The 230,265-nt window shown below is 72.6% G+C and carries 157 protein-coding genes and 7 tRNA genes; 53 read left to right on the forward strand and 111 right to left on the reverse strand.

Annotated features, from left to right (window positions below; all coding sequences use genetic code 11):
* Positions 1–108: 108 nt before the first annotated feature.
* Positions 109–279: a hydrophobic protein gene (locus ACFY9V_RS10620; RefSeq protein ID WP_355348845.1), complete on the reverse strand. Its 171-nt coding sequence runs from the start codon at positions 277–279 to the stop codon at positions 109–111.
* Between the two features lie 605 nt (positions 280–884).
* Here ACFY9V_RS10620 and ACFY9V_RS10625 point away from each other — a divergent pair.
* Entirely contained in the window at positions 885–4,385 is a 3,501-nt protein-coding gene (locus tag ACFY9V_RS10625) for a ricin-type beta-trefoil lectin domain protein (protein ID WP_391160766.1), read from the forward strand.
* 94 nt (positions 4,386–4,479) lie between these two features.
* Here the strand turns inward: ACFY9V_RS10625 and ACFY9V_RS10630 are convergent, their stop codons facing one another.
* Positions 4,480–5,700 (reverse strand): cellulose binding domain-containing protein, encoded by a 1,221-nt coding sequence (locus ACFY9V_RS10630; protein WP_391160769.1) that lies wholly within the window; start codon positions 5,698–5,700, stop codon positions 4,480–4,482.
* Between the two features lie 278 nt (positions 5,701–5,978).
* Between ACFY9V_RS10630 and ACFY9V_RS10635 the strand changes: the two genes are divergently transcribed.
* Positions 5,979–7,163, forward strand: coding sequence for a lytic polysaccharide monooxygenase (locus ACFY9V_RS10635; protein WP_391160771.1), 1,185 nt, complete (start codon positions 5,979–5,981; stop codon positions 7,161–7,163).
* A gap of 125 nt (positions 7,164–7,288) precedes the next feature.
* Here the strand turns inward: ACFY9V_RS10635 and ACFY9V_RS10640 are convergent, their stop codons facing one another.
* The 4 genes from ACFY9V_RS10640 to rpe all read right to left on the reverse strand — a co-directional run bounded on the left by ACFY9V_RS10640 (position 7,289) and on the right by rpe (position 10,270).
* Positions 7,289–7,651: a barstar family protein gene (locus ACFY9V_RS10640; RefSeq protein WP_355348833.1), complete on the reverse strand. Its 363-nt coding sequence runs from the start codon at positions 7,649–7,651 to the stop codon at positions 7,289–7,291.
* Positions 7,648–8,091, reverse strand: a complete 444-nt coding sequence (locus tag ACFY9V_RS10645) for a ribonuclease domain-containing protein (RefSeq protein ID WP_355348830.1) — start codon at positions 8,089–8,091, stop codon at positions 7,648–7,650. The genes ACFY9V_RS10640 and ACFY9V_RS10645 overlap by 4 nt, the downstream gene beginning before the upstream one ends.
* A gap of 352 nt (positions 8,092–8,443) precedes the next feature.
* Positions 8,444–9,457: a sugar-binding domain-containing protein gene (locus tag ACFY9V_RS10650; RefSeq protein WP_391160773.1), complete on the reverse strand. Its 1,014-nt coding sequence runs from the start codon at positions 9,455–9,457 to the stop codon at positions 8,444–8,446.
* A 138-nt stretch (positions 9,458–9,595) separates the two neighbouring features.
* On the reverse strand, positions 9,596–10,270 hold the full coding sequence (rpe, locus tag ACFY9V_RS10655) for a ribulose-phosphate 3-epimerase (protein ID WP_355348824.1): 675 nt from the start codon (positions 10,268–10,270) through the stop codon (positions 9,596–9,598).
* A gap of 182 nt (positions 10,271–10,452) precedes the next feature.
* Between rpe and ACFY9V_RS10660 the strand changes: the two genes are divergently transcribed.
* Positions 10,453–12,603 carry an MMPL family transporter gene (locus ACFY9V_RS10660; RefSeq protein ID WP_391160775.1) on the forward strand — a complete coding sequence of 717 codons (2,151 nt, stop codon included), beginning with the start codon at positions 10,453–10,455 and terminating at the stop codon, positions 12,601–12,603.
* Positions 12,604–12,620: 17 nt separating this feature from the next.
* Here ACFY9V_RS10660 and ACFY9V_RS10665 read toward each other — a convergent pair whose 3' ends face one another.
* The 5 genes from ACFY9V_RS10665 to def all read right to left on the reverse strand — a co-directional run bounded on the left by ACFY9V_RS10665 (position 12,621) and on the right by def (position 17,461).
* The gene (locus tag ACFY9V_RS10665) at positions 12,621–13,766 is read right to left on the reverse strand and encodes a DUF6596 domain-containing protein (protein WP_391160777.1); all 1,146 of its coding nucleotides are present in this window, start codon (positions 13,764–13,766) and stop codon (positions 12,621–12,623) included.
* Positions 13,766–14,182 (reverse strand): YciI family protein, encoded by a 417-nt coding sequence (locus ACFY9V_RS10670; RefSeq protein WP_355348815.1) that lies wholly within the window; start codon positions 14,180–14,182, stop codon positions 13,766–13,768. The genes ACFY9V_RS10665 and ACFY9V_RS10670 overlap by 1 nt, the downstream gene beginning before the upstream one ends.
* A 141-nt stretch (positions 14,183–14,323) precedes the next feature.
* Positions 14,324–15,769 carry a transcription antitermination factor NusB gene (locus ACFY9V_RS10675; protein ID WP_391046670.1) on the reverse strand — a complete coding sequence of 482 codons (1,446 nt, stop codon included), beginning with the start codon at positions 15,767–15,769 and terminating at the stop codon, positions 14,324–14,326.
* 107 nt (positions 15,770–15,876) lie between these two features.
* Positions 15,877–16,809, reverse strand: a complete 933-nt coding sequence (gene fmt, locus ACFY9V_RS10680; RefSeq protein ID WP_391160780.1) for a methionyl-tRNA formyltransferase — start codon at positions 16,807–16,809, stop codon at positions 15,877–15,879.
* Positions 16,810–16,888: 79 nt separating this feature from the next.
* Positions 16,889–17,461, reverse strand: a complete 573-nt coding sequence (def, locus tag ACFY9V_RS10685; RefSeq protein ID WP_391046667.1) for a peptide deformylase — start codon at positions 17,459–17,461, stop codon at positions 16,889–16,891.
* A gap of 280 nt (positions 17,462–17,741) precedes the next feature.
* On the opposite strand from def, the gene ACFY9V_RS10690 reads away from it, so the two are divergent.
* On the forward strand, positions 17,742–18,296 hold the full coding sequence (locus ACFY9V_RS10690; RefSeq protein ID WP_355348803.1) for a hypothetical protein: 555 nt from the start codon (positions 17,742–17,744) through the stop codon (positions 18,294–18,296).
* Between the two features lie 535 nt (positions 18,297–18,831).
* Here ACFY9V_RS10690 and ACFY9V_RS10695 read toward each other — a convergent pair.
* The 14 genes from ACFY9V_RS10695 to pyrR all read right to left on the reverse strand — a co-directional run bounded on the left by ACFY9V_RS10695 (position 18,832) and on the right by pyrR (position 35,739).
* Entirely contained in the window at positions 18,832–20,970 is a 2,139-nt protein-coding gene (locus ACFY9V_RS10695; RefSeq protein ID WP_391046663.1) for a primosomal protein N', read from the reverse strand.
* A gap of 84 nt (positions 20,971–21,054) precedes the next feature.
* A complete protein-coding gene (gene metK / locus ACFY9V_RS10700) occupies positions 21,055–22,272 on the reverse strand; it encodes a methionine adenosyltransferase (RefSeq protein WP_355348797.1) in 1,218 nt (405 codons plus the stop codon).
* Positions 22,273–22,417: 145 nt separating this feature from the next.
* Positions 22,418–23,644 carry a bifunctional phosphopantothenoylcysteine decarboxylase/phosphopantothenate--cysteine ligase CoaBC gene (gene coaBC, locus ACFY9V_RS10705; RefSeq protein WP_355348794.1) on the reverse strand — a complete coding sequence of 409 codons (1,227 nt, stop codon included), beginning with the start codon at positions 23,642–23,644 and terminating at the stop codon, positions 22,418–22,420.
* Between the two features lie 156 nt (positions 23,645–23,800).
* Complete coding sequence (gene rpoZ, locus ACFY9V_RS10710) at positions 23,801–24,073, reverse strand: DNA-directed RNA polymerase subunit omega (RefSeq protein WP_033174507.1); 273 nt, start codon at positions 24,071–24,073, stop codon at positions 23,801–23,803.
* Between the two features lie 49 nt (positions 24,074–24,122).
* Positions 24,123–24,746 (reverse strand): guanylate kinase, encoded by a 624-nt coding sequence (gene gmk / locus ACFY9V_RS10715; RefSeq protein ID WP_355348790.1) that lies wholly within the window; start codon positions 24,744–24,746, stop codon positions 24,123–24,125.
* Positions 24,747–24,819: 73 nt separating this feature from the next.
* Complete coding sequence (locus ACFY9V_RS10720) at positions 24,820–25,143, reverse strand: integration host factor (protein WP_093712873.1); 324 nt, start codon at positions 25,141–25,143, stop codon at positions 24,820–24,822.
* A gap of 388 nt (positions 25,144–25,531) precedes the next feature.
* Positions 25,532–26,371, reverse strand: coding sequence for an orotidine-5'-phosphate decarboxylase (gene pyrF, locus ACFY9V_RS10725; protein ID WP_391161369.1), 840 nt, complete (start codon positions 26,369–26,371; stop codon positions 25,532–25,534).
* 17 nt (positions 26,372–26,388) lie between these two features.
* Entirely contained in the window at positions 26,389–27,498 is a 1,110-nt protein-coding gene (locus tag ACFY9V_RS10730) for a quinone-dependent dihydroorotate dehydrogenase (RefSeq protein WP_391160781.1), read from the reverse strand.
* Positions 27,499–27,582: 84 nt separating this feature from the next.
* A complete protein-coding gene (gene carB / locus ACFY9V_RS10735) occupies positions 27,583–30,900 on the reverse strand; it encodes a carbamoyl-phosphate synthase large subunit (protein WP_355348779.1) in 3,318 nt (1,105 codons plus the stop codon).
* Positions 30,893–32,026 (reverse strand): glutamine-hydrolyzing carbamoyl-phosphate synthase small subunit, encoded by a 1,134-nt coding sequence (gene carA / locus ACFY9V_RS10740; protein ID WP_355348776.1) that lies wholly within the window; start codon positions 32,024–32,026, stop codon positions 30,893–30,895. The genes carB and carA overlap by 8 nt, the downstream gene beginning before the upstream one ends.
* The gene (locus tag ACFY9V_RS10745) at positions 32,023–32,685 is read right to left on the reverse strand and encodes a hypothetical protein (protein WP_391046652.1); all 663 of its coding nucleotides are present in this window, start codon (positions 32,683–32,685) and stop codon (positions 32,023–32,025) included. The genes carA and ACFY9V_RS10745 overlap by 4 nt, the downstream gene beginning before the upstream one ends.
* Positions 32,682–33,980, reverse strand: coding sequence for a dihydroorotase (locus ACFY9V_RS10750; protein WP_391160782.1), 1,299 nt, complete (start codon positions 33,978–33,980; stop codon positions 32,682–32,684). The genes ACFY9V_RS10745 and ACFY9V_RS10750 overlap by 4 nt, the downstream gene beginning before the upstream one ends.
* A 2-nt stretch (positions 33,981–33,982) precedes the next feature.
* Positions 33,983–34,993: an aspartate carbamoyltransferase catalytic subunit gene (locus tag ACFY9V_RS10755; RefSeq protein ID WP_391160785.1), complete on the reverse strand. Its 1,011-nt coding sequence runs from the start codon at positions 34,991–34,993 to the stop codon at positions 33,983–33,985.
* An 80-nt stretch (positions 34,994–35,073) separates the two neighbouring features.
* On the reverse strand, positions 35,074–35,739 hold the full coding sequence (gene pyrR, locus ACFY9V_RS10760) for a bifunctional pyr operon transcriptional regulator/uracil phosphoribosyltransferase PyrR (RefSeq protein ID WP_355348764.1): 666 nt from the start codon (positions 35,737–35,739) through the stop codon (positions 35,074–35,076).
* Between the two features lie 185 nt (positions 35,740–35,924).
* Between pyrR and bldD the strand changes: the two genes are divergently transcribed.
* A complete protein-coding gene (gene bldD, locus ACFY9V_RS10765; RefSeq protein ID WP_033174517.1) occupies positions 35,925–36,425 on the forward strand; it encodes a transcriptional regulator BldD in 501 nt (166 codons plus the stop codon).
* Positions 36,426–36,698: 273 nt separating this feature from the next.
* On the opposite strand, the gene fusA is transcribed toward bldD, so the two are convergent.
* The 16 genes from fusA to ACFY9V_RS10845 form a co-directional block, all read right to left on the reverse strand.
* On the reverse strand, positions 36,699–38,759 hold the full coding sequence (fusA, locus tag ACFY9V_RS10770; RefSeq protein WP_391160788.1) for an elongation factor G: 2,061 nt from the start codon (positions 38,757–38,759) through the stop codon (positions 36,699–36,701).
* A 478-nt stretch (positions 38,760–39,237) separates the two neighbouring features.
* The gene (locus ACFY9V_RS10775) at positions 39,238–40,701 is read right to left on the reverse strand and encodes an aminotransferase class V-fold PLP-dependent enzyme (protein ID WP_391160790.1); all 1,464 of its coding nucleotides are present in this window, start codon (positions 40,699–40,701) and stop codon (positions 39,238–39,240) included.
* A gap of 108 nt (positions 40,702–40,809) precedes the next feature.
* Entirely contained in the window at positions 40,810–41,235 is a 426-nt protein-coding gene (nusB, locus tag ACFY9V_RS10780; protein ID WP_355348754.1) for a transcription antitermination factor NusB, read from the reverse strand.
* 2 nt (positions 41,236–41,237) lie between these two features.
* Positions 41,238–41,804, reverse strand: a complete 567-nt coding sequence (efp, locus tag ACFY9V_RS10785) for an elongation factor P (RefSeq protein WP_188285184.1) — start codon at positions 41,802–41,804, stop codon at positions 41,238–41,240.
* 55 nt (positions 41,805–41,859) lie between these two features.
* Entirely contained in the window at positions 41,860–42,963 is a 1,104-nt protein-coding gene (locus ACFY9V_RS10790) for a M24 family metallopeptidase (protein ID WP_355348750.1), read from the reverse strand.
* Between the two features lie 162 nt (positions 42,964–43,125).
* Positions 43,126–43,830: an AAA family ATPase gene (locus ACFY9V_RS10795; protein ID WP_391160793.1), complete on the reverse strand. Its 705-nt coding sequence runs from the start codon at positions 43,828–43,830 to the stop codon at positions 43,126–43,128.
* A gap of 129 nt (positions 43,831–43,959) precedes the next feature.
* Positions 43,960–44,400, reverse strand: coding sequence for a type II 3-dehydroquinate dehydratase (aroQ, locus tag ACFY9V_RS10800; RefSeq protein ID WP_355348746.1), 441 nt, complete (start codon positions 44,398–44,400; stop codon positions 43,960–43,962).
* A complete protein-coding gene (aroB, locus tag ACFY9V_RS10805; protein WP_391160794.1) occupies positions 44,397–45,503 on the reverse strand; it encodes a 3-dehydroquinate synthase in 1,107 nt (368 codons plus the stop codon). Before aroB ends, aroQ begins: the two co-directional genes overlap by 4 nt.
* Entirely contained in the window at positions 45,500–46,015 is a 516-nt protein-coding gene (locus tag ACFY9V_RS10810) for a shikimate kinase (RefSeq protein ID WP_355348740.1), read from the reverse strand. The genes aroB and ACFY9V_RS10810 overlap by 4 nt, the downstream gene beginning before the upstream one ends.
* Positions 46,012–47,196, reverse strand: a complete 1,185-nt coding sequence (gene aroC / locus ACFY9V_RS10815; RefSeq protein WP_355348737.1) for a chorismate synthase — start codon at positions 47,194–47,196, stop codon at positions 46,012–46,014. Before aroC ends, ACFY9V_RS10810 begins: the two co-directional genes overlap by 4 nt.
* 136 nt (positions 47,197–47,332) lie before the next feature.
* A complete protein-coding gene (locus ACFY9V_RS10820; protein WP_391160797.1) occupies positions 47,333–48,181 on the reverse strand; it encodes a shikimate dehydrogenase in 849 nt (282 codons plus the stop codon).
* 18 nt (positions 48,182–48,199) lie between these two features.
* Positions 48,200–50,131, reverse strand: a complete 1,932-nt coding sequence (gene mltG / locus ACFY9V_RS10825) for an endolytic transglycosylase MltG (protein ID WP_391160799.1) — start codon at positions 50,129–50,131, stop codon at positions 48,200–48,202.
* Positions 50,132–50,233: 102 nt separating this feature from the next.
* On the reverse strand, positions 50,234–50,698 hold the full coding sequence (ruvX, locus tag ACFY9V_RS10830) for a Holliday junction resolvase RuvX (RefSeq protein ID WP_355348851.1): 465 nt from the start codon (positions 50,696–50,698) through the stop codon (positions 50,234–50,236).
* A 44-nt stretch (positions 50,699–50,742) separates the two neighbouring features.
* Positions 50,743–53,412, reverse strand: coding sequence for an alanine--tRNA ligase (gene alaS / locus ACFY9V_RS10835; protein ID WP_391160801.1), 2,670 nt, complete (start codon positions 53,410–53,412; stop codon positions 50,743–50,745).
* On the reverse strand, positions 53,412–53,717 hold the full coding sequence (locus ACFY9V_RS10840) for a DUF6167 family protein (RefSeq protein ID WP_188285194.1): 306 nt from the start codon (positions 53,715–53,717) through the stop codon (positions 53,412–53,414). Before ACFY9V_RS10840 ends, alaS begins: the two co-directional genes overlap by 1 nt.
* A gap of 6 nt (positions 53,718–53,723) precedes the next feature.
* Positions 53,724–54,203 (reverse strand): DUF948 domain-containing protein, encoded by a 480-nt coding sequence (locus ACFY9V_RS10845; protein ID WP_391046625.1) that lies wholly within the window; start codon positions 54,201–54,203, stop codon positions 53,724–53,726.
* 291 nt (positions 54,204–54,494) lie between these two features.
* Between ACFY9V_RS10845 and ACFY9V_RS10850 the strand changes: the two genes are divergently transcribed.
* Positions 54,495–56,657: an ATP-binding protein gene (locus ACFY9V_RS10850; protein ID WP_391160803.1), complete on the forward strand. Its 2,163-nt coding sequence runs from the start codon at positions 54,495–54,497 to the stop codon at positions 56,655–56,657.
* A 179-nt stretch (positions 56,658–56,836) separates the two neighbouring features.
* Here the strand turns inward: ACFY9V_RS10850 and rpsD are convergent, their stop codons facing one another.
* Positions 56,837–57,451 carry a 30S ribosomal protein S4 gene (gene rpsD, locus ACFY9V_RS10855; RefSeq protein WP_188285197.1) on the reverse strand — a complete coding sequence of 205 codons (615 nt, stop codon included), beginning with the start codon at positions 57,449–57,451 and terminating at the stop codon, positions 56,837–56,839.
* 133 nt (positions 57,452–57,584) lie between these two features.
* On the opposite strand from rpsD, the gene ACFY9V_RS10860 reads away from it, so the two are divergent.
* Positions 57,585–58,304 carry a DUF2470 domain-containing protein gene (locus ACFY9V_RS10860; RefSeq protein ID WP_391161370.1) on the forward strand — a complete coding sequence of 240 codons (720 nt, stop codon included), beginning with the start codon at positions 57,585–57,587 and terminating at the stop codon, positions 58,302–58,304.
* Between the two features lie 12 nt (positions 58,305–58,316).
* On the opposite strand, the gene ACFY9V_RS10865 is transcribed toward ACFY9V_RS10860, so the two are convergent.
* The 3 genes from ACFY9V_RS10865 to ACFY9V_RS10875 all read right to left on the reverse strand — a co-directional run bounded on the left by ACFY9V_RS10865 (position 58,317) and on the right by ACFY9V_RS10875 (position 61,315).
* Positions 58,317–59,678 carry an AAA family ATPase gene (locus ACFY9V_RS10865; RefSeq protein WP_391160805.1) on the reverse strand — a complete coding sequence of 454 codons (1,362 nt, stop codon included), beginning with the start codon at positions 59,676–59,678 and terminating at the stop codon, positions 58,317–58,319.
* Between the two features lie 9 nt (positions 59,679–59,687).
* Entirely contained in the window at positions 59,688–60,410 is a 723-nt protein-coding gene (locus ACFY9V_RS10870; protein WP_391160808.1) for a gamma-glutamyl-gamma-aminobutyrate hydrolase family protein, read from the reverse strand.
* A gap of 71 nt (positions 60,411–60,481) precedes the next feature.
* Positions 60,482–61,315: an FCD domain-containing protein gene (locus tag ACFY9V_RS10875; RefSeq protein ID WP_391160810.1), complete on the reverse strand. Its 834-nt coding sequence runs from the start codon at positions 61,313–61,315 to the stop codon at positions 60,482–60,484.
* 72 nt (positions 61,316–61,387) lie between these two features.
* On the opposite strand from ACFY9V_RS10875, the gene ACFY9V_RS10880 reads away from it, so the two are divergent.
* The 3 genes from ACFY9V_RS10880 to ACFY9V_RS10890 are packed head-to-tail and all read left to right on the forward strand — an operon-like array spanning position 61,388 to position 64,974.
* On the forward strand, positions 61,388–62,761 hold the full coding sequence (locus ACFY9V_RS10880) for a glutamine synthetase family protein (RefSeq protein WP_391160812.1): 1,374 nt from the start codon (positions 61,388–61,390) through the stop codon (positions 62,759–62,761).
* An 11-nt stretch (positions 62,762–62,772) separates the two neighbouring features.
* Complete coding sequence (locus tag ACFY9V_RS10885; RefSeq protein WP_391160814.1) at positions 62,773–64,134, forward strand: aldehyde dehydrogenase family protein; 1,362 nt, start codon at positions 62,773–62,775, stop codon at positions 64,132–64,134.
* A gap of 6 nt (positions 64,135–64,140) precedes the next feature.
* Complete coding sequence (locus tag ACFY9V_RS10890) at positions 64,141–64,974, forward strand: 3-oxoacyl-ACP reductase (protein WP_355332501.1); 834 nt, start codon at positions 64,141–64,143, stop codon at positions 64,972–64,974.
* Positions 64,975–64,999: 25 nt separating this feature from the next.
* Here the strand turns inward: ACFY9V_RS10890 and ACFY9V_RS10895 are convergent, their stop codons facing one another.
* From ACFY9V_RS10895 to ACFY9V_RS10905, 3 genes are all read right to left on the reverse strand, one after another.
* Entirely contained in the window at positions 65,000–65,650 is a 651-nt protein-coding gene (locus ACFY9V_RS10895) for a vitamin K epoxide reductase family protein (RefSeq protein ID WP_355332503.1), read from the reverse strand.
* Between the two features lie 101 nt (positions 65,651–65,751).
* On the reverse strand, positions 65,752–67,038 hold the full coding sequence (gene hisS, locus ACFY9V_RS10900) for a histidine--tRNA ligase (RefSeq protein ID WP_391046610.1): 1,287 nt from the start codon (positions 67,036–67,038) through the stop codon (positions 65,752–65,754).
* Positions 67,035–67,745: an MBL fold metallo-hydrolase gene (locus ACFY9V_RS10905; RefSeq protein ID WP_391160817.1), complete on the reverse strand. Its 711-nt coding sequence runs from the start codon at positions 67,743–67,745 to the stop codon at positions 67,035–67,037. Before ACFY9V_RS10905 ends, hisS begins: the two co-directional genes overlap by 4 nt.
* Before the next feature lie 266 nt (positions 67,746–68,011).
* On the opposite strand from ACFY9V_RS10905, the gene ACFY9V_RS10910 reads away from it, so the two are divergent.
* Together ACFY9V_RS10910 and ACFY9V_RS10915 are read left to right on the forward strand one after the other, a co-directional pair.
* Positions 68,012–68,866, forward strand: coding sequence for a peptidylprolyl isomerase (locus ACFY9V_RS10910; RefSeq protein ID WP_355332507.1), 855 nt, complete (start codon positions 68,012–68,014; stop codon positions 68,864–68,866).
* Between the two features lie 143 nt (positions 68,867–69,009).
* Positions 69,010–70,239, forward strand: coding sequence for a DUF349 domain-containing protein (locus ACFY9V_RS10915; RefSeq protein ID WP_188285205.1), 1,230 nt, complete (start codon positions 69,010–69,012; stop codon positions 70,237–70,239).
* Between the two features lie 102 nt (positions 70,240–70,341).
* On the opposite strand, the gene ACFY9V_RS10920 is transcribed toward ACFY9V_RS10915, so the two are convergent.
* The 15 genes from ACFY9V_RS10920 to pgsA form a co-directional block, all read right to left on the reverse strand.
* Positions 70,342–72,672 carry a bifunctional (p)ppGpp synthetase/guanosine-3',5'-bis(diphosphate) 3'-pyrophosphohydrolase gene (locus tag ACFY9V_RS10920; protein WP_355333552.1) on the reverse strand — a complete coding sequence of 777 codons (2,331 nt, stop codon included), beginning with the start codon at positions 72,670–72,672 and terminating at the stop codon, positions 70,342–70,344.
* 380 nt (positions 72,673–73,052) lie between these two features.
* Positions 73,053–73,613, reverse strand: coding sequence for an adenine phosphoribosyltransferase (locus ACFY9V_RS10925; protein ID WP_355332509.1), 561 nt, complete (start codon positions 73,611–73,613; stop codon positions 73,053–73,055).
* Between the two features lie 169 nt (positions 73,614–73,782).
* Complete coding sequence (secF, locus tag ACFY9V_RS10930) at positions 73,783–74,979, reverse strand: protein translocase subunit SecF (protein ID WP_355332512.1); 1,197 nt, start codon at positions 74,977–74,979, stop codon at positions 73,783–73,785.
* Complete coding sequence (gene secD / locus ACFY9V_RS10935; protein WP_355332515.1) at positions 74,979–76,745, reverse strand: protein translocase subunit SecD; 1,767 nt, start codon at positions 76,743–76,745, stop codon at positions 74,979–74,981. The genes secF and secD overlap by 1 nt, the downstream gene beginning before the upstream one ends.
* Before the next feature lie 78 nt (positions 76,746–76,823).
* Complete coding sequence (gene yajC / locus ACFY9V_RS10940; protein WP_355332517.1) at positions 76,824–77,297, reverse strand: preprotein translocase subunit YajC; 474 nt, start codon at positions 77,295–77,297, stop codon at positions 76,824–76,826.
* Positions 77,298–77,460: 163 nt separating this feature from the next.
* On the reverse strand, positions 77,461–78,525 hold the full coding sequence (gene ruvB / locus ACFY9V_RS10945; RefSeq protein ID WP_355332520.1) for a Holliday junction branch migration DNA helicase RuvB: 1,065 nt from the start codon (positions 78,523–78,525) through the stop codon (positions 77,461–77,463).
* Positions 78,526–78,609: 84 nt separating this feature from the next.
* A complete protein-coding gene (ruvA, locus tag ACFY9V_RS10950) occupies positions 78,610–79,221 on the reverse strand; it encodes a Holliday junction branch migration protein RuvA (protein WP_355332522.1) in 612 nt (203 codons plus the stop codon).
* Positions 79,218–79,757 (reverse strand): crossover junction endodeoxyribonuclease RuvC, encoded by a 540-nt coding sequence (ruvC, locus tag ACFY9V_RS10955; RefSeq protein WP_188285212.1) that lies wholly within the window; start codon positions 79,755–79,757, stop codon positions 79,218–79,220. Before ruvC ends, ruvA begins: the two co-directional genes overlap by 4 nt.
* Positions 79,758–79,932: 175 nt before the next feature.
* A complete protein-coding gene (locus ACFY9V_RS10960; RefSeq protein ID WP_391160821.1) occupies positions 79,933–80,685 on the reverse strand; it encodes a YebC/PmpR family DNA-binding transcriptional regulator in 753 nt (250 codons plus the stop codon).
* A gap of 66 nt (positions 80,686–80,751) precedes the next feature.
* On the reverse strand, positions 80,752–81,345 hold the full coding sequence (gene pdxT, locus ACFY9V_RS10965) for a pyridoxal 5'-phosphate synthase glutaminase subunit PdxT (RefSeq protein WP_355332527.1): 594 nt from the start codon (positions 81,343–81,345) through the stop codon (positions 80,752–80,754).
* Between the two features lie 7 nt (positions 81,346–81,352).
* Positions 81,353–82,261 carry a pyridoxal 5'-phosphate synthase lyase subunit PdxS gene (gene pdxS, locus ACFY9V_RS10970; protein ID WP_355332529.1) on the reverse strand — a complete coding sequence of 303 codons (909 nt, stop codon included), beginning with the start codon at positions 82,259–82,261 and terminating at the stop codon, positions 81,353–81,355.
* Positions 82,262–82,437: 176 nt separating this feature from the next.
* A complete protein-coding gene (locus ACFY9V_RS10975; RefSeq protein WP_355332532.1) occupies positions 82,438–82,986 on the reverse strand; it encodes a hypothetical protein in 549 nt (182 codons plus the stop codon).
* A 2-nt stretch (positions 82,987–82,988) separates the two neighbouring features.
* On the reverse strand, positions 82,989–84,149 hold the full coding sequence (locus ACFY9V_RS10980; protein WP_391160824.1) for a glycosyltransferase: 1,161 nt from the start codon (positions 84,147–84,149) through the stop codon (positions 82,989–82,991).
* Positions 84,146–85,294 (reverse strand): phosphatidylinositol mannoside acyltransferase, encoded by a 1,149-nt coding sequence (locus tag ACFY9V_RS10985; RefSeq protein WP_355332536.1) that lies wholly within the window; start codon positions 85,292–85,294, stop codon positions 84,146–84,148. The genes ACFY9V_RS10980 and ACFY9V_RS10985 overlap by 4 nt, the downstream gene beginning before the upstream one ends.
* Entirely contained in the window at positions 85,291–85,959 is a 669-nt protein-coding gene (gene pgsA / locus ACFY9V_RS10990) for a phosphatidylinositol phosphate synthase (protein WP_355332539.1), read from the reverse strand. The genes ACFY9V_RS10985 and pgsA overlap by 4 nt, the downstream gene beginning before the upstream one ends.
* 286 nt (positions 85,960–86,245) lie before the next feature.
* Here pgsA and ACFY9V_RS10995 point away from each other — a divergent pair, with 286 nt between their 5' ends.
* Entirely contained in the window at positions 86,246–88,480 is a 2,235-nt protein-coding gene (locus tag ACFY9V_RS10995; protein WP_391160827.1) for an elongation factor G-like protein EF-G2, read from the forward strand.
* A gap of 204 nt (positions 88,481–88,684) precedes the next feature.
* Complete coding sequence (locus tag ACFY9V_RS11000) at positions 88,685–90,370, forward strand: hypothetical protein (RefSeq protein WP_355332546.1); 1,686 nt, start codon at positions 88,685–88,687, stop codon at positions 90,368–90,370.
* An 80-nt stretch (positions 90,371–90,450) separates the two neighbouring features.
* Here ACFY9V_RS11000 and ACFY9V_RS11005 read toward each other — a convergent pair whose 3' ends face one another.
* The 3 genes from ACFY9V_RS11005 to ACFY9V_RS11015 form a co-directional block, all read right to left on the reverse strand.
* Positions 90,451–91,008 carry an HIT domain-containing protein gene (locus ACFY9V_RS11005; RefSeq protein WP_188285222.1) on the reverse strand — a complete coding sequence of 186 codons (558 nt, stop codon included), beginning with the start codon at positions 91,006–91,008 and terminating at the stop codon, positions 90,451–90,453.
* 70 nt (positions 91,009–91,078) lie between these two features.
* Positions 91,079–93,061 carry a threonine--tRNA ligase gene (gene thrS, locus ACFY9V_RS11010; RefSeq protein ID WP_391160829.1) on the reverse strand — a complete coding sequence of 661 codons (1,983 nt, stop codon included), beginning with the start codon at positions 93,059–93,061 and terminating at the stop codon, positions 91,079–91,081.
* Between the two features lie 164 nt (positions 93,062–93,225).
* Complete coding sequence (locus ACFY9V_RS11015) at positions 93,226–94,431, reverse strand: CoA transferase (protein WP_391160831.1); 1,206 nt, start codon at positions 94,429–94,431, stop codon at positions 93,226–93,228.
* Between the two features lie 185 nt (positions 94,432–94,616).
* Between ACFY9V_RS11015 and ACFY9V_RS11020 the strand changes: the two genes are divergently transcribed.
* Positions 94,617–96,302: a helix-turn-helix domain-containing protein gene (locus tag ACFY9V_RS11020; protein WP_391160833.1), complete on the forward strand. Its 1,686-nt coding sequence runs from the start codon at positions 94,617–94,619 to the stop codon at positions 96,300–96,302.
* Between the two features lie 104 nt (positions 96,303–96,406).
* Positions 96,407–97,885, forward strand: coding sequence for an amidohydrolase family protein (locus tag ACFY9V_RS11025; protein ID WP_391160835.1), 1,479 nt, complete (start codon positions 96,407–96,409; stop codon positions 97,883–97,885).
* Between the two features lie 60 nt (positions 97,886–97,945).
* Here the strand turns inward: ACFY9V_RS11025 and ACFY9V_RS11030 are convergent, their stop codons facing one another.
* Positions 97,946–99,379: a hypothetical protein gene (locus ACFY9V_RS11030; protein WP_391160837.1), complete on the reverse strand. Its 1,434-nt coding sequence runs from the start codon at positions 99,377–99,379 to the stop codon at positions 97,946–97,948.
* Between the two features lie 364 nt (positions 99,380–99,743).
* Between ACFY9V_RS11030 and ACFY9V_RS11035 the strand changes: the two genes are divergently transcribed.
* From ACFY9V_RS11035 to solA, 4 genes are read left to right on the forward strand one after another with little or no spacing between them, the layout of a single operon-like run.
* Positions 99,744–100,634 carry a transporter substrate-binding domain-containing protein gene (locus ACFY9V_RS11035; protein ID WP_391160838.1) on the forward strand — a complete coding sequence of 297 codons (891 nt, stop codon included), beginning with the start codon at positions 99,744–99,746 and terminating at the stop codon, positions 100,632–100,634.
* Positions 100,621–101,604, forward strand: a complete 984-nt coding sequence (locus tag ACFY9V_RS11040) for an ABC transporter permease subunit (protein WP_391160840.1) — start codon at positions 100,621–100,623, stop codon at positions 101,602–101,604. Before ACFY9V_RS11035 ends, ACFY9V_RS11040 begins: the two co-directional genes overlap by 14 nt.
* Before the next feature lie 20 nt (positions 101,605–101,624).
* A complete protein-coding gene (locus ACFY9V_RS11045) occupies positions 101,625–102,380 on the forward strand; it encodes an ATP-binding cassette domain-containing protein (RefSeq protein ID WP_391161372.1) in 756 nt (251 codons plus the stop codon).
* 28 nt (positions 102,381–102,408) lie between these two features.
* Positions 102,409–103,545: an N-methyl-L-tryptophan oxidase gene (gene solA, locus ACFY9V_RS11050; protein WP_391160842.1), complete on the forward strand. Its 1,137-nt coding sequence runs from the start codon at positions 102,409–102,411 to the stop codon at positions 103,543–103,545.
* 105 nt (positions 103,546–103,650) lie between these two features.
* Here the strand turns inward: solA and ACFY9V_RS11055 are convergent.
* The 4 genes from ACFY9V_RS11055 to ACFY9V_RS11070 all read right to left on the reverse strand — a co-directional run bounded on the left by ACFY9V_RS11055 (position 103,651) and on the right by ACFY9V_RS11070 (position 104,892).
* A tRNA-Val gene (locus tag ACFY9V_RS11055) sits at positions 103,651–103,722 on the reverse strand.
* A gap of 38 nt (positions 103,723–103,760) precedes the next feature.
* The gene (locus ACFY9V_RS11060) at positions 103,761–104,231 is read right to left on the reverse strand and encodes an SRPBCC family protein (protein ID WP_391160844.1); all 471 of its coding nucleotides are present in this window, start codon (positions 104,229–104,231) and stop codon (positions 103,761–103,763) included.
* Positions 104,232–104,328: 97 nt separating this feature from the next.
* Positions 104,329–104,400: transfer RNA gene (locus ACFY9V_RS11065), tRNA-Val, on the reverse strand.
* A 78-nt stretch (positions 104,401–104,478) separates the two neighbouring features.
* Positions 104,479–104,892, reverse strand: a complete 414-nt coding sequence (locus tag ACFY9V_RS11070) for a TIGR02611 family protein (protein WP_391160845.1) — start codon at positions 104,890–104,892, stop codon at positions 104,479–104,481.
* A gap of 189 nt (positions 104,893–105,081) precedes the next feature.
* On the opposite strand from ACFY9V_RS11070, the gene ACFY9V_RS11075 reads away from it, so the two are divergent.
* Both ACFY9V_RS11075 and ACFY9V_RS11080 read left to right on the forward strand, forming a co-directional pair.
* The gene (locus ACFY9V_RS11075; protein WP_003959770.1) at positions 105,082–105,495 is read left to right on the forward strand and encodes an SsgA family sporulation/cell division regulator; all 414 of its coding nucleotides are present in this window, start codon (positions 105,082–105,084) and stop codon (positions 105,493–105,495) included.
* A 303-nt stretch (positions 105,496–105,798) separates the two neighbouring features.
* On the forward strand, positions 105,799–106,356 hold the full coding sequence (locus ACFY9V_RS11080; RefSeq protein WP_355332576.1) for a CGNR zinc finger domain-containing protein: 558 nt from the start codon (positions 105,799–105,801) through the stop codon (positions 106,354–106,356).
* Positions 106,357–106,420: 64 nt separating this feature from the next.
* Here ACFY9V_RS11080 and ACFY9V_RS11085 read toward each other — a convergent pair whose 3' ends face one another.
* Positions 106,421–106,657 (reverse strand): hypothetical protein, encoded by a 237-nt coding sequence (locus ACFY9V_RS11085; protein ID WP_355332579.1) that lies wholly within the window; start codon positions 106,655–106,657, stop codon positions 106,421–106,423.
* Between the two features lie 112 nt (positions 106,658–106,769).
* Positions 106,770–107,219: a hypothetical protein gene (locus ACFY9V_RS11090; RefSeq protein ID WP_391046554.1), complete on the reverse strand. Its 450-nt coding sequence runs from the start codon at positions 107,217–107,219 to the stop codon at positions 106,770–106,772.
* A gap of 168 nt (positions 107,220–107,387) precedes the next feature.
* Here ACFY9V_RS11090 and ACFY9V_RS11095 point away from each other — a divergent pair, with 168 nt between their 5' ends.
* The gene (locus ACFY9V_RS11095; RefSeq protein WP_391046552.1) at positions 107,388–107,978 is read left to right on the forward strand and encodes a DsbA family protein; all 591 of its coding nucleotides are present in this window, start codon (positions 107,388–107,390) and stop codon (positions 107,976–107,978) included.
* 110 nt (positions 107,979–108,088) lie between these two features.
* Here the strand turns inward: ACFY9V_RS11095 and ACFY9V_RS11100 are convergent, their stop codons facing one another.
* The 3 genes from ACFY9V_RS11100 to ACFY9V_RS11110 all read right to left on the reverse strand — a co-directional run bounded on the left by ACFY9V_RS11100 (position 108,089) and on the right by ACFY9V_RS11110 (position 110,926).
* The gene (locus ACFY9V_RS11100) at positions 108,089–108,934 is read right to left on the reverse strand and encodes a GNAT family N-acetyltransferase (RefSeq protein WP_391160848.1); all 846 of its coding nucleotides are present in this window, start codon (positions 108,932–108,934) and stop codon (positions 108,089–108,091) included.
* 94 nt (positions 108,935–109,028) lie between these two features.
* The gene (locus tag ACFY9V_RS11105) at positions 109,029–109,850 is read right to left on the reverse strand and encodes an aminotransferase class IV (RefSeq protein ID WP_391160850.1); all 822 of its coding nucleotides are present in this window, start codon (positions 109,848–109,850) and stop codon (positions 109,029–109,031) included.
* Positions 109,847–110,926 (reverse strand): chorismate-binding protein, encoded by a 1,080-nt coding sequence (locus tag ACFY9V_RS11110; RefSeq protein ID WP_391160853.1) that lies wholly within the window; start codon positions 110,924–110,926, stop codon positions 109,847–109,849. The genes ACFY9V_RS11105 and ACFY9V_RS11110 overlap by 4 nt, the downstream gene beginning before the upstream one ends.
* A gap of 222 nt (positions 110,927–111,148) precedes the next feature.
* Between ACFY9V_RS11110 and ACFY9V_RS11115 the strand changes: the two genes are divergently transcribed.
* From ACFY9V_RS11115 to ACFY9V_RS11135, 5 genes are all read left to right on the forward strand, one after another.
* Positions 111,149–111,221: transfer RNA gene (locus ACFY9V_RS11115), tRNA-Gly, on the forward strand.
* Positions 111,222–111,256: 35 nt separating this feature from the next.
* Positions 111,257–111,330, forward strand: a tRNA-Cys gene (locus ACFY9V_RS11120).
* 1 nt (position 111,331) lies between these two features.
* Positions 111,332–111,403 (forward strand) — tRNA-Val (locus tag ACFY9V_RS11125).
* A 32-nt stretch (positions 111,404–111,435) separates the two neighbouring features.
* Positions 111,436–111,507, forward strand: a tRNA-Val gene (locus ACFY9V_RS11130).
* Positions 111,508–111,545: 38 nt separating this feature from the next.
* Positions 111,546–111,617 (forward strand) — tRNA-Val (locus ACFY9V_RS11135).
* Positions 111,618–111,876: 259 nt separating this feature from the next.
* Here the strand turns inward: ACFY9V_RS11135 and ACFY9V_RS11140 are convergent.
* Together ACFY9V_RS11140 and ACFY9V_RS11145 are read right to left on the reverse strand one after the other, a co-directional pair.
* Entirely contained in the window at positions 111,877–112,080 is a 204-nt protein-coding gene (locus tag ACFY9V_RS11140) for a hypothetical protein (protein ID WP_355332595.1), read from the reverse strand.
* A gap of 354 nt (positions 112,081–112,434) precedes the next feature.
* Positions 112,435–112,668, reverse strand: a complete 234-nt coding sequence (locus ACFY9V_RS11145) for a hypothetical protein (protein ID WP_188285447.1) — start codon at positions 112,666–112,668, stop codon at positions 112,435–112,437.
* Positions 112,669–112,909: 241 nt separating this feature from the next.
* Here ACFY9V_RS11145 and ACFY9V_RS11150 point away from each other — a divergent pair, with 241 nt between their 5' ends.
* The 3 genes from ACFY9V_RS11150 to ACFY9V_RS11160 all read left to right on the forward strand — a co-directional run bounded on the left by ACFY9V_RS11150 (position 112,910) and on the right by ACFY9V_RS11160 (position 117,103).
* On the forward strand, positions 112,910–114,250 hold the full coding sequence (locus ACFY9V_RS11150; protein ID WP_391160855.1) for a protein kinase: 1,341 nt from the start codon (positions 112,910–112,912) through the stop codon (positions 114,248–114,250).
* 505 nt (positions 114,251–114,755) lie between these two features.
* The gene (locus ACFY9V_RS11155) at positions 114,756–115,961 is read left to right on the forward strand and encodes an acyl-CoA dehydrogenase family protein (RefSeq protein ID WP_391160858.1); all 1,206 of its coding nucleotides are present in this window, start codon (positions 114,756–114,758) and stop codon (positions 115,959–115,961) included.
* Positions 115,958–117,103 carry an acyl-CoA dehydrogenase family protein gene (locus tag ACFY9V_RS11160; protein WP_391160860.1) on the forward strand — a complete coding sequence of 382 codons (1,146 nt, stop codon included), beginning with the start codon at positions 115,958–115,960 and terminating at the stop codon, positions 117,101–117,103. The genes ACFY9V_RS11155 and ACFY9V_RS11160 overlap by 4 nt, the downstream gene beginning before the upstream one ends.
* A gap of 76 nt (positions 117,104–117,179) precedes the next feature.
* Here the strand turns inward: ACFY9V_RS11160 and ACFY9V_RS11165 are convergent, their stop codons facing one another.
* The 5 genes from ACFY9V_RS11165 to ACFY9V_RS11185 all read right to left on the reverse strand — a co-directional run bounded on the left by ACFY9V_RS11165 (position 117,180) and on the right by ACFY9V_RS11185 (position 125,400).
* Complete coding sequence (locus ACFY9V_RS11165) at positions 117,180–118,001, reverse strand: RNA methyltransferase (RefSeq protein WP_355332605.1); 822 nt, start codon at positions 117,999–118,001, stop codon at positions 117,180–117,182.
* A gap of 54 nt (positions 118,002–118,055) precedes the next feature.
* Positions 118,056–119,297: a uroporphyrinogen-III C-methyltransferase gene (gene cobA / locus ACFY9V_RS11170; RefSeq protein ID WP_391160863.1), complete on the reverse strand. Its 1,242-nt coding sequence runs from the start codon at positions 119,295–119,297 to the stop codon at positions 118,056–118,058.
* Positions 119,298–119,709: 412 nt separating this feature from the next.
* A complete protein-coding gene (cobT, locus tag ACFY9V_RS11175; RefSeq protein WP_391160865.1) occupies positions 119,710–123,057 on the reverse strand; it encodes a nicotinate-nucleotide--dimethylbenzimidazole phosphoribosyltransferase in 3,348 nt (1,115 codons plus the stop codon).
* 293 nt (positions 123,058–123,350) lie between these two features.
* Positions 123,351–124,574, reverse strand: coding sequence for a precorrin-6y C5,15-methyltransferase (decarboxylating) subunit CbiE (cbiE, locus tag ACFY9V_RS11180; RefSeq protein ID WP_391046532.1), 1,224 nt, complete (start codon positions 124,572–124,574; stop codon positions 123,351–123,353).
* Between the two features lie 169 nt (positions 124,575–124,743).
* Positions 124,744–125,400, reverse strand: a complete 657-nt coding sequence (locus ACFY9V_RS11185; RefSeq protein ID WP_391160868.1) for a GNAT family N-acetyltransferase — start codon at positions 125,398–125,400, stop codon at positions 124,744–124,746.
* Between the two features lie 185 nt (positions 125,401–125,585).
* Here ACFY9V_RS11185 and ACFY9V_RS11190 point away from each other — a divergent pair, with 185 nt between their 5' ends.
* A complete protein-coding gene (locus ACFY9V_RS11190) occupies positions 125,586–126,371 on the forward strand; it encodes a class I SAM-dependent methyltransferase (protein ID WP_355332619.1) in 786 nt (261 codons plus the stop codon).
* Positions 126,372–126,412: 41 nt separating this feature from the next.
* On the opposite strand, the gene ACFY9V_RS11195 is transcribed toward ACFY9V_RS11190, so the two are convergent.
* From ACFY9V_RS11195 to ACFY9V_RS11205, 3 genes are all read right to left on the reverse strand, one after another.
* On the reverse strand, positions 126,413–127,264 hold the full coding sequence (locus ACFY9V_RS11195) for a MetQ/NlpA family ABC transporter substrate-binding protein (protein WP_391126216.1): 852 nt from the start codon (positions 127,262–127,264) through the stop codon (positions 126,413–126,415).
* A 106-nt stretch (positions 127,265–127,370) separates the two neighbouring features.
* Positions 127,371–128,081, reverse strand: a complete 711-nt coding sequence (locus tag ACFY9V_RS11200; RefSeq protein WP_355332624.1) for a methionine ABC transporter permease — start codon at positions 128,079–128,081, stop codon at positions 127,371–127,373.
* Positions 128,078–129,166 (reverse strand): ATP-binding cassette domain-containing protein, encoded by a 1,089-nt coding sequence (locus ACFY9V_RS11205; protein WP_391161374.1) that lies wholly within the window; start codon positions 129,164–129,166, stop codon positions 128,078–128,080. The genes ACFY9V_RS11200 and ACFY9V_RS11205 overlap by 4 nt, the downstream gene beginning before the upstream one ends.
* Before the next feature lie 448 nt (positions 129,167–129,614).
* On the opposite strand from ACFY9V_RS11205, the gene ACFY9V_RS11210 reads away from it, so the two are divergent.
* Together ACFY9V_RS11210 and ACFY9V_RS11215 are read left to right on the forward strand one after the other, a co-directional pair.
* The gene (locus tag ACFY9V_RS11210) at positions 129,615–129,983 is read left to right on the forward strand and encodes a hypothetical protein (protein WP_391160871.1); all 369 of its coding nucleotides are present in this window, start codon (positions 129,615–129,617) and stop codon (positions 129,981–129,983) included.
* Entirely contained in the window at positions 129,976–130,524 is a 549-nt protein-coding gene (locus tag ACFY9V_RS11215) for a hypothetical protein (RefSeq protein WP_391046519.1), read from the forward strand. The genes ACFY9V_RS11210 and ACFY9V_RS11215 overlap by 8 nt, the downstream gene beginning before the upstream one ends.
* A gap of 29 nt (positions 130,525–130,553) precedes the next feature.
* On the opposite strand, the gene ACFY9V_RS11220 is transcribed toward ACFY9V_RS11215, so the two are convergent.
* The 3 genes from ACFY9V_RS11220 to ACFY9V_RS11230 form a co-directional block, all read right to left on the reverse strand.
* Positions 130,554–131,060: a GNAT family N-acetyltransferase gene (locus tag ACFY9V_RS11220; RefSeq protein WP_355332631.1), complete on the reverse strand. Its 507-nt coding sequence runs from the start codon at positions 131,058–131,060 to the stop codon at positions 130,554–130,556.
* A gap of 205 nt (positions 131,061–131,265) precedes the next feature.
* The gene (locus tag ACFY9V_RS11225; RefSeq protein WP_391160874.1) at positions 131,266–131,847 is read right to left on the reverse strand and encodes a sigma-70 family RNA polymerase sigma factor; all 582 of its coding nucleotides are present in this window, start codon (positions 131,845–131,847) and stop codon (positions 131,266–131,268) included.
* A gap of 104 nt (positions 131,848–131,951) precedes the next feature.
* Entirely contained in the window at positions 131,952–133,133 is a 1,182-nt protein-coding gene (locus ACFY9V_RS11230; protein WP_355332636.1) for a glycerophosphodiester phosphodiesterase, read from the reverse strand.
* Between the two features lie 259 nt (positions 133,134–133,392).
* Between ACFY9V_RS11230 and ACFY9V_RS11235 the strand changes: the two genes are divergently transcribed.
* Positions 133,393–134,061, forward strand: a complete 669-nt coding sequence (locus tag ACFY9V_RS11235) for a lysophospholipid acyltransferase family protein (RefSeq protein ID WP_355332639.1) — start codon at positions 133,393–133,395, stop codon at positions 134,059–134,061.
* A gap of 263 nt (positions 134,062–134,324) precedes the next feature.
* On the opposite strand, the gene argH is transcribed toward ACFY9V_RS11235, so the two are convergent.
* From argH to argC, 7 genes are all read right to left on the reverse strand, one after another.
* Positions 134,325–135,797, reverse strand: coding sequence for an argininosuccinate lyase (gene argH, locus ACFY9V_RS11240; protein WP_391160876.1), 1,473 nt, complete (start codon positions 135,795–135,797; stop codon positions 134,325–134,327).
* A complete protein-coding gene (locus tag ACFY9V_RS11245; protein WP_355332643.1) occupies positions 135,794–136,990 on the reverse strand; it encodes an argininosuccinate synthase in 1,197 nt (398 codons plus the stop codon). The genes argH and ACFY9V_RS11245 overlap by 4 nt, the downstream gene beginning before the upstream one ends.
* Before the next feature lie 114 nt (positions 136,991–137,104).
* The gene (locus ACFY9V_RS11250) at positions 137,105–137,638 is read right to left on the reverse strand and encodes an arginine repressor (RefSeq protein ID WP_391160878.1); all 534 of its coding nucleotides are present in this window, start codon (positions 137,636–137,638) and stop codon (positions 137,105–137,107) included.
* A 16-nt stretch (positions 137,639–137,654) separates the two neighbouring features.
* Positions 137,655–138,860: an acetylornithine transaminase gene (locus ACFY9V_RS11255; RefSeq protein WP_391046505.1), complete on the reverse strand. Its 1,206-nt coding sequence runs from the start codon at positions 138,858–138,860 to the stop codon at positions 137,655–137,657.
* Positions 138,857–139,855 carry an acetylglutamate kinase gene (gene argB / locus ACFY9V_RS11260; RefSeq protein WP_391160881.1) on the reverse strand — a complete coding sequence of 333 codons (999 nt, stop codon included), beginning with the start codon at positions 139,853–139,855 and terminating at the stop codon, positions 138,857–138,859. The genes ACFY9V_RS11255 and argB overlap by 4 nt, the downstream gene beginning before the upstream one ends.
* Entirely contained in the window at positions 139,852–141,012 is a 1,161-nt protein-coding gene (gene argJ, locus ACFY9V_RS11265) for a bifunctional glutamate N-acetyltransferase/amino-acid acetyltransferase ArgJ (RefSeq protein WP_391160883.1), read from the reverse strand. The genes argB and argJ overlap by 4 nt, the downstream gene beginning before the upstream one ends.
* A 52-nt stretch (positions 141,013–141,064) precedes the next feature.
* Positions 141,065–142,093: an N-acetyl-gamma-glutamyl-phosphate reductase gene (gene argC, locus ACFY9V_RS11270; protein ID WP_391160885.1), complete on the reverse strand. Its 1,029-nt coding sequence runs from the start codon at positions 142,091–142,093 to the stop codon at positions 141,065–141,067.
* 104 nt (positions 142,094–142,197) lie between these two features.
* Between argC and ACFY9V_RS11275 the strand changes: the two genes are divergently transcribed.
* Positions 142,198–142,737, forward strand: a complete 540-nt coding sequence (locus tag ACFY9V_RS11275) for a GNAT family N-acetyltransferase (RefSeq protein ID WP_391160888.1) — start codon at positions 142,198–142,200, stop codon at positions 142,735–142,737.
* A 57-nt stretch (positions 142,738–142,794) separates the two neighbouring features.
* On the opposite strand, the gene ACFY9V_RS11280 is transcribed toward ACFY9V_RS11275, so the two are convergent.
* The gene (locus tag ACFY9V_RS11280; RefSeq protein WP_391046494.1) at positions 142,795–143,760 is read right to left on the reverse strand and encodes a TIGR03557 family F420-dependent LLM class oxidoreductase; all 966 of its coding nucleotides are present in this window, start codon (positions 143,758–143,760) and stop codon (positions 142,795–142,797) included.
* Positions 143,761–143,908: 148 nt separating this feature from the next.
* Here ACFY9V_RS11280 and ACFY9V_RS11285 point away from each other — a divergent pair, with 148 nt between their 5' ends.
* The 6 genes from ACFY9V_RS11285 to ACFY9V_RS11310 all read left to right on the forward strand — a co-directional run bounded on the left by ACFY9V_RS11285 (position 143,909) and on the right by ACFY9V_RS11310 (position 150,468).
* Positions 143,909–144,415, forward strand: a complete 507-nt coding sequence (locus ACFY9V_RS11285; protein WP_355332664.1) for a DUF6328 family protein — start codon at positions 143,909–143,911, stop codon at positions 144,413–144,415.
* 45 nt (positions 144,416–144,460) lie between these two features.
* Positions 144,461–145,168: an HAD-IA family hydrolase gene (locus tag ACFY9V_RS11290; protein WP_391160890.1), complete on the forward strand. Its 708-nt coding sequence runs from the start codon at positions 144,461–144,463 to the stop codon at positions 145,166–145,168.
* 173 nt (positions 145,169–145,341) lie between these two features.
* Positions 145,342–146,478: a glutathione-independent formaldehyde dehydrogenase gene (locus ACFY9V_RS11295; RefSeq protein ID WP_355332670.1), complete on the forward strand. Its 1,137-nt coding sequence runs from the start codon at positions 145,342–145,344 to the stop codon at positions 146,476–146,478.
* A gap of 105 nt (positions 146,479–146,583) precedes the next feature.
* A complete protein-coding gene (locus ACFY9V_RS11300) occupies positions 146,584–148,164 on the forward strand; it encodes a glutamate synthase-related protein (RefSeq protein WP_391160892.1) in 1,581 nt (526 codons plus the stop codon).
* 149 nt (positions 148,165–148,313) lie between these two features.
* A complete protein-coding gene (locus ACFY9V_RS11305) occupies positions 148,314–150,071 on the forward strand; it encodes a thiamine pyrophosphate-dependent enzyme (protein WP_391160894.1) in 1,758 nt (585 codons plus the stop codon).
* 190 nt (positions 150,072–150,261) lie between these two features.
* Positions 150,262–150,468, forward strand: a complete 207-nt coding sequence (locus ACFY9V_RS11310; protein WP_391046484.1) for a hypothetical protein — start codon at positions 150,262–150,264, stop codon at positions 150,466–150,468.
* A gap of 381 nt (positions 150,469–150,849) precedes the next feature.
* Here ACFY9V_RS11310 and ACFY9V_RS11315 read toward each other — a convergent pair whose 3' ends face one another.
* Complete coding sequence (locus ACFY9V_RS11315; RefSeq protein ID WP_391160896.1) at positions 150,850–152,157, reverse strand: methyltransferase; 1,308 nt, start codon at positions 152,155–152,157, stop codon at positions 150,850–150,852.
* 610 nt (positions 152,158–152,767) lie between these two features.
* Entirely contained in the window at positions 152,768–153,502 is a 735-nt protein-coding gene (locus ACFY9V_RS11320) for a hypothetical protein (protein ID WP_355332681.1), read from the reverse strand.
* 500 nt (positions 153,503–154,002) lie between these two features.
* Here ACFY9V_RS11320 and ACFY9V_RS11325 point away from each other — a divergent pair, with 500 nt between their 5' ends.
* From ACFY9V_RS11325 to ACFY9V_RS11360, 8 genes are all read left to right on the forward strand, one after another.
* Entirely contained in the window at positions 154,003–155,742 is a 1,740-nt protein-coding gene (locus tag ACFY9V_RS11325) for an AMP-binding protein (RefSeq protein ID WP_391160897.1), read from the forward strand.
* 3 nt (positions 155,743–155,745) lie between these two features.
* The gene (locus ACFY9V_RS11330) at positions 155,746–157,656 is read left to right on the forward strand and encodes an acyl-CoA dehydrogenase family protein (RefSeq protein ID WP_391160900.1); all 1,911 of its coding nucleotides are present in this window, start codon (positions 155,746–155,748) and stop codon (positions 157,654–157,656) included.
* Complete coding sequence (locus ACFY9V_RS11335; RefSeq protein ID WP_391160903.1) at positions 157,653–159,380, forward strand: acyl-CoA dehydrogenase family protein; 1,728 nt, start codon at positions 157,653–157,655, stop codon at positions 159,378–159,380. Before ACFY9V_RS11330 ends, ACFY9V_RS11335 begins: the two co-directional genes overlap by 4 nt.
* Positions 159,381–159,431: 51 nt before the next feature.
* A complete protein-coding gene (locus ACFY9V_RS11340; protein ID WP_188280097.1) occupies positions 159,432–159,746 on the forward strand; it encodes an acyl carrier protein in 315 nt (104 codons plus the stop codon).
* A gap of 197 nt (positions 159,747–159,943) precedes the next feature.
* A complete protein-coding gene (locus tag ACFY9V_RS11345) occupies positions 159,944–160,303 on the forward strand; it encodes a DoxX family protein (RefSeq protein WP_188280096.1) in 360 nt (119 codons plus the stop codon).
* Between the two features lie 11 nt (positions 160,304–160,314).
* On the forward strand, positions 160,315–161,922 hold the full coding sequence (locus ACFY9V_RS11350; RefSeq protein WP_391046471.1) for an AMP-binding protein: 1,608 nt from the start codon (positions 160,315–160,317) through the stop codon (positions 161,920–161,922).
* Positions 161,919–162,785: a hypothetical protein gene (locus ACFY9V_RS11355; RefSeq protein ID WP_355332693.1), complete on the forward strand. Its 867-nt coding sequence runs from the start codon at positions 161,919–161,921 to the stop codon at positions 162,783–162,785. Before ACFY9V_RS11350 ends, ACFY9V_RS11355 begins: the two co-directional genes overlap by 4 nt.
* Positions 162,782–163,363, forward strand: a complete 582-nt coding sequence (locus ACFY9V_RS11360) for a hypothetical protein (RefSeq protein ID WP_391160905.1) — start codon at positions 162,782–162,784, stop codon at positions 163,361–163,363. The genes ACFY9V_RS11355 and ACFY9V_RS11360 overlap by 4 nt, the downstream gene beginning before the upstream one ends.
* A gap of 22 nt (positions 163,364–163,385) precedes the next feature.
* Here the strand turns inward: ACFY9V_RS11360 and ACFY9V_RS11365 are convergent, their stop codons facing one another.
* Entirely contained in the window at positions 163,386–163,955 is a 570-nt protein-coding gene (locus ACFY9V_RS11365; RefSeq protein WP_391046467.1) for a dihydrofolate reductase family protein, read from the reverse strand.
* A 122-nt stretch (positions 163,956–164,077) separates the two neighbouring features.
* Here ACFY9V_RS11365 and ACFY9V_RS11370 point away from each other — a divergent pair, with 122 nt between their 5' ends.
* Positions 164,078–164,884 (forward strand): M15 family metallopeptidase, encoded by an 807-nt coding sequence (locus ACFY9V_RS11370; protein WP_391160907.1) that lies wholly within the window; start codon positions 164,078–164,080, stop codon positions 164,882–164,884.
* A 91-nt stretch (positions 164,885–164,975) separates the two neighbouring features.
* Here the strand turns inward: ACFY9V_RS11370 and ACFY9V_RS11375 are convergent, their stop codons facing one another.
* The 11 genes from ACFY9V_RS11375 to ACFY9V_RS11425 form a co-directional block, all read right to left on the reverse strand.
* A complete protein-coding gene (locus tag ACFY9V_RS11375; protein ID WP_391160909.1) occupies positions 164,976–166,568 on the reverse strand; it encodes a DHA2 family efflux MFS transporter permease subunit in 1,593 nt (530 codons plus the stop codon).
* 10 nt (positions 166,569–166,578) lie between these two features.
* Positions 166,579–167,130: a transcriptional regulator gene (locus ACFY9V_RS11380; protein WP_355332707.1), complete on the reverse strand. Its 552-nt coding sequence runs from the start codon at positions 167,128–167,130 to the stop codon at positions 166,579–166,581.
* A 59-nt stretch (positions 167,131–167,189) separates the two neighbouring features.
* Positions 167,190–168,653, reverse strand: a complete 1,464-nt coding sequence (locus ACFY9V_RS11385; protein WP_355332709.1) for an FAD-dependent oxidoreductase — start codon at positions 168,651–168,653, stop codon at positions 167,190–167,192.
* A 187-nt stretch (positions 168,654–168,840) separates the two neighbouring features.
* A complete protein-coding gene (locus ACFY9V_RS11390; RefSeq protein WP_355332712.1) occupies positions 168,841–169,614 on the reverse strand; it encodes an alpha/beta fold hydrolase in 774 nt (257 codons plus the stop codon).
* Between the two features lie 216 nt (positions 169,615–169,830).
* Complete coding sequence (locus tag ACFY9V_RS11395) at positions 169,831–173,985, reverse strand: beta-ketoacyl synthase N-terminal-like domain-containing protein (protein WP_391160912.1); 4,155 nt, start codon at positions 173,983–173,985, stop codon at positions 169,831–169,833.
* A 294-nt stretch (positions 173,986–174,279) separates the two neighbouring features.
* Complete coding sequence (locus tag ACFY9V_RS11400; protein ID WP_391161375.1) at positions 174,280–180,936, reverse strand: SDR family NAD(P)-dependent oxidoreductase; 6,657 nt, start codon at positions 180,934–180,936, stop codon at positions 174,280–174,282.
* 57 nt (positions 180,937–180,993) lie between these two features.
* Positions 180,994–186,621 carry an SDR family NAD(P)-dependent oxidoreductase gene (locus ACFY9V_RS11405; protein WP_391160914.1) on the reverse strand — a complete coding sequence of 1,876 codons (5,628 nt, stop codon included), beginning with the start codon at positions 186,619–186,621 and terminating at the stop codon, positions 180,994–180,996.
* A gap of 61 nt (positions 186,622–186,682) precedes the next feature.
* A complete protein-coding gene (locus ACFY9V_RS11410) occupies positions 186,683–191,701 on the reverse strand; it encodes a type I polyketide synthase (RefSeq protein WP_391161377.1) in 5,019 nt (1,672 codons plus the stop codon).
* A gap of 105 nt (positions 191,702–191,806) precedes the next feature.
* Positions 191,807–195,259 carry an acyltransferase domain-containing protein gene (locus ACFY9V_RS11415; protein ID WP_391160916.1) on the reverse strand — a complete coding sequence of 1,151 codons (3,453 nt, stop codon included), beginning with the start codon at positions 195,257–195,259 and terminating at the stop codon, positions 191,807–191,809.
* A gap of 60 nt (positions 195,260–195,319) precedes the next feature.
* Entirely contained in the window at positions 195,320–212,326 is a 17,007-nt protein-coding gene (locus ACFY9V_RS11420; RefSeq protein ID WP_391161379.1) for an SDR family NAD(P)-dependent oxidoreductase, read from the reverse strand.
* A gap of 106 nt (positions 212,327–212,432) precedes the next feature.
* Complete coding sequence (locus tag ACFY9V_RS11425) at positions 212,433–227,864, reverse strand: SDR family NAD(P)-dependent oxidoreductase (protein WP_391160918.1); 15,432 nt, start codon at positions 227,862–227,864, stop codon at positions 212,433–212,435.
* Between the two features lie 423 nt (positions 227,865–228,287).
* Between ACFY9V_RS11425 and ACFY9V_RS11430 the strand changes: the two genes are divergently transcribed.
* Entirely contained in the window at positions 228,288–229,478 is a 1,191-nt protein-coding gene (locus tag ACFY9V_RS11430) for a cytochrome P450 (protein ID WP_355332734.1), read from the forward strand.
* A 170-nt stretch (positions 229,479–229,648) separates the two neighbouring features.
* Positions 229,649–230,101: a nuclear transport factor 2 family protein gene (locus tag ACFY9V_RS11435; protein ID WP_391046441.1), complete on the forward strand. Its 453-nt coding sequence runs from the start codon at positions 229,649–229,651 to the stop codon at positions 230,099–230,101.
* Positions 230,102–230,265 lie beyond the last annotated feature (164 nt).

Here is a 230,265-nt window from a genome sequence, read left to right on the forward strand (position 1 = left end):
CCGAAATCTCGGGGGACCCGGTCTGGGGACACCGTGGCCCCACTCCCGGTGCGGGGGGCCCCCCCCGGGGGGGCCCCCCACCGCTCAGTGGCAGGTCGAAGTGCGTCGCTACCAGCGGTACCAACGGCCACGGCTGCCACCGGAATTCGTCGAGCGGACAACGAATCCCAGCAGCCAGACCACCAGGACGACGATCGCCACCCACCACAGAATCTTGAGGGCGAACCCGGCGCCGAAGAGAATCAACGCGAGCAGAAGAACGAGCAGAAGCGGTCCCATAGTTTGTACCTCCCACTCGCGCGCTTGCCCCACGCCCACACTGACATGCGCGGATAATGTCACGGAACGGTATCCATCAGCTGGTGACAGGTGTCCTGGCGATGAGCGGGACAGGCGGTCGGGCGCCATAGTCACCGTGCCTCGACGACAGGCGCACTCGATTCCGAGTGCGCGCCAGACCCGTATCACCCCGTACCGCTCCGCAATTGCTTGTCCTCACGATGACGACCGGACGCTGCGGACTGTGGCGCGGACACCGCTGCGGGGATCCGGGCCGTTTCCGGCTTCTGGTGCGACCGGTGGTGTCTCGCGCTGCGTCAGCGCGGTGGCGGGACGGGGCGGGGCCGTCGAGGCGCGTCGACCGGAGTGACACACCGCCGACCGCCGTGTGCGGCCCGTGCGGCGTATTGACGCATACACGACCAATGGCTAGCTTCAGAGAGCGCTCTCTCGCCTCGTCGCGCCGGTCAACTCAACTCCGCTTCCCGCACGGCGAATTGGACCATGGACAACGATGTCAGGCTCTGTCGAGGACTACGGAAGGCATGCCCATGCGCCCACGCCGCGTCGGATCACCTCTCTCGCCCCGCAGGAGCCGGGCGCTCGTGCTGGGTTCATGCCTGGCGCTGTTGTCGGTCACCGCCGTCGACAGCGCCGTGGCGCGGCAGGCCGCCCCGCCGGCGCGGGCCGCGGCGTCGAGTTCCGTCGTCACCGATGGGAACGCCCGCTTCGAAGTGCTCAGCCCGACCCTGGTGCGGCTGGAGTACGCGGGCGACGCCGTCTTCCAGGACGGGACGACGTTCAACGCCGTCAACCGGTCCTTCCCCGTATCCGACGTCACCACGGACGTCACCGCGGACGGGTACCGCGAGATCACGACGTCCGGGCTGACGTTGCGCTACAAGCGGGGCAGCGGCCCTTTCACGGCGGCCAACCTCACGGTGACGATGACGGGCACGGGGGTGACCGCCAAACCGGCGTTTCCTTCCTACTGCCCGGTCAACTCCGCCTGCGAGGCTGAGAATTCGCTGCTCAGCGGCTACGGCGTCGCCGCCTACGACCACACCGGGCACACCGGCTCCGGCTTCGTCGCCGGATACGAGCACACAGGCAGCGGACTCACCCAGGACGTCTCCGCGGTGCCGTCGACCGGCGACTACCGGCTGTGGGTGCGCTACTCCAACGCGGCGGGCGGCACGGGCACCCTGTCCACCCGGGTCGGCTCGACCGCGGGCCCGGCGCTCAGCCTGCCCGCCACCTCGTCGTGGAACGCCTGGTCGACCGCGTCCGCCACGGTGCACCTGACCGCTGGCGCCAACACCCTGAGCATCGTGCAGAACGCGGGTGACACCGGCCGGGTCAACATCGACAGCCTGGCGGTCACCCCGGTCGGCACCACGGCGTACCCGGCCGCGTCGACGGCGCTCACCACGACCGGCTACGGCGCGGGGCCGACGAACACCCTCGGCGGCTGGTCCCGGACACTGGACAATCCGGCGGCCGTGCCGGTGCCCGAGCACCCGGGGATCCTGGATCGCGACGGCTGGTACCTGCTGGACGACACCCGGACGGCACTGCTGTCGGGCGCGCACGCGGTGACCGACCGTCCCTCGCACGGCGCCCAGCCGTACCAGGACGGCTACTTCTTCGGTTACGGCCAGAACTACAAGCAGGGCCTCGCCGACCTCAACTCCCTGACCGGCGGCGCCAATCTGCTACCGGAGTCGGCCTACGGCGTGTGGTACTCGCGGTACTACGGCTACTCGACGGCCGACTACGAGAATTCGCTGCTGCCCACCTTCCGCAGCACGAACACGCCGATCGACTGGCTGGTGGTGGACACCGACTGGAAGTCGCCGACGCAGTGGAACGGCTGGAACTGGAACAGTTCGCTCTTCCCCGATCCGCGGGCATTCCTCGACTGGACCAAGCAGCAGGGTCTCGCGGTGTCGATGAACATCCACCCGACCATCGACAGCGGCGACCCCAAATTCGCCGCGGCCAACTCCCGCGCGGGCGGCCTCCTGCCCGACGGCGGCAGCACGTACGCCTTCGACTGGTCCAACCCGGCGCATCTGGCCGCCTATCTCGATCTGCACCAGCCCTTCGAGCAACAGGGCGTGCGGGAGTGGTGGCTGGACTACTGCACCAACTGCGGTGCCTCGACCGCGTCAGATCCGCATGTGGGGCCGGACAATCTGATCAACCAGGCCTATGCGGACGACGCGGCGGCCAAGGGGCTGCGCGGCTTCTCCTTCGCACGGATCGGCGGCTCGGAGGAGGGCGGCGACAACAGCAACTACCCGGTCGGGCCCTGGTCCGAGCGGCGCAACTCGATGCAGTTCACCGGCGACACGCCCGCGACGTGGGACATGCTCGCCTTCGAGGCGAAGTTCACCGCCGCCGAGGCCGCCGCGGGAATCTCCAATGTCAGCCATGACATCGGCAGCTTCCACGGCGGTCATCTCGCCGACGATCTGTACGCCCGCTGGGTGCAATTCGGCACCTTCCAGCCGGTGGACCGGCTGCACTCCGACCACGGCGACCGGCTGCCGTGGAACTACAGCGGCGCTGCCGCGGCGAGCGCCGAGTCCTTCCTGCGGCTACGGGAGGCGCTCGTCCCGTACACGTACACGCTCGCACAGCAGGCGAACGCGACCGGTGTGCCCATCGTCCGGCCGTTGTATCTCGACTACCCGTCCCAGGACGCCGCCTACAGCGCCACCGGCGAGTATCTGTACGGCGACGACGTCCTGGTCGCGCCGATCACCTCGCCCAACGACTCCAGCGGCAACGGCTCGGCGTCGGTGTGGGTGCCGCCGGGGAGCTGGACGGACTACTTCACCGGCCGTACCTACACCGGGCCCGCCACCGTCACCATCACCGGTCCGCTGTCCCGGATGCCGGTGCTGATCAAGGCCGGCGGCATCCTCCCCACCCGCACCGACTACGTCGACAACCAGGGGCAGCGGCCGTTGACGCAGGTGACGGTGAATGTCGCCGCGGGTGCCGACGGGGCCTTCTCGGTCTACTCCGACGCCGGCGAGGGCACGGGCTATCGCAGCGGCCAGGCGACCGAGGCGCCCCTGTCGTGGAGTGAGGCGGCTCGGACACTGACGATCGGCGCGCAGACCGGTTCCTTCAGCGGCGCGCCGACCTCCCGGGCCTACACCCTGCGGCTGTCCAACTCGCAGGCGCCGACCGCCGTTTCGGTCGACGGGGCGCAGGTCCCGGAGACCGCGTGGTCGTGGAACGTCAACCGCAGGACGGTGACGGTGACGACGGGCGCGCTCCCGCTCGGCTCCTCGCACACCGTGACGCTGTCCGGCAGCGCGTCCGCGAACCCGGCGTCCGGCGAGGTGATCGGCGCGGGCGGCCTGTGCCTCGACGTGCGCGGCGGGGTGGCCGACGACGGGACGGCCGTGCAGCTGTGGGGCTGCAACCACAGCGCGGCCCAGCAGGTCGCGTACCAGGCCGACAGTACCGTCCGGGTCCTCGGCAAGTGCCTGACGGCCACGGGCGGCGGGACGGCGAACCGTACGCCGGTGAGCGTCGCGGGCTGCTCGGGTGCCGCTTCGCAGACCTGGACGCACCGCTCCGACGGCAGCCTGCTCAACCCGGCCTCGGGACGCTGCCTCGACGTGCCGGACGGCAACACCACACCCGGCGCCGTACAGCTCCAGCTCTACGACTGCGCCGGTGTGACCGCGCAGTCGTGGAAGCTGCCGCCCGGTGCGGTCTCCGGCCCCGCTGCCCTGTGCGTGGACGTGACCAACGCCGATCCGGCCTCCGCCACGCCCGTGCAGTTGTCCGGCTGCAACGGCTCCGACGCGCAGCGCTGGTCCGCGCCCGGCGACCGCACGCTGCGGACCTTCGGCAAGTGCCTCGACGCGGTGGGCGGCAACACCGGCAACGGCACACGGACCCAACTGTGGGACTGCAACGGCACGGGCGCCCAGGTGTGGGAGAGCCGGGCCGACGGCACCTTGTTCAATCCGCAGTCGGGCCGCTGCCTCGACGACAAGGACAACGGCCAGCAGGCCGGGGATCCCGTGCAGTTGTGGGACTGCAACGGGACGGCGGCACAGCGCTTCCGCCTCGGCTGACCGGCACGCCCCGTCCGCTGTGACCCACCCCGTCGCGGACACGGTCAGGCCGGCTGCCGGACCGTGTCCGCGACGGACCTCCGCGACGCCCTCGTCAGCAGCCGAGCGGCGCGGAACCGACGGCCACGTCGTCGAACCACAAGGTGTCGTCGCCCGTGGCGTAGCTCTCCCAGCCGAGTCGCAGGGCGGTCGGCCTGGGCGGCGTGGTGCGCGATAGCCACTGCTGGTCGATGTCCTGGGTCGGCACGCCGTCGGCGTGCAATCCGGGTATCTGCGTGTCATTGAGCCAGGTGTCGAGCTTCGGCGCCGTGGTGTCGACCGCGAAGCGCAGACACTGCCAGGTGAGGGTCGGCAGCGGACTGCTCAGCGAGACCCCGGCCGGACTCTGCGCCGGGAGGGTGGCGTCGTCACTCTCCCGGTTCCACTGCAGGGCGCCGTTCTGGCCGCCGATCCGCAGCGCCCGGCCGCCCTGGGAGGAGTCCGGCATGGAGACGAAGGCGACGTGCGAGGTCGGGAGCGCCGTGGTGTGCCGCACCCACATCCGGATGTAGACCACCGGGCCGACCGACGACAGATCAGCGGTGGAGGCGACGAAGGCGTGGTTGCAGTAGCCCGCCTTCCCGTCCACCCGCAGGGACTTCGAGCCGCTGTGCGCGACTGTCGTGTCGATGGCGGCCGTCCCCGTGCCTTGGCAGTCGGGCGCGGTGAAACGCCAGTCCCCGGCGGGACCGGCACCGCTCTGGTCCTCAAAGCCCGTGCATATCGTCGCGGAGTCGCATCCCGCGGGCGGCGAAGTGGGCGGCGGCGTGGTCGGGGGCGTCGTAGGCGGGGTGGTCGGGGGCGTCGTCGGCGGGGTGGTCGGGGGCGTGGTCGGCGGGGTGGTGCTGACGGCTCCACAGGGCAGGTCGTTGAGGGCGAAGTCAGCGGGTTGCGAGCCCGCGGACCCAGCCGTTCCCTGCACGCCGAAGTCGACCGTGCCTCCTGCTGCCACGACGCCGTTGTAGGACGCGTTGACGGCGGTGACGGAGTGTCCGTTCTGGGTGACGGTCGCGTTCCAGGCCGAAGTGATCCTCTGATCACCGGCATACGTCCACGTCAGCCGCCAACCGCTCAGCGCCGCGCCGAGGTTGGTGACGTGCACCTGCGCGGTGTAGCCACCGGGCCATTCGTTGAGCGTGTACTCGGCCCGGCATCCGGACGCCGACGCGCCGAATCCGCTGGTGGGCACCGAGATCAGGAGCGAGACGGCCAGCGCTATGGCGGCGGCGACCGCCGTCCACAACCTGGGTGGTAACCGGAGAGTGCGAGCGGGCATAGGTGCCTCTTTCGGGGTGCTTGCGTGGGGGGAGCACGACATATGGGAGCGCTCCCATCCATCACAGCGCCCTAGCTGCACACTGTCAACGGATGCGGCCCGACCCAAGCACGGCGCGACTCGGGCCAGTCTCGTCCGCAGGTGTTTACGAATTCTTGATCCACTGTTAGCTTCACAAATGGGAGCGCTCCCACTCGCAGATCCGTTCCCTCCCCCCACGCTGTCCCGGTGGCCCGGCCGCGGTGCGCCGCGGCCCCGGGAAAGCTCCCGGAAAGGTCATGATCTTGAAGCGAAAAAGAAGCTGGCAACTGTCGTTATTCGGTGTCTTCGCTCTTTTGCTCTCGGCGTTCGGCGCGGTCCTGCTCAGCCAGGGCTCCGCGCAGGCGCACGGCGTGGCGATGATGCCGGGCTCGCGCACCTACCTCTGCTACGAGGACGCCCTGACCCCCACCGGCGCCCTCACGCCGACCAACCCGGCCTGCGCCGCGGCGGTCGCCCAGAGCGGAACGACGTCGCTGTACAACTGGTTCGCGGTGCTCGACTCCAACGCGGGCGGTCGCGGCGAGGGTTACGTCCCGGACGGAACGCTGTGCAGCGCCGGCAACAAGTCACCGTACGACTTCTCGGCCTACAACGCGGCCCGCGCCGACTGGCCGAGGACGCACCTCACGTCGGGCTCCACGATCCAGTTGCAGTACAGCAACTGGGCCGCACACCCGGGCACCTTCCGTGTCTATGTGACCAAGCAGGGCTGGTCCCCGACCACTCCGCTGGCCTGGGCCGACCTGGAGTCGATCGGAAGCACCACCAACCCGCCCGCGGTGGGGTCGCCGGGAACCGACGGCGGCCACTACTACTGGGACCTGACGCTGCCCTCGAACCGCACGGGTGACGCGATGGTCTTCATCCAGTGGGTCCGCTCGGACAGCAATGAGAACTTCTTCTCCTGCTCCGACATCGCGTTCGACGGCGGTCACGGCGAGGTCAGTGGCATCCACAACGGCGGTTCGACCACGAGCGGCACGACCACTGGCACCACAAGCGGCACCACAAGCGGCACGACTACTGGCACCACAAGCGGCACCACGACCGGCACGACCACCGGCACCACAAGCGGCACCACGACCGGCGGCAGCACAGGCGGGACCGACCCCGGCTCCTGCATGGCGATGTACGCGGTCTCCAACTCCTGGAGCGGTGGGTTCCAGGGGCAGGTCACCGTGATGAACCACGGCGCCTCGCCGTCGAGTCACTGGAAGGTGAACTGGACGCTCGGCACCGGAACGCAGATCACCAGTCTGTGGAACGGAGTCCAGTCAGTCAGCGGAGGCAGCATCAGCGTCACCAACGCCGCCTACAACGGCACGATCCCACCGGACGGCGCTTCCACGACGTTCGGATTCACGGCCAACTCGACCGGCAACAACACGCCCATCGGCTCGATCACTTGCACGTTCTCCTAGCGCGCTGACGCGGCCGACGCGCCCCGTACGGCCTCCTGCCGTGCGGGGCGACGGGCGCGGGGCGGCCGTCCCCGAACGGCGACCGGTTCACGTACTTCATATTCGCGTGCGAACGCATCGTGCGCCTACGGACGAGCGTCCCTCTCTTCGGCGTCCCCGTTCGTGTCTTCCTCCAAGGCCACGGTCAGCTCGGTGTCGGTATCGCGCCAGAAGGTCTCCGCGTCGCGCAGGATGTCCTTCACGATCCGCCACTCGCGCGGCTTGGCCGCCGCGTACTCCTGCCAGCCCTCGATCCGCAGCCGCCGCCCGTCGGAGCCGACCGGCCACCACGACAGGTCGGTGAGGCAGTCCGCGAGCGCGTCCCAGTTGCGGCCGAACCAGTCCGGCAGGTGCAGCCGCTCGGTGCAGCGGTCCATGAACGACTGACGGTCGACGACCCCGGTCAGATCCAGTACGAGGGTGTCGCCCGGCGGTGTGGTGGCCGTCATCGCAGCACCGCCTCGAAGCTCTGGTAGTGGTCGGAGGTGTAGAAGATCTCGCCGTTGCGGCCGGTCACGATCCGCCGCGCGCCGCGGTCCGGGGCGTCCGGGGTCGGCACCGTGTACTCGTGGTAGTAGCCGCGCGTCCGGGCGGGCAGTTCCTTCTCGTAGTTGCCGAAGACGATGCCGTCCCTGCTGTACGGGTACGGTCCGCCGCGGTCGATCAGCGCCAGCGTGGTGCGGGCCTCGGGGGGCAGGTCGGCGGGGTGCACGACGTGGTGGCCGTCGGCCCAGGCGGGGGTGGACGAGGCGTGGGCGGCCCGCCCGGAGCTGTGGGCGGCCGGGACGACGGTGGGGGTCGCGCAGCCGCCGAGGAGGACCCCGAACAGAGCGAGCAGGCAGGTGGCGAGCACGGGGGCGACCGCGCGTGGAACGGACCGCAGCAGCATGCCGCCGATGCTGCCACACTTGATCACTTCCAGCGCGGAACGGCACTCCGCACGGGTCAAGCCGGGGGCCTCGCGGGTGGCCGTGGGGCGGTGCCGGTTGGCCGTGCCGGTTGCCGTCGGGTCGGGGTCGGTTGCCCGCGCCGGCTGTCCGTGGGTCGGTGCCGGGCCGGCCCGCGCCGGCTGACCGTGGGTCGGTGCCGGGCCGGGGCACCTCCTCGGAATGCGTCACACCTGGTCACACGGAATTCGGCACCCGGCTGTCAACGCACTCCTGCGGGGGCACCCCGGCCCGTCCCCTCCGGTCGTTCGGCGGGCTGGTGGCCGTCCTCGTACCGCGGCGAAGCCTGAGGGGTCAGGGGCCGTCGGGGTCGGCGCGGTCGAGGGCGGGGCGGGGGGCGGGGGCGGTGGAGTGCAGGAGGTGGTCGGCGGCGGCGGTGTCGGTGACCAGGCTGGTGACGAGGCCGGAGCGCAGCACCGCGTCGATGGCGGCGGCTTTGCGGCGACCGCCCGCGATGGCGAGCACTTCGGGGATCCGGCGGAGCCGGTCGGCGTCGATGGTGATGCAGCGCTCGCCGAGGTCGCGGCCGACCCTGCGGCCCTGGGCGTCGAAGAGGTGGGAGGACATCTCGGCGGCGACGCCGAGGCCCGCGTAGTGCTCGCGCTCCTCGTCGGTGAGGGCGTCGTGGACGGTGGAGACGCCCGCTTCCCAGGAGCCGACGGAGACCACGGCGACGGTGACCTTGTCGAAGTAGCCCATGGCGGCGGCGATTCCGCTCTGGGCGCGCAGGGCGCTGGCCGTGGCGGGGTCGGCGAGCACCATCGGCGCGTACAGCGGATGCGCCTCGCCGCCGGAGACGGCGGCGGCGGTGCGTACCGCCTCGACGGAGCCGCGCTCGGTGGTGCCGACGTCGTAGACGCCGGTGAGTTGGACGACGGTGCAGGGCGCGAGCCGGTCCAGCGCGTTGGCCATGGTGATGATGGAGCGGCCCCAGGCCAGGCCCAGTACGTCGCCGTCGTCCACCAGCTCGCCGAGCAGGTCGGCGGCGACGGCACCCAGATTCTCCGGGTCGGGCGCGTCCGCCTGGTCGGGCGGGGTCTCGACGACGACGGCGTGCCGCAGGCCGTAGTGGGCGCGCAGGGCGTCGGAGCGCTCGGCGTCCAGCTCGGCGGGGACGCGGATCTCGATTCTCACCAGGTCGCGTTCGAGGGCGGTCTCCAGGACCCTGGCCACCTTGAAGCGGCTGACCCCGAACTCCTCGGCGATCTGGATTTTGGACTTGCCCTCCAGGTAGAAGCGACGTGCCATCGCCGCCGCCTGGACCATCTCGCCGGGGCCCATGCGCACCTGTGTGCGGCCTGTGCTCACGTCGGTTCTCCCCAGTCGCCTATCTGATCCGCGTTGCCCCATGTGATCCGCTCCGCGCTCATCCTCGCAGATCGTGCCGTGTTACGGGCGCGTAGCGAAGACGCTTCCGCCCGTGGTAACCCCCGGTAGGCGCCCCCGTCACCGGGGCACTTCCGCGGCCTTCGCGGCGGCCTGCTCGCGCAGCGCGCGGACCGCGGCGGCGGGGTCGTCCGTGCCGTACACCGCGGAGCCCGCGACGAAGACGTCGGCGCCCGCCTCGGCGCACCGCTCGATGGTCTCGGCCGAGACGCCGCCGTCGACCTGGAGCCACATGTCGAGGCCGTAGCGGTCGATCAGCGCCCTGGTGCGGCGGATCTTCGGCAGCATGATGTCGAGGAACGCCTGGCCGCCGAAGCCCGGCTCGACCGTCATGATCAGCAGCATGTCGAGTTCCGGCAGCAGGTCCTCGTAGGGCTCGACCGGGGTGGCGGGCTTGAGCGCCATCGACGCCCGCGCGCCCTTCGCCCGGATCTCCCTGGCGAGCCGGACCGGCGCCGCCGCCGCCTCCACGTGGAAGGTCACCGAGCCCGCGCCGGCCTCCACGTACGCGGGCGCCCAGCGGTCCGGGTCCTCGATCATCAGGTGGCAGTCGAGCGGCGTCTCCGTCGCCCTGCTCAGGGACTCCACGACCGGCACCCCCAGCGTGAGGTTCGGCACGAAGTGGCTGTCCATCACGTCGACATGGAGCCAGTCGGCGCCCTCGACCGCCTTCGCCTCCTCGGCGAGCCGCGCGAAGTCGGCGGAAAGAATGCTGGGGTTGATCTGCACGCTCATGGGTCCAGCAAACCAGATCCGGAGGACGTGTGTTCCCACCCACCGGTCCCGCCAACCCTCGGACACGGCACGAACGCCAGTGCCATGCTGGTGCCGATCACTCTCCGGCACGGTCCGGCGCTCCCAGGGCGTCGCGTCGGACGGCGGGGGGACGACACCACGAGCGGGCCCGGGGGGCACTCATGGCGGGCGGAGCGGGACGGATAGCGCACGTCGTCTGCGGGCGGCGGAGCAAGTGGGTCGTCCTCGGCCTGTGGATCGTCGTGCTGGTGGTGGTCTCGCCGCTGGCCCAGAAACTCACCGACGCGCAGAAGAACGACTCGGCGAGCTGGCTACCGAGCAAGGCGGAGTCCACCCGAGTGCTGGAGCTCCAGAAGCAGTTCGTGCCGGAGAGCGCGCCCGCGGTCGTCGTGTACTCCCGGCCCGGCGGCCTGACCGACGCGGATGTGGCGAAGGTCGGCGCGGACGCCGCCTCGGTCAAGTCGCTGACCGCGCACGGCATCGTCGGCAGCCGTACGGTCGGACCGCAGCTCGACCGGCGGACCGCGCCGCGCGCCGCGCTGCTCATCGTGCCGATCACCATCGACCCGAGCGGCTGGAGCACCATCGCCGACGCGGTCGAGCAGCTCAGGTCCACCGTCGGGCAGGGCGACGACGGGCTCAGGACGCACATCACGGGCCCCGGCGGCTTCTCCGCGGACTCCGCCGACGCCTTCGCCGGGATCGAGGGCACCCTGCTGTACGCGGCCCTCGCCGTCGTCGTCGTGATCCTGCTGATCACCTACCGCAGCCTGAGCCTGCTCTTCGTGCCGGTGCTGTCCGTGATCGGCGCGCTGTTCACGTCGGAGGCGGTGATCTACCTCCTCGCCGAGCACGCCGGTCTGGTGGTCAACGCCCAGAGCGCGGGCATCCTCACCGTCCTGGTGTTCGGCGCGGGGACGGACTACGCGCTGCTGCTCGTCGCCCGCTACCGCGAAGAGCTGCGCGATCACGAGGACCGGCACGAGGCGATGGCGCTCGCCCTGCACCGGGCGGGCCCCGCGATCATCGCGAGCGCGGCCACGGTGGCGCTGAGCATGCTGTGCCTGCTGGCCGCCGACATGAACTCGACCTCCGGGCTCGGCCCCGTCGCCGCGATCGGTGTCGCGGTGGCCCTGCTGGCGATGCTCACGCTCTTCCCCGCCCTGCTGGTGATCTTCGGCCGCTGGGTGTTCTGGCCCGCGATCCCGCACGTGGGCAGCGCGGAGCCGACCAAGGCCGGTGTGTGGTCGCGGATCGGCACGGCGGTCGGCCACCGGCCGCGGTCGGTGTGGATCACGACGGTGGTCGTGCTCGGCGCGCTCGGCCTCGGGCTGTTCTCGCTGAAGGCGACCGGCCTGTCCAGCGCGGACAGCTTCACCGACACCCCGGACTCCGTGGTCGGCCAGAAGGTGCAGTCCCGCTACTTCCCGGCCGGTGGCGGCCAGCCGCTGGTGGTGATCGCGCGGGCGGGCGCCGCCGACGAGGTGCGTACGGCGCTGGCCTCGGTGAAGGGCGTCGTGCCCGGCTCGGTCGGCACCCCGCCGGGCGTGGCCGCGCAGAGGGACGGCCGGGTCTACCTGGAGGCCACTCTCGCCGACCGCGCGGACAGCGGGGCCGCCCAGCGGACCGTACGGCTGGCCCGCGACACCCTGCACCGCGTCCCCGGCGCGGACGCCCTGGTCGGCGGCGGGACGGCGGTGCAGAAGGACACGAATCAGGCGGCGGGCCGCGACAACAAGCTGCTGATCCCGCTGATCCTGCTGGTCGTCCTGCTGATCCTGGCGCTGCTGCTGCGGGCCCTGGTGGCGCCGCTGGTGCTGATGGCCACGGTGGTGCTGTCCTTCGGCGCCGCCCTCGGCGTCAGCTCGCTGGTCTTCCGGCACGTGTTCGGATACGCGGGCGAGGACACGGCGTTCCCGCTGTTCGTCTTCGTGTTCCTGGTGGCGCTGGGCATCGACTACAACATCTTCCTCATGACCCGCATCCGGGAGGAGACCGTCCGGCGCGGCACCCGCGACGGCGTCCTTACCGGTCTCGCCGCCACCGGCGGGGTGATCACCTCGGCCGGGCTCGTCCTCGCGGGCACCTTCGCGGTGCTCGGCACGCTCCCGGTCGTCGGCTTCGCCGAGATCGGCTTCGCGGTCGCCTTCGGCGTCCTGCTCGACACCTTCGTCGTCCGCTCGGTGCTCGTCTCCGCGATCACCCTCGACCTGGGCCACCGGGTGTGGTGGCCGAGCAGGCTCGACGCGCCCCGAGCCGCCCCGGCGCAGGCGCGCGAGGAGGACCGGGAGCAGCCAGCGGACAGGCCCTAGCCGCGCACACGGGCGCGTCAGCGCTCGCGGCGGGTGTTGAGCCGGGCCGCCTGCCGGGTCAGGTGGTCGCGCTCGGCGAGGTTCGGCGCCTTCGGGGCCGCCTGCGCGTAGAGCCGGGCCGCCGTCGCCAGATCGCCGTCGCGCTCGTGGAGATACGCGGCCACCGCCGTGTACCGGGGCAGCGTGTCGTCGAGGGCGGCGAGCGCCGCGAGACCGGCGCGGGGGCCGTCCGCCTCGCCGACCGCCACCGCCCGGTTGAGGCGGACGACCGGGCTGTCGGTCAGGGCCGCCAGTTCGTCGTACCACTCGACGATCTGCGCCCAGTCGGTCTCCTCGGCCGTCGGCGCGTCCGCGTGGAGCGCCGCGATGGCGGCCTGGGCCTGGAACTCGCCCAGCCGGTCGCGGGCCAGCGCCGCCTGAAGGATCTCGACGCCCTCGGCGATCGCCCCGGTGTCCCACCGGCCGCGGTCCTGCTCGGCGAGCGGTACGAGGCTGCCGTCGGGCGCGGTCCTGGCGGCCCGGCGGGCGTGGTGCAGCAGCATGAGGGCGAGCAGCCCCGCCACCTCGGGGTGGTCGATCACGGCCGCGAGCTGCCGGGTGAGCCGGACGGCCTCGGCGGACAGGTCGACATCGCCGGAGTAGCCCTCGTTGAAGACCAGGTACAGCACCCGCAGCACCGTGGCGACGTCGCCCTGCCGGTCGAACCGCACGCCGGAGACGGTGCGTTTGGCCCGGCTGACGCGCTGCGCCATCGTCGCCTCGGGCACCAGATACGCCTGGGCGATCTGCCGGGTGGTCAGGCCGCCGACGGCCCGCAGGGTGAGCGCGACCGCCGACGACGCGGTCAGCGACGGGTGCGCGCACAGGAAGTAGAGCTGGAGGGTGTCGTCCGCGCCGGAGGCGGGCCCGCTCGCCGGTTCCTCGTCCACCCGGTCCTCACGCCTGCGCCGGGCCGTGTCCGCCCGCGTCGCGTCGAGGAACCGCCGCCAGGCCACCGTCACCAGCCAGCCCTTCGGGTCACGCGGCGGATCGTCGGGCCAGACGCGTACCGCTTCGACCAGTGCGTCCTGCACCGCGTCCTCGGCCGCCGCGAAGTCGGCTCCGCGCCGGACGAGGATCGCGAGCACTTCCGGGGTGAGGCTCCTGACCAGAGCCTCGTCCATCAGTGGGGGCACCCCGTGACGGTGGGGTGGGCGCCGAGGAACGGACGCAGCTCCAGCCACTCGTGGATCGGCTTACCCCCGGCGCCGGGCGCGGCCGACAGCTCCCCTGCCAGTTCGAGGGCCCGCTCGTAGCTGTCGACGTCGATCACCATCCACCCGGCGATGACGTCCTTGGTCTCGGCGAACGGCCCGTCGGTGACCGGCGGACGCCCCTCCCCGTCGTACCGCACGAAGGTCCCCTCGGGGGCGAGCGCCTGGCTGTCGACGTACTCGCCGGTCTCCTCGAGGCGGGTCGCGAAGTCGTTCATGTACGTCACGTGCGCCGAGATCTCCTCGGGCGTCCATTGCGCCATGGGTACGTCGTTCACCGGCGCCGGGGCGCCCCGGTAGTGCTTGAGCAGCAGATACTTCGCCATGGTGCTTCTCCTCGGTGCGGATGCGGCCCATTGTGGTCGCGCTTCACCTCGGGGACGGAGCCGTGCGCGGTTTCTCGACATCGCCGCCGGATGTTTTTCGCCCGCGCGGCTGAACGCGGGCGACCGGCTCTCGGCGGGCGGTCAGGCCGTACGGCGCAGGAGGGCGAGGTACATCGCGTCCGTGCCGTGCAGGTGCGGCCAGAGCTGGATGTCGGGGCCGTCGCCGAGGGCGGGGACACCGGGCAGCAGCGGGCGTACGTCGATGCGCTCGGCGGCCGGGGCGCGGTCGTCGCGGAGGATGTCGTCCACGACGGCGCGGGTCTCCGCCAGGTGCGGGGAGCAGGTCGCGTAGCCGACGACGCCGCCGACGCGTACGGCGTGCAGGGCCTCGGTGAGCAGGCCGCGCTGGAGGGGGCCGAAGGTGGGTACGTCCTCGGCGCGCCGTCGCCAGCGGGCCTCGGGTCGGCGGCGGAGCGCGCCGAGGCCGGTGCAGGGCACGTCGACCAGGACGCGGTCGAAGGAGCCCTCGGCCCAGGCGGGGCGGGTGCCGTCGGCGACCACGACCTGGTACGGGCCGGGGTTGCCCGCCAGGGAGCGGGCCACGAGGCGGGCGCGGTGGGGCTGCTTCTCGGCGGCGACGAGTTCCGCGCCGCGCTGGGCCGCGAGGGCCGCGAGGAGCGCGGCCTTGCCGCCGGGGCCCGCGCAGGCGTCGAGCCAGCGGGCGTCCCGGCCGTCGAGCGGGACGGCGGCCAGCGCGGCGGCGACGAGTTGGCTGCCCTCGTCCTGCACGCCGGCCCGGCCCTCGCGGACCGCGTCCACGGCCGCCGGGTCACCGCCCTCGGCCAGCCGTACCGCGTACGGCGACCAGCGGCCGGGCTCCGTCGTGTCCGGCGGCAGCGACTCCATCAGCTCGCGCGCGGTCGACCGGCCGGGGCGCGCGACCAGCGTCACCTCGGGCCGCTCGTTGTCCGCCGCCAGCAGGTCCTCGATCCCGGCCCGGCCGCCGCCGAGCGCGTCCCACAGCGCCGAGACGACCCAGCGCGGATGCGAGTGCACGACGGCCAGGTGGTCCTCGGGGTCCTCGTCGTACGGCGGCGCGACCAGTTCGAGCCACTCGTCCAGGTCGTGCGCGGAGACCTTCCGCAGCACCGCGTTCACGAACTTCGCCCGGCCGTCGCCGAGCACCACCCTGGCCAGCTCGACGCTCGCCGAGACCGCCGCGTGCGTCGGGATACGCGTCCCGAGCAGCTGGTGGGTGCCCAGCGCCAGCACGTCGAGCACCGGCGGGTCCACCTCGCGCAAGGGCCGGTCCACGCAGGCCGCGATCACCGCGTCGTACGTTCCCTGCCGCCGCAGCGTCCCGTACACCAGCTCCGTCGCCAGCGCCGCGTCCCGCCGGTCGAACTCCCGGCCCTTCTTCACCGCCTCCGCCTCCGCCGCCTTCAGCAGGCCGGGCAGCACCAGATTCGCGTACGCGTCCCGCTCCCCCACCGCCCGCAGCGCCTCGAACGCCAGGATTCTGACGGGGTCACGCTGGGGTCGGCGGTACGGCTTGCCCTGCGGGCGGCGGCGCGGCTGGTCGTTCACGTGTGAAGGTGCTCCGATTTTTACGAAGGTCGGTCGCCGTCCACCCTAAGCGCCTGCGGCGCGGGGCGTACTCCTGCCCTGCGGGCAGGCCCCAGGGCGTGTCCGCCCTAGGCCCCGAGGCGGGAGCCGGACGGGATGCGGGCGCCCCGGGCCCAGTCGGCGGCGGCCATCCGCTTCTTGCCCTGCGGCTGCACCTCTCCGAGGAGTACGGCGTGGCTCCCCGTGCCGACGTACACGGCGTTCTTGGCGACGCCCAGCTCGCCGGGGGCGAGGTCGACGCGGTCGGGCTGGGGCCGGACGGGCCCGAGCTTGAGGCGTTCGCCGGAGGTCAGGGTCCAGGCGCCGGGCGCGGGGGTGCACCCCCGGATGAGGCGGTCGACGCGGAGCGCGGGCGCCGTCCAGTCGACGGCGGCGTCCTCGACGGTGATCTTGGGTGCGAGGGTGACCCCGTCGGCGGGCTGGGGCCGGGCGACGAGGCGGCCGTCCTCGATGCCGTCCATGGTGGCGACGAGCAGCCCGGCGCCGCTGCGGCCGAGCCGGGTGAGCAGGTCGCCGCTGGTGTCGGTCGGGCCGATCTCCTCGGTGAGGACGCCGTAGACGGGCCCGGAGTCGAGCCCCTGCTCGATGAGGAAGGTGGACGCGCCGGTGACCTCGTCACCTGCCATGACCGCGTGCTGCACGGGCGCGGCGCCGCGCCAGGCGGGCAGCAGCGAGAAGTGCAGATTGATCCAGCCGTGCGCGGGGATGTCGAGCGCGGCCTTGGGCAGCAGCGCGCCGTAGGCGACGACCGGGCAGGCGTCGGGGGCGATCTCCCGCAGCCGGGCGAGGAAGTCCTCGTCACGGGGGCGCGCGGGCTTGAGGATTTCGACGCCGGCCTCGGCGGCCCGCTCGGCGACGGGGCTGGCCAGCAGCTTGCGGCCGCGCCCGGCCGTCGCGTCGGGCCGGGTCACGACGGCGACGACCTCGTGCCGGTCGGAGGCCAGCAGTGCGTCCAGTGCGGGTACGGCGACCTCGGGGGTGCCGGCGAAGACGAGCCTCATCGTGCGGGGTGTGCCTCTCGATGGTGGTTCACGGGCGGGCTTTTCGGCCTGACGGCTGGCCGCCGTCAGGGGGCGGGCGTCACTGCCCGCGCCCGAAGGTGTCGTGCGGCGAGATCTTCACCTGCGGCACGCTGTTCTCGCCCGGCACCCGCCAGATGCCGTCCGGGCCCTCGGTCGCCTCGCGGATCGCCTTGAGCGCGGCCTTGCGCTGCTCGGTGTCGAGCCGGTCGATGAAGATGACCCCGTCCAGGTGGTCCGTCTCGTGCTGGATGCAGCGGGCGAGCCGCTGCGTGCCCTCGATCGTGACCGGGTCGCCGTACATGTTGCGGCCCTTGGCGACGACGCCGTACGCGCGCTTGCAGTCGTACGTCAGGCCAGGCAGCGACAGGCAGCCCTCGGGACCGTCCTGCTCGTCCTCGCTGAGCGTCAGCTCCGGGTTGATCAGGTGGCCCAGCTCGCCCTCGACGAAGTAGGTGAACACCCGCAGGGAGACGCCCAGTTGCGGCGCGGCCAGGCCCGCGCCCGGCGCGTCCCGCATGGTGTCGGTCAAGTCCTGTACGAGCGTGCGCAGTTCCTTGTCGAAGGTCGTGACCGGCTGCGCCGTCATGCGCAGCACCGGGTCACCGAAGAGGCGGATGGGCTTGACGGACACGGCGGCGGTCTCCTGGAACGGGCGTACGGCGGCGGCTCCGGACGCCGGGTGCCGGCCGTCCTGACCGCCCCGGGGACGGGGCAGGGGTCAATTCTAGAGGCGCGTTCGGCCCGCCGCGGCGGGGGTGCGCGCCCGGCCGCGCGCCCCCCGAGGGGTGGGCTGCGCCCCTTGCTGCGTGACTCCATGGGCGGCTGGCGCGTTGGTCAAGAGAGTTTGCCCGAATTCGGGTCAATGCACACGGCCCATTCCTTAAGTAACCGCCGGTTGGAGAGGCTTGTTGATGCCCGACCACGCAACCCCTGACGCCCAGGCACGGGCCAGCCTGCACCTGCTGGTGCGGGACATCGAAAGGGTCCGCCGCCAAGTGGACGCGCTGCGGACCCTGACCGCCCAGTTGGGCAACGTCTACCGGCCGCGCCGCAGCGGCCCCACCGCCGGATTCGTCGTGTACGGCCGCGCGCCCGCCCCGACCGTCCGGCTCGCTCAGGAGCTGCGCGACAGCGTGGAGACCCTGGTCACCGCGGCCGTGGAGTTCGACCGCTCCCTGGGGTTCTCCTGGGACGCCGTCGGCTCCGCGCTCGGCGTGACCAAACAGGCGGTGCACCGCCGGTACGGCGGGCGCCGCAGCGCGCCTCCCGGACCCGACGAGCAGGCCGCCTCCGGGCACGGGGTGGTGACCGGCAGCCCCGCGCCCCTCGCCTCCGTCCCCGCCGCCCGTTCCATGCCGGGGGCGCTTCCGCCGGGCCCGCTTCCGCTGGGGGCACTGGAAGCGCGTGAGCCACGCGACGACCGTGAGGACGCCGTCACGTCCTTCCCCGGGCCGCGCAACGGCTGACGCCGTCCCCTCCCCCCTCCCTCCTCCGCGCCGTAGTCCCGCCGCCGCCCGCCACGCCGACAGGTCGGGCACCGCGCGCCTGCGGCGCGCTTCCGGGAGGGGGTTGCCCCCTTTTCCCCCACGACGGCCCGTCGCGGCTCGCCGTGCCTTCCCCCATCCTCCCCCCAGGGCCCTGGGACACGCGGTCCGCTTCCCACGACGGTCCGTCGTGGCTCGTCGCGCAGTTCCCCGCGCCCCTGCCGGGGCTGTGGCCCCGTAGGAATAGATCCGTCCGCGTGGGCTGAGCCCGCAGGTGCTCGTGCAAATGGCGCGCGTTTCGGCGGCGAATCGTGGGACGGTGGCGCCGGTCTTTTGAGGGGCGCGGGGAACTGCGCGACAAGCCACGACGAGCCGTCGTGCGCATACGACAGGTACAGCCCCCTCCAGGGGCGCGGGGAACTGCGCGACGAGGTACGACGAGCCCGTCGCGGGACAGGGGCCGTTCGGGGCGGTCAACCGGGTCACCGGGAACGTGGGGAACCCCCGGCGGAGCCGGTCAGCCGATGTTGGGGGGGTCCATGCGGACGTGGACCGGGTCGGAGGCGCCACGGGTGGCGCGAGCGATCTGGGCCTCTTTGAGGGCGGCGGCGAGGGCGGAGCCGGTGCCGGGGGGCACGCGGAGCAGTAGCCGTTCCCACTGCTCGCCGGGCGGCGGCTCCCCGTGGCGGCGGGTGCGGCCGGGGCCGGACGTGGGGACGGGCAGGGGCACGGGCCCGAGCTGGTCGGTACCCGGCGGGAGCCGCAAGGTGTCGAGGAGGTCGACCACGGCGGCCGGGGGCCCGACGACCGAGGCCATCCGGGAGACCGGCGGAAAGCGCAGCTCGGCGCGTTCGGCCAGCTCGCGCAGGGCGTGCCCGGCGGGGTCCCAGCGGACGAGGGCCTGGACGGGCCGCAGGGTCGGCTCGCCGAGGATGACGACGGTACCGCCCTCGCCCGCGGGCCGTACGAGGGCGGCGGCGTGCGCCCAGCGCCGGAGCGCCTCCTCACCGGCGCGCAGGTCGGGCCGGTTCAGCAGCGCCCAGCCGTCGAGCAGCAGGGCCGCCGCGTAGCCGGTGTCGGCGACGGGTTCGGCGCCGGGGGTGGCGATGACCAGCGCGGGGGCCGCGCCGACCGAGGCGAGGACGGTGTCGCGCCCCGAGGTGCGTACCGGCACTTTGGGGAAGGCGCGCCCCAGCTCCTCGGCCGTGCGCCGCGCGCCCACGATCTGGGCGCGCAGCCGGAAGCCGCCGCACTCGGGGCAGTGCCAGTCGGCGGCGGGCCGCCCGCACCAGCCGCAGTGCGGGGTGCCGCCCTGCTCGCGGACTTCGAGCGGCCCGGCGCAGGCGGTGCACCGGGCGGGTTCGCGGCAGTTGTCGCAGGCGAGCCGGGGTACGTAGCCGCGGCGCGGCACCTGGACGAGGACCGGGCCGCGCGCCAGCGCCTCCCGCGTGACCTGCCAGGCGATCGACGGCAGCCGGGCGGCGCGCGCGGCCTCGTCCCTGGCCTGGTCGCCGTCGCCGACCGTGCGGATCAGCGGCGCCGCCGCCCGTACCTCGTCCCGGCCGGCCGCCAGCGGCAGCGCCCAACCGCTGTCCACGAGCTGGGCCGCCTCGACGGTGCTGGTGAGGCCGCCGAGCAGGAACGCGGTCCGTTCCTCGGCGGCGCGCAGCAGCAGGACGTCACGGGCGTGCGGCTGCGGGGCGTGCGGCTCGGCGTGGCTGGAGTCGCCGTCGTCCCAGAGCGCGACGAGGCCGAGGTCGGTGACGGGCGCGAACATCGCGGCGCGGGTGCCGACGACGGCCCGTACCGCGCCGCGGCTGACGGCCAGCCAGCGCCGGTACCGCTCCTCGGGGCCCGCGTCGGCGGTGAGCAGGACGTGGCGGCCCTCGCCGAGCAGTTCGGTCAGCGCCGCGTCGACCCGGGCGGCGGACCGGCCGTCGGGCAGTACGGCCAGGGCGCCGCGGCCAGAGGCGAGGGTGGTGGCGACGGCCACCGCCAGTTCGCGCGGCCAGTGCGGTCCGGGCAGCGCGAGCCAGACCGCGCGGGGCGTGTCGCCGCGGGCCAGCGCCTGGAGGTACGCGGGGCCCGTCGCGTACCGCTGCCAGCTCCCCGGCTCCGGCGCCGCCGGGTCCGGCAGCGGTCCCGGTGACGGATCGCGCTCGGCGCGGGCCATCCTGGGCGGTACGGCGAGCTGGACGACGTCGGCGAGCGCTCCGGCGTACCGGTCAGCGACCTGGCGGCACAGCTTCAGCAGCGGCGGGGTCAGCACCTGCTCGGTCGACAGCACCTGCGCGAGCGGGGCGAGGGGGCCGCGGAAGTCGCTCTCGGCCCGCCGTTCGACGATGAAGCCGTCGTGCAGCGAGCCGCCTTCTCTCCTGCCCTTCACCACGCGCGCCCCGAAGCGGACCCTGACCCGTACGCCGGGTCTGGCCTCCTCGTCCATGGCCGCCGGCACCGCGTAGTCGAAGAACTGGTCCAGGTGCAGCAGCCCCTTGTCGACCAGCACCCGTGCCACCGGCAGACCTTCGGCGAGGGCCGCCCCGCGCCATGTGCGCGGCTTGGCCTTGGGCTCCTTCGCCTTCTTGACGGTCTCCCGAATGAGCGCGAGCTGCTCCCCTGCGGGGGGCTCGGCGTCCTGACCGTTCTCGCTGCTCACCTTGCGATTCTTACAGACCCCTCGGACACACTCGCGCCGCCGCGAGACGGCGCCCCCATACCGGGGCGGGGGCGCCGTACGGACTTAGAGCCCGGCGGCCGCGCGCAGGGCGTCGACGCGGTCCGTCCGCTCCCAGGTGAAGTCCTCCAGCTCGCGGCCGAAGTGGCCGTAGGCGGCGGTCTGGGCGTAGATCGGGCGGAGCAGGTCGAGGTCGCGGATGATCGCGGCGGGCCGCAGGTCGAAGACCTGGCTGATGGCCTGCTCGATCTTCTCGACGTCGACGCTCGCGGTGCCGAAGGTCTCGACGAAGAGACCGACGGGCTCGGCCTTGCCGATGGCGTAGGCGACCTGGACCTCGCAGCGCGCGGCGAGCCCGGCGGCGACGACGTTCTTGGCGACCCAGCGCATGGCGTAGGCGGCGGAGCGGTCGACCTTGGACGGGTCCTTGCCCGAGAAGGCGCCGCCGCCGTGGCGGGCCATGCCGCCGTAGGTGTCGATGATGATCTTGCGGCCGGTGAGCCCGGCGTCACCCATGGGGCCGCCGATCTCGAAGCGGCCGGTGGGGTTGACCAGCAGCTTGTAGCCGTCGGTGTCGAGCTTGATGCCGTCGTCGAGCAGGGCCTTCAGCTCGACCTCGACGACGAATTCCCGGATGTCGGGCGCGAGCAGCGACTCCAGGTCGATGTCGGAGGCGTGCTGCGAGGAGACCACGACGGTGTCGAGGCGGACGGCCTTGTCGCCGTCGTACTCGATGGTGACCTGGGTCTTGCCGTCCGGGCGCAGGTACGGGATCTGGCCGTTCTTGCGGACCTCGGTCAGCCGCCTGGACAGGCGGTGGGCGAGCGTGATCGGCAGCGGCATCAGCTCGGGCGTCTCGTCGGACGCGTAGCCGAACATCAGGCCCTGGTCGCCCGCGCCCTGCTTGTTCAGGTCGTCGTCGGTCGCGGCGGAACCCGCGACGCGCTTCTCGTACGCGGTGTCGACACCCTGTGCGATGTCAGGGGACTGCGCGCCGATGGACACCGAGACGCCGCAGGAGGCGCCGTCGAAGCCCTTCTTGGAGGAGTCGTAGCCGATCTCCAGGATCTTGTTGCGCACCAGGGTGGCGATATCGGCGTAGGCGGTGGTCGTGACCTCGCCCGCGATATGCACCTGACCGGTGGTGATCAGCGTCTCGACGGCGACCCGGGAGTGCGGGTCGGCCTTGAGGAGGGCGTCGAGGATGGTGTCGCTGATCTGGTCAGCGATCTTGTCTGGGTGTCCCTCGGTGACGGACTCCGAGGTGAACAGGCGGCGGGACACATCGCTCCCTGGGGTTGCAGCGGCTGCTGGCTGAATCTGGGCGGAGTGCGCAGGGCTGCGCCCGGCACTCCACTGCAAGCTTATAGTCCGCCGCCGCGGACGTGACACGGCATCTCGGCCTTTGGATTCGTGGCGGAACGCGTCATCACGCGTCCACCCGAGTGTCGCTTTCCGGCAATCTCGCGCCGACAAGATCCCACACCCGGTCCGCGAGATCCTCCTTGGGCCCGTACGGTACGGGGGTCTCGCTGCCGTCGGCGCCCAGTACCACAGCCTCGTTCTCCTCGGTGCCGAACGCCTTGCCGTCACCCACTTCGTTGACGACGAGCAGATCACAACCCTTTCGGGTGAGCTTGGCGCGTCCGTTGACGAGGACGTCGTCGGTCTCGGCGGCGAAGCCGACGACGAGCTGTCCCGGCCGGGCGCGGTGCGCGGAGATCTCGGCGAGGATGTCGGCGTTGCGGACCAGGGTGATCGGCGCGGGCTCCTGGTCGTCCTTCTTCTTGATCTTGCCCGCCGCGTACCGCGCGGGGCGGAAGTCCGCGACGGCGGCGGCCATCACCACCACGTCGGCGTCGGCGGCGGCCTTGAGCACCGCTTCCCTGAGCTGTTCCGCGGTGCCGACGGTGACGACGTCGGCGCCGGCCGGGTCGGGGAGTCCGGTGTTGGCCGCGAGGAGGGTGACCCGGGCGCCGCGCGCCACGGCGGTACGGGCCAGCGCGTAGCCCTGCTTGCCGGAGGAGCGGTTGCCGAGGTAGCGGACCGGGTCGAGGGGTTCGCGGGTACCGCCCGCGCTGATCACCACATGCCGTCCGGCCAGGTCCCGCTCGGCGGGTCCCCGGCGCAGCACGCGGCGGCAGACCTCGTAGATCTCGGCGGGGTCGGGCAGCCGTCCCTTGCCGGTGTCGACGCCGGTCAGCCTGCCGACGGCGGGTTCGATGACGACGCAGCCCCGGCGGCGCAGGGTGGCGACGTTCTCCCGGGTGGCCGGGTGCTCCCACATCTCGGTGTGCATCGCGGGGGCGAAGACCACCGGGCAGCGGGCGGTCAGCAGGGTGTTGGTGAGCAGGTCGTCGGCGAGGCCGTGGGCGGCCTTGGCGAGCAGGTCGGCGGTGGCGGGGGCGACCACGACGAGGTCGGCGTGCTGGCCGATCCGTACGTGCGGGACCTCGTGGACGTCGTCCCAGACGCGGGTGGAGACCGGGTTGCCGGACAGCGCCGACCAGGTGGCCTCGCCGACGAAGTGCAGCGCGGACTCGGTGGGCACCACCCGCACGCCGTGCCCCGACTCGGTGAGCCGCCGCAGCAGCTCGCACGCCTTGTAGGCGGCGATGCCACCGCTCACACCCAGCACGACCTGTGGTTTCGCCATCGTGTCTCCCGACCCGAGATCCGTCGTCCGAACCGTCCTGCGACCTGTCCCGCGACCCGTTCCGCGCGGGTCACCTGACACGTCCCATGACACACCACGGGCCCGGCGGTCGCTCCGCCGGGCCCGTGCTGAAACGCGTGTGGATGTGTGCTGGCGTCAGTGCGCGGGTGCCTCGACCGCTTCGGAGGTCAGCAGACCCGCGTTGATCTCGCGCAGCGCGATGGAGAGCGGCTTCTCGTGCACGTGGGTGTCCACGAGCGGGCCGACGTACTCCAGCAGGCCCTCACCGAGCTGGGAGTAGTACGCGTTGATCTGGCGCGCGCGCTTGGCGGCGTAGATCACCAGGCTGTACTTCGAATCGGTGGCTTCGAGCAGCTCGTCAATCGGAGGATTGATGATGCCCTCGGGCGTGGTGATGGAAGAGGACACGCTCTACCTACCCCTACTACTGATGGAAAACGGAAAAGACTGAGTCAGCTCAGTCAATCTGCATCAAGGCTAGCAGCTCACGCGCTACAGCCTCGACCGAGGTGTTGACAAGGGTCACGTCGAACTCGGCCTCGGCGGCCAGTTCGACCTTGGCCGCGCTCAGCCGTTCCTCGATCACCTCGGGCGATTCGGTGCCGCGCCCGGTGAGGCGGCGGACCAGTTCCTCCCAGCTCGGCGGCGCGAGGAAGACCAGGCGCGCCTCGGGCATCGACTCGCGGACCAGCCGGGCGCCCTGGAGGTCGATCTCCAGCAGCACGGGCTCGCCCGCGCCGAGCTTGTCGAGCACGGCCGCGCGGGGCGTGCCGTAGCGGTTCCCGGCGAATTCGGCCCACTCCAGCAGTTCGCCGTTGGCGACGAGCTTGTCGAACTCGTCGTCGTCCACGAAGTAGTACTGGACACCGTGCTGCTCGCCGGGGCGCGGCTTGCGCGTGGTGGCGGAGACCGACAGCCAGACGTCGGGGTGCACCGTGCGCAGGTGGGCGACGACCGTGCTCTTGCCGACCCCTGAGGGGCCGGAGAGCACGGTCAGTCGCGGGTGTCTGTCCGGGGGGGCCGGAGTGGCCCCCTGCGAAGCGAGGGGGCGGGCCGCCCCCCGGGAGACTGTAGAACTCATGGAGCGATTATCCCTGGTTCCCGGAGGTGCTGGTGCCGCGGCGGGGCAAAGCTTGCCGGGGGCACGAGGACCGTCAGGCGGAGGCGCCGCCGAACTCGCGCTCCAGGGACGCGATCTGGTTCGAGCCCAGACCACGGACGCGACGGCTCTCGGAGATCCCGAGCCGCTCCATGATCTGCTTGGCGCGCACCTTGCCGACGCCGGGCAGGGACTCCAGGAGAGCGGAGACCTTCATCTTGCCGATGACGTCGTTCTCCTGGCCCTGCTTGATGACCTCGTGCAGAGAGGCGCCGGAGTGCTTGAGCCGGTTCTTGACCTCGGCGCGCTCCCGGCGAGCCGCGGCGGCCTTTTCGAGCGCGGCAGCGCGCTGTTCAGGGGTAAGGGGCGGAAGAGCCACGCCTACGTCACCTCGGATGTAGAGCAATCGGATATGGACCGTGTGGTGGAGCACACTCCCCCCGCGTTTACGGGGCGAGAAGCGACGCGAGTGAACGTCGCCGCTCCTGTCGGAGACTAGCGGTCCGAACGGCTCAAGTCAGCGAGAACAGACGAAAAGTCCTGGTCAGACTCGATCCAGCGGGATATTTGGGGCAAAGCGGAACAGGTTTCTGCGTCAATTCGTTCGGTGGTTGAATCTGAACCTTCTTTTTGACGTTTAAACAGCGCGCGACCGGCCCCATCAGGGGCTCGACCGGGGCAACGTTTTGGGGTCCGTCCGGGCCCCGGAGGACCCGGACTCCCCTGCCGCGCACCGTCGTTGGGCCGCCTACCCCCGACCGGTACGGCTACCCGCCCGAGACCGCCGCGCGCACCTCGTCGGTGAAGCGCGCCGCCGCCTCGCGCAGTCCCGCCGCGTCGGGTCCGTGCCGCAGCACGTCCCGGCTGACGCTGGGCACCACATTGGCCACCGCGGAGCCGAACAGCGCCGGCAGTCCCGCGGGCGTGGCGCCCTGCGCCCCGATGCCGGGCGCCAGCAGCGGCCCGTTGATGTCGAGATCCGCGCCCGCCTCCGACAGCGTCGCGCCGACCACCGCGCCGACCGAACCCAGCGGCGTCACACCCGCGTTCTCGGCCGCCATGTGGTCGAGCATCACCTGCGCGACGGACGCGCCGCCCGCCGCCGTCGCCCGCTGCACCTCCGCGCCCTCCGGGTTGGAGGTCAGGGCGAGGACGAAGACCCCGGACCCCGAGATCCGCGCCGCGTCCAGCGCGGGCCGCAGCGACTCGAAGCCGAGATAGGGGCTGACCGTGACCGCGTCGGAGAACAGCGGCGAGTCCTTGTCCAGATACGTGGCGGCGTACGCGGCCATCGTCGAGCCGATGTCGCCGCGCTTGGCGTCCATCAGCACCAGGACGCCCGCGGCCCGCGCCTCGGCGACCGCCCGCTCCAGTACGGCGATACCGCGCGAGCCGAAGCGCTCGAAGAACGCCGACTGCGGTTTGAGGACCGCCGTACGGTCGGCCAGCGCCTCGACCACGGTCATCGTGAAGCGTTCGAGACCGGCCACGTCGTCGTTGAGGCCCCACGCGGTGAGCAGCGCGGCGTGCGGGTCGATGCCGACGCAGAGCTGTCCGCGGGTGTCCATGGTCCGGCGCAGCCGCGCGCCGAAGGGTTCGAGTTCCACCTGCGGCGGGGTCGGGGTCATACCGGCACCTTCCGTGTGTCGGCGCCGACGGCGTCGGCGAGCGTGGCGTACGGGCTGGTGGCCAGGCGGGCGGCCAGGCCCTTGTGGACCGCGCGCATCCAGAAGGGGCCCTGGTAGATGAAGGCGCTGTAGCCCTGCACCAGGGTGGCGCCCGCGAGAATCCGCTGCCAGGCGTCCTCCGCGTCGCGGATGCCGCCGACGCCGACCAGCGTGATCCGGTCGCCGACCCGCGCGTACAGCCTGCGCAGCACCTCCAGGGAGCGGTCGCCCAGCGGCGCGCCGGACAGCCCGCCGGTCTCCGCGGTCAGCCGGGGGTCGGACGCCAGGCCGAGGCCGTCCCTGGCGATGGTGGTGTTGGTGGCGATGATGCCGTCGAGGCCCAGTTCCACGGCGAGGTCGGCGACGGCGTCCACGTCCTCGTCCGCCAGGTCGGGCGCGATCTTGACCAGCAGCGGCACGCGGCGGTCGGTCACCGTACGGTCGGCGGCCTCGCGTACCGCCGTCAGCAGCGGGCGCAGGGCGGCGGTCGCCTGGAGATTGCGCAGTCCCGGCGTGTTCGGCGAGGACACGTTGACCACCAGGTAGTCGGCGTGCGCGGCCAGCCGCTCGGTGGACGTCACGTAGTCACCCGCCGCCGCCTCCTCCGGGACCGTCTTGGTCTTGCCGATGTTGACGCCGACGGTGGTACGGAAGACCGGTCGCCGGGCGGCGAGCCGATCCGCGACGGCGGCGGACCCGTCGTTGTTGAAGCCCATCCGGTTGATCAGCGCGCTGTCGGCGACCAGCCGGAACAGCCGGGGCCGCGGATTGCCGGACTGGCCCTGCGCGGTGACCGTGCCGATCTCGACGTGGTCGAAGCCGAGCATGGCCATCGCGTCGATGGCGACCGCGTTCTTGTCGAACCCGGCCGCCAGCCCGAACGGCCCGTGCATCCGCAGGCCCAGGGCCTCGGTACGCAGCGACGCGTAGCGCGGCGCGAGCGCCGCCGCGACGAAGGTGCGCAGGACGGGGATCCGCGCCACCAGCCGGATCCACCGGAAGGCCAGGTGATGGGCGCTCTCGGCGTCCATGCGCCGGAAGAAGAGCCGGAAGAAGAGGTGGTACATCGTGTAGCGGTCATCTCCTCGGAGGGGGATGCGCCCCGGAAGGGGCGCGGGAAACTGCGCGCACAGCGGGCGCCGGGCCGCAGCTCACCCCTCGCGCGCCGCGATCAGATGCCGCGCGTGCTCCTGCAAGGAGCGCACCCCGATGTCGCCGCGCGTCAAGGCGTCGATGCCCTGGACGGCCGCGGCGAGCGCCTGGACCGTGGTCAGGCAGGGGATGCCGCGGGCGACGGCGGCGGTGCGGATGTCGTAGCCGTCGAGGCGTCCGCCGGTGCCGAAGGGGGTGTTGACGATGAGGTCGACCTCGCCCTCGTGGATGAGGGTGACCACGGTCGGCTCGCCCTCGGGTCCCACGCCCTCGCTCTGCTTGCGCACGACCCGCGCCTCGATGCCGTTGCGCCGCAGGACTTCCGCGGTGCCCGAGGTGGCCAGCAGTTCGAAGCCGTGCTCGATCAGCGCGCGGGCCGGGAAGATCAGCGCGCGCTTGTCGCGGTTGGCGACCGAGATGAAGGCGCGGCCCTTGGTGGGCAGCGCGCCGTACGCCCCGGCCTGCGACTTGGCGTACGCGGTGCCGAAGACCGCGTCGATGCCCATGACCTCGCCGGTGGAGCGCATCTCCGGGCCGAGGATGGTGTCGACGCCCCGGCCCTGCATGTCGCGGAACCGCGACCAGGGCAGCACCGCTTCCTTGACGGAGATCGGCGCGTCCAGCGGCAGGGTGCCGCCGTCGCCCGTCGTCGGCAGCAGGCCCTCGGCGCGCAGTTCCGCGACGGTGGCGCCGAGCGAGATCCGCGCGGCGGCCTTGGCCAGCGGCACCGCGGTCGCCTTGGAGGTGAAGGGGACGGTACGGGAGGCGCGCGGGTTGGCCTCCAGTACGTAGAGGATGTCCCCGGCGAGCGCGAACTGGATGTTGATCAGGCCGCGTACGCCGACTCCGGCGGCGATGGCCTCGGTGGAGGCGCGCAGCCGCTTGATGTCGTGGCCGCCGAGCGTGATCGGCGGCAGGGCGCACGCGGAGTCGCCGGAGTGGATGCCGGCTTCCTCGATGTGCTCCATGACGCCGCCGAGGTACAGCTCGTGGCCGTCGTAGAGCGCGTCCACGTCGATCTCGATGGCGTCGTCGAGGAAGCGGTCGACGAGCACGGGGCGGTCGGGGCTGATCTCGGTGGACTCGGCGATGTAGGAGGCGAGCCGGGTCTCGTCGTAGACGATCTCCATGCCGCGCCCGCCGAGCACGTACGAGGGGCGGACGAGCACCGGGTAGCCGATTTCGTCGGCGATGGCCTTGGCGCCGTCGAAGGTGACGGCGGTGCCGTGCTTGGGCGCGGGCAGTCCGGCGGCGGCCAGTACGCGGCCGAAGGCGCCGCGGTCCTCGGCGAGGTGGATGGCCTCGGGCGAGGTGCCGACGACCGGCACCCCGTTGTCCTTGAGGGCCTGTGCCAGGCCGAGCGGGGTCTGGCCGCCGAGCTGCACGATGACACCGGCGACCGGGCCCGCGAGCGTTTCGGCGTGCACGATCTCCAGGACGTCCTCCAGGGTGAGCGGCTCGAAGTAGAGCCGGTCGGAGGTGTCGTAGTCGGTGGAGACGGTCTCCGGGTTGCAGTTGACCATCACGGTCTCGTACCCGGCGTCGTGCAGCGCGAAGGAGGCGTGGACGCAGGAGTAGTCGAACTCGATGCCCTGGCCGATCCGGTTGGGCCCGGAGCCGAGGATGATCACGGCGGCCTTCTCGCGCGGCGCGACCTCGCTCTCCTCGTCGTAGGACGAGTAGAAGTACGGGGTGTCGGCGGCGAATTCGGCGGCGCAGGTGTCGACGGTCTTGTAGACCGGGCGGATGCCGAGCGCGTGCCTGACCTCGCGGACGACGTCCTCGCGCAGCGAGCGGATGCCGGCGATCTGGGCGTCGGAGAAGCCGTGCCGCTTGGCGTCGGCGAGCAGTTCGGGGTCGAGGCGGTCGGCCGCGGCCAGTTCGACGGCGTACTCGTGGATCAGGAAGAGCTGGTCCACGAACCAGGGGTCGATCTTCGTGGCGTCGAAGACCTCCTCCGGGGTGGCCCCGGCGCGGATCGCGGTCATGACGGTGTTGATCCGGCCGTCGGTGGGAACGGCGGCGGTGGCCAGCAGCGCTTCCTTGTCCGCGGCGGAGACCGGGGTCACGAAGTCGAACTGCGAGCCCTTCTTCTCCAGCGAGCGCAGCGCCTTGTTGAGCGCCTCGGTGAAGTTGCGGCCGATGGCCATGGCCTCGCCCACCGACTTCATGGTGGTGGTGAGGGTGGCGTCGGCGGCCGGGAACTTCTCGAAGGCGAAGCGCGGCACCTTGACGACGACGTAGTCCAGCGTCGGTTCGAAGGACGCGGGGGTCTTCTCGGTGATGTCGTTGGGGATCTCGTCGAGCGTGTAGCCGACGGCCAGGCGGGCGGCGATCTTCGCGATCGGGAAACCGGTGGCCTTGGAGGCGAGCGCGGAGGAGCGGGAGACGCGCGGGTTCATCTCGATGACGATGACCCGGCCGTCCTCGGGGTTGACCGCGAACTGGATGTTGCAGCCGCCGGTGTCGACGCCGACCTCGCGGATGACGGCGATGCCGATGTCCCGCAGGATCTGGTACTCGCGGTCGGTGAGGGTCATCGCGGGCGCGACGGTGATGGAGTCGCCGGTGTGCACGCCCATCGGGTCGAAGTTCTCGATGGAGCAGACGACCACGACGTTGTCGTGCTTGTCGCGCATCAGCTCCAGCTCGTACTCCTTCCAGCCGAGGATGGACTCTTCCAGGAGCACCTCGGTGGTCGGCGAGAGGGTCAGGCCCTGGCCGGCGATGCGGCGCAGTTCGTCCTCGTCGTGCGCGAAGCCGGAGCCCGCGCCGCCCATGGTGAAGGAGGGGCGGACGACGACGGGGTAGCCGCCGAGGGTGTCGACGCCGGCGAGCACGTCGTCCATGGTGTGGCAGATCACCGAGCGGGCGGAGTCGCCGTAGCCGATCTTCGCCTTGACGGCCTCGACGACGCCCTTGAACAGGTCGCGGTCCTCGCCCTTGTTGATCGCCTCGACGTTGGCGCCGATCAGCTCGACGCCGTACTTGGTGAGGACGCCGTTGTCGTGCAGCGAGATCGCGGTGTTGAGCGCGGTCTGGCCGCCGAGGGTGGGCAGCAGCGCGTCGGGGCGCTCCTTGGCGATGATCTTCTCGACGAATTCCGGGGTGATCGGCTCGACGTACGTGGCGTCGGCGATCTCCGGGTCGGTCATGATCGTGGCGGGGTTGGAGTTGACGAGGATGACCCGCAGGCCCTCGGACTTGAGGACCCGGCACGCCTGGGTGCCTGAGTAGTCGAACTCGGCGGCCTGGCCGATGACGATCGGGCCGGAGCCGATGACCAGGACGGACTGGATATCGGTGCGCTTAGGCACGCTGGCCCTCCATCAGGGAAACGAAGCGGTCGAACAGGTAGGCGGCGTCGTGCGGTCCCGCCGCCGCCTCCGGGTGGTACTGGACGCTGAAGGCGGGCCGGTCGAGCAGCCGCAGACCCTCCACCACGTCGTCGTTGAGGCAGACGTGGCTGACCTCGGCGCGGCCGTACGGGGTGTCGCTGACCCGGTCGCGCGGCGCGTCCACGGCGAAGCCGTGGTTGTGCGCGGTGACCTCGACCTTGCCGGTGCCGCGGTCCTGCACCGGCTGGTTGATGCCGCGGTGGCCGTACTTGAGCTTGTACGTGCCGAAGCCGAGCGCCCGGCCGAGGAGCTGGTTGCCGAAGCAGATGCCGAACAGCGGGGTCCCGCGCTCCAGGACGGCCTGGATGACGGTGAGGTCGGCGGTGGCCGGGTCGCCGGGGCCGTTGGACAGGAAGACGCCGTCGGGCGCGACCGCGTAGACGTCCTCGACGCTCGCGTTCGCGGGCAGGACGTGCACCTCGATGCCGCGCTCGGCCATCCGGTGCGGGGTCATGCCCTTGATGCCGAGGTCGAGGGCGGCGACGGTGAAGCGCTTCTCCCCGATCGCCGGGACGACGTAGGTCTGCCGGGTGGCGACCTCGGCGGACAGGTCGGCGCCGGTCATCTCGGGGGCCTGCCGGACCCTGGCGAGCAGCGTGCCGTCGTCGGCCAGTGCCTCGCCGGAGAAGATGCCGACCCGCATGGCGCCGCGTTCGCGCAGGTGGCGGGTGAGGGCGCGGGTGTCGATGCCGCTGATGCCGACGACGCCCTGGGTGGTCAGCTCCTCGTCGAGCGAGCGCCGCGAGCGCCAGTTGGACGGGGTGCGGGCGGGGTCGCGTACGACGTAGCCGGACACCCAGATGCGGGACGACTCGGCGTCCTCGTCGTTGACGCCGGTGTTGCCGACGTGCGGGGCGGTCATGACGACGACCTGGCGGTGGTACGAGGGGTCGGTGAGCGTTTCCTGGTAGCCGGTCATACCGGTGGAGAAGACGGCCTCGCCGAAGGTCTCCCCCACCGCCCCGTAGGCACGGCCGCGGAAGGTGCGGCCGTCCTCCAGGACGAGTACGGCGGGTGCGGTGGCCGCCCGGACGGAGGTCGTCATTGTGCGCCTTCCTTCTTTGCCTGTTGTTCGGCCGGGCCGACGCCCGGTGTGTGGTCCGCGAAGGCGACGTCCGCCGCCCGTCGGCCGGGGGCGTCCTCGCCGCCGCTGACGCGGTTGATCTCCGCGACCCAGGCCGGGTGCTGCGCGGCCTGGTCGGCGCGGAAGCCGGAGTCGATGAGGGTGCCGCCGTGCTCCCAGGTGACGACCAGCAGGCCGCCTTCGGTGAGGACCTTGCCCGCGATGCCTTTGTCGAGGCGGGCGCCGCGCAGGGCGGCGGCGGGGACGAAGAAGCCGGGGGCGCCGACGCGGTCGGCGTCCAGGCCCTCCTCGGTGAGGGTGAGCGTCACTTTGCTGCGTACGCCGAGGCCGTGGGCGACGATCCGGTCCAGCCACTGCCCCGCGGTGGTGCTGCCGTGGTAGCGGCCGTCGAATTCCAGGAGCGGTTCGCCGGTCTCCTCGGGGGCCTGCGGGAGTGCGGGCAGGCCGCCCTGGAGGGTGCGGCGCCACTGCCAGCCCTGGCGCATCAGCCAGTACAGCAGGCCGACGAACAGGGCGAGGCCGACGATCCAGCCGATCCGGTCGGTCCAGTCGGTGACCTTCGCCGAGTGCTTGTCCGCGGCCCGCGCCGTACCGGCCGCCAGCAGTGTCAGAGGTGTCACGTGAGCTTCCCGTCCATGACCGTCGCCTGGCCCCGCAGGAAGGTGGCGTGCACCCGGCCCGGCAGTTCGCGTCCCTCGTAGGGGGTGTTGCGGCTGCGGGAGGCGAAGCCCGCGGGATTGACCACCCCACGGTATGCGGGATCGACCAGGACGAGGTTGGCGGGCTCGCCCTCGGCGAGCGGCCGTCCGTGGCCCGCGAGCCGTCCGATGACGGCGGGCCTGGCCGACATGCGGTCGGCGACGCCCGCCCAGTCCAGCAGTCCGGTGTCGACCATGGTGTGCTGCACGACGGACAGCGCGGTCTCCAGGCCCACCATGCCCATGGCGGCGGCGGCCCACTCGCAGTCCTTGTCCTCGTGCGGGTGCGGTGCGTGGTCGGTGGCCACACAGTCGATGGTGCCGTCGGCCAGTGCCTCGCGCAGCGCGAGCACGTCCGCCTCGGTGCGCAGCGGCGGGTTGACCTTGTAGACCGGGTTGTACGTCCGCACCAGCTCGTCGGTGAGCAGCAGGTGGTGGGGGGTGACCTCGGCGGTGACGTCCCAGCCCTTGGACTTGGCCCAGCGGACGAGTTCGACGGAGCCCGCGGTGGACAGGTGGCAGATGTGCACGCGGGAGCCGACGTGCGCGGCGAGCAGGAGGTCGCGGGCGATGATCGACTCCTCGGCGACGGCGGGCCAGCCGGTCAGGCCCAGTTCGCCGGAGACGGCGCCCTCGTTCATCTGGGCGCCCTCGGTGAGCCGGGGCTCCTGCGCGTGCTGGGCGACGACGCCGTCGAACGCCTTCACGTACTCCAGCGCGCGGCGCATGATCACCGCGTCGTCCACGCACTTGCCGTCGTCGGAGAAGACCCGTACCCGGGCGGCCGAGTCGGCCATGGCGCCCAGTTCGGCGAGCTGCTTGCCCTCCAGGCCGACGGTGACGGCGCCGACCGGCTGCACGTCGCAGTAGCCGGACTCCTTGCCGAGCCGCCAGACCTGCTCGACGACGCCCGCGGTGTCGGCGACGGGGAAGGTGTTGGCCATGGCGTGCACGGCGGTGTAGCCGCCGATCGCGGCGGCCCTGGTGCCGGTCAGCACGGTCTCGGAGTCCTCGCGGCCCGGCTCGCGCAGGTGGGTGTGGAGGTCGACCAGGCCGGGCAGCAGGACCATCCGGCCCTCGCCGTCGACCACGGTGGCGTCCTCGGTCCCGTCGCCGGACAGGCCCGCGCCGATCCCGGCGATGGTCTCGCCGTCGATCAGGACGTCCTGCGGCTCGCCGCCCAGTACCTTCGCGCCACGGATCAGGATCTTGCTCATGGTTACTTGCTCTCCTCGGTACGGGCGGGGCCGGTCGTCGCGGGTGCGGTCTCGGGGACGGGCGCGGTGGCGGCGATGGCCGGTTCCGAGCCGCCGAGCAGCAGGTACAGCACGGCCATCCGGGTGCTGACGCCGTTGGCGACCTGCTCCACGACGGTGCAGCGCGGCGAGTCGGCGACCTCGGCGGTGATCTCCATGCCGCGGTTCATCGGCCCCGGGTGCATGACGATGGCGTGCTCGGGCAGCACCGCCATCCGCAGTCCGTCCACGCCGTAACGCCGGGTGTACTCGCGCTCGGTGGGGAAGAAGGCGGCGTTCATCCGCTCGCTCTGCACGCGCAGCATCATCAGCGCGTCGGTCTTGGCGAGCACCGCGTCGAGGTCGTAGCTGACCTCGCACGGCCACTGCTCGACGCCGATCGGCAGCAGGGTCGGCGGGGCGACCAAGGTGACGCGCGCGCCGAGGGTGTTGAGCAGCAGCACGTTGGAGCGGGCGACCCGGCTGTGCAGGATGTCGCCGACGATGGTGACGCGGCGGCCCTCCAGGTCGCGGCCGACGCCGGACAGGTGGCGGCGCATGGTGAAGGCGTCCAGCAGTGCCTGCGTGGGGTGTTCGTGGGTGCCGTCGCCCGCGTTGACCACCGAGCCGTTGATCCAGCCGGAGGTGGCCAGGCGGTGCGGCGCGCCGGACGAGCCGTGCCGGATGACGACGGCGTCGGCGCCCATCGCCTCCAGCGTCAGCGCGGTGTCCTTGAGGGATTCGCCCTTGGAGACCGAGGAGCCCTTGGCGGAGAAGTTGATGACGTCGGCGGAGAGCCGCTTGGCGGCGGCCTCGAAGGAGATGCGGGTCCGCGTCGAGTCCTCGAAGAAGAGGTTGACGACGGTACGGCCGCGCAGGGTGGGCAGTTTCTTGATGGGCCGGTCGGCGACGCGGGCCATTTCCTCGGCGGTGTCGAGTACGAGGAGGGCGTCGTCGCGGCTGAGGTCGGCGGCCGAGATCAGGTGGCGCTTCATGCGGGTCACTCCGGGGGTGCTGGGGCGGGTCAGGGCGCGCGGAAGCACAGGACCCCGGCGGGGGTCCTGTCCTGGGTGCGCTAGTCGTCCGCCGGGAGGCCCTCGCGCGGCGCCGCGTCGTCCCGGTCACGGCGGTCGCGCCGGTCGCGGTCCTTGTCGTCCTTCTGGCCGAGCAGGACGGTGTCGCGGCCGTCCTCCTCGGTGAGCTGGACCTTGACGGTCTCGCGCAGCGAGGTGGGCAGGTTCTTGCCGACGTAGTCGGCCCTGATCGGCAGTTCGCGGTGGCCGCGGTCGACCAGGACCGCGAGCTGTACGGCGCGGGGGCGGCCGATGTCGTTGAGCGCGTCGAGGGCGGCGCGGATGGTGCGGCCGGAGAAGAGCACGTCGTCGACGAGGACGACGAGCCTGCCGTCGATCCCGGTGGCCGGGATCTCGGTGCGGGCCAGCGCGCGCGCAGGGTGCAGCCGCAGGTCGTCGCGGTACATGGTGATGTCGAGGGAGCCGACGGCCGTCGTGCGGCCGGTGATCTCGGCGAGCTTGGCCGCCAGGCGCTGCGCCAGGTAGACGCCGCGGGTCGGGATGCCGAGGAGCACCACGTCGTCCGCGCCCTTGGCGCGTTCCACGATCTCGTGGGCGATACGGGTGAGGACGCGCGCGATGTCGGGTGCTTCGAGCACCGGACGGGCGGGCGCGGGGTTCCACTCGGCGGTATCGCGGTCTTCCGGGGTACTGCGGTCTTCGACCATGGGTCGGGGACCTCCTTCCCCGCCTCACGGGACGGGCATTAAAGGACGTCAGGGGTACGCGGCAACGGTATCAGGTGGCGCAGAGCGCCCAGGTCAGCGACCGATCGGCCCTTTCCGGCTTGACGAGCACGGATTACGCTGCGTAACCTCACAGTGAGTCACCGAGTTTCCGTCCGGGGAGCCATATGTCCAGCGATTACGCCAAGCAGCTCGGAGCAAAGCTCCGGGCCATCCGCACGCAGCAGGGCCTGTCCCTGCACGGCGTCGAGGAGAAGTCCCAGGGCCGCTGGAAGGCAGTGGTCGTGGGCTCGTACGAGCGCGGCGACCGTGCCGTGACCGTGCAGCGACTCGCCGAGCTTGCGGACTTCTACGGAGTTCCGGTCCAGGAGTTGCTGCCGGGTACGACCCCCGGCGGGGCGGCCGAGCCGCCCCCGAAGCTCGTCCTCGACCTGGAGCGCCTGTCCCAGGTCCCGCCGGAGAAGGCCGGGCCTCTCCAGCGGTACGCCGCCACGATCCAGAGCCAGCGCGGCGACTACAACGGCAAGGTGCTGTCGATCCGCCAGGACGACCTCCGCACCCTGGCCGTGATCTACGACCAGTCGCCGTCCGTACTCACCGAGCAGCTCATCGGCTGGGGCGTCCTCGACGCCGACGCGCGGCGCGCGGTCCAGCACGAAGAGGGCTAGGCGCCCGGCTCGCCCGAATAGTGCAGAAACGTCCCGCCGCCCGGTGCGGACCCCTTCCCGGGGCCCGCACCGGGCGGCTCCGCGTTCCGGGGCGCCCGCCCCGAGAGGCGCGGTCCGCCGCGACGTGTCCCGCGGTTCCCCACGCCCCTGACGGGTCCGCCCTCCCGTCTTCCGGGCAGCGGACGACTCCCCGGGGGCGCGGGGAACCGCGCACTCAGCCGACGCGGCGCCGCACTCGGGACGACACCGCAAGCGGCACCCCCGGGGTCCTGGTCACCGCGACGGGGCCGGGAGGTAGCCCGCGGGGCAGGTGCTGAAGGTGCCACGGCCATGCGTGCGGCTCCGCATCCCGGTGGCGTAACCGAACAGCTCGGCCAGGGGGACGGTCGCCGTGAGGACCGTGGAGCCCATGGCCACCGCGCCGGAGGCGGTCACCCGGCCGCGGCGCGCGGCCAGGTCGCCGAGGACGGCGCCCACGGCGCTCTCGGGCACGGTGACCGTCACCTCGGTCACCGGTTCCAGCAGCACCATCGCGGAGGCCCGCAGCGCCTCGCGGAGCGCGAAACGGCCCGCCGTGCGGAAGGCCAGCTCCGAGGAGTCCTTCGCATGGGTCGCCCCGTCCGTCAGCGTGACGCGCACCCCCGTCACGGGGTAACCGCCCAGCGGCCCCTGCGCGAGAGCGTCACGGCAGCCGTCCTCGACCGCGCGAACGTACTCGCGCGGCACCCGGCCACCGGTCACCGTCGAGGTGAACACGAACTCCTCCTCCCCCTCCTCGGCGCCGAGCGGCGCCACATCGATGACGACATGGGCGAACTGCCCCGCCCCGCCGTCCTGTTTGACATGCCGGTGGACATGACCCGTCACCCCGCGGACGACCGTCTCCCGGTAGGCGACCTGCGGGCGGCCGACGCCGACCTCCAGGCCGTGGGCGCGGCGGATCTTCTCCACCGCGACCTCCAGGTGCAGTTCGCCCATGCCCGCGAGCACCATCTGGCCGGTCTCGGGATCGGTCCTGACAGCGAGCGACGGGTCCTCCTCGACCAGCCGTGCGAGCGCCGACACCAGCCGTTCGGTGTCGGTGTTGCGGGCGGCCTCGACCGCGACGGAGACGACCGGGTCGGCCGCCACCGGGGGTTCGAGCACCAGCGGGGCGCCCGGCGCGCACAGCGTGGTGCCCGCGCGGGCGGCCTTCGGCCCGACCACCGCGACGATGTCCCCGGCGACCGCCTGTTCCAGCTCGGTCTGCCGGTCGGCGTGCAGCCGCAGGATGCGGCCGATCCGCTCGCCGCGCCCGGTGCCCGCGTCCAGCACCGTGTCTCCCTTCCTGATCGTTCCCGCGTAGATCCGCAGGCAGGTCAGCCGCCCGGTGGCGGTCGAGTTGACCTTGAACACCAGCCCGGCGAAGGGTTCCGCCGGGTCGGCCGCGCGTTCGCGCGTTTCGCCGTCGAGCGTGCCCCGGACCGGGGGCACGTCCAGCGGCGACGGCAGATAGGCCGCCACCGCGTCCAGCAGCGGTTCGATGCCGCGGTCACGGTAAGCCGAGCCGCAGAGGACCACGACGCCCTCTCCGCCGCGGGTGAGGTCGCGCAGGGCCGCCGTCAGGGTCGGCTCCGACAGCGCCGAGCGCGCGCAGAATTCCTCCAGCGCGGCCGGGTGCAGCTCCGCCACCGTCTCCTCCAGCAGCCGTCGCCGCCGGTCCGCCTCCTGCTTCAGCTCGTCGGGCACCGCGCCTTCGCGCGGGCCGCCGCCGTCCGTCCAGACCAGGGCGCGCATCCGCAGCAGGTCGACGACGCCCGTGAAGCCGTCCTCCCGGCCGATCGGGAGCTGGACGACCAGCGGGACGGTGTGCAGCCGCCGTCGGATGGAGTCGACCGCCCGGTCCAGATCGGCGCCCGCGCGGTCCAGCTTGTTGACGAAGACGATCCGCGGCACGCCGTGCCGGTCCGCCTGCCGCCACACCGACTCGCTCTGCGGCTCGACGCCCGCTACGGCGTCGAACACGGCGATGGCGCCGTCGAGCACCCGCAGCGAGCGCTCCACCTCGTCGGCGAAGTCGACGTGCCCCGGGGTGTCGATCAGGTTGAACCAGTGCCCGTCCCACTCGCAGCTCACCGCGGCGGCGAAGATGGTGATGCCGCGGTCGCGCTCCTGGGAGTCGAAGTCGGTGACGGTCGTCCCGTCGTGGACCTCGCCGCGCTTGTGGGTGGCGCCGGTGAGGTAGAGGAACCGTTCGGTGACGGTGGTCTTGCCCGCGTCCACGTGGGCGAGGATGCCCAGGTTCCTGACGTCGGCGAGTGCCGGTACGGACGGACGGTTCGGGTTGCTGCGCACGGCCTGTGACCTTTCGGATGATCCGGTGAGGTGGCGGCGCGATTGTCGTGACGTACGACCGATGTGGCCCCGTCCGGAGAGCCGTGAAGCCGCGCGGCCGTAGCGCCGAGCCGCGCCCGGGTGTCCGGGCGTACGGGTACGGCGGCGGGCCTGGCAGGCAGGGCGGCGGGGCGGCGGGGTCGAGCCGATCGGTCGGGGGCCCGACGGGGTCAGGCGGGCGTCACGGGGCCACGGTGCCGGCCGCGCAGCGGGCACCGGGCGGACCGAGACACCAGAATCACCCGGTGCCGGGTCGGGGGAACGACGACTGCGCTGCGGTGACGCACGGCCGGGCTCCCCTCATTGGTCCGTTCACTCGTCATGGCACGCGCCGTCCGATGGTGGCGGCGCGTGGACGCGTGCCGAGTGTAGGGAGGCGGCTCCGGTCGCCGCACCGGGTTTTTCCGGTGCGGCGGGTCCGGGTCGGTGGCGGGCGGCGTCAGGCCGGGGCGCTCGCGTACATCCGGGAGACGACCTCGGGCAGCAGGCGTTCGGTGAGGCGCGGGGGCAGGGCCTGGAGGACGGCGAGGACGGGGGCCATGCGGTCGGGCAGCGCGCCGCCGGGGCCGACGCCCGCGAGCTGGAGGGCGAGCGCCACCTCGTCGGGGCCGAGGGTGTCCGGGTCGAGCGCGGCGGCGAACTCCACGAGTCCGGGGTCGACGGCGGTCGGGCCGTACGCGCGGGCCCTGGTCACGGCGTCGGCCAGGTGGGCGAGGAGTTCGTCGATCCGGTCCGGGTCCGCGACGGCGGCGGTGACCGTGAGGTGCACATTGGACGGTGAGCCGCCGAAGGCGGGCTGCGGCTGGAGGTACCAGCCGAGCAGCCGCATCTCGTCCGCGACCACGAACGGGTCGAGCGCCGGGTCGGCGGAGGCGACGGCCACCAGCGACGCCTCGGGGGCGCCGAGCACCCGCAGCCCCTCGATCCGGCCGATCCCCTCGACCAGCCGTACGGTCGCCGCGTGCACGCGGCGGGACAGGTCGGTGTACCCGTCGGTGCCGACCCTGCGCAGCACCGCCCAGGCGGCGGCGAGCGGCCCGGCGGACTTGGTGCCCTGCAAGGTCGCGTTGACGACGGGGTAGCCCGGCCAGGAGGCGTGCGCGAACCAGCCGTGCCTGCGCAGTTCCGCGTCCCGGAAGAGCAGCACGGAGGCGCCCTTGGGCGTGTAGCCGTACTTGTGCAGGTCGACCGAGAGCGAGGTGACGCCGGGCACCGCGAGGTCGAAGGCGGGCGGCGGCGCGATGCCCTCGGCCAGCCGCCGGTGCGCCAGGTACCAGCCGCCGATGCAGGCGTCCACGTGGCACAGCGTGCCGCGTTCCGCTGCGGCCCGCGCCACCTCGGCGACCGGGTCGAGCACGCCGTGCGCGTAGGAGGGCGCGGAGACGACGACGAGGGCGGTACGGGGGCCGATGGCGGCTGTCATGTCCTCGGCCCGCACCCGGAAGGTCTCCGGGTCCACCGGGACGCTCACGACAGTGAGTCCGAAGAGCGCCGCGGCCTTGTGGAAGGCGGCGTGCGCGGTGACGGGGAGCACGATCTCGGGGGCGGTGACGCCGCGCGTCCTGCGGGCGTGCTCGCGGGCGGTGAGGACGGCCAGCAGGCAGCTCTCGGTGCCGCCGCTGGTGAAGGTGCCCGCCGTCCGCGGGCCGCCGCCGAGCACGGCCGCCGCCCGCCCCACGACGTCGTTCTCCAGCGCGACCACGCTGGGGAAGGCGGTCATGTCGAGGCCGTTGACGCCCGCGAAGGCGGCCTGGGCGCTCGCCGCCAGATCGTCGAGCCCGTCGAGTCCCGCGTCGTAGACGTACGCCATCGTCCGTCCGCCGTGCACGGGCAGGTCGGCGGCGCGCAGTCCGGCGAGGTGCTTCAGGATCGCGTCGTCGGTCCGGTCGTCCGTTTCGTCCATGCGCGGGAATCTAGGCCAGCGCCAGGACACACACCAGGCCCGAAGCAGAATATTGTTCAACTTCTGCTTCGGGCCCGGAAGGACGGGCCGGGCGCTCGGGCGCGGTTCCTACCGCTTGAGCGTCGGCTTCAGTTCCATCAGCCGGGCCAGCAGCCCGTTGACGAAGGCCGGTGACTCGTCGGTGGAGAACTCCTTGGCGAGCTGCACCGCCTCGTCCAGCACGACCGCGTCCGGGACGTCGTCCTCCCAGAGCAGCTCGTACGTGCCGAGCCTCAGCACATTGCGGTCCACGACCGGCATCCGGTCGAGCGACCAGCCGACGGAGTAGCTGGACAGCAGTTCGTCGATCCGCTCGGCGTGCGCCTCGCAGCCCTCGACGAGCTGCATCGTGTACTCGGTGACCGGCGGCTGCCGGTCGTCGGTCCTGGCGAGCCGGATCCAGTCCGCCATGGCGGTCTTGGGGTCGACGCCCCGCTGTTCCGCCTCGAAGAGGATCTGGAAGGCCCGCTTGCGGGCCTTGTTCCGGGCAGCCACGGTTAGCTGTTCACCCGGCCGAGGTAGTCGCCCGTACGGGTGTCGACCTTGACCTTCTCACCCGTGGTGATGAAGAGCGGGACGCCGATCTCGTAACCGGTCTCCAGGCGGGCGGGCTTGGAGCCGCCGGTGGAGCGGTCGCCCTGGACGCCGGGCTCGGTGTACTCGATGACCAGCTCGACGGAGGCGGGCAGCTCGACGTAGAGCGCGGAGCCCTCGTACATCGCCACGACCGCCTCGAAGCCCTCGAGAAGGTAGTTGGCGGCGTCGCCGACCGTCTCGGGCGCGATGATGATCTGGTCGTAGGTCTCGGTGTCCATGAAGACGAAGTCGGTGCCGTCCTTGTAGGAGAACTGCATGCCGCGCTTGTCGACGTTGGCGGTCTCGACCTTCACGCCCGCGTTGAAGGTCTTGTCGACGACCTTCCCGGAGAGCACGTGCTTCAGCTTGGTGCGCACGAAGGCGGGGCCCTTGCCGGGCTTGACGTGCTGGAACTCGACTACGGTCCAGAGCTGGCCGCTGTCGAGCTTGAGCACGAGGCCGTTCTTGAGGTCGTTCGTGGTGGCCACGGTTGCGGAATCTCCTGAAAGTGCTGCTTCGGGGACCGAGGAGGGCACGCGCCCGTCACAGGGCGAGCAGTTCCTTGGTCGTGATGGTGAGTAGCTCGGGCCCGCCGTCCGCCAGTGGACGTACGACGAGTGTGTCGTCGATGCGGACACCGCCGCGGCCCGGAAGGTGGACCCCCGGTTCGACGGTGACCGGCACGCAAGCGTCCAGTTTACCCATGGCCGCAGGTGACAGCCGAGGGTCCTCGTCGATTTCCAGACCCACGCCGTGTCCCGACCACTGTGCCAGACCCTCCGCGTGGCCGGCGGCGGTGAGCGGGCTCCGGGTCGCGTGGTCGACGTCTCGGCAGGCCACACCGGGTGCGAGCGCCTCGCGGCCGGCCCGTTGGGCGGCGAACACCAGCTCGTAGAGGTCGATCTGCCAGGCTGCGGGAGCGGTGCCGATGACGAACGTACGGCCGACTTCGCAGCGGTAGCCGCGGTAGCGGGCGCCGAGCCGGACGGTCAGGAAGTCGCCCTCCTCGACGCGGCGGTCGGTCGGCACGTGCCGGGGCGCGCCGGAGTTCGGCCCGGTGCCGACGGAGGTGCGGAAGGCGGGGCCCTCGGCGCCGTGGTCGACCAGGCGGCGCTCCAGCTCCAGGGCGAGGTGCCGTTCGGTGCGGCCGACCAGGATCGACTCCAGCAGCTCGCCGAGGGCCTGGTCGGCGATCTCCGCGGCGATCCTGAGGTTGGCGATCTCGTGCTCGTCCTTGACCAGCCGGAGCTGTTCGACGGCGCCGCCGAGGTCGGACAGCGGGAGCGCGCCGACGACCGAGCTGATCGCCCGGTGCCGGGTCACCGTCAGGTGGTGCTCCTCGACGGCGAGGGAGTCGGCGCGGTGCTCGCGGGCCAGGTCGGCGGCGGCCACCGCCGCGTCGCCGTCCGGCGTCGCCAGCACCACCGCGCGCAGGTCGCCGGGCAGCGGTTCGTCGCGGTCGTCCTGCGGCGGTGTGAGGTGCACCAGCGCGTCGTCGTCCGGGCCGATCAGCAGCGCCGCGCCCTGCGGCGCGCAGCCGGTCAGGTAGCGGATGTTCGCGGGACGGGTCACCAGCGCGGCGGACGCGCCGTTCGCCGCGCACCGGTCGCGCAGCCGTGCTCTGCGTGCTGCGTGCACCTCGGACATGTGGCGAGCGTATGGGCGCGTCGGCGGCCCGGCTTCCTGAGCGCGTCCACCCGTGGCGCCGGACCGCCGGCCGCCGCCCGCGCCCGTACCGCCGAAGGCTCGCCTGCCGCGTGAGCCCGTACGCGGGCCGCTCGCCCGCCGCCGCCGGATCGTGCGGGCGGGCTACCAGACGGGCGGGCCCTGGGCGCTGCGGGCCACGACGCGGTCGAGGGCGGCGGCGGCGGAGACCACGTCGAGCTGGGAGTTGTCGATGATGGGCAGGCCCGAGCCGTACCAGCCCGCCATACGGCCGTGGATCCGGGCGACTTCCTCGTCCGACAGGCGACGGTTGCCGGTGCGCTCCGCGTTGCGGGTCAGGACGACGTCCAGTCCCGGGAGCAGGACGACGGGGAGCAGGCCGGGCCCGACGTGCCGCTTCCAGCCGCCGAGGCCGACGGCGGGGCGGTCGGGGAAGACGGCGTCGTCGATAATGCAGGAGACGCCGTTGGCCAGGAAATTCCGGGCGGCGAAGCCGCAGGTGCGGCGGGCCAGCCGGTACTGCGCCTCGGAGTGCTCGTTCCACCCCGCCTGCGGGTCGGCGAAACCGGCCCGCACCCATTCGCGTACGTCGTCCAGGCTGATGTGCGCGGTCGGCGCGCCGCGGTGGTCGGCCCAGTGCCGCGCGATCGTCGTCTTGCCCGCCCCCGCCGCGCCGATCAGCAGCACGGCTATCGGGCCGTGCGAAGCGCCGGACAGCGAGCCGTTGCCGTGCGGCGCCGGGACCTGCACGGGCGCGGGCGACGACAACGGGAAGTGCCCCGTACTGACGCCCGTCCCCTGGGGCGGGGTGGGGCCACCGGGCTGCGGCGCCCCCACAGCGTGCTGCATCTCGCCCCACTCCATCCCGTACGGAGGACCAGCTTCTTGAACCGGCCGGTAACGAACCCGTTCGACACGGAACGGTACAGCCCCTGACGGCCGTTGTGTGAACGAGCCGCGCTCCTCCAGGGTGCCCCGCTAGGAGCCGCCGTCCTCCGCGAGGGCGCGCAGCGCCAGCCGGTACGAGCCGATGCCGAATCCGGCGACCGTACCGGAGGCGACGGCGGCCACGACGGAGTTGTGCCGGAACGCCTCGCGCGCGTACGGGTTGGAGATGTGCACCTCGATCAGCGGCGCGGTCCGCTGCGCGGCGGCGTCGCGCATCGCGTAGGAGTAGTGCGTGAAGGCGCCGGGGTTGAGGACGACGGGAATCCGGCCGTCGGCCGCCTCGTGCAGCCAGCCGATCAGCTCCGCCTCGTCGTTGGTCTCGCGGACCTCGACGTCGAAGCCCAGCTCGGCGCCGAGCTTGGTGCACTCCTCGACCAGACCGGCGTACGAGGTCGCGCCGTAGACGTCGGGCTCGCGGGAGCCGAGGCGCCCGAGGTTGGGGCCGTTGAGCACCAGGACGCGGGTGGTCACGCGGAGACCTCCCCGTAGGCGGCGAGCAGGACGGCCGGGTCGGGGCCCTCCAGCACGGTCGGCTTGGCGAGTCCGTCGAGGACGATGAAGCGCAGCATGTCGCCGCGGGACTTCTTGTCGACCTTCATGGTCTCCACCAGCTTCGGCCACTGGTCGCCGCGGTAGGTCAGCGGCAGTCCGACGGACTCCAGGACGGCGCGGTGCCGGTCGGCGGTCGCGTCGTCCAACCGCCCGGCCATGCGGCCGAGTTCGGCGGCGAAGACCATGCCGACGGAGACGGCGGCGCCGTGCCGCCAGTTGTAGCGCTCGTTCTTCTCGATCGCGTGCGCCAGCGTGTGGCCGTAGTTGAGGATCTCGCGGAGGCCGGACTCCTTGAGGTCGGCGGAGACGACCTCGGCCTTGACCCGGATGGCGCGTTCGATCAGCTCGCCGGTGTGCGGGCCCTCCGGGCCGCGGGCGGCGGCCGGGTCGGACTCGATCAGGTCAAGGATGCCGGGGTCGGCGATGAACCCGGCCTTGATGATCTCGGCGAGGCCGCTGACGTAGTCGTTGACCGGCAGCGAGGCGAGCGCGGCGAGGTCGCAGAGGACTCCGGCGGGCGGGTGGAAGGCGCCGACAAGATTCTTGCCCTCCGCGGTGTTGATGCCGGTCTTGCCGCCGACGGCCGCGTCGACCATGCCGAGCACGGTGGTGGGCACGGCGATCCAGCGCACTCCGCGCAGCCAGGTCGCGGCCACGAAACCGGCCAGGTCGGTGGTGGCGCCGCCGCCGACGCCGACGATCACGTCGGTGCGGGTGAAGCCGGTCTGGCCGAGCGCCTTCCAGCAGTAGGCGGCGACCTCGGCGGTCTTGGCCTCCTCGGCGTTCGGGAGCTGGATGGCGATGGCCTCGAAGCCCTGCTCCGCGAGGTCCTCGCGGATCGCCTCGCCGGTCCCGGCCAGCGCCTCGGGGTGCAGGACGGCCACCCGGCGCGCCTTGGGCCCGATCAGTCCCGGCAGCTCGCCGAGGAGCTGGTGACCGACCAGCACCTCGTACGCCTCGGTGCCCGCCGTGGCACCGACCTGGATACGGGTGGGGGGCGCCACCGCGTCGTTCTCGCTCATGCGTCCTTCAGTTGGAGTGCGTCGAGGACGGCCTCGGCCACGTCCTCGGGGGTGCGGTCGTCGGTGCTGACCACGGCGCGGGCGATCTCCGTGTACAGCGGGCGGCGTACGTCCATCAGCTCGCGCCACTGCTGGCGCGGGTTGACCGCGAGCAGCGGGCGCGGCGCGTCCAGGCCGACGCGGCGGACGGCCTGGTGCAGGCCGACGTCGAGGAAGACCACCGGCAGACCGGCCAGCAGGTCGCGGGTGGGGCCGTCCATGACGGCGCCGCCGCCCAGCGACAGCACGCCCTCGTGCTCGGCGACGGCGGTGCGGACCGCGGCGCGTTCCAGCTCGCGGAAGCGCGGCTCGCCGTCGTCGATGAAGATCTCGGGGATCGGCTTGCCCGCGACGGCCTCCACATCGGCGTCGGTGTCGCGGTACGTGGTGCCCAGCCGGTCGGCGAGCGCGCGGCCGACGGTGGTCTTGCCCGCTCCGGGCGGGCCGACGAGGACGATCGCCGGGCCGGTCACTTGATCGCCAGGTTGTCGAGGAAGCCGCGGACGCTGCGCCGGGTCTGTACGACCGAGTCGCCGCCGAACTTCTCCGCGACCGCGTCGGCCAGCACCAGGGCGACCATCGCCTCGGCGACGATGCCCGCCGCGGGCACCGCGCACACGTCGGAGCGCTGGTGGTGGGCCTGGGCGACCTCGCCGGTGGTGACGTCGATGGTGGCGAGCGCGCGGGGCACGGTGGCGATCGGCTTCATCGCGGCGCGGACCCGCAGCACCTCTCCGGTGCTCATGCCGCCCTCGGTGCCGCCGGACCTGCCGGAGGCGCGCCGGACGCCGTCGGGGCCCGGCACGATCTCGTCGTGCGCCTTGGAGCCGGGCACCCGGGCCAGGTCGAAGCCGTCGCCGACCTCGACGCCCTTGATCGCCTGGATGCCCATCAGCGCGGCGGCCAGCCGTGCGTCGAGTCTGCGGTCCCAGTGCACGTGCGAGCCGAGGCCGACCGGCACTCCGTACGCCAGCACTTCCACGACGCCGCCGAGCGTGTCGCCGTCCTTGTGGGCCTGGTCGATCTCCGCGACCATCGCCTTGCTCGCGTCCGCGTCCAGGCAGCGCACCGGGTCCGCGTCCAGCCGCTCCTCGTCGCCGGGCACCGGCACCACGCCGTAGGGCGCCTTCGCCCCGGCCAGTTCCACCACGTGCGAGACGATCTCGATGCCCGCGGTCTCCTTCAGGTACGACCGCGCGACCGCGCCCAGCGCCACCCGCGCCGCGGTCTCCCGCGCGCTGGCCCGCTCCAGCACCGGCCGTGCCTCGTCCAGGTCGTACTTCTGCATTCCCGCCAGGTCCGCGTGGCCGGGTCGCGGCCGGGTCAGCGGCGCGTTGCGCGCCAGGCCCGCCAGGATCTCCGGGTCCACCGGGTCGGCCGACATGACCTGTTCCCACTTGGGCCACTCGGTGTTGCCCACCATCACGGCCACCGGGCTGCCCATGGTGAGGCCGTGCCGTACGCCGCCCAGGAAGGTCACCTCGTCGCGCTCGAACTTCATCCGCGCCCCGCGCCCGTATCCCAGCCGCCGCCGCGCCAGCGCGTCCGCCACCAACTCCGTGGTGACCGGCACCCCGGACGGCAGCCCCTCCAACGTCGCGACGAGTGCGGGTCCGTGCGACTCCCCCGCGGTCAGCCAGCGCAACCTGCTCAACGGTGCTCCCTCGATGTGCGCGTCCCGGTCCGGCCGCCCCCGAGCAACGGCGTGCCGTCCTGTCCCCCGATCCTCCCACGCCGACGTGCCGTGCCCCGACACGGTCCACCGTGCGGACAGCGACCGGCCGGAACCGTCACCCCCGCGGCAGCGCGGCCTCGCCCGCCGCGCGCATGGCCGCGAGCGGGGCGGGGGTGTGGCCGGTGTACTGCTCGATCTGGAGGACGGCCTGGTGGACCAGGAGGTCGAGGCCGCCGACGACCGGGGCGTCGCGCCGGGACCAGGCGGCGGCCAGCGGGGTGGGCCAGGGGTCGTAGAGGACGTCGAAGAGGGCGCCGGGGGCGGGCGGGACGGCGGCGGCGAGGTGGTCGGCGGCGCCGGCCGGGGTGGTGGCGATGACCAGCGGCTCGTCGAGGGCCTTGGCGGCGTCGGCCCAGTCGGCGACGCGCACGGCGACGCCGAGGCGGTCGCCCCACTGCCGCATCTCGGCGGCGCGCGCCGGGCCGCGCACGTACGCGGTGACCTCGGCCGTGCCGAGCCGCGCGAGCGCGGCCAGCGCGGAGGAGGCGGTCGCCCCGGCGCCGAGGACCGCCGCGGAGGGCACGGAGGTGATGCCGCGCTCCCGCAGGGCGGCGAGCATGCCGGGGATATCGGTGTTGTCGCCCCTGCGGCGGCCGTCGGGGCCGAGCACGACCGTGTTGACGGCCTCCACGGACGCGGCCGTCTCGGTGATCTCGTCCAGCAGCGGGATCACGGCCCGCTTGAGCGGCATCGTCAGCGACAGACCGCGCCAGACGGCGGGGTCGAGGCCGCCGATGAAGCCGGGCAGCGCGGCCTCGTCGACCTCGAAGCGGTCGTAGCGCCACTCGTCGGCGAGGCCCATCGCCTCGAACGCGGCCCGGTGCAGCACCGGGGAGAGCGAGTGCGCGATGGGTGACCCGAGCACCGCCGCACGGCGGGTGCCCGGGTGTCCGGTCGTGTCCACGGAAGAAGTGCCCCGGTCCTACTGGCTGTTGTACTGGTCGTAGAGCTTCTGGAACTCGGCGTGCGTCGAGGTGAACTTGGTCGTCTTGCCGTCCAGCGAGATGAAGTAGTACCAGTTCCCGCTGTCGGGGTTCATCGCCGCCTTCAGCGCGTCGACGCCCGGGTTGCCGATCGGCCCCGGCGGCAGGCCCTTGTACTTGTACGTGTTGTACGGGTCGTCCAGGGACTTGATCTTGGCGAGGCTGATGTTCGTGGCGCTGGTGTTCTTGATGTAGTTGTACGTCGAGTCGAACTGGAGCAGCCCGAAGGTCTCCTTGTTGGTGGGGACCATCCGGTTGTAGACGACCTTGGCCATCTTGCGGAAGTCGTCGTCGGTCTTGCCCTCGGCCTGCACCAGGCTGGCGACGGTGAGCAGTTGCAGCGGCGAGCTGAGATTCTGCTTCTTCGCCTCGGCGACCATGTCGAACTGGGCGTACTGCTTCTTCGCCTCGCCGACCATCTCGCGCAGCAGCGCTTCGGGCTTCATGCCCTTGGCGACGCCGTAGCGGGACGGGAAGAGGAAACCTTCCAGCGGGTCCTTCACCTTGGAGCTGGTGTCCGCCCAGTCCGGCAGTCCGAGGTTCTTGGCCTGGTCGTGCGCGACCTTCTTCGTGCTGCCCGCGGAGAGGCCGAGACGCTTGTCGATGGCGTCGTAGATCTGCGCGTCGCGCATGCCCTCGGCGATGATCATCGCGTTCTGGGACTTGGGGTCGAGCATCATCGTGACGGCCGAGGCCGCCGACATCTGCTTGTTGAGGACGTAGACGCCCGCCTGGATGAACTGGCCCTTGGGGTTCTTGCGGGCCGCGGCGGTGAAGGCGTCGACGCTCTTGACCACACCGTCGGACTTGAGGATGTTGCCCATGGTGGTGATCGTCGAGCCCTTGGGGATCTCGACCTGGACCTCGCCCGCCCCGTTGCCCGAGTAGTCGGGCGCCGGGCCGAAGCGGTCCTGGTAGAAGTTGTAGCCGAAGTAGCCGACGCCGCCGAGGCCGCCGCCCAGGACGACCAGGACGACCAGGCACGCGCAGCCGCTGCGGCGCTTCTTGCCGCCCTTGGCGGGGGCCGACTTGCCCGCGCGCCTGCCGCCGCCGCTCGTGCTGGTGGTCGCGGGGGCGTCGTCATCGTCGTCGTCACGGCCGGAGAAGAAGGCGTGCTCGCGCGGGTCGTCGTCCTCCCCCGCGTCCCAGTCGCCGGTGTTGCCCGGAGCCGTCCGCAGCGGGCGCGCGCCCGGCTCCTGCGGGTGACCGTCCTGCGCCCCCTGGACGCCTTGCGTGCCCTGCGCCGGGCCCTGGCCCTGTGGCTGGCCCTGGCCGTGCAGCGGCGCCTGCGGCTGGCCCTGCCCCGGAGCGCCCTGACTCAGACCGCCCTGTCCCGGACCGCCCGGCCCCTGCCCGGGCCCCTGGCCCTGGAACGGCGCCTGCGGCTGCTGCCGGTACTGGGGCTGCTGCGGCGGCGGGTAGCCGTTCTGCCCGTAGAAGTCGGGCTGCGGGCCGCCCGCGTACGGATCCTGCGGCTGGTGCCCGCCATACGGGTCCTGGTGGCCGTATCCGCCGACCGAGTGGGCGCCGGTGTCGTAGCCGTCGTACTGCGCCTGCGGGTACTGCTGCTGTTGAGGGTGCTGCTGGGGGTGCTGCTGAGGCTGGTACTGCCCCTGCGGGTGCTGCGGCTGCTGCTGCGGGTACCCCTGCTGCTCGTACTGCTGCGGGGTCTGGGGGTACTGCTGGCCGCCCTGCTGCTGCGGGTACTGCTGCTGGTGCTGACCGGTGGCGTAGGGGTCGTACTCCGCCTGCGGGTACGGCACCTGCTGCTGCGGCGGGTAGGGCTGCTGCGCCTGGTCGTAGCCGTCACCGAAGAGCGGGTCCTCGGGATGCCACGGTTCGGAGCCGGCGCCCCGGCCATAGTCAGTCATCGGTCCCCTTGGTACGCGGTCTGCAACCGGCTTGCCGACCCTGTGAAACGGGCGGCGCCCGAGGGGCGCCGCCGTGTCGCGCGAGACGTTACCGTATCGCGATCAGATGACCACTTCGACGCTCTCGCCCGGAGCTTTACCCGACACCCGTTCGGTCTCCAGCGCACTTTGCAAAATAATGACCGCGGCAGCCTGATCCACTACGGAGCGTCCCTTTTTCGCCTTCACTCCGGAGGCGCGGAGCCCTTGCGTGGCCGTGACCGTACTCATGCGTTCGTCCACCAGGCGCACCGGAACCGGCGAGATGACTTTCGCCACATGCTGGGCGAAGCCGCGGACCTTGGCCGCCGCCGGGCCCTCGCCCCCATTGAGGGAGCGCGGCAGCCCGACGACGACCTCGATCGGCTCGTACTCCGCCACGATCGCGGCGAGCCGCCGCAGCGCGGCGGGCACGTCCCGGCCGGGCACCGTCTCGACCGGCGTGGCGAGGATTCCGTCGGGGTCGCACGAGGCGACCCCGATGCGGGCGTCCCCGACGTCCACCGCGATCCTCCGGCCCCTCCTCATGCCGCCTTCCCGCCCCGGGCGGCTCGGATCCGGCGAACCGTCCGTCACGCCTTCTCGCCCACCAGGCGCTGGACGGCCTCGACGGCGTCCTGGACCGCGGCCGGGTTCTGGCCGCCGCCCTGGGCCACGTCGTCCTTGCCGCCGCCTCCGCCGCCGAGGGTCTTGGCGGCGGTGCGGACCAGCTCGCCGGCCTTGATGCCGCGCTCGCGGGCGGCCTCATTGGTGGCGATGACGGTCAGCGGGCGGCCGTTGGCGACGGTGAAGAGGGCGACGACGCCGGGGCGTCCGCCGCCGATCCGCTGGCGGACATCGAGGACGAGCTTGCGCAGGTCGTCGGCGCCGGTGCCCTCGGGGACGGTACCGGCGACCAGGGCGACGCCCTTGATGTCGGCGGCGCTCTCGGCGAGCCCGGCGGCGGCCTGGAGGACCTTCTCCGCGCGGAAGCGCTCGATCTCCTTCTCGGCGTCCTTGAGCTTGGCGAGCATCCCGGAGATCTTGTCGGGCAGCTCCTCGGGGCGGCCCTTGACCAGCTCGGTGAGCTGGGCGACGACCGTGTGCTCGCGGGCGAGGAAGTGGTAGGCGTCCACGCCGACCAGGGCTTCGACGCGGCGCACGCCGGAGCCGATCGAGGACTCGCCGAGCAGCTTCACCAGGCCGAGCTGCGCGGTGTTGTGCACATGGGTGCCGCCGCACAGCTCCTTGGAGAAGTCGCCGATGGTGACGACCCGGACCCGCTCGCCGTACTTCTCGCCGAATTCGGCGATGGCGCCCTGCCTCTTGGCCTCGGCGATCGGCAGGACCTCGGCGGTGACGTCCAGTTCGCGGGCCAGCACCTCGTTGATCTTCTGCTCGACGTCGGTGAGGACGGTGCCGGGGACGGCGGCCGGGGAGCCGAAGTCGAAACGGAAGCGGCCGGGGGCGTTCTCGGAACCGGCCTGGGCGGCCGTCGGGCCGAGGGCGTCGCGCAGCGCCTGGTGGGTCAGGTGGGTGGCGCTGTGGGCGCGGGCGATGGCGCGGCGGCGTACGAGGTCGATCTGGGCCAGCACCCCGGCCCCGACGGTGACCTCGCCGACCTGGACGACGCCCTTGTGCACGCTGACGCCGGGCACCGGCTGCTGGACGTCGCGGATCTCGATCACCGCGCCGTTGTCGGCGCGGATGCGGCCGGTGTCGGCGAGCTGGCCGCCGCCCTCGGCGTAGAACGGGGTGCGGTCGAGCACCACTTCGATCTCGTCACCCTCGGTGGCGGCGGGCGACGGGACGCCGTCGACCAGCAGGCCGACGACGGTGGCCTCGTTGTGGTTCTGGGTGTAGCCGGTGAACTCGGTGCTGCCGGAGCGGTCGGCGACCTCGCGGTAGGCGGACAGGTCGGCGTGGCCGGTCTTCTTGGCGCGGGCGTCGGCCTTGGCGCGGTCCCGCTGCTCCTTCATCAGGCGGCGGAAGCCCTCCTCGTCCACCGACAGGCCCTGTTCCGAGGCCATTTCGAGGGTGAGGTCGATCGGGAAGCCCCAGGTGTCGTGGAGCAGGAACGCCTTGTCGCCGGGGAGCACGCTGCCGCCGGCCGACTTGGTCTCGGTGATGGCGGTGTCGAGGATGTTGGTGCCGCCGCTGAGGGCCTTGAGGAAGGCGGTCTCCTCGGCGATGGCGACCGTCTCGATCCGCTTGCGGTCCGAGATCAGCTCCGGGTACTGCTCGCCCATGGTCTTGATGACGACGTCGGCCAGTTCGGCGACGACCGGTCCGGTGGCGCCCATCAGCCGCATATTGCGGATGGCGCGGCGCATGATGCGGCGCAGGACGTAGCCGCGCCCCTCGTTGCCCGGGGTGACGCCGTCGCCGATCAGCATCACGGAGGTGCGGATGTGGTCGGCGACCACGCGCAGCGACACGTCGGTGTCGTGGGCCTGGCCGTAGCGCACGCCGGTCAGTTCGGTGGCGCGGTCCATGACGACGCGCAGGGTGTCGGTCTCGTACATGTTCTGCACGCCCTGCAGGATCATCGCGAGGCGTTCGAGGCCGAGGCCGGTGTCGATGTTCTTGCTGGGCAGGTCGCCGAGGATCGGGAAGCTCTCCTTGCCCTCACCGGCGCCGCGCACGTACTGCATGAAGACCAGGTTCCAGATCTCCACGTACCGCTCGTCGTTGACGGCGGGGCCGCCCTCGACGCCGAACTCGGGGCCGCGGTCGTAGTTGATCTCGGAGCAGGGGCCGCAGGGTCCGGGGACGCCCATGGACCAGAAGTTGGGGCCCATGCCGAGTCGCTGGATGCGCTCGGCGGGGACGCCGATGACGTCGCGCCAGATCTGCTCGGCCTCGTCGTCCTCCTGGTAGACGGTGATCCAGAGCCGGTCGGCCTCCAGGCCGTAGCCACCGTCCTCCAGGGAGCCGGTGAGCAGCTCCCAGGCGTACTTGATGGCGCCTTCCTTGAAGTAGTCGCCGAAGGAGAAGTTGCCGCACATCTGGAAGAACGTGCCGTGCCTGGTGGTCTTGCCGACCTCTTCGATGTCCGGGGTGCGGACGCACTTCTGCACGCTGGTGGCGCGGTCGAAGGGCGGCTTGACCTCACCGAGGAAGTACGGCTTGAACGGGACCATGCCCGCCGGGACCAGCAGCAGAGTCGGGTCGTCCGCGATGAGCGACGCCGAAGGGACAACGGTGTGCCCGCGCTCCTCGAAGAAGCGCAGCCAGCGGCGGCGGATTTCTGCCGACTCCATCAGTGTTCGTCCTTCCGGTTGTACGCAATGCTCCGGCGCGGTGCCGGGAGTTCGGACGGGATTTCGGATTGCGGGGCGCTGCCGGTGAGGCCGAGCGCGTCCTGGAGCTCGCTCTCGCGCTGCGTCATGCCCGCCCGTACGTCCTGGGCGAACACCCGCAGCCGCGCGCCGGTCTCCAGCGCGCGGTCGGCCGCGGTCGCCGCGAGGCTCTCGGGCGTGAGGCGGCGCAGCGCCCGGTTGACCTTGGTGGTGGCCCAGACGCCGGTGGCGGCGCCGGTGACGAACCAGAACATACGGCGGAACATGTGGCCTCAGTCCTTCGAGCGGTTGCGACGGCCGCCGCGCCGGGCGGCGGGGAGCACCTTGCCTGCCTTGACGGTCCTGGCACGGGAGCGGTCGGTGCCCGCCGCGCCGTTGGCCGCCGCGCCCGCGCCCGCTCCGCCGGAGGTCCGCAGGCCGACCGCGCGCCGTACGCCGTAGCTGAAGGCGGCGACCTTCACCAGGGGTCCGCCGAAGGCCGACGCGACGGTGGAGGAGAGCGCGGAGGCGTTGGCCGTCACCTCGGCGACCTCCGCGGTGATGGTGTCGACCCGGTCGAGCTGGCTGTGGGCGGTGCGCAGCGCGTCGGAGGCGTCGCCGAGCAGCGGTACGGCCTGCTCGGTGATGCCTGCCACGAGTTCGCTGGTCCGCTTGAGCGTCTGGGCGAGCCTGACCAGCGCGACGGCCAGGAACGACACCAGGATCGCCCAGAAGACCGCCACGATGAGGCCAGCCACCTCTGCACCGGACACGTTGCTCCGCTCCCTCACCGTCGGCATCTCACGGACACTTCGCCGCGCTGTTTCGGCCGCTTCTCACGGCTGCTTCCCGCGACCGCTTCCACGGCCGCTTCTCACGACCGCGGTCCGCGGCTGGTTTTCACCACGACATCGGCCTCCGACCCTATCGCGCCGGGCCTGCGCGTCCGTACCGCATTACGCGCGCGCCGGGGCTGTCCCACAACCGGGCAAGCGCGGGCGTTATACCACTACTCGGCGACGGGATTGTACGGTCCGCGCACAGTCAAGTACGCTCCGTACACCATGGAGACTGTGGGTAACCTCCCCGCCGAGCTGACCGGCTTCGTCGGCAGGACGTCCGAACTCGCGGCGCTCGACGCGCTGTTGTCGCCGGCGGCGGAGTCCCGGCTGAGCACCGTGACCGGGGTCGGTGGGGTGGGCAAGACGCGGCTGGCGCTGCGGGCCGCCAGGCACGCGCAGGACCGTTTCCTCGGCGGCGTCTGGCTGGTCGACCTGTCCGGGCTCGGCGACGCGTCGCTGCTGGACCACGCGGTCGCGGAGGCGCTGCGGCTGGCGGACCACACCACCCGCTCGACGCGTTCGGTGCTGACCGAGGGGCTGGCCGGCCGCGAGCTGCTGCTGGTCTTCGACGGCTACGACCGGGTGCACGCCGAAGTGGCCTCCCTCGCCGCGGAGTTGCTGCGCCGCGCGCCGGGGCTGCGGGTGCTGGCGGCCGGCCGCAGGCCGCTGGGCATCACCGGGGAGCGGCTGCTGCCGTTGGCGCCGCTGCCCGCGCCGGACGCCCGCAGCGACGCCGTGCGGCTGTTCGCCGAGCGCGCCGCGGCCGTGCTGCCGGGCTTCACCGTGACACCGGCCAACAGCGGTCCCGTCCTGGAGCTGTGCGCCCGGCTCGACGGCCTTCCGCTCGCCCTCGAACTGGCGGCGGTCCGGCTGCGGGCGCTGTCGGTGGAGCAGGTGCTCGAACGGCTCGACGACCGCTTCCGGCTGCTGACCGGCGGCGACCCCACCGCGCCCGCCCGGCACCGCGCGCTGCGTACGGCGATCGGCTGGAGCCACGAATTGTGCACGCCGGGCCAGCGGCTGCTGTGGGCGCGGCTGTCGGTCTTCGCCGGACGGTTCGACCTGGACGCGGTGGAGTACGTGTGCGCGGGTCCCGATCTGGCAGAGGAGGACATCGTGGAGACGGTGTCCGCGCTGGTCGACCAGTCGGTGCTCAGCCGCGAGGAGGGCGCCGACGGTCTGGTGCGCTACCGGATGCTGGACACGGTCCGCGAGTACGGCGCGGGCTGGCTGGCCGCGCTCGGCGACGACGTACGGATGCGGCGGCGGCACCGCGACTGGTACCTGGGGCTGGCCACCTGGTGCGAGCTGGACTGGTTCAGCCCCCGGCAGTCGGAGGTGGCCGCGCGCGTCGAGGCCGAACTGCCCAATCTCCGGCTGGCGTTGGAGTTCAGTCTGGACGGCGCCGCGGACCGGCCGCCGGAGGACCCGGCCGTCGGCCAGTATCTGGCGGGCACCTTGTGGTTCTGCTGGGTCGGCTGCGGGCGGCTCGCGGAGGGCAGGCACTGGCTGGAGCGGGCCCTCGACCTCGCCGCGGGGCGCTCGGAGGCGCGCGCCAAGGCGATGTGGGTGTACGGCTATGTGACGCTGCTCCAGGGCGACTCGGTCACCGCGCTCGACGTGCTCCAGCAGTGCCGCAGCGAGGCCGAGGCGGCCGACAACGGCACGGCGATGGCGTACGCGGTCCACCGGCTGGGCTGCCTCGCGCTGGTCTCCGACGACATGCCGCGGGCCGAGCGGTTCATCGGGGACGCGCTGCTGCGCTACCGCCGGATCGGCGAGCTCAACAGCAACGTCCTCATGGCGCAGGTCGAGTTGGCGATGGCGGTGGCCTTCCAGGGCGACCTGGACCAGGCGGTGACCCTCGCCGCGGAGGCCCGCGACATCTGCCACGACCACGGGGAGCGCTGGACGCTGGCCTACGCGCTCTACGTCCTCGGTTACGCCGCCTGGCTCGGCGGCGACCGCGCGGAGGCGCGGCGGCTGGCCGAGGAGGCGCTGGCCATCGACCACGCCTTCCGCGACCTGGTCGGCGCGGTGCTCGCCCTGGAGCTGCTGGCCCTCATCACCGAGGACGAGGGCGCCCCGCACGAGGCCGCGGTCCTCCAGGGCGCCGCGGGGCGTCTGTGGGCCTCGGTCGGACTGCGCCTGTTCGGCTCCCGCTTCTTCAACGCCCCGCACGTGCTGTGCGAGGCGCGCGTGCGCGCGGCGCTGGGTGACGACGCCTACGCCGCCGCCCTGAGCGAAGGCGAGCGGTTCGGGCTGGACGCGGCGGTCCACCGCGCCCTCCACCGCCCGTCGCCCGCCGCCGCCACCCGCGAGCGTCCCGCCCGGAAGGCCCCCGCCAGGAGCGCGGCCCCCGCGGAGGTGGTCGCCCCCGAGTAGAGGGGACGGGGGTACTTCCCAGCGGCGGCTGGAGGACGCGCTACACGACCGACCACGACGGCGGCGTCACCGTCGGCCCCGGGGGCCGCTTGCCGCTGGCCGGTTGACCGGGACCCCGGGGGGCGACCGCCTCCCGTACGGAGCGCGGCGCCCCACCTCGGCGACCTCCCCGGAGGGGGTCAGCGGGCGTAGTACTCGACGACGAGCTGCTCGTCGCAGATGACGGGGATCTCGTTGCGGTTGGGGTCCCGGTCCAGGCGGAAGGCGAGGGCCTGGAGGTTGGTCTGGAGGTAGCGAGGGGCCTCGCCCTCACCGGCCCAGCCGCCTTCGCGGGCGACGATGAACGGCGTCTTCTCGCGGGAGCGCTCGCGGACGGTCACGACGTCGTCCGGGCTGACCCGGAAGGACGGCTTGTCGACCTTGCGGCCATTGACCTCGATGTGGCCGTGCACGACCATCTGGCGGGACTGGTAGATCGTCCGGGCCAGACCGGCACGGAGCACGAGGGCGTCCAGACGCCGCTCCAGCTCGATGATCAGGGCCTCGCCGGTCCGCTTGCCGGAGACCTTCTTGGCGCGGTCGTACGCGCGCTGCATCTGCCGCTCGCTGATGTCGTACTGCGCGCGCAGCCGCTGCTTCTCCAGCAGCCGGGTCTTGTAGTCGCTGTTCTGCTTGCGACCGCGACCGTGCTCACCGGGCGGGTAGGGGCGGGCCTCGAAGTACTTGACCGCCTTGGGGGTGAGCGCGATGCCCAGCGCCCGGGACTTCTTGACCTTGGGACGCGACTGATTCACGTGCGTGGAACCTCCGTGTAAATTAGGTAAGGCTTACCTTAGCTGAGGAGAACGCATGTTTCGACCCGGGAACCCCATGCCTGGCGTACCAGCACATGGTCAGCCGCGTCCCGAAGTGGAAGAAGCGCCCCGGCTGCCCTCGGCAGCCGAACGCGCGCGAACTCTCGTCGAGAATAACTCGTCCGCCGTCGTGACGATTCCCGGCCTGGCCACGGCCGGATCCGACGTCATGACCCCGGTGCGCCGCTCCGTGGGGCCCACCGGCGACGTGTTCCTGCTGTTCCCCGACGAATCCCCCGCCGTGCGCGTGGTGCGGGCCGCGGGCGGCGAGGAGATCGAGGCTGTGCTGGAGATCACGGATGTGGCGCCGGTCGGGGTGCCGCACCGGATCCGCGGCAGGGCCTGGGTCGCGGGCTGGCTGACACCCGTCCCCGGCGGCGCGATGGAGTCCGGTACGACGCTGCTCCGCCTGGAGACCGGCGAGATCTCACTGGACGACCTGTGGGGCGCCGCCCTGGTCGAGCCCGACGAGTTCGCCGACGCCGCCGCCGACCCGCTCGCCGAGTACGAGAGCGAACTGCTCCAGCACCTCGCCGCCGCCCACAGCGCCCAGGTGGGTCTGCTGTGCGCCCTCGTCGGCCGCCGCGAGGCGTCCTGCGACGGCGCCTTCGCGGGCTCGCGCCCCCCGCTGAGCGCCGTGCCGCTGGCGCTCGACCGCTTCGGGCTGCGCGTGCGCTTCACCGGCGACAACAGCGTCTTCGACGCCCGCTTCGACTTCCCCGAACCCGTCCGCGACCGCGACGGGCTGCGCCGCTCGATGCACGCCCTCTTCGACGCGGCCCGCGACTGCTGATCCGGGGATGTGTCAGTCCGAGGCCGGGGCCTCGCCCGCGAGCCGGGCGCGGACCCGGTCCAGGACGTCCGCGTAACGGGCCTCCGTGCCGTGCCGGGTCGGCTCGTAGTAGCGGCGGTCGCGCAGTTCGTCCGGCGCGTACTGCTGCGCGGCGATGCCGCCGGGCACGTCGTGCGGGTAGACGTACCCCTGGGCGTGGCCGAGCTTGGCGGCGCCCTTGTAGTGGCCGTCGCGCAGGTGCGCGGGCACGGGTCCCGCCTTGCCCGCCCGTACGTCCGCCAGCGCCGCGCCGATCGCGGTGGTGGCCGCGTTGGACTTCGGCGCGAGCGCCAGCGCGATGGTGGCGTGGCTGAGGGTCAGCGCGGCCTCGGGGAAGCCGATCATGGCGACGGCCTGGGCGGCGGCGACGGCGGTGGGCAGGGCGGTGGGGTCGGCGAGGCCGATGTCCTCGCTGGCGGAGATCATCAGGCGCCGCGCGATGAAGCGCGGGTCCTCGCCCGCGTCGATCATGCGGGCGAGGTAGTGCAGGGCGGCGTCCACGTCGGAGCCGCGGATGGACTTGATGAGGGCGCTGGCCACGTCGTAGTGCTGGTCGCCGTCGCGGTCGTAGCGCACGGCGGCCCGGTCGACGGACTCTTCGAGGGTGGCCAGGGTGAGCGTGTCCTCGCCCTTGTCCAGGGCGGATCCCGCGCCCGCCTCCAGGGCGGTCAGGGCGCGCCGCGCGTCGCCGCCGGCGATCCGCAGCAGGTGCTCCTCCGCGTCGTCCGGCAGCGTCACCGCGCCGTCCAGACCGCGCTCGTCGGTCACCGCGCGGCGCAGCACACCGCGCAGGTCGTCGTCGGTGAGCGGTTCGAGGGTGAGCAGCAGGGAGCGGGACAGCAGCGGCGAGATGATCGAGAAGTACGGGTTCTCCGTGGTGGCCGCGATCAGGGTGACCCAGCGGTTCTCGACGGCGGGCAGCAGGGAGTCCTGCTGGGCCTTGCTGAAGCGGTGGATCTCGTCCAGGAACAGCACGGTCTCGCGCTGGTACCCGCCCGCCTGGCGCTTGGCGCTCTCGATGACCGCGCGGACCTCCTTGACGCCCGCGGTGATCGCCGAGAGTTCGACGAAGCGCTTGTCGGTGGCCTTGCTGACCACGTACGCCAGCGTGGTCTTCCCGGTGCCCGGCGGCCCCCACAGGATCACCGAGGACGCGCCCGCCGGTCCCCCGCCGTCGGCCACCAGGCGGCGCAGCGGGGAGCCGGGGCGCAGCAGGTGCTGCTGGCCGACGACCTCGTCGAGGGTACGGGGCCGCATCCGTACGGCGAGCGGGCTGCTGCCCGGATCCCGCTCGTGACGGTCCTCTGCGGCTGCGGTGAACAGATCTGGCTCCACTCCGGCAGCCTATGCGCTGGGTGTGACAGCCCGGTCGGCGGCGGCGGCGAGCAGGGCGTGGACCAGGCGCGGGTCGGTGCCGTTCTCGGGGTGCCACTGCACGCCGAGGGCGAAGCGCTCGCCGGGCGCCTCGACGGCCTCGACGGTGCCGTCGTCGGCGTGCGCGGCGGCGGTGAGACCGTCGCCGAGGCGGTCGACGGCCTGGTGGTGGTAGGTGGGCACGTCCTGGGGGCCCGGCAGTACGCGGGCCAGCAGGGTGCCGGGCACGGGCGTGACGCGGTGCTCGCCGAAGACGCCGGGCCCGGGGGCGTGGGCGTCGTGGCCGACGCGGTCCGGCAGGTGCTGGACGAGCGTGCCGCCGTACAGCACGTTCATGAGCTGCATGCCGCGGCAGATCCCGAGGACGGGGACGGCCGCGTCCAGCGCGGCGCGCAGGACGGCCGACTCCCAGCCGTCGCGCTCCGGTGCGGGCGGCCCGGTGCGCGGGTGCCGTGGTGCGCCGTAGTGCTCGGGCGCGATGTCGGGGCCGCCCGCCACGATCACCGCGTCCATCCGCGCGACGGCCGCCGGTGCGCGCTCGGCCGCGTCGGGCGGCAGCAGGACGGCGACGGCGCCCGCGGCCTGCACCAGGCGCGGGTAGACGGCGGGCAGCAGGACGGCGGAGGTGTCCCACAGCCCCCAGCGCGCCCGCTCCAGATAGGTGGTGACCCCCACCAGCAGCGTCCTCGGCACCGTCCCCGTCCTCCCGCGTCGGCCAATGGTCCGGACTCGTACCTTAACCGGCGCGATCTTCCGCCCCGGTGCTAGGACAGAAAGCCCCGCAGTAGTGACGCCGTGCCCGCGAGGTGCTGCCGCATCGTCTGCCGCGCCCGCGTTTCGTCGGCGGCCAGGACGGCGGCGACCAGGGCGGCGTGCTGGCCCTGGGAGTGCTCGATGTTGCGGACCAGCATGGGGATGCCGTCCAGGAGTTGGTTGACCCGGGCGCGGACGGCGGCGTACTGGCGGGCCAGCGAGGGGGAGCCGGACAGCTCGGCTATTGCGAGGTGCAGGAGCGTGTCGGCGCGCCGGTAGTCCTCGATGGAGGCGTCCCCGGTGGCGCGCAGCCGGGCCCGCAGCAGGTCGGCGTCCGCTCCGGTGAGGCGAGCGCGGGCGCAGAGCCCGGCGGCGCCCACCTCCAGCACCTCGCGGAAGCGGAGCACGTCGTCCAGGGCCGCCGCGTCCAGACCCGCCGCGCCCCGGCCCGCCGCGCCCACGGGCGGGCCGTCCGCGCCGGGCGGCCTCGGCCGGACGAAGGTGCCGCCCTGGCGACCGCGGCGGCTCTCGACCAGACCCTGCTCGTGCAGCACGCGCAGCGCCTCGCGCAGGGTGACCCGGCTGATCGCCAGCCGCCCGGCGAGTTCCCGTTCCGGTGGCAGCCGTCCGCCCGCGGGGACCAGGCCGAGCCGGACCACTTGGAGCAGCCGTTCCACGGCCTCCTCGAAGCCGTTGCCGCCGCGCACCGGGCGCAGCACCGTGTCGAGCGGATCGGCGGGCAGCGCCGGGGGCTCCGCCGACCGCTCGGCCGCTGACCCGGCCGCCGGCTCGGCCGTCGAATCGGCCGTCGAATCGGCCATCGGCTCCGTCATCCGCTCCGTCATGGCGAGGCCCCCTTCCCTTCAATGGTTCTCAGCCATACCTTAAGTCTTCCGACCGATCCGAGAGGTTCCGCTGTGGCAGAACACACTCCAGCCCTGTCCGTCGGCGCGCTCCGCTCGCTGGTGGCGGCGGGCGAGATCCACACCGTCGTCCTGGCCTTCACCGATATGCAGGGGCGGCTCCAGGGCAAGCGGTTCGCGGCTCCGTTCTTCCTGGACGAGGTGCTGCCGCACGGCTCGGAGGGGTGCAATTACCTGCTCGCCGTCGACATCGACCTCAATACGGTGGACGGCTACGCGATGTCGTCCTGGGAGCGGGGCTACGGCGACTTCGCGATGCGCCCCGATCCCTCGACGCTGCGCCGCGTCCCCTGGCAGGACGGCACCGCGCTGCTGCTGGCCGATCTGACTTGGGAGGACGGCAGCCCGGTCAGTGCCTCGCCGCGGCAGATCCTGCGGCAGCAGCTCGACCGGCTCGCCGGGCACGGCCTGACCGCGCACGCGGGCACCGAGCTGGAGTTCCTGGTCTTCCGCGACACCTACGAGCGGGCGTGGGACAGCGGCTACCGCGGGCTGACCCCGGCCAACCAGTACAACGCCGACTACTCGGTGCTGGCCACCGCCCGGGTCGAGCCGCTGCTGCGCCGCATCCGCAACGAGATGGCGGGCGCCGGGCTCGTCCCGGAGTCCGCGAAGGGCGAGTGCAACCTCGGCCAGCACGAGGTGGTGTTCCGATACGACGAGGCGCTGACCACCTGCGACCAGCACAGCGTCTACAAGACCGGCGCCAAGGAGATCGCCTCGCAGGAGGGCATGGCGGTCACCTTCATGGCGAAGTTCAACGAGCGCGAGGGCAACTCCTGCCATATCCACCTGTCGCTGCGGGACGCGGACGGCGCCCCGGCGATGGCCGACCCCGAGGACCACTCCCCCACCGCGATGTCCCCGCTGATGCGGCACTTCCTGGCCGGACAGCTCGCCGCCCTGCGGGAGTTCTCGCTGTTCTTCGCGCCGAACATCAACTCCTACAAGCGGTTCCGCCCCGGCTCCTTCGCGCCCACCGCGGTCGCCTGGGGCCGGGACAACCGCACCTGCGCGCTGCGCGTGGTCGGCCACGGCCCGTCGCTGCGGCTGGAGAACCGGGTGCCGGGCGGCGACGTGAACCCGTATCTGGCGGTCGCCGCGATGGTCGCGGCCGGACTGCACGGCGTCGAGCGGGAGTTGGAGCTGCCGGAGCCGTGTACGGGCAACGCGTACACGGAGTCGTACGAGCGGGTGCCCGGATCGCTGCGGGAGGCCGCCGAGCTGTGGTCGGGCAGCGACCTGGCGCGTGAGGTGTTCGGCCCCGAGGTCGTCGCGCACTACGCGAACATGGCGCGGATCGAGCAGCGGCAGTTCGACACCGCGGTCACGGACTGGGAGCGGTTCCGCTCCTTCGAGCGGATGTAAGGGCGGACGCGATGCAGGAGAGCCACGACGTACTCAACCCCGCCACCGAGGAGGTCGTCGCGACGGTCGCGGCGACCTCCCCGGAGGGCGTGGACGCGGCGGTCGCCGCCGCGGTGCGGGCCCAGCGGGGCTGGGCGGCGCTCGCGCCGGGTGAACGCGCCCGGCTGCTGCGGCGGTTCGCCGCCGAGGTCGACGCGCATCTGGAGGAACTGGCCGCGCTGGAGGTGCGCGAGGCGGGCCACACCGTGGGCAACGCCCGCTGGGAGGCGGGCAATGTCCGGGACCTGCTGGAGTACGCGGCGGGCGGCGTCGAGCGCCTGAGCGGCCGTCAGATCCCGGTGGCGGGCGGCCTCGACCTGACCTTCCACGAACCGCTCGGCGTGGTCGGCGTCATCGTGCCGTGGAACTTCCCGATGCCGATCGCCGCCTGGGGCTTCGCCCCCGCGCTGGCCGCGGGCAACGCCGTCGTGCTCAAGCCCGCGGAGACCACCCCGCTGACCGCCCTGCGGCTGGCCGAACTCGCCCTGGCCGCCGGGCTGCCCGAGGGCCTGTTCCAGGTGGTGCCCGGCGCGGGTCCCGTCGCCGGGGCGCGGCTGGTCGACCACCCCGACGTGCGGAAGATCGTCTTCACCGGCTCCACGGCGGTCGGCAAGCGGATCATGGAGCGGTGCGCGGCCCAAGTGAAGCGGCTCACGCTGGAGTTGGGCGGCAAGAGCCCCAACGTCGTCTTCGCGGACGCCGATCTGGAACGCGCCGCGGACCCGATGGCGTTCCTGGACAACGCGGGCCAGGACTGCTGCGCCCGCACCCGGCTGTTGGTGCAGCGCGAGGTCTACGACCGCTTCCTCGACCTGCTGGCCTCCGGCGTGCGGGCGGTGCGGGTCGGCGACCCGGCGGACCCGGCGACCGCGATGGGCCCGCTGATCTCGGCGGTCCAGCGCGAGCGGGTCCGCGGCTACGTCACGCCCGAACTGCCGGTCGTGGCACGGGGTTCCGCGCCCGAGGGCCCCGGTTTCTGGTACCCGCCGACGGTGCTCGCCCCGGCCGACCCCGGCGTGCCAGCGGCCACCGAGGAGATCTTCGGCCCGGTGGCGGTCGTGCTGCCCTTCGACGACGAGGCGGACGCGCTGCGGCTGGCGAACGCGACACCGTACGGCCTGTCCGGCTCGCTGTGGACCCGCGACCTGGGCCGCGCGCTGCGGCTCGCGCGCGGTGTCGCGGCGGGGAATCTGTCCGTCAACTCGCACAGCAGTGTGCGCTATTGGACGCCCTTCGGCGGCTTCAAGCAGTCGGGGCTCGGCCGCGAGCTGGGACCCGACGCGCTCACCGCGTTCACCGAGACCAAGAACGTCTTCATCGGCACCGAGGAGTAGCAGGGTATGCCCGAGACCACAGACAGCACAGACGTGACCGGCACGGCTGCCGCCGCCGGGACGGAGCAGCCGGTCTGCCGCCGCCTCGTCGGCCGTACCGCCGTCATCACCGGCGGCGGCAGCGGCATCGGCCTGGCCACGGCGCGGCGGTTCGCCGCGGAAGGGGCCAGGGTCGTGGTCGCCGACATCGACCAGGACAGCGGGCGGGCGGCGGCCGAGGAGACCGGCGGGCTCTTCGTCGCCACCGACGTGACCGACCCGGAGCAGGTCGAGGCGCTGTTCAAGGCCGCCCACGACACCTACGGCTCGGTCGACATCGCCTTCAACAACGCGGGGATCTCACCACCCGACGACGACTCGATCCTCACCACCGGGCTGGACGCGTGGCGCCGGGTGCAGGAGGTCAATCTGACGTCGGTCTACCTGTGCTGCAAGGCCGCGCTGCCGTACATGCGGCGGCAGGGCAAGGGGGCGATCATCAACACCGCGTCGTTCGTGGCGGTGATGGGCGCGGCGACCTCGCAGATCTCGTACACCGCGTCCAAGGGCGGGGTGCTGGCGATGACGCGGGAGCTGGGCGTGCAGTTCGCCCGCGAGGGAATCCGGGTGAACGCGCTGTGCCCCGGGCCCGTGGACACCCCGCTGCTGCGCGAGCTGTTCGCGAAGGACCCGGAGCGGGCGGCGCGGCGGCTGGTGCACATTCCGCTGGGGCGGTTCGCGGCGGCCGAGGAGATCGCCGCCGCCGTGGCGTTCCTGGCCAGCGACGACGCCGGATTCATCACCGCCGCCGAGTTCCTGGTGGACGGCGGCATCTCCGGCGCCTACGTCACGCCGCTGTAGCGGGCGGGCCGCTCGGCGGACCCGCTCAGACCAGCGTCTTCCAGTACGACCACCAGCGGGTCAGGATCAGCAGGATGAGCACCCCGTACCAGAGCACCGGCACGACCCAGTGGAACTCCAGCACGGCGGTGCGCGCGCCCTCGGGCACCTTGATGATCCGGTGCTTGACGTTGTGCACCGCCGTGTACCAGAACGCGGCGATGGTCACGACCCAGGCGAGGCTGCACCACAGGCAGAGCGAGCCGATGCTGTACAGCGACTGGTACTGGAGCCAGGTGCAGAATCCGACACCGAACAGGGTGCCCGCCTGGAGGCCGAGCCAGAACCAGGGACGGTAGCGGGCGCCGGCCAGGATGCCCATCGCGACGCAGATCATGACCGGGTAGGCGATCATGCCGATCATCGGGTTCGGGAAGCCGAACGCGTGGGCCTGCTCGCTCTTCATGATGTTGCCGCAGGAGATGATCGGGTTCAGGCTGCACGCGGGGGTGTAATTCGGGTCTTCCAGCAGCTTGAACTTGTCATCGGTGATCACGAACGCGGCGACCGTGCCGAGCAGGCCGCAGATCAGCAGCAGCCAGGTGTACGCGCGCCCTGCTCCGATGCCGTCGGCCGGCCGCCGCTCGTCCTCGGCGCCGCCGTCCGTACGCGTCTCGTCCAACGCGGAAGTCGTCATGATCGCCGATCTCTTAGGTCGTGGGGAGCGGGCACCCAACATTGTGCACCAGGGCGGTCAGGACTGGATAAGTCCTGCACGCCCTGGTACACGGAAGAGGGTCAAACGAGCCGCGCCTTGACGCTCGCGACCACCTCGGCGAGCGGGACCGCCGTCTGCTCGCCGCTGCCCAGGTCCTTGAGCTGGACGACGCCCTCGGCGAGGTCCCGCTCCCCCGCGACGAGCGCGAATCGGGCGCCGGAGCGGTTCGCGGACTTCATCGCGTTCTTCATGCCCTTGCCGCCGAAGGCGAAGTCCGCGGCGATCCCGGCCCTGCGCAGCGCGGTGACCGTGCCGAACAGCGCCCGCCGCGCCTCGTCGCCGAGCGGTACGGCGTAGACGTCGGTGACCGCGGGAAGGGCCAGTTCCACGCCCTCCGAGCGCAGCGCGAGCACCGTACGGTCCACGCCCAGCGCCCAGCCGACCGACGGCAGCGCGGGGCCGCCGATCATCTCGGAGAGCCCGTCGTAGCGCCCGCCGCCGCCGACCGCGGACTGCGAGCCGAGCCCGTCGTGGACGAATTCGAAGGTGGTGCGGGTGTAGTAGTCCAGGCCGCGCACCAGCCGGGGGTCGTCCTCGAAGGCCACGCCCGCCTCGGTCAGCAGCGCGCGCACCTCCTCGTGGTACGCCTTGCACGCCTCGCACAGGTGGTCGCGGATCAGCGGCGCGTCGGCGAGCTGTTTCTGTACGGAGTCGCGCTTGTCGTCGAGCACCCGCAGCGGATTGATCTCGATCCGGGCGCGGGTCTCCTCGTCCAGGTCCAGGCCGCGCAGGTAGTCCTGGAGGGCGGCCCGGTAGACCGGACGGCACTCGCGGTCGCCGAGCGAGTTGAGCAGCAGCCGGAAGTCGCGCAGCCCGAGGTCGGTGTACGCGTCCACCGCCAGGATGATCAGCTCCGCGTCGAGCAGCGGGTCCTCGGCGCCGATCGCCTCCGCGCCGACCTGCGAGAAGTGCCGGTAGCGGCCCGCCTGCGGGCGCTCGTAGCGGTAGTAGGAGCCGGAGTACCAGAGCTTGACCGGCAGATTCCCCGTCTTGTGCAGGTTGGCCTGGAGGGCCGCGCGCAGGACGGAGGCGGTGCCCTCGGGGCGCAGCGCGAGTTCGCTGCCGCCCTTGGTGGTGAGGGTGTACATCTCCTTGGTCACGATGTCGGTGGACTCCCCGACACCGCGGGAGAACAGTTCGACGTTCTCGAAACCGGGGGTCTCGACATAGCCGTAACCGGCCCGGCGGGCGGGCGCGGCGATGGCCTCGCGCACCGCGAGGAACACCGCGGAGTCGGGCGGCAGCAGGTCGTAGGTGCCCTTGGGGGCCTGGAAGGCGCGTACGGCGGAACTCACTGAATCCGTCACAATCCTCGTCGCGGAGCCGGGTCTCCGGCTCCTGGGCCGCGGGCCACCTCACCCAGGTAGGGGTTGGCGGCGCGCTCGCGGCCGATGGTCGTCTGGGGGCCGTGGCCGGAGAGCACCACGGTCGAGTCGTCGAGCGGCAGGCACACACGCGCCAGCGACTCGTACAGCTCGGCCATGGAGCCGCCGGGCAGGTCGGTGCGTCCGACGGAGCCGGCGAAGAGCAGGTCGCCGGAGAACAGCACCGACGGGATGTCGGCGGTCTCTGGCAGCCTGAACGTCACCGACCCCCTGGTATGGCCGGGCGCGTGCGCGACGGAGAACTCCAGACCCGCCACCGTCAGCGCGGCGCCGTCGGCCAGTTCCTTGACGTCGTCGGGCTCGCCGATGGTCAGCTCCCCCATCAGCGGCTGCCCGATGGCGCGGCCGAGCGCCTTCTCGGGGTCGCTGAGCATGTACCGGTCCTCGGGGTGGATCCAGGCGGGCACGTCGTGCGCGCCGCAGACCGGTACGACGGAGGCGACATGGTCGATGTGGCCGTGGCTGAGGATGACGGCGACGGGCTTCAGTCGGTGCTTGGCGAGGGTGTCCTCGACGCCCTGGACCGCGAGGTGGCCCGGGTCGATGATCACGCACTCCTCACCCGCGGCGGGGGCGACCACATAACAATTGGTGCCCCAGGCCCCGGCGGGGAACCCGGCAATGAGCACGTTCGTCCTTCTGTCGTCCGCGGTGTCGGCCGCGGGAGATATCGGCCGTTCACGAGCCTACCGGCCGCCGTACCGCCGCAGCGAACTCGTATTGTGCCTTCATCGGACCGCGTGCGGACTGGACGGGGGACGCGCATGCCGCGAAGATCTGCGGCACGCGTATTCGCGTTCGAGCGCACCGCGGCACACGGCCTGCCGACAGGTCGTGGACAGCGGAAACACAGTCATCGCACAGCACTCACGAGACACGACCGGGAGACGGCGAAGTGGTCACCAAGGATCAGCGGCGGCGGCAGCTCGCCCGGGAGAAGTTCGAGCGGCAGCAGCAGCGGCGGGTGCAGATGCGCCGCAAGTCGCGGACGCGCAATTCGGTGATCGCCGCCGTGCTCGCCGTGGTCGTCATCGGCGGCGGTTCCGCCTGGGGCCTGGGCGCCTTCGACAGCAGCGGCAAGAAGAAGTCCACGGACGACGCGGCGGCCAACGCCAGCGCGTCGCCGTCGGCGACCCCCTCGAAGGCGCCGGACCCGTGCGGCAAGGCGGACGCGGGCGCGCCGGGCACGGAGCAGTGGAAGACCGAGCCGAAGATGGCGATCGACAAGAGCGCGAAGTACACCTTCACGCTCCAGACGACCTGCGGCTCGATCCCGATCGCGCTGGACGCGGCGAAGGCCCCCGACACCACGAACTCCTTCAAGTTCCTCGCGGACAAGGGCTTCTTCGACCACACCAAGTGCCACCGGCTGACCACCGAGGGCATCTTCGTCCTCCAGTGCGGCGACCCCACCGCGCAGGGCAACGGCGGCCCCGGCTACACGATCCCGGACGAGAATCTGACGGCGTTCGGCAAGGCCGACGCGCAGAAGACCGTGACGTACCCGGCGGGCACCGTGGCCATGGCCAACACCGGCCAGGCGCACACCGGCGGCAGCCAGTTCTTCCTGGTCTACAAGGACAGCCCGCTGGCTCCGAGCTACACGCCGTTCGGCACGATCGACGCCGCCGGTATGAAGGTGCTCGACAAAATCGCCGCCGCGGGCGCCCAGCCCGCCGACCAGACGACGGGCAACACCGCGCCGAACGCGACCGTGGTGATCAACAAGGCGACCGTCAGCAAATCCTGATTGGGCCCGCATCGGATGCGGACAGCCGGGGTGCTGGTCGCCTATGTTGGCGTTGGACCGGTCAGGGCGTGCGGCCCAACCGGTGAAATTCTGTGGAAGATGTCCGGCCGTGAGCCGGCCGGGCATCACGTGGAGGAGGCGCTGTGAGCAGCGACCCGTGGGGCCGCGTCGATGAGACGGGGACCGTGTACGTGCGTACGGCCGACGGGGAGAAGGAGGTCGGTTCGTGGCAGGCGGGTTCTCCTGAGGAGGCGCTCGCCTACTTCGAGCGCAAGTACGAAGGACTCGTCGTGGAGATCGGCCTCCTCGAACGACGGGTGCGGACCACCGATCTCGCGCCCAAGGACGCGCTGGCCGCGATCGAGCACCTGCGCGTCTCGGTGACCGAGGCGCACGCGGTGGGCGATCTGGCGGCGCTGGGCGAACGGCTCGACGCGCTGGTCGCGCTGGTGGACTCCCGGCGCGAGGAGCGCAAGGCGGCCAGGGCGAAGCAGAGCGAAGAGGCGAAGGTCGCCAAGGAGCAGCTTGTCGCGGAGGCCGAGCAGCTCGCCGAGAGCGAGCAGTGGCGGACCGCGGGCGAGCGGCTGCGCGCCCTGGTCGACACATGGAAGGGCCTGCCGCGACTCGACCGCAAGGCGGACGACGAGCTGTGGCACCGCTTCAGCCACGCCCGTTCGGTGTTCTCCAAGCGCCGCAAGGCGCACTTCGCGTCGCTCGACGCGCAGCGCGAGGAGGCCAGGCGGACGAAGGAGAAGCTGGTCACCGAGGCGCAGTCGCTGTCGAACTCGACGGACTGGGGGCCCACCGCGGCCCGCTACCGCGAGCTGATGACGGAGTGGAAGGCGGCCGGGCGTGCGCAGCGCGAGGCCGAGGACGATCTGTGGAACCGCTTCCGCGGCGCCCAGGACGTCTTCTTCGCCGCCCGCTCCGAGGTGTTCGCCGAGCGGGACACCGAGCAGCGCGACAACCTCGCGCTCAAGGAGGAGCTGGTCGTCGAGGCCGAGAAGCTGCTCCCGGTGACCGAGCTGAAGTCGGCGCGTGCCGCCTTCCGCTCGCTCAACGAGCGCTGGGAGGCCATCGGGCACGTGCCGCGGGACGCGCGGCCGCGGATCGAGGCCCGTATGCACGCGGTGGAGCGTGCGCTGGCCGAGTCCGAGGAAGCCGAGTGGCGGCGCACCAACCCCGAGGTCCGGGCGCGGGCGGCCGGTCTGACCGGTCAGCTCCAGGCGGCGGTCGAGAAGCTCCAGAAGCAGATCGACGCGGCGCGCTCCGCGGGGAACACCGCGAAGGCGGACAAGCTCCAGTCGGAGCTTGACGGGCGTCAGGCGCTGCTGGACGCGGCCCTGAAGGGCATGGGCGAGTTCGGCGGCTGACCGGCCGCTCGCACGCCCGACGGCCCCGGCGCTCATGATGAGTGCCGGGGCCGTCGGGCGTCCGCGGGCCGGTGGGTCGTGCCCGCCCGCCCGCGGCCTCGCTTACCTCTGGCGGCCCGAGGTCACCCGGTAGACGTCGTAGACGCCCTCCACGCCGCGTACCGCCTTCAGGACGTGGCCCAGGTGCTTCGGGTCGCCCATCTCGAAGGTGAAGCGGGAGGTGGCGACGCGGTCGCGGGAGGTCTGGACGGCCGCGGAGAGGATGTTGACGTGCTGGTCGGACAGCACGCGGGTGACGTCCGAGAGCAACCGGGACCGGTCGAGGGCCTCGACCTGGATGGCGACCAGGAAGACCGACGACTGGGTGGGCGCCCACTCGACCTCGATCATCCGCTCGGGCTGCTGCGAGAGCGAGTCCACGTTGACGCAGTCGGCGCGGTGCACCGAGACGCCGTTGCCGCGGGTGACGAAGCCGATGATCGGGTCGCCCGGCACCGGGGTGCAGCAGCGGGAGAGCTTGACCCAGACGTCGCTGGCGCCCTTGACGATGACACCGGGGTCGGCGTTGGCCCGCCGCTTGGTGCGCCCCTGTGTGGGGGTGGTGATCTCCGCGATGTCCTCGGTGGCGCCCTCTTCGCCGCCGAGCGCGTCGACCAGCTTCTGCACGACGGACTGCGCGGTGATGTGCCCCTCGCCGATCGCCGCGTAGAGCGCGGAGATGTCGGGGTAGCGCATCTCGTGCGCGAGGGTGACCAGCGAGTCACCCGTGAGCACCCGCTGGATCGGCAGATTCTGCTTGCGCATCGCGCGGGCGATGGCTTCCTTGCCCTGCTCGACCGCTTCCTCGCGGCGCTCCTTGGAGAACCAGGCGCGGATCTTGTTGCGCGCCCGCGGCGACTTGACGAAGCCCAGCCAGTCGCGGGACGGCCCGGCTCCCGCGGCCTTGGAGGTGAAGACCTCGACGGTGTCGCCGTTGTCGAGCGTCGACTCCAGCGGTACGAGGCGGCCGTTGACGCGGGCGCCTATGGTCCGGTGGCCGACCTCGGTGTGCACGGCGTACGCGAAGTCCACCGGGGTGGCGCCCGCGGGCAGCGCTATCACGTCGCCCTTGGGTGTGAAGACGAAGACCTCGCTCTGCGAGAGGTCGAAGCGCAGCGACTCCAGGAACTCGCCGGGGTCCTCGGTCTCCTTCTGCCAGTCCAGGAGCTGGCGCAGCCACGCCATGTCGTTGACCGCGTCGTCCTTCTTGTCGGACCGCGGGCTGTCGGTGCGCACCTTGGAGGCGCCCGCCACCGCCTCCTGCTTGTACTTCCAGTGCGCGGCGATGCCGTACTCGGCGCGGCGGTGCATGTCGAAGGTACGGATCTGCAGTTCGACGGGCTTGCCGCTGGGCCCGATGACCGTCGTGTGCAGCGACTGGTACATGTTGAACTTGGGCATCGCGATGTAGTCCTTGAACCGGCCGGGGACCGGATTCCATCGCGCGTGGATGGTGCCGAGCGCCGCGTAGCAGTCGCGGACGGTGTCGACCAGGACGCGGATGCCCACCAGGTCGTAGATCTCCGCGAAGTCCCGGCCGCGGACGATCATCTTCTGGTAGACGCTGTAGTAGTGCTTCGGGCGGCCGGTGACGGTGGCCTTGATCCGGGCGGCGCGCAGGTCCTGCTGGACCTGGTCGGTGACCACGGCGAGGTATTCGTCGCGCTTGGGGGCGCGCTCGGCGACCAGCCGGACGATCTCGTCGTACATCTTGGGGTAGAGGATCGCGAAGGCGAGGTCCTCCAGCTCCCACTTGATGGTGTTCATGCCCAGCCGGTGCGCCAGCGGGGCGTAGATCTCCAGCGTCTCGCGGGCCTTCTTCTCCTGCTTCTCGCGCTTGAGATAGCGCATCGTGCGCATATTGTGCAGCCGGTCGGCGAGCTTGATCACCAGGACGCGGGGGTCCTTGGCCATCGCGACGACCATCTTGCGCACGGTCTCGGCCTGCGCGGCCTCGCCGAATTTGACCTTGTCGAGCTTGGTGACGCCGTCGACCAGCAGCGCCACCTGGTCGCCGAAGTCGCGGCGCAGCGCGTCCAGGCCGTACTCGGTGTCCTCGACGGTGTCGTGCAGCAGCCCGGCCATCAAGGTGGCGGGGTCCATGCCCAGTTCGGCGAGGATCGTGGTGACGGCCAGCGGGTGCGTGATGTACGGGTCGCCGCTCTTGCGCTTCTGGCCGCGGTGCCAGCGCTCGGCGACCTGGTAGGCCCGCTCGATCTGCCGGAGCTGGGCGCTGTCGCCCTTCGGGTCGTTGCCCCGCACCACGCGCAGCAGCGGTTCGAGCACCGGGTTGTACGGGCTGGAGCGCTGCACGCCGAGCCGGGCGAGGCGGGCACGGACGCGGCTGGAGGAGGCCCCGGGACGCGTCGGCGCGACGCTGCCGGGCGTACGCACCGGGCGTACGGCGGGCGCGGCCGGTTCGGGCGCGGCGGGCTTGGCGGGCGCGGGAGCGGGGGTGGGTGCGGCGGTCCGGCTGTCGGCGGACGTCCCCGTGCCACCCGCGGCCGGTTCCTTCCCGCCCGCGGCGTCGAGTGGCTGGGCCTGGTCTGGCAAGAGCACTCCTCACGCGGGGTAGAAGTTCCATGGTATCGACCTGCGGCGAGAGGCGGGCGCCCGAGCCCGCCGGGCGCCCGCCTCAGGGCCCCGTACGGGCCCCGCGTACGCCGTACGGGGCCGCAGGACGCTCGTAGGAGGCCGTAACCGGGCCCCGCGGACCCGAATGGCGTACGAGAGCCCGTACGCGGCCCGAGAGCCCGTACGCAGTCCGGAGCGCGTCAGATCGCGACGAGGGTGTCCAGGGGGGCGTCCCCCAGGACCCGGGCCAGCCGCGCCCGGCCGCCGAGGAAGCCCAGCTCCAGCAGGACGGCCACGCCCGCGACGGTCGCGCCGGTCCGCCGGATCAGCTCAAGCGAGGCTTCCGCGGTGCCGCCGGTGGCCAGGACGTCGTCGATCACCAGGACGCGGTCGCCCTCGGCGAAGGCGTCGACCTGCACCTCGATCTCAGCGGTGCCGTACTCCAGGTCGTACGACTGCGCCAGGGTCTTTCCGGGCAGTTTGCCCGCCTTGCGGACCGGGACGAAGCCGAGGCCCGCGCGGGCGGCGGCCGGGGCGGCGAGGATGAAGCCGCGGGCTTCGAGGCCGACGACCTTGGTGGCGCCGTGCCGCGCGCACAGGGCGGCGAGCGCGTCCACCAGGGCGCTGAAGGCGACGGGGTCGGCCAGCAGCGGGGTGATGTCCTTGAAGATCACGCCGGGCTGGGGGTAGTCCGGAACGTCGCGGATGCGGCCGAGCAGCAGTTCCCTGAGCTCGGCGGAGGCTGCGTCCGTGGTGGTCATCGCGCTACTTTCGTCGGTTCATGTCGCGTCGGTCCATGACGTGCTTGTCGTTCCACGGCGCTTCGGGCCATGGAGCGCTCGTCGGTCGACGAGGGTCGGTCGATGTGGTTCGGGAAACGGAAAATCGCCGCCGCCCGGTCGGTGTCGACCGGGCGGCGGCGATTCACGGTCAGCGCCGCTTGCCCGAGGGGCGGTTGCGGCCACCACGGGTGCCGCGGTTGGCGGACGCGCCGCGGGTGCCGCCGGAACGGCTGCCCGGGGCGGTGCCCTGGGCCCGCGGGCCCACCACACCGGCTCCGGCCGCTGCGGCTTCCGCCTGGTCGTCGTCGTCCCCGTCCCCGTCCTCGGGGTCGGCGGGCTCCTCGCCGCGGGCGGCCGCCTCGGCGGCCTTCGTGGCGTCGGAGGCCCGGCGGGCGAGCACCCGCTTGCGGACCTGCTTCATCGCCGGGTCGCGCTCCTTGAGGTCCGCGACGATCGGAGTCGCGATGAAGATCGAGGAGTACGCACCGGCGGTGAGGCCGACGAACAGCGCGAGCGCGATGTCGTTGAGCATGCCCGCGCCGAGGATGCCGCCACCGATGAAGAGCAGCGCGCCGACCGGCAGCAGGGCGACGACCGTGGTGTTGATCGACCGCACCAGGGTGCCGTTGAGGCTGCGGTTGGCGATCTCGCTGTAGGTGTACCTGTTCTGCTTGGTGATGTCCTTGGTGGACTCCTTCAGACCGTCGAAGACGACGACGGTGTCGTAGAGGGAGTAACCGAGGATGGTGAGCAGACCGATCACCGTGCCCGGTGTGACCTCGAAGCCCACGATGGCGTAGACACCGACCGTGATCGTGAGGTCGTGGAGCAGGGCGATCAGTGCCGCGACGGCCTTGCGCCACTCGAAGGCGATGGCCAGATAGGCGACCACCAGCACCAGGAAGATGATCAGACCCTGAAGGGCCTTGTGGGAGATCTCCTTGCCCCAGCTCGGACCGACGATCTGCGCGTCGATGTCCTTGAGCGGGATGCCCAGTTCCTTGGAGATGTTCTGCTGGACGGACTTGGACGCCTCGGTGGAGATGTCGCTGACCTGGATGCGGAGCTTTCCGCTGCCCAGCTTCTGGATCGTCGCGTCGTGGCCGGCGGTGTGGCCCTCGATCTTGCTCTGCGCGTCCGCGACCGAGATGGAGGTCTTGGCCGTGGTGAAGTCCGCGCCGCCGGAGAACTCGATGCCGAGCTTGAGGCCGTTGACCACCAGGCCGACCGCGGCGACGACCGTGATCAGGATCGATACGCCGTACCAGATCTTGCGGTGGCCGACGAAGTCGTACGCGATCTCGCCGCGGTGCAGCCGGTGACCGAGATTGCTGAGCTTGGACATCAGGCTTCCTTCGTCTCGGTGGGCCGGTTGTGGCGGACGCTCCGACGCAGCGGCGCCTTCACGCCGAGCGCCTTGGGATCGAGACCGGACCACCTGTGGCCCTGAGCGAAGAACGGGCGACGGGCGAGGATCGTCATCAGCGGCTTGGTGAACAGGAACACCACGACGACGTCGAGCACGGTGGTGAGACCGAGCGTGAACGCGAAGCCCTGGACCTTGCCGACCGTCACGGTGAACAGCACGGCGGCGGCGAGGAAGGACACGAAGTCCGACACCAGGATGGTGCGCCGGGCGCGCGGCCAGCCGCGGGCGACCGCGGGTTGCAGCGAGCGGCCCTCACGGAGCTCGTCCCTGATCCGTTCGAAGAAGACGATGAACGAGTCGGCGGTGATACCGATGGCGACGATGGCACCACAGACCGCGGGCAGGTTCAGGGCGAAGCCGATCGCCTCACCGAGCAGACACATGATCGTGTAGGTGAGCGCGCCCGAGACCACGAGGCTCGCGAGCGCCACCAGGCTCAGTCCGCGGTAGTAGGCGAACATGTAGAGCACGACCAGGACGAGGCCGACGGCGCCGGCGATCAGACCGCCGCGGAGCTGCTCGCCGCCGAGGGCGGGAGAGACCGTGGTCGTGTCCTGGATGGAGAACGCCAGGGGCAGCGAGCCGTACTTCAGCACGTTCGCCAGGTCCTCGGCGGACTTCTGGGTGAAGCTGCCGGAGATCTGGGCGCTGCCGCCGGGCAGGGCCTGGGAGACCGACGGGGCCGAGACGACGTTGCCGTCCAGGTCGATCGCGAACTGGTTGTTCGGCTGGGCCTGGGAGGCGAGGTCACCGGTGACCTTGGTGAACTGGCTGGCGCCCTTGGAGTCGAACGTCAGGTTGACGACCCAGCCGTTGCCCTGCTGCGAGTCGAAGTTCGCGCTGGCGCCGGAGACGCGCTTGCCGTCGATCAGCGTCGGGCCGAGCGCGTACTTGATCCACTGGTTGCCCTGCTGACCGCAGGCGACGACCTTGTCACCGGGCTTGGTGCCCTTGCTGGCCGCGGTGCGCTGCGTGGGGTCGGTGCAGTCGAGCTTGTCGAGCTTCGCCTGGAGGTCGGCGGGGATCGACAGGTCGGCGGCGCCCGTGCCGGGCGTGGTCGCCGGGTTGCTGGGCGTCGCGGTGGGCGTCGGTGTCGGCGCCTTGTTCACACTCGACTTCAGCGCGTCGGTGACGGCGCGGCCCTGCGGACTGGACGTGGTGCTCCCGGTGGCCTTCGGGGTGCCCGTCGCGCTGGGCGTGCCGCTCGGCTTCGGCGTCGTACCGCCGGAGGCCGAGGGGCTGGCCGAGGGCTTGGGCGCGGCCGTGGCCGGGTTGCCGTCCGCGGCGGTCAGCACCTGACGGAAGGCGAGCTGCGCGGTGGTGCCCACCTGCTGCTCGGCCTGGGCGGCGTTGGTGCCCTTGGGGATGTTGACGATGATGTTGTTCGATCCCTGGGTCTGCACCTCCGCCTCGGAGACACCGAGTCCGTTGACACGGCGGTTGATGATGCTGACCGCCGTGTTCATATTGGACTTGGTGACCGCGTTCCCCTGGTCCGCCTTGGCGGTCAGCGTGATGCTGACACCGCCGGCCAGGTCGATGCCCAGTCGGGGAGTGGTGTTGCCGGAGAGGAACATTCCTCCGGTCAGCGCCACCAGGGCGATCACGATCACGGCCAGAGCGCGCCCGGGGTATCCCTGACTCCCCGGGGACGGCCTGCGGCCCTTGTTGGCTGCTGCCACCTTCTTGATTCTCCCTGTCCTACCGCCCCTGAGCCTGCACGCTCATGGGGTGGCCACGAAGTTGTGAGAGCCGGACCCTTACTTGGACGTGGAGTCGGGGCCGTCCTGCCCCGGCGCGTCCTCGGTCTTGCTCAGATCAATGCGGTGCTCGCCCGAGTCCTTGGCGTCCTTCTTGACGTCGTCCGTCGCAGCGGCATCCCCGGAAGCCGCGTCGGCGGTGACGTCGCCTTCGGTGTCCTCGGTGTCGTCGTGCTCGATCTCCTCCGGCTCGATGCCGTGCACGATCCGGTTGAACTCCTCTTCGGCCAGCACGGCGCCGATGGCGTTCTTCGCGAAGTGTGCGTGCACCCCGTCCGTCAGCTCAAGGAGGACCGTCTCCTCGTTCACTTCCTTGACCACGGCGTACATGCCACCGATCGTGCGGACGCCCGATCCGGGCTCCATCTGGTTCCGCATGGTCAGTGCCTGGCGCTGCTTGTTCTTGGCCGAGCGCGTCATCATGAACATGACGCCAACAATCAGGACCAAGGGGAGGAGAGTGACGATACTCACGGTCTGGACGTTCCTTCGCACGGCCAACGTGGGGCTGGCCTGGGTTTCGGGATGTGGGTGCCGATCCGGAGGAAGGGCGTCGGCGGAGTCTAAGCGCTGGCTCGCCGCCTGAACAACGCCAAGCATGGCACTGGGGTTCCTGAAGGGGCGAGTCTATCGGCGGTCAGGGTCCGAACAACCCGCTCTGTCCGGGTCCGGCGGGATTGTGCGGCGGTACCAGACCGAGGTGCGTCCAGGCCGCGGGCGTGGCCACCCGGCCGCGCGGTGTCCGGGCCAGCAGGCCCTCCCTGACGAGGAACGGCTCGGCGACCTCCTCGACGGTCTCGCGCTCCTCGCCGACCGCGACGGCGAGCGTGGACAGGCCGACGGGCCCGCCGCCGAAGAGCTTCAGCAGCGCCTGGAGCACGGCCCGGTCCAGCCGGTCGAGCCCGCGCTCGTCCACCTCGTAGACCTCCAGCGCCTTGGCGGCGATCTCCCGGCTGATCACACCGTCCGCCCTGACCTGGGCGTAGTCGCGGACCCGGCGCAGCAGCCGGTTGGCGATCCGGGGGGTGCCGCGGGAGCGTCCGGCGATCTCGGCGGCGCCGTCGTCGGCGACCTCGACGTCCAGCAGCCCGGAGGAGCGGCGGATGACCTTCTCCAGTTCGGCGGGGGCGTAGAACTCCATGTGGCCGGTGAAGCCGAAGCGGTCGCGCAGCGGGGGCGGCAGCAGTCCGGCCCTGGTGGTGGCGCCGACCAGGGTGAAGGGCGGCAGTTCCAGCGGGATCGCGGTCGCGCCGGGGCCCTTGCCGACGATCACGTCGACCCGGTAGTCCTCCATCGCCATGTAGAGCATTTCCTCGGCGGGCCGTGACATCCGGTGGATCTCGTCGAGGAAGAGCACCTCGCCCTCCTGGAGCGAGGACAGGATCGCGGCGAGGTCGCCCGCGTGCTGGATGGCGGGTCCCGAGGTGATCCGGATGGGCACGCCCATCTCGGCCGCGATGATCATCGACAGCGTCGTCTTGCCGAGGCCGGGGGCGCCGGAGAGCAGGACGTGGTCCGCGGTGCCCTGGCGCTGGCGGGCGGCCCTGAGCACCAGGTCGAGCTGCTGCCGTACGCGCTCCTGCCCGATGAACTCCCCCAAGTCCTTGGGGCGCAGCGCCGCCTCGACCGCCTGGTCCTCATGGTCGGCGGTGGCGCCGACCAGTCGCTCCGGCCGCTCGTCGGTGGCGTCGTCCCAGTTCATGGTTGGTCTCTCGGGTCGGTGTGGGGTCGGCGGTACGGACCGGCGTCACCGGTACGGGTGCGGCCGGCGGCGTCAACAGGGCGGTCAGCGGGTGCGGTTGAGGGTCTGGAGGGCCGCGCGCAGCAGCGCGCCGACGTTCGGCTCCCGCTCGGCCTCGGCCTGCGGGGTGACGGCGGCGACCGCCTCGTCGGCCTCGCGGGTGGCGTAGCCGAGGCTGAGCAGCGCGGCGTGCAGCTGCTCGCGCCAGGAGTCGCCGACCGGGCTGCCGATTCCCCGGTCCGCGCCGGAGCCGACCGGTTCGCCCAGCCGGTCCTTCAGCTCCAGGAGCAGCCGCTGCGCTCCCTTCTTGCCGATGCCGGGCACCGCGGTCAGCGCCTTCTCGTCGCCGACCGCGACCGCGGAGCGCAACGCGTCCGGGGTGTGCACGGCGAGCATCGTCTGGGCGAGCCTGGGGCCGACTCCGCTGACGGTCTGGAGCAGTTCGAAGACCTGCCGCTCGTCCTCGTCCGCGAAGCCGTAGAGGGTGAGCGAGTCCTCGCGGACCACCAGGGAGGTGGCGAGCTTGGCGGGCTGGCCGATCCGCAGCGCGGCCAGGGTGTTCGGGGCGCACTGGACGGCCATGCCCACGCCGCCGACCTCGATGACCGCGGTGTCGGGGGCGAGCGCGGCGACCTGGCCGCTGACGAAGGCGATCACTTGGCGGACTCCTGGGGTCGTACGGGGCGGTGGGCGGCGATGGCCTGCTGGAGGCGGTTGGTGGCGGCGCCGCGCCAGATGTGACAGATGGCCAGTGCCAGCGCGTCGGCGGCGTCGGCCGGTTTCGGCGGGGCGTCGAGCCGCAGCAGCCGGGTCACCATCGCGCCGACCTGCGCCTTGTCGGCCCGGCCGCTGCCGGTGACGGCGGCCTTGACCTCGCTGGGGGTGTGCAGGTGGACGGGCAGGCCGCGGCGGGCGGCGCACAGCATGGCGACCGCGCTCGCCTGGGCGGTGCCCATCACGGTGCGCACATTGTGCTGGCTGAAGACCCGCTCCACGGCGACCGCCTCCGGGCGGTGTTCGTCGAGCCACTCCTCGATGCCGCGCTCGATCAGGACGAGCCGGTCGCCGATCTCCGCGTCGGCCGGGGTGCGTACGACGCCGACGCCGACCATCGTCAGCGGGCGTCCGGGAACGCCGTCCACCACTCCGATGCCGCACCGGGTCAGACCCGGGTCCACGCCGAGCACTCGCATGCCGCCCCCTTCCGCGCCCGTCAGCCGCCGTCTTCGCCAACCTGTTCGTGCAGGTTATCGGTTGGGGCCGACAAACAGCGGAGGGGCCGACGGGGTGTGTCCCGTCGGCCCCTCCGGCTGACCGTCCGTCAGGGTCCGCTCGCGCGCGGCCCCAGCGTCACCGCCTGAGCGCGGCTCAGGCGTCGACCTTCTCCATGACCTCGTCGGAGACGTCGAAGTTGGCGAAGACGTTCTGCACGTCGTCGCTGTCCTCCAGCGCGTCGATGAGCTTGAAGATCTTGCGCGCGCCGTCCTCGTCCAGCTCCACCTGCATGGTGGGCAGGAAGTTGGCGTCGGCCGAGTCGTAGTCGATCCCGGCCTCCTGGAGCGCCTTGCGGACCGGCACCAGGTCGGTGGCCTCGCTGACCACCTCGAAGGACTCACCGAGGTCGTTGACCTCCTCGGCGCCCGCGTCGAGCACCGCGTCCAGCACGTCGTCCTCGCCCAGCTCAGCCTTGGGGACGATCACCACGCCCTTGCGGTTGAACAGGTACGACACCGAGCCCGGATCGGCCATCGAGCCGCCGTTGCGGGTCATGGCCACCCGCACGTCGGACGCGGCGCGGTTGCGGTTGTCGGTCAGGCACTCGATGAGCACCGCGACACCGTTGGGACCGTAGCCCTCGTACATGATCGTCTGGTAGTCGGCGCCACCGGCTTCGAGACCGGCGCCGCGCTTGACCGCGCTGTCGATGTTCTTGTTCGGTACCGAGCTCTTCTTCGCCTTCTGGATGGCGTCGAACAGCGTCGGGTTGCCGTCCGGGTCGGCGCCACCGGTCCGCGCCGCGACCTCGATGTTCTTGATCAGCTTCGCGAAGAGCTTGCCGCGCTTGGCATCGATCACGGCCTTCTTGTGCTTGGTCGTAGCCCATTTAGAGTGGCCGGACATCCGACTGTCTCCTTCGCGTCACCAAATGCTGTCTTTCGTCGCGCCGTCGATCCTACCGGGATCCGGTCAGCCCGCCGCGCGCACAGTGTCCACGAAGAATTCATGGACCCGGTGGTCGCCGGTCAGTTCGGGGTGGAACGACGTGGCGAGCACATTGCGCTGACGGACGGCGACGATGTGGCCACCGTACTCGGCGAGCACCTCCACGTCCGCACCCACCGACTCGACCCACGGCGCGCGGATGAAGACGCCCTCGACCGGGCCGCCCTCGACGCCCGTGACGTCGACGACCGCTTCGAAGGACTCGTTCTGCCTGCCGAAGGCGTTGCGGCGGACGATCATGTCGATGCCGCCGAAGGTCTCCTGGCCGGACCTGGGGTCGAGGATCTTGTCGGCGAGCATGATCAGTCCCGCGCAGGTGCCGTAGACCGGCAGGCCGCCGCGGATCGCCTCGCGCAGCGGTTCCATCAGGCCGAAGAGCACGGCGAGCTTGGAGATGGTGGTGGACTCGCCGCCGGGTATCACCAGGCCGTCGATTCCGGCCAGTTCCTCCGGGCGCCGGACGGGACCGGCCGCGGCGTCCGCCGCGGCCAGTGCCGTCAGGTGCTCCCGGACGTCGCCCTGGAGTGCCAGGACGCCGATGGTGGGAGAGCTGGTCATCGTCGCCTTACCAGCCGCGGTTGGCGTAGTGCTCGGACTCCGGGAGGGTGTCGATGTTGATGCCGACCATGGCCTCGCCGAGGTTGCGGGAGGCGTCCGCGATGACCTTCGGGTCGTCGAAGAAGGTGGTGGCGCGGACGATCGCGGCGGCGCGCTTGGCCGGGTCGCCGGACTTGAAGATGCCGGAGCCGACGAAGACGCCCTCGGCGCCGAGCTGGCGCATCAGGGCGGCGTCGGCCGGGGTGGCCACACCGCCCGCGGAGAACAGCACGACGGGCAGCTTGCCCAGCACCGACACCTCCTTGACCAGCTCGTACGGGGCGCGCAGGTCCTTGGCGGCGGCGTACAGCTCGTTGTTGTCCAGGCCCTTGAGGCGGGAGATCTCGCCCTTGATCTGGCGCAGGTGGCGGACGGCCTCGACCACGTTGCCGGTGCCGGCCTCGCCCTTGGAGCGGATCATGGCCGCGCCCTCGGCGATCCGGCGCAGGGCCTCGCCGAGGTTGGTGGCGCCGCAGACGAAGGGGGTGGTGTAGGCCCACTTGTCGGAGTGGTTGACCTCGTCGGCGGGGGTCAGCACCTCGGACTCGTCGATGTAGTCGACGCCGAGCGCCTGGAGGACCTGGGCCTCGACGAAGTGGCCGATCCGGGACTTGGCCATCACGGGGATGGACACCGCGTTGATGATGCCCTCGATCATGTCCGGGTCGGACATCCGGGCCACGCCGCCCTGCGCGCGGATGTCGGCCGGAACCCGCTCCAGTGCCATGACGGCGACGGCGCCCGCGTCCTCGGCGATCTTCGCCTGCTCCGGGGTGACGACATCCATGATCACGCCGCCCTTGAGCTGCTCGGCCATACCGCGCTTGACGCGTGCGGTGCCGGTCTCGGGGGTGGTGGCGGAGGGGCTGGTGGACACGGTGACCTCACTCGCTGACGAAATCGGTGGCTTTTCTCCATGGTCCGGCCGGTCGCCGGGGGCGGGAAAGGGCCAATTCCGCCGCGGTGGCTCCCCGCGGACCGGCGGGTGGCCGTGTGGCCCGCGCGGATCGGTGTGTCCGGCGGGTGCCGGTGCGCTCCGTGGTGCCGGGGCGTTCAGTGCGACCCGGCGCCGTCCGCCGTGAGCGGCACCGGCGGCTCGTCGTCCATCTCGAAGGCCAGCGGGAAGGGGGCGTGGCCCGCGAGCCGGAACCAGCGCACCACGCGGTGTCTGCGGACCGCCCGCGCGGCGCGTACCGCGTCGTTGTGGAAGCGCCGGGCCATCGGCACCCGCCGTACCGACTGGGTCAGCTCCTTGATCGCCTCGGTGCCGCCCGGCGCCTCCCCGATCTCGGCGACCGCGCCCGGCTCGGAGAAGACCGCGCGCAGCGCCTGGCTCAGCTCGCTCTCGGCGACCTCCCGCTGCTCCGGCTCGGCCTGCCGGGCGGCGTGCGCGGACTCGTACAGCACGATCGACGCGGCCGGGTCCAGCACACCGGCCGTGGCCAGTTCCTGGGCGACCGAGGCGCGGCGCAGCAGTTGCGCGTCCAGGGCGGCGCGCGCCGCGTCGATCCGGGCGTGCAGGCGGTCGAGGCGCCCGGCCGTCCAGCTCAGGTAGAGGCCGATCGCGACGATCGCGACCGCGACCCAGATGATGGTGGTCACTGTCAGTCCCTTGCCAGGCCGAATCTCGCCCGAAGGCTGGTGCGTTCGTCCGCGGCGACATGCGCGGCGCCGTCGGTGACGGTCTCGTAGACGGACAGGATGTCACCGCCGACCACCGACCAGTCGAAACGCCGCACATGGGCGCTGCCGCGGGTGCGCAGTTCGGTACGGCGGGCGGGGTCGCCGAGCAGCCGCAGGGCGGCGGCGGCGAGCGCGTCGGCGTCCTCGTTGGCGAAGAGTTCGCCCGCCGCGCCCTGGTCGAGGACCTGCGCGAAGGCGTCGAGGTCGCTGGCGAGCACGGCGGCGCCCGCCGACATCGCCTCGACCAGGATGATCCCGAACGACTCGCCGCCGGTGTTGGGCGCCACGTAGACGTCGACGCTGCGCAGCAGCCGCGCCTTGTCCTCGTCGCTGACCATGCCGAGGAATTCGACCCGGTCGCGCATCGCCTCGGGCAGCGACTCGACGGCCTCCTCCTCGTCGCCGCGGCCCGCGACCAGCAGCCGGGTGCCGGGCAGCTCGGCGAGGATCTTCGGCAGTGCCCGGATCAGCACGGGCAGGCCCTTGCGCGGCTCGTCGATCCGCCCGATGAAGCCGATCGTGCCGCCCTGCCACTCCTTCTTGGGCTCGGCCCGCGCGAAGAAGTCCACGTCGACGCCGTTGGGGATGACGACCGCGTCGCCGCCCAGGTGCTCGACCAGGGTGCGGCGGGCGTACTCGCTGACCGCGATCCGGGCCCTGATCTTCTCCAGCGCGGGTTGCAGGATCGGGTACGCGGCGATCATCGCCCGCGACCGCGGGTTGGAGGTGTGGAAGGTGGCCACGATCGGGCCCTGCGCCGCCCAGCAGGCCAGCAGGCCGAGCGAGGGCGAGGCGGGTTCGTGGATGTGGATGACGTCGAAGTTGCCGTCGTGCAGCCAGCGGCGGACCCGGGCGGCGGACAGGAAGCCGAAGTTGAGCCGGGCGACCGAGCCGTTGTACGGGACCGGCACGGCGCGGCCCGCCGACACCACGTACGGCGGCAGCGGTGTCTCGTCGTCGGCGGGGGCGAGCACGGAGACCTCGTGGCCGAGGCCGATCAGGTGCTCGGCGAGGTCGCGGATGTGGAACTGGACGCCGCCGGGGACGTCCCAGGAGTACGGGCAGACGATCCCGATCCTCACGTTTTCTCCGTTCCGGAGTGGTCAGGTGGGCCGCCGGCCGTACCGCCCGCGCCCGACGGGCCGTCCGTGCCGGCCGTGCTGTGGGCGCCGTCCGTGCCGTCGGCCCTACCGGCGCCTTCGGCCGCGGCGGTGCCCGGGCCGCCCCGCGGGGAGACGCCGGACGTGCCCTCCGCCGTTGCTCCCGCGCTCTCCCCCGCCGTGTCGGCGCCGCCCGCCGGGGGTTCGGGGCGGGGTTCGAGGTCGGACAACCACAGGCGTTGCAGCATGTGCCAGTCCTCGGGGTGCTCGGCGATGCCGGAGGCGTACGCGTCGGCCAGTCGCTGCGTCATCGCGGCCGTCTTGGACGTACGGTCGCCGGTCGCCGGGACCTCGACCGGCGGGTGGACGCGACCGCGCATGACGGGCGACTCGTCGTACCAGAGGGTGACGGGGAGCAGCAGCGCTCCGGTCTGCTGGGCGAGCATGGCCGGGCCCGCGGGCAGCCGGGTGCGCTCGCCGAAGAAGTCGACCTCGACGCCGCTGGCCGACAGGTCGCGGTCGGCGACCAGGCAGACCAGGCCGCCGGACCGCAGCCGCCGGGCCAGGGTGCCGAAGGCGGCGCCGCCGGTGTGCGGCAGCACCTCCATGCCCAGGCTCTCGCGGTAGGCGACGAAGCGGTCGTACAGCGTCTCGGGCTTCAGGCGCTCGGCGACGGTGGTGAAGGGGGTGTCGAGCGCGGTGGTCACCCAGGCGCCGGCCAGGTCGTAGTTGGCCATGTGCGGCAGCGCCAGGATGACGCCGCGCCCGGCGGCGAGGCCGTCGGTCAGGTAGTGGACGTCGGCGGGGTCGAAGCCGCCGCGGATGCGGTCCTTGCTCCAGGCCGGGAGCCGGAAGGACTCCATCCAGTAGCGCAGGTAGGACCGCATGACCGAGCGCGACAGCGCGCGCAGCCGTGCCTCGTCGGCGTCCGGCACGACCCGGACCAGGTTGGCCTCGAGGCGTCGGACGCCCTTGCCGCGCTGCCGCCACGTGACGTCCGCGATGGCGCGGCCGAGCGCTCGGGCGGCCGGTTCCGGCAGCGTCTTGACCGCGCTCCAGCCGAGCCCGTAGAGCCCGTCGGCGAGGCTCCCCCTGAGCCGCGCGGCCCGGGAGGCGTCCTCGCTCACGCGCTGCTCCCCTGCCCCGAGGTGGCGGCGGCTGCGGCGTCGGCCTCCGCGGACTCGCGGCGTACGGTGACGACCCGCTGGACGAGGGTGACCAGGCTGCCCGCGGCGACCGCCCACAGGGCGATCGGCAGCAGGTACTGGATGCCGGGGACGCCGAATTTGTGCAGGCCGGCGAAGCCGCACAGGGTCAGCGTGATCACCAGGCGCTCGGCGCGCTCGACCAGGCCGTTGACGTTCACCGGCAGGCCGATCGCCTCGCCGCGCGCCTTGGTGTAGGACACCACCTGGCCGCTGGCCAGGCAGAAGATCGTCACCGCGCACAGCACGAGGTCGTCGCCGCGGCCCGCGTACCACATGGCGAGTCCGCCGAAGATGCCCGCGTCGGCGACCCGGTCGAGGGTCGAGTCGAGGAAGGCGCCCCAGCGGCTGGAGACCCCGGCCTGGCGGGCCATGTTGCCGTCCACCAGGTCGGAGAAGACGAAGAGCGTGATCACCACGGTGCCCCAGAAGAACTCGCCCCTGGGATAGAAGGCCAGTGCGCCCGCCATGACACCCGCGGTGCCGAGCAGGGTCACCGCGTCGGGGCTGACCCCCTTGCGGAGCAGAAATGCGGCGAACGGCGTGAGAACACGCGTGAAGAACGCACGCGCGTACTTGTTCAGCATGGCCTTCCCGACAGGTCGGAGGATGGTGTCACGGCGGCCGGAGCGGCAGCCGGATGGCCCATCGTAGCCAGCCCGCGCGCACCGGATGTCCCAGGCCGTGCCGGAGCGGCGGGGGCGGCGGCCCGGCGTACGACGTATGGACGCACCCGGACGGCCGTGGGAAGGTCGAAAGACCGCGGGCGTCGTCGAGGCCGCCTGTGCGTGGAGCGGTCTCCCGTGGCGCCCCTGTGACGCGCCCCCCACCGAGGGCGCGGTCCGTGCAGTGAGGACCGGGAGGCGAGAACGCGTGGGTGGTGCAGCGGACAGGAGAGACGCACAGCCAGGAGCCGCCGGAAGGGCACCGGCGGCCGACCGCCCCGAGAACGTGCGCAATGTGGTGCTGGTCGGCCATTGCGGATCGGGCAAGACGACATTGGTGGAGGCGCTGGCGCTGACCACCGGCGCGGTGAACCGGGCAGGCCGGGTCGAGGACGGCGGCTCGGTGTCCGACCACGACGAGATCGAGCAGCGGCAGCAGCGCTCCGTACAGCTCTCGCTCGTCCCCGTGGAGTGGGGCGGGATCAAGGTCAATTTGCTGGACACCCCCGGCTACGCCGATTTCGTCGGGGAGTTGAGGGCCGGTCTGCGCGCCGCGGACGCGGCCCTGTTCGTCGTGTCGGCCGCGCAGGACGGCGAGGGCATCGGCGGCGCGACCCGGATGGTGTGGGAGGAGTGCGCGGCCGTCGGGATGCCGCGGGCGGTCGTGGTGACGCACCTGGAGTCGGTGCGGGCCGGTTTCGAGGAGATGGCGGCGCAGTGCGCGGCGGAGCTGGGCGGCGACTCCCCCGATTCGGTGCTGCCGCTGTATCTGCCGGTGCACGGGCCCGCGGGCCCCGACGGCCACGCCCCGGTGACGGGCCTGGCGGGGCTGCTCTCGCAGCGGGTGTACGACTACGCGTCCGGCGAGCGGGCCGAGGCCGAGCCGGACGCGGCGCTGGCGCCGCTGGTGGAGCAGGCGCGCAACCGGCTCATCGAGGGGATCATCGCCGAGAGCGAGGACGAGACCTTGATGGACCGCTACCTCGGCGGCGAGGAACTGGACGTCAGGACGCTCGTCGACGACCTGGAGCGGGCGGTGGCGCGCGGCTCCTTCCACCCGGTGCTGGCCGCCGCGCCCGCCGCGGACGGCGCCCGGCAGGGCCTGGGCACCGTGGAGCTGCTGGAGCTGATCACCGGCGGTTTCCCGACCCCGCTGGAGCGGGAGGCGCCGCCGGTCACGACGCCGGACGGCGGCGGGCGCCCCGCGCTGGTCTGCGACCCGGAGGGGCCGCTGGCCGCCGAGGTGGTCAAGACGTCCTCGGACCCGTACGTGGGCCGGATCAGTCTGGTGCGGGTCTTCTCCGGCACCCTGCGGCCGGACGAGACGGTGCACGTGTCGGGCCACGGCATGGAGGACCGCGGGCACGAGGACCACGACGTGGACGAGCGGGTCGGGGCGCTGTCGTCGCCCTTCGGCAAGCACCAGCGGCCGGTGCCCTCGGCGGGCGCGGGCGATCTGGTGTGCGTGGCCAAGCTGACCCGCGCCGAGACCGGCGACACGCTCTCGGCCAAGGACGGGCCGCTGCTGATGGAGCCGTGGGTGATGCCGGACCCGCTGCTGCCGATCGCCATCGAGGCGCACAGCAAGGCCGACGAGGACAAGCTCTCCCAGGGCCTGGCGCGGCTGGTCGCCGAGGACCCGACGATGCGTCTCGAACAGAATCCGGACACCCGGCAGGTCGTCCTGTGGTGCCTGGGCGAGGCGCACGCCGACGTCGCCCTGGAGCGGCTGCGCAACCGGTACGGGGTGCAGGTCGACGCGGTGCCGCACAAGGTGTCGCTGCGGGAGACCTTCGGCGAGCCGGTGACGGCCCGCGGGCGGCACGTCAAACAGTCCGGCGGGCACGGGCAGTTCGCGATCTGCGACATCCAGGTGGAGCCGCTGCCGGTCGGCTCCGGCATCGAGTTCGTGGACAAGGTGATCGGCGGGGCGGTGCCGCGGCAGTTCATCCCGTCGGTGGAGAAGGGCGTCCGCACCCAGGCCGCCCGCGGGGTCGCGCTCGGCTTCTCGGTGGTCGACATCCGGGTCACCCTCACCGACGGCAAGGCGCACTCGGTGGACTCCTCCGACGCCGCCTTCCAGACCGCGGGCGCGCTCGCCCTGCGCGAGGCCGCCGCGGGCGCGCCCATCCATCTGCTGGAACCGGTCTGCGAGGTCGGCGTGCTGGTGCCGGACGCGTACGTCGGTTCGGTGATGAGCGATCTGTCGGGGCGGCGCGGCCGGGTGCTGGGCACCGAACCGGCCGCAGACGGGCGGTCGGTGGTGCGCGCCGAGGTCCCGGAGATCGAGATCGGCCGCTACGCCGTCGATCTGCGGTCGCTGTCGCACGGCACCGGCCGGTTCAGCCGGCACTACGCGCGGCACGAGCCGATGCCCGCCCAACTGGCCACGAGACTGCGCCGGCAGGAGGAGAAGGACGAGGCGACCGCGCACGGCAGATGACGGGCGCGCGACGGAGAATCAGCGCCGGCGGACGCCGGAACAGCGCCGCTAAGTCGCCAAGTGGACATGTCCGCTGGCCAATCGGCGGCTCGCGGCCACGCCGCGGGCCGTCGCGCCGCTAATCTGGAGACTGCTCCGAACGTGTGACGTTCACCCGTGCGGGGAATGGGCCGGTCGGAGCCGTATGGACCGGTGAACCGGTGGATGTACGGGACTGGCGACTGGGGGCCTGTGGTGACGGACGGTATCGGGTTCGATTTCAGCCCAGGTGCGCAGATTCCGCTGACCGGCAGCGACGGTGAGACCGGTGCGACCCAGGCGCTGGCGTCCGCCGCGTACCGCGACACTCCGGTGACGACGCTGGTCGACGCCAACAGCGAGGCGAGCGTCAAGGCGCCGCGGCTGTCGCTGTTCGCGCCGAATCTGGGCGAGGCGTTCTCCCGCGCTATCCAGGTCAGGATGCTGGGCGCGGCGCGCAGTGAACTGGTGCAGTCCTTCGGTGTGGTGCCGCAGACCGTGGTGGAGCACGCGCTGGCCGCCAACCGGATTCGGCAGGAGCGCGACAACCGGCTGACCGTGGTGATGGGCGTGTGCGGGGTGCTCTTCCTGCCCGGCGTGCTGCTCTGGCTCGGCGCCTTCCAGTTGCGCAAGTCGCTCGGGTCGCTGAAGGCTCGGGGCAACAAGTCGGGGGCCTTCGGGGCCGTCGTGCTGGCCGTGGCCGCCGCCTTCACCGTGCTGCTCGCGGTACGGCCGCCGTTCAGCGGTTTCTGGCAGCAGTATTTCCGCGTCCTGATGATCGCGCCGATCATCGGCTGGTTCTGGGCGAAGCGGATCTGCGAGGCCACCGCGAAGGATCTGCGCAGCCGCTGGGCGGGCCTGGTCGCGGGCACCGCGGTCGGCGCGAAGATCCCCGAGGCGGTGCCGCGCAACCCCAACCAGACCCGCGCGGAGCTGCTGCGGCAGAGCCTGGCCAAGCTGTCCGCGGAGCAGAACAGCAATGTCGTCTTCTACGCGGGGCCCAAGGGCATACTCGGCATGGGCAGCCGGTGGGCGAACTGGCAGATGGCCGAGGAGCTGATCCCGCGCGAGGGGCTGGCCGAGATCCACCCGTTCCGGAGCTGGGACGTCATCCGCGCCATCCACGACCAGCTACGGATGATCGAGCGCGGCCCGCTGCACACCGGCGGCTTCCCCAAGCCGTCGATAAAGCACTGGGTCGTGGTGCCGGTCGGCGAGGGCGCGGGCAAGATCTCCCGGCCCACCGGACCCGAGGTCGACTCGTTCTCGGTCAAGGACTTCGAGATCCAGCGGATCTGCAACACGCAGCAGTTCGGCAAGGGCAACCGGCACTATCTGGGCATCCAGTTCACCCTCTGGGACGGCAATCTCGTCATCACGCTGATGACGACGGTGACGGTGCTGGCGCACACCCTGCGGATCGAGGTCACCGGGCACGCGCTCGGCCCGATCCACGGGATCTTCACCTCCGGGCCGCCCGCGAAGGAGAAGACGATCACCAAGCCGGTGAAGTTCTGGGAGACCAGGACCGTACAGCTCCCGCTGATCGAGTCGGACGAGGTGGTACGGCTGGCCGCCCGCGCGCCGCTGACCCGCTTCCCCGCCGTGTTGGACTACCTCGGCGGCACGCTGAAGCTGCCCGAGCCGTTCGGGCTGCGGCACACGTGGGCCGACAAGCCGTGGAAGCACCGGTTCATGGCCGACGACGCGCTGCGCGCGGCCACTCCGGTGCTGCGGGCGGTGCACGCCGCCGCGATCCAGGTGATGAGCGAGAACGGCGTGGACACCTCGCACTTCACCAGCCGCTCGATGATGCTGAGCGGTCTGTCGCAGAGCGTGGAGCCCAGGAAGGCCGACGCGTACGACGCCTAGGACCTGTCCGGGCTCCGGCTCCGGCTCCCGCTCATGCGGGGTTCAGGGCGACGGGACGTTTCAGGACGACGGGACGTCCGTCAGGAGGGCCAGACGTCCGCGAGCATCTTGCGGGTGTCGGCGAGGAGCTGCGGCAGCACCTTCGTGTGTCCGACGACCGGCATGAAGTTGACGTCGCCGCCCCAGCGCGGCACCACGTGCTGGTGCAGGTGCGCGGCGATCCCGGCGCCCGCCACATCGCCCTGGTTCATCCCGATGTTGAAGCCCTGCGCGCCGGAGGCGGACCGCAGGGCGGTCATCGCCTGCTTGGTCAGCACGGCCAGTTCCGCCGTCTCGGCGCCGTCCAGCTCGGTGTAGTCGGCGACGTGCCGGTAGGGCACCACCATGAGGTGCCCGCTGTTGTACGGGTACAGGTTGAGCACCGCGTACACGTGCTCGCCGCGCGCGATGACGAGGCCGTCCTCGTCGGACTCGGCCGGGACCGCGCAGAACGGACATCCGTCACCGGCACCGGGGCCGGTGGGCTTGTTCTCGCCCTGGATGTACGCCATCCGGTGCGGGGTCCACAGGCGCTGGAACGCGTCCGGCACCCCCGCTCCGATCTGCTGTTCCGGCTCACTCGTCATGCCGTTCAGCATAGGACTTCCCCCGGAGCACGCGTGCTGCGGGGGAAGTCCCGGATCTCACGGGCGGCGGACGTCGGCGCCGTCAGACCTGGATGCGGCGCTCCACGGCGTCCACCATCTCGGCGATGGCCTCGTCGCGCGGAATGCCGTTCTTCTGCGAGCCGTCGCGGTAGCGGAAGGAGACCGTGCCGCCGGACATGTCCTCGTCGCCGACGATGACCATGTACGGCACCTTCAGCTTCTGCTGGTTGCGGATCTTCTTCTGCATGCGGTCGGAGGACGCGTCCACGTCGACCCGCAGGCCCTTGCGCCTGGCCTCCGCCGCGAACTCCTGGAGGTACGGCACGTGCGCGTCGCCGATCGGGATGCCGACCGCCTGCACCGGGGCGAGCCAGGCCGGGAAGGCGCCCGCGTAGTGCTCGAGCAGCACGGCGAAGAACCGCTCGATCGAGCCGAACAGCGCGCGGTGGATCATCACCGGGCGGTGCTTGGTCCCGTCGGGGCCGGTGTACTCCAGGTTGAACCGCTCGGGCAGGTTGAAGTCGAGCTGCACGGTCGACATCTGCCAGGTGCGGCCGATGGCGTCCTTGCACTGCACGGAGATCTTCGGCCCGTAGAAGGCGGCGCCGCCCGGGTCGGGGACCAGCGGCAGCCCCTGCTTCTCGGCCACCTTGCGCAGCGTCTCGGTGGCCTCCTCCCAGACCTCGTCGGAGCCGACGAACTTCTCCGGGTCCTTGGTGGACAGCTCCAGGTAGAAGTCGGTCAGTCCGTAGTCGCGCAGCAGATTCAGCACGAAGGTGAGCGTGGTGTCCAGCTCGTCGGCCATCTGCTCCTTGGTGCAGTAGATGTGCGCGTCGTCCTGGGTGAAGCCGCGGGCCCGGGTCAGACCGTGCACGACGCCGGACTTCTCGTACCGGTACACGGTGCCGAACTCGAAGAGCCGCAGCGGCAGTTCGCGGTAGGACCGGCCGCGGGCGTCGAAGATCAGATTGTGCATCGGGCAGTTCATGGGCTTGAGGTAGTAGTCCGTGCCCTCGTCGAGCTGCATGGGCGGGTACATGCCGTCGGCGTACCAGTCCAGGTGGCCCGAGGTCTCGAACAGGGTGCCCTTGGTGGCGTGCGGGGTGTAGACGAACTCGTACCCCTCCTCCTCGTGCCGCCTGCGCGAGTAGTCCTCCATGGTGCGGCGGATGATGCCGCCCTTGGGGTGGAAGACCGCGAGGCCCGAGCCGATCTGCTCGGGGATGGAGAAGAGGTCCAGCTCATTGCCCAGCTTGCGGTGGTCGCGCTTGGCGGCCTCCTCCAGGAAGTCCAGATGCGCCTTCAGCTCTTCCTTGGTGGGCCAGGCGGTGCCGTAGATCCGCTGGAGCATCGGGTTCTTCTCGCTGCCGCGCCAGTACGCCGCCGCGTTGCGCATCAGCTTGAACGCCGGGATGTTGCGGGTGCTGGGCAGGTGCGGGCCCCGGCAGAGGTCCTTCCAGCACAGCTCGCCGGTCTTCGCGTCCAGGTTGTCGTAGATGGTCAGCTCGCCGGCGCCGACCTCGACGTCCGCGCCGTCGTCCGAGGACGCGGCGCCGCCCTTGAGGCCGATCAGCTCCAGCTTGTACGGCTCGTCGGCCAGCTCCTCGCGGGCGGCCTCGTCGGTCACGACCCGGCGCGAGAAGCGCTGGCCGCGCTTCTGGATCTCCTGCATCTTCTTCTCGACGGCCTTGAGGTCGTCGGGGGTGAACGGCTTCTCGACGTCGAAGTCGTAGTAGAAGCCGTCCTTGACCGGCGGCCCGATGCCGAGCTTGGCCTCGGGGTGCAGCTCCTGCACGGCCTGCGCCATCACGTGCGCGGTGGAGTGCCGCAGGATGTTGAGGCCGTCCTGGCTGGTGATGTCCACCGGCTCGACCTCGTCGCCGTCGGCGAGGGCGTACGCGAGGTCCTTCAGCTCGCCGCCGACGCGGGCGGCGATCACGGACCGCTCGCCGGGGAACAGTTCGGCCGCGGTCGTGCCCGTCGTGACCGTCCGCTCTTCCAGCTCAACGGAATCGCGTTTGATGATCACACGGACATCTGACACCGGTCTGCTCCTGACTCAGGTCCTGCTGGCTGTGGTGACTCGGCGGCGGCGGGCGCCGCACCGCTGAATCGTACCGAGCCGCGAGGGCTGCCCGCGAAGCGATAACCCGCGGGGGTGGCGGCGCGAGGTGCCGTGAGTCCCGACGACCGGCCGCATCGCGGTCCTCATCCCTGGGGCCGGTCCTGAGGAAGGCCCTGGGGAGGGCCGCCGAGCGGCGGTGCCGGGGTGTCGTCGCCGAGCGGTGTCCGGCTGAAGTCCAGCGGCAGCCGCACGTTCCGGTAGCGGCCGACCGCCGGATGCTCCAGGGTCTCCACGGTGCGCCGCTCGCGCAGATAGTCGTCGTCGGCCAGGGACTCCAGGGTGCGTACGGGCGCGCAGGCGATCCTCGCGGTCCGGCACGCCGACACGATCCGCGCGACGGTCCGGCCGGACACGTAGTCCGCGATGACCGCCTGGACCTCGTCCGACCGGCCGCCGCGCTGTCCCGCGGTGGCGAACCGGGGGTCGTCCAGCAGGTCGTCGCGCCCGGCGAGCACGAGGAAGCGCCGCCAGTCGGTGTCGGTGTACGGCATGACGCAGACCCAGCCGTCGCGGGCCGGATGCGGGCGCCGGGCGGGTGCCAGCGACCGCGCCCACCCGATGTCGCCGCGCGGCGGGTCGAAGGTGTGGCCCGCGAGGTGCTCGACGAGGTTGAACGCGGCCATGTTGTCGACCATCGGCACGTCCACCCACTGCCCGTGGCCGTCGCGCAGGCGGCTGTACAGGGCCGAGACCGTCGCGAGCGCCATCAGGAGGCCGCAGGTCTTGTCGGCCGTGACCGACGGCGAGTACGCCGGTTCGCCGCCGCGCAGGCGGTAGCTGTCGGCCATGCCGGACAGCGCCTGGACCGTGTCGTCGTAGCCGGAGACGTCACGCAGGCCGGAGCGGGAGCTGTACGCCTGTCCGGTGCAGAGCACGATGTCGGGACGGACCCGCGCGAGCGCGTCGTAGTCGAGGCCGAGCCGTTCGCGGGCGCTCGGCAGGATGTTGGTCACCACCGCGTCGGCCCCGGCCACCAGGTCGGTGAAGCGGCGTCGGTCCTCCCCCGTCGCCAGGTCGAGCACCACGGAGGTCTTGTTGCGCAGCAGCCGGAGCGACAGGGCCGAGAGACCGTCGGCCGCCGTCGGCCCGATCCGGCGCCCGATGTCGCCGCCCGGCGGCTCGACCTTGACGACCTCGGCGCCGAGGTCGGCCAGCAGCGAGGTCGCGTACGGCCCCATCACCACCGACGTGCAGTCGATCACGACGGTGCCCGCCAAGGGACCGCCGCGCGGGGCCGCGTATCGCGTCGGCCCGGAATCTCCTGTCGGCACGGAATCTTCTGTCGGCACGCGGTCTCCTGTCGGCACGCGGTCTCCTCGAAGACGTCGGTCTCGGCCCCGGGACCGGGCCACTTGTGCGCCGGGGGCGCGGTGGCATCGTCTCCAGGACAGCCCCGGCGCCGCCCTGGAGTTGCCCACGCACTCGGCGGCGCCGACTTGTGCTCAGCCACAAAGGGGGCCGATAGCCTGGGGCGATGGACACTGGCGAGGGCGTCGCACGGTCGGTGACCCCCGCCGCCGCGTCCTCGGCGGCCGTGGGCACGCTGCGCGACCTGCTGGAGAGCCTGGGACCGCACACGCTGCGGCTCGTCGGCGGTGACCGGGCGCGGTTGGCCCGGCCCGCGGGCGAGCCCGTGGTCCACGGTCCCGACGAGCCGATCCACGACGTGGTGGGCGCTGTCGTACTGCTCACCGGGGGCAGGTCCGATCCCGCCGAGGTGACCGACCGGATACGGCAGGCCGCCGCCGCGGGCGCGAGCGCGGTCGTGGTGAAGGCGTGGGGCCGGGACCTGGGCCGGGCCGTCGAGGCCGCCCGCGAGGCGGACATCGCCCTGCTGTGCACGCCCGACGAGATGGCCTGGCGGCGCCTGGACGCGTTCGTCACCGCGGCCGGTGCCGCTCGGGCCGCCGTCCCCGGGGAGGCGGGCGGCATCGGCGACCTGTTCGGCCTGGCCAACGCGATCGCGGCGTCGCTGGGCGGGCCGGTCACGATCGAGGAGGTCGACGGCCGGATCCTGGCGTACTCCAACCTGCCGGACCAGGAGATCGACGAGATCCGGCGGTTGGCGATCCTCGGCCGCCGGACACCGGAACGGCCTGGCGACGCGGCGAAGTACCAGGCCGTGATCGCCGCGCAGGGCCCGGTGCGGTTCGCCAGTTCGGGTCCGGAGTACGCCGACCGGATGGCCGTCGCCGTACGGGCGGGGCACCAGGTGCTCGGCGTGATCTTCGTCCTGGCGGACCGGCCGAAGCTGGTGGACGACGCGGAACGCGCGCTGCTGGACGCCGCCCGCAGCGTCGCCTTGCACCTGCTGCGGTCGCGGGAGGCGGTCAGCCCCGAGCGGGAGCGGCGCGGCGACGCGCTCCGCGGTCTGCTGGCCTCCTCGCTGGACGCGGCGAGCGCCGCCGCAGCGCTGGCGCTGCCCGCGCGTGCCTCGTTCGTCCTCGCGACGGTACGACCGGTCGCCAGTGAGCTGCGGGCCGCCGACGCCGCCCGCGTCCGCGACCTGATCACGCTGCACGGTGAGCACTGGCACCCGGAGTCGGCGGCCGTGCTGGAGGCGGGCGACGTCGTCCTGCTGCTGCCCGTACTCGACCCGCCCCAGGACGACCGGGGCCAGGCGCGGCTGGCCGCGCGGCTGCGCAGGCTGGGCACGGACCTGGTGACGGCGGCCCGCAGGTCCGCCGGGGTGGAACTGGTCGTCGGCTTCGGCGCCGTCGTCGACGGCCTCGCGGCCGTCGCCGGGTCCCGGCCGCTCGCCCGGCGGGTCGTGGACACGCTGCTCGACCCGCGCGCCGATCCGCCCCACGGCGGTGTCGCCACCCTGCACGACGTGCGCCCTCAGGTCGTCCTCGCCTGTCTGCGGTCCGGGGCGCCGATCGACGAGGACGTGCTGCGGCTGCCCGCCGTGCGCGCCGTCCTGCGCCACGACGCGGACCAGGGCACCGACTACGCCGGGACGCTGCTGGCGTATCTGGGGTCCGCCGGGAGCGTCGCCGCGACCGCCCGCGCCCTCGGCGTCCACGAGAACACCGCCCGCTACCGGGTCCGCAGGCTGACCGAGATGTTCGGGGTCGCCCTGGACGCGAGCGACGACACGCTCGTGACGTGGCTCCAACTGCGCAACGCCGTGCGCGGCCCCCGGGGCGCACGCGGCTGAGGCCCTTGTGGGGACCGACAAGCCGCGGGGTCGGGCCCGTGGCGTGACGACAACGGCGGCGGCGCCCGCGCCTTCTACCGTTCGGGGCGGAACGGAGGAATCACATGACATCAACCCTGCTCGCCCACGTCCGCGTCGGCCTCGGCGGCCCACCTCGCGACGTCCTGGTCCGCGACGGGCGCGTCACGGCGATCGGCGGCGTCGGCGGCGTCCCGCCCGAGCCGGACACCGAGGTGATCGCGTTCGCCGACGCCACCCTCGTCCCCGGTTTCGTCGACGGCCATGTGCACATCGAGCAGTGGGTACGGAATCTGCGCGCCGTCGATCTCGGCGCCGCGCGGAGCCCGCGCGAGGCCGCGGTCATGATGCGGGACGGCATGCGCGCGGCGCACCGTACCGGGATCGTCTGGGGTCAGGGCATCGTGCCCGCGCTGTGGGAGGAGGCTCCGCACAAGCGTGTCCTGGACGAGCTGGTGGGCGACGCGGCGGTGGCCGTCAGCACCATCGACCTGCACACCACGTGGCTGAGCAGCGCCGCGCTCGACCTGGTCGGCCTGCGCGGGCACCCCACGGGGGTGCTGCGGGAGACCGCGTCGATCGAGACCAAGGCGCGGCTGGCGGCGATGGTGCCGCCCGCGGAACTCGACGCCTGGGTCGGGGAGTCCGTCGCCGCGCTGCCCGCGCTGGGCGTCACCGGCCTGACCGACCTCGCCTACGCGGACAACGTCGAGGCGTGGCGCCGCCGGTCCCGGCCCGGCGCGGTGCCGGTCAGGGTGCTGGCCGGCGTCTGGACGCCATGGCTGGACGGCGCCATCGCCGCGGGGCTCCGTACGGGGCAGGTCGTCGCGGGGACCCACGGGCGGGTGCGGGTCGGGCCGTACAAGATCGTCAGCGACGGGTCGCTCAACACGAGGACGGCGTGGTGCGTCGATCCGTATCCGCACCCGGCCGGGGCCGGTGACGCGTGCGGGCTGTCGCTGGTGCCGCTCGACGAGCTGGTCGAGCTGATGGGCAGGGCGTGGGCGGCCGGGCTCGAACCCGCGGTGCACGCGATCGGCGACCGGGCGAACTCCGCGGTGCTCGACGCGTTCGAGCGGGTCGGGTGCCCCGGCAGGATCGAGCACGCCCAGCTGGTGAGCGAGCGGGACATGCCGCGCTTCGCCCGGCTCGGCGTGGTCGCGTCGGTCCAGCCCCAGCACGCCGTGACCGACCGGGACGTGGCCGATCTGCACTGGCCGGGCCGCACCGACCGGGCCTACGCCTTCCGCTCCCTGCACGCCGCCGGTGCCCGTCTTGAGCTGGGCTCCGACGCGCCGGTCAGCCCGCTGGACCCGAGGCTGGCCATCGCCGACGCGGTCTTCCGCACCGACGACGACCGGCCCGCGTGGCACCCCGAGCAGAGCGTCCCGCTGGAGGTGGCGTTCGCGGCGGCCGCCGCGGGCCGGGGCCCGGTGTCCGTCGGCGACGTCGCCGACCTCGTGGTCATCGGCGGGGACCCGCGCGCGTTCGACCGCGCCGCGCTGCGGACCATGCCGGTGCTGACCACGATGGTCGGCGGCACGCTCACGCACCGGTCGGTCTGAGGGGCCGCCCCCGCGTCGGGCCCGCCCGGCCCCGGTCGGGCGTTTCCGGCGACGGCGTGCCTACGGGCCGGGCGCGTCCTCGGGGGCGCCGATCAGCCGCGACACGCGGGCGCCCAACCGCCGTGCGACGCCCTCCAGTTCCCGTGTCCGCGGCCTGATGCTGTCGGTCGAGCCGACCAGGCAGGCCGCGGCGGCGACCGAGTTGCTGGAGTCGCGTACCGGCGCGGAGATGGAGATGATCCCCAGTTCGTCGATGGACTTCATCGACAGCACGCCGTCGCGCCCGGCGCGGGCGAAGCGCCGCAGGAACTTCTCGACCTGCTCCGGCGGGTGCCTGTTCGGCAGGACCCGGCGCAGCTCGTCGGCCTCGAAGTCCGATGCCAGGGTCGGTCCGCCGTCGGAGCCGATGATGGGGGCGAGGCGCCCGAGCCACGGCGTCATGCTCAACCCCTCGCCGACGCTCTGGAGTTCTTCGACGAGCGTGAGGCTGTGCATCCCGTTCAGCACGGTGATGAACGCGCACACCCCGGTCGTCGCCGCCGCTTCGGCCACGAGCGGCCGACCCTTTTCGAGGATCATCGGCAGGGTCGCGGCGCGATGCCAGCCGTGCACCGCCCAGCTCGCCTCGAACCGCGCGCCGTCCTTGCTCCTGCGGACGACTCCCGCCCGGCCGCACGACTCCAGCAGGCGGCGGACCCGGTCGGGCCGCAGCCCCGTCCCGCTCGCGATACCGGCCAACGAGTCGCGCCCCGCGGACAGATGCCACACGATCCGCAGTGCCGCCTCAAGGCCCAGCGGGCTGCCGTCGCGGCCGAGCGGACCTCCGGCCGCGATGTTCGGCCGGTCCAGTTCGTCGTCCACCGTGCGTTCGAGCAGCCGCCGCGCCTCGTCGAGCACACGGCGCGCCCGCGGTACGACCTTGGCGGCGCGGCTGACCGGCAGCCGGGCCGCCAGTACGGCGACGCATTCGCCGACGGGGCTCATGACCGGCACGGCGATCTCCACGCCCATGCCGATGGTCGACTCGGCGCGGAGCGCCCGCGGCGGGCCGTCGGTGTCTTCGAGGCGCGCCGCGCGCACGATCGCGCGCCGGGCGTTGTCGACCGACTCGCCCACCTTGGCGTGCGCGCGCAGGGGCCATACCGACTCGACCGAGGCGACCACCCGCATGCCCTGCGCCGTCGGTGCGGCCAGGCACGCGGTCTCGCCGGTGAGCGTCGCGACGAGCGTCAGCGCGGACCGGACGGACCTGGCGAACGGGGCCGCCGCGCGGCCGGAGAGCTCGATGGCCCGCCGTCCGATGCGGTAGGTCCCGTACGCGCTCCCGCGCTCCAGCAGTTCGAGTTCCGCCAGTTCACCACAGAGCCGGGAAGCGCTGCTCAGCACCGTGCCCAACCGTCCGGCGATCTCCCCGACCGGCATCGGCAGGGTGGGGTCGGGACGATTGCCGACCTGCTGCACCGCGTTCAGTCCCGACAACACATGTGTCGTCATCACCGGGTCCTCGACGATCCGTGTCGCGTGGGCCTTCCGTCGTGGCCGGGGCGACGTGCGTTCCCCGCACCGTAGCAGTGGCCCGCCCGCGCGCCCGGTGGTGCGCCGCCGCGGCGACCGCCCGGCCCGGGCGTTCGCGCAGAACCGTCAATTCGCCGTGCCGCGGTTTGCCGGAAACGCATCGTGCGGCGTGACAGCACTTCCGCGGTGCTTATAGTGAGCCAACTCGTTTTGAGCACCGCCGGATTTCCCTTTTCCACAGAACGGAAAACGGCGTATCGGTCCTCGCATGTTGTTCCCGACTGCCGCAAGGAGCCCGACTCACGTGTTCAGCAAACACCTTACTGGTAGACCGGCGACAGCCGTGACAGCAGTGGCCGGATTCGCCTTGACCGTCGGCGTCCTCGCCGGTTGCACCTCGCATGCCACCGCGACCGCCGATTCCGTGGGCGAGGATTTCATCCGGGGGACGTACGACAAGAGCGTCGCGCGACTGGTTCCTTCGGACATCGCGGGAAAGGGCGGGATCGACGTGGCGAGCGGGCCCGGCTATCCGCCGTTCTTGCTGCTCGCCGAGGACGGCAAGACCCTGGCAGGCGCGGAACCCGAGCTTCTGCGGGCCGTCGCCGACGTGCTGGGGCTGAAGGTGAGGTTCGCCGACGTCAAGTTCGACGCGATGATCCCCGGCCTCCAGACCGAGCGCTACGACATGGTCGCCGCGGCGCTCAGCATCACGCCCGCCCGGCTGAAGCAGGTCGACTTCGTCAGCGAGTACTCCGGCGGCACCTCGCTGATCGTGGACGCGGGCAACCCCGAGAAGCTGACCCTCGACACGATGTGCGGACACACCATCGCCGTCATGAAGGGCAGCATCTACGCCGAGAACTACATGCCGACGTTCGACCGGGACTGCGTGCGTGCGGGCAAGCCCGCCATCACCGTCTCGGTGTTCCCCGCCCAGGCCGATGCCACGCTCGCGGTCAGCAGCCGCCGCGCGGACGCCAGCATGTCCGACTACGGCCCGCTGTCCTACATCGCGGGGCAGTCCAACGGCCGGCTCGACGTGCTGAACGCGAACTACCTGCCGACCACATGGGGCTACGCGCTCCCGAAGGGCTCCGCCCTGGCGCCCGCGGTCGCCGCCGCGGTGAACAATCTGATATCCGACGGCACGTACGGCAAGATCCTTGCCAAGTGGAAAGTGAACCAGGGCGAGATCGCGAAGTCAGAGGTGCACACCGATGGCCAACGCTGAAATGCCCTCGCTCGCGCAAAGAACCGGCAGCCCGGACGGCGGCGTGCTCAAGGTCGCGCGCACCCGGCATTACGGGCAGTGGATCGCGACCTTCGTCATCATTTCCCTGGCGGCCCTCGTCGTCAATTCGCTGATCACGAATCCCCGCTATCAGTGGGACGTCGTATTCAGCTATTTCCGCGATGTGCAGGTGGTGCACGGACTTGTCACGACGATCGTCCTGACCGTCGTCGCCATGGTCGTCGGAATCGTCATCGGCGTCCTGGTCGCGGTCTGCCGTGATTCCAGGAACCGGTCCGTCGCCGCCGCGGCGCTGGCCTACGCCGGATTCTTCCGCGGCACGCCGCTGCTGGTGCAGTTGATCTTCTGGTTCAACCTGGCCGCCCTGTACCCGGTGCTGTCGCTCGGCGTCCCGTTCGGCCCGACGCTGGTGTCGGGTGAGGCGAACACGCTGATCACGCCGTATGTCGCGGCGATCCTCGGCCTCGGGCTGAACGAGGGCGCCTACATGTCCGAGATCGTCAGGGCCGGGCTCCAGTCGGTCGACCCCGGCCAGACGCAGGCCGCGCAGGCGCTGGGCATGCGCAGGGGCCAGATCTTCCGGCGCGTCGTGCTCCCCCAGGCCATGCGGGTCATCATCCCGCCCACGGGGAACCAGACGATCTCGATGCTCAAGACGACGTCGCTGGTCAGCGTCATCGCGATCCCGGAGATCCTCTTCCGGGTGCAGGAGATCTACTCGCGGACGTACGAGGTGATCCCGCTGCTGATCACCGTCAGCCTCTGGTACCTCGTGGTGACCACCGTGCTGAGCACGGGCCAGTTCTACCTCGAACGGCATTTCAAGCGCGGTGACACCCACTCCCCCGAGCCGTCGCTGCTGGCGGCGCTGCGGGCCGGGATCGTCCCGCGCAGGGCGAGGGCCGCCGCGCCGACGGGCCCGGCCGGCACCGAGGGAGGCCGCGCATGACCGCCGTCTCCACCCGGCCGATGGTCGAGGCCGTGGGCGTGCACAAGTCCTACGGCGGCAATCGCGTCGTCAAGGGGATCGATCTGACGGTCGCGGAGGGCGAGGTGCTGTGTCTCATCGGCCCGTCGGGGTCGGGCAAGAGCACGTTCCTGCGCTGCGTCAACCATCTGGAGAAGATCGACGCGGGCAGCATCAGCGTCGCCGGCGACCTGGTCGGCTACCGCGAGCACAACGGGTGGCTGCACGAACTGCGCGACGCGGAGACCGCCAAGCGCCGCAGCGAGATCGGCATGGTCTTCCAGCACTTCAACCTCTTCCCGCACATGACGGTGCTGGAGAACCTGATCGAGGCCCCGCTCCGGGTCCGCCGGGAGAAGCGCGGGGCGGCCGTCGAACACGCGCGGGCGCTGCTCACCCGCGTCGGGCTCGCCGACAAGGCGGACGCGTACCCGCGGGCGCTGTCCGGCGGGCAGCAGCAGCGGGTCGCGATCGCACGGGCGCTCGCCATGCGCCCCAAGCTGATGCTGTTCGACGAGCCCACCTCCGCGCTCGACCCGGAGCTGGTGGGCGAGGTGCTCGACGTGATGCGGGGTCTCGCCGCGGACGGCATGAGCATGATCGTGGTCACCCACGAGATCGGCTTCGCCCGCGAGGTCGCCCACACCGTGGCCTTCCTCGACGACGGCGTGGTCGTCGAGAGCGGCCCTCCCGAGCGGGTGCTGGGCAGTCCGCGGCACGAACGCACCCGTTCCTTCCTGGCGAAGGTCCTGTCATGACAACTCATCGAATCCGGAAGGAAGCACCGTGAGCAACCCGCTGGAGACCTTCGACGTGGCCGTCGTCGGCCTGGGCGCCCTCGGCAGCGCCGCCGCGTACCACCTGGCCAAGCGCGGAGTCCGCACCGTCGCGTTCGAGCAGTTCGACCTCGGACACGTACGGGGCGCGTCGCACGACACCTCACGCATCATCAGGACGTCCTACGGCGCGACCAGATACGTCCGGCTCGCCACGTCCGCGTACCAGGACTGGGCGGACTTCGAGAAGGTCGCGGGCGAGCGGCTGGTCACGGTGACCGGCGGGGTGATCTTCCTGCCCGCCGACGGCCCCTACAGCGCCGGTGACTTCACCGGCAGCCTGACCGAGGTCGGCGTCCCGTACGAGCTGCTGGACCCGGACCGGGTCCGGGCGCGGTGGCCGCAGTTCGACATCCCCGAGAACGTCGAGACCGTCTACACGCCCGACACCGGGATCGTGAACGCCTCCCGTACGGTGGCCGCGCTCCAGATGCAGGCGCGGGCCCACGGCGCCGAGTTGCGGGCGCGCACGCCCGTGACGGCGCTGAGGCCGGGCGGCGCGGGCACCGTACTGGAGACGGCGGCCGGTCCCGTGCGGGCGAGGAAGGTGGTCCTGGCGGCAGACGCGTGGACGAACCGGCTGCTCGCCCCGCTGGACGCCGCGATACCGCTGGAGACGATGCAGGAGCAGGTCACGTACTTCAAGCCCGCCGACGCCGAGGCGTTCGACCCCGACCGCTTCCCGGTGTGGATCTGGGAGGACACCGACTGCTTCTACGGATTCCCCGCCTACGGCGAACCCACCGTCAAAGCCGCCCGCGACGTGTCGAACAACCTGATGACGCCCGAGGACCGGACCTTCGAGCCGTCCGCCGAACTGCTCGACCAGCTCTCGGCGTTCATGGGCGCCACGATCCCCGCCAGCGGCCGTGTGCTGCGCACCGTCACCTGCCAGTACGCGATCACGCCCGACCGGGAATTCGTGCTGAGCCCGCTCGCGCGGTACCCCGACATCATCGTCGCCCTCGGCGCGGGCCACGCCTTCAAGTTCACCCCGGCCATCGGCCGCATCCTCGCCGAATTGGCGCTGGACGGTGAATCCACCGACGACATCTCGGCGTTCGCCGCGCCCGGCGCTGCCGCCTGACGGTCTCACAGGCCGGCGTTCCGCGACGGCCGCCGCGGAACGCACAACGGCCCGCCGACTGATGTCGGCGGACCGTCACGGTACTTCGAGGCCGGTGAGCCTCGGTGGGCGATACTGGGATCGAACCAGTGACCCCTTCGGTGTGAACGAAGTGCTCTCCCGCTGAGCTAATCGCCCGGGACGCCTCGAACCATACAGCGCGACGGGCCCGCCGTTCAAACCACATGCGCGGCGTCGGCGGCGAGCCGCGCGAGCAGCCCGTGGCGTCCGCCGCGCATCATCAGCGCGTGGTTGGCGAGGAAGAGCGGGCGGCAGGGGACGGAGAGCAGCCGCATCAACGGCTTGCGGACGACGACTTCCTGTTCGTAGAGCAGGCGGGTGCGGGTCCCCGGGAGGCCGCCCGGCGTGATCGTCCAGCGGAACCAGCCCTCCAGGTCGCCGGTCATCGCGGCTTCCAGGACCCGCGTACTCGGGTCGTGCCGGACGGATCTGGCGCTGACGACGAGGTCGTACGGGAGGAGGGAGCGGAAGCGCAGCATGCCGGTGGTGTCGCCTGTCTGCCGCACCTCGCGGATCTGGGGCCACCAGACGGGGTAGTCGTCGGGCCGTTCCAGCACCCGGTAGACGGCGTCGGGGTCCGCGTCGAGCTGCCACGTCCTACGGAATCGGTAGTGACTCCAGTCCATACCGCAAGTGTGCGCGATCGAATCCGCGTACGGCGCGGGAACGCAAAGGATCCCGGGGAGCGGTGTGGAAACCGCTCCCCGGGATCCTCGAATCCGGTGGGCGATACTGGGATCGAACCAGTGACCCCTTCGGTGTGAACGAAGTGCTCTCCCGCTGAGCTAATCGCCCGGACGCGTGGACAACTTTACCGCACGTGGGAGGGGCCTCGGACCAGGCTCCCGAGGGCCCGCGACGGGCGCGCGGGGCCTAGCTGTCGGCCCAGGGCGTGTCGAGGCCGAACTGCCACAGGTAGCACCCGGCGAGTCCGGCCAGGGCGAGCACGGCGGCGGTGGTGAGCAGCAGATTGCGCCGCCGTACGCGGGGGTCCAGGGCGGCCCTGGCGGCGTCGGCGACCTTGCGGCGGGTCCAGCGCAGGACGCGCTGGGCCCAGGCGAACTCGGTGGCCCAGATCGCCATGCCGCCGAAGATCACCACCCAGCCGGGGCCGGGCAGCGGGAGCAGGACGACTCCGCCCGCGACGACGGCGAGGCCGACGAGGAAGACGCCGACCCGCCAGGACTGGTGCAGCAGCCGTGACTTCCTGATGAAGCCGGGGGCCCGTGACCCCAGCCGCGAATCCTTGGCCACGGCTCCATCGAACTCGTCACTCTCCGCAGTCATACCGGCAATTTACCCGACCGGCGTTCGTCACCGAAATGGCTGATCGGCCCGTCTCGGGACTAGGCCGGACGAGGTACCAGAAGCCTCACAAACCCCTCAGAGGGGTTTACAACGTCCTCGCAGGTGGCATGTCGATTTCGCCGACGTGCGAATCCCCGAGCGCACACTGAGCGAAAGGCCCTGGCGCTTATGAACACCACGGTCAGCTGCGAGCTGCACCTGCGCCTCGTTGTGTCGAGCGAATCCTCACTGCCTGTACCCGCGGGCTTGCGGTACGACACGGCCGATCCGTATGCCGTGCACGCCACCTTCCACACCGGAGCCGAAGAGACGGTCGAATGGGTGTTCGCCCGCGACCTGCTCGCCGAGGGGCTGCACCGCCCCACCGGCACCGGAGACGTCAGAGTCTGGCCGTCCCGCAGCCACGGTCAGGGCGTCGTCTGCATCGCCCTCAGCTCCCCCGAGGGCGAAGCGCTGCTGGAAGCACCGGCGCGGGCCCTGGAGTCCTTCCTGAAGCGGACGGACGCCGCGGTTCCGCCGGGCACCGAGCATCGTCACTTCGACCTCGACACCGAGCTCTCCCACATCCTCGCGGAGAGCTGAGACCCAGCCCGTCACCGCAGTCCGCGGCCGTCCTACTCGGGGGGACGCCCGGACCCGACCAGCGGAGCCGGACGCTCGCGCCCGGCCCGGCCGCCTGTCATCTCGACACGACTTCGCACGCGATTTCGCTCATGACATCGCTCGTGACGTCGCTCGCCGCGACACGCACGACACCGTCACCCGTCGCGTACGAGACACGCACGACAGCCGTCTCCGTGGGGCCTGCACCCCCACGGCGGCGGCTTTCGCGCGCTAGAGTCACCGGAACGCAGCCGACCGATCACGCCGGCAGGGAGCAGTTCCGTGCTGATCAACCATGACACCAGGTGCGCGCTCGACAGCGTCGTCGACCTCGTCAACACCGCGCCGCAGATCGAGGGCCGGGAATCGCTCGCGGACGTCGCGGACCTCCGCGGCTTCGTGGAGCGCAACCAGGTCAGCGAGGTCGGACGGCTCGACGAGCGCGACCTCACCGCCGTCCACGCCGTACGCGCCCGCTTCACCGCCGTCTTCGGCGCCGCCGACAACGCGACGGCCGCCACCATGCTGAACGCGATGGTCGCCGAGGCGGGCACCACACCGCGGCTGACCGACCACGACGGCTACGACTGGCACGTGCACTACTTCGCGCCGGGCGCCTCGCTGGCCGACCACCTCGCCGCGGACTGCGGCATGGCGCTGGCCTTCCTCATCGTCGCCGGGGAACGCGACCGGCTGCGGCGGTGCGACGCGCCCGACTGCCGCCGGGCCTTCGTCGACCTGTCCCGCAACCGCTCACGCCGCTACTGCGACAGCCGCACCTGCGGCAACCGGCTCCATGTGGCGGCCTACCGGGCCCGCCAGCGCGAGGCGAGCGCCTGAGCGCGGGCGGCACGAACAGCCGACCGCGGACGCCGCCGCGTGCGTCCGCCCCCGGCCCGCGGCGTCAGAGCAGCAGCAGGTCGTAGATCGCGCCTGCCCCGAGCAGCCCTCCGATCACGCACAGGAACAGCATCAGCGGGGGCTGCGAGAGGGCGTACAGGCACCCCTGCGGCTCTCCCTCCCCCGCCCTCGCGGCGGGTTCACGACCCTCGGCGCGCGGGCCTGGAACGACGTTCTCGACAGTGGATTCGGCACGGTCCGGCCGCGGAGGGGAGAGACGATCCCCGGAGGTGGGCAGCACAGGCCGATGATCGCGCAGAGAACGATCACTCGTCTCCCAACACGCCAACTCCCAGGGGTGTTTCGGACCCCCACACCCGTTCGAAGAGGGCCGTGCGGCGCACGCCTTCCGGTCAGATACCGCGCCGCTTGAGGATCTCCTCGACGTCGGCGAAGTCGGACAGACCGCTGTCCGCCGAGGCGCGCCGTTTCGTGCTCGGGCGGGAGGAGGCGGGCAGCGCGGGGCTGGAGGCGCCGGGCACGGCCGCCGGGGGCTGCTGCCCCTCCTCGGGTCCGACGCGCGCGGCGATCAGCCGGGTGACGCCGTACAGCAGCACGGAGACGCCGATGACGCCGAAGCCGAGCCAGACGGTGGGCTTGAAGATCAGGTCGGCCGCCCAGTCGCCGGTGGCGGTGCCGATCTTGCGGCCGAGGGTCACGAGCCCCGCCATGGCCAGGCCGACCGGCAGCAGGGACACGGCGGCGATGCGGGTGGCCCGCAGATAGCGTCGGCGGTAGGCGGTCTGCACGGCGATGGCCAGGCCCGCGGCGGACAGGACGGCGCATAGGGCGGTGGTCAGCATCCCGAGGCTCCTGCGGCAGTTGCGGATGGCCCCGTGAGGTCCGGCCAAGGGCCCGCACGAGGTCGCGTCCTCCCATCCTGCCTCGACACGGGCGCGCGAGGCCACGGCGGGGGGCCGGGTTCAGGGGGATCTCGGGGGTGCCTCCTCCCCGAGTGGGAGACTTGGACCATGGATCAACCCTCCCCCGCCGTGTCGCGTCCCCCCGTCCTCGAGGTCTGGTGCGAGCTCCAGTGCCCGGACTGCCGCACCGCCCTGGACGACGTCCGTGCGCTGCGCGAGCGGTACGGCGACACGCTCGACATCCAGCTCAGGCACTTCCCGCTGCCCAAGCACGCGCACGCCCTGGCCGCCGCGCAGGCGTACGAGGAGGCGTACGAGCAGGGCAGCGGCTGGCCGTACGCGGAGGCCGTGCTGGCCAGGGTCGAGGAACTGGACAGCCGCGGTGAGGCGGTGCTGGTCGAGGTGGCGCGCGATCTCGGCCTGGACGCCGACGAGGTGGACACCGCGCTGATCGACGGCCGCCACCTGCTGGTCGTCGACTCCGACGAGGCGGAGGGCAAGGCCATCGGCGTCACCGGCACGCCCACGTATGTGATCGGCGGCGAGCGTCTGGACGGCGGCAAGAGCCAGGACGGGCTGCGCGAGCGGATCACCGCCATCGCCGACCGCCTGCTGGCCGAGGCGGGCTCGGCCGTCCCCGGCCCCGGCCCGGCCACCGGCGACGACGGGCAGGTCTGCCGGATCCCCGGCCGCGACTAGACGACCGGCGCCGGGCCCATCGGGGTCGGGATCAGACGCGGGCAGCGGGCACGGGACCGGGCTCGGGCTCAGACGCGGGCAGCGGGGTCGGGTCCGGGCTCGGGGTCGGGCTACAGCAGCGGCTTCGTCAGGTGCCGCACCGTCGTGCCGTAGCCCAGCGACTCGTACAGCCGCAGCGCCGGTGCGTTGCCCGCGAAGACGTCGAGGGCGACGGCGGGGGCCCTGGCCTCCCGGCAGGCGTTCTCGGCGGCGAGCATGAGCGTACGGCCGTGTCCGCGGCCCCGGTGCGCGGTGTCGACCTCGACGGCCAGCACCCACGCGGGCGCGGCACGGTCGGCCTCGTCGTACAGCCGCAGCGCCACGCGGCCGACGGTCACACCGTCGTGCGCGAGGGCGTACAGCGCGGCGCCCGGAGTGTCCCGGCCGCGCGGCAGCACGTGGTCGAAGGCGGCGGCCTCGCGGGCCGCCGCCTGCTCGCGCGGCATGCCGCGGTCGACCAGCGAGGCGATGAGCTCCTCCGCGCCGTGCTCCCGCCACGGCCCGTACTCGGCGGCGGTCAGCGGGCGCGTGCGGCTGCCGGGCGGCAGCGGGTGCGGCGGGGCGGGCTCGCGCAGCGGCTTGAGCATGCCGCGGGCGCGTTCGACGTAGCCGAGCGCGGTGGCCAGCCGCAGCCCGTACTCGGCCGCGGCCGGGACCGAGACCTCCGCCCGCGCGCAGCCCCACAGCCGCAGCACCTCCTCGGCGGCCAGCGCGGCCACGGTGCCGCGCCCGCGCCGCCGGTCCGGCTCGTCGACGGCCAGCGCCGCGATCCGCCCGGTGCCGGGGCCGAGCCCCAGTTCCGCGCTCAGCTCGACACCGCCGACCGGGCGGCCGTTGACGCAGACGGTGAAGGCGCGGGCGCGACCGCCGTCGGGCGCGCGCCGCTCCGGGCCCGCGGGTCTGAGGGTCGTCGTCATGGTCGCGCTCCCGGGATGTCGCCGTACCGATCGCATGGGGTGCCGGGTGACGTTCTACCGCGCCCGGCCGCCGCCGTGCCGGGACTTGGGGGACCTACGGGTTCGGATCGGCCGCCGCGCGCTCGGCGAAGATCCGCATGGCCTTGGCCGTGACGGGCCCCGGAGCGGCGGACAGCCGACGGTCGTCCGTCCGGTGCACGCCCTGCACATCGCGCAGCGACGAGGTCAGGAAGATCTCCTCCGCCCGGTCGAGGACGTCGAGCGGCAGATCGGTCTCCTGCGCGCCGGTCCAGTCGATCACCAGCTCGCGGGTGATCCCGGCCAGGCAGCCGGACGCCAGCGGCGGGGTCAGCAGCCGGCCGTCGAGGACGACGAAAACATTGGACCCGGTGCCCTCGCAGAGCCTGCCCCGGGTGTTGGCGAACAGCGCCTCGCTGGCGCCGTGTTCGTGCGCCCGCGCGAGAGCGACGACGTTCTCCCCGTAGGAGGTGGTCTTGAGCCCGGACAGCGCGCCCTTCTCGTTGCGCGCCCACGGGACGGTGACGACGGCGGTGGTGTCGGGGCGTACGGACGCCTCGCCGAGCGCCACGACCAGGGTGGTGCCCGCGTCGCCGCGGTCGGAGCCGAGCGGCGACGGGCCGCCGGTGTACGTGATCCGCAGCCGTCCGAGCGGCATCGGGTTCGCGGCGAGCACGGCGTCGCAGGCGCGGCGCACCTCGTCCTGGTCGGGCTCCGGCAGGCCGAGGCCGCGGGCGGACCTGGCGAGCCGCTCCAGGTGGCGGGTGACCGCGAAGGGCCGGCCCTCCACGGCCTTGAGCGTCTCGAACACGCCGTCGCCGACCGTCAGTCCGTGGTCGAGCACCGACACGGTGGCGTCCGCGGTGTCCCGCAGTCCGCCGTCCACCCAGATCTTCACCGAAGCATCCCTCCGCTTGTCTCCTGGACTCCCGACGCTACCGCCAGCAGCCTGGCCGCCTTCAATTCGGTCTCGGCCCACTCGCCTTCCGGATCCGAACCCCAGGTGATCCCGGCGCCGGTGCCGAAGCGCAGCAGGGGGGCGCCGGGGGCCGTCCTGTCGATCCAGAACGTCCGGATGCCGACGGCCAGTTCACCGGTCCGCCGGTCGGCGTCGACCCAGCCGATCCCGCCGCAGTACGGGCCGCGCGGGGCGGTCTCCAGCTCGCCGAGCACCCGCAGCGCGCTCGACTTGGGCGCGCCGGTGACCGAGCCGGGCGGGAAGGCGGCGGCGAACAGCTCCGGCCATCCGGCGTCGGGGCGCAGCTCGCCGCGGACGGTGGAGACCAGGTGCACCAGGCCGGGGTGCGGCTCGATCGCGCACAGCGCGGGCACGGTCACCGAGCCGGTGGCGCAGACCTGGCCGAGGTCGTTGCGCACCAGGTCGACGATCATGACGTTCTCCGCGTGGTCCTTGGGCAGCAGCTCGTCCGCGGTCCGCGCGGTGCCCTTGATCGGCCCCGACTCGACCGTCGCGCCGTCGCGCCGCAGGAACAACTCGGGCGAGGCGGTGGCGATCTCGACGCCGTGCGCGGGCAGCCGAATCGTTCCGGCATACGGGGCCGGGTTGCCGCGGGCCAGGACCGCGGACAGCGCGTCGATGTCCGGGCCGCCGTACCCGCCCCGGCTCTCCGCCTCGGGCAGCGGCGCGGTCAGGACCCGGCAGAGGTTGACCTGGTAGACCTCGCCGGCCGCGATGCGCTCGCGGATCGCGCGCACCCCGGCCACATAGGCCGCGCGGTCCAGCGAGGAGGTCCACGCGGCGGGGTCGGGGCCGCGCCAGGGGCGGGTCCGGGGTGTGGAGGGGGCGGGGTCGCGGCGTACGTCGCCGAAGCGGGCGCAGACCGTACGGCCCTCGAAGTCGGCGGCGACCGCCCAGAAGCCCGTGGAGTCGAGCGCGCTCAGGTCCGCGGTGACATCCCGCAGGTCGGAGGCGACGAGGCCGCCGAAGCGGGCCATGGGGGCGAGGTCACGCACGGGGCTTCCCTGGTGGACGGCGAGTGGACGACGAGAGGGCCGAACCGGTGCTCGGCGGCAGGTGGAGCCGAGTCTAGGCGGGGCGCCGTCGCGGTGCTCCGCCGGTCATGCGCCCGTCATTGGCCCGGCACGCTGCGGAAACCAGTTTTTGAGCTTGACCGGGAATCCGCTAGAGTTCACCACGTCGCCGGGACACGAGAGTGCCCCGGAGCTACGGCGCCTGCGGACGTGGCTCAGTTGGTAGAGCATCACCTTGCCAAGGTGAGGGTCGCGAGTTCGAATCTCGTCGTCCGCTCGACGTGGGGGATCTTCCCGAACCCCCGCTGTGTTGGTGGAGTGGCCGAGAGGCGAGGCAACGGCCTGCAAAGCCGTCTACACGGGTTCAAATCCCGTCTCCACCTCCAAGGACGATTAGCTCAGCGGGAGAGCGCTTCCCTGACACGGAAGAGGTCACTGGTTCAATCCCAGTATCGTCCACTGGACCCCACAGGGTCCTGGAGAAAGATCCCGCGCGATTAGCTCAGCGGGAGAGCGCTTCCCTGACACGGAAGAGGTCACTGGTTCAATCCCAGTATCGCGCACGCGTCATCAGCACCATCCGCGTCACCCGCACGACCGAGGACGATTAGCTCAGCGGGAGAGCACTTCCCTGACACGGAAGGGGTCACTGGTTCAATCCCAGTATCGTCCACGCGCAGGACACCGAGGGCCGGAAGCGATTGAGCTTCCGGCCCTCGGTCGTGCGGGTCCACTCGGCCGTTGCGGGTCCCCTCGGTCGCGGGAGGACCGCCTCCGTCGTCGGGATCGGGGTCAACTGGCCCCGGAAAAGCGCAATGCCCGGGTATCTCGCGATACCCGGGCAAACGCAGTCGTCCGCCGTACCCCCGTCCCCACGGGGTTCACCGGTATGTCCCCGGCCCGGACCGCTCTTCCGGGCCTGGGGCGTTGTGTCAGCGCCCCATCAGGCCGGCTACGGACGACGCTTGTGTGACCACCGCGTCCACTCCACCGAAGAAGTAGGCGAGCAGCGCTGCCAGCGGCAGCACCATGGCCGCCGCCACCAGCGGATGCCGGGTGCCGGTCGGACGGGCGCCGACGATCAGCGCCCTGCCGCCGCGCACGGCACGCGCGGTGCGTTCCACCGTGTTCGCCATGGCCCTCTCCAGAGGTGTGGTGTGGTCAGATCTTCTGTTGTCAGATTTGGGGCGGCGGACGTTTGACCTCGGGGGACGAGTGCTTCGCCCGCCGCTTGACCTCAACATTAGGGGCGCGACGGCGGCCGGTCGTCATGCCCTCGTACCCCTTTACCGGCCTCCCGGAGGATGACGGCGAGCGGCCCGGATACTCCCCTGGGTGGAGGAGGCGACCTAGGTCACCAGGGGTATCCCGGAGGGGACACCGGGCCGGAGGGGCGGCTTTTCCTGAGGAGGGGTCCGGGACCGCGTCGGTAGCGGGCGGGTGACAGGGTGGTGACGGGGTCGGGCGACGGTGCGGTGGCGGGGCGGCGCTCAGCCCGCCTGCTCGACCTCGCGCGGTACCGGCTGCTCCACCAGGGCGAGCACCCTGGTGGACATGAAGCGGGCGGTGCGGACCACCGTCCCATTGCGGGTGACTTCACTCACTTCCACGACACCTCGGCGCACCGCCGTCTCCACTCTGCGGCCCGCCCGGGTGGCGATGACCTCATAGGTGCGGGTGGTGTCCCCCGCGTCGACGACTATCTCCACACGATCACCTTTCACGGCGTCATTCCCCCTTGGCAGACGGTCCGTTGGCGAAGCGGGCGCGGTGCTGACCACCCGTCGGACGGGCGCGCTCCCACCTCTCAAGGATCCCACCGGGCACTGACAATTAGCGTCCGCGCGCCTGCGGGGCATCAGCGCGCGGGGGGACTTGAGTCCGTAAGCTGTGGGCGGCCGGCCCAGCGGCCGGTCAGTTCAGTGGAGTGGGGCCTCCCCCACCGGAGGCAGGGGACGGACGGACATGGCGATGATGCGGCTCCGGCGCGAGGATCCGCGGGTCGTCGGCGCGTTCCGGTTGCACCGGCGGCTCGGGGCGGGCGGCATGGGCGTGGTCTACCTCGGCGCGGACAAGCGCGGGCAGCGCGTCGCGCTGAAGGTCATCAGGCCCGAGCTGGCGGAGGATCAGGAGTTCCGCTCGCGGTTCGCCCGTGAGGTGTCCGCCGCCCGGCGGATCCGCGGCGGCTGCACGGCCCGGCTGGTGGCGGCCGACCTCGAGGCCGAACGCCCGTGGTTCGCCACGCAGTACGTGCCGGGGCCGTCCCTGCACGACAAGGTCGCCGAGGGCGGCACGCTGCCCGCCGCCGAGGTCGCCACGATCGGCGCGGCCCTCGCCGAGGGGCTGGTCGCCGTGCACGAGGCCGGGGTCGTGCACCGCGACCTCAAGCCGTCGAACATCCTGCTGTCCCCCAAGGGCCCGCGGATCATCGACTTCGGCATCGCCTGGGCGACCGGGGCCAGCACGTTGACGCACGTCGGTACGGCGGTCGGCTCGCCCGGCTTCCTCGCGCCCGAGCAGGTGCGCGGCGCCGCGGTCACCCCGGCCACCGACGTCTTCGCCTTCGGCGCCACCCTGGCGTACGCGGCGACCGCCGACTCGCCCTTCGGGCAGGGCAGTTCCGAGGTCATGCTCTACCGCGTGGTGCACGAGGAGCCGGATCTGACCGGCGTGCCCGACGCGCTCGCGCCGCTGGTCTACGCGTGCCTGGCCAAGGACCCCGAGGAGCGGCCGAGCACCGTGCAGCTCTCGGAACGGCTCGCCGAGATCGCCGCCCGCGAGGCCCGCGGGATCGGCGCGCCGCGCCGCGAGGGGCTGCCGAAGGCGGCCGGGCCGCGCCCGGAGCGGCCGACCGGCCGCAGGGCCGAGGAGTACGCGCAGCAGCACACCGAACGGCGGCCGGCCGGCGGGCCGACCAACGGGCGTACGGGTCCCGGTACCGCGCCCGGCCGCGGCAGCCGTACGGGCGGTGGCCAGGGGCCGCACGGCACCGGGGCCGGTGCCGGGGGGCAGGGCGGCGCCGGCACGTCCGGGGGGCGCTCCGGGTCGCGTACGCCGCCGCCTCGGCCGCCCGGCCCCCGGTCCTCCGGGACCCGCACCCCCGCCGCCCGGACGCCGACCGGGCGGCGTCCCGGTGCCAGCCCGAAGCGGCGCCTGTTGCGCCAGCGCGTCTTCGTCTTCGTCATCGTCACCCTTCTCGCGGCCGTCATCATCGCCGCCGCCCAGGGGTGCCACCGGCTCTCCCGTGGACTCGGCGTCCCGCCCACGCTCACCGTCTCGGCTTCCGCCGGGGATTCAGGCCCCTAGGGCTGCCGCCCGGGCGGCCCGATGTCGGCTTCCGTCACGGCCGATCGCGCCGTTCCCCCGGGTGGGGTGCCACTTTCGACCGTGCGGACAGTCCCGGCCGGCCGTGGCTGGTCGCGCAGTTCCCCGCGCCCCCAGGTCAGTGCCACATTCCCGCCATGGGAACAGCACCGGCCCGTTGCGGTTGCGCGCGCAGTTCCCCGCGCCCCTACGGGGCCCCAGTGCGGACGCCGGGTGAGGCGGGCTTTTGAGGGGCGCGGGGAACTGCGCGACCAGCCCATGTCGGGGCGCGGGTGAAGGACGGCAGGTACGAGCCCCGAAGGGGCGCGGGGAACTGCGCGGGCGGCCAGGGTGGGGCGGGGCTGGCTCCGCGACGGGATGTGGCACTCGCGCGGGCGTCCGTACTCGTGAAGCCTCCCCCGCAGGGGGGCTGGCGTGGGTGGGCGGACTTCGGCTAGGTTTCCAAGCGCTTGCTTAGTAGGCTCGGGCGATCGGAAGGACGCGGCGTATGACGACCACCACCGCGAAGGACGGCCTCGGCGAGGAGGAGCTGCGCCGGCGGGCAAGAGCGCTGCTGGCGGCGTGGGAGCCGGGGCGGACGGAGCCGCTGGAGTTTCTGCGGGCGCGGTTCGACGCGGGACTGGCGTGGGTGCACTTCCCCGAGGGCCTCGGGGGCCTGGGTGCGCCGAGGGCGGCGCAGGCGGCGGTGGACGCGGAGCTGACGGCGGCCGGGGCACCGGACAACGATCCCCGGCGGATCGGCATCGGGCTCGGCATGGCGGCGCCGACCATCCTGCGGTACGGCACCGAGGAGCAGAAGTCCCGCTTTCTGCGACCGCTGTGGACCGGCGAGGAGGTGTGGTGCCAGCTCTTCAGCGAACCGGGCGCGGGCTCGGACCTGGCCGGGCTGCGCACGCGGGCGGTCCGCGACGGCGACGAGTGGGTCGTGGACGGCCAGAAGGTCTGGACGTCGAGCGCCCACACCGCGCGCTGGGCGATCCTCATCGCCCGTACCGACCCGGACGTGCCCAAGCACCGAGGGATCACGTACTTCGTGTGCGACATGACCGACCCCGGCGTCGAGGTGCGTCCGCTGCGGCAGATCACCGGGGAGGCCGAGTTCAACGAGGTGTTCCTCAGCGGGGTGCGGATTCCCGACGCGCACCGGCTCGGCGAGGTCGGCGACGGCTGGCGGGTCGCGCAGACCACGCTCATGAACGAGCGGGTGGCGATCGGCGGGCAGAGCCTGCCGCGTGAGGGCGGCATGATGGGCCCCGTCGCCGCGACCTGGCGCGAGCGGCCCGAGCTGCGGACGCCGGAGCTGCACGACCGGCTGATGCGGCTGTGGGTGGACGCGGAGGTCGCGCGGCTCACCGCCGAGCGGGTCCGCCAGCAGCTCGTGTCCGGCGCGCCGGGCCCCGAGGGCTCCGGGCTCAAGCTGGCCTTCGCCCGGCTCAACCAGCAGATCAGCGGCCTTGAGGTGGAACTCCTCGGCGAGGACGGTCTGCGCTACGGCGACTGGACGATGGTCAGGCCGCGCAGTGTCGACTTCTACGGCCGCGACGCGGGCTACCGCTATCTGCGGGCCAAGGGGAACTCGATCGAGGGCGGCACCTCCGAGATCCTGCGCAACATCGTCGCCGAGCGGGTCCTCGGCCTGCCCTCCGAGCCCCGCACCGACAAGGACGCCGCCTGGAAGGACCTCCCCCGATGACCGCCGCCTCCGTCCCCTCCCCCGGCCCCGCCGACCTCCTCTACTCCGAGGTCGAGGACGACCTGCGGGCCGCCGTGCGCGACGTCCTCGCCGACCGCTGCCCGCCGACGGCCGTGCTGGCCGCGATCGAGACCGACACACCGTACGACCCGGCGCTGTGGCGGGTGCTCGCCGCCGAACTCGGCCTCGCCGGGCTGCTGGTGCCGGAGAAGCTCGGCGGCCAGGGCGCCTCCGCGCGGGAGGCCGCCGTCGTCCTCGAAGTCCTGGGCGGCGGCGCCGCGCCCACGCCCTTCCTCGGCAGCGCCGTCCTCGCCACCACCGCGCTGCTCGGCTGCGACACCGAGGACGCGGGGACGGCGGCGCTGCTCGGCCGCCTCGCCGCAGGCACGGCCACGGCGGCGCTGGCCGTCCCGCTGTCCGCCGCTCCCGGCGGCGCCTTCCCCACGGCGGTACGCGCCGACGCGGGCGGTCTGCTGACCGGCCGGGTCACCAGCGTCGTGGAAGCCTTCGTCGCGGACGTGCTCGTCGTCCCCGCCGTCGGCCCGGAAGGCCCGGGGCTCTACGAGGTCGCGGCGGCCGACGTCCGTACCGTACGGCCGGTCTCCCTCGACCTCACCCGGCCGCTCGCCGATCTGGAACTCTCCGGCGCCGCCGGGCGTCTCCTGCCCGCCGCAGACCCGGCCGCCGCGCTGGACCGCGCCCTGCTCACGGGTGCCGGGCTGCTCGCCTCGGAACAGCTCGGCATCGCCCAGTGGTGCCTGGACGAGACCGTCCGCTACCTCGGTGAGCGCCACCAGTTCGGGCGCGTGGTGGGGTCCTTCCAGTCGCTCAAGCACCGGCTCGCCGACCTCTGGCTCGAGGTCGTCTCGGCCCGCGCCGCCGCCCGCGCCGCCGCCGACGCCCTGGCCACCGGCGCGCCCGACACCGCCGTCGCCGTGGCCGTCGCGCAGTCGTACGTCGCCGCCACGGCCGTCCACGCCGCGGAAGAGGCCCTTCAACTGCACGGCGGCATCGGCATGACGTGGGAGCATCCGCTCCACCTCTACCTCAAGCGCGCCAAGGCGGACGAGATCGCCCTCGGCACGCCGGGGTACCACCGCGCGGCGCTGGCCTCTTTGGTGGGGCTCCCGTCCCGCCCGTGAGGACGCGGGCCCGTGGGCGCGCTGGGGGTGCCCCCAGCGCGCCTGAAGACCTGGCCCCGGCCGCCGCCCAGCGCGGCTACAGCCTCGTGGCGTAGAAGGCGACGGCCGACGCGGCGGCGACGTTGAGGGAGTCGACGCCGGGGGCCATCGGGATGCTGACCCACTCGTCGGCGGCGCGCAGGGCGTCCACGGAGAGGCCGTCGCCCTCGGTGCCGAGCATGAGGGCGAGTTTGGGGTAGCGGCGGGCGGCCAGTTCGTTGATGGTGATCGACTTGTCGGCGAGGCAGAGCGCCGCGGTGACGAAGCCCTGCTGGCGGAAGCGTTCGATGTCCTTGGGCCAGGAACTCAGGCGGGTCCAGGGGACTTGGAGGACGGCGCCCATGGAGACCTTGACGGCGCGCCGGTAAAGGGGGTCGGCGCAGCGCGGGGAGAGGAAGACGGCGTCCACGCCGAGGGCGGCGGCGCTGCGGAAGGCGGCGCCGAGGTTGGCGTGGTCGACGATGTCCTCGAAGATCGCGACGCGGCGTCCGGCGCCCTGGGCGGGGGCGGCGGCGAGCAGGTCCTCGGCCGTCGGCAGCGGCTTGCGCTGCATGGAGGCGAGGGCGCCCCGGTGCACGTGGTAGCCGGTGACCTGCTCCGCGAGGTCGGGGCTGACGGCGTAGACGGGAGCGGGCACCTCGTCGATGACATCGCGCATGACGTCCACCCACTTGGCGGACAGCAGCATCGAGCGCATGCGGTAACCGGCGTGCCGGGCCCGCCTGATGACCTTCTCGCCCTCGGCGATGAAGAGACCTTCGGCGGGTTCGCGGCGGCGGCGCAGGTCCACGTCGGTCAGCGACGTGTAGTCGTGCAGGCGCGGGTCGTCGGGGTCGTCGATCGTGATGAGCTCAGCCACAGCCTGATACTGCCCTGTCCTCCGGCACCTGCCAACGGCGCATCCACAAGCCGTTCACCGGCCGGTACGGCCCTGCGCGACGCCGCCGCCCACGGTGACCACGTCGCCGATCACGATCACGGCGGGGGGACGTACGCCTTCCGCTTCCACGACGTCCGCGACGGTCGCCAGCGTGGCGTCCACCCGGCGCTGCGCGGCCGTCGTGCCCTCCTGCACCACGGCCACGGGTGTGTCGGCGGACCGGCCGCCCGCCACGAGCGTCGCCGCGATCGGGCCGATCCGCTCGACCGCCATCAGCAGCACGAGGGTGCCGCGCAGCCGGGCCAGCGCCGCCCAGTCGACCAGCGAGCGCGCGTCGTCGGGCGCGACATGGCCGCTGACCACCGTGAACTCGTGGGCCACACCCCGGTGCGTGACCGGGATACCGGCCGCGCCCGGCACGCTGATGGAGCTGGAGATGCCGGGTACGACGGTGACCGGGACACCGGCCGCGGCCAGCGCCTCGGCCTCCTCCATACCGCGCCCGAAGACGTACGGGTCGCCGCCCTTGAGGCGGACCACGGCCTTGCCCGCCCTGGCGTGCTCGATCAGCGCGCTGTTGATGGCCTCCTGGGCCATCGCCCGGCCGTACGGGATCTTCGCCGCGTCGATCACCTCGACGTGCGGCGGCAGTTCGTCCAGCAGGTCGCGCGGGCCGAGCCGGTCGGCGATCACCACGTCCGCCTCCGCCAGGAGGCGGCGTCCGCGCACCGTGATCAGGTCCGGGTCGCCGGGGCCGCCGCCGACCAGCGCCACGCCCGCCGTCCGCGTCCGGTGGTGCGGCGCCACCAGCGTGCCGTCCCGCAGCCCCTCGACGACCGCGTCCCGCACCGCCGCCGACCGCCGGGGGTCCCTGCCCGTCAGCACCGCCACCGTCACGCCCTCCGAACGGCCCGTCGCGGGCGTCCACGCCGTGGCCGCCTCCGCGTCGTCGCTGCGCACGCACCACACCCGGCGGGACTCCGCCTCCGCGGACGCCGCCACGTTCGCCGCCGCGTCGGTACTCGCCACCAGGGCGTACCAGGCGCCCTCCAGGTCCCCGTCCTCGTACGGCCGCCGCTCCCAGCGCAGCTCGCCCGCGTCGGCCATCGCCTCCACCGACGGCGTCGCCGTCGGCGACACCACCACGATGTCCGCCCCCGCCGACACCAGCGCCGGAAGCCGCCGCTGCGCCACCTGGCCACCGCCGACCACCACGACGCGCCGTCCGGCGAGGCGCAGCCCTACGGGGTACGCCGGGGCGTCCTTGCGATCCATGCGGTCCGGCTCCTTCTCAACGGTTTCCACTGCGTGCGGCGATCCTACGTTTCGGCCCCGGCCCCGGTCGGCCCCACCGTGGTCGGCCGCGCGCTTCCCCCGCCCCTCCGGGACGCGTCCTCTTCCGCAGAAGGGTGAGCCGTCCTTCTTGGGGGCGCGGGGAATCGCGCGGCCGACCACGACGCACCGCCACTGTGCACGCCACAACGGGCGGCACCCCCTCGGGGCGCGGGGAACCGCGCGCTCGGCCAGGACGCACCCCGAGACTGTGCTCGCCACAGCAAGCGGCACCCCCTGGGGCCACGACCGCGCCGCCGGGGTGCATGCAGCCGTCAGCGGCACCCCCCTGCGGGGAGGAGGAACAGGGCCCGGGGAGGGCCTGAGCTTCAAGCGGGGGCACCCCGTGCGGGGGCTACCCCTTCTCGGTGACGCCCGCCGCGTCGAAGGTGGCGACTTCGTGCATGACGCGCGCCGCGCTCTGGACGAGGGGCAGCGCGAGCAAGGCCCCGGTGCCTTCGCCGAGGCGGAGGTCGAGGTCGACGAGGGGCCGCAGCCCCAGCGTCGTGAGCGCGGCGACATGCCCGGGCTCGGCGCTGCGGTGCCCGGCGATGCAGGCGGCGAGCACCTCGGGGGCGATGGCGCGAGCGACCAAGGCGGCGGCACCGGCGCTGACGCCGTCGAGGATGACGGGAGTACGGAGGGCCGCGGCGCCGAGCAGGAGCCCGACCATGGCGGCGTGTTCGAGACCGCCGATGGCGGTGAGGACGCCGATGGGGTCGCCGGGGTCGGGCCGGTGCAGGTCGAGGGCGCGCCGGACGACCTCGACCTTGCGGGCGTGCATCTCGTCGTTGATGCCGGTGCCGCGCCCGGTGACCTCGGCGGGGTCGACGCCGGTGTAGACGGCGATGAGGGCGGCGGACGTCGTGGTGTTCGCGATGCCCATCTCGCCGGTGAGCAGCGCCTTGTTGCCCGCGGCGACGAGGTCGCGGGCGGTCTCGATGCCGACCTCGATGGCGCGCAGCGCCTCTTCGCGGGTCATCGCGGGCCCCGCGGTGAAGTCGGCGGTGCCCGCGCGGACCTTGCGCGGCAACAGCCCCGGGGTGCTGGGCAGTTCGGAGGCGACGCCGACGTCCACGACGCAGACCTCGGCGCCGACCTGGTTGGCGAAGGCGTTGCAGACGGCGCCGCCGCCGAGGAAGTTGGCCACCATCTGCGCGGTAACCTCCTGCGGCCACGCGGTGACGCCCTGGGCGTGCACCCCGTGGTCACCGGCGAAGATCGCCACGGCCGCGGGCTCGGGAATCGGCGGCGGGCACTGCCGCGAAAGCCCGCTGAGCTGCGCGGAGATGATCTCGAGCATGCCCAGCGCGCCCGCCGGTTTCGTCATCCGCTTCTGCCGCTCCCACGCCTCGCCGAGCGCCTTGGCGTCCAGCGGGCGGATGCCGCGCAGCGTCTCTTCCAGCAGGTCGTGCGGCTCCTCGCCGGGCAGCGCGCGGTTGCCGTACTCCTCGTCGTGCACGACCCACGACAGCGGGCGGCGCTGCGACCACCCGGCCTGCATCAGCTCAGGCTCGTCGGGGAATTCGTCGACGTACCCGACGCACAGGTAGGCGACGACCTCCAGGTGCTCGGGCAGGCCGAGCTCGGTGACCATCTGGCGCTCGTCGAAGAAGGAGACCCAGCCGACGCCGAGTCCTTCCGCGCGGGCGGCGAGCCACAGGTTCTCCACGGCGAGCGCGGAGGAGTACGGCGCCATCTGCGGCTGCGTGTGGCGGCCGAGGGTGTGCCGGCCGCCGCGGGTGGGGTCGGCGGTCACCACGATGTTGACCGGGGTGTCGAGGATCGCCTCGATCTTCAGCTCGCGGAACTGCCGCGCCCGGCCCTTGGGGAGCGACTTGGCGTACGCCTCCCGCTGCTGCATGGCCAGTTCGTGCATCTTCTCGCGGGTCTTCGCCGACCTGATGACGACGAAGTCCCACGGCTGCGAGTGCCCGACGCTGGGCGCGGTGTGCGCCGCCTCCAGGACGCGCAGCAGCACGTCGTGCGGGATCGGGTCGGAGCGGAAGCCGTTGCGGATGTCTCGCCGTTCGCGGATCACCCGGTGCACGGCGTCCCGGACGGCGGGCTCGTACGCCTCCGCCGCGGGCCCCTGCTGCGGGGCGACCGCGACCGGCAGCGGCTGGGCCTCTTCGGCCTCGGCGACAGCGTCGGCGACCGGCTCGGGTGCGACGGGCTCCGCGACGACGGCCTCGGGTACGGCCTCCACGGGCGCGGCCTCGGCTTCGGGAGTCGCCTCGGGCGCGGTCTCGGCCGACTGCGCCGGAGCAGCGGCCTGTTCCGGTACGTCCGCCGGTTCCGGCACGGCGACCGGCTCGGCCGCGGCGGGCGCGGGCGTCCCCTCGGCGGGCGTCTGCTGGACGGCCTCCACGGGTACGGCTTCCACGGGCGCGGCCTCGGCCGGTGCCGCTTCCACCGGTACGGCCTCGGGCAGCGGCGCCGGAGCCTGTACGGCCGCCGACGGCTGCTCCTCGGGCGCGACGTGCGGCGCCTCCTGCTCGACCGGGGGCGCGGGCGCGGCCTGCTCGGGAGCGGGCGCGTACTCGGCTGCGGTGGGCTGAGCGGGCGGCACGGGCCGCACCGGCTCGACGGCCACGGGCTGCGCCACGGCCTCAGGTTGCGCGGCGGGTTCGGGCTGCGCGGCGGGTTCGGGGACGGCCACCGGCGCCGGGGCCTGGGCCGGGACGGCGGCGACCGGGGCGGCGGCGACCGGAGCCGTGGTCTCCTCCGGCGCGTCGTCGGGCGCGAGGAACGCGCGCAACGGGTCGGCGGGCCGCGGCGGGACGACGCTGTCGGCGTGCGGGATCAGCGACGGCTGGGAGGCGGCGGGGGCGGCGGGCCAGCCGCCGACCTGCTCGGCGCCCGCCGTACCGGAGGCGGGAGTCCGGTCCGCGGCCTCGCCGGTCTGCTGGGCCGGGATGCCGGAGGTGTCGTCCTGCGGCACGTCGAGGTATTCGGGGCCGGAGGTCGGCGGCCCCGAGGCCCGTACCGGGGTCTGCGCCGGTGCCTGGGCGTGCGCGGGCCCGCGGTCAGCCAGGGAGCGTACGGAGACGCCCCCGCCGATGCTGTCGGGCATCGGCGGGCCCATGTGCAGCGGGCGGCGCGGCGCGGCGGTCTGGGCGGTCTGGGCGCCGGCCGGCTGCGGCACACCGGCAGACGGCATCGGGACCGCGCCCGTGTCGCCGGGGCCGGCGAACTCGGCGGCCGGGGCCGCGTGCTCGGTACCGGTGTCGAAGCCGTAGCCGGGCGCCGGATTCCCCGCGGCGGGCGTCGCGGCCGGGGGCAGCGCCTCGCCGCCCTGCTGGGCGGCCTGCTGGACGTCCTGGGGCAGGCCCTGCGGGAGCGGCTGCGGCGCGAGCACGGCCGCGTAGTCGATGGAGCCGGAGTCCCGGCCGCCCGCCTCGTGCGCGTCGGCGGGTACGGGCTGCGGCGGCACCGGCTGCGGGTCGCTCCAGGACCCCTGCGGGCCCGGCATGAGCAGCACGTCGTCCTCGTCGTCGATGCCCGCGCCGGGAGCGGCGGGCTGGTCGAGGTAGGTGTACGCGGGTGCGCCCTGTTCGTCGGGAAGCGGTTCCGCGCCCCAGCCGGGGACGGACGGCTGCGGTACGGCAGTGCCGGGAAGCTCGGAGTGCGGCTGGCGAACCGCTTCCCCGACTGCGTTCTCCGGCAGCCCCTCGCCGGGGATCCGACCGGTGTCCGTCATGCGTGCCCCTCGCCCATCGGTTTCGCTCCTTCCAGCGCTGCACCGCGCGCGGCCCGACCCCCTCACGCAAGAGAACGAGCGTGCGGAGCAGCGGGCACGTGAGCGCCGGACGCCGCGGTTCTCGACGACCCGTCAACGCACGACGACGGCACAACGATCCGCCAGCCTACCCCGCTCGGCGCGGCGGCCCGTCCGGTGGTCCGCACCTCGGGACGCCCCGCGTACGATGCCCCGACACACGTCCGCGACCGGCGCAAACGCCTTCTGCGCAGGCGTTTTTGATCATGCACAGATCAGCGGCGCGTGCCGCAGAGGGCAAAGGTCACCGAGCGTTCCCGCTCGGCCCACTCGGAATCCAGTTCGACGGATTGCAGGAGAGCGCGTTCCACCTCGTAACCGCCTTCCTCCAGTGCCCTGCTGACCGCTTCGGCCTCGTCGCGGGTGGTCGCGCCGGTCACGATCCGCTCCGGGCGGCGGGCCGCGCAGGCGGCCGTCACCTCGGCGTCGACGCACCCGATCCGTACCGCGTCGGGCTCCGGAAGGTCGTCCAGCACTTGGGGCGCCGGGCCGTGTACGACCTGGAGTTGGACCCCGGCCCTGCGGCCGGTGGCGGTGACCCAGTCGCACGCGTCGGCGTCCCGGTCGACGGCGATGACGGCGGCGCCGAAGCGCGCGGCCTCGACGGCGACGGCGCCGTCCGCGGAGCCGATGTCCCACACGAGGTCGCCGGTGCGCGGGCCGAGCCGGGCGAGTTGGAAGGCGCGCAGATGCGCCGAGGTGTCGCCGCCGTATTCGGACGAGGGCAGCGCCCAGCCGCGGACCGGGCCGGGAAATCCGGGGTCGCGCCCGGCGATCCAGCCGCCGCGCTCCGCCGACGGTACGCCGAGACCGGCCGCTCCCGAACCGGCGGAGGTGGTGCCGCCGACGACCAGGACGACGTTCGGATCGCGCCAGATGTGGTCGGCGACGTTGTCGGAGGTGAGAACTGTCACCTGTTCCTGCTCGGTGCCGAGCGCTTCGCAGATGACGAAGGTGCGGTGGACTCCGGTGAGCAGCAGGGAGAGTTCGACCGGGCCCGCGCCGGGCGCGGTGAGCACGGCGACCTTCGGGTAGGCGCGGCAGACGTTGACCGCGCGGCGCAGGGAGCGGCCGTGCGCGACGACCACGCGGGCGTCGTCCCAGGGCATTCCGGCGCGGGCGAAGGCGGTGGCGACGGCGGAGACGCCGGGGATGACCTCGATCTCCAGGCCGTGTTCCGGCGCCCGCAGCGCGCGGACGACGCCGAAGAAGCCGGGGTCGCCGTCGGCGAGTACGACGGCGCTGCCGCGGTGCTTGGCGATCCTGCGGGCGGCGATCTCGATGCTGCCCAGCACGATCCGCTCGGCGTGCTCGGGGACGTGCGACAGCGCGAGATGGTGTTTGGTGCCCGCGACCAGGGTGGCGGCGTTCAGTGCGGCGCGGGCCGCGTCGGACGGAGGTGATCCGTCCCATCCGATCACGGTGACCCGGTCGGCCATCGTCGTCTGCCTCCATGGCTGTGCGGATCGCTGCGGACCAGGTCACGGCACGGCGGCGTGGCGCGCCCCGGTCCCGGGGGGAGAACACTATCCGGGCCCGGGTGCCCGGGGACGAGGCGAGGGGGCAGGTATCCGCCACGGCGTCCTCGGAGCCGGTGGACGGGAGGGCTCAGCGCCAGTCGGCGTACGCGCTGAAGTCGGCGTGGGCGTCGTATCCGCCGTCGCCGGGAGCCTGGCCCGGACCCTCGTCCAGGTCCTCGGGCAGCACGCTCCACACCAGCAGGTCGGTGCGGATCTCGGCCCAGCGGCCGTCCTCGGTCTGGCTGCGGACGATGCCCGCGTTGCGCAGTACGCCCTCGCTGACGCAGCCGATCTTCTGCGCGACCTGCTGGGAGGCGGTGTTGTCGGCCGCGGTGCGCAGCTCCAGCCGTTCGAAGCGCTGGTCGGTGAAGAGCCAGTGGCAGACTGCCTGCACCGATTCGCTGGCGTATCCCTCGCCGCGCGCCCAGGCGGCGGTGAGGTAGCCCACCTCGCTGCCGCGGATCCGCCAGTCGGTGTTGTGCAGGTGGACGGTGCCGACCAGCCGCTGGGTGAGGAATTCGGTGACGGCCAGCACGATGCCGCGGCCGGACTCGCGCTCGGCGGGCGCGGTCCTGGTGACGAACGCGCGGGCGTCGTCCTGCGAATACGGCTGCGGTACGCCGGTCCACGCGATGATCAGCTCGTCGTTCATCATCTCCGCCAGGGCGGGGATGTCGGCCTCCTCGTACGCGCGCAGCACCAGCCGCTCCGTACTGATGGAGATGTCCGGAAAGGTGGGCGTCATTCGCTGCTCCGTAACCAGGGCATGTGTGGATTGCACAGCATGCAGCATCCCGCACGGCATGGGCCGGGCAGGGTCGCCGGGGCGGGAGTGGGGTGCGCGGCGGCGAACGCCCTTCCAGAGTAGGGCGAATGCCGGTCAGGGCGGGTATCCGTGAACGTCATCCGATCCTGCTACCGTCAGCCCGCGTGACAGTGCACCACGCAGCAGGAGTCGGCTACCAACGGGCAGCGGAGGTCTACGAGAGCTCCCGGCCCTCCTATCCGCTCGCCGCGCTCGCCGCGCTGGCGGACGCGTTGCCCCTGGAAGCGGGCCGTACCGTGGTCGATCTCGGCGCGGGCACCGGCAAGTTCACCCGTCTGCTGGCACTGACCGGGGCCGAGGTGCTCGCGGTGGAGCCGGTGAAGGAGATGCGGGAGCGGCTCGCCGAGCTGCTGCCCGCGGTCGCGGTGAACGCGGGGACGGCGGAGACGACGGGGCTGCCCGACGGCTGCGCGGACGCCGTGGTGGCGGCGCAGTCCTGGCACTGGTTCGAGGAGCCCGCCGCGCTGACCGAGGTGGAGCGGCTGCTGCGGCCGGGCGGCGCGCTGGCGCTGGTGTGGAACACCTTCGACACCTCGGAGCCGTGGATGCGCGACTTCCAGGACATCTACTTCCGGCTGGCGCCGCGCGATCTGCCCCGCCCGCCGCTGTCCTCCGGCCTCGGCGACGCGGGCTGGCGCAAGCCGTTCGAGTCGCGGCCCGGCTGGGGGGCGATCGAGGAGCGGCACTGGCCCAATCCGCACTCCACGACGGTCGCGGACATCGTCGACCGGATGATGTCGTCCAGCCATATCGCCGTCCTCGACGCGACCGCGCAGGGGCGGGTGCGCGCGGAGTTGGAGGCGGTGCTGGGGGCGCACCACGCGACGCGCAGCAGCGGCGCGATCGAGATGCCGTACGTGACGGACGTGTACTGGGTGCGGCACGGCTGAGGCCCCGCGCCCTCGGGGGGAGCGGGGCCCGTGCGCGGCGGTCAGGCCGCCGGGGCGCCGAAGGCCGGTATCACCGAGCCCTTGAAGGTCGTCTCGATGTACTGCTTCACCTCGGGCGAGTTGAGCAGTTCCGCGAGCTTCTTCACGCGCGGGTCGTTCTCGTTGCCCTTCTTGACGGCCAGGAAGTTGGCGTACGGGTTCCCGTCCGCCTTCTCCAGCGCCAGCGCGTCCTTGGCCGGGCTGAGATCGGCCTGGATCGCGTAGTTGCCGTTGATCACGCCCGCGTCCACGTCGTCCAGGGAGCGCGGGAGCTGGGCGGCCTCCAGCTCCTTGAACTTCAGGTGCTTCGGGTTGGCCGTGACGTCGGCGGGGGTCGCGGTCTGGTCGGTGCCCGCCTTGAGGGTGATCAGGCCGTTGTCGGCGAGCAGCTTGAGCGCGCGTGCCTCGTTGGTCGTGTCGTTCGGTACGGCGACGCTCGCGCCGTCCTTGAGCGCGCCGATCGACGTGATCTTGTGGGAGTACAGGCCCAGCGGCTCCAGCTCGACGTTGACGACGGGCACGATGTGGGTGCCGTTCTTCTTGTTGAAGTCGTCCAGGTAGGGCTTGTGCTGGAAGAAGTTCGCGCCGACCTCGCCCTGCTCGGTGGCGGTGTTGGGCAGCACGTAGTCGGAGAACTCCTTGACCTGGAGGTCGAGTCCGGCCTTCTTCGCCAGGTGGTCCTTGACGTAGTCGAGGATCTGCGCGTGCGGGGTGGGGCTGGCCGCGACCACGAGCGGGCCGCTGGTGTCCTTGGCGCTCGCCTTGGAGTCGGAGTCGGAGCCGCAGGCGGTGAGGCCGAGCGAGAGCGCGGCGGCGGCGAGGACGGCGGCGGTGATGGTGGTGTTCTTTCGCACGAAAAGTGCCTCTTTCTGGTTTATCCGGGTCGTGCTGGGTGGTACGGCGCCGCGACGCTGCGGTGCCAGGGGGACAGAAGCGGGTCGGGACGGGAGAGTCGGGCGGTCAGGAGGCTGTCGCCGGGCGCAGCAGGCGCAGCCGGGGGGCGGCGCCGGACCGGCCGCGGCGGGCGACGGTGCGGGCGGCGAAGTCCCCGACGAGCTGGACGAGGGTGACCACGACGACGAGCACGGCGACGATCACCCACATGAAGCCGGTCTCGAAGCGCTGGTAGCCGTAGCGCAGCGCGAGGTCGCCGAGGCCGCCGCCGCCGACCACCCCGGCCATCGCGGAGTAGCCGATCAGCGCGATGACGGTGGTGGTGGCGCTGGCGATCAGTGAGGCGAGCGACTCCGGCAGCAGCACCTTGCGGACCACCGTCCACGTACTGCCGCCCATCGCCTGGACGGCCTCCACCAGGCCGTGGTCCACCTCGCGGACCGCCGTCTCGACCAGCCGGGCGAAGAACGGGATCGCGCCGACGGCCAGCGGGACGACGGCCGCCTCCCAGCCGATGGTGGTGCCGACGATCGCCCGGGTGAAGGACATCAGGGCGATCATCAGGATCACGAACGGCAGCGACCTGCCGATGTTCACGACGACGCCGAGGACGCGGTTGACGGGCAGACAGCGCAGCAGGCCGCCCCGGTCGGTGAGGACCAGCAGGACACCGATCGGCAGCCCCGCGGCCACCGATATGACCGTGGCCCAGGCGACCATGCGCAGCGTCTCACCACCCGCCTGCGTGAGCAGCGGGTGCATCTCGGACCAGGTCACTTCGCCGTCTCCCCGACCGTGTTCCCGGCCTTCTCCCCCGCCGTGTTCCCCGCCGTGTCTCCTGCCGCGACCGGCTCGGCCTTGGCGGCGACGACGGCGACGTCCAGGCCCTGCTCGCGCAGGTAGCCGATCGGCACCACGTTGTCCTCGAAGCGGCCCGGCAGCTCGATCCGCATCCGGCCGATCTGCCGTCCGTCGTAGGTCTCCATGGCCGCGCCGAGGATGGAGATGTCCACGTTGTACGTGCGCGCCAGCCGGGAGATCACCGGCCGGGTCGCGCTGTCGCCGTGGAAGGTGAGGTCGACCACCGTACGGTCGGGGCCCGACGCGTCGCCGTCCACGGGGAACAGCTCGTCGGCCAGCTCGGAACCGGGGGTGGCCAGCAGTTCGGCCACGGTGCCTGACTCCACTACGCGTCCGCCTTTCATGAGTGCCGCCGAGTCGCAGACCTGCTTGACGACGTCCATCTCGTGGGTGATCAGCAGGACGGTCAGGCCGAGCTGCCGGTTGAGGTCGCGCAGCAGTCGCAGCACGGACCGGGTGGTCTCCGGGTCGAGCGCCGAGGTGGCCTCGTCGGAGAGCAGCACCTTGGGGTCGCCCGCCAGGGCGCGGGCGATGCCGACGCGCTGCTTCTGGCCGCCGGACAGCTGCGCGGGGTAGGCGCGGGCCTTGTCGGACAGGCCGACCAGGTCGAGGAGTTCACCGGCCTTGCGGGCCCGCTGGCGGCCGGAGATCCCCAGGATCTCCAGCGGGAGTTCGACGTTGTCCTGCACGGTGCGCGAGGAGAGCAGATTGAAGTGCTGGAAGACCATGCCGATCCCGGCGCGGGCGGCGCGCAGGGCGGCGGGGGCGCGGTCGGAGCGTCCGGCCAGCGCGGTCAGGTCGCGGCCCGCCACCTCGACGGTGCCGGAGGTGGGGCGCTCCAGCAGGTTCACGCAGCGGATCAGGGTGCTCTTGCCCGCGCCGCTGCGGCCGACGACGCCGTAGACCTCGCCTTCGCGTACCCGCAGGTCCACCCCGTCCAGGGCGGTGACCTCACGGTCGCGCGAGCGGTAGACCTTTCTCAGGTCGGTGGTGGTGATCACAGGAGCGTCCATCGGGGTCGAGCGCGCGGCGGACGTACCACCGCACACGGGGGCGTTCTTCTCGGGACGCGGCACGCGGCGGCACACCGGAAAGGGCGGCGGGCCTCAAAGGATTTCGGCGGCGCTCTGGGCGCTGCGCCGGTGCGTGACGCGGGGCACTCGCTTCGGGGCGCGAGGCGTGGAGGTGGGCCCTCGGTCAGTCACACATTCGACACGCACAACGAACACCGGGCGTGATCGCCTCGGTCGCGCGGCTGCGGCTGTTCGTCGTGGTCATGCGTTCCAGTAAACCAGACGGGTGGCCGCGTTCCGAAATCCGGTCCGATTGTTCATTATGCGGACACACTCACGGGGCCGCCCCGGCGGGCGGCAGGGCGGACGGGGACGGGAGATCCGGGCGGGCAGGGGTGGGAGATCCGGGCGTCACGCCCCGTAATAGAGTCGCCGCATGCTCGACGCGGTCCTCATCACGGTCTCGGTCACGGCGCTGCTGCTCGCGGCGTGGTGCGGTTTCGCCGCGTACCGTGACCAGCCGACCAACGACTGGCACTTCATCGCGATGGCCGTGGTCACCGCGGCCGCGCTGGTGCAGCTCGTGATCGCGATCGTGCAGCTCGCCCGCGGCGACCGGCCGCAGCACGGGATGGCGGTCTTCCTCCCGTATCTGCTGGGCGCGGCCGTGACGGTCCCGGCGGCGGCCTTCATGTCCCTTGCCGAGCGGACGCGTTGGGGCTCGGCGATCGTGGCGGCCGGCGGTGTGGTGCTGGCCGTGCTCGAACTGCGGCTCAACGAGATCTGGGGAGCCGGCCATGGCTGACGGCACACGCGCGACACGCGCACGGGCACGGACGAAGACGCTGACGAAGGGCACGGACGGCATGAAGGACACGGGGGACGGCACCGCGGCCGAGGCGGCCCAGGACGCGCCGGGGACGCGGATCGGCCAGGGCCCCGGCCGGCTGCTGCTCTCGCTCTACGCGGTCTTCACCGTCGCGGCGCTGTCCCGGTCGATCGTGCAGATCGCGACCAAATACCACGAGGCACCGCTGGCGTACGTCCTGTCGGGCGTCGCGGGCGTGGTCTACGCGGTGATCACCGTCGCGCTGTGGAAGGGCGGCGAGGCGGCCCGCAAGGTGGCGCTGGTGTGCTGCTCGGCCGAGCTGGCCGGTGTGATCGCGGTGGGCACCCTGACGGTCGTGGACTCCTCGGCCTTCCCCGACGCGACCGTCTGGTCGGACTTCGGGATCGGCTACCTCTTCCTGCCGCTGGCCCTCCCCGTGGCCGGTCTGCTGTGGCTGCGCCGTGCCGCCCGCGAGGCGGGGCGGCCACAGGAACAGCAGACCGGGTCCGGGGCCTGATCCGTACGCGAGGCGCCGTGGATCGCGGCTCAGGCGGTGGCCGCGTAGCCCGCCGTGGCGGCGGCCTTCTCCATGGTCACCAGGCTCAGCCGACGGCTGACCGGCTCCGCGGCGCCCACCTGCTCGTAACCGAGCTTGCGGTACATCCGCAGATTGACCTGGCTGCGGTGGCCGGTGAAGAGCCGGTAGCGCTTGGCCTCCTCCTCGGCCGCCAGTCGCTCCTCGACGGCGTTGAGCAGCCGCCCGCCGAGGCCGTGTCGTTGAAGTCGCGGGTGGACGATCAGTTTCCCGATCCGCGCGGTGCCGTCGTCGTCGACGACTCCGCGTACCGAGCCGACGACCTCGTCGCCCAGGCGCGCCACCAGGACGCACCCCCCGGCGAGTTCGGCACGCAGCTCGTCCAGGGTCTGGGTGAGAGGTTCGATGCTGTAGTCGCCGTACAGCTCCGCCTCGCTCTGGTAGCAGAGGTACTGGAGTTTGAGGATCTTCTCGGCGTCCGAGTGCTCCGCCGTAGAGATGGTCACGCTCATGCCCATGCGCGCAGGCCTCCCCTTCGAATCCGTCCGGGCAGTTTGAGGGTGAGGTATGCGCCCGGAACGAGTGCCTGAACGGAGTTGGTGCGGATATGCGCCGCCTCCGTGGCGCCGATGATCGCACAAACCCTTCGGTGGGGTACCGCCTGCGCCCCACCCAGTTCAGTCTCGTACGGGCGCGCCAAGGGTGCCCACTGCCGCCGACTGTTTACCGTGCATTACCCCGTCTCACCGGGGATCCAACCCTCGAATTCAGGATCGTCCGAAGACAGCCGAGGCAGCGCGACCTCAGCGGTCCGATGCTGCCCTGTGAGATTCCCAACTCGCGGGAGATTTCCCGGTAAGTGGGGTCGGAACGGGACATCAGGGCCGTGACGACCTGCGGGCAGCGGCCGGGCAGCCGCCGTACCGCGGCCTGGACCGTACGGTGTTGCTCCGCCGCAAGCACCAACTCCTCGACCCCGCGCAGCTGCGCGGGCGGGCCCGCGGCGTCCGGGTCCCCGTACGGGCGTTCGCTGCGGATCCGGCGGGCGTGGGCGCGGGCCTCGGCGCGGACCGCGCGGCGCACCCAGCGGTCCGGCTCGGGCGGCGGGCCGCCCAGTTCCAGCAGCCGCAGCCAGACGGCCTGTTCGAGGTCGGCGGCCTCGACACCGCCGCCGGGCAGCGCCTCGGCCGCGGCCTCGGCGGCCAGCAGCGGCCCGAGCGGCGCGTAGGGGTCCGCGGGGGTGTCCGCGGGACGGCGGGCGCGGTCGTCGGCGTGCGGGGCCGCGGACAGGTCGGGGTGGTCCATGGGGATCTGCATATCCGCTGGCACGAGACGGCCGCGCCGGACGGTTGCCCGGCGCGGCCGTTTTCACCACATGGAGTGGCGGTGGCGGTTCAGGACGTCGGGGTTCAGGACGTCCAGAAGTCCTCGCGGGCCAGTACGGCGGTGTCGGCGTTGTCGGTGAACAGGCCGTCGATGCCGGTCGCGAACCACGTCTTGAAGGCGGCCAGCGGGTCGCCGTACGCGTTGGGGTCCGTGCCGACCTGGAAGTCGGCGGGCAGGAACTGGTTCTCGTTGCGCGCGGTGAAGGGGTGCAGCACCAGACCGGCCTTGTGCGCGTCCTTGACGACGGCGGTGGGCCGGAGCAGCCTGCCCGAGGCGTCGCGCGGGATGATCACGTCGGTGGTCGGGCCGATGCCCTGGGCGAATCCGGCGATCCAGCGCAGCCCGGCCGGGGTGACGAGGTCGGCCACGGTCCGCTTGTCGCCGGAGACGACGAAGTCCCAGGGCCGCGAGGTGAGGCCGTTGAGCAGGAAGATCTTGGGCGCGGCGCCGCCGAGCGCGCCGAGCCGCTGGAGGCTCTGCGCCTCGAAGGACTGGAGGAACTGCGGGGCGTCGGCGCGGTGCCTGCCGTACTGCTTGAGCAGCTTGATCAGCCGCTCCTCCAGCGGCAGGCCGATGCCGCGGAAGTACGTGGGGTGCTTGGTCTCGGTGTGCAGCCAGACCGGCTTGCCGCGCTTGCGGCCCTCTCGGTCGGCCCAGGCCAGCACCTCCTCGAAGGTGGGGATCGCCCAGCGGCCGTTGTAGACGGTGTTGCGCTGGCGGACGGCGGGCAGCCGTTCGACGGCGCGCAGCCGCTTGAGTTCGGCGAGGGTGAAGTCCTCGGTGAACCAGCCGGTGGTGGGGGTGCCGTCGATGGTCTTGGTGGTTTTGCGGCCGGCGAACTCCGGGTGGTCGGCGACGTCGGTGGTGCCGCCGATCTCCGGCTCGTGGCGGCAGACGAGGTGGCCGTCCCTGGTGGGTACGACGTCCTGCTCGACGACGTCCGCGCCGATCTCCAGCGCGTACTCGTAGGAGCCGAAGGTGTGCTCGGGCCGGTATCCGGCGCTGCCGCGGTGCCCGACGATGGTCGGGACCGGCAGCTTGGGCGCGCCGCCGTGGCCGGGGGCGCCGTGCCGGGGCCGGGCGGTGGACTGTTCCCGGGCCTGCGCCGTACCGGCCGTGCCGAGTACCGCGCCGCCCGCGCCGAGTGCCGCCGCGGACAGGACAGCGCGCCTGCCGAGGCCGGTCTTGTGCTGGTCATCCGTCATGCGCGCATCGTGCCGTGAAAGTCTGTCGCCCCGTCGACATCAGCCGTAACACACACCTAACGCGTGTCAACACTGCGTAGCGGACGTGTGAACCCGGCGTGCGGCGGGGCCCCGCGCGGAAGTATCGTCCTTGTGTACGGTGCGGCGTCCCGCGGTCCCGCCGGTCCTGCGGTCAGGCTGCCGTCGTACCGCGACATCGCAGCACCGCCGCCGTCCGTCCCGCCCAGGCGTGTCCGAACCGGAGGATCCGTTGTCCCGCATGTCCCGCAGCTTGCTCAAGGCGATTCTCGGAGTGCTCATGCGCGTCCTGTACCGCCCCGTGGTCGAGGGCGTGGACGGCATCCCCGGTGACGGTCCGGTGATCCTGGCCGGGAATCACGTCACCTTCGTCGACTCGATGTTCCTGTCGCTGGTGGTGGACCGGCAGGTGTACTTCATCGGCAAGGACGAGTACGTGACGGGCAAGGGCGTCAAGGGCCGGCTGATGGCCTGGTTCTTCACCACCTGCGGCATGATCCCGGTGGACCGGGACGGCGGCCACGGCGGTGTCGCGGCGCTGATGACCGGCCGCCGCGTGCTGGACGAGGGCAAGATCTTCGGCATCTACCCCGAGGGCACCCGTTCCCCCGATGGCCGTCTGTACCGCGGCCGGACCGGAATCGCCCGGTTGGCCCTGATGACCGGCGCCCCGGTGGTGCCCTTCGCGATGGTCGGCACCGACAAGGTGCAGCCCGGCGGCAAGGGGATGCCCCGGATCGCCCCGGTCACCATCCGCTTCGGCTCCCCGCTGACCTTCTCCCGCTACGAGGGCATGGACCGCGACCGCTATGTGCTGCGCGCCCTGACCGACGAGGTCATGAGCGAGGTCATGCGGCTCGGCGGCCAGGAGTACGTGGACATCTACGCGACGAAGGCCAAGGCCGCCTGATACGGCGGGGGCCGCGCCCGGCGCCCGCTGTGACATGGCGGGTTCACGGGGGCCGGTCTCGCGGCTGACCATGGCCGGTTCGGCGGCTCGCCGCGGACGGCTGATAGCGGGCGTCGACGACTGGACGGGCTGCCTGATGCTGATGCAGCCCGGCCAGGTCGACGCGGCCTCGACCGACGACACCATCCTGAACGGACTGGCCGCGCGGGACCCGAACACCAAACCGATCGGCCCGCGTTTCACCGAGCCGCCCAGGACCGCGACTAGACGGCGTCGCCGTCCGCCCCGTCCCAGGCGTGCGCCCAGGTGTGCTGCACCGTCAGATCCGCCTTGATCTCGGCGAGTTGTACGGCGACGGCGGAAGGCGCCGTGCCGCCGCGTCCGTTGCGGGAGGCCAACGCGCCGGGGACGTCGAGGACATGGCGTACCTCGGGCGTCAGATGCGCGGAGATCTTCGCGAACTGCTCGTCGGTGAGCTGGTCGAGTTCGATGCCCTCGGCCTCGCAGACCTTGACGCACTCCCCCGCGACCTCGTGCGCGACCCGGAAGGGCACGCCCTGCTTGACCAGCCACTCGGCGATGTCGGTGGCGAGCGAGAAACCGGCCGGTGCCAGGGTCTCCATCCGCTCGCGGTGGACGGTGAGCGTGGCCATCATGCCGGTGAACGCCGGGAGCAGCACCTCCAGTTGGTCGCAGGAGTCGAACAGCGGCTCCTTGTCCTCCTGGAGGTCGCGGTTGTACGCGAGCGGCAGCGCCTTGAGCGTGGCCATCAGTCCGGTGAGGTTGCCGATGAGCCGTCCGGACTTGCCGCGCGCCAGCTCCGCGATGTCGGGGTTCTTCTTCTGCGGCATGATCGACGAGCCGGTGGAGAAGGCGTCGTGCAGGGTCACGAAGGAGAATTCCTTCGTGTTCCACAGGATGACCTCTTCGGCGATCCGGGAGAGGTTGACGCCGATCATCGCGGTGACGAAGGCGAATTCGGCGGCGAAGTCGCGAGACGCGGTGCCGTCGATGGAGTTGCCCACCGAGCCGTGCAGGAAGCCGAGTTCCTTGGCGACGGCCTCCGGGTCCAGGCCGAGCGAGGACCCGGCGAGCGCGCCTGACCCGTACGGGGAGACGGCCGTGCGGTCGTCCCACTGCCGCAGCCGCTCCGCGTCCCGTGACAGCGCCTGTACGTGGGCGAGCACGTGGTGTGCGAAGAGCACGGGCTGGGCGTGCTGGAGGTGGGTGCGGCCGGGCATCGCGGTGTCCGGGTGCGCCTCGGCGAGGCCGACCAGCGCGCTCTGGAGGTCGGCGATGAGCCCGCCGATGGTCCGCGCGTGGTCGCGCAGGTACATCCGGAAGAGCGTGGCGACCTGGTCGTTGCGCGAGCGCCCGGCCCGCAGCTTGCCGCCGAGGTCGGCGCCGACCCGCTCCAGCAGGCCGCGTTCCAGCGCGGTGTGCACGTCCTCGTCGGCGATGGTGCCGGCGAAGTCGCCGGAGGCCACGTCCGCTTCGAGCGCGTCGAGTCCGGCGATCATCCGGTCCAGCTCGTCGGCGGTCAGCAGCCCCGCCTTGTGCAGCACCCGGGCGTGCGCGCGGGAGCCCGCGATGTCGTACGGCGCGAGCCGGAAGTCGAAGTGCACGGAGGCGGAGAGCTTGGCCAGCGCCTCGGCGGGGCCGTCGGCGAACCGGCCGCCCCACAGCCGCAGGTTGTCGTCGCCGCCGCCGGGGCCGCCGGTGTTCGTGTCCGTCACTTCGTCAGGTCCCGCTTCGCGGCGATCTTGCTGGACATGCCGAAGATCTCGATGAAGCCCTTGGACAGCGACTGGTCGAAGGTGTCCCCGGTGTCGTACGTCGCCAGGTTGAAGTCGTACAGCGACTCGCCGGACTTCCGGCCGGTGACGACGGCCCGGCCGCCGTGCATGGTCATCCGGATGTCGCCGGAGACGTGCTCGTTGGCCTCGGCGATGAAGCCGTCGAGCGCCCGCTTGAGCGGGGAGAACCACAGGCCGTCGTAGACCAGTTCGCCCCAGCGCTGCTCGACCTGCCGCTTGTACCGGGCCAGTTCGCGCTCGACGGTGACGTTCTCCAGCTCCTGGTGCGCGGTGATCAGCGCGATGGCGCCCGGCGCCTCGTAGATCTCACGGGACTTGATGCCGACCAGCCGGTCCTCGACGATGTCGATCCGGCCGATGCCCTGGGCCCCGGCCCGCACATTGAGCTGCTGGATGGCTTCGAGCACGCTGACCGGCTTGCCGTCGATGGCCACCGGGACGCCCTGCTTGAAGGTGATGACCACCTCGTCGGCCTCGCGCGGCTCGGCCGGATTCTGCGTGTACTCGTACACGTCCTCGATCGGGGCGTTCCAGATGTCCTCCAGGAAGCCGGTCTCGACGGCCCGCCCGAAGACGTTCTGATCGATGGAGTACGGCGACTTCTTGGTGGTCGCGATCGGGAGGTTCTTCTCCTCGCAGAAGGCGATGGCCTTGTCGCGGGTCATCGCGTAGTCGCGGACCGGCGCGATGCACCTCAGGTCGGGCGCCAGCGAGGAGATGCCCGCCTCGAACCGCACCTGGTCGTTGCCCTTGCCGGTGCAGCCGTGCGCGACGGTGGTGGCGCCGTGCTTGTTGGCTGCGGCCACCAGGTGCTTCACGATGGCCGGCCGCGACAGCGCGGACACCAGCGGATACCGGTCCATGTAGAGGGCGTTGGCCTTGATCGCCGGGAGGCAGTACTCGTCGGCGAACTCGTCCTTGGCGTCCGCGACCTCGGCCTCGACCGCCCCGCAGGCGAGCGCCCGCTTGCGGATGACGTCCAGGTCCTCGCCGCCCTGGCCGACGTCCACCGCGACCGCGATGACTTCGGCGCCGGTCTCCTCGGCGATCCAGCCGATGGCGACGGACGTGTCCAGACCGCCGGAGTAGGCGAGTACGACGCGCTCGGTCACGGGGCTCTCCTTACGATGCATACGCTGACTGGCATAAGTATGCACTCGACCGTATGCTTCGTCAACGCGGCAGGTCAGAGGGGGTGTGAGACCGTATAACCGGCCGGACCGGAGCTATGCCTCGCCCTGGGCGAGACGGAGCAGGTGGTCGGCGAGTTTCTTGCCGCCGGCCGGGTCGCGGCTGATCAGGACGACGGTGTCGTCGCCCGCGATGGTGCCGAGGATGTCGTAGACCTCGGCCTGGTCCATGGCGGAGGCGAGGAACTGGGCGGCGCCGGGCGGGGTGCGGACGACGACGAGGTTGGCGGACGCCTCGGCGGAGATGAGGAGTTCGGCGGCCAGGCGCCGCATGCGCTCTTCCTTGACGGACTCGCCGAGCGGGGCCTGCGGGGTGCGGAAGCCGCCCTCGGAGGGGACGGCGTAGATGAGTTCGCCGTCGTTGGTGCGGATCTTGACCGCGCCGAGTTCGTCGAGGTCGCGGCTGAGCGTCGCCTGGGTGACGCTCAGCCCGTCGTCGGCGAGCAGCTTGGCGAGCTGGCTCTGCGACCTGACCGGCTGGCGGCCGAGGATGTCCACGATCCTGCGGTGCCGCGCGGTACGGGTCTGCGGTACGGCCTGGCTGCCGTTGTGCTGCTGCGCCTCGGTCATCGTCGTGTCAACTCCGTCATTCTCCGGCTCCGCTCGCCCCGGAGGCCCGGTGCACCTGGTCGAGGACGCCGGGCAGCGCCTGGAGGAACGCGTCCGTGTCGTCGTCGCCGACGATCAGCGGGGGCGCGAGCCGTACCGTGTCGGGCACGGCGGCGTTGACCAGGAACCCGGCATCCTGAGCCGCCTTCTGGATCTGCGCTGAGAGCGGCTCGGTGAGCACGATACCCAGCAGCAGGCCCGAACCGCGCACATGATCGACCAACGGGTGTCGCAGCGCCTCGACGCCCTGCCGCAGCTTCTCGCCCTGCCGCTTGACGTGGTCGAGCAGGCCGTCGGCCGCGATCGTGTCGAGGACGGCGAGCGCGGCGGCGCAGGCGACCGGATTGCCGCCGAAGGTGGTGCCGTGGGCGCCGGGCGTCATCAGCTCCGCGGCCGGGCCGAAGGCGAGGGCGGCGCCGATCGGCAGGCCCGCGCCGAGGCCCTTGGCCAGGGTCACCACGTCCGGCTCGACACCCTGTGCCTGGCACTCGAACCAGTGGCCGGTCCTGCCGATGCCGGTCTGCACCTCGTCGAGCACCAGCAGCGTGCCGGTGGCCGCGGTGATCTCGCGGGCGGCGGCGAGGTAGCCGGGCGGCGGCACGACCACACCGTTCTCGCCCTGGATCGGCTCGATGATCACCAGCGCGGTGTCGGTGGTGACGGCCGCCCGCAGCGCGTCCGCGTCGCCGTACGGCACGTGCGTGACGTCGCCGGGCAGCGGCTCGAACGCCTCGCGCTTCTTGGGCTGGCCGGTCAGCGCGAGCGAGCCCATCGTGCGGCCGTGGAAGGCTCCGTCGGTGGCGACCATGTGCTGACGCCCCGTCAACCGGCCGATCTTGAAGGCCGCTTCGTTGGCCTCGGCGCCGGAGTTGGCGAAGAAGACCCGGCCGGGGCGGCCGGAGAGCTGGAGCAGCCGCTCGGCGAGCGCGACGGGCGGTTCGGCGACGAAGAGGTTGGACACATGGCCGAGCGAGGAGATCTGCCGGGTCACCGCCTCGACGACCGCGGGGTGCGCGGTGCCGAGGGAGTTGACCGCGATGCCGCCGAGGAAGTCGACGTACTCCTTGCCGTCGGCGTCCCAGAATCTGGCGCCCGCGCCGCGGACCAGCGGGATGCGCGGGGTGCCGTAGTTGTCCATGAGCGAGCCCTGCCAGCGCTGGGTCAGTCCCTCGTTGCCGCTCACCGCGCTTCTCCTTCTCCCTGGTCGGATACGGTGCCCGCGGCCGGTGCGCCGGCCGCGTCGGTGACGTCGTCCGGCACGACCATCGTGCCGATGCCCTCGTCGGTGAAGATCTCCAGCAGGATCGAGTGCTGGACCCGGCCGTCGATGACGCGGGCGGTGTTCACGCCGTTGCGCACGGCGAACAGGCAGCCCCGCATCTTGGGGACCATGCCGCTGGACAGGTCGGGCAGCAGCTTCTCCAGCTCCGTCGCGGTCAGGCGACTGATGACGTCGTCGCTGTTCGGCCAGTCCTCGTACAGGCCCTCGACGTCGGTGAGGACCATCAGCGTCTCGGCGCCCAGCGCGGCGGCCAGGGCGGCGGCGGCCGTGTCGGCGTTGACGTTGTAGACGTGGTGGTCGTCGGCGGAGCGCGCGATGGAGGAGACGACCGGGATACGGCCGTCGGCCAGCAGCGCCTCGATCGCGCCGGTGTCGATGGCGGTGATCTCGCCGACCCGGCCGATGTCGACCAACTCGCCGTCGATACGCGGGCGGTGGCGGGTGGCGGTGATGGTGTGGGCGTCCTCGCCGGTCATGCCGACGGCCAACGGGCCGTGCTGGTTGAGCAGTCCGACCAGCTCGCGCTGGACCTGGCCCGCCAGCACCATCCGGACCACGTCCATCGCCTCGGGCGTGGTCACCCGCAGACCGGCCTTGAACTCGCTGACCAGGCCGTGCCGGTCGAGCTGCGCGTTGATCTGCGGGCCGCCGCCGTGCACGACGACCGGCTTGAGGCCCGCCTGCCGCAGAAAGACCACGTCCTGCGCGAAGGCGGCCTTCAACTCCTCGTCCACCATGGCGTTTCCGCCGAATTTGATGACGACGACCCTGCCGTTGTGGCGGGTCAGCCACGGCAGCGCCTCGATGAGGATCTGGGCCTTGGGCAGTGCCGTGTGCTTGCGCGCGGTGGGCCGGCCCTCCGGCTTCGCGGCTCCGGGGTTCCGATCGTCGGTCATGAGCTGTACGCGCTGTTCTCGTGGACGTAGTCGGCGGTGAGGTCGTTCGCCCAGATCACCGCGGACTCCGTACCGGCCGCGAGGTCCGCCGTGACGACCACCTCGCGGAACCGCATGTCGACCAGGTCGCGGTCCTCGCCGACCGAGCCGTTCCTGCACACCCACACGCCGTTGATGGCGACATTGAGCCGGTCGGGCTCGAAGGCGGCCGAGGTCGTGCCGATCGCGGACAGCACACGGCCCCAGTTGGGGTCCTCGCCGTGGATCGCGCACTTGAGGAGGTTGTTACGGGCGATGGAGCGGCCCACCTCGACGGCGTCGTCCTCGGAGGCCGCGTTGACGACCTCGATCCTGATGTCCTTCGAGGCGCCCTCGGCGTCGCCGATGAGCTGGCGGGCGAGGTCGCCGCAGACCGCGCGGACCGCCTCGGCGAACTCCTCGTGCTCCGGGGCGATTCCGGACGCCCCCGAGGCCAGCAGCAGCACGGTGTCGTTGGTCGACATGCAGCCGTCGGAGTCGATCCGGTCGAAGGTCAGCCGGGTGGCGGCGCGCAGCGCCGTGTCCAGGGCGGGGGCTTCCACGTCGGCGTCCGTGGTGAGGACGACCAGCATGGTGGCCAGGCCCGGCGCGAGCATGCCCGCGCCCTTGGCCATGCCGCCGACGGTCCAGCCCGCGCCGCCCGCGACGGCCGTCTTGTGCACGGTGTCGGTGGTCTTGATGGCGATGGCGGCCTTCTCGCCGCCGTACTCGGACAGTTCGGCCGCGGCCTTCTCGACTCCCGGCAGGAGCTTGTCCATCGGGAGCGGCAGACCGATCAGGCCGGTCGAGGCGACCGCGATCTCGCCCGCGCCGTGGTCGTCGGCGCCGAGGACCTCGGCGACCTTCTCCGCGGTCGCGTGCGTGTCCTGGAAGCCTTGCGGGCCCGTACAGGCGTTGGCGCCACCGGAGTTGAGGACCACGGCCGCGACGGAGCCGCCCTTGACGACCTGCTCCGACCAGAGCACCGGCGCGGCCTTCACGCGGTTGGAGGTGAAGACGCCCGCGGCGGCGCGGCGCGGTCCGGTGTTGACCACGAGGGCCAGGTCCGGGTTGCCGTTCTCCTTGATCCCGGCGGCGATCCCCGCCGCCGTGAATCCCTTGGCTGCCGTGACACTCACTGCTTCTCCTCGTTCCCTTCTCCGCCCGCCCGGCACAGAGCCGCGCCGTGCGTCACGGTGCGACTCCGATGGTGGAGAGTCCTGTCGCCTCGGGGAGTCCCAGGGCGATGTTCATGCTCTGCACCGCGCCGCCGGCGGTGCCCTTGGTCAGGTTGTCGATGGCGCTGATCGCGATCAGGCGGTGGGTGCTCTCGTCGTACGCGATCTGGATCTGGACGGCGTTCGAGCCGTAGACGGCGGCGGTCGCGGGCCACTGCCCCTCGGGGAGCAGGTGCACGAACGGCTCGTCGGCGAGGGCCTTCTCGTACGCGGCCCGCAGGTCGTGGCCGGTGACGCCGGGGCGGGCCTTGGCGCTGCACGTGGCGAGGATGCCGCGCGGCATGGGGGCGAGGGTGGGCGTGAAGGACACACTGACCCGCTCGCCGGCCGCCGCGCTGAGGTTCTGGATCATCTCCGGCGTGTGCCGGTGGCCGCCGCCGACTCCGTACGGGCTCATCGAGCCCATCACCTCGGAGCCGAGCAGATGCGGCTTGGCCGCCTTGCCCGCGCCCGAGGTGCCGGAGGCCGCGGTGATGACGGCCTCCGGCTCGACCAGCGCGGCGGCGTAGGCGGGGAACAGCGCGAGCGAGACCGCCGTCGGGTAGCAGCCGGGCACCGCGACGCGCTTGGACCCCTCCAACGCGTCGCGGGCGCCCGGCAGTTCGGGCAGCCCGTACGGCCAGGTCCCGGCGTGCGGGCTGCCGTAGAACCTCTCCCAGTCGGCGGCGTCGGTCAGCCGGAAGTCGGCGCCCATGTCGACGATCAGCACCTCGTCGCCGAGCTGCGCCGCGACCGCGGCGGACTGGCCGTGCGGCAGCGCGAGGAAGACCACGTCGTGTCCCGCCAGCACCTCCGCCGTGGTCGGCTCCAGCACCCGTCCGGCCAGCGGCAGCAGGTGCGGCTGAAGCGCGCCGAGCCGCTGCCCGGCGTTGGAGTTCCCGGTCACCGCCCCGATCTCGACCTCGGGGTGCCCCGCGAGCAGGCGCAGCACCTCCCCGCCCGCGTACCCGCTGCCCCCGGCCACCGCTGCCCGCACCACCATCGAACCCTCCTCGTCGATGGCATGACTATACGTTTCAACGCAGTATTATGCAAAGGTCCCGCCACCCCGCCTACCGGCACTTCCCCCGTTGCTAGGCTCCGCGCATGCCGAACCTGGGGCCCGTCGTCTGGCCGCCCGAGCCGATCAGGACCGCGAGGCTCGTACTGCGCGGGTCCGAGGCGCGTGACCGGGCGGCGTTCATCGAGCTGCTGGCGTCGCCGGAGGTGCATACCTACCTCGGCGGCCCCCGGCCGCGTGCCGAGCTGGAGCGCGAGCTGCCCGAGGTGCCCGAGCGGTGGCCGGGAAGCTTCGTCGTGGAGCTGGACGGCGCGATGATCGGCCAGCTCCTGCTCAGGCGAGCGGCGGAGAGCCACCGCCCGGCCGCCCGGGGGAAGGCCGATCTCGGCTATCTGTTCCTGCCGCGGGCGTGGGGCCTCGGGTACGCCGCCGAGGCGGGCGCGGCGGCGCTCGACTGGTTCGACGGCGTCCTGCCCGGCGAGCCGGTGATCCTGGCCACCCAGAGCGCCAACCTCGCCTCGATGCGCCTCGCGGCCAAGCTCGGGTTCACCGAGGTGGAGCGGTTCCACGCCTGGGACGCCGAGCAGTGGCTGGGCCTGCGCCCGCCGCTCCCGGCATCCGCGTAGGACCGAGGGCCCCGGTCGCAGCGGCCGAGCCGTACGTCGGCGCGGCCCTCGGCGGAGTCAGAGGGCGCGCAGGGCGGGCAGGAGCGTCTTCTGCGACCAGTCGAGGAAGGGCTCCTGGTGGTCGCCGCCGATCTGGATCAGGGCGATCTCGGTGAAGCCCGCGTCGATGTAGGACGCGACCGCTTCGGCGAACACGTCGGGGTCGCTGCCGCAGGGAATGGCCTCGGCGATGTCCTCGGGGCGCACGTGCTCGTTGGCTCCGGCGAAGGCCGCCGGATTCGGCAGTTCCGCATTCACCGGCCAGGGCCCCACGGACCAGCGGAACTGCTCGTGGGCCCGGGCGACGGCGGCGTCGGTGTCCGGGTCGTAGCAGACCGGGAGCTGGCCGACCCTCGGCTTTCCCGTACCGCCGTGCGCGTCGAAGGCGTCGAGCAGTTCGCTCTTCGGCTCCGTGGCGATCACCAGATCGGCCAGCCGGCCCGCGAGCGAGCAGGAGCGCTCGCCCGAGACCGCGATGCCGAGGGGCGGCGGGGTGTCCGGGAGGTCCCACAGCTTGGCGTTGTCCACCTCGAAGTGGGCGCCCCGGTGGTTCACGACATCGCCCGCGAGCAGGGCGCGGATGATCCCGACCGCCTCTTCCAGCATCTCGACCCTGGTCCGCGCGGAGGGCCACCCACCGCCGACCACGTGCTCGTTGAGCTGCTCACCCGAGCCCAGCCCGAGCCGGAAGCGCCCCTCGGACAGCAACTGCATCGTCGCGGCCTTCTGCGCGATCACCGCCGGGTGGTACCGCTTGGTCGGGCAGGTCACGTAGGTCATGAGCGGGATGCGGTACGTGGCCTGGGCCGCGGCTCCCAGCACGCTCCAGGCGTACGGGGAGTGCCCCTGGGAATCGAGCCAGGGGAAGTAGTGGTCCGAGGTCACGGAGAAGTCGAATCCGGCCCGCTCGGCGCCGACCACATGGTCCACGAGCGCGCGGGGGCCCGCCTGCTCCGTCATCATCGTGTATCCGAATTGCACCATGCGAGGCGTTTAGCCGATCTTCCCGGCCGGGAAACCTCCCGCTCGGCTGAGGGGGCGGTGCGGGGGTAGGCGTAACGGGCGGGCAGGAGGGGGGACCGGTCCCCCGGTCAGGACACGTCGCGATCGCACACGGGCAGGTGGCTTCAGGATGACAAGCGGGACCGGCGGCAGTGCCGCACCCGGCAGGGACGAGACACCGGAGCAGCGCGCCGACCGGCAGTGGGGCGAGCTGCTCCAGGAACTGCGGGTCGTCCAGACCGGTGTGCAGATCCTCTTCGGCTTCCTGCTGACGGTCCCGTTCCAGCAGCGCTTCGCGCACCTGTCCGACGGCGAGCGCACGCTGTACATCGTGACGGTGATGCTGGGCGCGGCGACGACGGGCGCCCTGGTGGGGCCCGTCTCGCTGCACCGGATGCTGACGGGACAGCGGTTGAAGCCCGAGACGGTCGCGTGGGCGTCGCGTCTGACCGTGGTGGGTCTCGTCCTGCTCGTGTGCACCATGGCCACGGCCCTGCTCCTCGTCCTGCGTGTCGCCGGTGGCGCGACGGTCGCGATCCCGATAGTGGCGGGAATGGTCGTATGGTTCGGCCTCGCCTGGCTCGTCCTCCCCGCGGTGGCGCGACACCGCGCCCTGTCGGCGGACGGGTCCGACTGACCTCGACGTTCCCGCAGGGGAGCAGGACACGGAAAGAAGCGAGACATGACAGAGTCAGAGCCCACCGGCAGTGAGACGCGGCGCGCCGACGGAGCGGTGCTGTTCGACGTCGACGGCACCCTGATGGACACCGTCTATCTGCACACCGTCGCCTGGTGGGAGGCCCTGAGCCAGCACGGCCACCGGGTCGGCACGGCCCGGATCCACCGGCTGATCGGGATGGGCAGTGACCATCTGCTGGACGCGCTGCTCGGCGAGGACCGCGACCACGGCGAGGACGACACGATCAGCGCCGCTCACGACACCCTCTACGCCCAGTACTGGTCCCGGCTGGTGCCGCTGCCCGGGGCTTCCGACCTGCTCAGGGCCTGCGCAGCGCGCGGCTGGCAGGTCGTGCTCGCCTCGTCGGCGAAGGGCGAGGAGGCCGACGTGATGCTCCGCGCCCTCGACGCCGATGAGGCGATCACCGCCGTGACCACCTCCGACGACGTGTCCTCCAGCAAACCCGCCCCCGACCTCGTACGGCAGGCGCTGGAGAAGGCGGGGGTCCCGGCCGGGCGCGCGGTTTTCGTCGGCGACGCCGCCTGGGACGCGCAGGCGGCCTCCAAGGCGGGCGTGCGCTGCCTCGGCGTGCTCACCGGCGGCTGGACGCGCCAGGAGTTGAGCGAAGCGGGAGCCGAAACCGTCTACGAATCCGTCGCGGACCTGCTCACCCACCTGGACGACAGCGTCCTCGCCACGCCACGCCGATGACCGGCCGCCGGGCCGGCGTACGCGTGGCGTCACGACGCCGTCGCGGAAAGTTTCCCGCTCTCGGGCCCCCCGTCACACGTGTCAATCATGTGACGCGGGTACGCGGACAGTAGGGGATTGTCACTTCTGTGGGTGATTGTTCCGTTTCGACCGCTCCCGAAAGGAACGACGACATGAAAGCGCTGGTCTACAACGGCCCTTACGACGTCTCCGTCGAGGATGCGCCGGACGCGCGGATCGAGCAGCCCAACGACGCGCTGGTCCGGATCACCACCACCAACATCTGCGGCTCCGACCTGCACATGTACGAGGGCCGCACGACCGTCGAGCGGGGCAAGATCCTCGGCCACGAGAACATGGGCATCGTCGAGGACACCGGGCCCGCGGTGACCCGGATCAAGCCCGGCGACCGGGTGTCGGTGCCGTTCAACATCGCCTGCGGAAGCTGTCGCAACTGCGTGAACGGCTGGACCGCCTTCTGTCAGCGCGTCAACCCCACCGAGGGCATGGACGGCGCCGCGTACGGCTACGCCAACATGGGCCCGTACGACGGCGGCCAGGCCGAACTGCTCCGCGTGCCGTACGCCGACTTCAACCTGCTCGAACTGCCCGCGGGTGACGAGCACGAGGCCAAGTTCACGATGCTCTCCGACATCTTCCCCACCGGCTGGCACGGCACCGAACTCGCCGGCCAGCGCGCCGGGGACAGCGTCGCCGTCTTCGGCGCGGGACCCGTCGGACTGCTCGCCGCGCACAGCGCCCTGATCCGCGGCGCGTCCCAGGTCTTCGTCGTCGACCGGCAGGCCGACCGCCTCGCCCTGGCCGAGTCCATCGGCGCCACCCCCGTCGACTTCTCCGAGGCCGACCCCGTGGAGCAGATCCTGGACGCCACCGACGGGCGCGGCACGGACTGCGGCGTCGAAGCCGTCGGCTACCAGGCGCACGACCCGTCCGGCCAGGAGCACCCCGAACTCGTCCTGGACAACCTGGTCAAGGCCGTCCGTACCACCGGCGGCATCGGTGTGGTCGGCGTCTACATGCCCGAGGACCCGGAAGCCGCCGAGGAGGGCGCCAAGCACGGCCGGATCGCCTTCGACTACGGCACCTTCTTCACCAAGGGTCAGCACATGGGCACCGGCCAGTGCCCCGTCCTGCGCTACAACCGCGCCCTGCGCGACCTGATCGTCACCGGCCGGGCCGACCCGTCCTTCCTGGTCTCCCACGAACTCCCGCTGGACGAAGCCCCCGACGCCTACCGGCACTTCGACAAGCGCGACGACGGCTGGACGAAGGTCCTGCTCCACCCCTGACGCAAGGCCGCGAAGGCGGCCCGACGCGACCATGGGCCGGCGATGACCGGAGCTTGACCCGGCGGGCAGCATGGAGGGATCGGGGCGGGCAAGGAGCCCGACGTGATGAGAACCGGTGCCGTGGCCCTGACCCTGCTCGTGGCCGTCGCGGCGGCGGTCGCCGCCGTGGCGGTCGGCCCCTGGTGGTGGACGGCCGCCGCCGTCCTGGCCCTGCTGGGGCTGCTCGGCCTGTACGACCTGACGCAGCGCCGCCACTCGGTGCTGCGCAACTACCCGGTGATCGGCCATGCCCGCTACCTGCTGGAGAAGATCCGCCCGGAGCTCCAGCAGTACTTCGTCGAGCGGAATTTCGACGGCCGCCCCTTCGACCGCGACACCCGCAGCATCGTCTACGAACGCGCCAAGGGCACCGCGGCCGAGGAGCCGTACGGCACCGAACTCGACGTCTACCGCTCGGGCCACGAGTTCCTGGTGCCGTCGATGGCGCCGCGGCCCGTACCGGACGATCCGCCGCGGGTGCGGATCGGCGGTCCCGACTGTGCCAAGCCGTACGACATGGCGCTGCTGAACGTGTCGGCGATGAGTTTCGGCTCGCTGTCGGCCCAGGCGGTCCTGGCGCTCAACAAGGGCGCGGCGGACGGTGGTTTCGCGCACGACACCGGTGAAGGGGGCCTGTCGGAGTACCACCTGCGGCACGGCGGCGACCTGGTCTGGGAGATCGGCACCGGCTACTTCGGCTGCCGCACCGACGACGGCGACTTCGACGCCGGGGAGTTCGCCGACAAGGCCGCCCACGACAGCGTCAAGTGCGTGTCGCTGAAGCTGTCCCAGGGCGCCAAGCCCGGTATCGGCGGCGTCCTGCCAGGGGCCAAGGTCAACGCCGAGATCGCCCGGGTGCGGGACGTCCCGCAGGGCGAGACCGTCGTGTCCCCGCCGTACCACCGGGTCTTCGGCACGCCCCGTGAGCTGATCCGGTTCATCGCCCGGATGCGGGAGCTGTCGGGGGGCAAGCCCGCGGGCTTCAGGCTGTGCGTCGGTTCGCGCCGCCAGTTCCTGGCCGTCTGCAAGGCGATGGTCGAGGAGGGCACCGCGCCGGACTTCATCATCGTGGACGGCGCCGAGGGCGGTACCGGCGCGGCGCCGCTGGAATTCGCCGACCACGTCGGCACCCCGCTCACCGAGGGCCTGACCACCGTGCACAACGCGCTGGTCGGCGCCGGTCTGCGGGACCGGGTCAGGATCGGCGCGAGCGGCAAGATCGCCACCGGCAGCGACCTCGTCAAGCGCATGGTCCAGGGCGCGGACTACGGCAACGCCGCCCGCGCCATGATGTTCGCCGTCGGGTGCATCCAGGCGCAGCGCTGCCACACCAACACCTGCCCCGTCGGCGTCACGACCCAGGACCCGCGGCGGGCCCGCGCGCTGGACGTCGGCGACAAGTCCGTCCGGGTGCGCAGGCTCCAGGAGTCCACCGTCGCCAGCGCTCTTCAGATCATGGCGTCGATGGGCGTCACCGATCCGTCGCAGCTGCGCCCGCACATGCTGCGCCAGCGTGTCGACCCCTACACCGTCCGCTCCTATGACGAACTGTACGAGTGGCTGGCTCCCGGTCAGCTGCTCGCCGAACCGCCCGCCTCGTGGGCCGCCGACTGGGCCGCCGCCGACCCCGACCGCTTCACCGTCTGAGCCGTCCCGCTGTGCGCACCGGCTGCCGCGCACCGCGCCGCACCCCGAAGCGCCGCACCGCCACACCGCCCCACCGCCACACCGCCACACCGCCACACCGCCACACCGCCACACCGCCACACCGCCACACCGTCTGAGCTGGAGGAATCATGGCCCGTACCGTTGCCCGCGTCATCGTGGACGCCCTGGCCGAACTGAACGTACGCCAGGTCTTCGGCGTCGTCGGCGACGCCCTCAACCCCCTGACCGACGCGATCCGCACCACCGAGGGCGTGGAGTGGGTGGGCTGTCGGCACGAGGAGGCGGCGGCCTTCGCCGCGAGCGCGCAGTCCCAGCTCACCGGCGGCCTCGGCGTCTGCATGGGCACGGTCGGCCCCGGCTCGGTGCACCTGCTCAACGGCCTGTACGACGCGGCCAAGAGCCACACCCCGGTGCTGGCCATCGCCGGTCAAGTGCCGCTGTCCGAGCTGGGCAGCGACTACTTCCAGGAAGTCGACAACGACGCGCTCTTCAGCGATGTGGCGGTCTTCCGGGCCACCGTCACCTCGCCGGAGCAGATGCCGCTGCTGCTGGAGACCGCGGTCCGCACCGCCCTGGGACGCAAGGGCGTCGCCGTGCTGTCGGTCCCCGGCGACATCGGGGAGAAGGAACTGTCCACGGACCGGCCGGCCCGTTTCTCGCTCACCACGCCGAGCACCCGGCCGGACGAGGACGCCGTCCGCGCCGCCGCCGATCTGCTGGACCGGGCCGAGCGCGTCACCCTGCTGGTCGGCCGCGGCGCCCGGGGCGCCCGCGACCAGGTCATGGCCCTCGCCGACCGGCTGGCGGCGCCGATGGTGCTCACGTTGAAGGCCAAGGAGGGCTTCGAGGGCGACAACCCGTTCCAGGTCGGACAGACCGGTCTGATCGGCAACCCCGCGGCGGCCTCCGCACTCCAGGACGCCGACACCCTCCTGCTGCTGGGCACCGACTTCCCTTACCGCGACTGGTATCCCGAGGGCCGCACCGTGGTCCAGGTCGACACCGAGCCCACCCACATCGGCCGCCGCGTCCCGGTCGAGATCGGCCTCGTCGGCGAGGTCGGCGCGACCGTACGGGACCTGCTGGTCCGGTTGGACGCCGCACCGTCCGCGTCGGCGAAGGCCCGTGACCGCAAGCACCTGGACCAGGCCGTGGAGCGCTTCGCGTCCTGGCGGGAGGGGCAGGCCCGGCTGGCGGCCCCCGACCACGACAAGGGACTGATCGGCCGCGTCCGCTCCGCCCTGGACAACCGCGAGCACGGCATCCGTCCCGAGGCGCTCGCGGCGGCGGTCGACCGCCACGCCGCCGACGACGCGGTGTTCACCTCCGATACGGGCATGGCCACCGTGTGGCTGTCGCGTTTCGTGGAGATGCGCGGCGACCGTCGCCTCCTGGGCTCGTACAACCTCGGCTCGATGGCCAACGCCATGCCGCACGCGCTGGGCGCGCAGATGCTGGACCGGGGCAGGCAGGTCGTGGCGTTCTGCGGCGACGGCGGACTGAGCATGCTGCTCGGCGACCTCATGACGCTCAAGACGTACGACATGCCGGTCACCCTCGTCGTCTTCGACAACCGCCGGCTGGGCATGGTCAAACTGGAGCAGGAGCAGTCGGGGCTGCCGGAGTTCGGCACCGTCCTGGACAACCCCGACTTCGCGGCGGTCGCGACCGCCTTGGGCCTGACGGGTATCCGGGTCACCGACCCCGACGAGTTGGACGACGCCGTCCGCACCGCGCTGGCCGCGCCGGGCCCGGTGCTCCTGGACGTCCTCACCAACCCGGACGAGATCGCCGTTCCCGCCAAGCCCACCGTCGAGCAGGGCTGGGGCTTCGCCGTCGCCAAGATGAAGGAGATCGTCCGGAGCTCCGGCGACAACTCGCACTGAGGGCACCGGCGTTGCGCGGTCGGGGGCATCGGGGCATCGGGGCATCGGGGCATCGAGCCGTCAGACCGTCGAACCGTGTGCCGTAAGTGCCGTCGTGCCGTCGAGCCGTCGTCCCAAGTAGCCTCCCGCGTGGGATCTTTGAGGTGTCGCCCGGCCGACTCCGGCCGGCCGACGTGGAGATGGGGGAGACATGATCGCTCTGGTACTGATCGGCGTGCTGGTGGTCGTCGTCGGCGGGTGCGCGTGCGTGGTGTGGGCGAGTCGCGGCGGGCCCCGCTGGGTGCGCGCGGTGGCGTCGGTGACCCTCGCCGCCGGTGAACTGGTGCGCGGCTCCGAGCGGAACCGGCGACAGCGGGAGCGCCGACGCCTGAACCGGTCCGGCAGCGGCAGCGACTGACGGCGGTCGCCGCTGGGTTGGCGGCGTCACCTCACCGCCGCACCGGCCTTGGAGCAGCGCATGTCGTCGTTGGATGAGTTACGGTCCCTGCTGGGCGAACCCCCGCACCGGCGGCCGGATCCGGAGGGCTGGCGCGACGTCGAGCAGTACGTGGGCTCCGCGCTGCCCGGCGACTTCACCGCGTTCCTCGACGCCTACGGCAGCGGAGTCGTCTCCGCCGAACTCGTCGTCTTCCACCCCCGGGGATCAAGCCCGTTGCTGGACCGCACGCGCAGGACGAACGCGATGTTCACCGCGCGGCGGGAGAGCGCCGTGAGCGACGGCGACACCGAGCACATCCCGTACCCCTTCCGCCTTCGAGCCGTTCTGAGCGCGGCGCGGTCAGGACTTGGTGGCGCGGAGGATCACGAATTTGGGGTCGGAGGCGACGATGTCGCAGGTGCCGAAGAGGCGGCGCAGGCGGAGGTGGTAGCCGAGGTGGCGGTTGCCGATCACCCAGAGTTCGCCGCCGGGGCGCAGGACGGTACGGGCGGCGGTGAACATCCGGCGGGCCGTGATGTCGGTGGTGGCCTGGTGGGAGTGGAAGGGCGGGTTGAGGAGGACGAGGTCGGCGCTCTCGGCCGGGACCCCGGTCAGGCCGTCGGCGACCAGGAACTCCGCCTTGGTCGCGGGGTCGGCGTTGGCGCGGAAGGTGGCCTCGGCCGAGGCGACCGCCTGGTGCGACTCGTCGGCGAACAGCACGGCGGACTCGGGGTTGGCGAGCGCGGCGGCCGTCCCGACGACGCCGTTTCCGCAGCCGAGGTCGACCACGCGGTCCGGGCCGTGCCGCACGGGGAGGTGCTGGAGCAGGAAGCGGGTGCCGATGTCGAGCCGTTCCGCGCAGAAGATGCCCGCGTGGTTGGTCACCGTACGGCCGGAGACCGCACCGATGCCGTCCGGCAGCGCGTAGGTGATCGGCCAGGGGCTGGCGGTACGGGTCCGGCCCGCGGCCGGGGCGCAGAAGATCAGCCGCGCCTTCTTCTCGGCCAGTGACGTACGCGTCGGTCCGAGGATCCGCTCGAAGAGGTTGAGCGTCGAGGTGTGGATCTCGGTGGTCATGCCGGTGCCGACCACGACGGTGCCCTCGTGCACGGCGGGCGCGAGGCGGTGGAGCTGGTCCTCCAGCAGCGCGAGGCTCTTGGGGACCCTGATCAGCAGGACGTCCACGCGGTCCGGCGGGGTGTCGCGGGTGGACAGCAGCCGGACGCCGTCGGCCTCCTCCGGGGCGTTGCGCAGCAGATTCGCGCGGGTCGCCTCCTGGGCCAGGAAGGAGTCCGAGATCTGGGTGGGGCGGTGCGCGGCCAGCGCGGTGGTCAGCGCGCCCCAGCGGTCACCGACCACGACGACGGTCCCCGACAGGTCCACGGACCCGGCCGCCGTACGCCCGCCGGCCGCGCCGGCCGCCTGCGCGGCGGAACGGGAACCGGCGCGGGCGTCGCCCGGCGGATCGGCCCGCTGACCGGTGCGGGTGTCGCCTCGCGCGTCGGCCCGCGTGTCCGCCCGAGCGTCGGCTCTCGTGTCGGCTCGGGTGTCCGCGAGATGCCGGAGCGCGTACGCGTCGGCGGCGTCCCAGGCCCGCAGTTGGTCGCGCGGGTCCTGCGGGAAGCGAGTGAGGTCGAGGTCACCCCAGGGCGTCGTGAATCGGATCATGGTGCTCACAGGCTAACCGCTACGCCACCACTGAGCGGTCGGCCGGTGGCCGTGAGGCGTCGGACGGGGGTCGGGCCACCCCCCCTCGGGCCCCCTTCAGCCCCCCTCGGGACCCCCTCCAGGCCCCCCTCGGAGCCGCTTCCGCGGGGGTTTCACCGAGCTGGCGGGGCACGGCTCCTTCACCGCCGCGGGCCGGGCGTTGGGCTACACGCGGGCAAGGAGCGGGACCCGGAGGCATGTCCAGCCCCCGGGCCCCTCGAAGTGCCGCCCCGTGCACACACCGGCGCACTTGAGGCCGCGGGTCAATCTGATGTCGACTCGTTCTACCGTTGAACTACCGGCCCGTGAAAGAGGACCAGACAGGATTCGAACCTGCACCTGACGACCTTGCCCGCGGCCGATCGATCCGGTGATCGGCGGCGACTGCTGAGTCTGGAGCGAGAGTCTGAGATTGATCGCGGTCTGCCTCTGCCATTTGGGCTACCCCCGCGAGTGGTGCGGGGCGAGGGACTCGAACCCCCACTGGAACCGCGTCGTTCACGACAAACTTCAGCTTCAGCTTTGCGCTCCTGGCGCACCCTCCGCGCTCCGGCGGAGGGGATCTAGGGGGTCACTGCGCGAACAGGAACCCGAACACGGCCTCGCCGACGCGCCGGTCGGTGACCTCAGTGCCGTTGGCCTCCTCGCGGGCGAACTTCACCGCCTGCTGCAACTTCTCGACCCGGTCCAGCAGTTCGTTCACCCGGCGGGCGGGGAGCGCGCCGGAGAACTTCACCGTGGTCCAGTAACCGACCGCCACGTCCTCGTAGTACACCTCGACCTGGGCCGGGTGCTTCTCGGTGGCCTCGGCCTTCACGTGGTTGCGCGGGACCTTCTTGGTGCGGATCGTCCGTACCGGCTCGGTCTTCCAGGCGTCCGTGGAGGCGTCCAGATTCCAGCCCTCGGCCGCGTCCAGCACCGGCAGCTTGCGCACGAAGGTGTTGAGGTCGGTGAGCTGCTTCTCCAGGAAGAGCAGATACGACACGGGCACGTCGCTGACGACGGTGCGGCCGTCGACCGTGACATCGGCGCGCGCCTCGCAGTTGGCCCAGTCCTTGGTGGCGGTCACGTCGAAGAGCCGGGTGAGCGCCGCGGCGGTGTCCCGCAGCACATTCTCGGCCTTGACCTGCACCCGGGTGGACTCGGGCGGCAATTGCTCGCCCTCCTCGTCCTTCGGCTGATAGCTCCGCGAGATCCCGGAAAGCAACGCGGGCTTCTGCAAGTCGTGATGAGCGGTCGTCAGTTCCTGCTGCGCCTTGGACTTGACGCCCTTCTCGACCGCGATGATCTGATTGAGTTTCGCCACACACAGACCGTAACAGCGCGCCGACCACGCGTTCGACCGGTTTTCGCGGCGCCGGGCTTCGAATGTCCCGCCCGGCCGCCGACTCCGGAACCCCACGCCTCACTTCCGCCGCGACCCGACGCCGACTCCCCCGCAGGTAACCGCACATTATGGACGAAGTCCCGTTGAGAGCTTGGTCGTTACCGGCGCGCACGCCTCGGGCGTCTGGTACTGTCACGACCGCCAGTCAGCCATAGGTCGGTCTTCAACGACGGATCTGACTGATGACACGGGGTAGGAATCAGAGCTCGGCGCAGTGCTTCCCGGGGATCCACGGGCCGAGCGATGTGAATTCGCAATAGATTTTTGAGTGTCGTTGCCGCGATCGACCGCGCCCGAATACGGGGGTGCGCCGTCCGATCGCGACAACGTCTATTGGTCGCTGCCGGCTGGAGGTTCAGCCGTGGGCGAGATTGAGATCGGGGGCGATCTTGCGAAGGCCGAATCATTTCACCGAGCTTGTGCTGCGTCATGCCGCTGAACTGCCGGACAAGGACGCGTACTTCTTCCTGCCCGGCAGCACGCCGGGCGCCGAGGCACAGCGGCTGACCTACGCGGCGCTGGACGCCGAGGCCAAGCGGATCGCCTCCTGGTTACAGGAACACGGTGCCGTCGCAGGACAAGTGCTCCTGCTCTACCCCTCGGGCCTGGACTTCGTCGCGGCCTTCGTCGGCTGCCTCTACGCGGGTTCGGTCGCGGTGCCGGCACCGCTTCCCGGCGACCAGGGCAACCAGGCCGCCCGGCTCACCGGCATCGTGCGCGACGCCGAGGTCCGCGCGGTGCTCACCGACTGCGCCAACGAACCCGGCGTCAGCGCCTGGCTGCGCGAGTCGGGCGTGACCGGCGTCGCCGTCCTGGCCAGTGACGACCCCGCCCAGGGCGACGCACGCGCGTGGACCAGTCCTCAACTCACCGCTGATTCGCTGGCGTTCCTCCAGTACACCTCCGGCTCCACCAGCGAGCCCAAGGGTGTGATGGTCTCCCACGGGAACCTGATGGCCAATCAACTCGCCATCCAGCACGTCCTCGGCACCCACCAGGACAGCCGCATGGGGTGCTGGCTGCCCGCGTACCACGACATGGGCCTGATCGGGCACATACTCCACTCGCTGTACGTCGGCGGCTCGACCGCGCTGATGTCCCCGGTCTCCTTCCTCATGCGGCCGGTGCGCTGGTTGCAGATGATCAGCGAGTACGGCGTCGCCGTGAGCGGCAGCCCCAACTTCGGCTACGACCTGTGCCTGCGCCGGGTCACCGACGAGCAGTTGGCCACCTTGGACCTGAGCAAGTGGCAGCACGCCTCCAACGGGGCCGAGCCGATCAGGGCGGAGACGGTGCGCGCGTTCACCGAGCGCTTCGCGCCCGCGGGCTTCCGGCCCGAGTCCGTCAGCCCCTGCTACGGCATGGCCGAGACCACACTGCTGATCTCCGGCGTGCGGGCGGACCAGAACCCCGTCTTCCGTACCGTGGACGCGGCGGCCCTGGAGCAGGGGCGGCTGCGCGACGCACCGCGGGGCGGCGGCACCCGCGACCTGGTCGGCAGCGGCGTGGTCGACCCGGCCGACTTCAGTGTGAAGATCGTCGATCCGGACGAGCGCTGCGAGCAGCCCGAGGGCGGCGTCGGCGAGATCTGGGTCAAGGGCGCCAGCGTGTCCTCCGGGTACTGGAAGCGTCCCGACACCAACGCCGAGATCTTCGACGCCGCGATCGTGTCGGCGGCGGGCTCGGACCCGGGCTGGCTGCGCACCGGCGACCTCGGCGTCCTGGACGCGGGGCAGCTCTACGTGACCGGCCGTCTGAAGGAAATGATCCTGATCAACGGGCGGAACATCTACCCGCACGACGTCGAGCGCGAGGTGCAGTCCCTGCACCCGGCCTTCCGCGGCGGCGCCGGAGCGGCGTTCTCGGTGGACGACGGCGAGGAACACCTCGTGCTGGTGCAGGAGTTCCGCCGCGGCGCCGCGCAGGACCCGGCGGAGCTGTGCGCCGAGGTACGCGCCCACGTCCGCCGCGAATTCCAGGCCAGTTGCAGTGTGCTCCTGGTCCGCCCTGCCACGGTGCGCAAGACCACCAGCGGCAAGATCCAGCGCACTTTGATGCGGTCGCTGCTGCTGGAGGACCGGCTGGGCGCGGTCCACCAGGATCTCGACAAACAGGTGGCCAACCTCGTGGCCGGGCCACTGGTCACCTCGGCGGGCTGAGCCGTGGACCACACACCTCACCGCCTCGCCGAGCGGCTGGAATGGGATCTCGGCGATCCGAGGGAGCCGGGCACGCTCTTCAGCCATGCCCGCAGCCTGGAGCTGGACGAGCGCGAGGAGTTCCCCGCCGCGCTCTGCGACCTGCTGGACGGACTCGGCCTGCACGAGTTCTACGTCCCCGCCGCCCACGGCGGCCGGCTGACGGACTACGAGCAGTTGGTGCAGCTCATGCGGACGGTGGCGCGCCGCGACCTGACGGTGGCGATCGCGCACGGCAAGACGTATCTGGGCGCGGTGTGCGTCTGGGTGAACGGCTCGGCGGAGCAGTCCCGTCGGCTCGGTGCGGCCATCGCCTCCCGGCTGCCGGTCGCTCTCGCGCTGACCGAGCGCGCCCACGGCAGTGACCTGCTGGCGGGCGAGGTCGTCGCGGAGCCGTCCACCGGGACACCGGCCACCGGGACCGCATCCACCGGGACACCGGCCGCCGGTACCGCGCCCACCGGTTCGCCCACCGGGGCGCCGGCCGCGGACTATCTGCTCAGCGGCGAGAAGTGGCTGATCAACAACGCCACGCGCGGCGCCCTGCTGTCCGTGCTCTGCCGTACCGATCCGGCGGGCGGCCCCCGTGGCTACTCCGTCCTGCTGGTGGACAAGCGCGACATGCCCGCCGACGCCTACCGGCACCTGGACAAGGTGCGTACGCACGGCATCCGCGGCGCGGACATCTCCGGGATCGCCTTCGACCGGGCCCGGGTCCCCGCCGACGCCGTGGTCGGCGAGGTCGGGGGCGGCCTGGAGACGGTGCTCAAGGCGCTTCAGCTGACGCGCACCATGTGCGCGGCGCTCTCCCTGGGCGCCGCCGACCACGCGCTCGCGCTCGGTCTCGACTTCGCCGCCGAACGCGGCCTGTACGGCCGGTCGTTGATCGAACTGCCGCAGGCGCGCAGGACCCTGGCGGAGAGCGCCGCCGACGTGCTGGCCGACGAGGCGCTGACGCTGGTCGTGGCCCGCGCGGTGCAGACCCTCCCGGCGGAACTCTCGGTCGTCTCGGCGGTCACCAAGTACCTGGTGCCGACCCGTACCGAGGCGGTCGTCACCGCGCTGACCCGACTGCTCGGCGCCCGCGCCTTCCTCAAGGACGTCTACGCGGGCGGCCGGTTCCAGAAGGTGGACAGGGACCACCGGATCGTCGGCCTCTTCGACGGCAACACCCTGGTCAACCTCAACTCGCTGATCAGCCAGTTCCGTTTGCTGGTGCGGGCCCACGAGCGCGGTACCGGGGACGCGCCGGGAGCGGTCACCGCCTTCCGCCTGTCCGCGCCGCTGCCCGCCGTCGCCGTCGACCGGCTCTCGCTGATCGCCCGCCACGGCAGCGGTGTCCTGGCCGCGCTGCCCGACTGCGTCGAGGAGTTGCGCGGCCTCGCCGCGCGCGATCGCGCGGTCGAGCCCGCCCTGCGCGCCGCACGGCGGCTGCTGACCGTCGTGGACGAGGTGCACGCGGAGATGGCCGGGTTCCAGGACGCGCAGACCGAGACGCCGCCGGCGGCCTTCGAGGCCGCCCGCCGCTTCGCGCTGTGCTTCGCCGCGGCGGCCTGCGTCGGCCTGTGGACGCACAGCCACGTCGAGGCGGAGACGGGCGCGACGGCGCCCCTGTGGCGGGACGCCCTGTGGCTGCGGGCCGCCCTCGCCCGGCTGCTCACCGCGCTCGGCGTGCCCGACGCGGCGGACCCCGAGGCGCTGGACGACGTGCTCGACGCGGCGGGCGCCCTGCACGCGCAGGGACGGCTGGTCTCGCTGCTGCCGCTGTCGCTGCGCCCTGACGGCCCCGCGCGGGAGGCCGACCGGACCGCCGCGACCGGCCACGCGCCGACACCGGCACCCCCTTCGGCGGCGGCAGTGGGGAGCGCGACATGACGGACGGTCAGGAAGCGCGCGTGGCGGCCCGGGTCGCCGAACTCAACGCCGCCTTCGGCGATCCCGCCGACCCCGCCAACCCGGTCGGCAACGCACGGCTGTTGGCGGCCGACGAGGCCGGTGAGCTGTCCGCGGACGGCGAGAAGCTGCTGGACGCGTTCGGCCTCAACGCCGAATTCGTGCCCACGGCGCTCGGCGGCCGGCTGGAGCGGATCGACTCGCTGGCACGCGTCCTGCGCGAGGTGTTCCGGCGGGACGTGGCGCTCGGACTCGGCTACGGCGTCACGTCGTTCATGGCCGCGGTCAACGTGTGGACCGAGGGCGACGCACGGCAGCGGGCCCGGCTGGCGGAGATCCTGCTGGGCGGCGGCCGGGTCTCCGTGGCGTACCACGAACTCGCGCACGGCAACGACTTCCTGCGCAACGAGTTCGAGGCGCGGGTGCGGCCCGACGGCTCGTTCGTCCTGCACGGCGCCAAGCAGGTCATCAACAACGCCGAACGGGCCCAGGCATGGCTGCTGTTCAGCCGCACCGACCCGGCGCCGGGGCCGCGCAGCCACTCGGTGCTGATGGTCGAGCGCGCCGAGGTGGCGCCCGAGCGGCTGACCGTACTGCCCCGCTACGGCACCGTCGGCGTACGCGGCTGCCTGCTGTCCGGCCTGGACTTCGACCAGGCACCGGTCCCGGAGCACGCACTCGTCGGGCAGTTGGGGCACGGCGCCGACGTGGCCCTGCGCTCCTTCCAGCTCACCCGCAGCGCGCTGCCGGGAATGGCGCTGGGCGCGGCGGACACGGCGCTGCGCACGGTGGTGTCCTTCGCGCGGGAACGGCACCTCTACAAGCGGACGGTGGCCGAGATACCGCAGGCGCGGGCCACGCTCGGCGGCGCGTTCCTGGACCTGCTCATCAGCGACTGCCTCTGCCTGGTCGGAACCCGCGCCGTGCACCTGCTGCCGGACGAGGCGAGCGTCTACGCCTCGGCGGTGAAGTATCTGGTGCCGACGCTGCTGGGCGAGGCCGTCCACGGTCTCTCGGTCGTGCTGGGCGCCCGGTTCTACCTGCGCGACGGGGAGTTCGGCGTCTTCCAGAAGCACCTGAGGGACCTGCCGGTGCTCAGCCTGGGCCACGCGGGCGCGGCGGCGTGCCAGGCGACGATCATCCCGCAGTTGCCGCGGCTGGCCCGGCGTTCCTGGTTCAGGACGGAACCTGCCCCCGACGCCCTGTTCGACCCGCGCGCCGATCTGCCGGGGATTCCGTTCGACCGGCTCGCCCTGACCGGCGACCGGGACGGCCTGAGCGCGTCGCTGGTCGCCGCCGCGGACACGGCGCCGGACGGCACCCCGCACGAGGCGGCCGTGCGCGCGCTGGCGCTGCACCTCACCGACGAACTGCGCCTGCTCCAGGCGGAGAGCCTCGCGCTCGCGCCGCTGGACCGTACGGCGCTGGCCTCGCCCGCGAGTTTCGCGCTGTCGGACCGCTACGCGGTGGTGCTGGCGGGTGCCGCGGTGCTCGGCGTGTGGCACGGGGCACGGGCGCGGGGCGGGGATTCCTTCCTCGCCGACCCGGCGTGGGCCGCCGCGGCCCTGGACCGCCTCGTCCGGCGACTCGGCCGCCGTCCCGCCGAGCCGCCCCCCGACTGCGCCGGGCGGGTGTGGGAGGAGTTGCTGCGCCGCCACACCGAGCGCCGCGGTTTCGATCTCTACGACACCGCCCTGGCCGGTTGACGGCGCCCGCCGCCCCGTACCAAGAACCCCTACTCGGATCTGGAGGAACCCGTGACCGACACGACTACCGGCAGTTCGGCGCCCCGCCCCGACAGCACACCGCGGCCGCACACGGCCGAGTCGCTGGCCGGGTGGCTGGTCGGCCACGTCGCCGCCTACACCCGGCTGTCCGCCGACGAGATCGATCCGACGGCGCCGCTGACCGACTACGGCCTCGACTCCGTGGCGGCGCTCAGCCTCTGCGGTGACATCGAGGACGAGTTCGACCTGGTCGTCGAGCCCACGGTGGCGTGGGACCACAGGACCGTGGACGCGCTCGTGGCGTACCTGCTCGACGCACTCGGGCCGCGGTCGGAACCGGCCTGACGGAACGCACCGGCCGCCGCCCACGCGAACCCGGCGACCTTCCGCCCGGCCCCGGCGGCCGTCCGCCCGCACCAGCCGTCGTCCGCCCGCACACCAGCCGTCATCCGCTCGAACCCCCGCCTTCCGACCGCCGGACGCTCCGGCCCGGAGGGTCCCCCCTCCCCCGCAGATGCCGACCGAACCAAAGGAAAACGAGAATGCACCTCAGCCCCAGCCCGTCGTGGCCGCAGATCGTGCTCGCGGTACTGCTGGCCTCCGATGTCCTGATGTCGCTGCGCCCGCCGAAGTTCATCCAGGTCTGCCTCGACGGAGTCAACCTGCCGCGGGACTGGTGGTGGGTGCTGATCGTCGTCAAGACCCTCGCCATCGTTGGCCTGTTGGTGGGCATCAAGCACGACGGCATCGGCTTCGCCGCGAACGTCGGCGTGATCGTCTACTTCCTGTGCGCGTCGTTCGCGCACATCCGGGCGCGCTTCCTGAAGCAGGAGTTCTGGGTCAACTGCCTCGGGTTCCTGGCCATCGCCGTCGCCGCCTTCATCGTCTCGTTCGCGGTCTGAGGAGGCGTCGGATGAAGAAGCCGCCGAAGAACCTGGGGCTGCTGTTCGACTGGCACGTCGAGCAGTCCCGCACCACCGAGCTGATCCTGGACCGGCCGTTCGACATCGCCCCCGACGGCGGCGCGGACTACGACGCCGCCGCCCTGGCCGAACTGGTGCGGGAGGCGTCGGCCTGGCTGTACGAGGCCGGCGCGCGCAAGGGCGACCGGATCGCCGTCGTCAAGCGCAATCACTTCGACATGATCCTGCTGGCCGCCGCGGCCGCGCGGATCGGCGCCACCGCGGCGACGATCTCCGGGGCCAACTACCCCGAGCACCTGGCGGTGATGCTCAAGCGGCTCGACCCCTCGGTCACCGTGATCGCCTCGTACGTGCTGGAGGCGGCCGACCGCGTCGGGGTGGACCTGCGGTCGTTCGGCACCACCGTCCTGATCGACGGAGCCGACGCGGGAGCCGGTCTGCTCACGATCGACGGGCTGCGGGGCAGCGCCGTCCCGGCCCTCGATCTACGGGCCGACAGCGAGCCGATGATGATCACGCACACCTCGGGCACCACGAACACGCCGAAGCTCGTCGCGCACACCGCGGACTCCTGCCGGGCCGGCACCCGCCTGGAGCTGCTGCCGATGCCGCTCGCCGTCAACGGCCAGAAGGACATCGCGCTCAGCTCCATATCGTTCGCGCACTCGCGCGCCTACGCCTGGGCCATGGCGCAGCTCCGGTGGGCGCCGAAGGCGCTGGTCATCGCCAGCAGCCACGAGGCCGACGACGTCGAGCGGGTGCTCGACCGGGCCCGGCCGACGACGATCGAGGCCACCCCGAACGTCTTCCAGCGCTGGGTGCCGCTGGTACGGCGCAGGCCGGAGCTGTTCGCGCGGGTCCGCTACTACATGAACACCTTCGACCTGATGCACCCCTCCATCGCCCGGCCGTTCGTGAACGCCTCCGAGCGCCGGTTCGTGCTGTGGGGGCACAGTTGGGGCCAGAGCGAGGTCGGCCCGATGGCCGGCTTCGGCTACACCCGCGGTCAGATCAACCGCCGTGCGGCCTCCGGCGGGAACATGAACATGATGGGCAACCCCTGGCCGGGGCTGGTGAGCGTCAAGGCCGCGGACCCCGAGACCGGCGAGCCGGTCAAGCGCGGCGAGGTCGGCGTGCTGTTCGCCAAGGCCAAGTCGATCTGCGTCGACTACGTCGGCGAGTCCGACCGTTACGCGGAGAAGTGGAAGGGCGCCTGGTGGAACACCGGTGACGTCGGCCACCGGGACGCCCTCGGCCGGATCCACTTCGTGGACCGCGCGGTGGACGCCATTCCGGGCGGGAGCGCCACGGAGCTGGAGAGCGAGCTGCTGGACCGGATCGACAACGCCGTCGAGGTGATCGTCCTGACCCGCGGCGACCAGAGTCCCGTCCCCGTCGTCAGCCTCGACGGACCGGACCTCACCGCCGAGGAGTGGGCCGAGGTGACGCGCGGTCTGGCACCGCTCGCGGCCCCGGTGTTCATCCCCTGGGACCGCCTTCCGCGGACGTCCACGTGGAAGGTGCGCCGTAAGGAACTGCGCTCGATGGTGTTCGAGGAAAGCGCCGACGACACCGTATTGGAGGAGCGATTCACGTGACAGCGACGCGCGATCCGTACGGCACCGCCCTGGAGTCGGTGCTGCGGACCGTCCCGTACAACAGCGGGACGGAATACCTGCACTGGTACCACAAGAGCGCGCCCGATCCGCGGCACGGGCTGGCGTGCATCTACCAGACGCTCTACGTGGCGGAGCGCGCGACGGCGCTCGGCGCGCCCGAGGCGAAGATCCTCCAGGATCTCCGGCACATAGCGGCGGTCTTCGAGACCGGCGGCGACGTCGTGGTGCTCGACCCGTACCTCCTGCACCTGACGCCGATCCGGTTCCCCGCGCGGGAGGTCGCGGCCGGGCACTCGTCGGTCGAGGTCGACGCCGCGCCGGTCAGGCTGGACGCCCGGGGCGGGCGGCACCCCGGCCGGCTCGCGGCGGTGTACCGGTCCTCCGACCACGGCTACCGGATCCGGCTGAGCTACTCCAAGTACAGCGTGGAGAAGGACACGTACATCCTGAGCAGGCACTTCACGCTGCGCTCGGAGAACGAGTTCGTGTACGCCGACTTCTCGTCCGACATGCTGGGGCTGCTCACCCACCCCGAGCAGAACAGCGTGTCGATCCGGGCGCTGGTGGCCGGGGCGGAGGTGACCGCCGAGGCGATCATCCCGCTCAAGGGCTTCGCCGACCGCGAGTTCTCTGCCGCCGACATCTGGCTGCGGTCCGGCCAGGGCGTGGCGTCCCGCAACGGCGACGGCGCGCACGCCTCGGCGGTCTGGGCGGACCTGGAGCGCAGTACGGGCCTGGGGCGCGCGGACATCGAGGAGCATCTGGTGTCGGCCGCGCAGGTGTATCAGAAGATCGCCGATCACCGGACGGACCTGCCGGGCTACTCCTTGCAGGACGCATGACGAATCGGGAGCGCATGGAGCTTCGGCGCGTTTTCATCGCCGGCACGATCCAGGGGGCCAACGCCGATCTGCGGATCGACGACCAGGGCTATCGCGAGCAGATCGCGGCTCTGGTGCGGGCGCGTTTCCCCGAGGCGGAGTGCTTCGACCCGAGCACCGGGGTCACCCGTCAGCTCGCCGACCCGACGACGATGTCGGTGATCGGCAAGCTGATCGGCGACGTTCCCCCGGTGCTCGACCTCGGGTCGCTGCCCGCGGAACTGGCCGCGCTGCGGGCCACGTTCAACGAGATGACCCGGGAGGCGGCCGACTGCGACCTGTGCATCGCCTTCCTGCCGGGCCGCACGCTCAGCATGGGCACCGCCATGGAGATGCAGGCCGCGTTCTCGGCCGGTGTGCCGGTCGTGGCGGTGACCTCGCTGGTCGACAACCTCGCGGTGATGTCGGTGTCGTCGTGGGTCGCGCGTGACCTGGACGCGCTCGCGGGACTCCTGGACGGACTGCGGGAGATGAGCGTGCCGCTACCGGAGCGGGGTCACGGTGCGGAGAGCGCCCTCGCCGGGGACGCCGCTCGCTGAGCTCCCGCACGCGGGAGGCGGCTCACGCCCGGCGCGCCACGCGGTAGCGCAGGTAGAGCACGCTGGAGCTGAACGCGCGGGTCTCGACGAGGTCGAGGTCCACCCGGTGCTCGTCCCGGGGGAAGAACGGGACGCCGCCGCCGACGAGTACCGGGTAGACGCGTGCCCGGTACTCGTCGATCAGGCCCGCGGCGGCGGCCTGGGCTGCGAGCGTCGCGCCGCCGATCGCGATGTCGCCGTCCCCCGGCTCGGCCCGCAGCCGCTCGATCTCCCCCGCCAGGTCGCCGGAGGCCAGCCGGGCGCGACCCTCCACCTCCGACAGCGTGGTGGAGAACACCACCTTGGGCAGCGGCTTCCAGAGCGCGGCCCATTCGAGTTGGGCGGCGTCCATCGGCGGATCGTGGTCGGCGGTCTCCCAGTACAGCATCGTCTCGTACAGCCGCCGCCCCAGCAGATGGACGTCGATCTGCCGGATCTCGTCGATCCAGGAGCGAAAGACGTCCGGGTCCGGCTCCGTCCAGTTGAAGTCGCCGTCCGGCCCGACGATGTAACCGTCGAGTGAGACGTTCATCGAATAGGTCACCTTGCGCATGAGAAGTCCTCCTCCATGGCGAATGCGAAAGTCACGACCCGATATCTCGACATACCCCACGCAATTGCCGGAGAATCTCGCATCGTTGATCGGCTCGTATCCAGGCTGGTATACCTGCACGCATGTCACGCACCGCGCATTCCATGACGCCGCGCGCGCTTTTCCTCGCGCTGGTCAGCTTAGCCTCGACCCTGGCCCTCTCCGCACCCGCGGCGGTCGCGGACGACGCGAAGGCACCGCCCGGATTCGTCGCCCTCGGTTCGGTCGACCGCTCGATCATCCAGGAAATGCGTTACGCCACTGCGCACGACTTCGTCGGAGCGCCGGTGGACGGTTACGTCCAGCCGATGTGCGTCCTCACCCGCCCGGCGGCATTGGCACTCCACAAGGTGCAGCGCGCACTGCTGAGGACCGGGTATTCGCTGAAGGTCTACGACTGCTACCGCCCCCAGCGCGCCGTCGACCACTTCGTCCGCTGGGCGGAGGATCTGAACGACCAGAAGATGAAAGGCGAGTTCTACCCGGACGAGAACAAGGCCGATCTGTTCACCGACGGCTACATCGCGGCGAAGTCCGGCCACAGCCGGGGCAGCACGATGGACCTCACCATCGTCAGGCTTCCGGCCGCCAAGACCCGCGCCTACGTCCCCGGCGAGCCGCTGACCCCGTGCTACGGCGCCCGCGCCGACCGCTTCCCCGACAACTCGATCGACATGGGGACCGGCTTCGACTGCTTCGACACCCTCGCGAACACCCTGGACCCGCGGATCACCGGCGTCCAACTGGCCAACCGGCTGACCCTCAAGAACGCGATGGAAGCCGCCGGTTTCACCAACCTGCCGGTCGAGTGGTGGCACTACACCCTCGACCACGAGCCCTACCCGGACACCTACTTCGACTTCCCCGTCGCGCGGTCGTCGCTGAACTGACCCCGGAGCCGGGGCCCGGCCGCCGCCCCTTGAGGGCTCGGCGGCGGGCCGTTCCGGCGGGCGACGGACGACGGGCGTCAGGCGTCAGGCGTCAGGCGAGGGAGCCGGAGGCGCGGCCGGGCGGCGGGCCGCCCGGGTCTCCGCCCTCGGAGGCGGCGGACGCCGCCGTGTCGTCGCTGTCCTGCGGCAGGGCGGCGCGCTTGGGCAGGAACACCAGGGCCAGGACGGCCGCGACGACGACGATGACGCCGCAGGCCAGCAGCACGGTGTGCATCGCGACGACGAACGCGTCGCGGACGGCGTCGAGAACGGCCTGGCTCTTGAGCTTGGCCGCCACGGCGACGCCCGCCGCGGGGCTGCGACCGGCGGCGTCCTGGATCTGCTGGGGCGACTTCCCGAGGTCCAGGTGGCCGCGGTACGTGGAGTTGGCCGCGGAGCCGAGCACGGCCACGCCGATCGCACCGCCGACCTGCCGTACCGCCTGGGTGAACGCCGACCCGACGCCGCTGCGTTCCTTGGACAGCGAGTTGAGGGCCGCCGCCATCGTCCGGGTCAGGGACATGCCGAGTCCGGCGCCGATGATCGTGAGCCAGATGGCGATGAACCCGTAGCCCGAGGTGGTCGAGGTGGCCATGCCGATGAACAGGCCGACGCCCATCAGCACGAACCCGAGCGCCGGTACGGCGCGCGGACCGAGCTGCGCGGGGAGCTTGTTGACGACGCTGGCGCCGACCAGCAGGCCGCCGATCAGCGGCAGCAGCCGCAGGCCGGTGCCGAGCGCGTCGGTCCCGAGCACCGCCTGGTAGTACTGCGGGAGGGCGAAGATCAGGCCGAACATCGCGAAGCTGACGACGGTGGCGAGGACCGAGCCCCACACGAAGCCGCGGCTGCGGAACAGTTCGAGGTCCACCAGCGGACTGCCGCCCGCGGCGGTGACCCGGCGCTCCCAGAAGGTGAACAGCACCAGGGCCAGCGCGCCGCCGACGATCGCCAGCACCACCACGGTGTCGCCCCAGCCGCGCACACCGGCCTCGATCGTGCCGTACGTGATCGCGGTCAGGCCGAGGCTGGAGATGAGGACGCCGACGTAGTCGATGCCGATGCCCGCGCTGCCGCGGGACTCGGGGACCAGCTTCGCGACCGCGAAGCTGCCGAGCGCCACGAGCGGCACGTTGACCAGGAAGACCGAGCCCCACCAGAAGTGGTTGAGCAGCGCGCCGCCGACGATCGGGCCGAGCGGCAGGCCGAGCATGGTGGAGATCGCCACGACCGTGATGGCCTTGGTGCGCTCCTCCTCGCTCTCGAAGATGTTGAGCAGCACCGATGTGCTCAGCGGCACGAGGAAGGCGCCCGCCAGGCCCAACAGCGCGCGGGAGGCGATCAGTTCGGTCGCCGTGTTGGAGTAGGCGCAGGCGAGCGAGGCCACGCCGAACAGGATCAGCGAGGCGAGCAGGAATTTCTTGCGGCCGTATTTGTCGCCCATCAGGCCCGCGGGCAGCAGGACCGCGGCCAGGACCAGCGTGAAACTGTCGACGATCCACTGGAGTTGGCTGGTCGAGGCGCCGAGGTCACCGCTGATCGTGGGGACGGCGACGTTGAGGATGGTCGAGTCGACGCCGACGGCCAGCAGGCTTAACCCGATCGCCCCGAGTGCCCACCATTTCCTGGTCTCCGTGCTGCTCATTCCGCCGCTCCTAGGTCTCGGGGAGATCGGCCGGGCCGTCGGTGTTCACCGCGTCCCAGCGCTTCCACATGGGGTCGGCCTCGGAGTCGAGCCAGGCGAACAGCCGGTGGGCCGCCCGCACGCGCCCGGCCCGTTCCGAGTCCTCCGGGAACAGCGCCAGCCCTTCGCCGGTGATGTCCACGAAGGACGTCAGACTCTCCAGCCGTCGTTTGAGCACGCCCGACCACGCGTCCTCGGTGATCTGGTAGTAGGTCGAGCGCTGACCGGCCCGGGTGACGGCCTGCACCATCCGCGCCTCGGTCAGCAGTTTCAGCGTGGTGGTCAGGGACGCCCGGCTGGCCTGGACCGCCTGCGCGATCTGCGCGGGGGTCTGGGCCGGCGGCTCGCTGACCATGAGCCAGGCCACCGTCCGCCCCATGATCGGCGGCCACCCGGCCTGGCTCATGAACCAGGACGTGACGCGTTCCATCCACGCCTCGACGTCCGGACCCGGCCTCGACTCCCCGCCCTGGCCGAGGGGTTGGGGTGTGGGGTCAGGACCCGGACCGGTCATGTCTGCCATCGTACGGAACCTTCTCGTTGTTGCTGTACCCGCTACTCGTTTCAGTCATCAATGTAACGTCAAGATACGGCTTCCGCACGGTCGTCGGCGGTCACGGCGCGCCACTCGGCGGCGGTCAGGGTGGGTTCCGCGGGCGCGACCGTGCCGACGACGGCGGCGAGCGCGGCCTGGACGTCCGGTGCGCCGAGCGCGTCGGCCTCGCCCGACAGCGTGTTGACCAGCAGCGCGGCGGAGCAGACGACGGGGTCGAGCAGCGCCGCCTCGCCGATCGTGTCGGCCTGGCGGCGGCGTTCGGCGGCGTAGCGGGTCAGCCGCGGGTCCTCGGACCTGGTCTGCACGTCGGGGTAGCAGACGTCCTGCGACGTGGCGAGGATCCAGGGCGTGTCGACGACCGCGCCGACCGCGCGCTGCACGGCCTGCGCCGCGCCGGGGACCAGGCCGCCGCACTCGGACAGCGTCCGGTCGAGGGCGGCGGCGGCCAGCGCGGCGCTGCTCATGCCGTGTCCGTAGACCGGGTTGAAGGCGGCGACGGCGTCGCCGACGACCGCGAGCCCGTCGGGCCAGCGCACCAGGCGCTCGTAGAAGAGCCGACGGTTGGCCGTCGAGCGGGATGCCTGCACGGGGGTCAACGGCTCGGCGTGGCGCAGCAGTTGCGAGATCAGCGGGTGGCGCAGGGAGTCCAGGTAGTCGCGGAATCCGTCCTCGTCGCCGGGCGGTTCTGCGCCGCGGGTCCCGGAGAGGGTGACCATCCAGCGTCCCCGCTCGATCGGCAACAGGATGCCGTTGCGGCCCGGCACCCCGGCGCGGTGGTCGGCGTAGACGCTGACCAGCGGGAAAGGACCGCGGGCGCCCTCGGGCGCGGCGAAGATCCGGGTGGCGTAGGCCATGCCCGAGTCGATGACGTCCTCCTGGACGGGCGGCAGGCCCAGCACGCCGAGCCAGCGCTTCATCGGGGAGCCGCGGCCGGTGGCGTCCACGACGATGTCCGCCTCGACGACCGACATCCCGCCGCCCGTACGGGGCTTGTAGGTGACGCCGGTGATCCGGTCGGCGTCGCCGCGCAGGCCGATGATGTCGGTGTCGGCGAGCACGGTGATCCGCTTGTCGCGCAGCGCCTGGTCCCGCACGGTCCAGTCGAGCAGCGGCCGGCTGGCCGCGATCATGAACTGCGTCTCGGGCATGCGCTGTTGCCAGCCGTAGGCGGTGAGCGAGACCAGGTCCTCGGGCAGCCGGATCCGGTGGGCGCCGTCGGCGAGCAGCCGGTCGACGGTGCCGGGCAGCAGCGATTCCATGAGCCGCGCGCCGCCGGACCACAGGACGTGCGTGTGCTTGGCCTGCGGGACTCCGCGGCGCGGGTCGGGCCCCTCGGGCAGCCGGTCCCGGTCAAGGACCGTGACGGTGTCGACGTGGCGCAGCAGCGCGACGGCCGCCAGCATTCCGGCCATGCCCGCGCCGAGCACGACGGCGCGGCCTCCGGCGACGGGTCCGGTGGGTCCCGTGGGCCCCGTGGATGTTCCGACCATGGTGTCCTCTCACGTTCCTTTCCTGATGGATGCCCTGGGGTGCGCCTCGGGGCAGGGGCCTCGGCCGGGACTCACGCCGGGGCTTCGGCCTCGGCCGGTCGTCGCGCGTACGGGCGGCGACCGGGGTCCGTAGCCGGGCCCGGCGGCGGGTCCTGGGCGGCCCGGCGTCTCCCGGCAGACGGCCGGCTCATGACGCGGGGACCCGGCCGAGGCAGGCGGCGACGGCCGTGGCCACGGCGGGCCACTGCTCGGCCAGGTAGAAGTGGCCGCCGGGGAAGCGCCGGAAGGACGTCCCGCCCGTGGTCTCCCGGCGCCACCCCTCGGCGTCCGCACCGCGCGCCCAGGGGTCGTCCTCGCCGAGGAACACGCTGATCGGGCAGCGCAGCGGCACGCCGGGACGGTAGGCGAAGGCGTCCAGCGCGCGGTAGTCGCCGCGCAGCACCGGCAGGACCATGGCGAGGATGCCCGGGTCCGCGAGCAGCGCGCCCGCGGTGCCGCTCAACGCGGTGAGATCGGCGACGAGTTCGGCGTCGCTGCGGCGGCCCAGGTGCGCGTTGCGGTGCACGGCGGGCGCTCCCCGCCCGGAGGCGATCAGCGCCACGGGGCGGGTCCTGCCGCCCGCCTCCAGGCGGCGGGCCACCTCCCAGCCGACCAGGGCGCCCATGCTGTGTCCGAAGAGCGCCAGCGGAGCGGTGTCGGGCAGGTGCCCGAGCGCGTCGGCGACGGCGTCGGCGAGGCGTCCGATGTCCTCGGTGCAGGGCTCGTTGCGCCGCTCCTGCCGACCGGGGTACTGGGCGGCCAGCACCTCCACGCCGGGCGGCATGTGCGCGCTCAGCGGCTTGAAGAAGGTCGCCGATCCCCCGGCGTGCGGCAGGCAGACGAGCTGCACCGCGCCGGGACCGGGCGCCGCGGGCGTGTAACGGGTGATCCACGGACCGGTCTTCAGGTCCCAGGCGGTCATGGTTTCCTCCTCAGCGCCGCCGGGCCGGTTCGGCGACGACGGATGGAGCGGTGGGCGTACGGGGGTGGATGCCGGTGGCGGCCAGGTCTCCTGTGGCGCCCGCGCGGGGCCACGGGATGCCGGGTCTGCCGTCGCGCCCGCGCGGGGCCGCCGCGCCGGATCGGGGTCCGGGCGCGGCGTCGGCCGGAGGTCCTTCCGGCCGGCGCCGCGGGCGCGTCAGTCGGGGTCGAGGGCGGACAGCCAGCCGTCCACGGCCGCCGCGGTGGCCGCGGCGTGCTCGGCCTCGATCATCGAGAAGTGGTCGCCCGGCACGTCGACGGTGTCGTGCGGCAGCGCCCAGTCGACCCGCCAGCCCTCGGCCGCACCGCCCTGGTGGCCGCCGATCGGTTCGCTCGCCCGTACCAGCAGCGTGGGCGCGGTGAGGGCGTCGAGGCCGTAGTCGAACCCGGCGTAGCGGGCGCGGGCGGTGAGCCATGCCTCGCCCGCGTCGTCGGCGGAGGTCTCCACGACCTCCCGGCGCTCGCGCAGCGAATTCTGCAAGGTGTCCGTCCAGTCGGCGCCGAGCCCGTGCCCGCCGCCCCAGGTCGGCGTGTCGATGAGTACGAGTCCGGCCGGGGCGTGTCCGTCCGCCGCCAGTCGGGCCGCGGTGACGGCGGCGATGTTGCCGCCGCCGGAGTAGCCGAGGACCGCGAACCGCCGTCCCCCGGCGGCCTGTTGGGCCGCTTGTGCCAGCGCCTCGGTCAACGAGTCGACGGAGAAGGGCAGTTCCTCGCCGGACACGAAGCCGGGCAGGCCCACGACGGTGGTGGCGCGCCGTCCGCCGAGGCCGGCGGCGAACCGCGCGTACTGGTGGAAGTTCTGCCGCCAGATGAAGGTCGGGAAGCAGATCAGCAGCGGCTCGTCCGGGCCGTCGGCGAGTTTCACCGTCCGCAGGGGGCGGGTCAGTTCGGCGGTGGTGGTGAACTGGGCCCGGTAGTCGGCGAACCGGGCGAGCAGGTCGTGCGCCTCCTCACCCCGGCCGAGTTCCACGGCGCGTTCGAACAGGCCGCTCAGGCCCTCGGCCGAGCGCACGGCGGGCGCCGCCGGGGCGGCGGATCCCGTGGCGGCGTCGCCGAGTTCGCGGTCGAGGTGGGCGGCGAGCGCGTCGACGCTGGCGTGGTCGAAGACCAGGGTGCTGGGCAGCGCGATGCCGGTGACGGCGCTGAGCGTGGTGGACAGTTCGACGGCGGACAGCGAGTCGAAGCCGAGGGTGGACAGTTCGCGGTCCGGGTCGACGTGCTCGCCCGACGGGTGACCGAGCACTCGGGCGACCTGGAGGCGTACCACGCCCAGCAGTTCGGCCGGCCGCTCGTCGGGGCCGAGCCCGGCGAGCCGTTCCCGGAAGGTGCCGGACTCCTGCGGCGCCGCCGGTTCCGCGGCGGGCACGGGGCTGACGGAAGGGGCCGGGAAGGTGGCGGTCCGGCGCGTCGCGCCCGTCGCGCCCATAGCGCCCGTAGCGCCCGTAGCGCCCGTAGCGCCGAGCCAGTAACCGGCGCCTTGGAACGCGTAGGTGGGCAGGTCGACGACGCGGGCGCCGGTGCCCGCGAACACCGCCTCCCAGTCGGGCCGGACGCCGCGGGTCTGCACCGCGGCGACCGCGGCGAGCAGCGTGCGGGCCTCCGGCCGGTCGCGGCGCAGCGCCGGGACGACGACGGCGCCCGCGGCGGCCTCCCCCAGGCTGTCGCGCGCCATGGAGCTGAGCGCGGCGTCGGGGCCCAGCTCGACGTAGGTGGTCACACCGGCGGCCGCCATCGTCCGCATGCCGTCGAGGAACCGGACGGCCGAACGGATGTGGCGGGCCCAGTAGTCGGGTGAGCTCAGCTCGCCGGGCCCGGCGATCGTGCCGGTGACGTTGGAGAGCACGGGGATCTCCGGTTCGGCGAAGGTCATCGTCGCGGCCAGGTCCCTGAAGGCGTCCAGGATCGGGTCCATCCGCGTGGAGTGGGAGGCGATACTGATCGCCAGCCGCCGGGTCTTGCGGCCCTGCGCGGCCCAGTGCGCGACGAGTTCGTCCACCCCGGCCTCGTCCCCGGAGACGACCACGGCCCGGGGGCCGTTGACCGCGCCGAGCGACACCTCGTGGTCGCGTCCGGCGAGCATCGGCGTCAGTTCGGCCTCGGACGCCTGGATCGCGGCCATCGCGCCGCCGGGGGGCAGGTCGCCCATCAACCGCCCGCGCGCGGCGACCAGTTCGGCCGCCTCGGGCAGCGACAGCACCCCGGCCAGGTGCGCGGCGGACAGCTCGCCGACCGAGTGGCCGATGAGGTGGCCGGGCCGCACGCCCCACGATTCCAGCAGCCGGTACAGCGCGACCTGGACGGCGAAGGTCACCGGCTGGGTGTAGCGGGTCTCGTCCAGCAGGGCCGCGTCCGGTGATCCGGGCGCCGCGAACGCCAGCTCGCGCAAGGGCCGTTCGAGGTGCGGGTCCAGCGCCGCGCAGGCGGCGTCGAAGGCCGCCGCGTACGCCGGGAAGGTGGCGTACAGCTCCTGTCCCGCGCCCGCGCGCTGTGCGCCCTGGCCGGTGAAGAGGAAGGCCGGGCGACCGCTCGCGGACGGCGGCCCGACGGCCGCGTCCGGGTCGGGCACGCCGTCGGCGAGCGCCCGCAGTCCGCGCAGCGCCTCCTCGCGGTCGGCGGCCAGGACCGTGCCGCGGGCGGTGAGTTCCGCGCGGGTGGTGGCGAGGGAGTAGCCGACGTCGGCCACCGCGAGCTCGGGCCGGTCGGCGAGGTGGTCCGCGAGCCGGGCGGCCTGGGCGCGCAGCGCGCGGCTGCCGTCGCCCGAGACGGGCAGCAGGACGGGCACGGCGGGGGCGGCTACGGCATCGGCGGCCCCTGCTCCGACGCCCCCTGCTCCGACGGTCCCTTCACCGGCCGCCGCAGGAGCGCGTACGCCGGTCGGCGGGGCCGGATCCGCGAGTTCCGCGGGGGCCTGTTCGAAAATCGCGTGCACATTGGTGCCGCTGATGCCGAAGCCGGACACGGCGCCGCGGCGCGGTCGCGGCTGGTGCCCCGACTCGTCGGCGGGCTTGGCCTCGGGCCACGCGATGGTCTCGGTGAGCAGCCGCACCGCACCGGAGTCCCAGTCGACGGCGGGCGTCGGGGTGTCGATGTGCAGGGACTTCGGCATCGCGCCGTTGCTGATCGCCAGCACCATCTTGAGCACCCCGGCGATGCCCGCGGCGGCCCCGGTGTGCCCGAAGTTGGACTTGATGGAACCGAGCCGCAGCGGCTGGTCGGCGGGCCGCTCCTGACCGTACGTGGCCAGCAGCGCGCTGGCCTCGATGGGGTCGCCGAGCGTCGTGCCGGAGCCGTGCGCCTCCACGATGTCGACCTCGTGCGCGGACAGCCCGGCGTTGCGCAGCGCGGCGCGGATCACCTTGGCCTGCGCGCGGCTACTGGGCGCGGCCAGGCCGTTGCTGGCACCGTCCTGGTTGATCGCGGAACCGCGGATCACCGCGTGCACCCGGTGGCCGTTGCGGCGCGCGTCCGACAGGCGTTCCACGACGATCGCGCCGGCGCCCTCGGCCCAGGCGAATCCGTCGGCGGCGGCGGCGAACGCCTTGATGCGGCCGTCGGCCGCGAGTCCGCGCTGGTGGGTGAACTCGATGAAGAGGGTGGGGGTGGGCATCACGCTCGCGCCGCCGACCAGGGCCATGGCGCAGTCGCCCGAGCGCAGCGCCTGCGACGCCTGGTGCAGCGCGACCAGCGACGAGGAGCAGGCGGTGTCGATGGAGACCGCGGGCCCCTCCAGGCCCATGACGTACGCGATCCGGCCGGACGCCACGCTGCTGGCGTTACCGGTGAGCTGGTAGCCCATGATCTGCGGCGGCAGCTCCTCGGCGTCGGTGCCGTAGCCCGCGTAGGAGACGCCGAGGAAGACGCCGGTCGCACTGCCCTTCAGGGAGTGCGGGTCGATCCTGGCGTTCTCGACCGCCGCCCAGGACACCTCCAGGGCGAGCCGCTGCTGCGGGTCCATGGCCAGCGCCTCGCGCGGCGAGATGCCGAAGAACTCGGCGTCGAAGCGCGGCAGGTCGGTGAGGAAGCCGCCCTGGCGGGCGATCGAGGCGCCGGGGGTGTCGCCGTCGCCGAGCAGCATGCCCAGGTCCCACCCGCGGTCGTCCGGGATGTCGGTCATCATGTCCCGGCCGGACTCCAGCGCCTCCCACAGCTTCTCCGGGGTGTCCGCGCCGCCGGGGAAGCGACAGGCCATCCCGACGACGGCCAGGGGCTCGGTGGCCGCCGACAGCAGCCGCTGGTTCTCCTCGCGCAGCCGTTCCGTCTCGGTGAGGGCCGCGCGCAGCGCCTCGACGATGCGTCCGGTCTCCATGGCCATCAGTGACTCCGTTTCTGCTGGGACTTCCGTGGGGCCCGGCGCCGCTCGCGCCGCGTGTCGTGATCTCCGGTGGGCCGGGGCCCCGGGCTCGGCTCTCGCGTCGGCCGGCTCCGGGCGGCTGCTCGGGCGTTCAGAACCGGTACCGCTCCTGCCACGGCCCCCGGTGCCCCGCGGTCCGGCTCCGTACCGCGGGTCGAGGGGCGAACCCGGTCCGTACGGTCCGGTGCCGTACCGACCGCTGCTCTACGAACCGTTGCCGTACCGACCGCTGCCGTACGTACCGGGCGCACGCCGTCACCGCTCGCCCAGCGCGGCGCGCACCAGGTCGTCGACGTCCATGTCGGCGATGGCCTCGCGCCGCTCCTCCCGCGCCTCGGACTCCTCGGGCGCGTCGGGTGTGTCGGGTGTGTCGGCCAGCCGCAGCAGCGTGTCCAGGACGCCGGCGGCGCGGAGCCGGGCGAACGGGACGGTGGCCAGCAGTCCGCGGATCCTGGCCTCCTCGGAGTCGGCCGAAGGGGGTCCCGCGACATCGGCGGAGCCCTCCACCAGCTCTTCGTGGAGCCGGGCGGCGAGCGCGGACGGGGACGGGCAGTCGAAGACCAGGGTGCTGGGGAGTGTCAGGCCGGTCGCGGCGTTGAGCCGGTTGCGCAGCTCCACCGCGGTGAGCGAGTCGACGCCCAGGTCCTTGAAGGCCCGCGACGGCCCGACCGGGTCGGTGCCGCTGAGCCCGAGCACCGCGGAGGCGTGCGAGCGGACCAGATCGAGCAGGTGCTCGCGCTGCTCGGCCGCGGGCCGTCCGGCCAGTTTCGCGGCGAGCGAGCGCGCCTCCACCGGGGCGGTGGAACGGGCGGCGGCCCGGCGTCCCGCGGGCCTGCCGCCCGCGACCAGTGCGCGCAGCATGCCGGGCACCGGCGCCTGCCCGGCCTGGTCGCGCAGCGTCGGCAGGTGCAGCCGGGTCGGGACGGCCAGGGCCGTGCCCGTACCGCGCGCCGCGTCGAGCAGGGCCATGCCGCGCCGGGCGTCGATCGGCAGCACACCGGAGCCGGTCATCCGGGCGACCTGCTGCTCGTCCAGCCGTCCGGTCAGCTCGCTGACCTCCGACCAGTAACCCCAGGCCAGGGAGAGCGCGGGTTGCCCGTGGGCGCGGCGATGGTGCGCGTACGCGTCCAGGAACGCGTTCGCGGCGGCGTAGTTGGCCTGTCCGGGGTTGCCGAGCACACCGGCGCCCGCCGAGTACAGCACGACCTCGGCCAGGTCCGACTCCCTCGTCAGGTCGGCGAGGTTGACCACCGCGTCCACCTTGGGCCGCAGCACCCGGTCGACCTGTTCGGAGGTCAGCGAGCCGACCATCCCGTCGTCCAGGACACCGGCGGTGTGCACGACGGCGGTCAGCGGGCGGTCGGCCGGGACGGCGTTCAGTACGGCGGCGAGCGCGTCGCGGTCCGCCGCGTCGCACGCGGTGACGGTGACGCTCTCGGCGCCCGACTCCAGGAGTTCCGCGCGCAGTTGTACGGCGCCGGGGGCGTCGGGACCGCGTCGGCTGGTCAGCAGCAGGTGCCGTACGCCCCATGCGGTGACCAGGTGCCGGGCGGCGATCGAGCCGAGGGTGCCGGTGCCTCCGGTGACCAGCACCGTGCCGTCCGGGTCGAGCGGCTTGGGCACGGTCAGCACCAGCTTGCCGGTGTGCTTGGCCTGGCTCATCAGCCGGAACGCCTCGGGCGCGCGGCGCACGTCCCAGGTGCGGACGGGCAGCGGGCGCAGGATACGGCGTTCGAAGAGCGCGACGAGCTTGCCGAGGATCTCCGCGATCCGGTCGGCGCCCGCGTCGATCAGGTCGTAGCGGCGGTACGCCACCCCGGGGTGGTCGGCGGCGACCGTGTCCGCGTCGCGCGGATCGGTCTTGCCCAGTTCCAGGAATGTGCCGCCCTCGGGCAGCAGCCGCAGTGAGGCGTCGATGAACTCCTGCGCCAGCGAGTTGAGTACGACGTCCATGCCGTGCCCGTGGGTGGCCGCGAGGAACTTCTCCTCGAACTCCAGGGTGCGGCTGGAGGCGATCCGGGACTCCTCGAAGCCCATCCGGTGGAGCGTGTCCCACTTGCCCTCGCTGGCCGTGGCGAAGACCTCCGCGCCCCAGTAGCGGGCGAGTTGGGCCGCGGCCATGCCGACGCCGCCGGTCGCGGCGTGCACCAGCAGCCGCTGTCCCTCGGCGAGGCCCGCGAGGTCCGCGAGCCCGAACCAGGCGGTCAGGAACACCGCGGGCACGCCCGCCGCCTGCTCGAAGGACAGGCCGCGCGGTATCCGCACCACCAGCCGCTGGTCGGTGACCGAGTACGGTCCGAACGGGTCGTGCAGCAGGCCCATCACCCGGTCTCCGACGGCCAGCTCGGTGACGCCGGGCCCGACCTCGGTGATCAGGCCCGCGCCCTCGCTGCCGAGCCGGGCCTGGCCCGGCACCATGCCGAGGCTCACCAGCACGTCACGGAAGTTCACACCGGCCGCGCGGACCGATACGCGTACCTGCCCCTCCTCCAGCGGTGCCAGCGCCTCGGGGTGCGGAATCAGCGCGAGTGCGTCCAGGGTGCCGGGCGCGGTGGTGTCGAGCCGCCAGGCCGCGGCGCCGGCCGGCGGGCGCAGCAGGCGGGTGGTGTCGGCCGGGGCGAGGCGCGGCACGGTGGCCACCCCGACGCGCAGCGCGATCTGCTGCTCGTCGGCGGCGATCGCGCTGTTGAGGGCGGCGCCGACGCGCAGCCGGGACTCGTCGCGGCCGTCGAGGTCGAGCAGCAGGAACCGGCCCGGGTTCTCGGCCTGCGCCGACCGCAGCAGCCCCCAGAGCGCGGCGTGCGCCAGGTCCTCGACGTCCTCGTCCTCGGCCGCGGCGACCGCCCGCCGGGTCACCAGCGCCAGGCGGGTGCCCCGCAGCCGGTCGTCGGCCAGCCACTCCTGGAGCAGGGCGAGCGCGTCGGTGACGACGTCACGGGTGGCGGCCGCGAGGTCGCCGCCGGGCTTCGGCGTACCGAACGACAACAGGGCCAGGCCGGGCGCGGGCGCGCCCTCGGCGATCGCGGCGGCCAATTCGACTGGGCCGGTGCGGACTTCGGCCACGGCGTCCACCGCGCGCAGCGCGGGCAGCAGACCGTGGACGTCGTCGCCGAGTAGGGCCCAGCCCGCGCCGGTCGGTGCGCCCGCGTCCAACGGGAGCCGCTGCCAGTCGAGTTGGAACAGCGCGTCCTTGATGTCCGCGTCGGCGTCCGGCCCCGCCGCGTCCAACTGAGCCGCGCTGACCGGCCGCATCACCAGCGAGCCGACGGACAGCACCGGGGCGCCGTCCGCGTCGGCGAGCGTCAGCCGCAGACTGTCCTGCCCCTCGGCCGCCGTGACCCGCACCCGCACGGCCCCGGCACCGACCGCGTGCAGCGTCACGTCACGCCAGGCGAACGGCAGATAGGTGGCCGAGGAATCGAGGAAGTCGCCGAAGCCGGTGGCGTGCAGCGCCGCGTCCAACAGCGCCGGGTGGACGCCGAACCTGCCCGCGTCCTGGTGGAGTTCGACCGGCAGCGCGGCCTCGGCGTAGACGGCGTCGCCGAGCCGCCAAGCGGACCGCAGCCCCTGGAAGGCCGGGCCGAAGGCGTAGACGGACTCCCGCGCCCGCTCGTACATCCCCTCGGTGTCGGCGGCCACGGCGCCCGGCGGCGGCCACGCGGTCCCGCCCAGCGCGGCGTCGGCACCGCCGTCCGCCGCGTCGGCGGCGGGCGCGGGCGCGAGCGTGGCGGTGGCGTGCCGCGTCCACTCCGCGGGGGTCTCACCGCCCTCGGGCCGGGCGTGCACCTCCAGTTCGCGGCGGCCCCGCGCGTCGGGCGCGGCGACGGACAACTGCACCTGGACGTTGCCCCGTTCGGGCAGCACCAGCGGGCTGCCGAGGGTCAGCTCCGCCACCGTGCCGCAGCCCGCGAGGTCGGCGGCGTGCAGCGCCAGTTCCACGAAAGCGGTACCGGGCAGCAGCAGCCGGCCGCCCACCCGGTGGTCGGCCAGCCAGGGGTGGGTGGCGGTCGACAGCCGCCCGGTCAGCAGCAGCCGGTCCGCGCCCGCGACCGGCAACGCGGCGCCCAGCAACGGGTGTCCGGCGGCTTCGAGCCCGAGGTCGGAGGCGTCGCCGGAGTTCTTGTAGCCCTCGGCGAGCCAGTAGTGCTGGTGCTGGAAGGCGTACGTGGGCAGGTCCACCCGGTGGGCGGGGGTTGCGGCGAAGACGGACCGCCAGTCGACAGGCAGGCCGCGCACCCAGCCTTCGGCGAGGGAGGTCAGGAAGCGTTCCTGGCCGCCCTCTTCGCGACGCAGGGTGCCCAGGGCGACGGCGTCGGACCCGGCGTCCTCGAAGGTCTCCGCGAGACCGACTGCGAGAACCGGGTGGGGGCTGGACTCGATGAAGTACCCGAAGCCGTCCGAGAGCAGGGCCCGGACGGTCTCGTCGAAACGGACCTCTTGGCGGAGGTTGGTCACCCAGTAGTCGGCGTCCAGCGCGGTGGTGTCGAGCTTGCCGCCGGTGACCGTGGAGTAGAACGGCACCTGCGACGACCGGGGCTCGATGCCCGACAGGGCTTCAACTACCTCGTCGCGTATGGCATCGACCTGTGCCGAGTGCGAGGCGTAGTCGACATCGATACGACGCGCCCGTACGCCCCCGGCCTCGCATCCGGCGAGGAGGTCGTCCAACGCCTCCGGCTCACCGGAGACGACCGTGGACGACGGGCCGTTCACTGAGGCGACGGATATCCGCCCGTCGAAGCGCGCGATCTGCTCCCGCACCGCTTCCGCCGGGAGGGCGACGGAGACCATTCCGCCATGCCCCGACAACGTCCCGCGAATGGCCTTCGCCCGCAGCGCCACGACCTTCGCCGCGTCCTCCACGGACAACGCGCCCGCGACGCACGCGGCAGCGATCTCACCCTGGCTGTGACCGATGACCGCGCCCGGCTCGACACCGGCAGCACGCCACACCTCGGCCAGCGACACCATCACCGCCCACAGCGCCCCCTGAACCACCACCACATCATCCAGAGCGCCCTCGCGGATCGCCTCCACCACCGACGAACCGACGTGAGGACGCAGGGCCGCGTCACACTCAGCCAACCGCTCCGCGAACACCGGAGACGAAGCAAGCAACTCCATCGCCATCCCTGCCCACTGCGACCCCTGACCGGGAAAGACGAAAACCACCCGGCCGGAGCCCGGACGCACCACACCGGACACCACACCCGAGGCCGCGACACCCTCCGCGACAGACCCCAGCAGGCCCCGCGCCTGGTGCGCCTCCGTGGCGAGCGCCACGCAGCGGTGTTCCAGGGCGGCCCGTGACGTGGCGAGCGACAGCCCGACGTCGGCCGGGCGGAAGCTGTCGCCGACGTGGTGCGCGAGCCGTTCGGCCTGCTCGCGCAGCGCGTCCGCCGACCTCCCGGACACGAGCCACGGGACGACCCTCAGCGGCCCCAACGGGCTGCTGTCCGGGCCGACTTCGGGTTCCGCGAGGGCCTGCGCAGCGTCGTGCTCCGGCTCCTCCAGGATCACGTGCGCGTTCGTCCCGCTGATCCCGAAGGAGGACACGGCGGCCCGGCGCGGCCGGTCGGCGCGCTTCCATTCGAGCGGCTCGGTGAGAAGTTCGACTCCGCCGCCGGACCAGTCGATGAAGGGGGACGGCTCATCGACGTGGAGGGTGCGCGGCAGCAGTCCGTTGCGCATCGCCTGGACCATCTTGATGACGCCCGCCACGCCCGCCGCGTGGGCGGTGTGGCCGATGTTGGACTTGATGGAGCCGAGCTTGAGGGCGTCGCTGTCGGCGCGGTTCCGCCCGTAGGTCGCGAGCAGGGCCTGGGCCTCGATGGGGTCGCCGAGCCGGGTGCCCGTGCCGTGGGCCTCGACCGCGTCCACTTGGTCGGCGGACAGGCGTGCGTCGGCGAGGGCGTCGCGGATGACGCGCTCCTGGGACGGGCCGTTGGGGGCGGTGAGCCCGTTGCTGGCGCCGTCCTGGTTGAGGGCGGAGCCGCGGAGCACGGCGAGCACGTGGTGGCCCTGGCGCCGCGCGTCCGACAGCCGCTCCAGCAGCAGCACGCCCGCGCCCTCGGACGGGCCGAAGCCGTCGGCCGCCCCCGCGAAGGACTTGCAGCGGCCGTCGGGCGCGAGGGCGCGCTGCCTGCTGAACGCGATGAAGCCCTGCGGTGTCGGCATCACCGCGACACCGCCGGCGAGGGCGAAGGAGCACTCTCCCGACCGCAGCGCCTGCACCGCCAGGTGCATCGCGACCAGTGACGACGAGCACGCGGTGTCGACGGTGAGCGCGGGGCCCTCCAGGCCGAGGCTGTAGGAGACGCGGCCGGAGACGACGCTGGCGAAGGAGCCGACCCCGATGTAGCCCTCGAGGCCCTCGGGCACCTTGTGGTTGCCGGTGACGTAGTCGACGGTGGCGGCGCCGACGAACACCCCGCCGCGGCTGCCCTTGACGGACAGCGGGTCGATTCCCGCGCGCTCCAGCACCTCCCAGGAGATCTCGAGCATGAGCCGCTGCTGCGGGTCCATGATCAGGGCCTCGCGGGCGTTGACGCTGAAGAAGTCGGCGTCGAACTGGTCCGCGTCGTGCAGGAATCCGCCCTCGCGCACGTAGTTCTTGCCCTCGGCGTCGGGGTCGGCGTCGTAGAGGCTGTCCAGGTCCCAGCCGCGGTTGACGGGGAACGGGGTGATGGCGTCGCCGTCCTCGGCGACCAACTGCCACAGGCCGTCGGGGGTTTCGACGCCGCCCGGGTAGCGGCAGGCCATCGCCACGATCGCGATGGGCTGCGGGTCCTCCAGCTCGCGGACCCGGCGCCGCGCCTTGCGCAGGTCGGCGGTGGCGCGCTTGAGGTACTCGCGGAGCTTGTCCTCGCCGACCTGGCCGGCGCCGGCGCTGCTGACCGTGGTGTCCATCAGGAGTCACACCTATTCGTGTTCGGGTTCGGTGAGGTCACAGCCGTACGGTGGGCGCCGTCACGGGGTGTCGAGTTCGTCGTCGAGCATGGCGAGCAGTTCGGAATCGGTGGCCGCTTCGAGATCGAGGTCGTCGTCGGCGTTGCCGGCGGACCGGGCGGCGCCGGGGTCCCGCGCGTCCTGCAATTTGGAGGCCAGGGCGTGCAGCCGCGCGGTGACCTTCCGCCGCAGCTCGTCGTCGGCGGCCGGCAGGTCCAGCAGCACCGATTCCAGTCGGTCCAGTTCGGCGAGGGCCGGGACGGTCTCGGCGGCTTCGCCCGGGGCGAGTTGGCCGCGGATGAAGCGGGCCGCGGCGGTCATGGTCGGGTGGTCGAAGGCGATGCTGGCGGGCAACTGGACACCGATGGACGCCTGGAGCCGGTTGCGCAGCTCCAGCGCGGTCAGGGAGTCGAAGCCCAGCTCCTTGAAGGCCCGGTCGGTCTCGATAGCCTCGGGTGAGCCGTGGCCGAGCACCGAGGCGACGTGGCCGCGGATCAACTCCTCCAGCCTGTGCAGTTGTTCGGCCTGCGACAGCCCGGCGAGCCGGGCCGACCAGTCGGCCGCCGCGGTCTCCGCGCGCGGTGCCTCCACCTTGCGCCTGGCCGGTGCGGCGGCCTGGACGAGGCCGCGCAGGAGGTCGGGGAGCGTGCCGGACGCGGCCCGTACGCGCAGCGCGTCGGTGTCGAGCCGGATGGGGACGAGCAGGCTCTCGCCATCGGTGACGGCCGCGTCGAACAGGTCGGTGCCCTGGCGCGCGGACAGCGGCAGGACCCCGGCCCGCGCGACCTTGGCCGCGTCGGCGTCGGCGCCCATCGCGCTGCTCTGCGCCCACAGGCCCCAGGCGAGTGACTGACCCGGCAGCCCGAGGTCGCGGCGCTGCCGGGCGAGGGCGTCGACGAAGGCGTTCGCGGCGGCGTAGTTGGCCTGGGCGATGCTGCCGAGGACGCCGGAGGCGGAGGAGAACAGCACGAACGCGGACAGGTCGGCGTCGCGCGTCAGATCGTGCAGATGGAGAGCGGCGGCGGCCTTGGGCGCGAAGACCCGGTCGATGTCCTGCGCGGTGAGCCGTTCCAGCGAGGCGTCGGACAGCACGCCCGCGCAGTGCAGGACGGCGGTCAGCGGGTGTTCCTCGGGGACGGCCGCGAGAAGGGCGGCGAGCGCGTCGCGGTCCGCGGCGTCGCACGCGGCGACGGTGACGGTCGCTGCACCCGACCCGGTCAACTCATCCCGCAATTCGGCCGCACCGGGGGCCTCTTCGCCACGGCGGCCGACCAGCAGCAGATGACGTACGCCGTGCCGCTGGACCAAGTGACGAGCGATCAGGCCGCCGAGGGCGCCGGTGCCGCCGGTGATCAGGACGGTGCCGTCGGGCCGCCACGGGGTGCCGCCTGCCGCCGACGACGTGGCACGGGCGAGCCGGGGCACCATGACCGTGCCCGCGCGCAGGGCGAGTTGGGGTTCGCCGGAGCCGACAGCGGCGGGTACGGAGGTGGGGAAGAGCGCCAGCGAGCCCGGGTCGTCGTCCACATCGACCAGGACGAACCGGCCGGGGTGCGCGGCCTGCGCCGAACGGATCAGACCCCACAGCGCGGCGCCGACGAGGTCGCCGATCCGGTCCTCGGCGCGGGCGGCGACCGCGTGCCGGGTGAAGACGACCAGCCGGGACGGTGCCAGCCGGTCCTCGGCGAGCCAGCTCTGGACCGTGGCGAGGAGGTCGACGGTGGCGGCACGGGCGGCCGAGGCGTCGTCCCGCTCGTGCGGAGCGAACCCGTGGCTGACGGCGACGAGTTCGGGCGCGGGAAGCCCCGCGTCGAGAGCTTCGGTGAGCGCGCCGAGATCGTCGTACGCCTGCGGGTACGCCCCGGACTCCTCCAGGGCTTCGGTGAGCCGGTCGTCGACCGGGCCGAGCAGCAGCCAGTCGGCGCTCTGGCCGGAGACGGGAACCGGCGCCCACTCCACGCGGTGGAGGCTGTCCGGCCGGCCGGCGGCCGAGTGGTTCACCTCGTCGGCGGTCACCGGCTGCGGCAGCCCGGCGTCCAGGACGGCGACCGGGCCGCCGTCGGGATCGGTGAACGTCGCGGTGAACTCGTCGGGCTGGCCGGTCGGACGCAGGTGGGCGCGGAGCGCGGTCGCCCCGGCGGCGCGCAGCGAGAAGCCGGACCACCGCGTCCACTGGGCGTTCTGGTTCCGGTTGACCAGGGCGGGTTGCAGTGCCGCGTCCAGCAGAGCCGGGTGAAGGCAGAACCGGGCCGCGTCGCGGGCGTGTTCCTCGGGCAGCCGGATCTCGGCGTAGTACTCGCGGCCGACCCGCCACAGCTTGCGCAGGCCCTCGAACGCCGGGCCGTACACCTGGCCCAGGTCGGCCATCCGGCGGTGGAAATAGGCGAGGCTGACGGGCTGCGCGCCGCTGGGCGGCCAGACGGAGCCTTCCAGTTCGTCGGCCGGGCCGGACGCGTCCGGTTCCTCGGGTACGAGGACGCCGGTGGCGTGCCTGACCCATGGCGCGTCCGGCTCGGCGTCCTCGGCGCGGGCGTGCACGGCCAGCGGGCGGCCACCGTCCTCGTCGGGCGCGCCGACGGACACCTGGACGTGCACCGCGGCCTTTCCCCGCAGCGCGAGCGGCACGGTCAGCTCCAGCGTCTCGATCCGGCCGCAGCCCGCCATCTCGCCCGCGTAGAGGGCGAGTTCAGCGAAGACGGCGCCGGGCAGCACGGGACGGTCGTGCAGACTGTGGTCGGCCAGCCACGGGTGGGTGCGCAGCGAGAGGCGGCCCGTCAGCACGATCCGGTCCTCGTCGGCGACGCGCACCGCGGCCGACAGCAGCGGGTGATCGACGGACTCCTGCCCGAGCCCGCTCGGGTCCCCGGCGCGCGCGGCGTCACCTTCCAGCCAGTAGCGCTGGTGCTGGAAGGCGTAGGTGGGCAGGTCCACGGGGTGGGCCGGGGTTCCGGCGAAGACGGACCGCCAGTCGACGGGCAGGCCGCGTACCCAGCCCTCCGCGAGAGAGGTCAGGAACCTTTCCTGGCCGCCCTCGTCGCGACGGAGGGTGCCCAGGGCGACGGCGTCCGATGCCGCGTCCTCGAAGGTCTCCGCGAGACCGACTGCGAGAACCGGGTGGGGGCTGGACTCGATGAAGTACCCGAAGCCGTCCGAGAGCAGAGCCCGGACGGTCTCGTCGAAACGGACCTCCTGACGGAGGTTGGTCACCCAGTACTCGGCGTCCAGCGTGCTCGTGTCGATACGGCCGCCGGTCACCGTCGAGTAGAACGGGATCTGCGAGGACTGCGGCTCGATGCCTGACAGGGCCTGGACGACCTCGTCACGTATGGCGTCGACCTGTGCCGAGTGCGAGGCGTAGTCGACATCGATACGACGCGCCCGTACGCCCCCGGCCTCACATGCGGCGAGAACGTCGTCCAGCGTCTCCGGCTCGCCCGAAACCACCGTGGACGAAGGTCCGTTGACCGAAGCGACACCGATCCGGCCGTCCCAGCGCGCGATCAGCTCCCGTACGTCCTGCGCGGGCAACGCGACCGACACCATCCCACCGTTGCCCGACAAGGTCCCGCGAATCGCCTTCGCCCGCAGCGCCACGACCTTCGCCGCGTCCTCCACGGAAAGGGCACCCGCCACGCACGCGGCAGCGATCTCACCCTGACTGTGACCGATCACCGCACCCGGCTCGACACCGGCAGCACGCCACACCTCGGCCAGCGACACCATCACCGCCCACAACGCCCCCTGAACCACCACCACGTCATCCAGAGCGTCCTCGCGGATCGCCTCCACCACCGACGAGCCGACGTAAGGCAACAGGGCTGCGTCACACTCCGCCAACCGCGCCCCGAACACCGGAGACGAAGCAAGCAACTCCATCGCCATCCCCGACCACTGCGACCCCTGACCGGGAAAGACGAAAACCACCCGGCCGGAGCCCGGACGCACCACACCGGACACCAGTCCCGGCGCCGGGACGCCCTCCGACAGCGAACCGAGCGCGCTGAGCGCCGACTTGGTGTCGGTGGCGACGGTGACGGCGCGGTGCTCGTGCTCGGCGCGGGTGAGGGCGAGCGCCCGGCCGATGGAGGCGAAGTCCGGGGCGTCGGAGTCGCCCGCGTATCCGCTCAGTCGGCGGGCCTGAGCGCGCAGGGCGGCGGCGGACCGGCCCGACACGGGCCACGGGACGGCGTTCAGCGGGCCCAACGGGCCTTCGTCCGGCGCGGATTCGGCCTCGTCCGGCTCGGCGAAGTCGGTGGCGGCTTCCAGGACGACATGCGCGTTGGTGCCGCTGATGCCGAAGGCGGAGACGCCCGCGCGGCGCGGCCGGTCATCGGCGGTCGGCCACTGCCTGGCCTCGGTCAGCAGCTCGACGGTGCCGCTGGACCAGTCGACCTGGGGGGTCGGCGCGTCCACGTGCAGGGTGCGCGGCAGCAGTCCGTACCGCATGGCCTGCACCATCTTGATCACGCCCGCGACACCCGCGGCGGCCTGCGCGTGCCCGATGTTCGACTTGACCGAACCGAGCCACAGCGGCCGGTCGGCGGGGCGGTCCTTGCCGTAGGTGGCGAGCAGTGCCTGCGCCTCGATCGGGTCGCCGAGCGTCGTACCAGTGCCGTGCGCCTCGACCGCGTCCACCTCGTCACCGGTCAGCCGGGCGTCGGCGAGCGCGGCCTCGATCACCCGGCGCTGCGAGGGGCCGTTGGGGGCGGTCAGGCCGTTGCTCGCGCCGTCCTGGTTGACCGCGGTGCCGCGGACCACGGCCAGCACGCGGTGGCCGTTGCGCCGGGCGTCCGACAGCCGCTCCAGCAGCACCAGGCCCGCGCCCTCGGAGAAGCTGGTGCCGTCCGCGGCGGCGGCGAACGCCTTGCAGCGGGCGTTGGGCGCGAGCATCTGCTGGCGGCTGAACTCGATGAACTCCATCGGGCTCGGCATCACCATCGCGCCTCCGGCCAGGGCGAGTTCGGACTCGCCGTCGCGCAGCGACCGCACGGCCAGGTGCAGGGCGACCAGCGACGACGAGCACGCGGTGTCCACCGTCAGCGCCGGGCCCTCCAGGCCGAAGGCGTAGGACACACGGCCGGAGACCACGCTGTTGGCCGACCCGGTCATCGTGTAGCCCTCAAGGCCCTCGGGTATCCGCGCGACATCGGCGCCGTACCCGGTGTAGGACGCGCCGACGAACACGCCGGTACGGCTGCCGCGCAGGTCGGCGGGCGCGATACCGGCCCGCTCGAACGCCTCGTACGCGGACTCCAGGACCAGCCGCTGCTGCGGGTCCATGGCCAGCGCCTCGCGCGGCGAGATGCCGAACAGCTCGGCGTCGAAGTCGGCCGCGCCATCCACGAAGCCGCCCTCGCAGGCGAGTTCGACGCCCTCGGGGTCGAACAGCCTCAGGTCGTCGGTCTCCCAGCCGCGGTCACCGGGGAAGCCGGTCATCGCGTCCCCCTCCCCCGCGACGAGGTCCCACAGGTCCTCGGGGGAGGTGACACCGCCGGGATAGCGGCAGGCCATGCCGATGACCGCGACGGGTTCGTGGCTCTGCGCCTCGACCGTCCGGAGCCGCCGCTGCGTGCGCCTCAGGTCGGTCATGACCTTGTTGAGGTAGTCGCGGAGCTTCTTCTCGTCGGTGGACGGGGCCTGGTTCGTCATCGCGTGCACTCCGGGGATCGTGGGGACCTGCGGGCGGGGTTTCCAGAGAACGAGCGGGTCATCACGTGCCCAGCTCACGGTCGATCAGGGCGAAGATCTCCTCGTTGCTCGCGGCGCCCAGCGCGTCCTCGTCCGTCGCGCTCCCGCCGGGGCCTTCGGGTGCCTCGTCGTCCGCGGCCTCGTCGTCGCCGACCTTCCACAGCAGGCGCTCAAGGCGCTTGACGAATTTCGCGCGGGCCGGTCCCTCGGGCAGTCCGGCCGCCAACGCGCTTTCCAGTCGGTCGAGTTCGGCCAGGCCCGGAGTCCCGGCGGTGTCCTCGCCGCCGAGGCCCAGTTCCTCGCGCAGGTGGCGGGCGAGGACCGCGACCGTCGGATAGTCGAAGACGAGCGTCGACGGCAGGGCCAGGCCGGTCGCCGTACCGATCCGGTTGCGCAGTTCGACCGCCATGAGGGAGTCGAAGCCCAGCTCGCGGAACGGCCGGTCCTGGTCGACGGATTCCCCCGTGGCGCCGTCGAGGGTCACGTGGCTGGTGACCGCGGCGGCGTGCCCGCGCACCAACTCGACCAGCTCGCGCTCCTGTTCCGCCGCCGGGCGGCCCGCCAGCCGGGACCGCAGTTCCCCCGCCCTGGCCGCACCGGTCCCCGCGGCTTCCGTGTCGCCCGCCGCACCGGACCGCAGTGCGGCGACCGCCTCGGGGATCTCCGTGAACAGCGCGGTCGGGCGCTTGGCGTGGAAGACGGGCGCGAACCGCTCCCAGCGCAGGTCGATGACCACCGGGGCGGTCTCGTCGCGGTCGAGCGCCTGTTGGAGGGCGGTCACGGCCAGCGCGGGCGCCATCTCGTGGATGCCCTCCAGGCGGCCCCGGGCACCGACGTCCCCCGCGGCCATACCGGTACCGGCCCACGTACCCCATGCCACGGAGGTGGCGGGAAGTCCCTCGGCGCGGCGGCGCTCGGCCAGCGCGTCCAGGAACGCGTTGCCTGGCGCGTAGTTGCCGAGTCCCGGCATGCCGAAGGTCGCTCCGAACGACGAACAGAGCACGAACGCCGACACGTTCATGTCCCGCGTCAGCTCGTGCAGATGCACCGCCGCACCGGCCTTGACGCGCAGCACCCGTTCCATCTGATCACGGGTCAGATGTGCCACCACGCTGTCGTCCAGAACGGCCGCGGCGTGGAACACGGCCGACAGCGGTTCCTCCGCCGGGATTGCGGCGAGTACGGCGGCGAGCGCGTCGCGGTCCGCGACATCGCAGGCGGCGAAGGTGACCCGTGCGCCGGCCTGCACCAGCTCCTTCTCCAGAGCGGCGGCGCCCGGCGCGTCCGCCCCGCGACGGCTGACCAGCACCAGATGCGGCGCTCCCCCGGCGGCCAGCCAGCGGGCGATGTGCGCGCCGATCCCGCCGGTACCGCCCGTGACCAGCACGGTGCCCTCGGGCAGCCATGTGCGGACGGCGGCCGAGTCGGCGGCCGGGGCCCGCAGCAGGCGACGGCCCAGCAGCCCGCCGAGGTCCGGGCGCAGCGCCACATGGTCCTCGTCGGCGATCCCGGCGAGGGCGGCGGCGAGGGTACGGCCGGCCCGGACCGTCGCCTCATCGGACAGCTCCGCGAGCGGCGTGGCCGGAAGATCCAGCAGCCCGCCCCACAACAGTGGGTGCTCCAGCGCCACCACCCGGCCGAGGCCCCAGATCTGCGCCTGGGCCGCCGAGACCGTCCTGTCCCCCGCCGCCACCGACACCGCGCCACGGGTGGCGCACCACAGCGTCGGCTGCGTCCCGGACTCCTCGGCCACCGCCACCAGGGCCTGGACCAGGGAAACGGTGGCGGCCAGGCCCTCCGTGACCGCCGGCCGCTCGGGATCGGGCGTCTCGTCCAGCGCGAGCAGGGACAGGACGCCGGTGAGGGGGGTGGTCCGCTCGGTCGTGTCGCCGTCGGTGCGGGACCGCAGCTCTGCGGCGAGGGCGTCGGCGCTTCCCGCTGTGGTGGTCGTATCGAGGTGCAGCCGTTCGACCTGGGCGCCGTGGCCGGTCAGGGCCGCGTCCGCGAGGTCGGCCCATTCGGCGGGACACCGGTCGGCCGGGGGCAGCACCAGCAGCCAGCGGCCGGTGAGCCGTACCTGCGCCGGGGACACGACCGGCCGCCAGCCGATCCGGTACCGCCAGCCGTCGACCGCCGACGCCTCACGACGGCGCCTGCGCCACGTGGACAGCGCGGGCAGCGCCTCGCGCAGCGGCAGATCGGTGACGACGCCCAGCTCACCGGCCACCGTGTCGGCGTCTCCGCCGTCCACGGCCGCCCAGAACGCCTCTTCCACGGCATCGGGCACCCCGGCGTTCGCCGCGCCGCCCGCCGCTGCCCGCTCAGGATCGTCGTCCTCCAGCCAGTAGCGCTGCCGCTGGAAGGCGTAGGTGGGCAGGTCCACGCGGTGGGCGGGGGTTGCGGCGAAGACGGTCCGCCAGTCGACAGGGAGGCCGCGTACCCAGCCTTCCGCGAGGGAGGTCAGGAAGCGTTCCTGGCCGCCTTCGTCACGGCGGAGGGTGCCCAGGGCTACGGCGTCCGATCCCGCGTCCTCGAACGTCTCGGCCAGACCGACAGCCAGGACCGGGTGCGGGCTGGACTCAATGAAATAGCCGAAGCCGTCGGAGAGCAGAGCCCGGACGGTCTCGTCGAAACGGACTTCCTGGCGGAGGTTGGTCACCCAGTACGCAGCATCCAGCGCGGTGGTGTCGAGCTTGCCGCCGGTGACCGTGGAGTAGAACGGCACCTGCGACGCCTGGGGCTCGATGCCGTCCAGTGCCTCAACGACCTCGTCACGTATGGCATCGACCTGTGCCGAATGCGAGGCGTAGTCCACATCGATACGACGCGCCCGTACGCCCCCGGCCTCGCATGCGGCGAGAAGGTCGTCCAACGCCTGCGGTTCACCCGAAACGACCGTGGAGGAAGGCCCGTTCACCGACGCGACGGAAATACGACCGTCCCAGCGCGCGATCAGCTCACGTACGTCCTGCGCGGGCAGCGCGACCGACACCATCCCGCCTCGGCCCGACAAGGTCCCCCGAATGGCCTTCGCCCGCAACGCCACGACCTTCGCCGCGTCCTCCACGGAAAGCGCGCCCGCCACGCACGCGGCGGCAATCTCACCCTGACTGTGACCGATCACCGCACCCGGCTCAACGCCCACCGACCGCCACACCGCCGCCAGCGACACCATCACCGCCCACAACGCACCCTGAACAACCACCACGTCATCCAGAGCCCCGCTACGAATCGCCTCCACCACCGACGACCCCACATAAGGACGCAGCGCCGCATCACACTCCGCCAGCCGCTCCCCGAACACCGGAGACGACCCCAGCAGCTCCGTAGCCATCCCCGCCCACTGCGACCCCTGACCAGGGAAAACGAACACCACCCGACCCGCGTCGGAGCGAACCGCTCCGCTCACCAGGCCGGGGGCGGGCGTGTCCGCCGCGAGCGCGCCGAGTACGTCCAGGGCCTGTGTGCTGTTCGCGGCCAGGACCACCGCGCGGTGCTCCATCGCGGAGCGGGTGGTGGCCAGCGAGAGGCCGATGTCCGCGGGTCCGGCGGTAGCGGCCAGGTCGGCGGCCAACCGGTCCGCCTGCCCGCGCAGCCCTGCGGCCGACCGTGCGGACACCGGCCACGGAACGACGTTGAGCGATCCCAACGGGCCCTCGGCGGGGCCGGGTTCGGCGATGTCCTCGCTTGCGGCCTGCGGCTCCTCCAGGATCACGTGCGCGTTCGTCCCGCTGATCCCGAAGGCCGACACGCCCGCCCGCCGCGTACGCCCCTCGCCCCGGACCCACTCGCGCGCCTCCGCCAGCAGCTCCACCCCGCCGCCGGACCACTCCACGTGCGGCGTCGGCTCATCGACATGCAGGGTCCTCGGCAGGACTCCGTGCCGCATGGCCTGCACCATCTTGATCACACCCGCCACGCCCGCCGCGGGTCCTGAGTGCCCGATGTTGGACTTCACCGAGCCCAGCCACAAAGGCCGTTCGCCGGTCCGCTCCCGCCCGTACGTCGCGAGCAGCGCTTGCGCCTCGATGGGGTCGCCGAGCGTCGTGCCGGTGCCGTGCGCCTCGACCACGTCCACGTCCGCGGCGCTGAGGCGGGCATCGGCGAGCGCGTCGCGTATCACCCGTTCCTGAGCGAGGTTGTTGGGGGCGGACAGTCCGTTGCTGGCGCCGTCCTGGTTGAGCGCGGTGCCACGGACGACGGCCAGTACACGGTGGCCTTTGCGGCGCGCGTCCGACAGCCGCTCGACGAGCAACGCGCCCGCGCCTTCGGCCCAGTTGGTGCCGTCAGCGGCGGCGGCGAACGCCTTGATCCGGCCGTCGGGCGCCAGGCCGCGCTGGCGGCTGAACTCCACGAAGGCGTCCGGAGTCGGCATGACCGCGATGCCGCCCGCGAGCGCCATCGTGCAGTCGCCGGAACGCAGCGCCTGCACGGCCAGGTGCAGGGCCACCAGCGACGACGAGCACGCCGTCTCGACGCTGAGCGCGGGCCCTTGGAGACCGAACGTGTACGCGATCCGCCCGGCGGCGACGCTCGACATGGTGCCGGTGATGACGTAGCCCTCGACCGGCTCGGGCGTGCGCCGCAGCCGCGAGACGTATCCGTTGGCGACGATTCCGGTGTAGACGCCGACCCGTTCCTCGCGCACGGCGCGCGGGTCGATGCCCGCACGCTCGAACGCCTCCCAGGAGATCTCCAGCATGAGCCGCTGCTGCGGGTCCATGCCGAGCGCCTCGCGCGGGGTGATGCCGAAGAACGCGGGGTCGAAGTCGGCCGCTCCGTCGAGGAATCCGCCCTCGGTGACGTAACTGGTGCCACGGCTCTCCGGGTCGGGGTCGAAGAGTCCGGCCAGGTCCCAGCCGCGGTCGTCGGGGAACGGGCCGATGGCGTCACGCTCGCCGTCCACCAACCGCCACAGATCCTCGGGCGATCGCACACCGCCCGGGTAGCGGCAGGCCATGCCGACGATCGCGATCGGCTCCTGGGCGGCGGCCTCGGCCTCCCGCAGCCGCTGCTTCGTGACGCCCAAGTCGGCCATCACCCGCTTCAGGTACTCCCGAAGCCTCTCCTCCGTGTTACCGGTGGCCATTCCCCTCGCTCCTTCGACGATCTGCGACGTTTGTCCGACAGCGGTGACCGGAGCGGCTCAACCTGTGCCCAACTGTTTGTCGATCAGCGCGAACATCTCGTCGTCCGACGCGGTGTCCAGCGCGATTGCGCCGGTGTCGGCGCCCGCCTCCGCACCGGTCGCCGCGTCTCCGCGCCACGCCCAGAGCAGCGACTCCAGACGCCGGGTGATCCGCTCACGCGTCTCGCCGTCCGGCGAGATTCCGCCGAGCCGCGTGGCGATCCCGTCCAACTCGTTCAAGACCTCGGCGTGTTCACCGTCGACCGGCGCACTTTCCATCTCGTCCAGCAAGAAGCGGACCAGGCTGATCGGCGTCGGGTAGGAGAAGACGACAGTCGCCGGGAGCTTCAATCCGGTGGCCGCGCTCAGCCGCTTGCGCAGTTCGACGGCGGTCAGCGAGTCGAAGCCCAGTTCCTTGAAGGCCCGTTCGGCCGCGACGTCGTCCGGAGTGGCGTGCCGCAGCACCGTCGCCACCTCCACGCGCAGCAGGTCGAGCAGTACGCGCTCCCGCTCCTCGCGGTCGAGTCCCGCCAGCCGCACGGTCAGCGCGTCCGGGTCGACGTCGGGACCGTCGTCCAGCACCTCGGTCCGCGCCGTCGTGCGGACGGCGGGGCCGGAGCGGTCGATGTCCAGCCAGTAGCGGCGCGGTTGGAAGGCGTACGTGGGCAGGTCGACGTGGTGGGCGGGGGTTCCGGCGAAGACGGACCGCCATTCGACGGGGAGGCCGCGTACCCAGCCCTCGGCGAGGGAAGTCAGGAAGCGTTCCTGGCCGCCCTCGTCACGGCGGAGGGTGCCCAGGGCGACGGCGTCCGAGCCCGCGTCCTCGAACGTCTCGGCGAGCCCGACTGCGAGAACGGGGTGCGGGCTGGACTCCACGAAGTACGTGAAGTCGTCGGCGAGGAGGGCCCGGACGGTCTCGTCGAAGCGGACTTCCTGGCGGAGGTTGGTCACCCAGTAGTCGGCGTCCAGCGTGCTTGTGTCGATACGGCCGCCGGTCACCGTCGAGTAGAACGGGACATCGGAGGTTGCCGGTTCGATGCCGGACAGGGCCTGGACGACCTCATCACGTATGGCGTCCACCTGTGCCGAGTGCGAGGCGTAGTCCACATCGATACGGCGCGCCCGTACGCCCTCGGCCTCACACGCCGTCAGCAGCTCAGCGAGCGCTTGAGGTTCGCCCGAAACGACCGTGGAGGAAGGCCCGTTCACGGACGCGACGGAGACACGGCCGTCCCACCGCGCGATCCGCTCCCGTACCGCATCCGCCGCGAGGGCGACCGAGACCATCCCACCGTTGCCGGACAAGGTCCCGCGAATGGCCTTCGCCCGCAGCGCCACGACCCGCGCCGCATCCTCCACGGAGAGAGCACCCGCCACGCACGCCGCCGCGATCTCACCCTGGCTGTGACCGATCACCGCACCCGGCTCGACACCCGCGGCACGCCACACCTCCGCCAGCGACACCATCACCGCCCACAACGCCCCCTGAACCACCACCACGTCATCCAGAGCGCCCTCGCGAATCGCCTCCACCACCGACGACCCCACATAAGGACGCAGCGCCGCGTCACACTCCGCCAACCGCGCCCCGAACACCGGCGAGGAGTCCAACAACCCCAACGCCATCCCCGCCCACTGCGACCCCTGACCCGGAAAGACGAAGACGACGTGGTCGGCCGGTCGGCCGTCGGTGTCGTCCACCGTGGCCAGGCCCGTGACGGTGGCACCCGTGGGGGTGCCTGAGGCGAGGGCGCCGAGGGCCGAGGGGTGGTCCGGGTCCAGCACGACCGCGCGGTGCTCCCACGCGGCGCGGGTCGTCGCCAAGGCGAGGCCGATCTCCGGCGCGGCCGGGCCGTGGCCGGCCAACGTGTACTCCAGCAGCCGCTCGGCCTGGTCGCGCAGTGCGGCGGCGGACCGCGCGGACACCGGCCACGGGACGACGGGGCCCAGCGGCCCGAGCGGCCCGTTCGCGGGCTCTGACCGGGCTTCCGGCGTACCGGCCCGGTCGCCCGAGTCTCGCGGATCGCGCGCGTCCGCCGAGCCGGCCGCACCGCCGACGCCGCCCTCGTCGTCCGTAGGCTCACCGGCCTCCTCCAGGATCAGGTGCGCGTTCGTCCCGCTGATGCCGAAGGCCGACACGCCCGCCCGCCGCGCACGTCCGTCACTCCTGACCCACTCCCGCTCCTCGGTCAGCAGTTGCACCCCGCCGCCGGACCAGTCCACATGCGGTGTCGGCTCGTCGACATGCAGGGTCCTCGGCAGGACTCCGTGCCGCATGGCCTGCACCATCTTGATCACGCCCGCCACGCCCGCCGCGGCCGAGGTGTGGCCGATGTTGGACTTCACCGAGCCGAGCCACAGCGGCCGTTGGCCGTCGCGTCCCGCGCCGTAGGTGTTGAGCAGGGCGGTCGCCTCGATCGGGTCGCCCAGGGAGGTGCCGGTGCCGTGCGCCTCGACCACGTCCACGTCGGTGGCGGCGATCCTGGCGCTGCGCAGCGCGGCGCGGATGACGCGTTCCTGGGAGGGGCCGTTGGGGGCGGTGAGGCCGTTGCTCGCACCGTCCTGGTTGACCGCGGAGCCGCGTATCAGGGCCAGGACGCGGTGGCCGTTGCGCCGGGCGTCCGACAGCCGTTCCAGCAGGAGCAGGCCCAGGCCCTCGGCGGGGCCGAAGCCGTCGGCGGAGGCCGCGAAGGCGCGGCAGCGGCCGTCAGGGGACAGGGCGCGCTGGCGGCTGAACTCGGGGTAGCCGATGGCGGTGGACATGACGGTCACTCCGCCGGCGACGGCCAGGGAGCATTCGCGGCTGCGCAGTGCCCCGGCGGCCAGGTGCATGGCGACCAGCGACGACGAGCAGGCCGTGTCGACGCTGATCGCCGGGCCTTCGAGCCCGAAGGTGTAGGCGACGCGGCCGGACATCACGCTGGCGAAGTTGCCCGTCGCGTAGTAGCCCTCGACCTCCTCCGGGATGGCGGGGAGTTCCCAGCCGTAGTCGGCGGAGCTGAAGCCGATGAACGTGCCGGTGGGGCTGCCCTTGACGGACAGCGGGTCGATGCCTGCCCGTTCGAAGAGTTCCCATGTGCAGGGCAGGAGGAGCCGTTGCTGCGGGTCCATGCCGAGGGCTTCGCGGGGGGAGATGCCGAAGAACGACGCGTCGAATTCGGTTGCTCCGGTGAGGAATCCGCCGCCCCGCACGTAGTTGCTGCCGGGCCGCGCGGCGTCCTCGTCGTAGCGGTCGTCGATGTCCCAGCCCCGGTCCTTGGGGAACGGGGTGATGGCGTCGCCGCCCTCGGCGACCAACTGCCAGAGGTCGTCGGGGGTTTCGACGCCGCCCGGGTAGCGGCAGGCCATGCCGACGACCGCGATCGGCTCGTTCCTGGCGGCGGTGGCGTCGCGGAGCCGCTGCTGGGACTCGCGCAGGTCGCCGGTCACCCGCTTCAGGTACGCGAGCAGTTTCGCCTCGTTCTCCGCCATTGCCATCCTTTTCGACTCCAGGCTCTCCGGTTCAGGAATGTCCCGTCCGCGTGCGGCGGATCAAGGGTTGCCGAGTTCGCGGTCCAGCAGGTCGAACATCTCCTCCGCGGTGGCCGACTCGATCTCGCCCCGGCCGTCGCGTCGTTGCCGTACCTGCCACAGCAGTTCCTCCAGGCGGCCGACGACTTCGGCGGTCTCCTCACCGTCCGCGGGCAGGGCGGCGACCGCGCCCGCGAGGGCGTCCAGCTCGTCCAGGACGGATCCGGTGCCGGTCCCGCCGGTGCTCACGGGACCGGTCGCCGCGGACGCGGCGCCGGTGGTGAAGCGGGTCCGCAGGTGCTGGGCGAGCGCGGTGGGCGTGGGGTGGTCGAACACCAGGCTCGCGGGCAGCTTGAGGCCGGTCGCGGTGGACAGGCGGTTGCGCAGTTCGACGGCGGTCAGCGAGTCGAAGCCGAGATCCTTGAACGTGCGGCCCGCCCGTACCGAGGAGTTGTCGGCGTGCTGAAGGACGCTGGCTGCTTGGTCACGTACCAGGTCGAGGACGTTCTTGAGCTGGTCGGGCTCGGAGAGCGTCGCCAACTGGGCAGCGAATGCGGCGCCCGCGGTGGTCGGGGCGGCGGAGTCGGCCTGATCGGTCTCGGTGCGCAACGCCGCTTGTACCTCGGGGAGTTCGGTGAGCAGCGGGCTGGGGCGCAGCGCGGTGAAGCCGAGGACGAACCTCTCCCAGTCGACATCGGCGACGGCGACGAACGTCTCGTCGTGCGCGACGGCCTGGAGGAGTGCGGTGGCGGCTCGTTCGGGGTCCATGGCCAGTACGCCGCGGCTCTCCATGTAGGCGGCGGCGCCCTCGGCCTCCATCATGCCGCCGCCGTCCCAGGCGCCCCAGGCCAGTGAGGTCGCGGTATGGCCGAGAGCGCGGCGCCGCTCGGCGAGCGCGTCGAGGTGGGCGTTGGCGGCGGCGTAGACGGCCTGCCCTCCGCTGCCCCAGACCCCGGCGTTGGAGGAGAAGAGCACGAAGGCGTCGAGCGGTGTGCCGCCGAGGAGGTCGTCCAGGTGGCGGGCTCCGGCGATCTTGGCCGAGGCGATGCGGGTGATGTCCTCGTCGGTGGTGTCGGTGGCGGCCAGGTAGGTCTGCGGGGCGCCGGCCGCGTGGAAGACCGCGCTCAGCGGCCGGTCGGCGGGGACGCCCGCGAGGAGCGCGGCCACCTCGGACCGGTCGGCGATGTCGCACGCGGCGAACGTGACGGCGGCGCCCGCCGCCTCCAACTCCGCGCGCAGTTCGGCCGCGCCGGGTGCGTCGGGGCCGCGGCGGCCCGCGAGCAGCAGGTGCGGGGTGCCTTCGGCGGCGAGTCTGCGGGCGACGCGCGCGCCGATCCCGCCCGTTCCCCCGGTGATCAGAACGGTGCCGTCGGGTCGCCACGCGGCGGCTCGTGCGGAGTGCGCGGCCCCGAGAGGCGTACGGATGAGCCGCCGCCCGTGGATTCCGGAGGCCCGTACGGCGACCTGGTCCTCGACGGCGGACGCGGAGCCGCCGGACGCGGGGTCCACGGCCAGGGCGTCGGCGGCTGCCGGGTCGGCGGTCCCGTCAGGGCCGGGCAGTCCGCCGAGGACGGCGGCGAGCCGGACGGCGGCGGCCGGGTCGGGCACGGGCGGCAGGTCGACCAGGCCGCCCCACTGGCGGGGCTGCTCCAGCGCGATGGCCCGGCCCAGGCCCCAGACCTCGGCCTGGCCGGAGCGGGGCCCCGCGTCGCCCGGTGCCGTCCTGACGCCCTCCGCGGTGGCCGCCCACAGCCGCCCGGTCAGTTCGGCGTCGGCGGCGGCCTGGGCGAGGGCGAGGGTGACGCGGGCGGCCGGGGAGAGACCGGCGGCAGCCGGTGCCGGGGCTTCGCGCCAGGCAGGGGCGTGGCCGGGCGTGCCGGAGCCGACGGGGGCGTGGCCGGGCGCGCTGGCGTCGGAGACCGCAGGGCCGGTGCCGTCGACGGCGGACGCTCCGGGCACCTCGTGCGCGGCAGCCTCCTCGGCACCGCCATTGGTGGCGCCAACCGTCTCGGAACCGCCCGCCTTCGGCACACCCGTCTCGGACCCGTCGGCCCCCTGACCGCCGGTCTCGGAGTCCCCGAGGGCGAGCAGGGACAGCACCCCGTCGGCCTCGACCGTCCGGAGGAGTTCGGCGAGGGCCGCCCGGTCGGTCCGGTCGGCGGGGATCTCGATGTGGGTGACCGTGGTGCCCGCGGCGGCGAGCGCGTCGCCCGCCGCGGCGGCCCACGGCTCGTCCGGGAAGCTGAGGATCGTCCACCGCCCGCGCGGCGCGGGGGCGTTCGCGGTGTCCAGGGCGCGCCAGGCGATGCCGTAACGCCACCGGTCCAGGGCCGTACGGTCCAGGCTGCGGCGGCGCCAGGACGACAGCGCGGGCAGGACCGTCGCCAACTCGTCCTCTCCGGAGTCGAGTTCGAGTTCCCCGGCCAGGTGCTCCAGGTCGCCGCGTTCGACGGCGGCCCAGAATCCGGCGTCGGCGAGGTCGCCCGTGCCGCTGGTGGTGGGCGCGGTACGGTCCCGCAGGTCGTCCAGCCAGAAGCGGCGGCGCTGGAAGGCGTACGTCGGCAGGGCCAGCGGCGTACCGCCCGAACCGGGGGCCAGGGGCCGCCAGTCGACGCCGGGCAGGCCGCGGACGAAGCCCTCGGCCACGGAGGTGGTGAAGCGCGCCATGCCGCCTTCGTCACGGCGCAGCGTGCCGACCGCGACGCCGTCGCGTTCGGCGTCCTCGAAGGTCGCGGCCATGGCGGTGGTGAGCACCGGGTGCGCGCTGGCCTCGACGAAGAACCGGAAGCCGTCGCTCTCCATGGCCAGCACCGCGGCCTGGAAGTCCACCGGGCGGCGGGCGTTGAGGTACCAGTACGCGTTGTCGAGGGTCGTCGTGTCGACGAGGCCGCCGGTGACGGTCGAGTAGAACGGGACGGTGGCGCGGCGCGGTGTGATGTGCGCGAACAGTTCCATGATCCGCTCGCGCAGCGGCTCGACCTGGGCGCAGTGGGAGGCCACGGTCGACCCGACGACGCGGGCTCGGACGCCGTCGGCCTCGCAGGCCGCGACGAATTCCGTCAGCGCCTCGGTGTCGCCGGCCACGGTGACGGCGGTCGGGCCGTTGCGTCCGGCGATGTCAAGTCGTCCGCCCCACGCGGCTGTTCGCGCCTCGACCTCGGCGACGGGCAGCGCCACCGAGGCGACCGCGCCGTTGCCGACGAGTTCGGCGGCGAACAGGGCGCTGCGCAGCGCGATGATCTCGGCGGCGTCTTCCATGGTGAGCGCGCCCGCCACCAGCGCGGCGGCTATCTCGCCTTGGCTGCTGCCGACGACGGCGGCGGGTTCGACACCGACCGACCGCCACAGTTCGACCAGGGAGACGTTGACGGCGAACAGCACGGGTTGCAGAACCTCGATCAGGTCCGGCGAGGGCGCGCCGGGCATTCCGCGCACGACGTCGGTGACCGACCAGTCCAGGTGGACGCGGAGCGCCGCGTCGCACTGGGCGAACCGCTCGGCGAACACCGCTGAGGTGTCGAGGAGTTCGGCGCCCATGCCCTTCCACTGCGAGCCCTGTCCGGGGAAGACGAAGGCCACCCTGCCGCGTACGTCGGCGGCGCCGGTGACCGCCCCTGCGGTCGGCGTACCGTCGGCGAGCCCGCCGAGCGCGGCGGCGGCCTGCGCGCGGTCACCCGCCAGGACCACGGCCCGCTGTTCCAGGACAGTCCTGGTGGTCGCCAGCGCGTGTCCAATCTCGGCGTCCGTGGTGTCGGGCCGGTCGGCCACGAAGGCCGCGAGGCGTCCGGCCTGCGCGCGCAGCGCCGCCGCGGACTTGGCGGAGAGCACCCAGGGGACGACGGTGCCGGACGGGTCGCCCACGACGGCGGCCGGGGCCGGGGCGGCGGGTACGGCGGGCGCGTCGGACGTACCGGGTTCGGCCCTCTCGCCGAACTCGGAGCCAGGATCGGCCAGTTCGACCGCCTCGACCGGCGCCGCGGGCGGCTCTTCCAGGATCACGTGCGCGTTCGTCCCGCTGATGCCGAACGAGGAGACCGCGGCGCGGCGCGGGCGGCCCCGGTCGGGCCACGGCGTCGTCGCGTTGAGCAGCCGGAGCCTGCCGGAGGACCAGTCCACCTCGGGCGAGGGCTCCGCGGCGTGCAGAGTGCTGGGCAGCGTGCCGTGGCCCATCGCCATGACCATCTTGATCAGACCCGCGACACCGGCCGCGGCCTGCGTGTGGCCGATGTTGGACTTGATGGAGCCCAGCCACAGCGGCTGGTCCCGCGCGTGGTCCCTGCCGTAGGTGGCGAGCAGCGCCTGCGCCTCGATCGGGTCCCCGAGGTTGGTGCCGGTGCCGTGCGCCTCGACCGCGTCGACCTCGTCGCCGGTCAGACCGGCGTTGGCGAGGGCCGCGCGGATGACGCGCTGCTGGGAGGGGCCGTTCGGCGCGGTGAGGCCGTTGCTCGCGCCGTCCTGGTTGACGGCGGAGCCGCGCATGATGGCGAGGACGCGGTGGCCGTTGCGGCGGGCCTCCGACAACCGCTCGACCACCAGCATGCCGACGCCCTCCGAGAAGCCGGTGCCGTCGGCGTCCGCGGCGAACGCCCTGCACCGGCCATCGGGCGACAGCACGCGCTGGCGGCTGAACTCCACGAAGCCGAACGGGCTCGGCATCACCGTCACCCCGCCGACCAGGGCCAGCGAGCACTCCCCCGCCCGCAGCGCCTGAGCCGCCAGGTGCAGGGCGACCAGCGACGACGAGCAGGCCGTGTCCACCGTCATCGCCGGTCCTTCGAGGCCGAGGACGTACGAGACGCGGCCGGAGATGACGCTCAGCACGTTCCCGGTGACCGAGTACCCCTCGACGCGCTGCTGAAGGTCGGGGTCCTGGCCGTAGCCGGTGCCGACCGCGCCGATGAACACACCGGTACGGCTGCCGCGCAGCGTGGCCACGTCGATCCCGGCGCGTTCCACGGCCTCCCAGGCCGCCTCGAGTACCAGCCGCTGCTGCGGGTCCATGGCCAGCGCCTCGCGCGGCGAGATGCCGAACAGCTCGGCGTCGAAGTCCGTCGCGCCGCGCACGAAACCGCCCTGCTGGGCGTAGCTCTTGCCCGACCTGGCCGGATCCGGGTCGTACAGGTCCGCGAGGTCCCAACCCCGGTCGGTGGGGAACCCGGAGATCGCGTCGGTGCCCGACGCCACCAGGTCCCACAACTGCTCGGGCGAATCGGCGCCGCCCGGGAAGCGGCAGGTCATGGCGACGACGGCGACAGGATCGTCATCGAGCCCGGCCGCCGCCGGAAGGGCTCCGGCCGGGGCACGGTCGTCGGCGGTCGCGGCGCCGAGGCCCAGTTCGTCCGCCAGATGCGCGGCGAGGGCGTCGGGGGTCGGGTGGTCGAAGACCACCGTGGCCGCGAGCCGATGCCCGATCGCGGCACCGAGGCGGTTGCGCAGCTCGACACCGGTCAGCGAGTCGAAGCCCAGCTCCTTGAACGCCCGCTCGGGGTCGACGGCGGCCGGCGACCCGTGGCCGAGCACCGCCGCGACGTGCGTGCGTACGACGTCGCGCAGGGCCTCGGTCCGTTCGGCGGGCGACAGCGCGGAGAGCCGCCGGACCAGGGCCGAGGAGTCGGCACGGGCCGAACTGGTCGCCACAGCACGGGACTTGCGGACGGACGCGGTGGTCAGGTCGCGGGTGAGGGCGTGGAAGGCTTCCCCGGTGCTCTGGGCGTCGCCGGGCGTCAGACGCGCGGTGACGGCAAGCGGCGTGTCCCAGCCGACGGCGGCGTCGAACAGCCCGATCCCCTGCTCGACGCTCATCGGCACCACGCCGCTACGGGCCAGACGCGCCCGGTCCACTTCGCCGAGGGAGCCCGTCAGCTCGGAGTCGGTGGCCCAGTGTCCCCATGCCATCGACACAGCCGCAGCGCCGCTCGTACGGCGCACACCGGCCAGAGCGTCCAGGAACGTGTTCGCCGCCGCGTAGTTCGCCTGCCCCGCCGTGCCCACCACGCCCGCGAGCGACGAGAACAGCACGAACAACGACAGGTCCAGGTCCCGGGTCAGCTCATGCAGATGCCACGCGGCATCCACCTTCGCGCCCAGCACACTCCGGATACGTTCCGCGTCCAGGTCCGGCACCAGACCGTCGTCCAGCGCGCCCGCGCAGTGCACCACACCGCCCAACGGCCGGTCCCCGCCGAAGCGCGCGAGCAGCCCGGCCACCTCGTCCCGGACCGCGACATCACACGCCACGACCTCGACCCGCGCACCGGCCGCCTCCAACTCCGCCACCAGCGCTTCCGCACCAGGCGCGTTCGCACCACGCCGACCCGCCAGTACGACATCGCGCACCCCGTACGAGGCCACCAGATGCCGGGCCACCAGCCCGCCCAGCAGACCCGTACCACCCGTGATCACCACCGCACTCGCGGCATCCACCCGGCGGGGAAGCCTCAGCACGACCTTGCCGACGTGCCGCGCCTGCGACATGAACCGCAACGCCTCGCCGGCGCGACGCACATCCCACACCCGCACCGGCAACGGCTCCAGCACACCCTCCGCGAACAACCCCGCCAACTCCCGCAGGATTTCGCCGAGTCGGTCCGGAGAGATGTCGGTGAGGGCGTACGGGTGGTACGTGACGCCGGGGTGCTCGGCGGCGACGGCCTGCGGGTCGCGGATGTCGGTCTTGCCCATCTCCAGGAACCGGCCGCCACGCGGCAGCAACCGCAGCGACGCGTCCACGAACTCCCGCGCCAGCGAGTTGAGAACGACGTCCATGCCGTGGCCGTCGGTGGCCTGCCGGAACGCGTCCTCGAAGTCGAGGGTGCGGGACGAGGCGATGTGGTCCTCGGCGAGACCCGCCAGCCGGAGCGTGTCCCACTTGCCCTCGCTGGCCGTCCCGAAGACCTCGGCACCCCAGTGCCGGGCCAACTGCGTGGCCGCCATCCCCACACCACCGGCAGCGGCGTGAATCAACACCCTCTGTCCGGACTGGAGTTCACCGAGATCGGCCAGGCCGAACCATGCGGTCATGAAGACGACGGGGACGGCGGCGGCCTGCTCGAAGCTCCAGCCCTCCGGCACCCGGACGACCAGCCGCTCGTCCACCACCGCCAACGGCCCGAACGACTCCGGCAGCAGACCCATCACCCGGTCGCCCACCACGACACCCGCGACGCCAGGACCGACCTCGACCACGACACCCGCACCCTCGGTTCCGAGGTACGCGTCCGGGTCGGGGTACATCCCCAGATTGATCAGCACATCGCGGAAGTTGACTCCCGCGGCACGGACGTCGACTCTCACCTGACCGGCGACGAGCGGCGCCTCGGCGGCCGGGTCCGGCTCGACGGACAGTCCGTCGAGCGTGCCGTCGCCGGAGGCGACCAGCCGCCACGCGCCCTCGGCGGGCGGCACCAACCCCCCGCCACCGGCAGGCGCCCGCACCAGCCTCGGCACCAGCACCTCACCACCGCGCACCGCAGCCTGCGGCTCACCCGCCGCCACCGCGACACCGACCGCGTAGGCGAGCGCGTCACGCACCGCGGCCTGTCCCCCCGACGCGAGGTGGACATCGACATCGACGTCGGCGTCTGAGTCGATCAGCAGGAAACGCCCGGGATTCTCGGCGAGCGCGCTGCGCACCAGGCCCCACACCGGGGCGTGGACCAGATCAGCGACAGGCTCACCGCTGTGAGTGGACACGGCCCCACGGGTGAGAAGGACCAACCGCGAATCAGCGAACCGCTCCTCTACCAGCCACTCCTGGACCAGACCCAGCACGCCGGTCACCGCGTCCGCCACCGCACCCGGCACATCGCCGGAGACTGAAGCCGGCGGCAGCACCAGGCCGACCAGCGGCGGAACCGGCTGCGCCGCGTCGATGTCGGAAAGCCGTTCCAGGAACACGCATCCGTCGGGCGCGCCGCCGTCGGCGGACAGCGCGGCCGGCACCCAGTCCACGCGGTACAGGCCGTCGGCCGTGCCTGCCGCACTCGCGGCGGCGACGCGGATCTGGTCGGCGGTCGCCGTGCGCAGCGCGAGCGATGCCACCGATACGACGGGAGCCCCCTCGGCATCGGCCAGGAGCACCGAGGCGGCGTCCTCGCCCGCAGGCCGCAGCCGTACGCGTACGGAGGTCGCGCCGACCGCGCCGAGCACCACGTCGGTCCAGGCGAACGGCAGCCGCAGGGCGGTGAGTTCGGCGGGCGAGCCGCCGCGCAACAGGACGATCCCGTGCAGGGCCGCGTCGAGCAGGGCCGGGTGGATGCCGAACGTGGCCGCGTCCTGGTGGAGTTCGTCCGGCAGCGCGGCCTCGGCGTAGACGTCGTCGCCGAGCCGCCACGCGGCGCGCAGCCCCTGGAACGCCGGACCGTAGCCGTAACCGGACGCGCCCACCTCGGCGTAGAAGTCCTCGACCGGTACCGGCACGGCGCCGGGCGGCGGCCACGCGGTCAAGTCCCCGGTCGCCTCTGCGGTGTCGGACGCGACCGCGAGAGTGCCGACCGCGTGCAGAGCCCAGGGCGCCGACTCCCCCGTCCCTTCGGGCCGTGAGTGGATGCCGAGTTCGCGCCGTCCGTCCGCGTCGGGCGCGCCGACGGAGACCTGCACCTGCACGCCGCCGCTCTCCGGAACGACGAGCGGTGCCTGAAGCGTCAGCTCCTCTACGCACCCGGCCCCGACCTCGTCAGCGGCCCGCAGCGCCCACTCCGCCAGCGCGGCACCGGGGACCAGGACGGTCCCCTCCACCCGGTGATCGCCCAGCCACGCGTGCGACGCCAGCGACAACCGGCCCGTGAGCACCACCTGATCCGAACCGGCCAGCCGCACCACCGCGCCGAGCAGGGGGTGGTCCGCAGCGGCCTGCCCGAGCCCGCTCGGGTCCCCGGCGCGCGCGGCGTCGGCAGTCAGCCAGTAGTGCTCGTGCTGGAAGGCGTACGTCGGCAGGGCGAGTTGCCCGGCATCCGTCGAATCCGGCGTACCGGCGAAGACGGACCGCCAGTCGACGGGGAGGCCCCGTACCCAGCCTTCGGCGAGGGAGGTCAGGAACCTTTCCTGGCCGCCTTCGTCACGGCGGAGAGTGCCGAGCGCGACGGCGTCGGAGCCCGCGTCCTCGAAGGTCTCGGCGAGCCCGACTGCCAGGACGGGGTGCGGGCTGGACTCCACGAAGTACCCGAAGCCGTCCGCCAGTAGGGCCCGGACGGTCTCGTCGAAACGGACTTCCTGGCGGAGGTTGGTCACCCAGTAGTCGGCGTCCAGCGTGCTCGTGTCGATACGGCCGCCGGTCACCGTCGAGTAGAACGGCACCTGCGACGACTGCGGCTCGATGCCGGACAGGGCCTCAATGACCTCGTCCCGGATCGCGTCCACCTGCACCGAGTGCGACGCGTAGTCCACATCGATACGACGGGCCCGTACGCCCTCGGCCTCACACACCGTCAGCAGCTCAACCAAGGCTTGAGGTTCACCCGAAACGACCGTGGACGAGGGCCCGTTCACCGACGCGACGGAAATACGACCGTCCCAGCGCGCGATCCGCTCCCGTACGTCCTGCGCGGGCAGCGCGACCGACACCATCCCGCCACGCCCCGACAAGGTCCCGCGAATCGCCTTCGCCCGCAGCGCCACGACCCGCGCCGCATCCTCCACCGACAACGCGCCCGCGACGCACGCCGCTGCGATCTCACCCTGACTGTGACCGATCACCGCACCGGGCCGCACGCCCACCGACCGCCACACCTCGGCCAGGGACACCATCACCGCCCACAACGCGCCCTGAACGACCACCACGTCATCCAGAGCGCCGTCGCGGATCGCCTCCACCACCGACGAGCCGACGTAAGGCAACAGGGCCGCGTCACACTCCGCCAACCGCTCCGCGAATGCCGGAGACGAAGCAAGCAACTCCATCGCCATCCCCGCCCACTGCGACCCCTGACCAGGGAACACGAACACCACCCGGCCGTCGCCCGAGCGCGTCGCGCCGGTGACGAGTCGGGCGGCCGGGGCTCCTTCGGCGAGCGCGCCGAGGACGTCCTGGGCGTGTTCGGCGTCGGCGGCCAGGACCACGCTCCGGTGGGGCAACGCCGCTCGGGAGAGGGCCAGTTCGCGGCCGACTGAGGGGAGGGCAGGTGCGTCGTCCGTCCCTGTGAAGGACGCCAGGCGTCCGGCCTGGCCGCGCAGTGCGTCCGCCGACCGCGCGGACACCACCCACGGCACCACCGTCAGCGCCCCCAACGGGCCTGCCTCCGGGCCGACTTCGGGCTCGCGCTCTGGCTCCGAAGAGGTGTCGGCCCCAGCGTCGCCCCCTGGCTCCTCCAGGATCACGTGCGCGTTCGTCCCGCTCGCCCCGAAGGCCGAGATCCCCGCGCGGCGCGGGTGGGTGTCGGCGGTCCACGGCATCGCCTCGGCGAGCAATTCGACCGCGCCGCTCGTCCAGTCGACGTGCGGCGTCGGCTCGTCCGCGTAAAGGCTTTTGGGCAGCACCTCGTGGCGCATCGCCTCGACCATCTTGATGACGCCCGCGACCCCGGCGGCGGCCTGCGTGTGGCCGATGTTCGACTTCACCGAGCCCAGCCACAACGGGCCCTCGCCGCCACGCTCTTGGCCATAGGTGGCCAGCAGCGCCTGCGCCTCGATCGGGTCCCCGAGCGTGGTCCCCGTACCGTGCGCCTCGACCACATCGACATCTGCGGCCGTCAGCCCCGCGCTGTCCAGGGCGGCCCGGATCACCCGCTCCTGGGAGGGCCCGTTGGGCGCGGTCAGCCCGTTCGACGCACCGTCCTGGTTCACCGCGGAGCCACGCATCACCGCCAGCACCCGGTGACCGTTGCGCCGCGCGTCCGACAGCCGCTCCAGGAGCAGGACGCCGACGCCCTCGCCCCACCCGGCACCGTCCGCCGCCGCCGAGAACGCCTTGCTCCGGCCGTCGGGCGCCATGCCCCGCTGACGGCTGAACTCCACAAAGAGGGTGGGCGTGGACATCACCGTGACGCCGCCGGCCAGGGCGAGGGAGCACTCCCCCGACCGCAGGGCCTGCGCCGCCAGGTGCATCGCGACCAGCGACGACGAGCACGCCGTGTCCACCGTCATCGCCGGACCCTCGAAACCGAAGGTGTACGACACGCGGCCGGACACGGCGGCCGGGGACGAGCCCATCAGGGCGTAGCCCTCGGTGTCGTTGGCCGTGGCATCGGCGCCCACGGCGTAGTCGTGGTGCATGACTCCGGTGAAGACACCCGTCGAACTGCCCTTCAGCGAACCGGGATCAATACCCGCCCGCTCCAGCACCTCCCACGACGCCTCCAGCAGCAACCGCTGCTGCGGATCCATCGACAACGCCTCACGCGGAGACACCCCGAAGAACCCCGCGTCAAACTCACCCGCGCCATAGAGGAACCCGCCCTCACGCGCATAACTCCGCCCCGCCACACCAGGATTCGGATCAAACAGCCCCTCAACATCCCACCCCCGGTCCCCCGGGAACCCCGACACCGCGTCCCCACCCGAAGCAACCAGCGACCACAACTCCTCAGGCGAACCCACACCACCCGGATACCGACACGCCATCCCCACAATCACCACCGGATCGGCCGCCTCACGCGCCGACAGGGGACCCGCCGTACCCCTACGGGCGGCGACCTGACCGGTGCGCTCGTCACCGAGCACCAGCGTGCGGAGGAAACCGGCCAACGCCCGTGGCGTCGGATAGTCGAAGACAAGCGTCGCCGGAAGCCGCAGGCCCGTCGCTCCCGCGAGCGCGTTGCGCAGTTGCAGGCCGGTCAGCGAGTCGAAGCCGAACTCCTTGAAACTGCGGGCGGGTTCGACGGCGGACGGGTCGGCGTATCCGAGGACTGTCGCGGCGCGGCCTCGGACCAGGTCGAGCAGATAGCGGAGTTGGTCCTCCTCGGTCAGGCCGGTGAGGGCGCGCAGGAGGCTGCCGGAGTCGCCGCCGACGTCGGTGGCGCGGCGCGGTCGGCCGCGGACCAGGCCCCGGTAGAGCGGGAGGACGGGTTCGCCCGCGCGGGCCGCGCTGCGCAGGGCGCGCAGGTCGAGGCGGCTGACGACGTGGACCCCGGAGCCGCCGTCGGCGGACGTGGCGGCGTCGAAGAGTGCCAGGCCCTGCTCGGGCGACATCCGCGTGACGCCCATCCGCAGGTAGCGGGCCACGTCGGCGTCGCCGAGGTGGGCCGTCAGCTCGCTGGCCTCTGACCAGTAGCCCCAGATCAGGTCGGTGACCGGCAGTCCCTCGGCGCGGCGGCGCGTGGCGAGGGCCTCCAGGAAGACGTTGGCCGCCGCGTAACCGGCCTGGCCCGGGTTGCCGAGCACACCGGCGATCGAGGAGAACAGCGCGAACAGCGACAGGTCCAAGTGCCGTGTCAGCTCGTGCAGATGCGCCGCCGCGTCCACCTTCGGCGCGAGGACTCGGGCCACCTGATCGGGCGTCAGTGCCGATACCACTCCGTCGTCGAGCACACCGGCCGCGTGCACCACACCCGTCAGCGGCCGGTCGGAGGGAATCGCCTCCAACAGCGCGGCCAACGACGCCCGGTCGGCCACGTCACACGCCGCGATCTCGACGCTCGACGCGCCCGCGTCCAGCAAGCGCCGCTCCAACTCCGGTGCGCCCGTGGCCGCCCGGCCCCGGCGCCCGGCCAGCAGCAGATGCCGCACCCCGTGCGCCGAGACCAGATGCTCGGCGAGGAGCCGTCCGAGGGTGCCGGTTCCGCCGGTGATGAGCACGGTCCCGTCGTCGCGCAGCGGCACCGGCGCGGGCCCGGCCGGGGTGACGCGGGCGAAACGGGGCGCGAGGAGCACGCCGTCGCGTATCGCGATCTGCGGTTCGCCGAGGTCGACGGCGGAGGCGACAGCGGCGGCCAGGGTGCCGGAGGCGGCATTGGTGCCACGGGTGCCGTCAGTGCCAGCGGTGTCGTCGGTGCCAGTGCTGCCGTCGGTGTCGACCAGGAGGAAGCGGTCCGGCGCCTCGGACTGGGCGGTCCGCAGCAGCCCCCACACGGGTGCGTGCACGAGGTCCGCCACCTCGTCGTCCGGCCCGGTGGAGACCGCACGGGTGGTGACGACGACCAGCCGCGAGGCGTTCAGCCGCTCGTCGGAGAGCCACGCCTGGACGAGGGCGAGCGCGTCGGTGACGGCGGTGCGCACCCGCGACGGCAGCTCACTGTCGACCTCCGACCGGGTGTTCCCGGGACCCAGCCGGGTGATCACATGGGCGGGGGGTTCCAGGGTGCCCGCGTCCAGGCCCGCCAGCAGCGCGGCGACATCCGTGACGTCCCGGCCGCTGCCCAGAGCGAGGACCGGTCCCGGCGCGGGGACGGCGGCCCCGGCGGAAACGGGCAGCGGTGTCCAGTCCAGAGCGAAGAGGCCGTCCCGGCCGGCGGTGCCGTCGGCCTGCCGGAGCTGCTCGGGGGTGGTCTCACGCAGGACGACGGACTGCACCTCCGCGACCGGGGCTCCTGCCGCGTCGGCGAGCGTCAGCGCGACGCCACCGCCGTCCAGCGGGCGGACCCGCAGCCGCAGCCGACTCGCGCCGACGGCGGACAGCGCCACGCCTTCCCACGCGTAGGGCAGCCGCAGCGGCGCCGACTCCGGCGTACCGCCGTCGAGCAGGGACACGGCGTGCAGGACCGCGTCGAGCAGGGCGGGGTGGAGGGCGAAGCGTTCGGCGTCCTTGGCCGCCGCGTCGGGCAGCGTGACCTCGGCGTACACGTCGTCGCCCTGCCGCCACGCGGCGCGCAGGCCCCGGAACGCCGGACCGTAGCCGTAACCCGCCGCCGCCACCCGGGCGTAGAAGTCCTCGACCGGGACCGGCCGGGCACCGGCGGGCGGCCAGTCGGTCAACCCGGCGCTTTCAGCGGACCGTTCCGTACTGAGGACGCCGACGGCGTGCCGTGTCCACGGTTCGTCGTCCGCGATGCCGTCCTCGCCGCGCGAGTGAATCGTGATCTCGCGGCGTCCGTCGGCGTCCGGGCCGCCCACCGCCACCTGGAGCTGGACGGCACCGCCCTCGGGGAGCACCAGCGGCGCCTCAAGGATCAGCTCGTCGATCTGCTCGGCGCGGATCTCCTCACCGGCACGCAAGGCGAGTTCCACGAAGGCCGCGCCGGGCAGCAGTACGGTGTCGTTCACGGCGTGGTCGGCCAGCCACGCGTGCGTACGCAGTGAGATCCGGCCGGTCAGCAACAGGGCGTTCTCGTCGGCGAGTTGTACGGCCGCGCCGAGCAACGGATGGTCGGCCGCCCCGAGCCCCAGCGACGAGGCGTCCGCGCTGCCGAGCGAGCCGGACTCCAGCCAGTAGCGCTGATGCTGGAAGGCGTACGTGGGCAGGTCCACGCGGTGGGCGGGGGTTCCGGCGAAGACGGACCGCCAGTCGACGGGCAGGCCGCGTACCCAGCCTTCGGCGAGAGAGGTCAGGAAGCGTTCCTGGCCGCCCTCTTCGCGGCGGAGGGTGCCCAGGGCTACGGCGTCGGAGCCCGCGTCCTCGAACGTCTCCGCCAAGCCGACAGCCAGGACCGGGTGCGGGCTGGACTCGATGAAGTAGCCGAAGCCGTCGGAGAGCAGAGCCCGGACGGTCTCGTCGAAGCGGACTTCCTGACGGAGGTTGGTCACCCAGTACTCGGCGTCCAGCGTGCTCGTGTCGATACGGCCGCCGGTCACCGTCGAGTAGAACGGCACCTGCGAGGACTGCGGCTCGATACCGGACAGGGCCTGGACGACCTCATCACGGATCGCGTCCACCTGCGCCGAGTGCGACGCGTAGTCCACATCGATACGACGCGCCCGTACGCCTTCGGCCTCACACACCGTCAACAGCTCACCGAGCGCCTGAGGTTCCCCCGAAACAACCGTGGACGAGGGCCCGTTCACCGACGCAACGGAAATACGACCGTCCCACCGCGCGATCCGCTCCCGTACGTCCTGCGCGGGCAACGCGACCGACACCATCCCACCATTTCCGGACAAGGTCCCGCGAATCGCCTTCGCCCGCAGCGCCACGACCCGCGCCGCATCCTCCACCGACAACGCGCCCGCGACGCACGCGGCGGCAATCTCGCCCTGGCTGTGACCGATGACCGCGCCCGGCTCGACACCGGCAGCACGCCACACCGCGGCCAGCGACACCATCACCGCCCACAACGCACCCTGAACCACGACCACATCGTCCAGAGCCCCGCTACGGATCGCCTCCACCACCGACGAACCGACGTGAGGACGCAGCGCCGCGTCACACTCCGCCAACCGCGCCGCGAACACCGGCGAGGAGTCCAACAACCCCAACGCCATCCCCGCCCACTGCGACCCCTGACCCGGAAAGACGAACGCCACCCGACCCGCGCCCGGACGCACCACACCGGACACCACACCCGAGGCCGCAACGCCCTCCGACAGGGCCGCCAGCCCCGGCACCATTGCCTTGACGTTATCGGCGAGGGTCACCGCGCGGTGCTCAAGTGCCGCGCGGGAGGCGGCAAGTGCGCGCCCGATGTGCGCCGGGGCAGGCAGCTCGTTCGAGTCGGCCGCAAAGGCGGCGAGCCTCGCGGCCTGGCCGCGCAGCGCGGCGGCGGACCGCCCGGACACCACCCACGGCACCGCTGCCAGCTCGCCCAACGGGCCCTGAGCCGAAAGCTTTTCGTCCACGGACGCGGGTTCGTCGGCCTGGGGTGCGTCTTCCAGGATCACGTGGGCGTTCGTCCCGCTGATGCCGAACGAGGACACGGCGGCCCGGCGCGGGCGGTCCCCGCGCTTCCAGTCGACCGGCTGTTCCAGCAGACGGACCGCGCCCGCGGACCAGTCGACGTTCGAGGTGGGCGCGTCGATGTGCAGGGTGCGCGGCAGCTTCCCCTCCTGGAGGGCCAGCACCATCTTGATGACGCCGGCCATGCCTGCGGTGTGCGCGGTGTGGCCCAGGTTCGACTTGACCGACCCGAGCCACAGCGGGCGGCCTCCCGTGCGGCCCTTGCCGTACGTGGCGAGCAGTGCCTGCGCCTCGATCGGGTCGCCGAGCGTCGTGCCCGTACCGTGCGCCTCGACCGCGTCCACCTCGTCGCCGGTCAGACCGGCGTTGGCGAGGGCCGCGCGGATGACGCGCTGCTGGGAGGGGCCGTTCGGCGCGGTGAGGCCGTTGCTCGCGCCGTCCTGGTTGAGGGCTGAACCGCGCACCACCGCAAGGACGTTGTGGCCGTTGCGCCGTGCGTCGGAGAGCCGTTCGACAAGGAGCATGCCGACGCCCTCGGACCAGGCGGTGCCGTCGGCCCCGGCGGCGAACGCCTTGCAGCGGCCGTCGGGCGCGAGGCCGCGCTGTCGGCTGAAGTCGACGAAGACCCATGGTGTCGGCATCACGGCCACACCGCCGACCAGCGCGAGCGTGGACTCGCCGTTGCGCAGGGACTGCACGGCCAGGTGCAGGGCGACGAGCGACGACGAGCACGCGGTGTCGACGGTCAGCGCGGGGCCTTCGAGGCCCAGGGAGTACGAGACGCGGCCGGAGATGACGCTGATGAAGGAGCCGGTGCCGGTGTAGCCCTCGACGCCTTCGGGCACCTGCTGCATGTTGGTGAGGTAGCCGGTCCCCGCGGCGCCGACGAACACGCCGGTCTTGGTGCCCTTGAGCGAGCTGGGGTCGATACCGGCGCGCTCCAGCACCTCCCACGACGACTCCAGGACGAGCCGCTGCTGCGGGTCCATGCCCAGGGCCTCACGCGGCGAGACGCCGAACAGCTCGGCGTCGAAGTCCCCTGCCCCGTCGAGGAATCCGCCCTTGAGGAGGTACGTCTTGCCGGGCGCGTCGGGGTCCGCGTCGTAAAGGGCCTCGGTGTCCCAGCCTCGGTCGGACGGGAAGTCGGCGATGGCGTCGCCGCCGGTGTCGAGCAGCCGCCAGAAGTCCTCGGGTGTGCCGACGTGACCGGGGAACCGGCAGGCCATGCCGACGATCGCGATCGGCTCGCTCTCCCGGTCCTTGACCTCCTGCAACTCCTGCCGGGTCTGGTGCAGGTCGGCCGCGACGCGCTTCAGGTAGTCGACCAGCTTGTCGTCATTCGTCATCCGAGGCGTTCCTCCTCCGAGCGGTTACGGGATGTCCTGCGTCGTGTGGCCCGCCCGGCGCTCGTGCCGCCGTGCCGGGCGAGGCCGCTCAGGAGATCCCGAGCTCGTTGTTGATGAAATCCAGCACCTCGTCGGCGGATGCCGACTTCAGCCGGTCGGCGGCACCGGTCTCGCGTGTGCCTGAGCCGGTCTCGGTGCCGGAGTCGCGCCAGAAAGCGAGCAGTGTCTCCAGTCGGCGGCCGACCGCGGCGCGCTGGTCCGCGTCCACGTCCTCGGCCGCGACGGTGGCGAGCTGGGTCTCCAACGCCGCCAGTTCGGCCAGGAGTTCATCGGCACCTGGCGGTTGTTCGTCGGGCAGCAGCGTGCCGAGCAGGTGCGCGGCGAGGGCGTCGGGGGTGGGGTGGTCGAAGACCACGGTGGCCGCGAGCCGCTGTCCGGTGGCGGTGCCGAGGCGGTTGCGCAGTTCGACACCGGTCAGCGAGTCGAAGCCCAGTTCCTTGAACGCGCGCGCCGGATCGACGGCGGCCGGCGATCCGTGGCCGAGCACCGCCGCGACGTTGGTGCGCACCATGTCGACGAGTACGGCGCTGCGCTCGGCGGCGCCGAGCGCGGCGAGGCGCGCGGCCAGGTCCGCGCCGCCCGAACGCTCCGCAGGGACAGCGGCTTTGGCGGTACGGCGCTGCGGGGTACGGCTCGTCAGGCCGCGCGCAAGCGCGCGGAAGGCTTCTCCCGCGGTCTGCTCGTCCGCCGTCTCGGGCGCGAGGCGGGCCGTGACGGCGAGCGGCGTGTCCCAGTTCACGGCCGCGTCGAACAGGCCAATTCCCTGCTCGACGCTCATTGGCACCACACCAGAACGGGCCAGACGTGCCCGGTCGACCTCATCGAGCGAACCGGTCAACTCCGAGTCGGTGGCCCAGTGTCCCCACGCCATCGACACACCCGCCGCACCACTCGTACGGCGCACACCGGCCAGAGCGTCCAGGAACGTGTTCGCCGCCGCGTAGTTCGCCTGCCCCGCCGTGCCCACCACGCCCGCGAGCGACGAGAACAGCACGAACAACGACAGGTCCAGGTCCCGGGTCAGCTCATGCAGATGCCACGCCGCATCCACCTTCGCGCCCAGCACACTCCGGATACGTTCCGCGTCCAGGTCCGGCACCAGACCGTCGTCCAGCGCGCCCGCGCAGTGCACCACACCGCCCAACGGCCGGTCCCCGCCGAAGCGCGCGAGCAGCCCGGCCACCTCGTCCCGGACCGCGACATCACACGCCACGACCTCGACCCGCGCACCGGCCGCCACCAACTCCGCCACCAGCGCATCCGCACCAGGCGCGTTCGCACCACGCCGACCCGCCAGTACGACATCGCGCACACCGTACGAGGCCACCAGATGCCGGGCCACCAGCCCGCCCAGCAGACCCGTACCACCCGTGATCACCACCGCACTCGCGGCATCCACCCGGCGGAGAAGGCTCAGCACGACCTTGCCGACATGCCGCGCCTGCGACATGAACCGCAACGCCTCACCCGCCCGCCGTACGTCCCACACCCGCACCGGCAACGGCTCCAGCACACCCTCCGCGAACAACCCCGCCAACTCCCGCAGGATCTCGCCGACTCGCTGCGGGTCCGCCTTCGCCAGGTCGTAGGCCCGGTAGGTCACACCGGGGTGCTCGGCGGCGACGGCCTCCGGGTCGCGGATGTCGGTCTTGCCCATCTCCAGGAACCGGCCGCCACGCGGCAGCAACCGCAACGACGCGTCCACGAACTCCCGCGCCAGGCAGTCCAGTACGACATTGACTCCGTCGCCCCCGGTGGCGGTCATGAAGGCGTCCTCGAAGGCCAGGGTCCGGGAGGACGCGATGTGCTCGGCGTCAAAGCCCATGTCCCGGAGGGTGTCCCACTTGCCCTCGCTGGCGGTCCCGAAGACCTCGGCACCCCAGTGGCGAGCCAGCTGCGTGGCCGCCATTCCCACACCGCCGGTCGCCGCGTGAATCAACACCCGCTGCCCGGAACGCAGTTCGCCGAGGTCGGCGAGACCGATCCACGCCGTGAGGAACACCGCGGGGACGGCGGCGGCCTGCTCGAAGCTCCAGCCCTCCGGCACCCGGACGACCAGCCGCTCGTCCACCACCGCCAACGGCCCGAACGACTCCGGCAGCAGACCCATCACCCGGTCACCCACCACGACACCCGCGACACCGGGCCCGACCTCGACCACGACACCCGCACCCTCGCAGCCGAGCGACTCCTCAGTGCCGACCATGCCCAGACTGACCACAACGTCACGGAAGTTGACACCGGCCGCGCGGATACCGACCCGGATCTGGCCGGGGGCGAGCGGCGCGTCGGCAGCGGGGTGGGGGGCCAGGACGAGCCCGTCGAGCGTCCCTTCGGAGGCGACCAGTCGCCACGCGCCCTCGGCGGGCGGCACCAAACCCCCGCCACCGGCAGGCGCCCGCACCAGCCTCGGCACCAGCACCTCACCACCACGCACCGCCACCTGCGGCTCACCCGCCGCCACCGCGACACCGAGCACCGCACCGAGATCTGCGGCCGTCTCCACGTCGTGGTCGGTGTCGACCAGCAGCAGGCGCCCGGGGTTCTCGGCGAGCGCGCTGCGCACCAGGCCCCACACCGGGGCGTGGACCAGATCAGCGACAGGCTCACCGCTGTGAGTGGACACCGCACCACGGGTGAGAAGGACCAACCGCGCATCAGCGAACCGCTCCTCCACCAGCCACTCCTGGACCAGACCCAGCACGCCGGTCACCGCCTCCGCCACCGCACCCGGCACGCCATCGGAGACTGACGCCGGGGGCAGGACCAAGCCGACCAGCGGCGGAACCGACTCTGAGGCGGCGGCCAGGGCCGCGAGGCCCGCTGCCCCCGGCACAAGGAAGCAGTCGGCCGTCGCCGCGTCGGCCTCCGTAGGCGTCGCGCGGACCCAGTCCACCCGGAACAGGCCGTCGACCGGGTCCGCGCCGGAACCACGGAGCTGGTCGCCCGACACCGCGCGCAGCACGAGGGACGTCACCGACAGGACCAGGGCGCCTGCGGTGTCGGTCACCTTCACTGACACTGTGTCAGGTCCAGAGGCCCGCAGCCGTACGCGTACGGAGGTCGCGCCGACCGCGCCCAGCACGACATCGGACCAGACGAACGGCAGCCGGACCGGCGAGCCGTGAGGGTGCTCCAGCAGTACGGCCTGGATCGCGGCGTCGAGCAGGGCGGGATGGATGCCGAACCGGGCCGCGTCCTTGGTTGCGGCCTCCGGCAACGCCACTTCCGCGTACAGCTCGTCGCCGTCGCGCCATGCGGCCCGCAGGCCCTGGAAGGCAGGGCCGTAGCCGTAACCGGCCGCCGCAGCCCGCTCGTAGAAGCCGTCGACCGGCACCGGCTCGGCGCCCGGCGGCGGCCACGCGGTGAGCGTGTCCGGGGTCTCAGGGCTGCCGTCGAGCAGCGTGCCGGCGGCGTTGCGCGTCCAGGGCCGGTCGCCCGGCGCGGCGCTCTCCGCGCGGGAGTGGATGCCGAGTTCGCGCCGTCCGTCCGCGTCGGGCGCGCCGACGGAGACCTGCACCTGTACGCCGCTGCCCTCCGGCACCACCAACGGCACCTGGAGCGTCAACTCCTCGACCCGCCCGGCCCCGACCTCGTCCGCCGCGCGCAACGCCCATTCGGCCAGGGCCGCGCCCGGCACCAGGACGGTCCCCTCCACCCGGTGATCGCCCAGCCACGCGTGCGACGCCAGCGACAACCGGCCCGTGAACACGACCTGATCCGAATCCGCCAGGCGCACCACCGCGCCCAACAGCGGGTGATCGACGGCCTCCTGCCCGAGCCCGCTGGGATCGCCGCTGCGGCTGCCCTCACCGGTCAGCCAGTAGCGCTCGTGCTGGAAGGCGTACGTGGGCAGGTCGACGTGGTGGGCGGGGGTTCCGGCGAAGACGGACCGCCAGTCGAGGGGGAGGCCGCGTACCCAGCCCTCGGCGAGGGAGGTGAGGAAGCGTTCCTGGCCGCCCTCGTCACGGCGGAGGGTGCCCAGGGCCACGGCGTCGGAGCCCGCGTCCTCGAACGTCTCCGCCAAGCCGACAGCCAGGACCGGGTGCGGGCTGGACTCGATGAAGTAGCCGAACCCGTCCGCCAGTAGGGCCCGGACGGTCTCGTCGAAACGGACCTCCTGGCGGAGGTTGGTCACCCAATACGCAGCGTCCAGCGTGCTCGTGTCGATACGGCCGCCGGTCACCGTCGAGTAGAACGGGACATCGGAGGTTGCCGGTTCGATGCCGGACAGAGCCTCAACTACTTCCCCGCGTATGGCGTCCACCTGTGCCGAGTGCGACGCGTAGTCCACATCGATACGGCGCGCCCGTACGCCCTCGGCCTCACACGCCGTCAGCAGCTCATCCAACGCGCCGGGTTCACCCGAAACGACCGTGGACGAGGGCCCGTTCACCGACGCGACGGAAATACGGCCGTCCCAGCGCGCGATCCGCTCCCGTACCGCATCCGCCGGGAGCGCGACCGAGACCATCCCACCGTTGCCGGACAAGGTCCCGCGAATCGCCCTCGCCCGCAACGCCACGACCCGCGCCGCATCCTCCACCGACAACGCACCCGCCACACACGCCGCCGCGATCTCACCCTGACTGTGACCGATCACCGCACCCGGCTCAACGCCCACCGACCGCCACACCGCCGCCAGGGACACCATCACCGCCCACAACGCCCCCTGAACCACCACCACGTCATCCAGGACGCCCTCGCGAATCGCCTCCACCACAGACGACCCCACATAAGGCAGCAGCGCCGCGTCACACTCCGCCAACCGCGCCCCGAACACCGGCGAGGAGTCCAACAACCCCAACGCCATCCCCGCCCACTGCGACCCCTGACCAGGGAACACGAACGCCACCCGGCCGGGGTCCCGCACCGTCGCGCCCGACACCACGCGGGCGGCCGGGGTGTCATCGGCCAGGGCGCCGAGCCCCGAGACGGCCTCGGCGATGTCCGGGGCCAGCACCACGCTCCGATGCTCCAGCGCGGTGCGGGACGTCGCGAGGGAGAGGCCGACGTCCGCCGGGGAGTTCTCCGCGCCGCCCGCCTCGACGAAGGACGCCAGGCGTCCGGCCTGTCCGCGCAGCGCGTCCGCCGACCGCGCGGACACCACCCACGGCACCACCGTCAGCGACCCCAACGGGCCTGCCTCCGGCGCGACGTCGGGCTCGGAGGTCCGCGACGGCTCGGCCTCCTCCAGGATCACGTGCGCATTCGTCCCGCTGATGCCGAACGACGAAACGGCGGCCCGGCGCGGGCGGTCGCCCGGGGACCAGTCCTGGGAGTCGGTCAGCAACTCGACGGCGCCGCTCGACCAGTCGACGTGCGGCGTCGGCTCATCCACGTGGAGCGTGCGCGGCAGCACACCGTGGCGCATCGCCTCGACCATCTTGATGACGCCCGCGACCCCGGCGGCGGCCTGCGTGTGGCCGATGTTCGACTTCACCGAGCCCAGCCACAGGGGCAGTTCACCGGCCCGCTCCTGCCCGTAGGTCGCGAGCAGTGCCTGCGCCTCGATGGGGTCGCCCAGTGCCGTGCCGGTCCCGTGCGCCTCGACGGCGTCGATGTCGGCGGCCGTCAGACCGGCACTGTCCAGGGCGGCCCGGATCACCCGCTCCTGCGAAGGCCCGTTCGGGGCGGTCAGCCCGTTCGACGCGCCGTCCTGGTTCACCGCGGAGCCCCGCATCACCGCCAGCACCCGGTGGCCGTTGCGCCGCGCGTCCGACAGCCGCTCCAGCAGCAGGACACCGACGCCCTCGCCCCACCCGGCGCCGTCCGCCGCCGCGGAGAACGCCTTGCTGCGGCCGTCGGGCGCCATGCCCCGCTGGCGGCTGAACTCCACGAAGACCCACGGGGTCGCCATGACGGTGACGCCTCCGGCCAGGGCGAGCGAGCACTCCCCCGACCGCAGGGCCTGCGCCGCCAGGTGCATCGCGACCAGCGACGACGAGCACGCCGTGTCCACCGTCATCGCCGGGCCCTCGAACCCGAAGGTGTACGAGACCCGGCCGGAGGCGACGCTGCCCTGCGTGCTGGTGACGGCGTAGCCCTCCAGTTCTTCGGGGCGGTCGCCGGTGGAGCCGTAGTCGTGGTGCATGACTCCGGTGAAGACACCCGTCGAACTGCCCTTCAGCGAACCGGGATCAATACCCGCCCGCTCCAACACCTCCCACGACGCCTCCAGCAACAGCCGCTGCTGGGGATCCATCGACAACGCCTCACGCGGAGACACCCCGAAGAACCCCGCATCGAACTCCCCCGCGCCATAGAGGAACCCGCCCTCACGCGCATAACTCCGCCCCGCCACACCAGGATTCGGATCAAACAACCCCTCAACATCCCACCCCCGGTCCACCGGGAACCCCGACACCGCATCCCCACCCGAAGCAACCAGCGACCACAACTCCTCAGGCGAACCCACACCACCCGGATACCGACACGCCATCCCCACAATCACCACCGGGTCGGTGTCACTGTCCGGAGCGGACGCCCGGACTGCCGCGTCGGCCGGGTCCGTTGCCGCCGGCTGGCCCGGCCGGTCGGTGCCCAGCACGAGGGTGCGGAGGAAGCCGGTGAGCGCCTGGGGCGTCGGGTAGTCGAAGACGAGGGTGGCGGGGAGCCGGAGGCCGGTGGACGTGGCGAGGGCGTTGCGGAGTTGCAGGGCGGTCAGCGAGTCGAAGCCGAACTCCTTGAAGCTGCGGCGCGCGGAAATCGTGTCCGGTGTCGGCAACGCGAGGACGGCTGCGGCCTGTTCACGGATCAGATCGAGCAGGAGCCGGTCCTGTTCCTGCGGGTCGAGGCCGGTGAGGCGGTGCCGCAGGTCGCTGGCGCTGTCGGCCGGTGCTGCAGCGGCGGCGGTGCGCCGTGCGCGGACCAGGCTGCGGAAGGCGGGCCGCAGGGAGCCGCGGGCGGCCTCGGTGCGCAGGGTGGTCAGGTCGAGCGAGACGGGGACGAGGCAGGACGTGTCGGTGGCGGTGGCCGCGTCGAACAGGGCCAGGCCGAGGTCGGCGGCCAGCGGCCGGACGCCGGAGGCGCGCAGCCAGGCGAGGTCGCCGTCGTCCAAGTGGGCGCGCATGCTGCCGACTTCTTCCCACAGGCCCCAGGCGAGGGAGTGCGCGGGCAGGCCCTCGGCGCGGCGGCGTGTGGCGAGGGCGTCGAGGAAGGCGTTGGCGGCGGCGTAGTCGGCCTGGCCGGGGTTGCCGAAGGTCGCGGCGATGGAGGAGAACAGCACGAACAGCGACAGGTCCAAGTGCCGGGTCAGTTCGTGCAGATGGACGGCCGCGTCCACCTTCGGTGTGAGCACGCGGGACAGTTGGTCGTCGGTGAGGGACAGCACGAGTCCGTCGTCGAGCACACCGGCCGCGTGCACCACGCCGGTCAGCGGCCGGTCGGAGGGAACGGAGTCCAGCAGGGCGGCCAGCGCCGTTCGGTCGGCCGCGTCGCAGGCGACGATGTCGACGGTCTCCGCGCCGTCGGCGCGGAGCCGGGCCCTGAGGTCGGCGGCGCCGTCCGTGTCGGGTCCGCGGCGGCTGGTCAGGACGAGGTGCCGGACGCCGTGTTCGGTGACCAGGTGACCGGCCAGGAGCGAGCCGAGGGCGCCGGTCCCGCCGGTGATCAGGACCGTGCCGTGCGGGTCGGCCTCGGTGGGGTGCGGGGCGCCTTGGGTGCCGGGCGTCTCGGACGCGGCGCCGGGGGTGGCGCGGACCAGCCGGGGCAGCCGTGTCTCGCCCGCGCGCAAGGCGATCTGCGCCTCGTCCCGCGCGACGGCGGTGGCGACGGCCGTGGCCAGTGCGTCCCGGGACGCCGGTGTGTCGTCCGTGTCGACCAGGACGAGGCGGCCGGGGTGCTCGGACTGGGCGCTGCGGATCAGGCCCCAGACGGGTGCCGTCGCCAGATCGGCGACGGCTTCGTCGGGTCCCGCCGCCACCGCCCCGCGCGTCAGCACGACCAGGCGCGACGTGCTCAGCCGCTCGTCGCCGAGCCAGGTCTTGAGCAGGGCCAGCGCCTCGGCGGTCGCTGCGTGGGCGCGGGCGGGCAGTGCCGCGTCGACCGGCGTACGGCCCGGCGTCCCGCCCTCGTGGGCCGCCGTCCCACTCCCGTCGCCGAGGACACCGTTCGCGCTGACAGGCTGGCCGCCGTCGTAACCCGACGCCCCGCTCCCGTAGCCGTCGCCGTCGCCCGGCGCACCCTTCGCGCCGCCCGGCTCCTCGTGCCCCCACCCGCCGAGCCGTACCAGTGCCGTCGGCGGCGCCTCGATGGTGCCCGCGTCGATGCGGGCCAGCAGTTCCGCGATGTCGGGCACGCCGTCGTCGCCCGTGCCGGGACCGACGGCCAGCCATTCGGCGGCGGGCTCCGCGGTCGCGGCGGGCTGCCAGTCGAGCCGGAAGAGCGCCTGGTCCGCGGGGGTGTTCGCGGGGCGCCCAGCGGGGCTCAACTGCGCCTCGCCGACGGGCAGCAGGGTGAGCGCCTCGATGGACGCGACGGGCGCGCCGGTGGCGTCCGCGAGGGTCAGGGCGACGGTGTCCGGGCCGTCGGGAGTGACGCGGACGCGGACCGCCGAGGCGTGGACGGCGTGCAGGGCGAGCCCGCGCCAGGCGAACGGCAGCCGCAGGCCCTCGACATGGGCCAGGCAGATGTGCAACGCGGCGTCCAGCAGGGCGGGATGGACGCCGTACGATCCGGCTTCGGTGGCCTGCTCGTCGGCGAGGGCGACGTCGGCGTAGAGGTGCTGACCCGACCGCCAGGCGGCGCGGACGCGGCGGAAGGCCGGACCGTAGCCGTAACCGGTCGCGTCCAGGTCCGCGTAGAACTCCTCGACGGGCACCGGCCGGGCGTCGGCCGGGGGCCAGGCGGTCAGGGGTTCGGGAGCGGCGGGCGCCTCGGAGGCGAGGACGCCCGCGGCGTGCCGGACCCAGGGGCCGGTGTCGACGCTTCCGGAGTCGTCGTGCGCGTCGGCGCGGTCGGGTCGTGAGTGGATTCGCAGTTCGCGGCGGCCGGTCGTGTCCGGTGCGCCGACGGTGAGCTGGAGGTGCACGCCGTCCTGGCCCGTGAGGACCAGCGGTGCTTCCAGGGTGAGTTCCTCGACCTGGGCGCATCCGGTCAACTCAGCGGCGTGCAGGGCCAGTTCGGCGAACGCCGCGCCGGGCAGCAGCACCGTGTCGAGAGCGGCGTGGTCCGCCAGCCACGGATGGGTGCGCAACGAGATCCGGCCGGTGAGCAACAGGTTTTCGGTGTCGGCGAGTTGTACGGCCGCGCCCAGCATCGGGTGCCCGGTGGCGGACAGGCCGAGGCCGTCCGTTCCCGCGCCCGCGCCCGCCGCCGAATCCAGCCAGTACCGCGCCCGTTGGAAGGCGTAGGTGGGCAGGTGGACGCGGCGCCCGTCGGTCGCGGGCAGCAGGCGGGTCCAGTCGACGCCGGGCAGGCCGCGGACCCAGCCTTCGGCGACGGAGGTGAGGAAGCGGTCGGCGCCGCCTTCGTCGCGGCGGAGCGTGCCGAGGGCGAGGGCGTCGGTCCCGGCGTACTCGAACGTCTCCTGCATGGCGGGGGTGAGTACGGGGTGGGCGCTGATCTCGACGAAGAACCGGAAGCCGTCGTCGAGGAGTGTATGGACGGCGGTCTCGAAGTCGACCGGCCTGCGGGCGTTCTCGAACCAGTAGTCGGCGTCGAGCCCGTCTCCGTCGAGCGCGCCGCCGGTGACGGTCGAGTAGAACGGGACGTCGCCCGCGGCGGGCGTGACGTCGGCGAACATCTGCGTGATGCGGTCGCGCAGCGGGTCGACCTGGGCGCAGTGCGAGGCGACGGTGGAGCCGATGACGCGGGCCCTGATCCCCTCGTCCTTGCAGGCGGCGACGAATTCGGCGAGCGAGGTCTCGTCCCCGGCGACGGTCTGCGCGGTGGGTCCGTTGCGTCCGGCCGCGGTGAGGCGGCCGTCCCACGCGGCCAGCCGCTCTTCCAGCGCCTGCGCGCTCAGCGCGACCGAGGCGACGGCGCCGTTGCCGACGAGTTCCTCGCCGAAGAGCGCGCTGCGCAGGACGACGATGCGGACGGCGTCGGCGAGGGTGAGGGCGCCCGCGACGCAGGCCGCGGCGATCTCGCCCTGGCTGCTGCCGACGACGGCGGCCGGCTCGACGCCCGCGGCGCGCCACATCGCGGCCAGGGACACGTTGACGGCGAACAGCACCGGTTGGAGTACGTCGATCCGGTCGAGCGGCGGCGCGTCCGGGGCGGCGCGCAGCACAGCGGTGGCGGACCAGTCGACGTAGGCGGCCGCCTCCCGCTCGCACTCGGCGAAGCGGCGGGCGAACACCGGTGAGGTGTCGAGGAGTTCGGCGGCCATGCCGCGCCACTGGGAGCCCTGGCCGGGGAAGACGAACACGGTCCGGCCGCGCAGGTCGGCCGCGCCGACGACGGCGTGGGGGGTGGGCGCGCCGACGGCGACGGCGGTCAGCGCGTCACGGGTCCCGTCGGGGTCGGCGGCGAGCACGACGGACCGGTGTTCGAGTACGGCGCGGGCGGTGGCCAGGGCATGGCCGGTGGCGGCCCGGCCGTCACCCGTGCTCGCGGAGCCGTCTCCCCCGGCCTCGCCCGTCCAGTCGCGGAGACGGGCGGCCTGGGCGCGCAGCGCGGCGGCCGACTGTCCTGACACCGGCCACGGTGCGGGGGCTCCGGTGAGGATCGGGAGCGCCCGCGGGTCCCGGGCCCCGCCCTCGGAAGCGGAAGCGGATACGGATGCCGAAGCGGATACGGACTCGGCCTCGATCTCGGCCTCGGACGCGTCGGGCGCGGCCGGAGCGCTTACGGGAGCCTCCGCCTCCTCCAGGATCACGTGCGCGTTCGTGCCGCTGATGCCGAACGACGAGACGCCCGCGCGCCGCGGCCGGTCCCCGCGCTTCCACGCCACCGGTTCGGTGAGGAGCGTGACGGCGCCGGACCAGTCGACGTGCGGCGAGGGAACGTCCGCGTGCAGAGTGCGGGGCAGCTCCTCGTGGTGCAGGGCCTGCACGATCTTGATCACGCCCGCGATGCCCGCCGCGGCCTGGGTGTGCCCGATGTTGGACTTGACCGAGCCGAGCCGGAGCGGCCGGTCCTCGGGGCGGCTCCGCCCGTAGGTGGCCAGCAGCGCCTGCGCCTCGATCGGGTCGCCGAGCGTCGTGCCGGTGCCGTGCGCCTCGACCACGTCCACGTCGGCGGCGGCGACCCGCGCGTCGGCGAGCGCGTCACGGATCACCCGCTCCTGCGAGGGGCCGTGCGGCGCGGTCAGGCCGTTGCTCGCGCCGTCCTGGTTGGTGGCGGAGCCGCGGATCAGGGCCAGCACCTGGTGGCCGTTGCGGCGCGCGTCGGAGAGCCGCTCGACCACGAGGACGCCGACGCCCTCGGACCAGCCGGTGCCGTCCGCGGCGGCGGAGAACGCCTTGCAGCGGCCGTCGGGGGACAGCGCCCCCTGTCGGCTCAGCTCCACGAACATGCCGGGCGTGGACATGATCGTGACGCCGCCCGCGATCGCCATCGTGCACTCGCCCGACCGCAGCGACCGTACCGCCCAGTGCAGTGCGACCAGGGACGACGAGCAGGCCGTGTCCAGGGTGACGGCGGGGCCCTCGAGGCCCAGCGTGTAGGCCAGCCGTCCCGAGGCGACGCTGGTGAGGGTGCCGGTGAGCCGGTGGCCCTCGACGCCGTCCGCGCCGTACTGGAGCTGCGGCCCGTACTCCTGGAACATCGCGCCGAAGAAGACGCCTGTGCGGGTGCCGCGCAAGGACAGCGGGTCCATCCCGGCGCGCTCCACCGCCTCCCACGAGGTCTCCAGCAGCAGGCGCTGCTGCGGGTCCATGGCCAGGGCCTCGCGCGGCGAGATCCCGAACAGCCCGGCGTCGAAGTCCGGTGCGCCGTCGAGGAATCCGCCGTGCCGGACGTAGCTGGTGGCCGCGCGCCGCGCCTGCGGGTCGTAGAGGCGCTCGATGTCCCAGCCGCGGTTGTCGGGGAAGTCGCCGATGACGTCCCGGCCGTCCGCGACGACGTCCCACAGCGCCTCGGGCGAGTCGACGCCGCCGGGCAGTCGGCAGGCCATGGCGACGATGGCGATCGGGGAGTCGTCGGCGTCCGGGTGGTCAGCGGGGGGCGCCGCGGTGTCGTTCGCCGCGGGTCCCGCGTCGAGCAGGGCGGCGCGCAGGTGGCGGGCGAGCGCGGACGGCGTGGGCTGGTCGAAGAGGACGGTGGCGGGCATCGCCACCTCGGCCTGCTCGGCGATCCGGTTGCGGAGCTGGACCGACAGGTGCGAGTCGAACCCGAGGTTCTTGAAGGTCTGTTCGGGGTCGAGCGCGTCCGGCGACGGCTGTCCCGCGACCGCCGCCGCGTGCGCCAGAACGAAGCGCAGCAGCGTCGAATCCCGCTCGGCCGGGCGCATCGCGGCCAGTCGGGCGGCGAACGAGGAGGCGGCGGCCGGTTCGGCGCCGGAGTCCCGGTCCTCGCCGTGCTCGGCGTCCCTGATGGTGCGCCGGGCCGGTACGGCGGCGGTTCCCGCGCGTCGGCGACGGCGGCCGGTCGCGGTGTCCAGCCAGTGGCGGCGGCGCTGGAACGCGTAGGTGGGCAGGGCCACTTGGGCCGGGGGCGTGTCCGCGAACACGGCCTGCCAGTCGACCGGCAGGCCGCGTACCCAGCCCTCGGCCAGCGAGGTCAGGAAGCGTTCCTGGCCGCCCTGGTTCCTGCGCAGCGTGCCGAGCGCCACCGCGTCGAACCCGGCGTCCTCGAACGTCTCGGCCAGGCCCACCGCCAGCACGGGGTGCGCGCTGGCCTCCACGAAGTAGCCGAACCCGTCCGCCAGCAGCGCGCGTACGGTCTCGTCGAACCGCACCTGCCCGCGGAGGTTGGCGAGCCAGTACGCGGCGTCCAGCTCCCGGGTGTCGAGCCGGCCGCCGGTGACCGTGGAGTAGAAGAGCACGTCGGACGCCACCGGGGTGATGCCGGCCAGGGCGTCCAGCACCTCCTCCCGGATCGCGTCGACCTGGACCGAGTGCGACGCGTAGTCGATGTCGACGCGCCGGGCGCGGATGCCCTCGGCGTCGCAGGCGGCGCGCAGTTCGGCGAGCGCGTCCAGCTCGCCCGACACCACGGTGGAAGAAGGCCCGTTGACCGATCCGACGCACAGCCGGTCGCCCCAGCGGGCGAGGCGTTCGAGCACCGCGCCGACGGGCAGCCCGACCGAGAGCATCCCGCCGCGGCCCGACAGCGACGCGCCGATCACCTTCGCCCGCAGCGCGACCGTCTTCGCCCCGTCCTCGACGGACAGCGCGCCCGCGACGCAGGCGGCGGCGATCTCGCCCTGGCTGTGCCCGATGACGGCGCCGGGCTCGACACCGGCGGCGCGCCACACCTCGGCCAGCGACACCATCACCGCCCACAGCGCCGACTGGACGACGACCACGTCGTCCAGGGCGCCCTCCCGGATCGCCTCGACCACCGAGCTGCCGAGATACGGGGCCAGCGCCGTGTCGCACTCCCCCATCCGGGCCGCGAACACCGGTGAGGTGGCAAGCAGTTGCATCGCCATGCCCGCCCACTGCGAGCCCTGGCCCGGGAACACCAGGGCCACCCGGCTGCCTCCGGCGCGCACCGCGCCGCTCACGAGGCCGGCCGCGGGCATGCCGGTGGCGAGCATGCCGACGGCGTTACGGGCGTCCGCGGGTCCGGCCGCGAGGACGACAGCGCGGTGCTCGAACGCCGCCCGGGAGAGGGCGAGGGCCCGGCCTACCGGGCGCAGGCTCGACGGGCCGCCGTCGGCGGAGTCGGAGCCGGAGTCGGAGTCGGCATGAGCATCGGCATCGGCGGATTCGGCGACGGCGGATTCGGCGACGGCGAGCAGGCGTTCGGCCTGGCCTCGCAGCGCGGCGGCGGACCGCGCGGACACCGGCCAGGGCACGAGGTCGAGTTCACCGAGCGGTGACCGTTTCGCGGGGGCGGCGACCGGGGCAGCCGCGTCGGGGACGACGGAGGCCGACGCCGCGGCCCATTCGCCCACCACCACATGGCAGTTGGTGCCTCCCATGCCGAAGGAGGAGACACCGCCCAGCAGCGGCCGGTCGGCGTCGGGCCAGGCGGTCGCCCCGTCCCCGGTCTGCACCCGCAGGCGGAGGTCCGCCAGCGCGATCTCCGGGTTCGGGCGGCGGTAGTTGAGGCTCGGCGGCAGTGCCCGGTGCTGGACGCTGAGGATCAGCTTGAGCAGGCCGGTCACGCCCGCCGCGCCTTCCAGGTGGCCGACGTTGGTCTTGACCGAGCCGACGGCCAGCGGCGCTCGCGGGTCGCGGCCGGCGCCGAGCACCGTACCGAGCGCGCGGGCCTCGACCGGGTCGCCGACGCGGGTGCCGGTGCCGTGCAGTTCGACGTACTGCACCTCGTCCGGCGCGACCCCGGCCTGCCGGTAGGCGCTGCGCAGCAGGTCTTCCTGCGCCGCCTGGTGCGGGCTGGTGAGGCCGGGGCCGCCGCCGTCGTTGTTGACGGCGCTGCCGAGCAGCACGCAGCGGATCGGGTCGCCGTCGGCGACGGCGTCGCTCAGCCGCTTGAGGACCAGGACCGCGCCGCCCTCGCCGCGGACGTAGCCGTTGGCGCGCTCGTCGAAGGTGTAGCAGCGGCCGTCGGGAGAGAGCGCGCCGAAGGCGGTGATCCGCTCGGTGGTCTCCGGGACGAGGTTGAGGTTCACGCCGCCGGCCAGGGCGACCGCCGACTCGCCGGAGCGCAGGCTCTCGCAGGCGAGGTGGACCGAGACCAGCGAGGAGGACTGCCCGGCGTCGACGGTCAGGCTCGGGCCGTTGAGGCCCAGCGCGTAGGAGATGCGGTTGGCGACGAGGCTGCGGTGCAGGCCGGTGAGGGTGTGGGCGGTGGCCGGTCCTGACCGGGCGCTGAGGGTCGCGTAGTCGTCGGCGATGACGCCGAGGAACACCCCGTAGGCGAGGGGGTGTCGAGCCGTCTTCCCCTGGTGCTCCGCCGAGGCGGCCTCGGGGGTCCCGGTCCTGGAGGCGGGGTGCAGGGCGGCGAGGCCCGCGTCCTCCAGCGCCTCCCAGCCCAGTTCGAGCGCGAGCCGCTGCTGGGGGTCCATCTGGGCGGCCTCGCGGGGTGTGACGCCGAAGAACTCCGCGTCGAAGCCCTCGATCCGCTCGGCGTCCAGGAAGCCGCCGCGCTGCGGACCGGCCGCGCCCGGACCGCCCGGATCTCCCGGACCGCCCTTCCCGATGTCCGATTCGACGTCCGATTCGACGTCCGGCTCGGCGTCCGCGCCGACCTCCACGGGCCAACGGGGTGCGGCGAGTTCGGTCACGGCGTCCGCGCCGCCGCGCAGCAGGTCCCAGAACGCCGTCGGGTCGTCCGCTCCCGGCAGTCGGCAGGCGACCCCGATGACGGCGATGGGTTCGCCCGGCCCGGCGGGGTCGCCGCCGTGTCCGTTCAGCGAATTCCGGTCGGCATTTGTGTCCGCCACCAGTACGTCAGAGCTCCTTCGGAATCCCACGACCCGGGGGGTGATACAGGTCGCACGAAAACGCCAGACTTTCCACCGCCTCGGTGGAATGCGGAGTGCGCGTCCCGATCGCCTCGGAATTGTCGCCCTCCGCGCCGTCATCCGTGGTTGCGGACAGGACGGACGTGGACCGGTAATCGATCCCATCAGCGTTCAACTGGCCAGTCAACCGGGGTCATTGACCGCACGACCCCTGCCCCCGCGGGGGTACCCCCTAAAACACGGCCCCCACCCCCTATACCTATTCCGGGGTTTGAGCCACTGCCGCACGCTGTTACCGTCCACGGGCGATGAAATTCGGAATAATTCCTCATTCGCGGCGTGAAACAAGTGTCCGGCCACGGCCGCATCCGCACGCCGCGCGTCATACGCTGGGAGTCTCGCGTGACCGATTCCGCTGTGTCGCTGAGCCCGCCGTCGGCCGCCGACGGCGGCGCTGAACTGTTCGCGTGGCTGCGCCGCATGCGCGACGACCATCCGGTGTTCCGCGACGAGAACGGCAGTTGGCACGTCCTGCGGTACGCGGACGTGCAGCGGGTGCTGTCGGACCAGAAGGACTTCTCCTCCGACCCGACCCCGGTGTCACCGAAAGCGGCGGAGATCGCCCGCGGTGACCTGGCCCAGATCGACCCGCCCGAGCACCACCATCTGCGGCGCGGGATCAGCCGGGTGTTCACGCCCCGCACCGTGGCCGAACTGGAGCCGCGGATCGCCGAGATCGGCCGGGAACTGCTCGGCGCCACCGACGGCATGGACCGTTTCGACCTGGTGCGGCATCTGACCCATCCGCTGCCGGTGATCGTGATCGCCGAGCTGCTGGGCGTACCGGCCGAGGACCGGCCGATCTTCCGGCACTGGGCGGACCGCATCATCGCCGCCAAGATCGTCGGCATCGACCTGCCGGAGAACTACGAGCGCCTGCGGACCGCGATCGAGGAGATGGACTACTACCTCGACGGCATGCTGGAGGAGCGGCGGTCCCGTCCCGGTGACGACCTGCTCAGCAAGATGGCCACCAGCGAGGTGGACGGCGAGCCGCTGTCGTCGGAGGAGGCCGTCAACTTCGCCCGGCTGCTGCTGATCGCCGGGCACATCACCACGACGATGATGCTGAGCAGCGCGATCCTGTGCTTCGAGGAGCACCCGGAGGCAGCCGCCGCGCTGCGCGCCGACCGCTCGCTGATCCCGGCCGCGCTGGAGGAAGTGATGCGCTACCGACCGCCGTTCACCATCACCGGCCGGTACACCACCCGGGACGTGCCGATCGGCGGTGTGGTCATCCCCGAGCGGTCGATCGTCATCCCGTGGCTGGCGTCGGCCAACCGCGACGAGCGGCAGTTCGAGGACCCGGACCGGTTCGACATCACCCGTACGCCCAACGCGCACGTCGCGTTCGGCAAGGGCATCCACTTCTGCATCGGTGCGCCGCTGGCTCGGCTGGAGGGGCGGGTGGCCCTCAATCTCCTCCTCGACCATTACCAGGACGTGCGGCTCGACCGCAGCGAGCCGCTGGAGTTCTACGACCGGAACTTCTTCGGAGTGAAGTCGCTGCCGGTGTCGGTCGTCCACACGTGACCGCCGTGGCCTCCCCTTCAGGTCCCGACGGACCTCGCCCTGCGCCCGCCCGTCCGAACGCCTTCCCGACCGCTCTCCCGACCGCCCGTCCCACGCCTCTCCCGACTTCTCGTCCCGCCCCTTCCCCGACCGCCCGTCCCACCGCCCTCCCGACCATCGGAGCAGCCACGATGACCGACGAGAAACGGGCCAAGTGGCTCATTCTCGAACACTGTCGGATGATCAACGACGGCAATGTGGAGGGCCTGCTCCAGCTCTACGCCGAGGACTGCACCTTCGAGGACCCGGTGGGCAACGGCGAGCAGCACGGCCTGCACGCGCTCAGCCAGCGCGCCGCCGCCGCCGTCTTCTCCGGCGCCTTCGAGGACGCGGCCATGCCGGTGGCGTCCAAGGACGGCCAGTGGGCGTCGGTGCCGATGGTCTCGACCTTCAACTACCTGCCGCTGGCGGGTCCCGCGATGACCGAGTCGGGCCTGCTGCCGCCGATCCCGCCCAAGGACCCGGAGGAGAAGATGATCCGGGTGAACATCGTGATGACGATCCACGTCAACGAAGTCGGCCTGGTCGACCGGATGATGGCGCTGTACGGCAGCTCCGACGTCACCCTCATCGACCGGAAGTGACGGACCGCTGACCGCCCCCGGCCGGGCGGAGCGACACGGTGGCGGGCCCCCCCGCCCGGGGGGCGCCCCCGCCGGTGTCAGCCCCCCCGGGGACGGCACCGGGTGATCTACGGCCGATTCCGCGCCCGCCTCTCGGGGGCGGTCACGCCGAGCCCCACCAGGGG

The sequence above is a fragment of the Streptomyces sp. NPDC008317 genome, assembly GCF_042955955.1.
In the GTDB taxonomy this organism is placed as follows: domain Bacteria; phylum Actinomycetota; class Actinomycetes; order Streptomycetales; family Streptomycetaceae; genus Actinacidiphila.

Coding starts and splice junctions, on each gene's coding strand:
- ACFY9V_RS10620 (WP_355348845.1), bottom strand. CDS start 279: ATGGGACCGCTTCTGCTCGTTCTTCTGCTCGCGTTGATTCTCTTCGGC.
- ACFY9V_RS10630 (WP_391160769.1), bottom strand. CDS start 5,700: ATGCCCGCTCGCACTCTCCGGTTACCACCCAGGTTGTGGACGGCGGTC.
- ACFY9V_RS10635 (WP_391160771.1), top strand. CDS start 5,979: ATGATCTTGAAGCGAAAAAGAAGCTGGCAACTGTCGTTATTCGGTGTC.
- ACFY9V_RS10640 (WP_355348833.1), bottom strand. CDS start 7,651: ATGACGGCCACCACACCGCCGGGCGACACCCTCGTACTGGATCTGACC.
- ACFY9V_RS10645 (WP_355348830.1), bottom strand. CDS start 8,091: ATGCTGCTGCGGTCCGTTCCACGCGCGGTCGCCCCCGTGCTCGCCACC.
- rpe (WP_355348824.1), bottom strand. CDS start 10,270: ATGAGCGTGCAGATCAACCCCAGCATTCTTTCCGCCGACTTCGCGCGG.
- ACFY9V_RS10660 (WP_391160775.1), top strand. CDS start 10,453: ATGGCGGGCGGAGCGGGACGGATAGCGCACGTCGTCTGCGGGCGGCGG.
- ACFY9V_RS10665 (WP_391160777.1), bottom strand. CDS start 13,766: ATGGACGAGGCTCTGGTCAGGAGCCTCACCCCGGAAGTGCTCGCGATC.
- ACFY9V_RS10670 (WP_355348815.1), bottom strand. CDS start 14,182: ATGGCGAAGTATCTGCTGCTCAAGCACTACCGGGGCGCCCCGGCGCCG.
- fmt (WP_391160780.1), bottom strand. CDS start 16,809: ATGAGGCTCGTCTTCGCCGGCACCCCCGAGGTCGCCGTACCCGCACTG.
- ACFY9V_RS10690 (WP_355348803.1), top strand. CDS start 17,742: ATGCCCGACCACGCAACCCCTGACGCCCAGGCACGGGCCAGCCTGCAC.
- coaBC (WP_355348794.1), bottom strand. CDS start 23,644: ATGGCGAAACCACAGGTCGTGCTGGGTGTGAGCGGTGGCATCGCCGCC.
- gmk (WP_355348790.1), bottom strand. CDS start 24,746: ATGAGTTCTACAGTCTCCCGGGGGGCGGCCCGCCCCCTCGCTTCGCAG.
- ACFY9V_RS10730 (WP_391160781.1), bottom strand. CDS start 27,498: ATGTACCACCTCTTCTTCCGGCTCTTCTTCCGGCGCATGGACGCCGAG.
- carA (WP_355348776.1), bottom strand. CDS start 32,026: ATGACGACCTCCGTCCGGGCGGCCACCGCACCCGCCGTACTCGTCCTG.
- ACFY9V_RS10750 (WP_391160782.1), bottom strand. CDS start 33,980: ATGAGCAAGATCCTGATCCGTGGCGCGAAGGTACTGGGCGGCGAGCCG.
- ACFY9V_RS10755 (WP_391160785.1), bottom strand. CDS start 34,993: ATGAAGCGCCACCTGATCTCGGCCGCCGACCTCAGCCGCGACGACGCC.
- pyrR (WP_355348764.1), bottom strand. CDS start 35,739: ATGGTCGAAGACCGCAGTACCCCGGAAGACCGCGATACCGCCGAGTGG.
- bldD (WP_033174517.1), top strand. CDS start 35,925: ATGTCCAGCGATTACGCCAAGCAGCTCGGAGCAAAGCTCCGGGCCATC.
- ACFY9V_RS10775 (WP_391160790.1), bottom strand. CDS start 40,701: ATGGACGAAACGGACGACCGGACCGACGACGCGATCCTGAAGCACCTC.
- ACFY9V_RS10790 (WP_355348750.1), bottom strand. CDS start 42,963: ATGTCCGAGGTGCACGCAGCACGCAGAGCACGGCTGCGCGACCGGTGC.
- ACFY9V_RS10795 (WP_391160793.1), bottom strand. CDS start 43,830: ATGCAGCACGCTGTGGGGGCGCCGCAGCCCGGTGGCCCCACCCCGCCC.
- aroB (WP_391160794.1), bottom strand. CDS start 45,503: ATGAGCGAGAACGACGCGGTGGCGCCCCCCACCCGTATCCAGGTCGGT.
- mltG (WP_391160799.1), bottom strand. CDS start 50,131: ATGACTGACTATGGCCGGGGCGCCGGCTCCGAACCGTGGCATCCCGAG.
- ruvX (WP_355348851.1), bottom strand. CDS start 50,698: ATGAGGAGGGGCCGGAGGATCGCGGTGGACGTCGGGGACGCCCGCATC.
- alaS (WP_391160801.1), bottom strand. CDS start 53,412: ATGGAGTCGGCAGAAATCCGCCGCCGCTGGCTGCGCTTCTTCGAGGAG.
- ACFY9V_RS10840 (WP_188285194.1), bottom strand. CDS start 53,717: ATGTTCCGCCGTATGTTCTGGTTCGTCACCGGCGCCGCCACCGGCGTC.
- ACFY9V_RS10850 (WP_391160803.1), top strand. CDS start 54,495: ATGGAGACTGTGGGTAACCTCCCCGCCGAGCTGACCGGCTTCGTCGGC.
- ACFY9V_RS10875 (WP_391160810.1), bottom strand. CDS start 61,315: ATGACGGAGCGGATGACGGAGCCGATGGCCGATTCGACGGCCGATTCG.
- ACFY9V_RS10885 (WP_391160814.1), top strand. CDS start 62,773: ATGCAGGAGAGCCACGACGTACTCAACCCCGCCACCGAGGAGGTCGTC.
- ACFY9V_RS10890 (WP_355332501.1), top strand. CDS start 64,141: ATGCCCGAGACCACAGACAGCACAGACGTGACCGGCACGGCTGCCGCC.
- ACFY9V_RS10895 (WP_355332503.1), bottom strand. CDS start 65,650: ATGACGACTTCCGCGTTGGACGAGACGCGTACGGACGGCGGCGCCGAG.
- ACFY9V_RS10925 (WP_355332509.1), bottom strand. CDS start 73,613: ATGACCACCACGGACGCAGCCTCCGCCGAGCTCAGGGAACTGCTGCTC.
- secF (WP_355332512.1), bottom strand. CDS start 74,979: ATGTCCAAGCTCAGCAATCTCGGTCACCGGCTGCACCGCGGCGAGATC.
- ruvB (WP_355332520.1), bottom strand. CDS start 78,525: ATGAACTGGGACGACGCCACCGACGAGCGGCCGGAGCGACTGGTCGGC.
- ruvC (WP_188285212.1), bottom strand. CDS start 79,757: ATGCGAGTGCTCGGCGTGGACCCGGGTCTGACCCGGTGCGGCATCGGA.
- ACFY9V_RS10960 (WP_391160821.1), bottom strand. CDS start 80,685: ATGTCCGGCCACTCTAAATGGGCTACGACCAAGCACAAGAAGGCCGTG.
- pdxT (WP_355332527.1), bottom strand. CDS start 81,345: ATGACCAGCTCTCCCACCATCGGCGTCCTGGCACTCCAGGGCGACGTC.
- pgsA (WP_355332539.1), bottom strand. CDS start 85,959: ATGCTGAACAAGTACGCGCGTGCGTTCTTCACGCGTGTTCTCACGCCG.
- ACFY9V_RS11000 (WP_355332546.1), top strand. CDS start 88,685: ATGTACGGGACTGGCGACTGGGGGCCTGTGGTGACGGACGGTATCGGG.
- ACFY9V_RS11005 (WP_188285222.1), bottom strand. CDS start 91,008: ATGCTGAACGGCATGACGAGTGAGCCGGAACAGCAGATCGGAGCGGGG.
- ACFY9V_RS11020 (WP_391160833.1), top strand. CDS start 94,617: ATGGACACTGGCGAGGGCGTCGCACGGTCGGTGACCCCCGCCGCCGCG.
- ACFY9V_RS11025 (WP_391160835.1), top strand. CDS start 96,407: ATGACATCAACCCTGCTCGCCCACGTCCGCGTCGGCCTCGGCGGCCCA.
- ACFY9V_RS11030 (WP_391160837.1), bottom strand. CDS start 99,379: ATGACGACACATGTGTTGTCGGGACTGAACGCGGTGCAGCAGGTCGGC.
- ACFY9V_RS11040 (WP_391160840.1), top strand. CDS start 100,621: ATGGCCAACGCTGAAATGCCCTCGCTCGCGCAAAGAACCGGCAGCCCG.
- ACFY9V_RS11045 (WP_391161372.1), top strand. CDS start 101,625: ATGGTCGAGGCCGTGGGCGTGCACAAGTCCTACGGCGGCAATCGCGTC.
- ACFY9V_RS11060 (WP_391160844.1), bottom strand. CDS start 104,231: ATGGACTGGAGTCACTACCGATTCCGTAGGACGTGGCAGCTCGACGCG.
- ACFY9V_RS11070 (WP_391160845.1), bottom strand. CDS start 104,892: ATGACTGCGGAGAGTGACGAGTTCGATGGAGCCGTGGCCAAGGATTCG.
- ACFY9V_RS11075 (WP_003959770.1), top strand. CDS start 105,082: ATGAACACCACGGTCAGCTGCGAGCTGCACCTGCGCCTCGTTGTGTCG.
- ACFY9V_RS11090 (WP_391046554.1), bottom strand. CDS start 107,219: ATGCTGACCACCGCCCTATGCGCCGTCCTGTCCGCCGCGGGCCTGGCC.
- ACFY9V_RS11095 (WP_391046552.1), top strand. CDS start 107,388: ATGGATCAACCCTCCCCCGCCGTGTCGCGTCCCCCCGTCCTCGAGGTC.
- ACFY9V_RS11100 (WP_391160848.1), bottom strand. CDS start 108,934: ATGACGACGACCCTCAGACCCGCGGGCCCGGAGCGGCGCGCGCCCGAC.
- ACFY9V_RS11140 (WP_355332595.1), bottom strand. CDS start 112,080: ATGGCGAACACGGTGGAACGCACCGCGCGTGCCGTGCGCGGCGGCAGG.
- ACFY9V_RS11150 (WP_391160855.1), top strand. CDS start 112,910: ATGGCGATGATGCGGCTCCGGCGCGAGGATCCGCGGGTCGTCGGCGCG.
- ACFY9V_RS11155 (WP_391160858.1), top strand. CDS start 114,756: ATGACGACCACCACCGCGAAGGACGGCCTCGGCGAGGAGGAGCTGCGC.
- ACFY9V_RS11160 (WP_391160860.1), top strand. CDS start 115,958: ATGACCGCCGCCTCCGTCCCCTCCCCCGGCCCCGCCGACCTCCTCTAC.
- cobA (WP_391160863.1), bottom strand. CDS start 119,297: ATGGATCGCAAGGACGCCCCGGCGTACCCCGTAGGGCTGCGCCTCGCC.
- cobT (WP_391160865.1), bottom strand. CDS start 123,057: ATGACGGACACCGGTCGGATCCCCGGCGAGGGGCTGCCGGAGAACGCA.
- cbiE (WP_391046532.1), bottom strand. CDS start 124,574: ATGGCCGACCGGGTCACCGTGATCGGATGGGACGGATCACCTCCGTCC.
- ACFY9V_RS11185 (WP_391160868.1), bottom strand. CDS start 125,400: ATGACGCCCACCTTTCCGGACATCTCCATCAGTACGGAGCGGCTGGTG.
- ACFY9V_RS11210 (WP_391160871.1), top strand. CDS start 129,615: ATGCTCGACGCGGTCCTCATCACGGTCTCGGTCACGGCGCTGCTGCTC.
- ACFY9V_RS11215 (WP_391046519.1), top strand. CDS start 129,976: ATGGCTGACGGCACACGCGCGACACGCGCACGGGCACGGACGAAGACG.
- ACFY9V_RS11220 (WP_355332631.1), bottom strand. CDS start 131,060: ATGGGCATGAGCGTGACCATCTCTACGGCGGAGCACTCGGACGCCGAG.
- ACFY9V_RS11225 (WP_391160874.1), bottom strand. CDS start 131,847: ATGGACCACCCCGACCTGTCCGCGGCCCCGCACGCCGACGACCGCGCC.
- ACFY9V_RS11230 (WP_355332636.1), bottom strand. CDS start 133,133: ATGACGGATGACCAGCACAAGACCGGCCTCGGCAGGCGCGCTGTCCTG.
- ACFY9V_RS11235 (WP_355332639.1), top strand. CDS start 133,393: ATGTCCCGCAGCTTGCTCAAGGCGATTCTCGGAGTGCTCATGCGCGTC.
- ACFY9V_RS11250 (WP_391160878.1), bottom strand. CDS start 137,638: ATGACCGAGGCGCAGCAGCACAACGGCAGCCAGGCCGTACCGCAGACC.
- argB (WP_391160881.1), bottom strand. CDS start 139,855: ATGACCGACGATCGGAACCCCGGAGCCGCGAAGCCGGAGGGCCGGCCC.
- argC (WP_391160885.1), bottom strand. CDS start 142,093: ATGGTGGTGCGGGCAGCGGTGGCCGGGGGCAGCGGGTACGCGGGCGGG.
- ACFY9V_RS11275 (WP_391160888.1), top strand. CDS start 142,198: ATGCCGAACCTGGGGCCCGTCGTCTGGCCGCCCGAGCCGATCAGGACC.
- ACFY9V_RS11280 (WP_391046494.1), bottom strand. CDS start 143,760: ATGGTGCAATTCGGATACACGATGATGACGGAGCAGGCGGGCCCCCGC.
- ACFY9V_RS11285 (WP_355332664.1), top strand. CDS start 143,909: ATGACAAGCGGGACCGGCGGCAGTGCCGCACCCGGCAGGGACGAGACA.
- ACFY9V_RS11290 (WP_391160890.1), top strand. CDS start 144,461: ATGACAGAGTCAGAGCCCACCGGCAGTGAGACGCGGCGCGCCGACGGA.
- ACFY9V_RS11295 (WP_355332670.1), top strand. CDS start 145,342: ATGAAAGCGCTGGTCTACAACGGCCCTTACGACGTCTCCGTCGAGGAT.
- ACFY9V_RS11300 (WP_391160892.1), top strand. CDS start 146,584: ATGAGAACCGGTGCCGTGGCCCTGACCCTGCTCGTGGCCGTCGCGGCG.
- ACFY9V_RS11305 (WP_391160894.1), top strand. CDS start 148,314: ATGGCCCGTACCGTTGCCCGCGTCATCGTGGACGCCCTGGCCGAACTG.
- ACFY9V_RS11310 (WP_391046484.1), top strand. CDS start 150,262: ATGATCGCTCTGGTACTGATCGGCGTGCTGGTGGTCGTCGTCGGCGGG.
- ACFY9V_RS11315 (WP_391160896.1), bottom strand. CDS start 152,157: ATGATCCGATTCACGACGCCCTGGGGTGACCTCGACCTCACTCGCTTC.
- ACFY9V_RS11335 (WP_391160903.1), top strand. CDS start 157,653: ATGACGGACGGTCAGGAAGCGCGCGTGGCGGCCCGGGTCGCCGAACTC.
- ACFY9V_RS11345 (WP_188280096.1), top strand. CDS start 159,944: ATGCACCTCAGCCCCAGCCCGTCGTGGCCGCAGATCGTGCTCGCGGTA.
- ACFY9V_RS11350 (WP_391046471.1), top strand. CDS start 160,315: ATGAAGAAGCCGCCGAAGAACCTGGGGCTGCTGTTCGACTGGCACGTC.
- ACFY9V_RS11360 (WP_391160905.1), top strand. CDS start 162,782: ATGACGAATCGGGAGCGCATGGAGCTTCGGCGCGTTTTCATCGCCGGC.
- ACFY9V_RS11365 (WP_391046467.1), bottom strand. CDS start 163,955: ATGCGCAAGGTGACCTATTCGATGAACGTCTCACTCGACGGTTACATC.
- ACFY9V_RS11370 (WP_391160907.1), top strand. CDS start 164,078: ATGTCACGCACCGCGCATTCCATGACGCCGCGCGCGCTTTTCCTCGCG.
- ACFY9V_RS11375 (WP_391160909.1), bottom strand. CDS start 166,568: ATGAGCAGCACGGAGACCAGGAAATGGTGGGCACTCGGGGCGATCGGG.
- ACFY9V_RS11380 (WP_355332707.1), bottom strand. CDS start 167,130: ATGGCAGACATGACCGGTCCGGGTCCTGACCCCACACCCCAACCCCTC.
- ACFY9V_RS11385 (WP_355332709.1), bottom strand. CDS start 168,653: ATGGTCGGAACATCCACGGGGCCCACGGGACCCACCGGACCCGTCGCC.
- ACFY9V_RS11390 (WP_355332712.1), bottom strand. CDS start 169,614: ATGACCGCCTGGGACCTGAAGACCGGTCCGTGGATCACCCGTTACACG.
- ACFY9V_RS11395 (WP_391160912.1), bottom strand. CDS start 173,985: ATGGCCATGGAGACCGGACGCATCGTCGAGGCGCTGCGCGCGGCCCTC.
- ACFY9V_RS11405 (WP_391160914.1), bottom strand. CDS start 186,621: ATGACGAACCAGGCCCCGTCCACCGACGAGAAGAAGCTCCGCGACTAC.
- ACFY9V_RS11415 (WP_391160916.1), bottom strand. CDS start 195,259: ATGGCGGAGAACGAGGCGAAACTGCTCGCGTACCTGAAGCGGGTGACC.
- ACFY9V_RS11435 (WP_391046441.1), top strand. CDS start 229,649: ATGACCGACGAGAAACGGGCCAAGTGGCTCATTCTCGAACACTGTCGG.